The organism is Bacillus sp. FSL E2-0195, from assembly GCF_038003645.1.
Taxonomy (GTDB): domain Bacteria; phylum Bacillota; class Bacilli; order Bacillales; family Bacillaceae_G; genus Bacillus_A; species Bacillus_A mycoides.
The window spans coordinates 4396527-4627212 of sequence record NZ_JBBOPN010000001.1 but is presented as its reverse complement, the minus strand read 5'-3'; the positions used below and the strand labels follow the sequence as shown (position 1 = coordinate 4627212).

At 36.8% G+C, this 230686-nt stretch carries 242 protein-coding genes, 9 pseudogenes, 1 riboswitch and 7 other annotated features (1 of these 259 running past the window's edge); of the genes and pseudogenes, 171 read left to right on the top strand and 80 right to left on the bottom strand.

The window, feature by feature from the left end; translation table 11 throughout:
• Positions 1–323 precede the first annotated feature (323 nt).
• Genes MHH59_RS23910 through ytzI form a run of 3 tightly spaced genes read right to left on the bottom strand, consistent with a single transcriptional unit; the run spans position 324 to position 940 of the window.
• Entirely contained in the window at positions 324–554 is a 231-nt protein-coding gene (locus MHH59_RS23910) for a DUF3953 domain-containing protein (protein ID WP_201056989.1), read from the bottom strand.
• Between the two features lie 13 nt (positions 555–567).
• Entirely contained in the window at positions 568–798 is a 231-nt protein-coding gene (locus MHH59_RS23905) for a DUF3953 domain-containing protein (RefSeq protein ID WP_048517047.1), read from the bottom strand.
• Positions 791–940 (bottom strand): YtzI protein, encoded by a 150-nt coding sequence (gene ytzI / locus MHH59_RS23900; RefSeq protein ID WP_002129575.1) that lies wholly within the window; start codon positions 938–940, stop codon positions 791–793. The genes MHH59_RS23905 and ytzI overlap by 8 nt, the downstream gene beginning before the upstream one ends.
• A gap of 83 nt (positions 941–1023) precedes the next feature.
• On the opposite strand from ytzI, the gene MHH59_RS23895 reads away from it, so the two are divergent.
• The 3 genes from MHH59_RS23895 (at position 1024) to MHH59_RS23885 (ending at position 2550) form a co-directional block, all read left to right on the top strand.
• Entirely contained in the window at positions 1024–1341 is a 318-nt protein-coding gene (locus MHH59_RS23895; RefSeq protein WP_002089150.1) for a hypothetical protein, read from the top strand.
• 84 nt (positions 1342–1425) lie between these two features.
• The gene (gene mutTA / locus MHH59_RS23890; RefSeq protein ID WP_002015736.1) at positions 1426–1905 is read left to right on the top strand and encodes an antimutator 8-oxo-(dGTP/GTP)ase; all 480 of its coding nucleotides are present in this window, start codon (positions 1426–1428) and stop codon (positions 1903–1905) included.
• A gap of 108 nt (positions 1906–2013) precedes the next feature.
• Complete coding sequence (locus MHH59_RS23885; RefSeq protein WP_002167507.1) at positions 2014–2550, top strand: DUF3267 domain-containing protein; 537 nt, start codon at positions 2014–2016, stop codon at positions 2548–2550.
• 108 nt (positions 2551–2658) lie between these two features.
• On the opposite strand, the gene MHH59_RS23880 is transcribed toward MHH59_RS23885, so the two are convergent.
• On the bottom strand, positions 2659–3333 hold the full coding sequence (locus tag MHH59_RS23880) for an HAD family hydrolase (protein WP_340852511.1): 675 nt from the start codon (positions 3331–3333) through the stop codon (positions 2659–2661).
• Positions 3334–3426: 93 nt separating this feature from the next.
• Here MHH59_RS23880 and MHH59_RS23875 point away from each other — a divergent pair, with 93 nt between their 5' ends.
• Complete coding sequence (locus tag MHH59_RS23875) at positions 3427–4545, top strand: recombinase family protein (RefSeq protein ID WP_340852509.1); 1119 nt, start codon at positions 3427–3429, stop codon at positions 4543–4545.
• 225 nt (positions 4546–4770) lie between these two features.
• A complete protein-coding gene (locus tag MHH59_RS23870; RefSeq protein WP_002129567.1) occupies positions 4771–4998 on the top strand; it encodes a hypothetical protein in 228 nt (75 codons plus the stop codon).
• A gap of 34 nt (positions 4999–5032) precedes the next feature.
• Here the strand turns inward: MHH59_RS23870 and MHH59_RS23865 are convergent, their stop codons facing one another.
• From MHH59_RS23865 to MHH59_RS23855, 3 genes are read right to left on the bottom strand one after another with little or no spacing between them, the layout of a single operon-like run.
• On the bottom strand, positions 5033–5839 hold the full coding sequence (locus tag MHH59_RS23865; RefSeq protein ID WP_002138764.1) for an ABC transporter permease: 807 nt from the start codon (positions 5837–5839) through the stop codon (positions 5033–5035).
• The gene (locus tag MHH59_RS23860; protein ID WP_002015726.1) at positions 5832–6596 is read right to left on the bottom strand and encodes an ABC transporter ATP-binding protein; all 765 of its coding nucleotides are present in this window, start codon (positions 6594–6596) and stop codon (positions 5832–5834) included. Before MHH59_RS23860 ends, MHH59_RS23865 begins: the two co-directional genes overlap by 8 nt.
• Before the next feature lie 11 nt (positions 6597–6607).
• Positions 6608–7615: an ABC transporter substrate-binding protein gene (locus tag MHH59_RS23855; RefSeq protein ID WP_002089139.1), complete on the bottom strand. Its 1008-nt coding sequence runs from the start codon at positions 7613–7615 to the stop codon at positions 6608–6610.
• A 120-nt stretch (positions 7616–7735) separates the two neighbouring features.
• Here MHH59_RS23855 and MHH59_RS23850 point away from each other — a divergent pair, with 120 nt between their 5' ends.
• The 3 genes from MHH59_RS23850 (at position 7736) to MHH59_RS23840 (ending at position 9090) form a co-directional block, all read left to right on the top strand.
• Positions 7736–8032: a DUF3986 family protein gene (locus MHH59_RS23850; RefSeq protein WP_002129563.1), complete on the top strand. Its 297-nt coding sequence runs from the start codon at positions 7736–7738 to the stop codon at positions 8030–8032.
• Entirely contained in the window at positions 7987–8274 is a 288-nt protein-coding gene (locus MHH59_RS23845; RefSeq protein WP_048517045.1) for a hypothetical protein, read from the top strand. Before MHH59_RS23850 ends, MHH59_RS23845 begins: the two co-directional genes overlap by 46 nt.
• Before the next feature lie 198 nt (positions 8275–8472).
• Positions 8473–9090 carry a YwbE family protein gene (locus MHH59_RS23840; protein WP_050000947.1) on the top strand — a complete coding sequence of 206 codons (618 nt, stop codon included), beginning with the start codon at positions 8473–8475 and terminating at the stop codon, positions 9088–9090.
• 43 nt (positions 9091–9133) lie between these two features.
• On the opposite strand, the gene MHH59_RS23835 is transcribed toward MHH59_RS23840, so the two are convergent.
• Positions 9134–10387 (bottom strand): glycosyltransferase family 39 protein, encoded by a 1254-nt coding sequence (locus tag MHH59_RS23835; protein ID WP_002015720.1) that lies wholly within the window; start codon positions 10385–10387, stop codon positions 9134–9136.
• A 291-nt stretch (positions 10388–10678) separates the two neighbouring features.
• Between MHH59_RS23835 and MHH59_RS23830 the strand changes: the two genes are divergently transcribed.
• Both MHH59_RS23830 and MHH59_RS23825 read left to right on the top strand, forming a co-directional pair.
• Positions 10679–12745 (top strand): LTA synthase family protein, encoded by a 2067-nt coding sequence (locus MHH59_RS23830; protein WP_340852500.1) that lies wholly within the window; start codon positions 10679–10681, stop codon positions 12743–12745.
• 152 nt (positions 12746–12897) lie between these two features.
• Positions 12898–13182, top strand: coding sequence for an ABC transporter permease subunit (locus tag MHH59_RS23825; RefSeq protein WP_307838750.1), 285 nt, complete (start codon positions 12898–12900; stop codon positions 13180–13182).
• A gap of 49 nt (positions 13183–13231) precedes the next feature.
• Here the strand turns inward: MHH59_RS23825 and MHH59_RS23820 are convergent, their stop codons facing one another.
• Positions 13232–14041: an alpha/beta fold hydrolase gene (locus tag MHH59_RS23820; RefSeq protein WP_003193650.1), complete on the bottom strand. Its 810-nt coding sequence runs from the start codon at positions 14039–14041 to the stop codon at positions 13232–13234.
• A 21-nt stretch (positions 14042–14062) separates the two neighbouring features.
• Positions 14063–16090, bottom strand: coding sequence for a catalase (locus tag MHH59_RS23815; RefSeq protein WP_340852496.1), 2028 nt, complete (start codon positions 16088–16090; stop codon positions 14063–14065).
• Between the two features lie 172 nt (positions 16091–16262).
• Here MHH59_RS23815 and MHH59_RS23810 point away from each other — a divergent pair, with 172 nt between their 5' ends.
• Both MHH59_RS23810 and MHH59_RS23805 read left to right on the top strand, forming a co-directional pair.
• Positions 16263–17492 (top strand): ATP-binding protein, encoded by a 1230-nt coding sequence (locus MHH59_RS23810; RefSeq protein ID WP_078177756.1) that lies wholly within the window; start codon positions 16263–16265, stop codon positions 17490–17492.
• Between the two features lie 25 nt (positions 17493–17517).
• Positions 17518–18735: an ATP-binding protein gene (locus tag MHH59_RS23805; protein WP_002143485.1), complete on the top strand. Its 1218-nt coding sequence runs from the start codon at positions 17518–17520 to the stop codon at positions 18733–18735.
• 258 nt (positions 18736–18993) lie between these two features.
• Here the strand turns inward: MHH59_RS23805 and MHH59_RS23800 are convergent, their stop codons facing one another.
• Positions 18994–19983 (bottom strand): collagen-like triple helix repeat-containing protein, encoded by a 990-nt coding sequence (locus MHH59_RS23800; RefSeq protein ID WP_098632331.1) that lies wholly within the window; start codon positions 19981–19983, stop codon positions 18994–18996.
• A 137-nt stretch (positions 19984–20120) separates the two neighbouring features.
• A pseudogene (locus MHH59_RS23795) lies at positions 20121–20333 on the bottom strand (Nif3-like dinuclear metal center hexameric protein); the annotation flags it as partial.
• Positions 20334–20788: 455 nt separating this feature from the next.
• Between MHH59_RS23795 and MHH59_RS23790 the strand changes: the two are divergent.
• Together MHH59_RS23790 and MHH59_RS23785 are read left to right on the top strand one after the other, a co-directional pair.
• Positions 20789–21112 (top strand): iron-sulfur cluster biosynthesis family protein, encoded by a 324-nt coding sequence (locus tag MHH59_RS23790; protein ID WP_340852494.1) that lies wholly within the window; start codon positions 20789–20791, stop codon positions 21110–21112.
• Positions 21113–21225: 113 nt separating this feature from the next.
• The gene (locus MHH59_RS23785) at positions 21226–22131 is read left to right on the top strand and encodes a DMT family transporter (RefSeq protein ID WP_002129544.1); all 906 of its coding nucleotides are present in this window, start codon (positions 21226–21228) and stop codon (positions 22129–22131) included.
• Between the two features lie 28 nt (positions 22132–22159).
• Here the strand turns inward: MHH59_RS23785 and MHH59_RS23780 are convergent, their stop codons facing one another.
• A complete protein-coding gene (locus MHH59_RS23780) occupies positions 22160–22381 on the bottom strand; it encodes a hypothetical protein (RefSeq protein ID WP_002015710.1) in 222 nt (73 codons plus the stop codon).
• A gap of 289 nt (positions 22382–22670) precedes the next feature.
• Here MHH59_RS23780 and MHH59_RS23775 point away from each other — a divergent pair, with 289 nt between their 5' ends.
• Positions 22671–23054: an ATP synthase subunit I gene (locus MHH59_RS23775; RefSeq protein WP_002089121.1), complete on the top strand. Its 384-nt coding sequence runs from the start codon at positions 22671–22673 to the stop codon at positions 23052–23054.
• Positions 23055–23998: 944 nt separating this feature from the next.
• Here MHH59_RS23775 and pckA read toward each other — a convergent pair.
• Positions 23999–25585 carry a phosphoenolpyruvate carboxykinase (ATP) gene (gene pckA / locus MHH59_RS23770; protein WP_002089118.1) on the bottom strand — a complete coding sequence of 529 codons (1587 nt, stop codon included), beginning with the start codon at positions 25583–25585 and terminating at the stop codon, positions 23999–24001.
• 228 nt (positions 25586–25813) lie between these two features.
• A riboswitch (SAM riboswitch) is annotated at positions 25814–25935 on the top strand.
• 169 nt (positions 25936–26104) lie between these two features.
• Between pckA and metK the strand changes: the two genes are divergently transcribed.
• A complete protein-coding gene (metK, locus tag MHH59_RS23765; RefSeq protein WP_002129540.1) occupies positions 26105–27304 on the top strand; it encodes a methionine adenosyltransferase in 1200 nt (399 codons plus the stop codon).
• Between the two features lie 150 nt (positions 27305–27454).
• On the opposite strand, the gene MHH59_RS23760 is transcribed toward metK, so the two are convergent.
• Together MHH59_RS23760 and MHH59_RS23755 are read right to left on the bottom strand one after the other, a co-directional pair.
• Positions 27455–27637 (bottom strand): hypothetical protein, encoded by a 183-nt coding sequence (locus MHH59_RS23760; protein WP_002067721.1) that lies wholly within the window; start codon positions 27635–27637, stop codon positions 27455–27457.
• A gap of 6 nt (positions 27638–27643) precedes the next feature.
• Positions 27644–27823 (bottom strand): hypothetical protein, encoded by a 180-nt coding sequence (locus MHH59_RS23755; protein ID WP_002034406.1) that lies wholly within the window; start codon positions 27821–27823, stop codon positions 27644–27646.
• A gap of 238 nt (positions 27824–28061) precedes the next feature.
• Here MHH59_RS23755 and MHH59_RS23750 point away from each other — a divergent pair, with 238 nt between their 5' ends.
• Complete coding sequence (locus MHH59_RS23750; RefSeq protein WP_002034407.1) at positions 28062–28571, top strand: MogA/MoaB family molybdenum cofactor biosynthesis protein; 510 nt, start codon at positions 28062–28064, stop codon at positions 28569–28571.
• Positions 28568–29170, top strand: coding sequence for a molybdenum cofactor guanylyltransferase (locus tag MHH59_RS23745; protein ID WP_002167518.1), 603 nt, complete (start codon positions 28568–28570; stop codon positions 29168–29170). Before MHH59_RS23750 ends, MHH59_RS23745 begins: the two co-directional genes overlap by 4 nt.
• Before the next feature lie 218 nt (positions 29171–29388).
• On the opposite strand, the gene MHH59_RS23740 is transcribed toward MHH59_RS23745, so the two are convergent.
• The 5 genes and pseudogenes from MHH59_RS23740 to MHH59_RS23720 form a co-directional block, all read right to left on the bottom strand.
• A complete protein-coding gene (locus tag MHH59_RS23740) occupies positions 29389–30501 on the bottom strand; it encodes an RNA-guided endonuclease TnpB family protein (protein WP_201053220.1) in 1113 nt (370 codons plus the stop codon).
• 11 nt (positions 30502–30512) lie between these two features.
• Positions 30513–30696: pseudogene (locus tag MHH59_RS23735) on the bottom strand (IS200/IS605 family transposase); the annotation flags it as partial.
• A gap of 3 nt (positions 30697–30699) precedes the next feature.
• A complete protein-coding gene (locus MHH59_RS23730) occupies positions 30700–31842 on the bottom strand; it encodes a glycosyltransferase family 4 protein (protein WP_340852490.1) in 1143 nt (380 codons plus the stop codon).
• Between the two features lie 12 nt (positions 31843–31854).
• Positions 31855–32385: a phosphatase PAP2 family protein gene (locus MHH59_RS23725; protein WP_002167520.1), complete on the bottom strand. Its 531-nt coding sequence runs from the start codon at positions 32383–32385 to the stop codon at positions 31855–31857.
• A gap of 145 nt (positions 32386–32530) precedes the next feature.
• On the bottom strand, positions 32531–33043 hold the full coding sequence (locus tag MHH59_RS23720) for a gamma carbonic anhydrase (RefSeq protein ID WP_002015678.1): 513 nt from the start codon (positions 33041–33043) through the stop codon (positions 32531–32533).
• Positions 33044–33117: 74 nt separating this feature from the next.
• Here MHH59_RS23720 and MHH59_RS23715 point away from each other — a divergent pair, with 74 nt between their 5' ends.
• Together MHH59_RS23715 and MHH59_RS23710 are read left to right on the top strand one after the other, a co-directional pair.
• Positions 33118–33921 carry an alpha/beta hydrolase gene (locus MHH59_RS23715; RefSeq protein WP_002129529.1) on the top strand — a complete coding sequence of 268 codons (804 nt, stop codon included), beginning with the start codon at positions 33118–33120 and terminating at the stop codon, positions 33919–33921.
• Positions 33922–33958: 37 nt separating this feature from the next.
• Positions 33959–35023, top strand: a complete 1065-nt coding sequence (locus tag MHH59_RS23710; RefSeq protein WP_002089107.1) for a tetraprenyl-beta-curcumene synthase family protein — start codon at positions 33959–33961, stop codon at positions 35021–35023.
• A 34-nt stretch (positions 35024–35057) separates the two neighbouring features.
• On the opposite strand, the gene MHH59_RS23705 is transcribed toward MHH59_RS23710, so the two are convergent.
• From MHH59_RS23705 to MHH59_RS23680, 6 genes are all read right to left on the bottom strand, one after another.
• A complete protein-coding gene (locus MHH59_RS23705) occupies positions 35058–36359 on the bottom strand; it encodes a PepSY-associated TM helix domain-containing protein (RefSeq protein ID WP_078177749.1) in 1302 nt (433 codons plus the stop codon).
• A gap of 155 nt (positions 36360–36514) precedes the next feature.
• On the bottom strand, positions 36515–37189 hold the full coding sequence (locus MHH59_RS23700; protein WP_340852487.1) for an aspartate/glutamate racemase family protein: 675 nt from the start codon (positions 37187–37189) through the stop codon (positions 36515–36517).
• A 24-nt stretch (positions 37190–37213) separates the two neighbouring features.
• Positions 37214–37894: a hypothetical protein gene (locus MHH59_RS23695; protein WP_002167524.1), complete on the bottom strand. Its 681-nt coding sequence runs from the start codon at positions 37892–37894 to the stop codon at positions 37214–37216.
• Between the two features lie 18 nt (positions 37895–37912).
• Positions 37913–38746, bottom strand: coding sequence for an ABC transporter ATP-binding protein (locus MHH59_RS23690; protein WP_340852485.1), 834 nt, complete (start codon positions 38744–38746; stop codon positions 37913–37915).
• Positions 38747–38931: 185 nt separating this feature from the next.
• Positions 38932–39504, bottom strand: a complete 573-nt coding sequence (locus MHH59_RS23685) for a class I SAM-dependent methyltransferase (RefSeq protein ID WP_340852483.1) — start codon at positions 39502–39504, stop codon at positions 38932–38934.
• Positions 39501–40460 (bottom strand): TIGR01212 family radical SAM protein, encoded by a 960-nt coding sequence (locus tag MHH59_RS23680; protein WP_002167527.1) that lies wholly within the window; start codon positions 40458–40460, stop codon positions 39501–39503. Before MHH59_RS23680 ends, MHH59_RS23685 begins: the two co-directional genes overlap by 4 nt.
• 111 nt (positions 40461–40571) lie before the next feature.
• Between MHH59_RS23680 and MHH59_RS23675 the strand changes: the two genes are divergently transcribed.
• The 9 genes from MHH59_RS23675 (at position 40572) to leuS (ending at position 50713) form a co-directional block, all read left to right on the top strand.
• Complete coding sequence (locus MHH59_RS23675) at positions 40572–40835, top strand: YtzC family protein (RefSeq protein ID WP_002089099.1); 264 nt, start codon at positions 40572–40574, stop codon at positions 40833–40835.
• 15 nt (positions 40836–40850) lie between these two features.
• Positions 40851–41000 (top strand): hypothetical protein, encoded by a 150-nt coding sequence (locus MHH59_RS23670; RefSeq protein ID WP_001129345.1) that lies wholly within the window; start codon positions 40851–40853, stop codon positions 40998–41000.
• Between the two features lie 129 nt (positions 41001–41129).
• On the top strand, positions 41130–41891 hold the full coding sequence (locus MHH59_RS23665; protein ID WP_002129519.1) for an ABC transporter ATP-binding protein: 762 nt from the start codon (positions 41130–41132) through the stop codon (positions 41889–41891).
• 16 nt (positions 41892–41907) lie between these two features.
• The gene (locus tag MHH59_RS23660) at positions 41908–43767 is read left to right on the top strand and encodes an ABC transporter permease (protein ID WP_340852481.1); all 1860 of its coding nucleotides are present in this window, start codon (positions 41908–41910) and stop codon (positions 43765–43767) included.
• A 345-nt stretch (positions 43768–44112) separates the two neighbouring features.
• Complete coding sequence (locus MHH59_RS23655; RefSeq protein ID WP_000454225.1) at positions 44113–44679, top strand: tyrosine-type recombinase/integrase; 567 nt, start codon at positions 44113–44115, stop codon at positions 44677–44679.
• Positions 44680–44713: 34 nt separating this feature from the next.
• A complete protein-coding gene (locus tag MHH59_RS23650; RefSeq protein ID WP_001026048.1) occupies positions 44714–45211 on the top strand; it encodes a cation:proton antiporter regulatory subunit in 498 nt (165 codons plus the stop codon).
• Positions 45212–45214: 3 nt separating this feature from the next.
• Entirely contained in the window at positions 45215–46438 is a 1224-nt protein-coding gene (locus tag MHH59_RS23645) for a cation:proton antiporter (RefSeq protein ID WP_002167528.1), read from the top strand.
• A gap of 190 nt (positions 46439–46628) precedes the next feature.
• On the top strand, positions 46629–47822 hold the full coding sequence (locus MHH59_RS23640; RefSeq protein ID WP_002167529.1) for an MDR family MFS transporter: 1194 nt from the start codon (positions 46629–46631) through the stop codon (positions 47820–47822).
• Positions 47823–48020: 198 nt separating this feature from the next.
• Positions 48021–48239, top strand: a binding site (T-box leader).
• A gap of 65 nt (positions 48240–48304) precedes the next feature.
• Positions 48305–50713 carry a leucine--tRNA ligase gene (gene leuS, locus MHH59_RS23635; protein WP_002129511.1) on the top strand — a complete coding sequence of 803 codons (2409 nt, stop codon included), beginning with the start codon at positions 48305–48307 and terminating at the stop codon, positions 50711–50713.
• A 27-nt stretch (positions 50714–50740) separates the two neighbouring features.
• Here the strand turns inward: leuS and MHH59_RS23630 are convergent, their stop codons facing one another.
• Positions 50741–51169 carry a GNAT family N-acetyltransferase gene (locus MHH59_RS23630; RefSeq protein ID WP_002015699.1) on the bottom strand — a complete coding sequence of 143 codons (429 nt, stop codon included), beginning with the start codon at positions 51167–51169 and terminating at the stop codon, positions 50741–50743.
• Between the two features lie 155 nt (positions 51170–51324).
• Between MHH59_RS23630 and MHH59_RS23625 the strand changes: the two genes are divergently transcribed.
• The gene (locus MHH59_RS23625; protein ID WP_340852478.1) at positions 51325–52377 is read left to right on the top strand and encodes a VrrB protein; all 1053 of its coding nucleotides are present in this window, start codon (positions 51325–51327) and stop codon (positions 52375–52377) included.
• A gap of 44 nt (positions 52378–52421) precedes the next feature.
• Here the strand turns inward: MHH59_RS23625 and MHH59_RS23620 are convergent, their stop codons facing one another.
• The 5 genes from MHH59_RS23620 to MHH59_RS23600 form a co-directional block, all read right to left on the bottom strand.
• Positions 52422–52844, bottom strand: coding sequence for a haloacid dehalogenase (locus tag MHH59_RS23620; RefSeq protein WP_002034433.1), 423 nt, complete (start codon positions 52842–52844; stop codon positions 52422–52424).
• 98 nt (positions 52845–52942) lie between these two features.
• On the bottom strand, positions 52943–53128 hold the full coding sequence (locus MHH59_RS23615; protein WP_002129504.1) for a hypothetical protein: 186 nt from the start codon (positions 53126–53128) through the stop codon (positions 52943–52945).
• A 90-nt stretch (positions 53129–53218) separates the two neighbouring features.
• A complete protein-coding gene (locus MHH59_RS23610) occupies positions 53219–54298 on the bottom strand; it encodes a Ger(x)C family spore germination protein (protein WP_016095960.1) in 1080 nt (359 codons plus the stop codon).
• Positions 54274–55368 carry a spore germination protein gene (locus tag MHH59_RS23605; RefSeq protein ID WP_002015704.1) on the bottom strand — a complete coding sequence of 365 codons (1095 nt, stop codon included), beginning with the start codon at positions 55366–55368 and terminating at the stop codon, positions 54274–54276. Before MHH59_RS23605 ends, MHH59_RS23610 begins: the two co-directional genes overlap by 25 nt.
• 16 nt (positions 55369–55384) lie before the next feature.
• On the bottom strand, positions 55385–57160 hold the full coding sequence (locus tag MHH59_RS23600; RefSeq protein WP_340852474.1) for a spore germination protein: 1776 nt from the start codon (positions 57158–57160) through the stop codon (positions 55385–55387).
• Positions 57161–57312: 152 nt separating this feature from the next.
• Between MHH59_RS23600 and MHH59_RS23595 the strand changes: the two genes are divergently transcribed.
• A complete protein-coding gene (locus MHH59_RS23595; RefSeq protein WP_016120921.1) occupies positions 57313–58437 on the top strand; it encodes an alpha/beta fold hydrolase in 1125 nt (374 codons plus the stop codon).
• 48 nt (positions 58438–58485) lie between these two features.
• Here the strand turns inward: MHH59_RS23595 and MHH59_RS23590 are convergent, their stop codons facing one another.
• Positions 58486–58668 (bottom strand): hypothetical protein, encoded by a 183-nt coding sequence (locus tag MHH59_RS23590; RefSeq protein ID WP_002129493.1) that lies wholly within the window; start codon positions 58666–58668, stop codon positions 58486–58488.
• A 199-nt stretch (positions 58669–58867) separates the two neighbouring features.
• Between MHH59_RS23590 and MHH59_RS23585 the strand changes: the two genes are divergently transcribed.
• The 6 genes from MHH59_RS23585 to MHH59_RS23560 all read left to right on the top strand — a co-directional run bounded on the left by MHH59_RS23585 (position 58868) and on the right by MHH59_RS23560 (position 64850).
• The gene (locus MHH59_RS23585) at positions 58868–59173 is read left to right on the top strand and encodes a rhodanese-like domain-containing protein (protein WP_000141214.1); all 306 of its coding nucleotides are present in this window, start codon (positions 58868–58870) and stop codon (positions 59171–59173) included.
• 76 nt (positions 59174–59249) lie between these two features.
• Positions 59250–59474: a spore germination protein gene (locus MHH59_RS23580; RefSeq protein ID WP_000512595.1), complete on the top strand. Its 225-nt coding sequence runs from the start codon at positions 59250–59252 to the stop codon at positions 59472–59474.
• A gap of 20 nt (positions 59475–59494) precedes the next feature.
• Positions 59495–59818 (top strand): hypothetical protein, encoded by a 324-nt coding sequence (locus MHH59_RS23575; protein ID WP_002067673.1) that lies wholly within the window; start codon positions 59495–59497, stop codon positions 59816–59818.
• A 121-nt stretch (positions 59819–59939) separates the two neighbouring features.
• Positions 59940–62609 carry a BclA-related collagen-like exosporium protein gene (locus tag MHH59_RS23570; protein WP_340852473.1) on the top strand — a complete coding sequence of 890 codons (2670 nt, stop codon included), beginning with the start codon at positions 59940–59942 and terminating at the stop codon, positions 62607–62609.
• Between the two features lie 197 nt (positions 62610–62806).
• On the top strand, positions 62807–63820 hold the full coding sequence (gene moaA, locus MHH59_RS23565) for a GTP 3',8-cyclase MoaA (protein ID WP_201056977.1): 1014 nt from the start codon (positions 62807–62809) through the stop codon (positions 63818–63820).
• A gap of 16 nt (positions 63821–63836) precedes the next feature.
• Positions 63837–64850, top strand: a complete 1014-nt coding sequence (locus MHH59_RS23560) for a molybdopterin-synthase adenylyltransferase MoeB (RefSeq protein ID WP_002067678.1) — start codon at positions 63837–63839, stop codon at positions 64848–64850.
• A 42-nt stretch (positions 64851–64892) separates the two neighbouring features.
• Here the strand turns inward: MHH59_RS23560 and moaC are convergent, their stop codons facing one another.
• On the bottom strand, positions 64893–65378 hold the full coding sequence (moaC, locus tag MHH59_RS23555; protein ID WP_016127544.1) for a cyclic pyranopterin monophosphate synthase MoaC: 486 nt from the start codon (positions 65376–65378) through the stop codon (positions 64893–64895).
• An 83-nt stretch (positions 65379–65461) separates the two neighbouring features.
• On the opposite strand from moaC, the gene MHH59_RS23550 reads away from it, so the two are divergent.
• The 7 genes from MHH59_RS23550 (at position 65462) to MHH59_RS23520 (ending at position 70144) form a co-directional block, all read left to right on the top strand.
• A complete protein-coding gene (locus MHH59_RS23550; RefSeq protein ID WP_340852471.1) occupies positions 65462–66751 on the top strand; it encodes a molybdopterin molybdotransferase MoeA in 1290 nt (429 codons plus the stop codon).
• On the top strand, positions 66715–67236 hold the full coding sequence (mobB, locus tag MHH59_RS23545) for a molybdopterin-guanine dinucleotide biosynthesis protein B (RefSeq protein WP_201056975.1): 522 nt from the start codon (positions 66715–66717) through the stop codon (positions 67234–67236). The genes MHH59_RS23550 and mobB overlap by 37 nt, the downstream gene beginning before the upstream one ends.
• Positions 67233–67697, top strand: coding sequence for a molybdopterin synthase catalytic subunit MoaE (moaE, locus tag MHH59_RS23540; protein ID WP_340852469.1), 465 nt, complete (start codon positions 67233–67235; stop codon positions 67695–67697). Before mobB ends, moaE begins: the two co-directional genes overlap by 4 nt.
• A gap of 2 nt (positions 67698–67699) precedes the next feature.
• Complete coding sequence (gene moaD / locus MHH59_RS23535; protein ID WP_002089064.1) at positions 67700–67933, top strand: molybdopterin converting factor subunit 1; 234 nt, start codon at positions 67700–67702, stop codon at positions 67931–67933.
• A gap of 99 nt (positions 67934–68032) precedes the next feature.
• Complete coding sequence (locus MHH59_RS23530) at positions 68033–68455, top strand: DUF3888 domain-containing protein (protein WP_002089063.1); 423 nt, start codon at positions 68033–68035, stop codon at positions 68453–68455.
• Between the two features lie 33 nt (positions 68456–68488).
• Positions 68489–69346, top strand: coding sequence for a glucose uptake protein GlcU (glcU, locus tag MHH59_RS23525; RefSeq protein ID WP_002129475.1), 858 nt, complete (start codon positions 68489–68491; stop codon positions 69344–69346).
• 12 nt (positions 69347–69358) lie between these two features.
• On the top strand, positions 69359–70144 hold the full coding sequence (locus MHH59_RS23520; RefSeq protein WP_002129473.1) for a glucose 1-dehydrogenase: 786 nt from the start codon (positions 69359–69361) through the stop codon (positions 70142–70144).
• Positions 70145–70218: 74 nt separating this feature from the next.
• On the opposite strand, the gene MHH59_RS23515 is transcribed toward MHH59_RS23520, so the two are convergent.
• Positions 70219–70698: a CarD family transcriptional regulator gene (locus MHH59_RS23515; RefSeq protein ID WP_002089061.1), complete on the bottom strand. Its 480-nt coding sequence runs from the start codon at positions 70696–70698 to the stop codon at positions 70219–70221.
• A gap of 279 nt (positions 70699–70977) precedes the next feature.
• Here MHH59_RS23515 and MHH59_RS23510 point away from each other — a divergent pair, with 279 nt between their 5' ends.
• Together MHH59_RS23510 and MHH59_RS23505 are read left to right on the top strand one after the other, a co-directional pair.
• Positions 70978–71214 carry a DUF2553 family protein gene (locus tag MHH59_RS23510; protein ID WP_002089059.1) on the top strand — a complete coding sequence of 79 codons (237 nt, stop codon included), beginning with the start codon at positions 70978–70980 and terminating at the stop codon, positions 71212–71214.
• 1 nt (position 71215) lies between these two features.
• A complete protein-coding gene (locus MHH59_RS23505) occupies positions 71216–71398 on the top strand; it encodes a sporulation protein Cse60 (protein ID WP_000621751.1) in 183 nt (60 codons plus the stop codon).
• Positions 71399–71432: 34 nt separating this feature from the next.
• On the opposite strand, the gene MHH59_RS23500 is transcribed toward MHH59_RS23505, so the two are convergent.
• Complete coding sequence (locus MHH59_RS23500) at positions 71433–71660, bottom strand: DUF3973 domain-containing protein (RefSeq protein WP_002129470.1); 228 nt, start codon at positions 71658–71660, stop codon at positions 71433–71435.
• Positions 71661–72084: 424 nt separating this feature from the next.
• On the opposite strand from MHH59_RS23500, the gene MHH59_RS23495 reads away from it, so the two are divergent.
• Both MHH59_RS23495 and MHH59_RS23490 read left to right on the top strand, forming a co-directional pair.
• Entirely contained in the window at positions 72085–72516 is a 432-nt protein-coding gene (locus tag MHH59_RS23495) for an SRPBCC family protein (protein WP_002129469.1), read from the top strand.
• Positions 72517–72840, top strand: coding sequence for an ArsR/SmtB family transcription factor (locus tag MHH59_RS23490; protein ID WP_002015665.1), 324 nt, complete (start codon positions 72517–72519; stop codon positions 72838–72840).
• A 40-nt stretch (positions 72841–72880) separates the two neighbouring features.
• Here MHH59_RS23490 and MHH59_RS23485 read toward each other — a convergent pair whose 3' ends face one another.
• Entirely contained in the window at positions 72881–74323 is a 1443-nt protein-coding gene (locus MHH59_RS23485; protein ID WP_002129468.1) for an MDR family MFS transporter, read from the bottom strand.
• A gap of 212 nt (positions 74324–74535) precedes the next feature.
• The gene (locus MHH59_RS23480) at positions 74536–75807 is read right to left on the bottom strand and encodes an NAD(P)/FAD-dependent oxidoreductase (RefSeq protein ID WP_078177735.1); all 1272 of its coding nucleotides are present in this window, start codon (positions 75805–75807) and stop codon (positions 74536–74538) included.
• 283 nt (positions 75808–76090) lie between these two features.
• Between MHH59_RS23480 and MHH59_RS23475 the strand changes: the two genes are divergently transcribed.
• Together MHH59_RS23475 and MHH59_RS23470 are read left to right on the top strand one after the other, a co-directional pair.
• Entirely contained in the window at positions 76091–77743 is a 1653-nt protein-coding gene (locus MHH59_RS23475) for a putative polysaccharide biosynthesis protein (protein ID WP_002129465.1), read from the top strand.
• Positions 77744–77784: 41 nt separating this feature from the next.
• Positions 77785–78513, top strand: a complete 729-nt coding sequence (locus tag MHH59_RS23470) for a pseudouridine synthase (RefSeq protein ID WP_002034388.1) — start codon at positions 77785–77787, stop codon at positions 78511–78513.
• An 82-nt stretch (positions 78514–78595) separates the two neighbouring features.
• Here the strand turns inward: MHH59_RS23470 and MHH59_RS23465 are convergent, their stop codons facing one another.
• Entirely contained in the window at positions 78596–78817 is a 222-nt protein-coding gene (locus MHH59_RS23465; protein ID WP_000805512.1) for a DeoR family transcriptional regulator, read from the bottom strand.
• A 357-nt stretch (positions 78818–79174) separates the two neighbouring features.
• Between MHH59_RS23465 and pepV the strand changes: the two genes are divergently transcribed.
• From pepV to MHH59_RS23445, 4 genes are all read left to right on the top strand, one after another.
• Entirely contained in the window at positions 79175–80581 is a 1407-nt protein-coding gene (gene pepV, locus MHH59_RS23460) for a dipeptidase PepV (RefSeq protein ID WP_201056972.1), read from the top strand.
• Between the two features lie 103 nt (positions 80582–80684).
• Positions 80685–81230, top strand: coding sequence for an RNA 2',3'-cyclic phosphodiesterase (gene thpR, locus MHH59_RS23455; protein WP_201056971.1), 546 nt, complete (start codon positions 80685–80687; stop codon positions 81228–81230).
• A 288-nt stretch (positions 81231–81518) separates the two neighbouring features.
• Complete coding sequence (gene pulA, locus MHH59_RS23450) at positions 81519–83660, top strand: type I pullulanase (protein WP_340852462.1); 2142 nt, start codon at positions 81519–81521, stop codon at positions 83658–83660.
• A gap of 245 nt (positions 83661–83905) precedes the next feature.
• Positions 83906–84703 carry a phosphotransferase family protein gene (locus MHH59_RS23445; RefSeq protein ID WP_002034382.1) on the top strand — a complete coding sequence of 266 codons (798 nt, stop codon included), beginning with the start codon at positions 83906–83908 and terminating at the stop codon, positions 84701–84703.
• Between the two features lie 3 nt (positions 84704–84706).
• Here MHH59_RS23445 and MHH59_RS23440 read toward each other — a convergent pair whose 3' ends face one another.
• Entirely contained in the window at positions 84707–84985 is a 279-nt protein-coding gene (locus MHH59_RS23440; protein WP_002015625.1) for a YtzH-like family protein, read from the bottom strand.
• Between the two features lie 232 nt (positions 84986–85217).
• On the opposite strand from MHH59_RS23440, the gene trmB reads away from it, so the two are divergent.
• A complete protein-coding gene (gene trmB, locus MHH59_RS23435; protein ID WP_002015624.1) occupies positions 85218–85871 on the top strand; it encodes a tRNA (guanosine(46)-N7)-methyltransferase TrmB in 654 nt (217 codons plus the stop codon).
• Between the two features lie 70 nt (positions 85872–85941).
• A complete protein-coding gene (locus MHH59_RS23430) occupies positions 85942–86796 on the top strand; it encodes a YtnP family quorum-quenching lactonase (RefSeq protein WP_041867984.1) in 855 nt (284 codons plus the stop codon).
• A gap of 129 nt (positions 86797–86925) precedes the next feature.
• On the opposite strand, the gene MHH59_RS23425 is transcribed toward MHH59_RS23430, so the two are convergent.
• Positions 86926–87237, bottom strand: a complete 312-nt coding sequence (locus MHH59_RS23425) for a PepSY domain-containing protein (RefSeq protein WP_002015622.1) — start codon at positions 87235–87237, stop codon at positions 86926–86928.
• Positions 87238–87385: 148 nt separating this feature from the next.
• On the opposite strand from MHH59_RS23425, the gene MHH59_RS23420 reads away from it, so the two are divergent.
• The 16 genes from MHH59_RS23420 to MHH59_RS23345 all read left to right on the top strand — a co-directional run bounded on the left by MHH59_RS23420 (position 87386) and on the right by MHH59_RS23345 (position 103295).
• Entirely contained in the window at positions 87386–88459 is a 1074-nt protein-coding gene (locus MHH59_RS23420; protein ID WP_002089046.1) for a M42 family metallopeptidase, read from the top strand.
• Positions 88460–88748: 289 nt separating this feature from the next.
• Positions 88749–89258, top strand: a complete 510-nt coding sequence (locus MHH59_RS23415) for a DUF84 family protein (protein WP_002089045.1) — start codon at positions 88749–88751, stop codon at positions 89256–89258.
• Between the two features lie 83 nt (positions 89259–89341).
• Positions 89342–89656, top strand: coding sequence for a thioredoxin family protein (locus tag MHH59_RS23410; RefSeq protein WP_002015619.1), 315 nt, complete (start codon positions 89342–89344; stop codon positions 89654–89656).
• Between the two features lie 79 nt (positions 89657–89735).
• Positions 89736–90548, top strand: a complete 813-nt coding sequence (locus tag MHH59_RS23405; RefSeq protein ID WP_002129459.1) for a DUF1444 domain-containing protein — start codon at positions 89736–89738, stop codon at positions 90546–90548.
• Positions 90545–91159 (top strand): YtpR family tRNA-binding protein, encoded by a 615-nt coding sequence (gene ytpR / locus MHH59_RS23400; protein ID WP_002089041.1) that lies wholly within the window; start codon positions 90545–90547, stop codon positions 91157–91159. The genes MHH59_RS23405 and ytpR overlap by 4 nt, the downstream gene beginning before the upstream one ends.
• Positions 91160–91304: 145 nt before the next feature.
• Positions 91305–91649 carry a hypothetical protein gene (locus MHH59_RS23395; protein ID WP_002015616.1) on the top strand — a complete coding sequence of 115 codons (345 nt, stop codon included), beginning with the start codon at positions 91305–91307 and terminating at the stop codon, positions 91647–91649.
• Positions 91650–91689: 40 nt separating this feature from the next.
• Positions 91690–92646: an N-acetylmuramoyl-L-alanine amidase gene (locus MHH59_RS23390; protein WP_002015615.1), complete on the top strand. Its 957-nt coding sequence runs from the start codon at positions 91690–91692 to the stop codon at positions 92644–92646.
• A gap of 156 nt (positions 92647–92802) precedes the next feature.
• On the top strand, positions 92803–96780 hold the full coding sequence (locus MHH59_RS23385) for a DNA translocase FtsK (protein ID WP_340852459.1): 3978 nt from the start codon (positions 92803–92805) through the stop codon (positions 96778–96780).
• 61 nt (positions 96781–96841) lie between these two features.
• Positions 96842–97960 carry a nicotinate phosphoribosyltransferase gene (locus MHH59_RS23380; protein ID WP_002015597.1) on the top strand — a complete coding sequence of 373 codons (1119 nt, stop codon included), beginning with the start codon at positions 96842–96844 and terminating at the stop codon, positions 97958–97960.
• A gap of 251 nt (positions 97961–98211) precedes the next feature.
• Complete coding sequence (gene murC, locus MHH59_RS23375; RefSeq protein WP_002015598.1) at positions 98212–99522, top strand: UDP-N-acetylmuramate--L-alanine ligase; 1311 nt, start codon at positions 98212–98214, stop codon at positions 99520–99522.
• A 121-nt stretch (positions 99523–99643) separates the two neighbouring features.
• Positions 99644–100057, top strand: coding sequence for a MerR family transcriptional regulator (locus MHH59_RS23370; RefSeq protein WP_002015599.1), 414 nt, complete (start codon positions 99644–99646; stop codon positions 100055–100057).
• Entirely contained in the window at positions 100047–100943 is an 897-nt protein-coding gene (locus tag MHH59_RS23365) for a DMT family transporter (protein ID WP_002164956.1), read from the top strand. The genes MHH59_RS23370 and MHH59_RS23365 overlap by 11 nt, the downstream gene beginning before the upstream one ends.
• 64 nt (positions 100944–101007) lie before the next feature.
• On the top strand, positions 101008–101556 hold the full coding sequence (locus tag MHH59_RS23360) for a GNAT family N-acetyltransferase (RefSeq protein WP_002015602.1): 549 nt from the start codon (positions 101008–101010) through the stop codon (positions 101554–101556).
• Positions 101553–102044 (top strand): GNAT family N-acetyltransferase, encoded by a 492-nt coding sequence (locus MHH59_RS23355; protein ID WP_078177729.1) that lies wholly within the window; start codon positions 101553–101555, stop codon positions 102042–102044. The genes MHH59_RS23360 and MHH59_RS23355 overlap by 4 nt, the downstream gene beginning before the upstream one ends.
• Before the next feature lie 76 nt (positions 102045–102120).
• A complete protein-coding gene (locus MHH59_RS23350; protein WP_078177727.1) occupies positions 102121–102525 on the top strand; it encodes a PH domain-containing protein in 405 nt (134 codons plus the stop codon).
• 335 nt (positions 102526–102860) lie between these two features.
• The gene (locus MHH59_RS23345) at positions 102861–103295 is read left to right on the top strand and encodes a hypothetical protein (RefSeq protein ID WP_002129451.1); all 435 of its coding nucleotides are present in this window, start codon (positions 102861–102863) and stop codon (positions 103293–103295) included.
• 37 nt (positions 103296–103332) lie between these two features.
• Here the strand turns inward: MHH59_RS23345 and MHH59_RS23340 are convergent, their stop codons facing one another.
• Positions 103333–104448: an aminopeptidase gene (locus MHH59_RS23340; RefSeq protein ID WP_340852453.1), complete on the bottom strand. Its 1116-nt coding sequence runs from the start codon at positions 104446–104448 to the stop codon at positions 103333–103335.
• Positions 104449–104635: 187 nt separating this feature from the next.
• Between MHH59_RS23340 and MHH59_RS23335 the strand changes: the two genes are divergently transcribed.
• The 5 genes and pseudogenes from MHH59_RS23335 to ccpA all read left to right on the top strand — a co-directional run bounded on the left by MHH59_RS23335 (position 104636) and on the right by ccpA (position 108528).
• A complete protein-coding gene (locus MHH59_RS23335) occupies positions 104636–105145 on the top strand; it encodes a DUF948 domain-containing protein (RefSeq protein ID WP_050001013.1) in 510 nt (169 codons plus the stop codon).
• Between the two features lie 2 nt (positions 105146–105147).
• Positions 105148–105474: a bacillithiol system redox-active protein YtxJ gene (gene ytxJ, locus MHH59_RS23330; RefSeq protein WP_002067603.1), complete on the top strand. Its 327-nt coding sequence runs from the start codon at positions 105148–105150 to the stop codon at positions 105472–105474.
• A 113-nt stretch (positions 105475–105587) separates the two neighbouring features.
• A complete protein-coding gene (locus MHH59_RS23325) occupies positions 105588–106604 on the top strand; it encodes a CamS family sex pheromone protein (protein WP_002129446.1) in 1017 nt (338 codons plus the stop codon).
• Between the two features lie 170 nt (positions 106605–106774).
• Positions 106775–107254, top strand: a pseudogene (locus MHH59_RS23320) (bifunctional 3-deoxy-7-phosphoheptulonate synthase/chorismate mutase); the annotation flags it as partial.
• Positions 107255–107529: 275 nt separating this feature from the next.
• Complete coding sequence (gene ccpA / locus MHH59_RS23315; RefSeq protein WP_002034370.1) at positions 107530–108528, top strand: catabolite control protein A; 999 nt, start codon at positions 107530–107532, stop codon at positions 108526–108528.
• A gap of 34 nt (positions 108529–108562) precedes the next feature.
• Here the strand turns inward: ccpA and MHH59_RS23310 are convergent, their stop codons facing one another.
• Together MHH59_RS23310 and MHH59_RS23305 are read right to left on the bottom strand one after the other, a co-directional pair.
• Positions 108563–108925, bottom strand: coding sequence for a DUF4288 domain-containing protein (locus MHH59_RS23310; RefSeq protein WP_340852451.1), 363 nt, complete (start codon positions 108923–108925; stop codon positions 108563–108565).
• A gap of 14 nt (positions 108926–108939) precedes the next feature.
• A pseudogene (locus MHH59_RS23305) lies at positions 108940–109047 on the bottom strand (DUF3949 domain-containing protein); the annotation flags it as partial.
• Between the two features lie 111 nt (positions 109048–109158).
• Here MHH59_RS23305 and MHH59_RS23300 point away from each other — a divergent pair.
• Positions 109159–109431, top strand: coding sequence for a DUF3917 domain-containing protein (locus tag MHH59_RS23300; protein WP_002129437.1), 273 nt, complete (start codon positions 109159–109161; stop codon positions 109429–109431).
• Between the two features lie 50 nt (positions 109432–109481).
• Here the strand turns inward: MHH59_RS23300 and mscL are convergent, their stop codons facing one another.
• From mscL to MHH59_RS23285, 3 genes are all read right to left on the bottom strand, one after another.
• Positions 109482–109883, bottom strand: coding sequence for a large-conductance mechanosensitive channel protein MscL (gene mscL, locus MHH59_RS23295; RefSeq protein WP_002015591.1), 402 nt, complete (start codon positions 109881–109883; stop codon positions 109482–109484).
• A gap of 128 nt (positions 109884–110011) precedes the next feature.
• On the bottom strand, positions 110012–110938 hold the full coding sequence (locus MHH59_RS23290) for a Gfo/Idh/MocA family protein (RefSeq protein WP_002129436.1): 927 nt from the start codon (positions 110936–110938) through the stop codon (positions 110012–110014).
• A 136-nt stretch (positions 110939–111074) separates the two neighbouring features.
• Complete coding sequence (locus MHH59_RS23285) at positions 111075–111656, bottom strand: ankyrin repeat domain-containing protein (RefSeq protein WP_340852450.1); 582 nt, start codon at positions 111654–111656, stop codon at positions 111075–111077.
• Between the two features lie 171 nt (positions 111657–111827).
• Here MHH59_RS23285 and MHH59_RS23280 point away from each other — a divergent pair, with 171 nt between their 5' ends.
• The 3 genes from MHH59_RS23280 (at position 111828) to MHH59_RS23270 (ending at position 114330) form a co-directional block, all read left to right on the top strand.
• Positions 111828–113282, top strand: coding sequence for a sensor histidine kinase (locus MHH59_RS23280; protein ID WP_016120905.1), 1455 nt, complete (start codon positions 111828–111830; stop codon positions 113280–113282).
• A 1-nt stretch (position 113283) separates the two neighbouring features.
• Positions 113284–113973: a response regulator transcription factor gene (locus MHH59_RS23275; RefSeq protein WP_003191846.1), complete on the top strand. Its 690-nt coding sequence runs from the start codon at positions 113284–113286 to the stop codon at positions 113971–113973.
• Between the two features lie 87 nt (positions 113974–114060).
• Positions 114061–114330: a hypothetical protein gene (locus MHH59_RS23270; RefSeq protein WP_002129432.1), complete on the top strand. Its 270-nt coding sequence runs from the start codon at positions 114061–114063 to the stop codon at positions 114328–114330.
• Between the two features lie 66 nt (positions 114331–114396).
• Here the strand turns inward: MHH59_RS23270 and MHH59_RS23265 are convergent, their stop codons facing one another.
• The 4 genes from MHH59_RS23265 to acuA form a co-directional block, all read right to left on the bottom strand.
• Positions 114397–115257: an alpha/beta fold hydrolase gene (locus MHH59_RS23265; protein ID WP_373926371.1), complete on the bottom strand. Its 861-nt coding sequence runs from the start codon at positions 115255–115257 to the stop codon at positions 114397–114399.
• A 143-nt stretch (positions 115258–115400) separates the two neighbouring features.
• Positions 115401–116567 carry an acetoin utilization protein AcuC gene (acuC, locus tag MHH59_RS23260; protein WP_002167566.1) on the bottom strand — a complete coding sequence of 389 codons (1167 nt, stop codon included), beginning with the start codon at positions 116565–116567 and terminating at the stop codon, positions 115401–115403.
• Positions 116564–117208 (bottom strand): acetoin utilization AcuB family protein, encoded by a 645-nt coding sequence (locus MHH59_RS23255; protein ID WP_002167567.1) that lies wholly within the window; start codon positions 117206–117208, stop codon positions 116564–116566. The genes acuC and MHH59_RS23255 overlap by 4 nt, the downstream gene beginning before the upstream one ends.
• Positions 117209–117225: 17 nt before the next feature.
• Positions 117226–117858 (bottom strand): acetoin utilization protein acetyltransferase AcuA, encoded by a 633-nt coding sequence (gene acuA / locus MHH59_RS23250; protein WP_002112293.1) that lies wholly within the window; start codon positions 117856–117858, stop codon positions 117226–117228.
• A gap of 176 nt (positions 117859–118034) precedes the next feature.
• Between acuA and acsA the strand changes: the two genes are divergently transcribed.
• From acsA to tyrS, 7 genes are all read left to right on the top strand, one after another.
• Positions 118035–119753 carry an acetate--CoA ligase gene (gene acsA / locus MHH59_RS23245; protein ID WP_340852447.1) on the top strand — a complete coding sequence of 573 codons (1719 nt, stop codon included), beginning with the start codon at positions 118035–118037 and terminating at the stop codon, positions 119751–119753.
• A gap of 144 nt (positions 119754–119897) precedes the next feature.
• Entirely contained in the window at positions 119898–120362 is a 465-nt protein-coding gene (locus MHH59_RS23240; protein ID WP_002129425.1) for a GNAT family N-acetyltransferase, read from the top strand.
• 185 nt (positions 120363–120547) lie between these two features.
• Positions 120548–121105 (top strand): maltose acetyltransferase domain-containing protein, encoded by a 558-nt coding sequence (locus MHH59_RS23235; RefSeq protein WP_002129424.1) that lies wholly within the window; start codon positions 120548–120550, stop codon positions 121103–121105.
• A 67-nt stretch (positions 121106–121172) separates the two neighbouring features.
• On the top strand, positions 121173–121628 hold the full coding sequence (locus MHH59_RS23230) for a hypothetical protein (protein ID WP_002129423.1): 456 nt from the start codon (positions 121173–121175) through the stop codon (positions 121626–121628).
• A complete protein-coding gene (locus MHH59_RS23225) occupies positions 121609–122154 on the top strand; it encodes an RNA polymerase sigma factor (RefSeq protein ID WP_002129421.1) in 546 nt (181 codons plus the stop codon). The genes MHH59_RS23230 and MHH59_RS23225 overlap by 20 nt, the downstream gene beginning before the upstream one ends.
• Positions 122135–122380, top strand: coding sequence for a hypothetical protein (locus MHH59_RS23220; protein WP_002129419.1), 246 nt, complete (start codon positions 122135–122137; stop codon positions 122378–122380). Before MHH59_RS23225 ends, MHH59_RS23220 begins: the two co-directional genes overlap by 20 nt.
• 77 nt (positions 122381–122457) lie before the next feature.
• Positions 122458–122686, top strand: a binding site (T-box leader).
• A 69-nt stretch (positions 122687–122755) separates the two neighbouring features.
• Complete coding sequence (tyrS, locus tag MHH59_RS23215; protein WP_002015575.1) at positions 122756–124012, top strand: tyrosine--tRNA ligase; 1257 nt, start codon at positions 122756–122758, stop codon at positions 124010–124012.
• A 78-nt stretch (positions 124013–124090) separates the two neighbouring features.
• On the opposite strand, the gene MHH59_RS23210 is transcribed toward tyrS, so the two are convergent.
• Complete coding sequence (locus tag MHH59_RS23210; protein WP_002167568.1) at positions 124091–124393, bottom strand: YjdJ family protein; 303 nt, start codon at positions 124391–124393, stop codon at positions 124091–124093.
• A gap of 185 nt (positions 124394–124578) precedes the next feature.
• Between MHH59_RS23210 and MHH59_RS23205 the strand changes: the two genes are divergently transcribed.
• Entirely contained in the window at positions 124579–124707 is a 129-nt protein-coding gene (locus MHH59_RS23205) for a hypothetical protein (RefSeq protein ID WP_000050938.1), read from the top strand.
• Between the two features lie 379 nt (positions 124708–125086).
• Here the strand turns inward: MHH59_RS23205 and rpsD are convergent, their stop codons facing one another.
• Positions 125087–125689: a 30S ribosomal protein S4 gene (gene rpsD, locus MHH59_RS23200; protein ID WP_002015568.1), complete on the bottom strand. Its 603-nt coding sequence runs from the start codon at positions 125687–125689 to the stop codon at positions 125087–125089.
• A gap of 398 nt (positions 125690–126087) precedes the next feature.
• On the opposite strand from rpsD, the gene megL reads away from it, so the two are divergent.
• Positions 126088–127266, top strand: a complete 1179-nt coding sequence (gene megL, locus MHH59_RS23195) for a methionine gamma-lyase (RefSeq protein WP_078177719.1) — start codon at positions 126088–126090, stop codon at positions 127264–127266.
• Between the two features lie 199 nt (positions 127267–127465).
• Here megL and MHH59_RS23190 read toward each other — a convergent pair whose 3' ends face one another.
• Positions 127466–127945 carry a GAF domain-containing protein gene (locus tag MHH59_RS23190; protein ID WP_002129416.1) on the bottom strand — a complete coding sequence of 160 codons (480 nt, stop codon included), beginning with the start codon at positions 127943–127945 and terminating at the stop codon, positions 127466–127468.
• 147 nt (positions 127946–128092) lie between these two features.
• Here MHH59_RS23190 and refZ point away from each other — a divergent pair, with 147 nt between their 5' ends.
• Positions 128093–128731 carry a forespore capture DNA-binding protein RefZ gene (refZ, locus tag MHH59_RS23185; protein WP_002088994.1) on the top strand — a complete coding sequence of 213 codons (639 nt, stop codon included), beginning with the start codon at positions 128093–128095 and terminating at the stop codon, positions 128729–128731.
• An 11-nt stretch (positions 128732–128742) separates the two neighbouring features.
• On the opposite strand, the pseudogene MHH59_RS23180 reads toward refZ, so the two are convergent.
• Positions 128743–129051, bottom strand: a pseudogene (locus tag MHH59_RS23180) (EamA family transporter); the annotation flags it as partial.
• On the opposite strand from MHH59_RS23180, the pseudogene MHH59_RS23175 reads away from it, so the two are divergent.
• The 8 genes and pseudogenes from MHH59_RS23175 to MHH59_RS23140 all read left to right on the top strand — a co-directional run.
• A pseudogene (locus tag MHH59_RS23175) lies at positions 129050–129601 on the top strand (LysR family transcriptional regulator substrate-binding protein); the annotation flags it as partial. The pseudogenes MHH59_RS23180 and MHH59_RS23175 sit on opposite strands and share 2 nt — an antisense overlap.
• 248 nt (positions 129602–129849) lie before the next feature.
• Positions 129850–131559 (top strand): septation ring formation regulator EzrA, encoded by a 1710-nt coding sequence (ezrA, locus tag MHH59_RS23170; protein ID WP_002129414.1) that lies wholly within the window; start codon positions 129850–129852, stop codon positions 131557–131559.
• A gap of 426 nt (positions 131560–131985) precedes the next feature.
• Positions 131986–133128 (top strand): cysteine desulfurase family protein, encoded by a 1143-nt coding sequence (locus tag MHH59_RS23165; protein ID WP_002167571.1) that lies wholly within the window; start codon positions 131986–131988, stop codon positions 133126–133128.
• Positions 133129–133134: 6 nt separating this feature from the next.
• Positions 133135–134349, top strand: a complete 1215-nt coding sequence (gene thiI, locus MHH59_RS23160) for a tRNA uracil 4-sulfurtransferase ThiI (protein ID WP_002129411.1) — start codon at positions 133135–133137, stop codon at positions 134347–134349.
• A 79-nt stretch (positions 134350–134428) separates the two neighbouring features.
• The gene (locus MHH59_RS23155; protein ID WP_000168891.1) at positions 134429–134623 is read left to right on the top strand and encodes an alpha/beta-type small acid-soluble spore protein; all 195 of its coding nucleotides are present in this window, start codon (positions 134429–134431) and stop codon (positions 134621–134623) included.
• 212 nt (positions 134624–134835) lie between these two features.
• On the top strand, positions 134836–136422 hold the full coding sequence (gene mbcS, locus MHH59_RS23150; protein WP_002167572.1) for an acyl-CoA synthetase MbcS: 1587 nt from the start codon (positions 134836–134838) through the stop codon (positions 136420–136422).
• Positions 136423–136525: 103 nt separating this feature from the next.
• Complete coding sequence (locus MHH59_RS23145; protein ID WP_003191807.1) at positions 136526–136957, top strand: VOC family protein; 432 nt, start codon at positions 136526–136528, stop codon at positions 136955–136957.
• Positions 136958–137045: 88 nt separating this feature from the next.
• Positions 137046–138614, top strand: a complete 1569-nt coding sequence (locus MHH59_RS23140; protein ID WP_340852435.1) for an amidohydrolase — start codon at positions 137046–137048, stop codon at positions 138612–138614.
• A gap of 221 nt (positions 138615–138835) precedes the next feature.
• Here MHH59_RS23140 and MHH59_RS23135 read toward each other — a convergent pair whose 3' ends face one another.
• Positions 138836–139639 carry an NAD kinase gene (locus MHH59_RS23135; protein ID WP_002015552.1) on the bottom strand — a complete coding sequence of 268 codons (804 nt, stop codon included), beginning with the start codon at positions 139637–139639 and terminating at the stop codon, positions 138836–138838.
• A 205-nt stretch (positions 139640–139844) separates the two neighbouring features.
• Here MHH59_RS23135 and MHH59_RS23130 point away from each other — a divergent pair, with 205 nt between their 5' ends.
• The 5 genes from MHH59_RS23130 (at position 139845) to ackA (ending at position 144218) form a co-directional block, all read left to right on the top strand.
• Entirely contained in the window at positions 139845–140483 is a 639-nt protein-coding gene (locus MHH59_RS23130) for a DUF2953 domain-containing protein (protein ID WP_002129404.1), read from the top strand.
• A gap of 12 nt (positions 140484–140495) precedes the next feature.
• A complete protein-coding gene (ytfJ, locus tag MHH59_RS23125) occupies positions 140496–140891 on the top strand; it encodes a GerW family sporulation protein (RefSeq protein ID WP_000350005.1) in 396 nt (131 codons plus the stop codon).
• A 135-nt stretch (positions 140892–141026) separates the two neighbouring features.
• Complete coding sequence (gene tpx / locus MHH59_RS23120; protein ID WP_002015549.1) at positions 141027–141527, top strand: thiol peroxidase; 501 nt, start codon at positions 141027–141029, stop codon at positions 141525–141527.
• Positions 141528–141738: 211 nt separating this feature from the next.
• Entirely contained in the window at positions 141739–142725 is a 987-nt protein-coding gene (locus tag MHH59_RS23115; RefSeq protein ID WP_002088985.1) for a class I SAM-dependent methyltransferase, read from the top strand.
• 299 nt (positions 142726–143024) lie between these two features.
• The gene (ackA, locus tag MHH59_RS23110) at positions 143025–144218 is read left to right on the top strand and encodes an acetate kinase (RefSeq protein ID WP_002129402.1); all 1194 of its coding nucleotides are present in this window, start codon (positions 143025–143027) and stop codon (positions 144216–144218) included.
• Between the two features lie 28 nt (positions 144219–144246).
• Here ackA and MHH59_RS23105 read toward each other — a convergent pair whose 3' ends face one another.
• The gene (locus MHH59_RS23105) at positions 144247–144681 is read right to left on the bottom strand and encodes an NUDIX hydrolase (RefSeq protein ID WP_050001021.1); all 435 of its coding nucleotides are present in this window, start codon (positions 144679–144681) and stop codon (positions 144247–144249) included.
• A 71-nt stretch (positions 144682–144752) separates the two neighbouring features.
• The gene (locus tag MHH59_RS23100; RefSeq protein ID WP_002129398.1) at positions 144753–145388 is read right to left on the bottom strand and encodes a DUF1796 family putative cysteine peptidase; all 636 of its coding nucleotides are present in this window, start codon (positions 145386–145388) and stop codon (positions 144753–144755) included.
• Between the two features lie 137 nt (positions 145389–145525).
• Between MHH59_RS23100 and MHH59_RS23095 the strand changes: the two genes are divergently transcribed.
• Entirely contained in the window at positions 145526–146359 is an 834-nt protein-coding gene (locus MHH59_RS23095; protein ID WP_340852430.1) for an EcsC family protein, read from the top strand.
• 31 nt (positions 146360–146390) lie between these two features.
• Here the strand turns inward: MHH59_RS23095 and MHH59_RS23090 are convergent, their stop codons facing one another.
• Entirely contained in the window at positions 146391–147053 is a 663-nt protein-coding gene (locus tag MHH59_RS23090) for a YitT family protein (RefSeq protein WP_002015542.1), read from the bottom strand.
• Positions 147054–147910: 857 nt separating this feature from the next.
• On the opposite strand from MHH59_RS23090, the gene MHH59_RS23085 reads away from it, so the two are divergent.
• Positions 147911–148105, top strand: a complete 195-nt coding sequence (locus MHH59_RS23085) for a hypothetical protein (protein WP_002034321.1) — start codon at positions 147911–147913, stop codon at positions 148103–148105.
• 28 nt (positions 148106–148133) lie between these two features.
• Here the strand turns inward: MHH59_RS23085 and MHH59_RS23080 are convergent, their stop codons facing one another.
• Positions 148134–148451 carry a hypothetical protein gene (locus MHH59_RS23080; protein ID WP_002129395.1) on the bottom strand — a complete coding sequence of 106 codons (318 nt, stop codon included), beginning with the start codon at positions 148449–148451 and terminating at the stop codon, positions 148134–148136.
• A 167-nt stretch (positions 148452–148618) separates the two neighbouring features.
• On the opposite strand from MHH59_RS23080, the gene MHH59_RS23075 reads away from it, so the two are divergent.
• Both MHH59_RS23075 and argH read left to right on the top strand, forming a co-directional pair.
• Positions 148619–149824, top strand: coding sequence for an argininosuccinate synthase (locus MHH59_RS23075; protein ID WP_002088976.1), 1206 nt, complete (start codon positions 148619–148621; stop codon positions 149822–149824).
• Positions 149821–151209, top strand: a complete 1389-nt coding sequence (gene argH, locus MHH59_RS23070) for an argininosuccinate lyase (protein WP_002143374.1) — start codon at positions 149821–149823, stop codon at positions 151207–151209. The genes MHH59_RS23075 and argH overlap by 4 nt, the downstream gene beginning before the upstream one ends.
• Before the next feature lie 58 nt (positions 151210–151267).
• Here the strand turns inward: argH and MHH59_RS23065 are convergent, their stop codons facing one another.
• On the bottom strand, positions 151268–151834 hold the full coding sequence (locus tag MHH59_RS23065; RefSeq protein WP_340852422.1) for a DinB family protein: 567 nt from the start codon (positions 151832–151834) through the stop codon (positions 151268–151270).
• A gap of 98 nt (positions 151835–151932) precedes the next feature.
• Positions 151933–152112, bottom strand: coding sequence for a hypothetical protein (locus MHH59_RS23060; protein ID WP_002129390.1), 180 nt, complete (start codon positions 152110–152112; stop codon positions 151933–151935).
• A gap of 225 nt (positions 152113–152337) precedes the next feature.
• Here MHH59_RS23060 and MHH59_RS23055 point away from each other — a divergent pair.
• Positions 152338–153028, top strand: a pseudogene (locus tag MHH59_RS23055) (hypothetical protein).
• Between the two features lie 43 nt (positions 153029–153071).
• On the opposite strand, the gene MHH59_RS23050 reads toward MHH59_RS23055, so the two are convergent.
• Positions 153072–153530, bottom strand: coding sequence for a universal stress protein (locus MHH59_RS23050; protein ID WP_001066676.1), 459 nt, complete (start codon positions 153528–153530; stop codon positions 153072–153074).
• A gap of 147 nt (positions 153531–153677) precedes the next feature.
• Here MHH59_RS23050 and MHH59_RS23045 point away from each other — a divergent pair, with 147 nt between their 5' ends.
• Positions 153678–154469 carry an SDR family oxidoreductase gene (locus tag MHH59_RS23045; protein WP_002034312.1) on the top strand — a complete coding sequence of 264 codons (792 nt, stop codon included), beginning with the start codon at positions 153678–153680 and terminating at the stop codon, positions 154467–154469.
• A 214-nt stretch (positions 154470–154683) separates the two neighbouring features.
• Positions 154684–155817 (top strand): alanine dehydrogenase, encoded by a 1134-nt coding sequence (gene ald, locus MHH59_RS23040; RefSeq protein WP_002015529.1) that lies wholly within the window; start codon positions 154684–154686, stop codon positions 155815–155817.
• 51 nt (positions 155818–155868) lie between these two features.
• On the opposite strand, the gene MHH59_RS23035 is transcribed toward ald, so the two are convergent.
• Both MHH59_RS23035 and MHH59_RS23030 read right to left on the bottom strand, forming a co-directional pair.
• Positions 155869–156294 (bottom strand): hypothetical protein, encoded by a 426-nt coding sequence (locus MHH59_RS23035; protein WP_002129385.1) that lies wholly within the window; start codon positions 156292–156294, stop codon positions 155869–155871.
• A complete protein-coding gene (locus MHH59_RS23030) occupies positions 156284–156553 on the bottom strand; it encodes a helix-turn-helix transcriptional regulator (protein WP_002088966.1) in 270 nt (89 codons plus the stop codon). The genes MHH59_RS23035 and MHH59_RS23030 overlap by 11 nt, the downstream gene beginning before the upstream one ends.
• A 131-nt stretch (positions 156554–156684) precedes the next feature.
• Between MHH59_RS23030 and MHH59_RS23025 the strand changes: the two are divergent.
• From MHH59_RS23025 to MHH59_RS22995, 7 genes and pseudogenes are all read left to right on the top strand, one after another.
• Positions 156685–157112, top strand: a pseudogene (locus MHH59_RS23025) (hypothetical protein).
• A 44-nt stretch (positions 157113–157156) separates the two neighbouring features.
• The gene (locus tag MHH59_RS23020) at positions 157157–157489 is read left to right on the top strand and encodes a cupin domain-containing protein (RefSeq protein ID WP_016120887.1); all 333 of its coding nucleotides are present in this window, start codon (positions 157157–157159) and stop codon (positions 157487–157489) included.
• Complete coding sequence (locus MHH59_RS23015) at positions 157486–158280, top strand: GNAT family N-acetyltransferase (RefSeq protein WP_078206402.1); 795 nt, start codon at positions 157486–157488, stop codon at positions 158278–158280. Before MHH59_RS23020 ends, MHH59_RS23015 begins: the two co-directional genes overlap by 4 nt.
• Positions 158281–158282: 2 nt before the next feature.
• Complete coding sequence (locus MHH59_RS23010; RefSeq protein WP_340852415.1) at positions 158283–158627, top strand: DUF6176 family protein; 345 nt, start codon at positions 158283–158285, stop codon at positions 158625–158627.
• A 71-nt stretch (positions 158628–158698) separates the two neighbouring features.
• Positions 158699–159154: a GNAT family N-acetyltransferase gene (locus MHH59_RS23005; protein ID WP_002190862.1), complete on the top strand. Its 456-nt coding sequence runs from the start codon at positions 158699–158701 to the stop codon at positions 159152–159154.
• Positions 159155–159256: 102 nt separating this feature from the next.
• Positions 159257–159547, top strand: a pseudogene (locus MHH59_RS23000) (anti sigma factor C-terminal domain-containing protein); the annotation flags it as partial.
• A 63-nt stretch (positions 159548–159610) separates the two neighbouring features.
• The gene (locus tag MHH59_RS22995) at positions 159611–159817 is read left to right on the top strand and encodes a hypothetical protein (protein ID WP_002088956.1); all 207 of its coding nucleotides are present in this window, start codon (positions 159611–159613) and stop codon (positions 159815–159817) included.
• 45 nt (positions 159818–159862) lie between these two features.
• Here the strand turns inward: MHH59_RS22995 and pepQ are convergent, their stop codons facing one another.
• A complete protein-coding gene (pepQ, locus tag MHH59_RS22990) occupies positions 159863–160960 on the bottom strand; it encodes a Xaa-Pro dipeptidase (RefSeq protein ID WP_002184836.1) in 1098 nt (365 codons plus the stop codon).
• Between the two features lie 149 nt (positions 160961–161109).
• Here pepQ and MHH59_RS22985 point away from each other — a divergent pair, with 149 nt between their 5' ends.
• Positions 161110–161793: a metal-dependent hydrolase gene (locus MHH59_RS22985; RefSeq protein ID WP_263894898.1), complete on the top strand. Its 684-nt coding sequence runs from the start codon at positions 161110–161112 to the stop codon at positions 161791–161793.
• Positions 161794–161833: 40 nt separating this feature from the next.
• Here the strand turns inward: MHH59_RS22985 and MHH59_RS22980 are convergent, their stop codons facing one another.
• On the bottom strand, positions 161834–161992 hold the full coding sequence (locus MHH59_RS22980) for a hypothetical protein (protein WP_002184837.1): 159 nt from the start codon (positions 161990–161992) through the stop codon (positions 161834–161836).
• A 247-nt stretch (positions 161993–162239) separates the two neighbouring features.
• Between MHH59_RS22980 and MHH59_RS22975 the strand changes: the two genes are divergently transcribed.
• Both MHH59_RS22975 and MHH59_RS22970 read left to right on the top strand, forming a co-directional pair.
• The gene (locus tag MHH59_RS22975) at positions 162240–163553 is read left to right on the top strand and encodes a DRTGG domain-containing protein (RefSeq protein WP_002034295.1); all 1314 of its coding nucleotides are present in this window, start codon (positions 162240–162242) and stop codon (positions 163551–163553) included.
• A 213-nt stretch (positions 163554–163766) separates the two neighbouring features.
• Positions 163767–164030, top strand: a complete 264-nt coding sequence (locus tag MHH59_RS22970; protein WP_002034294.1) for a DUF3949 domain-containing protein — start codon at positions 163767–163769, stop codon at positions 164028–164030.
• 8 nt (positions 164031–164038) lie between these two features.
• Here MHH59_RS22970 and MHH59_RS22965 read toward each other — a convergent pair whose 3' ends face one another.
• On the bottom strand, positions 164039–164344 hold the full coding sequence (locus tag MHH59_RS22965) for a YtpI family protein (protein WP_002129367.1): 306 nt from the start codon (positions 164342–164344) through the stop codon (positions 164039–164041).
• 315 nt (positions 164345–164659) lie between these two features.
• Between MHH59_RS22965 and MHH59_RS22960 the strand changes: the two genes are divergently transcribed.
• Positions 164660–165592 (top strand): DHH family phosphoesterase, encoded by a 933-nt coding sequence (locus tag MHH59_RS22960; protein ID WP_002167586.1) that lies wholly within the window; start codon positions 164660–164662, stop codon positions 165590–165592.
• A 52-nt stretch (positions 165593–165644) separates the two neighbouring features.
• Here the strand turns inward: MHH59_RS22960 and ytrI are convergent, their stop codons facing one another.
• Together ytrI and MHH59_RS22950 are read right to left on the bottom strand one after the other, a co-directional pair.
• The gene (gene ytrI, locus MHH59_RS22955; RefSeq protein ID WP_002088948.1) at positions 165645–166148 is read right to left on the bottom strand and encodes a sporulation membrane protein YtrI; all 504 of its coding nucleotides are present in this window, start codon (positions 166146–166148) and stop codon (positions 165645–165647) included.
• Positions 166145–166558, bottom strand: a complete 414-nt coding sequence (locus tag MHH59_RS22950; protein ID WP_340852412.1) for a YtrH family sporulation protein — start codon at positions 166556–166558, stop codon at positions 166145–166147. The genes ytrI and MHH59_RS22950 overlap by 4 nt, the downstream gene beginning before the upstream one ends.
• Before the next feature lie 42 nt (positions 166559–166600).
• On the opposite strand from MHH59_RS22950, the gene dnaE reads away from it, so the two are divergent.
• From dnaE to MHH59_RS22910, 8 genes are all read left to right on the top strand, one after another.
• Positions 166601–169933 carry a DNA polymerase III subunit alpha gene (dnaE, locus tag MHH59_RS22945; protein WP_002129365.1) on the top strand — a complete coding sequence of 1111 codons (3333 nt, stop codon included), beginning with the start codon at positions 166601–166603 and terminating at the stop codon, positions 169931–169933.
• Positions 169934–170066: 133 nt separating this feature from the next.
• Positions 170067–171275, top strand: coding sequence for an NAD(P)-dependent malic enzyme (locus MHH59_RS22940; RefSeq protein ID WP_161793975.1), 1209 nt, complete (start codon positions 170067–170069; stop codon positions 171273–171275).
• Between the two features lie 14 nt (positions 171276–171289).
• Entirely contained in the window at positions 171290–171934 is a 645-nt protein-coding gene (locus tag MHH59_RS22935; RefSeq protein WP_002129364.1) for a FadR/GntR family transcriptional regulator, read from the top strand.
• 185 nt (positions 171935–172119) lie between these two features.
• Positions 172120–172989, top strand: coding sequence for an acetyl-CoA carboxylase, carboxyltransferase subunit beta (gene accD, locus MHH59_RS22930; RefSeq protein WP_002015500.1), 870 nt, complete (start codon positions 172120–172122; stop codon positions 172987–172989).
• Positions 172977–173951, top strand: a complete 975-nt coding sequence (accA, locus tag MHH59_RS22925; protein ID WP_000818787.1) for an acetyl-CoA carboxylase carboxyl transferase subunit alpha — start codon at positions 172977–172979, stop codon at positions 173949–173951. Before accD ends, accA begins: the two co-directional genes overlap by 13 nt.
• Positions 173952–174079: 128 nt before the next feature.
• Positions 174080–175039: a 6-phosphofructokinase gene (gene pfkA / locus MHH59_RS22920; protein ID WP_002015498.1), complete on the top strand. Its 960-nt coding sequence runs from the start codon at positions 174080–174082 to the stop codon at positions 175037–175039.
• 53 nt (positions 175040–175092) lie between these two features.
• A complete protein-coding gene (gene pyk, locus MHH59_RS22915; protein ID WP_002015497.1) occupies positions 175093–176850 on the top strand; it encodes a pyruvate kinase in 1758 nt (585 codons plus the stop codon).
• 231 nt (positions 176851–177081) lie between these two features.
• Entirely contained in the window at positions 177082–177471 is a 390-nt protein-coding gene (locus MHH59_RS22910) for an FxsA family protein (protein WP_002129362.1), read from the top strand.
• Between the two features lie 474 nt (positions 177472–177945).
• Here the strand turns inward: MHH59_RS22910 and ytvI are convergent, their stop codons facing one another.
• Complete coding sequence (gene ytvI / locus MHH59_RS22905) at positions 177946–179064, bottom strand: sporulation integral membrane protein YtvI (protein ID WP_002129361.1); 1119 nt, start codon at positions 179062–179064, stop codon at positions 177946–177948.
• A 431-nt stretch (positions 179065–179495) separates the two neighbouring features.
• Between ytvI and MHH59_RS22900 the strand changes: the two genes are divergently transcribed.
• From MHH59_RS22900 to MHH59_RS22880, 5 genes are all read left to right on the top strand, one after another.
• Positions 179496–179957, top strand: coding sequence for a DUF441 domain-containing protein (locus MHH59_RS22900; RefSeq protein ID WP_000625507.1), 462 nt, complete (start codon positions 179496–179498; stop codon positions 179955–179957).
• Positions 179958–180376: 419 nt separating this feature from the next.
• On the top strand, positions 180377–181492 hold the full coding sequence (gene citZ, locus MHH59_RS22895) for a citrate synthase (protein ID WP_012261808.1): 1116 nt from the start codon (positions 180377–180379) through the stop codon (positions 181490–181492).
• 160 nt (positions 181493–181652) lie between these two features.
• Positions 181653–182945 carry an NADP-dependent isocitrate dehydrogenase gene (icd, locus tag MHH59_RS22890; protein ID WP_340852409.1) on the top strand — a complete coding sequence of 431 codons (1293 nt, stop codon included), beginning with the start codon at positions 181653–181655 and terminating at the stop codon, positions 182943–182945.
• Between the two features lie 19 nt (positions 182946–182964).
• Entirely contained in the window at positions 182965–183903 is a 939-nt protein-coding gene (mdh, locus tag MHH59_RS22885; protein WP_002131240.1) for a malate dehydrogenase, read from the top strand.
• A 216-nt stretch (positions 183904–184119) separates the two neighbouring features.
• Positions 184120–184593 carry a MaoC/PaaZ C-terminal domain-containing protein gene (locus MHH59_RS22880; RefSeq protein ID WP_002015489.1) on the top strand — a complete coding sequence of 158 codons (474 nt, stop codon included), beginning with the start codon at positions 184120–184122 and terminating at the stop codon, positions 184591–184593.
• A 54-nt stretch (positions 184594–184647) separates the two neighbouring features.
• On the opposite strand, the gene MHH59_RS22875 is transcribed toward MHH59_RS22880, so the two are convergent.
• Positions 184648–184779 carry a hypothetical protein gene (locus tag MHH59_RS22875; protein ID WP_002015487.1) on the bottom strand — a complete coding sequence of 44 codons (132 nt, stop codon included), beginning with the start codon at positions 184777–184779 and terminating at the stop codon, positions 184648–184650.
• 91 nt (positions 184780–184870) lie between these two features.
• Here MHH59_RS22875 and MHH59_RS22870 point away from each other — a divergent pair, with 91 nt between their 5' ends.
• From MHH59_RS22870 to MHH59_RS22780, 19 genes are all read left to right on the top strand, one after another.
• Positions 184871–185107 (top strand): hypothetical protein, encoded by a 237-nt coding sequence (locus MHH59_RS22870; RefSeq protein WP_002129357.1) that lies wholly within the window; start codon positions 184871–184873, stop codon positions 185105–185107.
• Between the two features lie 164 nt (positions 185108–185271).
• Complete coding sequence (gene phoP / locus MHH59_RS22865) at positions 185272–185991, top strand: two-component system response regulator PhoP (protein WP_002129355.1); 720 nt, start codon at positions 185272–185274, stop codon at positions 185989–185991.
• Positions 185984–187747: a sensory box histidine kinase PhoR gene (gene phoR, locus MHH59_RS22860; RefSeq protein ID WP_002167588.1), complete on the top strand. Its 1764-nt coding sequence runs from the start codon at positions 185984–185986 to the stop codon at positions 187745–187747. Before phoP ends, phoR begins: the two co-directional genes overlap by 8 nt.
• 284 nt (positions 187748–188031) lie before the next feature.
• Positions 188032–190665 (top strand): DNA polymerase I, encoded by a 2634-nt coding sequence (gene polA / locus MHH59_RS22855; protein ID WP_002164995.1) that lies wholly within the window; start codon positions 188032–188034, stop codon positions 190663–190665.
• Positions 190666–190677: 12 nt separating this feature from the next.
• Complete coding sequence (gene mutM, locus MHH59_RS22850) at positions 190678–191508, top strand: DNA-formamidopyrimidine glycosylase (protein ID WP_002015480.1); 831 nt, start codon at positions 190678–190680, stop codon at positions 191506–191508.
• Positions 191509–191580: 72 nt separating this feature from the next.
• Positions 191581–192213, top strand: coding sequence for a sporulation membrane protein YtaF (gene ytaF / locus MHH59_RS22845; protein WP_002129352.1), 633 nt, complete (start codon positions 191581–191583; stop codon positions 192211–192213).
• Between the two features lie 53 nt (positions 192214–192266).
• Positions 192267–192869, top strand: coding sequence for a dephospho-CoA kinase (coaE, locus tag MHH59_RS22840; protein ID WP_340852404.1), 603 nt, complete (start codon positions 192267–192269; stop codon positions 192867–192869).
• A gap of 109 nt (positions 192870–192978) precedes the next feature.
• Entirely contained in the window at positions 192979–194007 is a 1029-nt protein-coding gene (locus MHH59_RS22835) for a glyceraldehyde-3-phosphate dehydrogenase (RefSeq protein ID WP_002129350.1), read from the top strand.
• A 385-nt stretch (positions 194008–194392) separates the two neighbouring features.
• The gene (gene speD / locus MHH59_RS22830; RefSeq protein ID WP_002003660.1) at positions 194393–194776 is read left to right on the top strand and encodes an adenosylmethionine decarboxylase; all 384 of its coding nucleotides are present in this window, start codon (positions 194393–194395) and stop codon (positions 194774–194776) included.
• A 196-nt stretch (positions 194777–194972) separates the two neighbouring features.
• Positions 194973–195434, top strand: coding sequence for a transcriptional regulator NrdR (nrdR, locus tag MHH59_RS22825; protein ID WP_001203686.1), 462 nt, complete (start codon positions 194973–194975; stop codon positions 195432–195434).
• A 145-nt stretch (positions 195435–195579) separates the two neighbouring features.
• On the top strand, positions 195580–196986 hold the full coding sequence (locus tag MHH59_RS22820) for a replication initiation and membrane attachment family protein (RefSeq protein ID WP_002184851.1): 1407 nt from the start codon (positions 195580–195582) through the stop codon (positions 196984–196986).
• 33 nt (positions 196987–197019) lie between these two features.
• Entirely contained in the window at positions 197020–197958 is a 939-nt protein-coding gene (gene dnaI / locus MHH59_RS22815; RefSeq protein WP_002015473.1) for a primosomal protein DnaI, read from the top strand.
• A 389-nt stretch (positions 197959–198347) separates the two neighbouring features.
• Positions 198348–199229 (top strand): putative sporulation protein YtxC, encoded by an 882-nt coding sequence (gene ytxC, locus MHH59_RS22810; protein ID WP_002088921.1) that lies wholly within the window; start codon positions 198348–198350, stop codon positions 199227–199229.
• 31 nt (positions 199230–199260) lie between these two features.
• Positions 199261–199488, top strand: a binding site (T-box leader).
• 48 nt (positions 199489–199536) lie between these two features.
• Positions 199537–201474, top strand: coding sequence for a threonine--tRNA ligase (thrS, locus tag MHH59_RS22805; RefSeq protein WP_002034275.1), 1938 nt, complete (start codon positions 199537–199539; stop codon positions 201472–201474).
• A 206-nt stretch (positions 201475–201680) separates the two neighbouring features.
• Positions 201681–201801 (top strand) — a sequence feature (ribosomal protein L20 leader region).
• Between the two features lie 63 nt (positions 201802–201864).
• The gene (gene infC / locus MHH59_RS22800) at positions 201865–202368 is read left to right on the top strand and encodes a translation initiation factor IF-3 (protein WP_002015470.1); all 504 of its coding nucleotides are present in this window, start codon (positions 201865–201867) and stop codon (positions 202366–202368) included.
• Positions 202369–202389: 21 nt separating this feature from the next.
• On the top strand, positions 202390–202590 hold the full coding sequence (gene rpmI, locus MHH59_RS22795) for a 50S ribosomal protein L35 (RefSeq protein WP_001125945.1): 201 nt from the start codon (positions 202390–202392) through the stop codon (positions 202588–202590).
• Between the two features lie 38 nt (positions 202591–202628).
• Positions 202629–202985, top strand: coding sequence for a 50S ribosomal protein L20 (gene rplT / locus MHH59_RS22790; RefSeq protein WP_001138364.1), 357 nt, complete (start codon positions 202629–202631; stop codon positions 202983–202985).
• Positions 202986–203500: 515 nt separating this feature from the next.
• A complete protein-coding gene (locus MHH59_RS22785; protein ID WP_002015469.1) occupies positions 203501–203992 on the top strand; it encodes a dUTP diphosphatase in 492 nt (163 codons plus the stop codon).
• A gap of 69 nt (positions 203993–204061) precedes the next feature.
• Positions 204062–205147, top strand: coding sequence for a M42 family metallopeptidase (locus MHH59_RS22780; RefSeq protein ID WP_002129347.1), 1086 nt, complete (start codon positions 204062–204064; stop codon positions 205145–205147).
• Positions 205148–205188: 41 nt separating this feature from the next.
• Here the strand turns inward: MHH59_RS22780 and MHH59_RS22775 are convergent, their stop codons facing one another.
• The gene (locus MHH59_RS22775) at positions 205189–205806 is read right to left on the bottom strand and encodes a TetR/AcrR family transcriptional regulator (RefSeq protein ID WP_002015467.1); all 618 of its coding nucleotides are present in this window, start codon (positions 205804–205806) and stop codon (positions 205189–205191) included.
• A gap of 296 nt (positions 205807–206102) precedes the next feature.
• Here MHH59_RS22775 and MHH59_RS22770 point away from each other — a divergent pair, with 296 nt between their 5' ends.
• Together MHH59_RS22770 and MHH59_RS22765 are read left to right on the top strand one after the other, a co-directional pair.
• Positions 206103–206756 (top strand): HlyD family secretion protein, encoded by a 654-nt coding sequence (locus tag MHH59_RS22770; protein ID WP_002129345.1) that lies wholly within the window; start codon positions 206103–206105, stop codon positions 206754–206756.
• A gap of 12 nt (positions 206757–206768) precedes the next feature.
• A complete protein-coding gene (locus MHH59_RS22765) occupies positions 206769–208562 on the top strand; it encodes a DHA2 family efflux MFS transporter permease subunit (protein WP_002129344.1) in 1794 nt (597 codons plus the stop codon).
• A gap of 21 nt (positions 208563–208583) precedes the next feature.
• On the opposite strand, the gene MHH59_RS22760 is transcribed toward MHH59_RS22765, so the two are convergent.
• The 5 genes from MHH59_RS22760 to sspI form a co-directional block, all read right to left on the bottom strand.
• Positions 208584–208940: an ammonia permease gene (locus MHH59_RS22760; RefSeq protein WP_340852400.1), complete on the bottom strand. Its 357-nt coding sequence runs from the start codon at positions 208938–208940 to the stop codon at positions 208584–208586.
• A gap of 24 nt (positions 208941–208964) precedes the next feature.
• Positions 208965–209309: a DNA-binding protein gene (locus tag MHH59_RS22755; RefSeq protein ID WP_078213670.1), complete on the bottom strand. Its 345-nt coding sequence runs from the start codon at positions 209307–209309 to the stop codon at positions 208965–208967.
• A 169-nt stretch (positions 209310–209478) separates the two neighbouring features.
• Positions 209479–210192, bottom strand: a complete 714-nt coding sequence (locus MHH59_RS22750) for a CPBP family intramembrane glutamic endopeptidase (RefSeq protein ID WP_002129340.1) — start codon at positions 210190–210192, stop codon at positions 209479–209481.
• A 139-nt stretch (positions 210193–210331) separates the two neighbouring features.
• Positions 210332–210889 carry an HD domain-containing protein gene (locus MHH59_RS22745; RefSeq protein ID WP_340852396.1) on the bottom strand — a complete coding sequence of 186 codons (558 nt, stop codon included), beginning with the start codon at positions 210887–210889 and terminating at the stop codon, positions 210332–210334.
• 177 nt (positions 210890–211066) lie between these two features.
• Complete coding sequence (sspI, locus tag MHH59_RS22740; protein WP_000009511.1) at positions 211067–211276, bottom strand: small acid-soluble spore protein SspI; 210 nt, start codon at positions 211274–211276, stop codon at positions 211067–211069.
• Positions 211277–211358: 82 nt separating this feature from the next.
• Here sspI and MHH59_RS22735 point away from each other — a divergent pair, with 82 nt between their 5' ends.
• From MHH59_RS22735 to MHH59_RS22710, 6 genes are all read left to right on the top strand, one after another.
• A complete protein-coding gene (locus MHH59_RS22735) occupies positions 211359–212156 on the top strand; it encodes a TrmH family RNA methyltransferase (protein WP_002015458.1) in 798 nt (265 codons plus the stop codon).
• Between the two features lie 92 nt (positions 212157–212248).
• Positions 212249–212477 (top strand) — a binding site (T-box leader).
• A gap of 43 nt (positions 212478–212520) precedes the next feature.
• Positions 212521–213555, top strand: a complete 1035-nt coding sequence (pheS, locus tag MHH59_RS22730) for a phenylalanine--tRNA ligase subunit alpha (RefSeq protein WP_002015457.1) — start codon at positions 212521–212523, stop codon at positions 213553–213555.
• Positions 213556–213573: 18 nt separating this feature from the next.
• On the top strand, positions 213574–215994 hold the full coding sequence (gene pheT, locus MHH59_RS22725) for a phenylalanine--tRNA ligase subunit beta (protein WP_002129337.1): 2421 nt from the start codon (positions 213574–213576) through the stop codon (positions 215992–215994).
• A gap of 151 nt (positions 215995–216145) precedes the next feature.
• Positions 216146–216397 (top strand) — a binding site (T-box leader).
• A 52-nt stretch (positions 216398–216449) separates the two neighbouring features.
• Positions 216450–217841 (top strand): asparagine--tRNA ligase, encoded by a 1392-nt coding sequence (gene asnS, locus MHH59_RS22720; RefSeq protein ID WP_002167595.1) that lies wholly within the window; start codon positions 216450–216452, stop codon positions 217839–217841.
• Between the two features lie 129 nt (positions 217842–217970).
• Positions 217971–218873: an SDR family oxidoreductase gene (locus MHH59_RS22715; RefSeq protein ID WP_340852999.1), complete on the top strand. Its 903-nt coding sequence runs from the start codon at positions 217971–217973 to the stop codon at positions 218871–218873.
• Between the two features lie 82 nt (positions 218874–218955).
• Positions 218956–219090, top strand: a complete 135-nt coding sequence (locus MHH59_RS22710) for a YuzL family protein (RefSeq protein ID WP_002112167.1) — start codon at positions 218956–218958, stop codon at positions 219088–219090.
• Positions 219091–219309: 219 nt separating this feature from the next.
• Here MHH59_RS22710 and rnhC read toward each other — a convergent pair whose 3' ends face one another.
• Positions 219310–220248, bottom strand: a complete 939-nt coding sequence (gene rnhC / locus MHH59_RS22705) for a ribonuclease HIII (protein ID WP_078213674.1) — start codon at positions 220246–220248, stop codon at positions 219310–219312.
• A 123-nt stretch (positions 220249–220371) separates the two neighbouring features.
• On the opposite strand from rnhC, the gene zapA reads away from it, so the two are divergent.
• The 9 genes from zapA to MHH59_RS22660 all read left to right on the top strand — a co-directional run.
• Positions 220372–220641: a cell division protein ZapA gene (gene zapA / locus MHH59_RS22700; protein ID WP_002112165.1), complete on the top strand. Its 270-nt coding sequence runs from the start codon at positions 220372–220374 to the stop codon at positions 220639–220641.
• Between the two features lie 2 nt (positions 220642–220643).
• Positions 220644–221183, top strand: coding sequence for a CvpA family protein (locus tag MHH59_RS22695; RefSeq protein ID WP_002129333.1), 540 nt, complete (start codon positions 220644–220646; stop codon positions 221181–221183).
• A 55-nt stretch (positions 221184–221238) separates the two neighbouring features.
• A complete protein-coding gene (gene polX, locus MHH59_RS22690) occupies positions 221239–222957 on the top strand; it encodes a DNA polymerase/3'-5' exonuclease PolX (RefSeq protein WP_002129332.1) in 1719 nt (572 codons plus the stop codon).
• 19 nt (positions 222958–222976) lie between these two features.
• Positions 222977–225337 (top strand): endonuclease MutS2, encoded by a 2361-nt coding sequence (locus MHH59_RS22685; RefSeq protein ID WP_078213675.1) that lies wholly within the window; start codon positions 222977–222979, stop codon positions 225335–225337.
• A gap of 196 nt (positions 225338–225533) precedes the next feature.
• A complete protein-coding gene (locus tag MHH59_RS22680) occupies positions 225534–226223 on the top strand; it encodes a 23S rRNA pseudouridine(2604) synthase RluF (protein ID WP_033731387.1) in 690 nt (229 codons plus the stop codon).
• A gap of 107 nt (positions 226224–226330) precedes the next feature.
• Positions 226331–226581 (top strand) — a binding site (T-box leader).
• Between the two features lie 113 nt (positions 226582–226694).
• Entirely contained in the window at positions 226695–228020 is a 1326-nt protein-coding gene (gene brnQ6, locus MHH59_RS22675) for a branched-chain amino acid transport system II carrier protein BrnQ6 (RefSeq protein WP_061673924.1), read from the top strand.
• Positions 228021–228480: 460 nt separating this feature from the next.
• The gene (isdC, locus tag MHH59_RS22670; protein ID WP_002184863.1) at positions 228481–229215 is read left to right on the top strand and encodes a heme uptake protein IsdC; all 735 of its coding nucleotides are present in this window, start codon (positions 228481–228483) and stop codon (positions 229213–229215) included.
• A gap of 23 nt (positions 229216–229238) precedes the next feature.
• Positions 229239–229697, top strand: a complete 459-nt coding sequence (locus MHH59_RS22665) for an NEAT domain-containing protein (protein WP_002167601.1) — start codon at positions 229239–229241, stop codon at positions 229695–229697.
• 32 nt (positions 229698–229729) lie between these two features.
• Positions 229730–230686, top strand: partial view of an NEAT domain-containing protein gene (locus MHH59_RS22660; RefSeq protein ID WP_340852386.1) — the 5' end (the start) only. The gene runs 2304 nt beyond the window's last position; the window shows 957 of its 3261 coding nt (coding positions 1–957); the start codon lies at positions 229730–229732; the stop codon falls past the right edge of the window.

The following is a 230686-nucleotide window of genomic DNA, read 5'->3' as shown; positions in this document are numbered from 1 at the left end:
TGTAGTTTTAAATTAGCCTTCAATGTAATAACAGTTCGTAGTTGGTATTTAAAGTTTCATTCTACATGTAACGAAGGTAGTTCGATATTACAATGAAGAGCATAAGAATAGAAACGAAAAAATGCGAGATACCCATTGATTTTCTTCCGGATTTCAGTTCATTAATTCCTAGAAGAATAAAGAAACAACTGAGAGCAAATTGCATGTATGGGAGAAGTGTGAAATTATCGGTAGCAAGAGAATAAGTGCAAAGAGAGATTGTGAGAAGCATGAAAAAATAGCGTATTCCAGTTAGCATCGAATTCCTCCTTTAAAGAGACTATTTATCGAAATATTTCTGAGAAGCCAAGAAATAAAGCAACAGCTCCTGCTAACAGAGCAAGTATGCTACCACTTTTTTGCTGTTTTAAGATTTCCTCTATACTAATAATGAAAGCCATCCCCCCTAAAAAGATGAACATATAAGGCATGATTTCCCTATTACCAGTAAAAAAGCTATAGATTGCTATAGATAAAGCAATAAGTGATAAAGTAATCCGTAATCCTTTCAGCATAAAAGACCCTCCTCTATTTTATGTAGGTAATGATAAAAACAAGCCAAATGAAAGCACCAGCAACAATGCAAATAAATCCGGTTCCTGAATCCTTCTTTTTTATTTGCTCAATTGCGATGAGAAACATTAAAGCTCCTAATAGAAATTGTGAAAGTGGTAGAAAGTTATTTTGACCTGTCAGTAAACTAATAGCGGATATGATGATGACACTGAGTGCGATTAAAATGCGTAGTATATTATGAATGCTCTTTACTGTTTTTTGTATAAGGGTTATCTTCTGGTTTATCAATCGAATGTTTGTAAGAATAGCCTTTATTAATCGTCATAACGGAGAGTACTAATACGATCAGTACGATTATAATGCCGATAATTAATATTTTGAGCATGAAATCCCTCCTTTTCTTTATTTTACATAATTTTGTAATTGATGAAAACAATAGAAATTAAAAGGATGAAAGAAGGGTGTTACATGGAGAATAAAAAAACATATTATATATCAGTTGGAAATGGTCAAATTTCGCAAGTGAAGACGGCGGATACGTATAATTTTGAAATTTATGCAAATGACGAAGAGATTACGGAGTTAAGAGAGTATTTTGATCAAGCGTATGAAGAGGACTTAGGTTCGTATGTACGCTCTCACGTTCCATTCGTTGAGTATCATCACGATTCGAATAATGATCGATATGATGAACAACTACAAAAAGCATATAAAATGATTTATGATCTAGGGAATCATGAAACGAAAGAATTAGTCGCACAAATGGGAATAATCAATGGATTGTAATTGGATAATATTATGCAGAAAAGCGAGAATATGCTACAATTTGTGGTAGGAAAAACTTGTAATCATCAATAGGGGAGTAATGGCATGTACAAATTTAAAGATTATTACCACAACACTGTACAATTATCGTTTGAACGTTACCCATTTTCTCCTGAGCCAAAGCATGTTTGGGTTGTATGCCGGTACGGGGATCAATGGTTATTAACGCATCATTTACGCCGTGGTCTTGAATTTCCAGGTGGTAAAGTAGAACTCGGGGAAACACCGGAAGAAGCGGCAGTTCGAGAAGTTCATGAGGAAACCGGCGGCATAGTTTCTGATTTAACTTACTTAGGGCAATACAAAGTATCCGGAAAAGACAAAATAATCATTAAAAACATTTATTTTGCAACAATTAGTGCGGTAGAGCAACATACGCATTACGAAGAAACGAAAGGGTCTGTGTTATTAAAAGACATTCCTGATAATATTAAAACTGATAGAAAATTTAGCTTTATTATGCGCGATGATGTATTAGCGCGTACGATGAAACATATAGAAGAAATCGGCTGTTTTACGAAGTAAAATGGCCGGTTTCTTTTTTTATGTTCAAAATGTAAATATATCTTTATATTATTTTGGGTATATTATACAATTTTGTAAAGATATATTTACATTTTAGGAGGTGAAAAGGTGGATAACAGAAAAGAAACAACCGTCTCTGTTTCAATGGTTAAATTAAATATTTATTCATTTTTTATAATATTTGCTCTGGCGATTGGAATTGGTTATTTACATGCGCTTTTTTCAGGCGAGTTTCAAATTGAAATTACATTGCCGATTATGTTTCTTTTGATTATTGGAATGATTATTCTCGTTTGTATTCATGAGGCAATACATTTAATTGGATTTCGTTATATCGGAGGTGTTCCGTGGAGTGAACTAAAATGGGGCGTCAATTGGAAATTAGGTGCTGCATATGCTCATTCTAAACAGGTGATTACAGTAAAGCAAATGAAGACAGTGTTAATGCTTCCGTTTTTACCAACTGGAATTTTACCAATTGTATTGGGATTAGCTATGAATCTGGAGCCACTCTCATTTTTAGGGATTCTACTAACAGCAGGTTGTATCGGTGACATTGCTTTATATAAAAAAGTTTCAAAGTTTCCAGATGATGCGCTAGTTAAAGATCATCCGAGCAAACCGCAGTTTACAGTATATGAATAATAAAGGAAGAGGAGGCATTTTTGAAAAATGGCCTCTTTTTTGTTTGTCAGCTTTTGTCGGTAAGCCGATGTTTCTTGTTGAATCGCTGATAAAGTGAAATTTCATTTACTATCGTCTTGTTTTTCTCTCCACCTCTAAAAACGAAAGCACCTCTAATAAATCATCCACCACACGTGAATGTTCAAAGTCACCCCAAAATGAATCTCTCTTCCAAACGCCAAGAATCCCTACTTGTTCAGAACCAAGCACATCATTTTCTGGATGGTCCCCAACGTAAAGGCATTCTTCTGCTTTTACGTTTAGCTTTTGTAAAGCCCGTTCGAAAATCTCAGGGTGAGGCTTTTTAATTCCTTCTGCTTCTGAAACAAGAATCGTGCTTGTATACGTATGTATGTTTAGTGCTCGAAGGTTGCTCATCTGAAATTTAGTAAAGCCGTTTGTAATAATACCAATTTTAATGTTTCGCTGTTTTAATTGTTGAAGTAGTTCATGCATGTTTTGGAAAGGAATACAATGATGTTGGAAGTTTGTAATGTAGTCGTGCAGCAGTTGCTCTTGCGTTAAAGTGGTAATGTTGTATTCGCAAAGGAGAGTGGAATATACCTTATCTTTCCACATGTAACCATTATTGTCGAGTTCGAGAAAACGAGAGCAATACTCGAATTTTTCTATGTTTATCAAATGAAAGGCGAAGCGATTATATTGATCACGAATAAATTGCTCTAAAGATTGACGACGATCTAATAGTGTTCCATCTAAGTCAAATAAGACTGCTCGAATCATGGGAAACCTCCATACAGTTTTTATAATTAATTATCGCATATTCGTTAAAAAATGATTATGATATTTTTGTAGAATGGAATAATGGAGGGGCGTATGAAGAAACTGTATGGCAAGTTAATGTGTTTTATGATTTCAATGGGCTTAGTAGCTGGATGTGATATGTCGGAGCAAACTTCGAAAAGAGAGAAAAAAGATGTGTGCGAAACGACAGAAGAATGCACACAAATAGGTGATAAAACACTTCAAAAAGTATATAAAAAGATAGATGGACTTTCAGAACTTGAAGTACTAGAGGATTATGATTTAGAAGGACATTCAAGTAACGATATGAAAGAAGCAGAAATGAAAAAAAAGGATGATGAAAATTATTTCTTTTTAGCTTCTTATTATATTGATGGTGATGAAATTGTAGATCCTTATTTCGATAAACTAGATCGCAAACGATTGAATAAGGCTTTTGCGGAGGATAAGGACGCGAAAGAAGAAGTATTAAAGCAACGTCAAGATAGGGATTATCATGAATCGTTATGGGAGATGTATAGCACGCTTATTCCTGCTAAGTATCGCACTGACATAAAAGAGTTTGATATGGTAACAGATGGATACGATGGAATTGTCGCTCATGTTATGCCGAGTATGGAGTATCCGAAAGAGTGGACCATTAGCTTAGATACGCTTGATTCTGCAGTAAATATCGATCAAGTGATGAAAACATTAATACATGAGACGGCTCACGTATTGACACTGGGACATAAACAAATACCAGTAAATGAAAAGTACTTAAAGGCTTTTGAAGAAGATAAAGATATTTCATCATACCAAAATAAATGTAAATCTCTTTTCTTACAAGAAGGATGTGCGAAGGAGAGCTCTTATATAAATCAATTTTATAATTCTTTCTGGAAACCAATTGACCAGGAGTGGACAGAAAAGAAAGTGGAAGAAAGCGAAGAAGCTCAAATTGAATTTTTTAAGGAAAAGCATGGTGAGTTTGTTTCACTGTATGGGACGACAAATGTAGCAGAGGATATTGCGGATACATTTACAGCGTTTATTTTACAAGATTCAAAAAAGGTGAAAGAAGGAACAGAATTAAAATATAAAAAAATTGCCTTCTTCTATCAATTCTCCGAGCTTGTAAAAATGAGAGTGGAAGTGTTAGCTGGGTTATATAATGTGTCGAAAACGATGGAACAACCAAGTGGACACTAATGCGAATTATGTGTTCGATATATTTTAGCCAAGGGAAAACGTGAAGAATTGTAGTTCTTTGCGTTTCTTCATGTTGATAAAATTGAAAATTCTGTCTTTTTTAAAAAAGAAGAAGGAACTGAATCATTAAAATAGAATTAGTATAAAAACGTCACAAATTAGACACAATTATAATGCGCATAGTATAGGGGCTATAAGTTTACTCTCGAGGAGGTAATGAAACGTATGAAAACGATTCTTGCTGTTGCTGGTCTCATTTGGGTAATGTCTCACGGTTTTCCGATTTTTGAAGGGGAGCAAATTCGTAGTGCATTAAATAAAGAGTTTAATGATTATCATATTATTGATCGAAAAGATAATGTCGTTACGGTGCGTGTGAAAGATTGTTTCCATACAGTTACGGTTGCTAATGGGAATATTGCAGACGATTCGAAAATGTGTGATAAAAGGTAAGAGAAAGAAGCTGACTCTAGCATATCGCTCTAAGTCAGCTTTTTTTTCGTTTTCCAATAAGGAGTTTTTCAAATGCCTCGACAAATACATACATAAGAGTTGCGAGGACGCAAGTGAGCAATACACTGAGCAAGACGAGTGTGAAGTTAAAGACTTGGAATCCGTAGCTAATTAAATAGCCAAGTCCTTGTTTAGAAACGAGGAGTTCCCCGAAAATAACACCGACCCATGATAAGCCAACATTCACTTTTAACGTTGAAATAATTGCAGGGAAAGATGAAGGGAGAATAACGTGCTTATAGCATTGCCATTTATTTGCGCCGAATGTGTCCATGACCTTAATATAGTTGGAATCGACTTCTTGAAATGCGCTGTAAATAACGAGAATGGTAATGATGATAGAGATGATTACCCCCATTGCGATAGAGGATGAAATATTTGGACCGAAAATAACAATGATGATTGGACCGAGTGCAACTTTTGGCATTGCATTTAGGACGACGAGATAAGGATCAAGTACGCGGGCTAAAAGTGGCATCCACCAAAGGAGAGTAGCAATAATAGCTCCAAGTACAGTTCCGAGAATAAAACCTACTCCTGTTTCAAGTAATGTCGTCCATATGTGGACCCAAAGTGAACCGTCAATCCATTTCGTTAAAAAGAGATCCCAAATACTTGAAGGAGAACTAAAGAGTAAAGGATCAATCCATTCTTTTTTACTAGCTATTTCCCATAGTGCAAAGAAAAGAACAAGAAGTACAAGTTGTAAAGAGCGAGCTAACCATGCATGTTGTCTTTCTTTTTTTCGAAACTGTTCATGTAGTTGTTTTATATTATCCAAGTCGTTCCAGCTCCTTCCATATTTCTTGGAAGAGGGATGGGAAGTCATGATGGTGGCGTGCTTCTAACGGCGATAAGGAACGGATACTTTCTGGGACGATGAATGTTTTTGCGATTTTTCCAGGGTTCGCCTGCAGTAAATAAATACGATCACTCATCGCAATTGCTTCTTCAATATCATGTGTCACAAGTAGGGATGTTTTCTTATAGTTACGTAGTAATGTGAAGACGAGATCTTCTAGTTTTAATTTTGTTTGATAATCAAGAGCGGAAAATGGTTCATCTAACAATAAAATTTTTGGGTCGGTCGCTAATGTTCGAACGAGTGCAGCACGTTGGCGCATACCACCGGATAGTTCACGAGGGTATTGCTGTTCTATATCATATAGGCCGACTTGTTTTAAAAGCTTTAATGTATGTTCTTTCGTATTTTCATCATAAACCTTCCGAATATGAAGTCCGAGCATAATATTTTCTTCAATTGTTTTCCACGGAAACAAGTAATCTTGCTGGAGCATATAGCCCATAGAGGGGGTCTTACTTGTAATCGGTTCACCATCTAAAAATACGATACCTTCAATTGGATCGAGTAGACCTGCGATGATGGAGAGGAGCGTTGTTTTTCCGCAACCACTTGGACCAAGGATTGAAATAAATTCGCCTTCGTCTACTTGCAAACTCATATCTTCAAGAATAAGTTTGGCATTTTCTTTTGCAAAAAAGCAGTGAGAAACGTTACGTATTTGTAAAAAGCTCATACACTTCGCCTCTATTTCTTAATAACGCTTTCGGCAATTTTTGTATTGACGAGCGCTTCATGTGGAACTTCTTTTTGTAATTCACCAGATTCTTTCATAATCGTTTGGAGTTGTTTCCATTCTGCATCATCTAATAATGGATTTGTCGCATAAGAATGTTGTTTTTTGTAGCGCTCAATTACTTTTACTGAAATGTCTTTTGAAGTGTCTTTAAATAGTGGTGAAACGGCATCGGCAATCTCTTCTGGACTATGTGTATCAACCCATTGCTGCGCTTTATATAGTGCGCGCGTGAATTTTTCAGCAGCAGCTTTATCTTTCTTTAAGAAACTTTCTTTTGCCATAAACGTTGTATAAGGGACAGTACCAGATTCAGCTCCGAAAGACGCGACGATATAACCTTTTCCTTCTTTTTCAAGTATACTTGCAGTCGGTTCAAAGAGCTGTACAAATTCTCCCGTACCAGATGCAAAGGCATTTGCAATATTAGCAAACTCGATATTTTGAATTAAGTTCGTATCTTTGCGAGGGTCAATGCCATTTTTCTTTAAAACGTATTCACCAACCATTTGCGGCATGCCGCCTTTACGCTGTCCTAAAAACGTAACGCCTTTTACGTCGTTCCAATTAAAAGAGTCTAATTTTTTACGGGAAACTAAAAATGTGCCATCTGTTTGTGTAAGCTGTGCAAAATTAATGACAGGATCTTTTGCTCCTTGTTGATGAACATAAATAGACGTTTCTGAACCAACGAGAGCAATATCAATTCCGCCAGATAAAAGGGTGGTCATCGTTTTATCTCCGCCAGCTGTTGTTTGTAAGTCAATATTTAAGCCTTCATCTTTAAAAAATCCTTTTTCAATTCCAACATATAATGGTGCGTAGAAAAGAGAGTGTGTAACTTCGCCAACGCGAATTTTTTGAGCTTGTTCTTTCGTACTTTCCTTTGTACTACTACAAGCAGCGAATGTGAAAACAGCTAGTAACATGATGCAAAAAACGGTTATTAATTTTTTCACTATATGACACCTCCTAGAAGTCAATCTACAAGCATAATATGTAGGTAAGTGCCCATATGTGAGTATATATAGCAGGAATTTTTTGGGTAGTAAAGAAGTACAAATATAAGGGGTGATAAAATGGATTACGAATACGATGATAGCGTACATTTACATCTTGATTATTTCGGAACTGAATGTGATATGGAATCGATTGCTTATAAGAGGAAGCATGAAGACGTGTGGGATGTGTATTTTAATTTTGGAGTATACGGTATTCAAAAAGATGATGTAGGGGCAGGGGTGTTTATGGACGAATATGCCGGTTATTACGTTTTTTCTGTACATGCTCGTGATTTGAGCTGGGAATTTGGAAGTGCTCAGTTTGAGGAATGGGTTTTGAAGAACCGTATAGTAGAAAGAACGCTTCAAAAATAGGGAGGAATTTTGTATTTGAATTTCTCATCTTATTGCTTATTTGCGTAATTGGAATTTACATCATGCAAGTGCTTACTTACCGATTCGCAAAGAAAAATATTCATAAATATAAGGAAATGAAATGGATTTATATGTGGCTAGACATGACTATGAAAAAGGGTCCGAGATTAGATTTGTTTGATTTTGTACTTATAGTAATCGTAAGTATCATATGGAAAATATGGATGCTTCCTCTTGTATAGTAAACATGCTAATCTAATCATCGTATCCTAATAAATAACGAGAAGAACCTGTCACACGACAGGTTCTTCTCTATTTGGAGCATGTAGTGTTACATGGAAAATCCAATATATACGACAAATTACGACAAAGGGATTCATACATATTTGTTATTCTATTAAAGGTCATTATTTGTAATGTATATATAGGAGGATTTTTTAATGTTAAAAAAATTATTATTATTTTTACTTACGGGCTTATGTGTAGTTGTTTTAACAGCTTGTAAAGATGAAGAGGAAAAGCTGAAGGTAGCGGAAGAACAGAAAATAGATGAGAAGAAAGTTGAAGAAGATAAGAAGGTAGAAGAGGAAAGCAAACAAGAAGAGCAGCAAAAGGAAGAGGAAGAAAAACGTAAGCAGGAAGAGCAGCAAAGAGTAGAGGAAGAAAAACGTAAGCAAGAAGAGCAACAAAAAATAGAAGAAGAAAAGCGTAAGCAAGAAGAGCAACAAAGAGTAGAGGAAGAAAAACGTAAGCAAGAAGAGCAGCAAAGAGTAGAGGAAGAGAAACGTAAGCAAGAAGAGCAGAAGGCTCAGCAACAGCAGTCGGCACAACAAGAGAGAACACAGAAACAAGAAAAAACAACAGAAGCAAGAGGTGGGAAACCGACAAGATCACAAATTTCGGTTGGTTCACATGTAGTTATTCAATTAGATAAAGATTATAGTAAAACAGTGAGCGGTGTTGTGAAAGATATTTTAACAAACACGGAAACACATACGTACGGAATTAAAGTCCGATTACAAGATGGACAAATTGGCCGTGTTCAAAGTGTTGGATAAATAAAAAAAGAGGTCGTCCATTTTTGGACGACCTCTTTTTTTATTATGCTTGACTAGTGCGGAAAAATGGAAGCTTCTGCACAGCGTAAACTAACCCGTATGCAAGAATTAAGCACATAAGAGGGTTAATGAAAAATCCGTAGCGATTAATCGCTAAGAATAAGTTTGAGAAGATGATGTAAATAACAGAACTTGCTACTAGCATCATAACGCGTTTATGTTTAAATGAATTTAGCATGCAGCAGAAACTGCTCAAGAATGTGCCTATGATGAAGACTTTATGACACATTTGCATAAATTTATGAATATGGTATTGGTCTACAGCAGGAGCTGTTTTGAATAATTCAATTGTTTTACCAACAGTGAACCACGAGAACCAATATGTGAAGTCCGTTTTAAATCCATTTTTGATTAAATCTTTTGCGTATGCATTTTTATCTTCTAAACCCTGGGCCTTCATTTGGTTAACTACATTTTCATAGCCGATTTTGTTAAATGGATCCGCACCGGCAATTAATGGGTCCGCACCTTGCGTTGAGAATAAGATAAATTGATTGAACGCTAAATAGTTACGAACAACCCAGGCACCGATAATAAAGAACGGGCCAATGAGCCATAATAATCCAATTCGAATTGAGTCTTTAAATCCATATGTGAACAAGACGACAAGAACAGGAATGAGCATCATTGGAGCTGGATTTGGACGGAACATAAGTAAAATGGAAACGACAATTCCGAACCATATATGGAATTTCACTTTATTATATTTCCATGCGAGAACAAATACATATACACTTAACGTTAATAAGAATATTGAAGGAACTTCGGTTAATAACGTACGGAAGTATGTATAGTTACTTGGATAAATAGCATATAAAATACTTGCGACAATTCCATAAATATTCTTTTCAAATAACTCTTTTCCTATTAAGAATACTAATAACACTGTGCCGAGGTTCAGTATCATATTAATGACGGTTGCCACGTAATAGTAAGGAAGTGATGTAACATCAGAAATAATCATAGCGCCAGCTAATAATAGTGGCTGACCTGGTGTGATGTATGCATTTTTTCCAGGAACTTCACTAGGCTCCAAATAAACATATCCAAAGACACCGTGTTTTAATAGCTGTTCAGCTGTTAACGAATAGTTGAACGCATCATATGCACCATATGTTACTTTGACTACTTCTCCATTTAATCCTGGCTGTTTTACTAGACAAAAAACATGCAACAGGAAAGAAAGTGCCAAAATTACATATACCGCTTTAGGCAAATTTTTAAACTTATTTAACAAAAATGAGCATCTCCCTTTTTATTATTTCCTTCGTATTTTCATGATAAAACCATATTAGTATTAAGGTTTTCCAAAACATAGTTATTATATCATAAAGTGGAATGAAGGAATTTAGTTTTTTAAGAATGAATAGTTGGCATTCCAAAAATTAACTGTTGATTAAGGGAGAATTAAGAAACTACAGTTATAGTAGAATCCAGTGTGAAGACGAAATGCATGAAGTATGTTATCTTAATAGAAACTGTTTTTACGGTGCGGGGTGAAATTAATAAACAGAAAAGAGGGAGTGAATTGAGGGATAATTATTCATTTCATCAGCCAAGAAGAAGTATATTAATTTCAGCGGTTTTAAGTGGTTTAGTAACCTTATATGTTGTACCCACACTTTTCTTGATTTTAAAATATTTTAGTTTAGATGCGATGAAAGATATGTTAAATCAAAAAATTGTTTTAAGTATAATGACAATTTTGATGTGGGTTGCACTACTATATGTTGCGTATTTAAATAAAGGTATAGTTAATAAATTTAAACCGATTATTCGGATTTATATTAGAATGTTTTTAGTAGCTCATGCGGTTACTTTTCTTTTTATTTTTATGCAAAATAATATGAATCTCGTAAATACACTGAATTGGATTTACAATTATAACGCACAGTTTATATTTAGTTTAATTGTAATTTATGCAATATATGTTTTGGTGTACAACGTACTTGGAAAAGTTTTTTTGAGTACTATTTTGACAAGCATTTTGCTAATCATTTTGGCTATTGTAAATCACTTCAAAATTGTTTTTAGGGGAGACCCACTATATCCTTCTGATTTTACACAGATTGGACATATGCAATCTGTTATACCGATGGTGATGGAATATTTTAGTTGGAGTTATATTTTTGTCGTTATCGTAAGTATTGTAGCTTGTATTATAGCGGGGATATATATTAGAAAATATATTCAAAGTGTAAAGATTCATCCAGGAGTAAGAGCCTTATTAGTAGTAGGATCCGTTTTTATTTTATATGTGTATGGTAATTTTACGAATACGTTTATGAATAAATGGTTTCAAAAGTCGGGTATAGAGTTCGTTTTGTGGAATCAAAATGAAAATTATGCTTCGAATGGTTTTGTGCTAGGCTTTATAAGTAATTTAGATACGACAGTCATTGAAAAGCCGAAAGATTATTCAAAAGAAAATATGCTTCAAATAGCAAACGATATAAAGAAACAATATAGTAGCAATATAGGGGCGCAGAAGCAAAAAGAGAAACCGAATATTATTTTTGTAATGAGTGAATCGTTTTGGGATCCAACGAAGTTAACGAACCTGTCCTTTAGTGAAGATCCTTTACCTAATTTGCATCATTATATAGAAAGTTTTCCTGGTGGACAAACTATTTCTCCTGCATTTGGAGGAAATACTGCAAACGTTGAATTTGAGGCATTAACGAGTTATTCAATGAGTTTGTTAAAACCAGGCTCTATACCATATCAGCAAGTCGTTACAAATAAGAAAGAAATTCCATCAATTCCTCGAGCATTGAAAAAAGAAGGGTATTATACAAGTGCAATTCATTCGTTCGGTCGCTCATTCTTTAAACGGGATGATGTATATAAAGTGTTAGGATTTGATAAGTTTAATGCACAAGATACGATGGAAAATGTAGAAGTTGATGGAGATTATATTAGCGATCTATCTATGAGTAAAGAGATAATAGCTGAATTAGAGAAGCAAAAGAAACCTACGTTTGTTCATGCAGTTACGATGCAAAATCATTTTCCATTTACAGAAGGAAGATTTGGTGAAAATCAAATAGAGATTAGTGGATTAGAAAATGAAGAGTCGAAGGCTGAATTAGAGACTTATACAGAAGGGTTAAGACGTTCAGATGAAGCTCTTCAATATTTAATAGAGGAGCTAGATAATTTAGATAGACCTACATTATTAGTATTCTTTGGGGACCATCTCCCATCACTAGGAACAAATAAATCTCTTTATAAAGAGACTGGTTATATAACAAATGAAAAAACGCCAAGTGAACGATTAGCGATGGCACAAACGCCGTTATTAATGTATGCAAATTTTGATATGCCAAATGACAATTTAGGTTTAGTAAGTCCAATCTATTTTTCAAATCTTGTCTTTGATTATGCTGGATTAAATAAGGTACCGTTCTATCAATTTTTATCGAAGTTATATGAAGAAATTCCCGTACTTCGTGATGAATTGAAGATAGGAAAAGACGGAGAAGCAATAAAAATTTTAACAGAAAAACAAAAAGAAATGTTAAAGCAATATGAGTTTATTCAATATGACTTACTCATCGGAAAGCAATATAGTAAGGATATATTATTTAAATAGGCGACAAAAAAGAACTTGTATACGATACAAGTTCTTTTTTCATAGTATTTAACGGGATAACCAGACAAGCTAGGTTTAGGGAGTATTACTTGTACATTTAGTATAAATTAAAATAGAGTCGTTTTAATAATTGATTTGTGAGAAGTATGTGAATTTTTCATCTAGTATATAATTGGACAATTTGTTTAATTTTAATAGAATCAGTTCCAGATTTGTTATTAATTTTTAGTTTGCAATTATTTGTTGTATGGATTTATAAACAAACAGGATTTCGAGTTGTTAGTATTTATGCGTTTAACGATGAGCGTGTTTATTTTTTATCTATTCTTTGTATGACTATTGTTCCAACTCTTCATTTTTTCCGCATTATCGTTTTGTTTTTAATGGAAGAGAAGAATAAGTCATATGTGGAATTTGCTCGTGCAAAAGGTAGTTAAGAAAAAAGAATTTGCCGTAAGGGCAAATTCTTTTTTTACTGTAAAGGAACTATGAATTTAAAAATTTTATCAGTTCCTTATTTAATTCATCCGCTTGATCGATTGGAGAGCCGTGGCCACTATTTGTAAGAGGATATAGTTCAGAGTTTTTAATTCGCTCTTTTGTTAGCTCAGCACTTTTATAAGGGATGAGTTGGTCGTGAACACCGTGGAATATTTTTGTTGGGACGTTAATTTTACTTAAGTCTTTCGTTACGTCTTCGTTTGCAGCAGCTTGCAAAATTTTGATGAGAGCATAAGAAGCGGACTGCATACCGAGATAAGAAAACCATTCTAACGTGGCAGCTCCTAAGTTTCTATTAAAAAATGATAAAGATACATCACTTAGAAACTTAGGTAAATTTACATACATTTGAGCAATCAGAGCATCTGCTTGTTCTTTCGGTACGCCGTAAGGGGATTCTTGGTTTTTCACGAAAGAAGGAGAGACAGCATCCACTAATGCAAGTTTGGAAATACGACGCCCATTATATCGTGACATATACCGAATAGAGAGAGCGCCACCGACTGAGAAGCCGACTAACGTAGCATTTTCTATTTGAAGTGCATCTAATACAATTGCGATATCATTAGCTAAACGATCATAAGTGTAACCAGTCCATGGTTTATCAGACTGTCCGTTTCCTCGTATATCCATGGCGATGCAGCGGAAACCATGTTGTGGTAAGATATTAAATTGATATTGGTACATTTGATGATTTAAAGGCCAGCCATGAACGAAGAAGACAGGTTTACTTCCAGGGCCTGGGTTAATATCCTCAACAAAAATGTGTACATCTTTTTCCACTGTAACGAACATGATGTATCCTCCTCATGCATTTTAGTAGGCTCTCTCCCAAAATCGCTGTTTTGTCATTGCCTGAATAAATTCATTCGCAAGTAAGATAGGATTTTGTTCTGTTATAACGCCAGGTTTTCCTTCAATGTTTAAAGATTGAACAATAGTAGTTCCATTTTGGAAAGCGCCAATTGGCTTAAAGTGATTATACGATTCTACGACGAATGAACTTGCCTTGTTAAGAAAATGATCATTAATATTTCCGCCAATAAGAAGTAGCCCATCATAAAGAAGTGGTGATCCTGTTAAGAAAGTATCATTCACTTCCCACTGTCCATTTTGAGAGCCTTGCACAAAACCTAATCGTTCGGAAATAATAACGGGCTGAAGACCGGCTTGTTTGAATTGATTTATAATATATTGTGCGTTTTGACCGTCATATCCGTTTGCGACAATGACGCCTACTCGTAATGTATTTGGGCTGAATGTTGTATGTTCCATACTTAGTGCTGGTGAGGATTTTGTAACATTTGATTCTTGAACATTTGGCACTGTTGCCCCGACTGCTTCAGCTACTAAAGTAGCTAATTCTGTACTTATATGACCAATCATACCTACGACTTGTTGGCGAACTGATTTACTTTTTACTTTTCCTAATTCAAAGGAAAAGGCCTGCATAATATGGATTTTTTCGACGTGGCTCATACTATTCCAAAATAAACGGGCTTGTGAGAAATGGTCTTTAAAACTAGCGGCTGTTTCTCTTGTTTTATGTCCAGAAACAGTAGAAGGATATGTAACGAAACCGCCTTTCGTACCAGGTACAGTAAAGGGAGAGTTATTAGCTAAAGAGTTATTATGGTAAGCGACTTTTCCTTTATCAATTATATATTTAGACGCACCATCTCTTTGATTATTATGAAAAGGACATACCGGACGATTAATCGGTAACTCTTGATAGTTTGTACCGACGCGTGCTAATTGTGTATCTGTATAAGAAAAGAGTCTACCTTGTAAGAGAGGATCATTTGTAAAATCGATACCGCGGACGATGCTTCCAGGGTGCAGTGCGACTTGTTCTGTTTCCGCAAATACGTTATCAACGTTTCGGTTTAACGTCATTTTTCCGATGATCTTAACAGGGAAGTCTTCTTCCGGCCAAATTTTTGTTGCATCTAATATATCGAAATCGTATTTAAATTCATTCTCTTCTTCTAAAATTTGAACGCCAAGTTCGTACTCAGGGTAGTTTCCGGCATTAATATTTTCCCATAAATCACGGCGATGATAATCTGGATCAGCGCCGCCTAGTTTTTGAGCTTCATCCCAAATTAACGAGTGAACGCCAAGCTTTGGCTTCCAGTGGAATTTTACGAATCGTGACTTCCCATGTTTATTAACTAAACGAAATGTATGAACGCCGAACCCTTGCATCATTCGAAAACTTCTCGGAATTGTGCGATCCGACATAATCCACATCATCATCGCAGCTGATTCTTGATTATTGGCGATAAAGTCCCAAAAAGTATCGTGTGCTGTTTGTCCTTGGGGAATCTCATTATGTGGCTCTGGTTTAAGAGCATGAATAAGATCCGGAAATTTAATACCATCTTGAATGAAAAAAATCGGAATGTTATTACCCACTAAATCGAAATTTCCTTCCTCTGTATAAAACTTAACAGCGAATCCTCGTACATCTCGGTTCGTTTCATTTGCACCTTTTGATCCAGCAACTTCAGAAAAACGAATAAAAATAGGTGTCTTTTTAGATGGGTCTTGTAAAAAATGAGCCATTGTTAAGTCTTCTAAAGAATCATATAGCTCAAAAACACCATGTGCTCCGTAACCGCGGGCATGAACGACTCTTTCAGGAATTCGTTCACGGTCAAAATGAGCGAGTTTTTCTCGCATCAGGAAATCTTCTAAAAGTGTAGGACCACGATCGCCGGCGGTTAAAGAGTTTTCATCATTTGAAATTTTGACACCCGTATTCGTTGTCATCTCTTTTCCTTCATTGTTTTTCGTAAAGGATTGTAACTGTTCTATCTTCTTATTTTCACGACCGTCCATATAAAGCACCTCCCATATTATACGTATTATTGTTCATGGTTTTTATGCTTACATATGGTATGGGGAAGTATATTATCTATGGATTGATTTTCCTCATTTGTTCAATTTATCTTTGTTTGTCTATGAAAATCATTTATTATAATAAATGGTATTCTTTTGAAGGGGTGTTGAAGTGGAAGAGAGTTTTCTATCAGCTAAAGAAGAAAAGAAAAACGCTAAGATTTTCTTATGGGTAATACATGTTATTTTAATTGTATACGAGGTTGCATACGCGATTATATTAGAAGATACAATGCCTTTAGCAAATTGGCATAAAGGGATATGGAAGCTTGCATATATTATGGCTATATTAGGTATTAGTGTTTACTTATTTGAGAGAGAAAAAGCATATTTAGTTAAATATACATATTTATTTGCATACATGATCGCAGAGACTTTTAATATTGGATGGTATGCTTTTCATAATACAATAGCATTTGATGAAGGGAATGTAATTGAATATATTTTCATTTTCTTCGTACCGATCTTTTTGAGTAAAAGATATTTATTTGTCTTAGCGCCATTCCTTATAGGGAAATATATGATATACCTATTTGTATTTGGAGAACTTAACCTGTTTATGTCTCTTGTTATAAATATGGTGTTACTTTTCGTGTCATTTATTATTTTAAATCGATTTTTACAATATCTTTCAGCAGTAAAGGGACGTATTGCAGAGGCAAGTCAGTCACAAAAATTGGCGGTTATCGGAAAAATGGCAGCGACAGTCGGACATGAAATTAAAAACCCACTTGCTTCATTAAAAGGGTTTACGCAATTACAAAAAGAGAAACACGAAAAAGATGCAACATATGAACAAATGATTCTCGAAATCGAAAATATGAATAATATGATTAGTGAATTAATGGAGGTTGCTGCATGTAAACCTTCTGTTTATGAAAAACACATTGTAAGTGATGTTTTAGTACAAGCGGTAGAAAACATGCGCGGAAAAATGAACGAGTTAAATATAAATTGTACCTTTAATGAAGAGAAAAATAGAAGCGAAATTGAATGTGATAAACGCAAATTAAAAGGAGTATTTTTGTATGTTATTAAAAATGCTTTAGAGGCAATGGAACATGGCGGAACATTAAAAATACAAGTTGAAAATAAAAAAAGAGATTATGTAATAGTAAGTATAGTAGATAGTGGTTTTGGGATAAAAAAGGATAATTTAGGACGAGTTAAGGATGCTTTTTATACAACGAAGCAAGATAGAATTGGATTAGGTCTTACGGTAGCAGAGCGAATTGTGACAGATCATCTTGGAGAATTACACATTTCTAGTGAAGTAAAGAAAGGAACGAGAGTAGAAATACTGCTCCCGAAAAAATGTGAGCGCAATGTGACACAAGATTAAGAGGTGTTGTTAAAGGAGTTATCATATGGAAAAAGGAAATATATTTGAAAAAGAAGAGATAAAGGCATTAATAATATTTTTAAGCTTATTCTTCGTTATATTTTTTGCGTATGATTTTGCTGAAAAAGCTATTGTCCTTTTATCAGATAAAAATCAAAAACTAGCAGATGCTTTTGGAGAAGGATTAGGTTTATGGCTATATAGTTTTATGGTTGGATTATTCTTTATAGGACTTTATTTTATGAAATGGAAAAAGCCGTATATTGTGAAGTATATTATTTTAATTGGCTATAATATATTGGATTTTATTAATAACTTCATTATTTATTACGGAAGTGATGCGGAATTTGATGGCGGGAATATAGTAGAAGGATTCTTTATTTTATTTGCACCAATATTTGTGAATAAGAGGTACTTTTGGTTAGTTGCGGGAACTATTGTTGGAAAATATGCACTTATGGGATTCGTTGTTCAATCCTTTATTGTTCTTATCCCAATAGCATTATATAGCGTGTTTGTTATTATATGTTGGATTATATTTTTAAGATTCCAATCTTACGTTCGTACACTTGAAATGATGGATAAAGAAATACGAAATGTAGAGAAATTAGCAATGGTTGGAAAAATGGCGACAGTAATTGGCGATAAGATTAGAAGACCGTTAGAAAAATTGAAAAAACTTGTGAATAAGCAAGCGAAAAAATATCCAGAAGATAAAATTTATAGTGAAATTATGAGACAGGAAGTAGAGCGAATTCATACAATTGCTACAGAACTAAATGGGTTTGAGAAATCTAAATCGGTAGAATCCGAAACGTATAATATTAAAGAAATCATCTCTTATGTTATCAGGGTTATGGAAAAGCCAGCTTTAGAACAAGGAATAAAAATGCATGCTATTTATAGTAAAGATATACCATCAATTACATGTGAGGAAAAACGATTGAAACAAGTATTTTTTAATTTAATAAAAAATGCGATTGAAGCAATGTCAGTTGGCGGAACTATTACTGTAAAAGTTATAGTGGAAGATGTGATCATTGTTCAAATTATAGATGAGGGATGCGGCATTCCGAAAGATAAAATTCCGAAGCTAAATGAAGCTTTTTACACAACGAAAGAAACTGGAACAGGCTTAGGATTAGTAGTTACGGAAAAAATTATTAAAGATCACCACGGTAAATTGAACTTTGAAAGTGAAGTTGGAGTTGGAACGACTGTTGAGATTATGTTGCCGATTTAATTATAGTGGGATATTTTAAAAAGGGGAAATCACTTTCTTTAGAGTGATTTCCCTTTTCAGTGTGGAAGGAAGTACGGAATTTTAATAAACGGGATGTTTACAACATTGACAAACTGTACAAATTCACAATCCAAAATATGGGTGTTTTAAAGCGAGAGTATATAATAAATTTGTCTGTTATTTGTTTTAATTTATTTGCAATTTTTTTGGCCTCGGCATCGAGGTCCTTTTTGTAAATGAATGATTTGTAAGTGTGGATTATATATCAGTGATTAGAAAAATAGAATATACAGAACTTGCCGTAATCCCGGGGGTAATATAAAGAGATATCGCATCCCCCCTCGAAAACAGGTTTCCGGTTGTAATACTAGTCCAAGTTACAGTGGCAGGTCCAGGTGCTGGAGTAGGGTTATACACTTGAGGTTGTCTAGAGCCAATATCCGTAGGTTTAATTGAAAATGTCATAGTTCCCGTAATTTTATCTGTAGTAGTTAAAGTAATAGTAGATAGGATGTAACTAGAGGTCGGGGCAGAGAGGTTTGTTGGGACATTCCTGCAAATATCAATCGTATAAACAGCAGCGGGTAAGTTATTAATATTTATAGATGTAGCAAAACCAACTATATTTCCAGCTCCAGCAGTTACATATGGAATAACGTTAGAATCAATTCCTGGAGAACCTGCTATACGTTGAAACCCAGCATTCGTCCCTTGAAAAACAATACTTTTCGCTGTTGAACTACCAGCAGGTCCAGTAGTCCCGGTAGAACCAGTGGCACCAATAGTTCCGGTAGCTCCGGTAGAACCAGTGACTCCAGTAGAACCAGTGACTCCGGTAGAACCAGTGACTCCAGTAGTTCCGGTAGAACCAGTAGTTCCGGTAGCTCCGGTAGAACCGGTAGAACCAGTAGTTCCGGTAGAACCGGTAGAACCAGTAGAACCAGTAGATCCGGTAGGACCACCTTCTACCAATACGATATAATCTTGAGACACATTCGGAAATCCTTGAGGTGCATCTTTTTTTACAACATAGCCGCTACTCGTGTAAGTGACAACTTGTCCCTTTTTATAGTTAGGAGCGGCTGCTAGACTAAAAGCGGTAGTACTTTGCAAACCGGCCCCGGTAGGCCCGGCATTGCCAGTAGGTCCAGTAGCACCAGTGGGTCCAGTAGCACCAGTGGGTCCAGTACTGCCGATAGAACCGCTGTTGCGTCTACCGTCACAACTAAAGCAATTGCGTTGGTACATATATTATCTCCTTTCTATATTTTTGAAAATCTAGTTTTAAAAGTAGAACTACTATATATATATTGTAGATTCTATATTTTGTGTGGTGGATCGTATTGTGTATATAGATTTTAAAAATAGGGGAGGTGTTATTAGTTTTATAACCACCAGGTCTCCTGCGGAATCAACTACATCAAAATTCTCTTTAAACCAATCATACATCAATGTCTCTTTCACTAAATATTCAGAGGCAGAGTGTGACAAACCGATGAGTGACATATTTGTTTCTTCGCATAATCCATAATGAGTGAGTATTTATGCCTACCATAATCATTGTCGATATGGCAATGGATTTCTCCTGTAATAAATGATTAAGTTATTGTTCTATTTCTTTTAAGGCTGGCATATTTGATAATCCTCCTTAAGATAGTTCTTACTTTGTTAGTTGTTTTTGTTTTTTATGGAAAAATAAGAAGCGGATAGGAAACAAATAAAACCTAGAATCCAGCCAATAGAAGGAGAATAGGGAAGTATATGTTGTAATACCATTCCGCTAGAAATAAAAAAGCTACCTAATAGACCTAAGAAAATGAGATATCGTTGTAGTTTGAACATCAGTGATACAACCTCCTTTATCACGCATTAACTACCCGTAAAAGCCTGATTGGCGAGGGCTAATAATCAGAAGGGGATGGATACCTCCCTGATTAAAGTTTCACTTTATCACATATATTTTATAGTAGTCTTAATTTTCCGCATATAAAATTCAAGAAAAATGGTGGTACAATATATAAATGATACGAGAAGAGAGGATGTAGGTTAACACATGTACGTTACTGTAACAGAGGCAGCATATAAAAAGATTATGGATACGATTCCAAGTGAAACGAAATATATAAAGTTATTTTATGATAATGAAGGTTGCGGTTGTGTTATGAGCGGGATTATTGATTTAGTAGCCGTTTCAGAGAAAGATGAGCGCGATGTAGATATCGAATCAAGCGTACTAAACTTTATTGCAGATCGCACAAAGCTTGTATTTATGGATGATAAATTAACAGTTGATTGGCATGAAGTTGGAGGAAATTTCCAGCTGAAGAGCCCAAGCCAGTTTTATAATCCGAATATGAAGTTACATGTTCGAGTATAATGAAGAGAGAAGGAGTATATAATATGCTCCTTTTTCTTATGGATTTTTTCACATAATGAAATGTACATATAGTTGAATTTTCTGTATAATTCTCTTTGCGGAGGGGGTTGCGCATGAAAAGATGGGGAATTGAGTTATCAATTTTAAGTGTCGTTATTATTTGGGGGATTAACTATACGATTGCGAAATATGGACTTTTAGAATTTACAGCAATTGAGTTTACTGCAGTTCGAATGATGACAGCAGCACCACTACTGTTATTACTTACGTTCTTTATCGAAAAGTCACTTTATATGGAGCGAAAAGATATACCAAGATTAATCATCGTTAGCGTTGTAGGTATTGTACTGTATCAAACGTTATTTATGGAAACTGTAAAATACACATCCGCTACAAATGCTTCTTTACTCATATCTATTTCACCTATTTTTACAACTTTATTTGCGATTTTCTTGAAACAAGAAAAATTTTCTTCTCGAAAGTTAGTTGGTTCCATGATTGCCTTTATTGGTGCTACATTAGTTTTAGTAGCGGGGCATTCACTCGCTAGTTCTTTCTACGGAAATGGGATTGGACTTATTACATCAATATGTTGGGGACTTTATCCCGTTTTAGCAGGGCCGCTTATTAAAAAATACTCAGCATTACGTGTTACTGCATGGTCGACATTAGTTGGAGCGATTCCGCTCTTATTGTTAAGTGGTCCACATGTATTTGTCATGCCATTTCACATTACACACGGAATGACATTGTTTGCTTTACTATATTCTATTTTCTTTGTAACAGTATTCGGTTTAGTCATGTGGTATGTAGGTGTTCAAAAAATTGGTGCGTCACATACGATGGTATATATGTATATTACGCCGCTTGTAGCTGTTTTATTTGCAGCTGTATGGGCAAATGAATATGTATCGTTTCAACAAATAATTGGTGGAATCATCATTTTCTTCGGTCTATGGTTTGTGAAATCAGAGAAAGTAGAAGCTAATTCTATCGTGCAAGAACCTATATCAAAATAGGAAAACAGATCACCTATGATCTGCTTTCCTATTTTTTTATTTTTGGTAAAAATACGAGGAATAAAATGGCAGTAATAAGTGGGATTAAATTAAGAAAAGGAATGCGGAAGAGTGTAATTAGAATAATTCCTGGAAGAAGAACACCGAGGACAGCATAGAAAATACTATGTTTTTTCATGTACCAATATAATGAAAGTCCAATAAGTGCAGGAACAATGAGATGAATGAGAGCCATTAAAAAATAAATCATTAGACGCCCCCTTTATTTATGTGCTTATTACATCATATCCGTATGTTCATAGATTGATATCAATTTTTTCATAATTGGACGAAAATGTTTTGAAAAACGTCACATTTACGAGGGATTCTATATTAGAAATCTTGTATAATATTATTTCCTAAAAGCATTTAAAAAACATAAACATACTGTTTATGTTTTTTAAATTTAAGTGAAATGAATTTTTAGTAGTATGGACTCGAAAGAAATGAGTTATATAGCTTTGGTTGGATAGATAAAAACTATTGAAGGGGAGTACAACATGATTAGTATGTCATTAAGGTCGTTTAAAATTCAATCGTATTATCTACTAGGTATTCTGTTATTAGGCTGGATGTTAACACCGTTTTCAGCACATTTTCTAGGTGCAGGAATTGGACTTATTGTAAGCATGTATTGTGTTTGGATTTTAGGAAGGCGTATCGAAAAGCTTGGAGATAGTATAGTAAAGAAGACGAAAGCGCCGACGCTTGGTATGTTTAATCGCTTTGCAGCTGCAATTTTGGGTGCTATTATCATGTACGAAATTGAGCATCATATGGTAATGTGGGCATTTGCAGTAGGTATTCTGGGTGGTTATTTCTTAATCGTTATTAATTTAGGGTATTATAGTATGAAGGATGAGGAAGAATTAACGAAGGGCTGAAAAAGATAAAAAGATGAAAAGCCTCTTTTTAGATGGAATAGAGGATCCAGCGGTGGATAGAAGCGGTCAGAGCCTTTTTTAGCCCCATGCGGTGTGAAACCAGAAGGAGCAAGTGAGCAAGTGAGCGAGAGATCTCTTTATATTTTCAAAGCCTTGATTTGTATGTGTGAAAATCCGAGTAAATCAATTGAAAATTAGGTTTGGAACTTTTTTAGATGGAATAGAGGATTCGGCGGGGGATAGAAGCGGTCAGAGCCTTTTTTAGCCCCATGCGGTGTGAAACCAGAAGGATGTAGTGAGTGGGAAAATAGTTTATATGTTCGAAGCCGGGATTTATATATATGAAAATCTGGTTATTTAAATTGAAAATTGGCTTACTCTGGAATAAGGGATCCGGCGATGGATAGTACAACAGGAAGCGTAACTTTGTATAAAATATAGGTTTCCGCTTCCAATAAGTTAATATGAAATCACTTAGTAGTATGACTCTTAGGTTCTTTAAAAAAGTTGGATACAATACAACAAACTATTCCGGTAATTAGAATAATGTATTTTATCGTTTCACTTGTATGCTCAAATAAATTAACGTTAAGCATTACAAGTCCCCAAAACATTTGAATCGCTCCATAACTGAATAAAATTTTTCATGGGTCTCACCCTTTCCTTTATATGTAAAATATATCATAGGAAACTACAAACGAATGATTATAAAATGAATTTTCTGTAAGTTTATGGGTATTGGTATGCAATAGATGAAGAGATTAAAGTTTCACTTTATATAAGATATAGAAAGAAGCTTACGTTTTTAACGTAAGCTTCTTTTTTATGTAAGTGTGTGTAACCGTTAAGCCGCATTGGGTTTTGTCGGTGAGTACGCGGAACTTTACGGTTACACGACACTTATTCATATGAGTAAAAGGGTTATTCCAACAGAAAATTTGTAATTAAGCGATTGGACCGCCTAAGTTAATAATAGCTTCAGAAACGCTGTCGAATTTTTTGAAGTTTTCTTTAAATTCGTTTGCAAGCTCAATTGCTTTCGCCTTGTAAGCATCTTTATCAGCCCAAGTTTGTTCAGGCATTAATACTTCATCAGGTACACCTGGAACATGACGAGGTACTTCAAGGCCAAAGATGTCGTGTTTTGCAGTTTCAGCTTTAGCAAGTTCACCGCTTAGTGCTGCTTGAATCATTGCACGAGTGTAACCTAAGTTCATACGTTTACCAACGCCGTATTCGCCACCAGTCCAGCCAGTGTTTACTAAGAATACTTTCGCATCATGTTTCTCGATTTTTTCACCAAGCATTTCAGCATAACGAGATGCATCAAGCGGTAAGAACGGTGAACCGAAGCAAGTAGAGAATGTAGCTTGCGGAGATGTAACACCGCGCTCTGTTCCTGCTAGCTTACTAGTGTAACCGCTTAAGAAATGGTACATAGCTTGCTCTTTTGATAACTTACTGATTGGAGGCAATACGCCAGATGCATCAGCAGTTAAGAAAATAATTGTATTTGGATGTCCTGCAACACTTGGCAGTACGATATTGTCAATCGCATGCATAGGGTATGCAGCACGTGTATTTTCTGTTAAAGTAGTATCGTTATAGTCAGCGATGCGTGTTTGACCATCAATGACAACGTTTTCTAAAACTGAACCAAATTTGATTGCATCGAAGATTTGTGGTTCTTTCTCATGAGAAAGGTTTACACATTTTGCATAGCAACCGCCTTCAATATTGAATACACCGTTATCAGACCAACCGTGCTCATCGTCACCGATTAATTTACGGTTTGGATCAGCAGATAATGTTGTTTTGCCTGTTCCAGATAAACCGAAGAATAGTGCTACGTCGCCTTCTTCGCCTACGTTTGAAGAGCAGTGCATAGAAAGAATGTCTTGTTCAGGTAGTAAGAAGTTCATAATAGAGAAGATTGATTTTTTCATTTCTCCAGCATATTCTGTACCACCGATTAGTACGATACGTTTTTCGAATGAAACCATAATGAATGCTTCAGAATTTGTACCGTCAATTGCTGGATCTGCTTTGAAGTTTGGTGCAGAAACAATTGTGAACTCTGATTCGTGAGTTGCTAATTCTTCTTCATTTGGACGAATAAATAATTGATGTACGAACAAATTATGCCATGCATATTCGTTAACAACTTGAATTGGTAGGCGATAGTTGCGATCAGCGCCAGCAAATCCTTTGAAGATGAATAACTCTTCTTTTTCTTTTAAGTATTCTAAAACTTTTATATATAATTTATTAAAATGTTCTTCAGAGATCGGTTGGTTCACGGCTCCCCAAGCAATTTTGTCAGCAACCGATGCTTCCTTCACAATAAATTTATCCTTAGGAGAACGTCCTGTGTATTTTCCTGTTGAAGCAGAAACGGCACCAGTAGAAGTTAATTTCCCTTCGTTTCGCATTAATACTTTTTCCACTAATTGCGGAACACTTAATTGAATCTGTGCATTGCTTCCGTTCAATAATTCATGTAAACCAATTTGGACATTCACAGTACTCATATTTATATACCATCCTTTTCATTTAATGAAATATTTCTCGTAATCCCCATCAATAGTATAACACAATTATATAAATAATGTATACTATTTATTTATTTTTGTTTGTGTGAATGTATCATTTCCCTATTAATATTTCATTCTATGGGTATTGAGAAAAACTTTCAGGAAAATGTGAATATTAATTGACAAATGAATATCATTTCTTTAGTATAGGTTGGGACGGATACTCTCTTATCCCGAGCTGGCGGAGGGACAGGCCCGATGAAGCCCAGCAACCTCATTTGTAGTGGTAAATACAGGTGAATAGGTGCTAAAACCTGTGCGAGGCTAACGGTCTCGAACGATAAGAGCAAAGGGCAAAAAGCAGTATGCAAGTAGCAAATTAAACCTTTCCTCTATGTTAAGTAGGAAAGGTTTTTCTGTATGCTTGTGTGGGAGAATAAATGTATGTCGCAGTTTGTGGCAAATTAAGGATGAGTTCCGTACAATATATACAATTACTGTAGGGAGGTTTACCACATGACAAAAAAACGTCATCTGTTCACATCTGAGTCTGTAACTGAAGGACATCCAGATAAAATTTGTGACCAAATTTCTGATTCAATTTTAGATGCGATCTTAGCAAAGGACGCAAATGCACGTGTAGCTTGTGAAACAACTGTAACAACTGGTTTAGTATTGGTAGCGGGGGAAATTACGACTTCTACTTACGTAGATATTCCAAAAATCGTTCGTGAAACAATTCAAGGCATTGGTTACACACGCGCAAAATACGGATTCGATGCAGAAACTTGTGCAGTTTTAACATCTATCGATGAGCAATCTGCTGACATCGCTATGGGTGTTGACCAAGCACTAGAAGCACGCGAAGGTCAAATGACTGACGCTGAGATTGAGGCAATTGGTGCGGGAGACCAAGGTTTAATGTTTGGCTTCGCATGTAATGAAACACAAGAATTAATGCCACTTCCAATCTCGCTTGCTCACAAATTAGCTCGTCGTTTAACTGAAGTACGTAAAGATGACACATTAACATACTTACGTCCGGATGGAAAAACGCAAGTTACAGTTGAGTATGATGAAAATGGTAAACCTGTACGTGTGGATACAATTGTAATTTCTACACAACATCATCCAGATGTTACGTGGGAAGAAATCGATCGCGATTTAAAAGAGCACGTAATTAAAGCTGTAGTTCCAGCAGAATTAATGGATGGAGAAACGAAATTCTTCATTAACCCAACTGGCCGCTTCGTAATTGGTGGACCACAAGGTGATGCTGGTTTAACAGGACGTAAAATCATCGTTGATACTTACGGTGGATACGCTCGCCATGGCGGTGGTGCATTCTCTGGTAAAGATGCAACGAAAGTTGACCGTTCTGCAGCATATGCAGCTCGTTATGTTGCGAAAAACATCGTAGCAGCTGGTCTTGCTGACAAAGCAGAAGTACAACTTGCATACGCAATTGGCGTAGCACAACCAGTATCAATTTCAGTTGATACATTAGGCACTGGTAAAGTATCTGAAGACGTATTAGTAGAACTAGTTCGTAACAACTTCGATCTTCGCCCAGCTGGTATTATTAAAATGCTAGACTTACGTCGCCCAATTTACAAACAAACAGCAGCTTACGGCCACTTCGGACGTACTGATGTAGATCTTACATGGGAACGTACAGACAAAGCAGCTACTTTAAAAGAGCAAGCTGGTCTATAATATATGAAAAAAAGCTTTGCGCTGTGTGCGCAAAGCTTTTTTTATTTGGTTTTATCCCGCATTAAAGGACAGTAAGCCTCCCACCTCAAAATTCGGCTGTAAAGCAAAAAAGTTAGGTAGGAGGCTAACTGCCCGTAAAAGCCCCACTGATTAAAGTTTCACTTTATTTACTACTTGAATGCAAGAACTACAATAAACTTCCCCGTCTAGCTCAATATACTTCTTCATATTTGTCATACCACTTGCCGGAAATGGCATATGAATCCACGCTTTTTCATACGTTTGTATTTCCTTTTCACATGATTTACAAAGGATTGGTTTCTTACGGAACATAGACGGTCAGCCTTTCAGTTGACGCGCTTTTCCTGCGCAAAAAGCACTGCTCATTAAAAATAGCGTTGCGAATATAATACTCACTAATGTAGCGTATGGAATCGCGCCTTTTAAGGAAAAGCCGACAGTGATGGAAGCAACAAATAAGAGGATGAATGTTGTTGTTAATTTTTTGTATAGTTCCATAGTGAGTGAACCTCCAAATTATTTTGTAATTTAAAATGAAATCTACTATGTAGAAAATATAAGGGGATTTAAAGAGTAGCTAATGGTGTGTAGTCCAGGCGTATAAGAAAGTATATTTTCCTTTTTGTAGTCGTATATACTTATATTGTATCACGGTGCATCATTGGCTTCATACATAATTGTGTAAAGATATGTATGATAAAATGAAGAAAAGTCTTTAAGAAAGGAAAGATGAAAAATGAGTGTAACTGAACATAAAAAACAAGCTCCAAAAGAAGTGCGCTGCAAAATCGTGACGATTTCCGATACACGTACGGAAGAGACGGATAAGAGCGGACAACTATTACATGAATTATTAAAAGAAGCAGGACATAAAGTGACCTCTTATGAAATTGTGAAAGATGATAAAGAAAGTATCCAGCAGGCTGTGTTAGCTGGTTATCATAGGGAAGATGTTGATGTCGTGCTAACGAATGGCGGAACTGGTATTACGAAACGTGATGTAACGATTGAGGCAGTGTCAGTGTTATTAGATAAAGAAATTGTTGGATTTGGTGAGTTGTTCCGTATGATAAGTTACTTAGAAGATATCGGAAGTAGTGCGATGTTAAGTAGAGCAATCGGTGGTACAATCGGGCGTAAAGTTGTCTTTTCGATGCCAGGGTCTAGCGGAGCGGTTCGTCTTGCGATGAACAAGTTAATTTTACCGGAATTAGGTCATATTACATTTGAGTTGCATCGTCAATGAGTAAGTGTGCTGGAATTGTATTAGCAGGAGGTATGTCGAGCCGATTCGGTGAGCCGAAAGCGTTAGTAGGCTGGAAAGAGAGTACTTTTATTGAGCATATTGTGAAAGTAATGGAAAGCGCTGTGCAAGAAATTGTAGTCATTAGTCATTCTGATATAAAAGAGAGAGTAGAGCAATTAGTACAAGTTCCAGTTATAGAAGATATGTCGCACTATAAAGGAAATGGGCCGCTTGCTGGAATTGTATCAGGAATGGAATATATAGAAGCAGATTGGTACGCTATTATGCCTTGTGATGCACCGAACGTTTCAAATGAATGGATTACCATTTTATTAGAGCAAACGAGCGATGAATATGATGCTGTTGTCCCTATTATTAATGGAAGAAAACAACCGTTACTTGCAGCGTATAATAACCGCGTGAAAGAAAAGATTTATGCTTTGCTTCAAGAAGAAAAAAGAAGTATGGGCCAGCTTTTATCACAATGTAATGTGAAATATATTGCTGGTGAAGATGTACAAGCGAATGTAGATTGGTTTATAAATGTGAATACGAAAGAAGAATATGTGCAGGCTCAAAAAGACCTTTCAAATGAATGAAAGGTTTTTTGATATACAGAAATTGGGGAACAATTGCTGTATAAAGGTATGTGAGTAAGTTGATTTTAAGGGGATTTCGTGAACTACCCGCCACTTAACGTCCTAAAGGAGTGTTTGAAGTGAGGGCTTCTCGGTTAATCATTACTTCTGATAGCTAACGAATTCGTCCTAAGACAGCCGAGCTAACTCCCTTGTTCCAAAGGTTATTTTATTACAATTTATGCTGACGCTAAAAGACGTATTGCTTCATTTTTGATATTGATGGCTGAGTTATAATCTCTATCGAGATTTACACAGCATATACAAGAATAGATTCGTTCAGACAATGTCAGACTTTTCACATTTCCACAGCTACTACATGTTTTTGTTGATGGAAACCATTTGTCTATTTTCACAAGTTGTTTTCCTTGTTCGTTTAGTTTATAAGTTAAGAAAGAAGTGAACATACCCCACCCATTATCAGCGACACTTTTTCCAAAATGAAGTGCTTGCGATATTCCTTTCATGTTTAGATCTTCAATAGCTACAACATCAAAATTGGCAGCTAACTTTTTAGACTCATGATGAAGAAAATTCTTACGTTGGTTAGCTACTTTCTCATGTAACGTAGCTACACGAATACGTTGTTTATTCCAACGTTCAGAACCTTTATTGCGTCTTGATAATACTCGTTGCGCCTTTGTTAATCGGTCTAACATGTTACGATAGAACTTAGGATAATTGGCTTTCTCATCCTCAGAACTGACGTATAATCCATCCATTGCAAAGTCTAATCCAACAACTGTTTCTACTTCTTTTTGTACAATCTCTTTTTCGTATTCAGTCAAGATTGACACATAGTATTTACCAGTAGGTGTCATAGAAATCGTACAAGACTTGATCATATAATCTTGTGGTATCTCTCTATGTTTTTTGATACGTACCATTTTCAGTTTTGGCAATTTGATATGACCATTAAGCAACAGAATATTACCGTTTACTACATTCGTTGTATAAGACTTTCTGTCCTTTTTACTTTTGAATGTTGGGAAGTTATTTTGACCACTAAAGAAATTCTTATATGCAGTTTGCAAGTGTAGTTGAGCATTTGCCAAAGCTAATGAATCAACTTCTTTTAACCACTCAAATTCTGCTTTATATTTCGCAGGGGTTGGAGGCTTTTGTTTCTTTAGTTGTTCCTTATCATCTTTGTATTTTTCGTACGCTTCTTTTCTCTCAGCTAACATTCTATTGTACACGAAACGTACACAACCGAAGGTTTTACGTATAAGATTTGCTTGTTCTTCTGTTGGATACAACCGGAATTTATATGCTTTATTCTGCTTTGTCATATCATTTCACCTCACTTTTTACCTTGATTTTCAATATATTTCTTTACTACGTCTATTGGCGAACTACCAGTAGTTAGTAAGCAAAAACTTCTTGACCAAAACATTTCTTTCTAAAGTTTTTTTCACTTGTGGAAAGTCTTTTTTGATTAGTTGAGAACTTGCACTTTTATAAGCATTAATAAATTTTGTCATTTCTTTTTAAGCGAGTAATTCTGATGCAGTGTGCTGAAGGACTTCTTCATATTGGTCAAGTAAGCCACGAAAGATCTCATCCCAGCTTTTTGATTTAGCATAAGACGAAGCTGCTATGCCCATTTGCATAAGCAGCTCTTCATTTTGCAATAAAGAATGGATGGAGGATAGAAAGGAATCTGTATCTTTTGGCGGACAAAGAATTCCCGTTTTTCCATCTGTAATAATATTTTTAACCCCGCCACTATTTGCACCAATGACAGGTGTACCGCATGCAAATGATTCAAGTACGACATTTCCAAACGTTTCAGTAGCTGATGGAAATACCATCATATGAGAAGAAGCATATGCTCCAGCTAAATCCGTACCTTGTAAATATCCAGTAAAAGTGACATTTGTTTTCGGAACAGCTTCACGTAAATTTGTTGCTAGAGGCCCGTCTCCAGCGATGAGCCAATGAATATCGTCACGTTCTTTGTTTGTCGTTTGAATAAGTGTTTGAAGAGTATCGATATCTTTTTCAGGAGCAAGGCGCCCGACGTAGGAAAGAATATATTTCGCTGTAATTTTATATTTTTTTCGGAATAGGTCTTTATTGTAAGTTGGATGAAAGAGAGTACAATCTACACCACGTCCCCAAATGTAGAGCTGTTGAAATCCTTTTTTCTTTAATTGATGTAATGTTTCAGGAGAAGGAACAAAGTTTTTTTGCATATGACTATGAAACCAGCTTAAATAGTTCCATAGCATATTGGAGAGAAATTCGATTTTGTAATAGCGTAAATAGGCGTCAAAATCAGTATGATAAGAACCGACAACTGGGATATTTAACTTTTTGGCATAATATAACCCACAAAGTCCCATATTGAAAGGCGTAGCGATGTGAATGATATCAGGTTTAAAGGCAAGAAGTTCCCGCTTAATGCGCGGAGTAGGAAAGGCAAAGCGACATTCTGGATATAATATTGTTAACGGGATACTTCTCATTTTGTTCACATTCGCTACGAAATTATCTTCTGCCGTATGCTGAGGGGCGAAAACAGAATAGGCGATATTTTCTTTTTGAAAATATTTAGTTAAACGTTCCAAAGTTTTCGCCACACCGTTGACTTGTGGTGTAAATGTATCGGTAAATATGGCGACTCTCATCATATCGCTCCTTTACATGAGTGGAATGAGTTGATAAAAAGAGATGATGCCAGAGCAAGTGCCAAGGCACATGCCTACAAATACATCTGACGGATAATGAAGCCCTAAATAAATACGGGAAATACCGACGCATAATGCTAACGGTAATAGAAAAGCAAGCAAGTTTGGATTATAGCAAATAAATGGAATGAGGACAGAGAAAACAGCCGTTGTATGTCCGGATGGAAAAGAATGATCTTTTAAAGGCTGTACTGGATATTTCGCATCTTGAATTGTTAAATAAGGACGTTTTCGTGGATACCATCTTTTTAATATTTGCACAGGAATATGGCTAATTGTTAAAGAAATAGCAGTTGCAATTGCAGCTTGATGCAAATTCCCTGTTGCGAAAATTAAAAAGAATAGGGTAAGTGCAATGGAAAAACTTGCACCACCGATATGGGTAATATTGCTAAAAAAGATGTTTAATGTTTTTTGATCAAAGTAGCGATTAATTCCTTTGAAGATGTAACATTCTATTTTATATAGTCCACTGACCTTCATGAGATTTTTCCTCCCTCATTTACATATATATGGAGTTATTAACTTCTATTTTAATAAGATTTTATTGAGGGGATAATAAGGTTTTGTAAAGAAAAAGTTAGATTTTTTCATAAAAAAAGCTGCCAGTCTTATGGCAGCGATAAAATCACTTTTGTAACGATTTATAATATTGTCCTTTTTCAACGTATTGTGTGCGGATACGTTCCATATCTTTACGGTCTTCTTCTGTTAATTCGCGAATGACCTTCGCAGGGCGACCGAAAGCTAACGTATTAGGAGGGATTTTCTTTCCTTGTGAAACGAGACTACCAGCACCGATGAAAGCTCCTTCACCAATTTCAGCGCCATCTAATATGATAGATCCCATTCCGATTAAAGCATCTTTTTCAATTTTGCAGCTATGTAAAATAACTTGATGCCCAACGGTAACGTCATCTTCTAAAATAAGAGGATACTGGGGGCTTTGGTGAAGTGTACATTGATCTTGTACATTTACTCTATTTCCAATTATCGTTGGTGATACATCACCGCGGATGACTGTATTAAACCAAATGCTAGATTCTTCGCCAATTGTCACATCGCCTGTAATGGTAACATAGTCAGCGATAAAAGCACTACTCGCAATTTTCGGATTTTTTTCTTTGTAAGGATATATCATGTAAAGCCTTCCTTTCCTAGAGACTAGTTTTAGTGTATCAAATTATGAGAAAGAGTGAAATGGAGGAGGTCCGTATGTGGAATTATGAAGCAGAGGAAGCGAAAGCTGTAGTCGTTATCGTGCACGGCGCAATGGAATATCACGGACGTTACGAAGCTATAGCAGAAATGTGGAATCATATCGGCTACCACGTTGTGATGGGAGACCTTCCATCACATGGAACGACTTCGAGAAATAGAGGACATATTGATTCATTTGATGAATACATAGAGGAAGTTAAATTATGGGTGAAAGAGGCAAGGAAGTATCGATTACCTATTTTTATATTTGGTCATAGTATGGGTGGTCTTATTGTCATTCGTATGATGCAAGAAACGAAGAGAGAAGATGTAGATGGTATTATTTTAAGTTCACCATGTTTAGGTGTATTAACTGGACCTTCTGCTCCGCTTCGAGCTGCCTCAAAAATATTAAATGTTGTTGCTCCAAAATTGCAATTTGCAACGAATCTTACAGTGGAAATGTCAACTCGTAATCATGAAGTGAGAGATGCGATGGAGAATGATTCATTGTTCTTGCGCAAAGTATCAGTACGTTGGTATAGTGAATTGATTAAGTCTATCGAAATTGCGCATAAAAAAATAGGCGATTTTCCAGACGTTCCACTCTTGCTAATGCAGGCTTGTGAGGATAAACTTGTAGATAAAACACGTGTCCGTACTTGGTTTGATAATGTTAAAATAAGTGATAAGGCTTTTAAAGAATGGCCGAATTGTTATCATGAGTTATTAAATGAGTATGAGCGTGATGAAATTTTGAATTATATTCAGTCATTTACTGAAATACGCATCAATAACATAATAGAAACAAATAAGTAAATTATTTGTACATTGAATAGAGGAGATGAAGGAAGAAGTGAACGTACCGAGTAATCCCATAACGCTCATGGCGAAAGTATACCGTGATGTGTTTCCGGTAGTACACCATGAGCTAGCGATGTGGAAAGAGCGTGCCTACCATATTCCGAATGACGAGCTTCATAGTCAGGCAATCGCAAGTATTGAGAATAAAACGTTTCATTGCGAGGGCGGTGGCATTTTAGCGCTACTAGCAAATGAACATCGTGAGGAATGTATTCGTTTTATCGTAGCTTATCAAACGATTAGCGACTATTTAGATAATTTATGTGATCGTAGTACATCACTTGACCCGAAAGACTTTGCGGCTCTTCATGAGTCGATGGTAATGGCGTTAAGCCCTGAAGTTGAAGGGGGCGGTAACTATTATCGTTATCGTGATGATCAAGATGATGGTGGTTATTTAGATGAGCTTGTTGAAACATGTCAGGATGTTTTAAAGAAAACGAAGCATTATGATAAAATTGCTCCAATTCTTCATGAACTTGCTTGTTATTATTGTGATTTGCAAATTCATAAACACGTGAAGTTAGAAGAAAGAGAACCACGCTTAAAAACATGGTTTGAAGCGCATAAAGAAAATTTACCACCGATGAGTTGGTTTGAGTTTTCAGCATGTGCAGGTTCTACGCTTGGAATTTTCTGTCTTGTAGCATATGCATTTCATGATGAGTTACATGAAGAAGATATTGTGAAAATTAGACAAGGGTATTTTCCATACGTACAAGGACTTCACATTTTACTTGATTATTTCATCGATCAAGAAGAAGACCGTATCGGCGGAGATTTGAATTTCTGTAGTTATTATGAAAACGAGCAAGCTATATTAGATCGTATGAAACATTTTGTAGAAGAAGCAGAGAAGAGCATTGGTGATTTGCCTCATGCGAAGTTTCATCGTCTCATAAGCCGAGGATTACTTGGTATTTATTTATCAGATCAAAAAGTATCAGCGCAAAAGAATATGCACAAAATGGCACGGCGCATTGTAAAATACGGAGGGCTCACTTCACGATTCTTCTACTGGAACGGGAAGATGTACCGAAAGAAAATGGCGCAGTGATGAAGAAAACCACTCTTGTAGAGTGGTTTTCTTATTATGATTGTATTTTTGAAAATACATATATGAGAAGTTCAATTGCGAAAATAACTAAAACAGATAGTCCGAATAAAGGCATGACAGCGCCTAGTATAACCATCATGATAAAGAAAACGATTATGCTTTTCTTATCTCTTTGCTTTGGCGGTGCTGCTAATTTTCCTTTTGGCTTTCTTGCTAACCACATTTTTATTCCGTAATAAATGAGAAGTAATAAAGATAATGTCGTTAGTAAGCATAATATTTTATTTGGCCATCCGAATAAATGTCCTTCGTGAAGCGGGATACCGTAAGTAAACCATTGTGCAAATAATCCATAATCACGATAGTCCGTTTTGGAAATAAGTTCTCCGCTATATTGATCAAAATAAGCTGTTATTTCTTCATTTGGTGCGACATGCATACCCGTAATACCGGAACCGCTTGATTTCGAAACGGTGAATACACCTTTCGGATCAGCCGGTAGTGAGATAACATATGGCTTCTTTATTTCAATTCCTTTTTGTAATTCATCGACAGAAATTGCTTTTGGCTCATTTGAATTCGATTCAGGAGGAGCTTCTTTTCTAGTTGCCCACGGTAATTCTTTTACCTTCGATTCAGGCGGTGCCATATACAATGTCGGATATCCAATCGATTCATTCGACGATGCGATTTTATAAATTTGGTTCCCCATAAATCCTGACCATGGTAATCCAGATGCGACTAACAAAACGAGTGGAATTGTAAATATAATACCGATAATAGAATGACGTCGTTTTGCTTTTTCTCGCTTAGTGGATGCGGGTGTGTTTTTGAATTGGCGTATACTCATATACAATCCAGTCACAATTAAAAAGATTGTCCAGCATGCCGCAAGCTCTACAGTATAGTTGACGACAGTACCACCAACTAAAAGAGAACTATGTAATTCCCGCATTATATTGGCAAAAGTTTCACTTGCATTTTGATCTCCAACAATTTGATTATTGCTATCTAAATACACATATTTTTGCTTTCCTGTATATTCATTTGCAATAGTAAGTCTCGTATTATAATCCCCATTAAACTCACTAATTTTCGCCACACTATAATGTGGATATTTTTTCTCTGTTAAGAAAAGCGAATCAGCCATCGAAATAGACTCTGTTTGGGCGCTCTTCCCAAAATATAAATCTTTATAGATGAAATCTTCAACTTCCTCCCGAAATAAATACCCAATTCCGCTCAGTGACAATGTAATAAGAAGCGGCGTAATAAAAAGCCCGGCGTAAAAATGCCACCTCCAAAAAATATAATGAAGCGAACGATTTACTTTCATACTTCAGTTCCCCTAACCTTCCCTATATGAATAAACTACTTATTTAATATAGCGAGATTAAGTGTGATTACTTTGAAATAATTGTGAAAAAAGTTAAAAGTTTTGGTTGTTTTTATCAAACATAAAACACATTTTAAAAAGGATGTGTTCTATGTTTATGAAGACTTTTTTATATTTGATGCATAGATCCTAACAACTGCTTTCGCAAGACATTGAGCGGAATCAACAAAGTCCTCACTCACCACCACATTCAAATCGGTACATGCGATAATAGCGGTATCTACTTCGTCTTTTAACTGTAAAACGAGCAGACTCCATAATTTACGAGCTTCCTCAATTTCTCCGCCTTTAATACAAGTAATAATTTGATTAATCATTTCTTGCCATTGTTCATTATGAATGTACTCTATATCACGTTTTGTAATTCCATCTTGGTAAATACTTGCTTGAACAGTCGCTTCTGTTGCAAGAAGAGCGACTCTTTTTGTATTTTCAGGAATTGCTTTTAACGTCTCATCGACTATATTCAAAATAGGAATGGTAATAGAACGCTGTAATTCCTCGAAATAAAGATGCGCTGTATTACATGGCATTGCGATGAAATCTACACCAGTACTTTCAAGTTTTTTCGCTCCTTCAATAATCGCTTTTTTCATCGCCGCATGATCAATAGGGCGATCCATATAAAACGGTGTTGGGCACGAATAAATCATCATATGAGGAAAGTCCATATCATGCTTTGCTCCATAAATTGTTTGGCACTCTGCTACAACTGTATCGACGAATGGTCCGGTTGATTTTGGACCCATTCCTGCTAGTATTCCAATCATTGTTTAGTCCCCTTTAATATGTAATCAAAAACGTTTTCTGCGAACGAGAAAAAGAAATAAAGTAAGTAATAAAAATGAATATACGATAGCCCAAGCTGTAAGCCATAGAGTATGAGTAAGTATATTATATTTGTATTGTCCAAGCATTATAAAGCTTTCGACAGGTGGTAAAAACCATAGTAACTCTTTTTTTAACCGGATTGAGGCAATCGTCATAAGTAATATAAATGTAAGACTAAGCCAAGCGGTGCTTGCTTTTTGAATAATATTTCTAGTAAATAATGTTGCGATTGAAATTCCTAGTATAGATAAAGACATGTGAGCGAGAAATCCGACTAGAAATAAAGAAGCTGTCATTTTTTCATTAAACATTTGCAAAATAATTGGATAGATTACGGATATAAAAGATAAAACAGTACAAATAAGAAAAGCCGTAATATATTTACCAACGTATAATGCCGAAATATTATTTGTATGTGAAATAGTGATTTGTTCTTGTACAGGATCTTCAGTATGAAAAATTGTGACTGTAATCCAGGCAGATAATAAATAAAGTGCGAGTGCTGTTTCTAAGTATGTTGGTACAATGGGAGTTGGTTTATATGTATATACAAAAAGTAAGCTTATGCAGTACATCGCAATAGGAGGAATGTACTTATACGATTTCGTGTAGTCGAGAAAATGGTAACGAATAAGCGCAAACATAATAAACCTTCTTTCGATTTAAAAATTAGGCTGTAGCAGTGTGATAGATGCTTTTTTATGTAATAAAAACTGAAGCATTTCGTTTGCATATTCCTTTTCGATTTGTAATTGAATGAGGTTTTGATTTGAATTGTGTGTAACTTGTATAAATCCTGATTGCTTTTGTAGTTCTATAGCTGAAAATGTTTCGTGAACAATTGCCTCAATATAGACCTGTTCTGTTGATTTTTGCACAGAGGTATCTTCCGCAATTGTATGATTTGCTAATGTCACAATTCTATCGGCGAAGTTTTCTAGTAGTTGTTTTTCGTGACATGTGAAGAGTATAGATATACCTTGTTGTTTTAATGAGAGTAAAATATGCTCTAATTCTTGCTGAGAGTTAGGGTCGAGTCCAGAAAGAGGTTCATCTAGAATTAATAAATGGACGTCCGTAAGTAATGCTTGCATAATGCCTGTTTTTTGTTTCATACCTTTTGAAAAGTTTCGTACAACGTAATGCTTTGCATGATGTAGATGAAAAGATTCAAGGAGCATCGGAATTTTATTTCTTAAATATTTTGTTGATAAACCGTGAATGTGGCCGAGATGATATAAATAATCCTCTAATGTAAAACGAATTCCTTCAGGAAAATGTTCAGGGACATAACTGATTTGTATATGTTCTTTTCTTTGAAGTGTCCCTGCCGTAGGTGGAATAAAGCCTGCAATTATTTTGAGTAAAGTACTTTTTCCAGTCCCGTTCCCACCAATAATAGAGAGTGCTTCTCCTTCTGGAATGGATAAATCGATGTTGTCTAGTATAAGTGATTTGCCATACTTCTTTTGAATTCCCCTTAGTTCTACTAGCAAAGTTCTATCCTTCTTTCTTCAAATATTGTATACATCCATTATATAGGAGAATAAGAAAAAGACGTGCAATGAATGCACGTCTTTTTTTGTTATGTTTTGTCGAATGATCGATATATCTGAAAAATCGTTGATATAATTATCCTGCTATTTGCCGGACAGTAAACCTCACTGATTAAAGTTTCACTTTATCGCTTCTCAATCGCCACAATAAATGGCGGGTTATTTTGCTGGTTAATGAAGCCGTATCGCAAAACGTGAGCTTCTTTTTGATCTAGTTCTTCTGCAAATTTAAGTACAGCGTCGCGTTCTACTTGTCCTTCTGGATGTCCGTGGTAAATGACAAGGACGATGATACCTTCAGGTGCCATTACTCCTAGTAATTGTTCAATTGCCGAGAGTGTTGAGTTCGGTTTTGTGACGATATGCTTGTCACCACCTGGAAGGTAACCTAAGTTGAAGATAGCGCCTGTTACTTTTCCTTTTGCATCTTCTGGTAGTACGGATAGAAGCGTATCGTGACTATCGTGAACTAAAACAGTACGTTCAAAAAGCTCTTTTTCTTTTAGGCGGATAGTAGAGCTTTCAATTGCTTCTTTTTGAATATCAAATCCAAATACTTTTCCGCTATCTCCAACGATTTCAGCTAGGAAGCAAGTGTCATGTCCATTTCCTAAAGTTGCATCTACAGCGTAATCGCCTTCTTTAACAGCCGTTTGCAGCAGCGAGCGAGCAAACGGTAATACACGTTCTAATTTCATTTTTGTTTCTCCTCATTTGCATATTTTCCTTGCCAGCTTCCGCGGCGTACAAATTCTGCATCGATGGAATTTAATACTTCCCATTTATTTAAGCTCCACATTGGACCAATCATTAAGTCAGGTGGACCGTCACCTGTGATGCGGTGCACAATTACGTCTTCAGGAATAATTTCAAGTTGGTCAACAACGAGACTTACGTAATCTTCAAGAGAAAGGAACTCGAGTTGTCCTTTTTCATATTGCTTCACCATTGGCGTTCCTTTTAATAAATGAAGTAAATGAATTTTAATTCCTTGTACGTCAAGCTTCGCTACTTCACGAGTTGTTTCCATCATCATGTCGTAATCTTCAAGTGGAAGACCGTTAATAATATGAGAGCAAACTCTAATGCCATGTTTGCGTAATTTATTTACGCCTTCCACATAAGATGGATAATCGTGAGCACGGTTAATAAGATTTGCAGTACGTTCATGAACAGTTTGTAGTCCGAGTTCAACCCAAAGGTACGTACGTTTATTTAAGTCCGCTAAATATTCAACGACATCGTCTGGTAAACAATCTGGACGAGTTGCGATAGAAAGACCGACAACGTCTTTTTCTGCTAGAAGCGGTTCGAATTTTTCTTTTAACACTTCAAGTGGTGCATGTGTATTTGTGTAAGCCTGAAAATAAGCGATACATTTTCCGTCTTTCCACTTTGAGTGCATTTTTTCTTTCATTTCATGATATTGCGTTATAACATCATCGCGGCGATCGCCAGCGAAGTCACCAGATCCAGCAGCACTACAAAACGTGCAACCACCGTAAGCAACTGTACCGTCACGGTTCGGGCAATCGAAGCCAGCATCTAATGAAACTTTAAAGATTTTTTCACCAAATTCATTTCGTAAGTGGTAATTCCATGTATGATAACGTTTATTGTCATTTGTATATGGAAAAGGGTTTTGAACCTTCATTATTTTCCCTCCTAAGACGAGTCAAAATGAAACAAAATCCATTATAACATACTCATAAGGTTCATATGGAAGGGACACACTAAAGGGGAATTGAAGCAAGGAGGGACAATTATGGCAGAGCGTCAATCACTTGAAGAGTATATTACACAGGCAGAACAAGCGGTGGAATATGCGAAAGAACAATTAGACCAAGGCATGAGACAAGAGCATTACAATACGATGGAGTATTCGGATGCTCAGTTACAATTAGAACAAGCATATAACGACTTACAAACTATGCAGCAACATGCGAATGATGAGCAACGTGAGCAATTAAATAGAGCACGTATGGCAATTCGCCAATTGCAACATCAAATGATTATTACACCGCACTAATAAGGAGTGAATGTAATGGCGAAACGTTCAGATCAAAATAATCCAGAGCAAAAAACGCAAAATGGACATAACGCTGAATTTTCAAATGAACTTGATCCAGTTGTTCAAGTGAAACAGCGTAACAGTAAAAAAGGACAACCTCAAAGATCGAAGCAATCAGAGTAAACCAGGTCGAAATACGACCTGGTTTTATTTTATTACAAAAGTGTAAGGTAATTGTAATGTTAACAAATAGCAGTTCACCTCCAAAAGGCGCAAAATAGGTAATGGAAAAACAAGTGTAGGAGGATATATATGACGAAACCAGTTGTAGACGTGAAAAACGTTCAAAAAGTGTACGGTAAAAAAGGTGAGAACCAATCACACGCGTTAAAAGGTGTTTCATTCTCAATTCAAGAGGGTGAGTTTGTTGGAATTATGGGACCATCTGGTTCTGGTAAAACGACATTGTTAAATGTAATTTCAACGCTTGATAAAGCAACGGGCGGCGTTGTTGAAATTGCGGGTACGGACATTACGAAAATGAAGCAAGGTGAGCTTTCTGATTTCCGTTCGCAAAAGTTAGGATTCATTTTCCAAGACTTCAACTTATTAGAGAACTTATCTATTTATGAGAACATTGCACTTCCACTTTCACTTCAAGGTGTTTCATCACGTAATATTGGACCGAAAGTAGAGAAAGTAGCGGATATGTTAGGGATTACAGAAATTCTTCAAAAGTATCCAACTGAAGTATCCGGTGGACAGAAACAGCGTTCAGCAGCAGCACGGGCACTAGTGCATGAGCCGGCAATTATTTTAGGAGACGAGCCAACAGGAGCTCTTGATTCGAAAAATGCAGCAAGTTTACTTGATGCGATGACAAACTTAAATGAAGAACAAGGCGTATCTATTATGATGGTTACGCATGATCCATATAGTGCAAGTTACTGTCAGCGTATTTTATTCATTCAAGATGGTGAGCTATATAAAGAAATTCATCGCGGTGGTACGCGTGAAGAGTTCTACAAAGAAATTTTAGATGTACTTGCAGATTTAGGTACACAAAAAGCGTAAGAAAGGAGGTTCCAGTATGTTATTTAAACTTTCCATGTCAGGGCTAAAGAGTAAGCTGAAAGATTATATTGTCTTACTTGTTGGTCTTGTCATGTCGATTTCAATTTTTTATATGTTCCAAACGTTAGCGCTGAATAAAGCGTTTATCGAATCCAATTCTGTTATTAAGTCTATTGGTTTCGTATTCCAAGCAGGTTCATTTTTATTAGCAATTATAACGTTCTTCTACATTTTATATGCAAACTCTTTCTTATTATCTCTTCGTCAAAAAGAGTTTGGTATGTACATGATGTTAGGTGCAAAAAAGCATAAAGTTACATTACTTATGTTTATTGAAACGATTGTATTAGGTGCTGCGTCTCTTACGATTGGACTTACAGTTGGTGTAGGACTTGCAGAAGGTATCGGACAGTTATTAATGAAACAATTAGAATTTGCTGGTGAAGGCTATAAGGCATTTTATCTACCATCTATGACTGTTACTTGCATTTTCTTCTTTGCATTATTTGTATTATCAGCAATTATGAACAGTATTAAGTTATCACGTATTTCAGTACTGCAACTTGTACATGCAGATGCACAAACAGAACGTGTTGCGGTAAAAGGAAAAATGACAGGTGTCGTTGCAATCCTTGCTGTTATTTTATTAGGAATTGGCTATGCATCAATGATTTACATGGAAAAACTAAGAGAAATGGGAATCCTTATTGCATTAATTACAACAACAACTGGTACTTACATGCTATTTGGATCACTTCTCCCAGTTATCATTAGAAAGTTAAAGAGTAATAAAAAGCGTAGTGAAAAAGGACTTAATGCTTTTACGTTTGCACAATTAAATTTCCGTATTAATAGCTTAACGAAAGTACTTGCAACGGTAGCGATGTTAGTTGCTCTTGGAGCGGGTGCAATTTCAGGTGGTATGGCGTTTAAAAATAACGTTATAAAAATGGTTGATGGTTTAGTAATATATGATTCAGTTATTCATAACCCAACAGCTGAAGAAAAGAAAATTTTAGATGGTATTACATTTAAAGAGAAAAATGAATATCGTTACAAAGTTGATAATAAATACGTTTATTATGTAAAAGAAGATTTAGAGAAAAAACCTCCTTTCGTACAAGATACAAAACAGATGGAAAGTATGAAGGATTTAGGAAAAATAAAGAAAGTTTCAGAGGAACTACCAGTAGGTGCAGTTTCTAGAGAAATGAATGAAAAAGATGCGAGTGCTAAAGAACTTCCAGAAGACTGGAACGAGGCTTTCAGAACAATTCAGCCATTTTATCTATATGAAGATCATGCAATTAAAATTGTAGATCAGAAAATGTACGATACTGTAAATGGTAAAGAAGGAATCGTAGTTACTGGAAAAACAGACGATTTTGTAGCATACACAAAAGAATGGAAAAAACTTGACGAGTTGCAGCTAGTTAAATATAAAAATGTAAAAGCTGAAAGATTAGATAGTAAATATCAATCTTACAATGGATTCTACGGCATTGCGAGTGGAACAGTATTTATGGGATTCTTCCTTGGAATTGCGTTCTTAGCAATGATGGCAAGTTGTTTAATGTTTAAAATTCTTTCTGGTGCATCAAAAGATATTACGCGTTATCAAATGCTTCGCAAAATCGGTGTGCGTCGTGAGTTATTAACGAAATCGATTTATAAAGAATTATTCTTAGTATTCTTATTCCCAGCAATTGTGGGGATCGCTCACGTATTAGTTGGTATGAATATTTTCGGATTTATTTTAATGGATCCTTACTTCCGTATTTGGGTACCAATCGTAATTTTCGTAGTTATTTATGCGATTTATTACTTCATTACAGTTCAATTGTATAAAGGAATTGTTCTTCCAAAAGAAGATTAATAGGTAAAAAGCCGAGTGAAAGTGCTCGGCTTTTTGTATTTTCAGAAAAAACACTTTAATGTTACTGAAATATATAATATAATGTAAATAAGTAACATAATATGAAAGTATCAGCAACCGAAAAATGAAAGGAGGAATCCGATCTGTAGAAAGAAGCTGAACTTGTACTCCCCCTATTTTTTCTACCCACACCGTATTTGTACAATCATAAATTTCCAAATGAAAAATTGTCGTAAGAGTATATTGTGAAAATAATGGATAATACATGGAAATCTCATAGCATGATAAGGTAAAATGGACAGGATAATGAGAAAATTACCGTTCATAAGATGAGGAGATACATGTATGGAAGTTGTAGAGGCATTAAAAGATATAAGCCAAATTGAGGCTATGAAAAAGTACTTAAAAGAGCACTCGCAGCGAGATTATCTTTTATTTGTTATTGGAATTAACACTGGATTAAAGATTACTGAGCTACTTAGTATGAAATTTGAAGAGGTATTAAATGAAGATAAGACTGTTAAAGAGTTTTATTCTCTTCCTGTGAAAGATGAAAAATTCAAACAAGATATTTATTTAAATACAAAAGTAAAAGAAGCCCTTTTAGAGTATGTAAAATCTATTGATGCTCAAAGAGAAAACTACGTATTTCAATCTAATAAAACGACAAATTCAATCTCACGCCAACAAGCATATCGTGTTATCCATAGCGCAGCTGAAGCGGTTGGGATTGTTGGAAAGATTGGAACGAATTCAATGCGAAAAACATTTGGATTTCATGCGTACAAAAGAGGAATAGCGATTGCGCTATTGCAAAAGCATTTTCATCACGCAACTCCATCAGAAACGCTCAAGTATTTAGGAATCTCAAAAGATGAGAAGTTTAAAACAGAGATTGATGTAGATTTGTAAAAGCCGTAACTAAAAACTTTAGGAGGCGGAAAATATGAATATTAGAGAGAGTGAACTACCGGGCATTGGATGTAAATTCGAAGTGATAACAAAAGGTAATGAAAAAATGGTTATCGTTATTCATGATGATGGCCGAAGAGAAATGTATCATTTTGATGCGGATCACGATGAGAGTATTTCAAGCATTTCTCTTCGTGATTCTGAAGCGAGACAAATTGCGGCTATATTAGGCGGAATGGTATATAGGCCGCAAGCGCTAGACACAATTGAGATGGCTTTTGAAGGATTATCAATTGAATGGTTTAAGGTGGAGAATAATGCACCAGTAGTACAACAAACAATTGGTAGCTTACATGTCAGAAAAACGTATAACGTAACGATTATTGCTATTTTGAAAAAGAATATGAAGAAATTCTTTAATCCAGGTCCAGACTCTATTATTGAAGCTGGCGATATGCTCGTATTGTCGGGTGAAAGACATGAAGTGAAAAGAATTATTAATGAATTGCTTTCAGCAGGAGGTGATTCCTAATCGATGGATACTTTAATTTTTGAAGTTGGAACTGCGTTAGTATTAGTAGCTTTTGCAGCTATCCTCGCTGCGAAGTTAAAGTTCTCGATTATTCCGTTTCTCATTATACTCGGTATGTTAGTGGGGCCTCATGCCCCAGATTTAGGACTTATCGATTTAAGATTTATTGAAAGCGGAGAAGTTATTTCCTTCCTCGGCCGTGTAGGCGTCATATTCCTCCTATTCTATTTAGGCTTAGAATTCTCAATAAAAAAATTAATTAAATCAGGAAAGTCGATTGCTTTTGGGGGTAGTGTTCATATATCGCTTAATTTCATATTAGGTTTACTTTATGGATATGTTATGGGCTTCCCCTTACTAGAAACATTAATTATTGCTGGAATTATTACAATCTCATCGAGTGCAATTGTAGCGAAAGTAATCGTTGATTTAAGAAGATCTGGTAATAAAGAGACAGAGCTAATTTTAGGAATCATTATGTTTGATGATATCTTTTTAGCTGTATATTTATCAGTTGTTTCAGGATTAGTACTCGGAGGTGCAACATCATTTGTAGGTGCTCTTACATCCGTACTAATCGCAGTAGGATATATGTTACTATTCTTTGTAATCGCTAGAAAAGCTACGCCGTTCCTAAATAAAGTATTAGATATTTCGTCAAACGAAATTTTTATTATCGTAATATTCGCTATTTTATTCTTTGTAGCAGGATTTTCAGAAACAATTCATGTTGCGGAAGCGATTGGGGCTTTATTGTTAGGACTCGTCTTTTCAGAAACAGAGCATAGTGACCGGATCGAGCATCTCGTCGTCCCGTTTCGTGATTTCTTTGGAGCTATATTTTTCTTCAGCTTCGGTTTAAGTATAGATCCGTTTTCGCTTGGAGGAGCAGTATGGTTGGCATTAGGAGCAGTTTTCATTACTCTCATCGGTAATTTTACAGCTGGAATGATTGCAGGGCGTAAAGCCGGGTTATCGCATAAGGCTTCTACGAATATCGGTTTAACACTTATATCACGTGGGGAATTCTCCATTATTGTCGCGAATCTCGGAATAGCGGGTGGCTTAATGGCAACGATTAAACCATTCTCAGCTTTATATGTTTTAATATTGGCGTCGCTAGGGCCATTATTAACGAAGGAGTCTGGGAGAATATACTCTCTACTAGACAAAATATTTAAATGGAGTGCGAAAGAAAGTGCAAAACGTAAAAAGGAAGTTGGATAACCTTTCGCGAGGGAACGATTCCATTATTTATAGATTAATATTTTACAAAGACGATTAGAATACATTCTAATCGTCTTTGTGCTATTATCTGAATTTCATCAACTATTAATCAGTTGCCTTCCTATTTAAAAACGACTACAATTTTACTGTTATATATATGAACGAAAAAAAGAGAATAGGAGGGGAGACTATGCCAAGGAAAGTATGGCTATTAGTAGCTGGGATGATTATTAATGTCACGGGTGCTTCTTTTTTATGGCCTTTTAATACAATTTACTTACATGATAGTTTAGGGAAATCTTTATCAGTAGCCGGAATGGTATTAATGATCAACTCGCTTACTGGTGTAATCGGAAACTTGCTCGGCGGTGTTTTATTTGATAAATGGGGCGGTTATAAATCAATTTTAGTAGGGATTGTCATTACACTTGTATCGATTTTAGGTCTTGTATTTTTCCATGGTTGGCCATTATATGTTGTGTGGCTAGCATTAATCGGATTCGGTTCTGGAATGGTGTTTCCATCGATGTATGCGATGGTCGGTACGGTTTGGCCAGAAGGCGGGAGACGAGCGTTCAATGCAATGTATGTTGGACAAAACGTTGGGATTGCGATTGGAACAGCGTGCGGTGGATTAGTTGCGTCTTATCGTTTTGATTATATTTTCTTAGCGAACTTTATTTTATATTTTATTTTCTTCTTAATTGCGTTTATTGGATTTCGTGGTATGGAAGCAAAAAAAGAGCAAGAGGTACAAAAAGAAGCCGAAACGAAAAAAGGTTGGTCACTTACACCTGGCTTCAAAGCGCTTCTAATCGTATGTGTAGCATATGCTTTATGCTGGGTTACATACGTACAGTGGCAAGGGGCAATTGCGACTCATATGCGAGAATTAGATATTAGCCTCCGCCATTATAGTTTATTATGGACGATAAACGGAGCGATGATTGTTTGTGCGCAGCCACTTGTTAGTATGTTAATTCGCTGGATGAAGCGTTCTTTAAAACAACAAATTATGATTGGAATCGTCATTTTTGCGGCGTCGTTTATTGTTTTAAGCCAAGCGCAGCAATTTACGATGTTTCTCATTGCGATGGTGACATTAACAATTGGTGAATTATTCGTATGGCCGGCAGTTCCGACCATCGCAAATATACTTGCACCGAAAGATAAGCTAGGATTTTATCAAGGTGTTGTAAATAGCGCAGCGACTGTAGGGAAAATGTTCGGACCGGTCGTTGGCGGAGCGATTGTTGACTTATACAATATGGAAGTATTGTTTATTGCGATCATGGTAATGCTTGTAGTAGCGCTTATAGCAACGAGTATTTATGATAGACGAGTAAAAGTAGAAGAAACAGTTGAAGAAAAAATTGCAGTTTAGTTTGACGGAACATGCAACATGTTTTAGAATATATTTAAATAAATAGTAATAAAATATCCTTTGGAACAAGGGAGTTAGCTCGGCTGTCCTAAGACGAATTCGTTAGTTAGCAAGAGTAACGATTAACCGAGAAGCCCTCGCTTCAAGTAAGCTCTTAAGAGATACTAAGTGGTGGGTAGTTCACATTAACTCATATTTGTAATAACAGTGAGAAGGAGTAGTAGTAATAGAAGCTGGTTTAGAGAGTTGACGGTCGGTGCAAGTCAATCCACGTTTCGTTATGAACTCGCCTTTGAGTTGCAGTTGTGAAATCATTAGTAGCAATTGCCGTTAATCCACGTTACGGATCTAAGCGAATGTATTTATTACATTAATTTAGGGTGGTACCGCGGGAATCTATAACCTCTCGTCCCTTTCTAGGGATGAGAGGTTTTTTGTATTTTGGGCGGTGAAAATAAATAGAATTTCAAGGAGGGTATCTCATGAGCTTTAATCATCAAGAAATTGAGAAGAAGTGGCAAGGGCATTGGGAAGAGAATAAAACATTCCGTACGCCAGATGAAACAGAAAAACCAAAATTTTATGCACTAGATATGTTCCCATATCCATCAGGTGCAGGCTTACACGTAGGTCATCCAGAAGGTTATACAGCGACAGATATTTTATCTCGTATGAAGCGTATGCAAGGATATAACGTTCTTCATCCAATGGGATGGGATGCATTCGGTCTTCCAGCAGAGCAATATGCACTTGATACTGGGAACAGCCCGGCTGAATTTACAGAGCTTAATATTAATACGTTCCGTAATCAAATTAAAGCATTAGGCTTCTCTTACGATTGGGATCGTGAAGTAAATACAACAGATCCAACCTACTACAAGTGGACACAATGGATCTTCCTAAAACTATTTGAAAAAGGTTTAGCTTACGTTGATGAAGTACCTGTAAACTGGTGCCCAGCACTTGGTACAGTACTTGCAAACGAAGAAATCATTGACGGTAAGAGTGAGCGCGGTGGACATCCAGTTGAGCGTCGTCCGATGAGACAGTGGATGTTAAAAATTACAGCTTACGGAGATCGTCTATTAGAAGATCTAGATGAGCTTAATTGGCCAGAAAGCTTAAAAGACATGCAACGTAACTGGATTGGTCGTTCTGAAGGTGCAGAAGTACACTTCAACATCGACGGTACAGATGAGAAGTTCACAGTTTTCACAACGCGTCCTGATACACTATTTGGAGCAAGCTACTGTGTACTGGCTCCAGAGCATGCACTTGTTGCTAACATTACAACACCAGAACAAAAAGAAGCTGTAGAAGCTTACATTAACTCTGTTAAAATGAAGAGCGATTTAGAGCGTACAGAACTTGCGAAAGAAAAAACTGGTGTATTCACTGGTGCTTACGCAGTTAACCCAGTAAACGGTGAGAAATTACCAATCTGGATCGCTGATTATGTTCTTGCAACTTACGGAACAGGTGCTGTAATGGCAGTTCCAGCTCACGATGAGCGTGACTATGAATTCGCATCAACGTTCAATCTTCCAATGAAGGAAGTTGTAAAAGGCGGAGACATTTCGAAAGAAGCATATACAGGTGATGGTGCGCACGTAAACTCAGCATTCCTTGATGGTTTAAATAAAGAAGAAGCAATTGTAAAAATGATTGAGTGGCTTGAAGTAACAAGCGCAGGAAATCAAAAAGTAACGTACCGTCTACGTGACTGGTTATTTAGTCGCCAACGTTACTGGGGTGAGCCAATTCCAGTAATCCATTGGGAAGATGGTACAATGACAGCTGTGAAAGAAGAAGAATTACCATTAGTTCTTCCGAAAACAGAGAATATTCGTCCTTCAGGTACAGGTGAATCACCACTTGCAAACATTGAAGAGTGGGTAAATGTTGTTGATCCTGAAACTGGTAAAAAAGGTCGTCGTGAAACGAATACAATGCCGCAATGGGCTGGTAGCTGCTGGTACTACCTACGCTACATCGATCCAAACAACAGCGAAGCACTTGTAGACCCTGAAAAAGTAAAACAATGGCTTCCAGTTGATATTTATATCGGTGGAGCAGAGCACGCTGTACTTCACTTACTATATGCTCGTTTCTGGCATAAAGTATTATATGATATCGGTGTAGTTCCAACGAAAGAACCGTTCCAACAATTATTCAACCAAGGTATGATCTTAGGTGAAAACAACGAGAAAATGAGTAAATCAAAAGGTAACGTTGTAAATCCTGATGATATCGTAGCAAGCCACGGTGCAGATACACTTCGTCTATACGAAATGTTCATGGGACCATTAGATGCTTCAATCGCTTGGTCTGAAAATGGTCTTGACGGAGCTCGTCGCTTCCTAGACCGCGTATGGCGCCTATTCATTCAAGAGAACGGTGAATTGAGTGAGAAAATTACTGATGCACCAAACAAAGATCTTGAAAAAGCTTACCACCAAACAGTGAAGAAAGTAACAGAAGACTATGCAGAGCTTCGCTTTAACACAGCGATTTCTCAAATGATGGTATTCATCAACGATGCATACAAAGCTGAAACACTTCCGAAAGAATATGTAGAAGGTTTCGTAAAAATGATTGCACCAGTTGCACCTCACATCGGGGAAGAACTATGGAGCAAACTTGGATACAGTGAAACAATCACATATGCAAGCTGGCCAACATTTGATGAGTCTAAACTTGTAGAAGATGAAGTTGAAATCGTTGTTCAAATTATGGGCAAAGTTCGCACAAAACTAACAATGAGTAAAGACGCATCAAAAGAAGAAATGGAACAACTTGCACTTGAGGCAATCAAAGAACAAATTGAAGGAAAAACAGTTCGTAAAGTAATTGTTGTTCCTGGAAAACTTGTTAACGTTGTTGCAAACTAATTAATTATTAATAAAAGCTCAGAGCGTTTATGCTCTGAGCTTTTTTGCGTGAAAAATAAGCTCAGGATCACCTTCATCTAAGTTTTCGATCATTCCACTACGCATAAATCCATTTGCTTTAAAAACTTTTTGCATATTTGTATTCGATTTGTTCGTTGAAGAAAATATTTTTTGAGTAGGAGAATGTCTTAACATATATGAGATTAATGAGCTTGCATGACCTTGTCTTCTTTTCGTTGGCGAAACAATGATTAATGAGAGGAAAGTATAACCAAAGAAATTTGTATCGTATGTTAGAAAACCAGAAATGGAATTGTCCTCTTTTGCAATGATGCAGGTTCCTTCATCAATAGCGTGTTTAATATAATCTCGTCTACTATCGTCTCCGATTACATCAACATCTATATGTAAGATTGAATCTAAATCGTCGATGGAAGCTTTTGCTACGTTCTCCAACGAAAACGCCTCCTTTGGAAAAATCAGTTAATTCAGTTTATCATGAATGAAGAACGAAGAAAAAGGCGCGGAATTCCCATATAGACAAACACCTATTCTTCTATAGAAAATATGATAAAAAAGGTAGGTTAAATTGAACAGAAGAGGTGAAAGGAATGAAAGGGATGGACAATAATGCACCACATGGCTTCTTCGGAGGTGGATCGGATAGTTATGGACAAATGATGTTCATGGGAGGAGATGGTCAACACGGATATGGCGGAATCCCAAGTTGGATGGGAGGAGCAGCTGGAGGATTTCCGACGTCAGTGGCGGGTGTACAAACAGGATTTCCAACGTCAGTAGCTGGAGCGCAAACAGGATTTCCGGCACTAGTAGGAGGTGCACAAGGAGGAGTTCCTGTAGGTATGCCAACTACATTCCCATCTTTCGTTGGCGGTGTACAAACAGGATTTCCTGTACCTGGCGTTGGTGTTGTAACTGGTGGGATCGGCGGATTCCCTCAAGGTGTTCACGGTCATCATGTGCATCACGGCCATCACGGTCAGCATGTACATCATGAGCATCACGGCCATCACGGTCAGCATGTACATCATGAGCATCACGGCCATCACGGTCATCATCAACACCACGGCCATCATCAACACCACGGCCATCATCAACAACAAGTACATCATCATGGTCATCATCAAATTCATCCGCAGGCTGTCCTTTATCAAACACACCAAGGTCAACATCAACACCATGGTCACCAAGGCCAGCATCAACACCATGGTCATCATGGTCACCAAGGCCAGCATCAACACCACGGTCATCATGGTCATCATCAACACCACGGCCACCATCAGCAACAAGTACATCACCAAGGTCATCATCAAATTCACCCGCAGGCTGTCCTTTATCAAACTCATCAAGGTCAACATCATCACCAAGGCCAACAGCATCACCAAGGCCAACATCATCACCAAGGTCAACACCATCACCAAGGTCAACACCATCATCAAGGCCAACACCATCACCAAGGCCAACAGCATCATCAAGGCCAACAGCATCATCAAGGTCAACAACAGCATCAGGGTCAACAACAATACCAACAGTATCAGCAGCAACAACAGCCTTGGGCAGGTGGAATTGGAGCAGGGACGGCAGCAGGAGCAGCAGCTGGTACTGCAGGAGCAGCAGGACACGCGGGACACGTGGGTCATTAATAGACCAAAGGAAAAAAGACATAATAAAAAACTGCTAGGAGATCCTAGCAGTTTTTTTCTGCCTCTTGACGTTGGCGTTCGATTTCCGCACGAAGTTGTGGTTCCGGTGCTTGCCATCCTTCTGGTTTCATAATTTTGCCGTCGCCCTCGCGGAATCGAGGCTTTCCATCAGGGAATAGTTTTGCCATGTTAGCATTGTTTACAATTTCGAATCCTTTATCTGGACGTACGCCCATTTCTGCAAACGTTCCGAATGCAAAGTAAATAAGGTCAATAAGTGCATCATATTGATCTTCAACAGTTGTTGCTTCTAGAAATTCTTCTAGCTCTTCTTGCATAAAGCTAGCACGAATTTTTGCACGCTCTTCTGTTAGTTTTGTTGGAGTACTTGTCACAGGATGTCCGAATTCTTCATGCATTTTTGCAACAAGTTCGTATCCTTTATCTAAACCTTTTTCGTTTGTCATGTTGTTTCATCCTTTCTTACGTTATGCCGAATTTTATTGTAACATAAGGTAGTTATTAAATAAAAAGAACATCTTATGAGAAATAAGATGTTCGCTCGTTATTCTTCTTTCTTAATTAAAACGGATAAAATAAGATCGATGCCAAACATTCCGATGAGTAGCATTGGTATAACTACAAGTAAATAACGTGTGAAAGAAACATTTTTTAAGTATGTATGAGCAAATAAAAAGACGCCGAGAAATAAAATACCATTTAAAATAGGTTTTACTAATTTTTTAGACATAAGCTCCCCCGTAAATATCCCTTTTCTCTATTTAAAAATAAAAACTCCTCTTTCCGTTGTATCATGCTGGAGAGAGGAGTTCAATCATTATCATTCAATTACACCAGAATTTGTAATGTTGACAGTATATTTCACTTGAATTGGAACATCTTTATACATTCTTCGCCACTCTTCTAATTTGAATGAGCGATAATGTTGTCTATATTTTGCCCCCAGTCCAAGAGGATCAACATTTAGAGATTTAAATTGTTTAATAAGTTTTGTAGCTTTCACGTCTAATTGCTTTTCGACTGACTTAGCTATTTTTGTTGTATTTTTTTTGTTTTCTAAATTAAATTTTCTAGAGAGCTCCTGAATACGAGCTTCCATTTTCACATGAATATAGAAAGAAGGTTTTCCGTTTTTTATGTTTACTTCGTAGGTAGGGACGGAACGGATATTATTAATCATTGCATAGCCAGGATTGGTTTTAAATTCATGTGAGTCTAAGCGGTGCTTTTCTAGTAGTCCTTTGAAAACAAACATATCTTGGTACTTGATTGTTCCAACTAACTTATCCTTTTTTAAGAGACCGATACCAGTAATTTTTATTTTATCTCCATGTTTTTTCAGGATAGGCATATAAGAATCTTGTCCTTCACGGTAGTACCGAAAAGCACCTAAATATAAATTGTCAGTTGGTAAAGGGCCGGTTTCCATATTATGTTCTAACATTTTTTTTATATAAATTGCAACATTATAAGATGTACTGTATTTTCCTTTAAATAGTTCAGTACCACTTCCTTCTAATAGTCCCACATACAGTGAATTACCAATATTCACATCACGAATTAATGTGTCAAAGGAGGTGGATAATCCTTTTTTAGCAACCTTTGTTGTGAATAAGGCAACACGCATTTGACCGCTTGCGAACGGTTGCGAAGATTCTAAAGATGTATCTGCCTTTACTTGTTTTACTGCGTTTCCTGTTCCCTCATAAACTTGAACTTTATTGCCCTTTTTTTGTATAGGACAAACAAATGTAACTTTTACTTTATTATCTTTTGCTGTATCGAAGACAGTTCCTTGAATGAGTTGAACATCATCAATAATATTTTTTTGTAAGCAACCAGTTAGACTGAAGATACTGATGCAAATAAGAAGTATTAATTTTCTTTTGGTTTTTTCCATTTTCTTTTCACCCACACAATAATAAATAGAATTGGGATGTATACATATATAAGCCAAAAACTAACTTTAGATGTATTGCTAATAAAATCATTAATATCATGCCTGTTCGTTAAAAGTTGTGAAACAACTAAGGTGATAAGCATAAAGGCGATTAAAATGCTACGTTGCTTAACACGAAAGATTTCATGAGTTCCTCTAGTAGCAGCCCATAAAGGTAGAATAAAGCTCGTAACAATAACGAGAGCATAAGCGGAAATAGCAATATACTCAAGTCGCTCTATAAAAGGAAGCTTAATAACTTGTGTCATTGAAAGTTGAGACCAAATTGTTTTGAGTAGTTGTTTTTCACTAAAGAAAGTAAAAGCGAGAATAGTACTAAACAAATATAAGCAGTTAGAGAATAATGCCCCATATTGTGCGAATTTATGGGACTTCTCTGGCTCTTTAACAAACGGATAAACCATAAGAAAAATTTCAAACCCTGTCATACTATAAATAGATAGTTTGGCCGCTTTCAAAATATCGGTAAAAGAATGTGAAAACATCGGAAGTAAATTATCCCAATGTGCGAATTTCAAAATAAAAAGACTTAGAAAAAGATATCCTAAGGTCCCGCCAACAGAAATGACACAAATGCCTGTAATGACGCGGAAGCCTGATGAAATAATGTAATAACTTATTAAGCATAAAAAGAATGTGAGCATCCAGGTGGATGCACTAGGAAACATCCATACTTGAATAATTTCGACATATGTTCTAACTACAGAAATACTTACAATAAAAAAATAAGCCATAAAGATGATACTAATGCCGTTTCCTAGCCATTTCCCAAATGTTTGCCGATGTAAATCAATTAAATTTCCGTTTGTTTCTTTTAATAAGAAATACATCATCCATATAAGAATATGGATACCGATTCCTGTAATTAAAACTCCCATCCAGCCGTCGTATCCAGCTGCCTTTGCAATGATTCGAGCGAATCCGAGAACACCAGCACCAAATTGTGCACCGTGAATTAAAAAGAAAACGAAGACGGGTGATATTTGGTGTTCTGCTTTAATTTTACTCATCGATGCACCTCATTTCTTAATCATCAAAATCTGACGTATGTTTTGTAGAAATTCCATTAGTTGCTTTCTTTACGTGTTGCGGTCTTGCTTGAACATCTCGAGTATCAATCATTGTTAATGGAAAACGAATCCAAGAATCTTTAAAGGATTGTTGTCTCGTTGGATAAAAGAGAGCGTACGGCTTACGTAAAGAAGTAAGTCTAAACAAATGGGTAAATAAAAAGATAAATCCAAGAGATATACCGAAGAGCCCACCTATTTCTGCAAATGCGAGAAATGGGAAACGTAGTAAACGAACAGCGTTACCCATTTTATAAATGGGCGTAATAAAGGAAGCTAACGCTGATAAAGCAACGATAATTAATAAAATATTACTCGTTAAACCAGCTTGTACAGATGCTTGCCCAATTACAATACCGCCTACAATACCTAGTGTTTGTCCAACTTTCATTGGTAATCGCGCGCCAGCTTCTCTTAATAAATCAATCGCAAGTTCCAAGAAAAGTGCTTCTATTAAAGGGGGAAATGGTACTTGAGCCCTTGATAAAATCAATGTTTCAAGTAAGTCACTCGGAACCAATTCATAATGATAATTCAAAACTGCAACGTATAATGGAGTTGCACAAATTGAGAATAGAACAGCGATCAATCTTAAAATTCTTGAGAATGTAGCGTACAGCCAAGAAACGTTATAGTCTTCTGGTGAAATGAAAAAATCGAAATATGATACAGGCGTTAATAGGACACTTGGAGAACCATCAACAAAAATAGCGATTTTTCCATCAATAAGTGCTTTTGTGACTCTATCAGTGCGTTCTGTATTTATATAGAGAGGAAAAATTGACTTTTCACCCATTAATTCCTGTATATAAGCACTATCGTTAATTTGATCATATTCAAGAGCTCGAAGTGATTCTTCTAGAAAGTCTACATTATCTTTTTCGGCAAGGTTGTCTAAATACATCATGACAACCTTTGTTTTTGAAAACTCTCCAATAATCATCTCTTTTGTGTGTAAATCTAAAACAGGAAGACGTTTTCGTACTAAATTAATATTCGTATCAATATCTTCTACGAATCCTTCTTGTGGCCCGATAACGGTGGATTCATTTAATGGAGGAGTTGGTGCACGATAATTATCAATTGCAATGTTTGCAAGCATACATTTTTGATCTTGCTGATTTAATTGAATAATTGCATGTCCCTTTAAAACCATGTCCTCAATTTTTTGTAAGTCGTTCGTAATCGTTATACCACTCATTGGAATATGTTCTTTTAATTCTTCTAATGGAGCGCAAGGACGTTCCATTAGAGTAGGCATTAAATACTTTTGCAATTTCTCACCATCAAGTGAAGGACGATAGTAAGAAATCCAATAAGGCATCGTGTCATCGTCAGATGTATGGTAATTAACAAAGTCACTAGACTGTTTCATCTTCTCTATTAAATCTTGTAGAGAATGAATATGGTCACTTTCTGGTTTGCTAAAGTCATAAATGCTGTTACTTCCTGAGCTTTGCTGTTTGTTTTGAGAATTATCATCTTGCTTAGAATTTTGCTGTTTGTTTTGAGAATTATCCTCTTGTTTAGAACCTTGCTGTTTGTTTTGAGAAGAATCCTCTTGTTTAGAATTTTGCTGCTTATTTTGAGAATTATCCTCAGTTTGTTCCGTACTTTTTGGCTCGCCATTCTTATCTTTGTTATGTTCCTTTTGATCATCTGGCTGTTGTTTCGAATCATCTGTCTCTTTTGTATTTGAGTTTTTTTTCTTACGTAACCAATTCCAAATCATATGTATGCCCTCTTTGATCTTGTAATATAGTGCTATTTTGTGGCTAATTTTGTATATTATTCATTTATTTATGAAAAGAAGGAGGAGATTGGTTTGTATAGAAAAAATCCTTTAGTAAGCAGTTCATAATATGACGGGAAGAAGGCGAGTCTGTGCAAATTGTAAAAAAGGAGAAGTTTGTTTTAAAAGAATTTGTGTTTGAAAATGGTAGGGAAATTCCTGTTCAAATGGGGTATGAGACGTATGGCACTTTAAATAGAGAAAGATCAAATGCGATTTTGGTTTGTCACTATTTTAGTGCAACAAGTCATGCGGCAGGAAAATATACAGAGCATGATGAGGAAGCTGGTTGGTGGGATGGATTAATTGGACCTGGAAAAGCAATTGATACAAATAAATATTTCGTTATATGCACTGATAACCTTTGTAATGTACAGGTGAAGAATCCCTACGTAATTACAACGGGACCAAAATCGATAAATCCGATGACTGGTTTTGAGTATGCGATGGATTTTCCAGTTTTCACATTTTTAGATGTAGCACGTATGCAATATGAGTTAATAAAAGATATGGGGATTGCTAGGCTACATGCTGTAATGGGACCGTCGGCAGGTGGGATGATTGCGCAGCAATGGGCTGTTCACTATCCTCATATGGTAGAGCGAGTGATTGGAGTTATTACGAATCCACAAAATCCAATTATAACGTCGGGAAACGTAGCGCAAAATGCGATTGAAGCAATTCAGCTTGATCCAAACTGGAAAGGTGGAAAGTATGGAGAAGAGCAGCCAACGAAGGGTCTTCATTTAGCAAATCGAATGATGTTTATGAATGCGTTTGATGAACATTTTTATGAAACGGCATTCCCGCGGAACAGTATAGAAATGGCACCTTATCAGGAATTTTCTGCATTAACATCATTTGAGAAAGAGATTAATAAAGTGACATGCAAAAGTATAGATTTAGTAGATGCAAATTCGTGGATGTACACTGCGAAAGCAGTCTTATTACATGATATTGCGCATGGATTTTCTTCTTTAGAAGAGGCTCTTTCTAATATAGAAGCGAATGTACTCATGATTCCGTGCAAACAAGATTTACTTCAGCCACCTCGTTATAATTATAAAATGGTAGACATTTTGCAAAAGCAAGGGAAGTACGCAGAAGTATATGAGATAGAAAGTATAAATGGGCATATGGCAGGAGCGTTAGATGTTCATTTATTTGAAAAGAAAATTTATGAGTTTTTAAACCGGAAAGTATCTAGTTTTGTGTAGGAAATAATTAATGTGGAAAGGTGCATGATTTATAGTAGGCACCTTTTTTTACATGATTTGCAGACGGAAAATATATGAAGCGATTGATAAACCGAAGAAAGCTATACTAAGTAATAGAAATAAGAATGACATTTCTTGAGGGGATTTTATCTTTTTATTATTTTTCATACTAAGAGCAATAACTGCAAAAACTAAGAAAATGATGCCCATAATGAAAAGAAAAAGTGTCATTTTAACTGGCTCCTTTCATCAAACAAGTATATTGAGGATACAATGCGTCAGTTATGTTTGTAAAGAATAAGTTTTGCTGGAAAATTGAGAAATAAATGTTCCATTCTTTGCGTTCCTTCCTTCGCGTGCTAAAATTGATGAGAAATGATTGTTTAAAGAAGAAACTGAAGGTTTTATTGTATATAAGGAGGAACTACATATGACAGAAGTAAAAACAATTACTACAGAAGAAGTGCAAGAGCGTTTAGAAAATGGAGAAACATTATTTTTAGTAGATGTAAGGGAAGATGAAGAAGTAGCGGCAGGGAAAATTCCAGAAGCTGTACATATTAAAATGGGCGATATTCCAAATAAAGTGGATTTCTTTGAGAAAGAGAATGAATATATCTTTATTTGCCGTTCGGGAATGCGTAGTGAAAATGTATGCCATTATTTAAATGAGCAAGGGTTTAAAACGGTGAATATGGTTGGCGGTATGCTTCAATATGAAGGCGAAACTAAATAAGTAGCTGCAAAAACTTGAAACGTGTTTGTTTCAAGTTTTTTTCTTTTGCATACAGTATACAAAAGGGGGAGGCGAAATGGGAATTAACATGCGTAAAGTAAAAATTATAAATAATACAGGAGCTGTTAATGTTGGCGACTGTTATGATATCTCACCTTTAGCTGTGGCAAAAATATATGCTGGTGCTGGAGGATCGAGTGCGGCTGTTTTTTTAAATGGGAAACGACAGCCAGAAGCTGTGATTAGAACATCAGTGTTTCTTCCGCCATTAGCGACGAGTACACGTACATTAGGTGCATAAAGGAAAGGTAGAGTGTAAGTATGCCTGCACGTATTAAAGAATTTATTATCGTTAATAATACTGGGAATATATTTACAGGGGATAATTTGAGTGATACTTCATTTACTGCTTCGAAATCGTATAGTGGTTCAATGGGGTGCACTTGGATTGACGTTGTTACAGTAATAGGGACGGAGACGAAGCTTTGTTTACAACCGGGAGATTCGGTGACGACAACCTATACACGAGGTACCCCTGCTGGTACTGTAACGGGAACAAATATGGGGCAAGGTGCAAATGTGTCGAGTATATCGCAAGCTGTCCCTAATACAGATAATATGGATTCAGTTGCTGGACTCCCTTAAGGAATTAAGGGAGTTTTTATTATTTAGAATAAAAATAGTCTTTGAGATTGTTTTTGTAAATACATATTAAGAAGAAGAGGTTTGTTTAAAGTAAAAAAGATGGTGTGTAGGTGGTGAAAGTGTGAAAGAGCGCGATAGACAAAATTCATTAAACTCTAATTTCAGAATTTCACCGAATCTTATTGGACCTACTTTTCCTCCCGTTCCAACGGGATTTACTGGCATTGGGATTACTGGTCCAACCGGTCCACAAGGCCCGACTGGCCCACAAGGACCAAGGGGATTTCAAGGTCCGATGGGGGAGAAGGGCCCGACAGGACCTCAAGGAGTGCAAGGGATTCAAGGACCAGCTGGACAAATGGGTGCAACAGGACCAGAAGGACAGCAGGGCCCACAAGGATTAAGGGGACCACAGGGAGAAACTGGAGCGACAGGACCTCAAGGAGTGCAAGGGTTACAAGGTCCAATTGGTCCGACCGGAGCGACTGGGGCACAAGGTATACAGGGGATACAGGGATTACAGGGGCCGATTGGAGCTACCGGGCCAGAGGGACCTCAAGGAATTCAAGGAGTGCAAGGGGTACCGGGTGCAACAGGTTCACAAGGAATACAAGGAGCTCAAGGGATACAAGGCCCACAAGGACCGAGTGGAAATACGGGAGCAACAGGAGCGACTGGTCAGGGGATTAGTGGTCCGACTGGAATAACAGGTCCAACAGGGATAACTGGCCCATCTGGAGGACCTCCAGGTCCGACTGGAGCAACTGGTGCGACAGGGCCAGGAGGTGGACCGAGTGGAAGTACAGGTGCGACGGGAGCGACTGGAAATACTGGAGTAACTGGAAGTGCGGGAGTGACTGGAAATACAGGTCCGAGTGGAAGTACAGGAGAAACAGGAGCACAGGGCCTGCAAGGAATACAAGGGGTTCAAGGGCCAATTGGACCAACGGGTCCAGAAGGTCCGCAAGGTATTCAAGGTATTCCTGGTCCGACAGGAGTAACTGGTGAACAAGGAATCCAAGGGGTTCAGGGAATTCAAGGGATAACGGGGGCAACTGGAGATCAAGGTCCGCAAGGTATACAAGGGACCATAGGACCTCAAGGTATAACAGGAGCAACAGGAGATCAAGGCCCACAAGGAATACAAGGGGTACCTGGTCCAACCGGGGACACAGGCTCACAAGGAGTCCAAGGAATTCAAGGGCCAATGGGTGATATAGGACCAACAGGCCCAGAAGGCCCAGAAGGACTTCAGGGTCCGCAAGGAATACAAGGAGTGCCAGGACCAGCTGGAGCAACAGGTCCAGAGGGCCCACAAGGAATCCAAGGAATTCAAGGACCAATAGGAGTAACAGGTCCAGAAGGCCCACAAGGAATTCAGGGAATACAAGGGATTCAAGGTATAACAGGAGCAACCGGAGCACAAGGAGCAACTGGAGTTCAAGGTGTTCAAGGGAATATAGGAGCAACAGGTCCAGAGGGCCCGCAAGGAGTGCAAGGCCCACAAGGAATTCAAGGAATCCAAGGGCCGACAGGAGTAACTGGAGATACGGGTACAACAGGGATGACAGGGGAAGGGACTACAGGAGCAACTGGAGTAACTGGTCCAACAGGTGTAACAGGTCCATCAGGAGGCCCAGCCGGACCGACTGGCCCAACAGGTCCATCAGGTCCGACGGGAGTGACAGGTCCATCAGGTGGACCACCTGGTCCGACAGGAGCGACAGGTGTAACGGGAGGAGTAGGAGATACGGGAGCAACAGGGGCGACGGGTGTGACCGGAGCAACTGGAGTAACTGGTGCAACCGGAGCAACAGGGCTGCAGGGTCCACAAGGAATACAAGGAGTACAAGGAGACATAGGCCCAACCGGTCCGCAAGGTGTTCAAGGTCCACAAGGGATCCAAGGTATAACGGGAGCAACGGGAGATCAAGGGCCGCAAGGAATTCAAGGCCCGCAAGGAATCCAAGGTCCAACAGGTCCTCAAGGAATCCAAGGAGGTCAAGGTCCACAAGGGATACAAGGGGCAACAGGTGCAACCGGAGCACAAGGCCCACAGGGAATTCAAGGGATACAAGGAGTGCAAGGTCCGACTGGTCCACAAGGCCCAACCGGAATACAAGGTGTGCAAGGAGAAATAGGTCCAACAGGTCCGCAAGGTGTGCAAGGTTTACAAGGTCCACAAGGCCCAACCGGGGACACAGGTCCAACAGGCCCACAAGGCCCACAAGGAATTCAAGGTCCAACGGGGGCAACAGGAGCGACAGGTTCACAAGGAATTCAAGGTCCAACGGGGGCAACAGGAGCGACAGGTTCACAAGGAATCCAAGGTCCAACGGGAGCAACGGGAGCAACAGGAGCGACCGGGGTGACTGGAGTTAGTACAACTGCAACGTATTCCTTTGCAAATAATACTTCAGGAAGTGCTATTTCCGTGTTGTTAGGCGGTACGAATATACCATTACCGAACAATCAAAATATTGGACCGGGAATAACAGTTAGTGGTGGAAATACTGTGTTTACCGTTACAAATGCAGGTAATTATTATATAGCCTACACAATTAATATAACGGCAGCTTTACTTGTAAGTTCGCGTATAACTGTAAATGGAAGTCCGCTAGCAGGAACAATAAATTCACCGGCAGTGGCTACAGGTTCATTTAATGCGACAATTATTAGTAATTTAGCTGCGGGCTCTGCTATTAGTTTACAGTTATTTGGATTACTTGCAGTGGCTACATTATCTACGACAACGCCAGGAGCTACTCTAACTATTATTAGATTAAGTTAATAAGCAAAAAAACCTTGGAACTTTTATGTTTCAAGGTTTTTTATCCCTCTATTTGTGGGCTAATAATCAGTGGGGATGGACAAAACCCCCACTGATTAAAGTTTCACTTTATTCACTTGAGCAAAAACATCGCGGTTCAAAAATATATTATAATAGAATGAAGAGAGGTATAAATTTGGCAGAAAGGGAGAGTGGCGATGCAGGAGAAGGTTAAAGATTTTTTCGGACGCCCACTTCAAGATTTACGCATCTCTGTCATTGATCGTTGTAATTTACGGTGTACGTATTGTATGCCAGCCGAAGTGTTTGGTCCTGATTATGCTTTTTTGAAAGATGAGTTTTTACTGACATTTGATGAAATAGAGCGATTAGCAAAAGTATTTGTTAGCATCGGTGTACGGAAAATTAGACTTACTGGTGGCGAACCCTTGCTCCGTAAGGACTTAGCAAAACTTATCGAACGTCTCGTGAAAATTGACGGTTTAGTAGATATAGGATTAACGACAAATGCGATTCATTTAACGAAGCAAGCGAAGGCGTTAAAAGAAGCTGGGTTACACCGAGTAAATGTTAGTTTGGATGCGATAGATGATAATGTGTTCCGCGCAATTAATGGCCGGAATATGAATACGAAGCCAGTGTTAAAAGGAATTATGGCAGCGAAAGAAGCAGGCCTTGAAGTGAAAGTAAATATGGTTGTGAAAAAAGGAATGAATGATCATCAAGTACTTCCGGTTGCTACGTATTTTAAAGAACAAGGAATCACGCTTAGATTTATTGAGTTTATGGATGTTGGCAGTACGAATGGATGGAATTTTGATCAAGTTATTACGAAACGAGAATTAATTGATATGATTCATGGGGTGTATCCAATTGAGCCAGCTGAAGCTCATTATTTTGGTGAGGTTGCGAAGCGGTATCGATACGTTGGAACGAATGTAGAGGTTGGTTTTATTACCTCCGTTTCTGAGTCATTTTGTTCTTCTTGTACGAGAGCAAGAATTTCGGCAGATGGAAAGTTTTATACTTGCTTGTTTGCGACAGAAGGAATGGATTTAAGGAAACTTCTCAGGGAAAGCCTTTCGGATAATGAGTTATTAAAAGCTATACAATATGTATGGGAGAATAGAAAAGATCGATATTCAGATGAACGGACAGAAGAAAGTGCGAAAAATCGTCCGAAAATTGAAATGTCTTATATAGGAGGATAAGAAAGGGGGATGTCGTATGCAAGAGCGATATTCAAGACAAATGTTATTTTCTGGTGTTGGGGAAGAAGGGCAACGGAAAATAAGAGGGAAGCACGTGCTCGTCATCGGTGCTGGTGCGCTCGGAGCAGCGAATGCAGAAGCAATTGTTAGAGCAGGTGTTGGAAAAATTACAATTGCGGATCGTGATTATGTAGAATGGAGTAATTTACAAAGGCAACAATTATATACAGAAGAAGATGCGAAGCATTATAAGCCGAAAGCAATAGCGGCAGCAGAACATTTAAAGGCAATTAATTCCGAAGTAGAAATTGTACCGGTTGTGACTGATGTAACGGTGCAAGAAATGGAAGAGTTAATTAAAGGTGTAGATTTAATATTAGATGCGACAGACAATTTTGAAACGCGCCTTCTTATTAATGATATATCCCAGATGTATAACGTTCCATGGATATACGGAGGATGTGTTGGAAGTTACGGAGTAACTTATACAATCTTGCCAGGGAAAACGCCGTGTTTTCGATGTTTAATGGAACATCCGGCGAGCGGAGCGACATGTGATACGGCCGGTATTATACAGCCAGCAGTGCAATTAGTAGTTGCACATCAAATAACGGAAGCCTTGAAAATATTAGTAGAAGATTTTGAGGCACTTCGTGAAACGATGCTATCATTTGATCTTTGGAATAATCAACAGATGGCATTTAAAGTGAATAGGCAGAAAAAGGATACATGTTTATCCTGTGGAAAGTTACGTACATATCCGAGTTTAACATTTGAAGCACAAACGAAAACAGAAGTATTATGTGGGCGAAATACAGTTCAAATCCGTCCAGGTGTGCGTCAGGGTTTTAATTTAGAAGAAATTAAAAAGCGCTTACAAAAAAGTGTGGATGTAAAAGCAACGCCGTATTTATTATCATTTCCAGTGGAAGAATATCGTTTTGTTTTATTTACAGATGGCAGGGCGTTTATTCATGGTACGAATGATATGAATGTTGCGAAACGACTATATGCAAGATATATAGGTTGAACCTAAAGGGGAATCCTTTAGGTTCAAATGGAAAAGGTAGGATTAAGAATTTCTAATATAATCTCCATTTTTTCCGCCCGTTTTTTCAAGTAAGTACGTTTCGCCAATGATCATACCTTTATCAACGGCTTTACACATGTCATATACAGTAAGAGCGGTAGCGGAAGCAGCTGTTAAAGCTTCCATCTCAACGCCGGTACTACCTTCTGTTTTAACTTTTACTTCAATAAGTAGCCGATACTGTTCTTCTGACTGTTTCCAATCGAAAGAGACGTCAACACCTTTTAATAATAAAGGATGGCACATTGGGATAATATCAGAAGTACGTTTTGCAGCCATAATACCTGCGATTTGTGCGACGGCTAATACGTCACCTTTACCAATTTCGTTGCGTGAGATTTTATCAAAAATTTCTTTCGAAACGAGAATGCTAGAGCATGCTATTGCTGTTCGAACGGTTATTTTTTTGTCACTTATATCAACCATTTTAGCGCGCCCTTGGTCGTTGAAATGTGTGAATGAAGACATGGAATTCCTCCTTGAAGTAATTGCGATTTAATATATAAAGTGTAATCGAGATTAGATATTTTGCAAATATGAGGTGAGAAACAATGGTAGAAAAACGAATCCCGATTCAAGTTGCTGAGGCTGTAGAGCGGGTTATGAAATATGCTAAGCATGGTGAAGTAGAAGAAGTTTCTATTACAGAAAGTTATGGGAGGATTCTTGGAGAGGATGTTGTCTCAGATCACGACGTTCCTCACTTTGATCGTTCTCCTTACGATGGTTTCGCAATTCGAGCAGAAGACACGAAGGAAGCGAGTCAAGAGCAGCCGATTGAATTTGAAGTAATAGGAGAGATCGGAGCAGGATCTGTTTTTACAGAAGAAGTAGGGGCTTTTCAGGCGGTTCGTATTATGACAGGAGCAGCTATTCCAGAAGATTGCAATGCAGTCGTAATGCTAGAACTGACGGAAGGATTCGAGAGGAACGAAAGTACATATATGAAGTTAAAACGTCCTTTCCAAAACGGTGACAATGTGTCATTTAAAGGAGAAGATATAAAACAAAATCAAGTCCTCGTTAAGAAAGGTGTTGTAATCAATCCAGGTGTTGCCGCATTATTAGCGACGTTTGGATATAGCACTGTGAAAGTTGTAAAACAGCCTGTTGTCGGTATTGTAACGACAGGAAGTGAATTACTAGAAGTGCATGAGGCGTTAGAGCCAGGGAAAATTAGAAATAGTAACTCTTACATGATTGCCGCTCAAATTATGAAAGCTGGCGGGAAAGTGCGTTACTATGGACAACTTGCCGATGAGTTAGATGCATGTTTTACAGCTGTTAAATCAGCGATGGATGAGGTTGATATTTTAATTACAACGGGCGGTGTTTCAGTAGGGGATTACGACTATTTGCCAGCTATTTATGAAAGGTTACAGGCGAATGTACTCTTTAATAAAATAGCGATGAGACCGGGGAGTGTAACGACAGTAGCTGAAGTTGATGGAAAGCTACTCTTTGGTTTATCAGGTAATCCGTCAGCTTGTTATGTAGGTTTCGAATTATTTGTGCATCCAATTATGAAAACGTATTTGCATGTGAAGGAGCCTCACGTATATAGAACTGATGCTATTTTACAAAAAGATTTCCCGAAACCAAATCCGTTTACTCGTTTTGTAAGAGCAAAAGCGAGTATTGTTAATGGGGCACTACAAGCGATGCCAGTCGGTTTAGATAAATCGAGTGCAGTCTCTTCACTTGCGGATGCAAATGCTTTTATCGTGCTGCCTGGAGGAACGAGAGGATTTGAAGCAGGAATGAAAGTGTCTGTATTATTGTTAGAATGCTCTGAGGGAAGTGATTGGCCGTGGAGAAAGCCTCTTCAATCTTACAAATAGTAGGGTATCAAAATAGCGGGAAAACAACACTTGTAGAGAAGATGGTGCATGCATTAACTGAAAGAGAAATGAAGGTTGCTACAATTAAACATCATGGTCACGGGGGCTTTCCTGAAGTAGCGCAAAAAGATAGTGAAAGACACAGAAAAGCTGGTGCTGTAGTAAGTAGTGTAGAAGGTGCCGGATTACTATCTTTGTCCTCTTTGCGAGATGAATGGTCCTTGCAAGAAATTATCCGCTTGTACGAATTTTTTGAAGTAGATACGATTTTAATAGAGGGCTATAAAGCTGAGAACTATCCGAAAGTAGTGTTACTTCGTTCTGCGGAAGACGCTGAACTTTTACATAAAGTAGAAAATATAGCGGCAGTTATTACGTGGTATGATGCTTCGTCAAATGTACGAGAAGAATATAAAGTATTTCATATAACAGAAGAAAAATTGTATATAGACTGGTTTTTACAAACGGCTAGGGGTGCAAAATGATAAATACGTATTATGAAGTAATTGATACAGAAATCTCGATTGAAGAGGTGACAAAGAAAGTAGTTCGCCGTGAATGTGGTGCTGTTACAACATTTATCGGGACAGTTAGGGAGTTTACGAAAGGGCGTCGTACACTATACTTAGAGTATGTAGCTTATAAGACGATGGCAGAAAAGATGCTACAGAAAATTGGGTCAGAAGTGAAGGAGAAGTGGCCCGGTACACATGTTGCGATTACGCATCGCATCGGCACGCTGCAAATTTCTGATATAGCGGTTGTTGTTACTGTATCAACGCCTCATCGCAAAGAGGCTTATGAAGCGAATGAATATATTATGGAGCGTATTAAGCAAATTGTTCCAATTTGGAAAAAGGAGTTTTGGGAAGATGGTGACTCATGGATTGGTGACCAATTAGAAAAAACACCATATCCAGCAGGAGAGCCTGGGAAGGAGTTATAAATATGATTCGAGTATTGTTATTTGCGAACTTGCAAGAAGAAGCAGGAACGAGTGAATTACAAATAGAGAAAGAAAATATTACTGTTGCAGAGTTAAAAGATATTGTTGCGAAAGAATATAATGTACCAGTGTCAGCGCCAATTATGGTTGCGATTAATGAAGAGTACGCAAATGAAGATGACACGATACACACTGGTGATGTAGTTGCACTAATACCACCAGTGAGTGGTGGTTAATATTGGATTTATGCTATAAAAAACGACTTTCCTAAATAGGGAAAGTCGTTTTTTTATGGCATTTTGGAGAACACTATCTTATAGGAAAAGGAGGAAGTTATGAAAAAGATATGTGTAATGATTGCAATGATATGTTCTGTTTTTTTCTTTTCTCCAAGCAATTCTTTGGCAAAGGAATCGACGGAACAGCTTTTAGAAAGTGCGTTACTGAATCGATATTACTCGGTTATAAGGCAAGTGACAGAAGATCAATATGAATGTGACTCAGTTACAAATATAAAGCGTCTAGGCAAGAAAGATGAGTTTGTTCCTAGGTTTGAAGTTACGATACAATTTCTTACATTTCAAGGGGCACATAATCCGCCGAATGATAAAGTTACACTTACTTTGGAAGACAATTTAGATCACATAAAGATAAAGAAAGTGGAGCGAGAAAAGAATGTTTCTGGTGCTATTGTAGAAAAGATTTGTGCACGAAAAAACGAAAAAATAAAAGCTCACTCTAATGATTTAGAGCGATAACCTATGACATTTTGTAGAGAAAGGTAATGAGCGATGGATATACTTTTAGCGATTTTACCAGCTATATTTTGGGGGAGTATTGTGCTATTTAACGTGAAACTGGGTGGGGGACCGTATAGTCAAACGCTCGGTACAACGTTCGGTGCACTTATCTTCTCAATTGTTGTTTATATTTTTATGAAGCCGGTATTAACTCCGACCGTTATTGGAGTTGGAATTGTATCTGGCTTATTTTGGGCACTTGGTCAAGCGAATCAATTAAAAAGTATTGATTTAATGGGTGTTTCTAGAACGATGCCGATTTCAACAGGGCTTCAATTAGTCGCAACAACATTATTTGGGGTTATCGTGTTTCATGAATGGTCAACGACGATATCGGTCGTTCTTGGAGTTTTGGCGCTCGTTTGTATTATTATCGGGGTTATTTTAACATCGCTTCAAAGTAAAGAAGAGAAGAATGCAGAGCAAGCAGGAAATTTTAAAAAAGGAATTATTATTTTATTAATTTCAACAGTCGGTTATTTAGTTTACGTAGTAGTTATCCGGTTATTTAACGTGAACGGTTGGTCGGCTTTATTACCACAAGCGGTCGGTATGGTATTAGGCGGGATTTTACTCACATTTAAACATCATCCATTCAATAAATATGCGATTCGAAATATTCTTCCAGGATTGATTTGGGCAGCTGGAAATATGTTTTTATTCATTTCGCAGCCAAGAGTTGGGGTCGCAACAAGCTTTTCCCTTTCACAAATGGGAATTATTATTTCGACGCTTGGCGGGATTTTTATATTAGGTGAAAGGAAAACGAAGCGTCAATTAATTGGGATTGTTATTGGTATCGTTTTTATCATTGCAGCTGGAATTATGCTGGGGATTGCGAAAGGTTAAGGAGGTATTAAAATGTATAGCGATTTAGAAGGGAAAGTCGTCGTTATTACAGGATCAGCAACTGGTCTTGGAAGAGCCATGGGAGTAAGATTTGCTAAAGAGAAGGCGAAAGTTGTTATTAACTATCGCTCAAGAGAGTCAGAAGCGAACGATGTATTAGAAGAAATAAAAAAGGTAGGTGGAGAAGCGATTGCTGTAAAAGGTGATGTGACGGTCGAGGCAGATGTTGTGAATCTCATTCAATCTGCTGTGAAAGAGTTTGGTACGCTCGACGTTATGATTAATAATGCAGGGATAGAAAACGCGGTACCGTCGCATGAAATGCCGTTAGAGGATTGGAATAAAGTAATTCATACAAATTTAACAGGTGCTTTTTTAGGAAGTCGTGAAGCGATTAAATATTTTGTGGAACACGATATTAAAGGTTCGGTTATTAATATGTCTAGTGTTCATGAGAAAATCCCGTGGCCATTATTTGTGCATTATGCGGCTAGTAAGGGAGGGATTAAGCTTATGACAGAAACGTTAGCGTTAGAATATGCACCAAAAGGTATTCGGGTAAATAATATTGGTCCTGGTGCAATTAATACGCCAATTAATGCTGAAAAATTTGCTGACCCGAAAAAACGTGAAGACGTAGAAAGTATGATTCCAATGGGGTACATTGGAAAACCTGAAGAAATCGCAGCAGTAGCAACGTGGCTCGCTTCAGCAGAGGCAAGTTACGTAACTGGAATTACGTTATTTGCAGATGGTGGAATGACTTTATACCCATCGTTTCAAGCGGGGCGTGGGTAATATAAAAAGCCAAAGAGATTTAACTCTTTGGCCTTTTTTACGCAAAAAAAAATAGCGGTCGGCTATTTTTAAAATTAATGATTGATTGTATCTTGAAGAAATTCTGTTGCTTGATGTTCTGAAACATTCTGTACGAGCGCAACTTCACTAATAACCATTTTACGCGCATTATCTAGCATTTGTTTTTCGCTCGCATTTAATGCTCTTTCTTTATTGCGACGAAGTAAATCACGAACAACTTCTGCACTATCTTGAAGATTGCCGTTCTTCATTTTTTCCATATTCATTGTATATCTTTGTTTCCAAGAGAGTGAGGGGTCTGATTCCCCATGATGAAATTCAAGAAGTATACCATCTAACGTACCTTTATCGACGATATAACGTATACCTGATTTTTGTAATTGATTCATCGGAAGCATTACTTGCATATCTTTACTAATGATGCGTATAACACAATATTGACGCGTAGTGCCTAATATTTCTTTCTCTTCAATTGCTTCGATGATTCCTGCACCGTGCATTGGATAAACGATTTTATCACCAATTTGAAACAAATCATCCACCTCCGTATGTGGTAACTACTTTTAATGATAACATACTAGGATAAAAATGTCAAATTTTATATAATATCACATCTGATATGCTGTAGTCAATATATAAAAGTCGTTTTTTTGTTTGTTTTTTGCTCTTATAAGTTGAATAAATAGGGGGGATTTTTTTAGAAAAATAGTACAGGCGCAGAAAGAGGGCATATCCACTTATTTTTAAGCATAAAATATAAAATCGCTAATACAATATACCTAAATCCGTTCTTTGCAAGGGAGGGAGAGAAGGTGGGGCGCACAATTAGAATTGATATTACAAATAAAGTTGTAGCTAAATTTAGGCAAGATTATTTGGAATTATATACGAGTAAGTTTATGATAGGTAAGTTTTATGTCTATACTGAAGATAAACAATATGTGTTAGAAGACGGATATATATATGAAGATGGAAAGTTTTATCGCATCATAGATACGCACCGTGGCAATAAACAAGCGGCGGAGGGCTGCGATCTAGGATGGTGTTAACATGATTCGTGTGAAAGTGTTTGATGAAAGTCATGAAAAAGACTTAGAAGACGCTGTAAATGTATTTTTGAAAAAAATTGATGATAGTAACTTTGTAGATATTAAGTACCAAGTCGGTGTTTCTATTAACGATGACGAAAACCAAATTTATTGTTTTTCAGCAATGATCGTTTATAAAGCATAAAAAAGAGCTGGGTGAGCCAGCTCTTTTTTATGTTTTATGTTGGGACAACATGTGTCGGTAATACGTTCATAATAGATTGAGTTGTGCCTAATTTCTTTGTCGCTAAAAGAGGCGCCCCTGTTTCATGGTTTTGGGCATCTGTACACATACCAAGGTGATAACGATCACCTAAAAATGGATCAATATAAAAACCGTTTTTAAAAACTTTATCATTCGGGTGTTTTTCATGGTGAATTTCAGAACAGTTAATGCAATAGAACATAGCTTTCATCTCCTTTTTATTTTTGTTTGAAAAAGTGGGTCGGTAGTCATTTCGCTCCTAAGGAAATGTTGAGGAGAAGAGAAATAACTACCTACCCAAATGGCGGGCATACTCCTTCTGATTTTTACATATCTCGCGTATTGTCCCCGAGGGAAGGAGGAGAGACGAAGTACAGATGAGATAAGTTAGGCGCTTCTCTCAATAGGAGTGATAGAGTTTCATATTGAGGGAATTTTCTATTTTTCATTGCCTTTGTGAGTATATTATGAAGGAATGGTGAGAGGGTGTTTGTCCTGTTGAAAAAATGTTGAGAATTTCTCAACAGTGAAAAAGAGTCTTTCTTGACATGAAACTAAAAGGTGTTATATTGTTGATGTGAAACTAAAAGGTGTTATATTTTAATGCCGAATAAAGGAGATATAAAATGGAAAAACAAAATACATTAAATGATATTAAACAAACAATCGTTTTTAACGCGCCTATTCAAAAAGTATGGAATGTAGTATCGACTGCAGAAGGAATTGCGTCATGGTTTATGCCAAATGATTTCGAATTGGCGGTAGGACATGAGTTTCATGTGCAATCACCTTTCGGACCATCACCATGTAAAGTGTTAGAGATTGATGAGCCGAATTATTTATCTTTCTCATGGGACACAGATGGCTGGGTTGTTTCATTTAATTTGAAAGACCTAGGAGATAATAAAACAGAATTTACGTTAATTCACGGCGGCTGGAAACATCCTGATGAAATCCTTCCGAAAGCGAATGCGAAGAGCTCTATTATTCGCGATAGAATGAATGGTGGCTGGGTAGCGATTGTAAATGAAAAACTGAAAAAGGTTGTCGAAGGTTAAGTGTCCTCGTCAGCAGCGAAATATGATGTATTTCAAGCAATTGCTGATCCAACCCGCCGAGAAGTGTTACGGTTATTAAGTGATAAAGAGTTACCAATTTCAAAAATAACGGATCATTTTCCGATGAGCCGTACTGCAGTTGTAAAGCACCTTCATATTCTTTCAGAAGCGAATTTAGTGAGTGGAAGAAAGAGTGGAAGAGAGAAGATATATCGTTTGCACCCAGAACCATTAGAGGAATTACAGCAGTGGCTCTCGTACTATGAACGATTTTGGGATAATAAATTGTCCGTGCTTAAACATATTGTGGAGAATGAAGAGTAGATTTTATGCAAAAAGGATGACCAAAATGGTCATCCTTTTTTTATTGTTCACTTGTTTGTTTAGCTGGCTTTAATAGGATCCAAGCGATAATTAATGTGAATACCGCTAATACGAAAGTGCTCATATAAATGACGTGTACACTTGATGCTAATGCGGATTGTGACTCGGTTGCTACGTTTGCTGTATCCCCTCCATGTCCGCCAGAAGAAACAAGATCAAGGTTTTTAATGCCACGTGCATGAATCATCGTATTGAAGATCGTTCCGAAGATTGCAGCTCCTAGTGTTTGACTAAATGTATTAATAAATGTATTTAAACCAACTGCCGTTCCGCGCGTATGGGCCGGTACAGCTGCTTGAATTGTTACCATGTAAATTGGTGTAACAAGCCCCATTCCTAAGCCGAATAATCCGACTGCAACATAAATAAGGAATGATGGTGAATCTGTTGATAATGTAAATAATAAGAAAGTAGCAACTGATAAAATGCTAGCTCCAAGTAAAATAATTTGTTTCGTTTGTAACTTGCCAACTAAGTTACCGGAGAACATAGCACCGAATGTCCACATAACAGGAATCGGCATTAAAATGAGTCCAGCCTCTGTCGCATTTTTTCCTAAAACACCTTGGCTCCAAATTGGAAGATACACTGTAATACTAATAATCATTGCGCCAGCAATAAGTGTTAGTATGTTTATTGTAGATAATGTACGGTTAGAGAAAAGTGCTAGCGGAATTAATGGCTCCGGAGACTTTTTCTCGATGTATAAGAAAATAATGAATGAAACAGCGGCAAAGATTAATAGGCCGATAATTGAAATGTCTCCCCAGTTTTGCTTACTGCTACCTGTTAATAATGCGTATAGTAAAGCAATTGTACTTAATGAGAAAACTGTCGCACCAAGATAGTCGATATGTTGCTTAGCGGCGGACTTAACAGATTCCTTATAAGAAGTGGCAAACATTAAGCAAGCGATAATTCCAAAAGGAACGTTTAAGAAGAAAATATAGCGCCAAGAAAGAGAATCGACTAAAAATCCACCTACTAACGGCCCAATAACACCAGATACACCCCAAACGGCACTCATCCAGCCTTGTGCTTTCGCGCGGTCTTTAGCTTCGCTATATAGATCTCCAATAATCGTCATTGTGATCGGCATAACAGCACCAGCCCCTATACCTTGAAGAGCACGGAAGAAGATTAATTGTTCCATTGATGTAACGACTCCGCAAAGTGCAGAACCGATTAAGAAGATTGTTGCTCCGATGAGCAGAACTTTTTTACGGCCGAATAAATCAGCTAGCTTTCCGTATATTGGAGTCGAAACAGCTGTTGCAAGCATATAGATTGCATATACCCAACTAACAAGTTCGACACCTGACAAATCACTCGTTATACGAGGGATCGCTGTACTAACAATCGTTCCTTCTACCGCAGAAAGAAACGTCATTAGCATTAAAGACATCATGACTTTTTTTCTCATTTGTTTTCCCCTTACCCTTTTTCGAATATTCAACAATATAAAATATAAAGGTACTAAGGTATATAAAGCAACAAAAAAGCAATGGGGAGTTAGGAGGAAGGGATATTTTTGAAGAAACGGTCGACATATTTAAAGTATCGCCGATATAATTTCGTGTATTACTTTGCTATTTCAACATACTAAAAAAAGAAACAGGAGTCCCTGTTTCTTCTTTAATATTGCATTTTTGAATTTTGTCCTGCTGTTGTTCCGGCAATTCGGCCAGTAACAAGGGCAGATGTAATGTTATAGCCGCCAGTATAACCGTGAATATCAAGAACTTCTCCACAGAAGTATAAACCATTCGTGAATTTCGAAGCCATTTCTTTCGGGTTAATTTCTTTAACGGATACCCCTCCGCCAGTAACGAATGCTTTTTCAATTGACTGCGTACCATTTACATGGACGGTCAATTCTTTAAAATCTTTCACAAGTGCGCGAATCTTCTCATGAGAAATTTGTCCAGCTTGTTCGCTACCGTCAATTTCATTTTTTTCTAATAAGAATAGGAAGTAACGTTCAGGAACATAGCCTTTTAAAACGTTTTTAATTCCTTTTTTCGGATCTTCTTTCATTTGTTTCAGCATGCGTTGGAACAGTTGCTCACTATTTTCTTCTGGCAATGCATCGATACTCATGTGCACTGTGTTCGTTTTAAACTTTTTCATCGCTTTCACAACGAATTGGCTACAGCGAAGAGCAGCAGGACCAGATAGGCCGAAGTGAGTGAAAAGCATGTCCATTTTATGAGAAATGATAACTTTTCCTTTCGGGTTTAATACACTTAAGTTTACATCTCGTAAAGCAAGACCTTGTAATGTGCGGTCACGAATAAACGGTTCGTTTGAAAGAATTGGTACTTCTGTTGGGAAAAGTTCTGTAATTGTATGCCCAGCTTTTTCAGCCCAAGCGTATCCGTCTCCAGTAGAACCAGTTTGAGGAACAGATTTTCCGCCAACAGCGATAACGACGTGATTCGTTTCTAACACTTCACCTGTTTGCAGAATAACAGCCTTCGTTTGACCGTTTTCATACTCAATCGTTTCGACAGGCGTATTCGTACGTATTTTCACACCTAAGTCTTTTAATCGTGTTAACAGTGCATCTACAACAGATTGCGCTTTATTTGATACTGGGAACATGCGGCCATGATCCTCTTCTTTCAGTTGTACACCGAGATTTTCGAAGAATGTAATAATATCTTCATTACTGAAAATAGAAAAAGCACTGTATAAGAAGCGACCATTTCCAGGTATATGTTTAACGATTTCATCAAGTGGTAGACGGTTCGTTACGTTACAACGACCACCACCAGAAATCGCAAGTTTACGTCCTAGTTTATTTCCTTTATCAAGAAGTAAGACGCTTGCGCCTTCTTCAGCAGCACCGATTGCAGCCATTAGCCCTGAAGGACCGCCGCCGATGACAATAACATCATAATGCATAATATATCGACCTCATTTTCTACATTTCCTGCCTAAAAGAATAGCATGTTTTCCCTTAAAAGAAAAATAGAGTGAAGTACTGCTTAAGAGGAGAATTGTGGTACAATACAAAAGTTAGAGTTCAGCATTATCCTGCTATTTATGGGCAATAAGACTACTACCTTAAGATTTTGGAGAAGTAAAGAGGGAGTTAAAGCAGCCTGTAAATGCTTGAATGGTTAGTAGGAGGAGAGTCTCCCACTAATTATAGTTTCACTTTATGTAGATGTAGGAGGATTTTCGTATGTCCGATTCAAAATTTCTGCGCGGAACGCTTATTGTGACGTTAGGGACATTTTTAGTAAAGTTCTTAGGCATGATTTACGTTTTTCCGTTTCATGCATTAGTAGGCACAGAAGGCGGAACGCTCTATACATATGGATACATTCCATATACGATATTTTTAAGTATCGCAACGGCAGGAGTGCCGCTTGCTGTTTCTAAGTTTGTTTCCAAATATAATGCACTTGGAGATTATAAAACGAGCCGGAGAATGTTCCGCTCGGGAATGGTTATGATGATAGTAACAGGAGTTCTTTCCTTCTTAGTACTGTACATGACCGCACCATTATTTGCAGAAGCAATGCTTGGTAAACAAAGTTTACAAAATAAGATAGAAGAAGTTACGACGATTATTCGCCTCGTAAGTTTTGCGCTTATTGTTGTGCCGGCAGCAAGTTTGATTCGTGGTTATTTCCAAGGCCACCAATCGATGGGACCGACTACGGTTTCACAAATTATTGAGCAAATTATTCGTATCGTCTTTTTATTAGCGGGTAGTTTCATCGTTATTAAAGTACTTGGCGGTACAGTAGCAACGGCAGTTGGGGTTGCGACATTCGCTGCGTTCGTTTCAGCAGTTGGAGCACTTGGCGTATTAATTTGGTACTGGTTAAAACGTAAAAAATATTTGGATCAATATTTAATTGAGCAAACTGTACCAGAATCGACGGTAAGTACCGCTCAATTGTTTAAAGAGTTGTTTGCATATGCAATCCCTTACGTTGTAATTGGATTAACAATTCCTTTATATCAACAAATTGATACATTGACATTTAACTCTATTATGCAGGCGATTGGTCAAGGAGATATCGCAGAGCGAGCACTCGGTATTTTCACGATGTGGACGCATAAATTAATTATGATTCCAGTATCACTTGCAACAGCGTTTAGTTTAACGCTCGTGCCAGCGATTACAAAGTCGTTTACTGAAAAGCAATACCGTTATTTGAAATTACAAATTACACAAACATTCCAGGCGAATATGTTTTTAACATTGCCAGCAGTTGTCGGTATTTCTACACTTGCATATCCGATTTACACTGCTTTCTACGATTCAGACCCACTAGGTGGACAAGTATTAATGTGGTATGCGCCAGTTGCATTGTTATTCGCTTTATTCACAGTAACAGCAGCAATTCTGCAAGGGATTAACCAGCAGAAACATGCGATTGTTGCGCTTGTGATGGGTGTTATTTTGAAATTTGCATGTAACGTAATCTTTATTCGTTATTTCGGTACAGTTGGGGCGATTTTGGCTACTGCAGTCGGCTTCTTAGCTTCCGTATGGTATACGAATAGACAAATTAAAAAACACGCACACTATTCATTTGGTGTTGTATATAAGAGAACATTCCAAATTGCAGTCTTAACACTTGTAATGGTTATTGCTGTAAAACTATCACAATGGCTTCTATCCTTCATGATTTCGCCTGATGGCCGTATTGGTGCTCTTATTACAGTTGCGATTTGTGCAGGTATTGGTGGTCTTGTTTACGGATTGTTAGCGATTCGCACAGGAGTACTAGAAAGAGTATTTGGCGGAGAAGCTTTAGAGAAAATCCAGCGTAAACTTGGTAGTAGATTCAAAATAAAGTTGAAATCAAAAGGGGCGTAAATACGTCCCCTTTTCTATGATAAATAAAGAAGGTGAAGAACATGAGATTAGATAAATTATTAGCGAATATGGGACACGGAAGTAGAAAAGAAGTAAAGAAATTACTGAAAGACGGCGTTGTGAAGATTGATGGAACGCCAGTGAAAGATGCGAAGTTTCATGTGAATGTAGAAGAGCAAGAGGTTATGATTCACGGTGAAGTTGTGGAATATAAAGAGTTTGTTTATTTAATGATGCATAAACCACAAGGTGTTATTTCAGCGACAGAAGATGATAACCACGAAACAGTAATAGATTTATTAGAATTAGAAGATGCGATTTTCGATCCATTCCCTGTTGGAAGGCTCGATATTGATACGGAAGGTTTCTTATTAATCACAAATGATGGGAAGTTAACGCATCAACTATTATCTCCGAAAAAGCATGTGCCGAAAAAATATTATGCACACATTTCAGGTGTTGTAACGGAAGAGGATGTAATAGAATTCGCTAAAGGTGTTATTTTAGAAGATGGCTATGAAACGAAGCCAGGCGAACTTACAATTTTAAAAAGTGATGATATTTCTGAGATTGAACTCGTTATTACAGAAGGAAAATTCCATCAAGTGAAGCGTATGTTTGAAGCGGTAGGGAAAAAAGTAGTTTATTTAAAGAGAACAGAGATGGGACCTTTAATGTTAGATGAAGAGTTAGAACTTGGGCAATATCGTGAATTAACAGATGAAGAAGTAGAAATGTTAAAGACGTATCAAGTAGATAACGAAAAGTAACGCCAATTTCAGAGCATAGAAAAGACCCCTTTCTAATGAGTTAGAAAGGGGTATGTATTTATTTACATACAATTATTTTTTATTATGAGGTCATTCTCACTTTCTTTCCTGTCGTTGTCCACTTGCCGCGGCAAGGGCTATACACGAGTTCATTAAACTGCAACACATTTAGATCACGTTGTATTGTTCGCGGTGTGATCCCGAACTCATCTACAAGGTCTTTCGTTGTTACCGTACCGTTTTCATTGATGTACATATAAATCGATTTAATGCGTGTTAGCATACGAGTAGTTGTAGGTTTCAAGAGAAAACCGCTCCTCTACTAGTTTTTTTGACCCCATTCAGGAAAGAAGGTCGTTACTACCATTGTACTCTACATGATAAAATTCATGCTTTAACTTACTTAAATTTTACAAAAGTTTAACAAATATTCATATAGAAAAATATTGGTAGTTGACATTGTATGTCTGGTCAGTCAACTAACTCATAAATTTCTACGTAAAACGCCAAATTCCTGCAAATTTTTTTAAAAAAATAAAAGAAAAACTAATAAGAAATATCTGAAATATTACAATTGTCCGTTATTAGGTTTTCATGTATGGCATAAGAGATTTTCGTTTGCTATGATGAAAGAGACAATATAGTGAAGGATGGATGCGTGATGTCGACGATTAATTGGACAGAAGAAGTTACAAAACGAAAAGATGATTTAATTCGTGATACACAAAATTTTTTACAAATTAAAAGTGTATGGGAAGAAGAATCTGCGAAAGAGGGCGCACCATTTGGTGAAGGTGTAGAAAAAGCCTTATCTTTCATGTTACATAAAGGAGAAGCAGAAGGTTTCTGTTCTAAAAATTTAGAAGGATATGCAGGTCATCTTGAAATGGGACAAGGAGAAGAATTAGTAGGTATTCTTTGTCACGTTGATGTTGTACCAGAAGGAGATGGCTGGACAACGCCTGCGTATAGTGCGGATATTCGCGACGGGAAGATTTTTGCACGCGGTGCAATTGATGATAAAGGGCCGACGATGGCAGCTTATTATGCGATGAAAATCGTTAAAGAATTAGGCTTACCTCTTTCAAAACGTGTTCGTATGATTTTAGGAACAGATGAGGAAAGTAATTGGAAGTGTGTAGATCATTATTTTAAAAATGAAGAAATGCCAACAATCGGTTTTGCGCCGGATGCAGATTTTCCGATTATTAATGCGGAAAAAGGAATTTCTGACATACAAGTTGTGCAAAGTGGTGGCGAAGAGGAAGAAGGCACATTTAAGCTTATTTCATTTGAGTCAGGTCGTCGTTTAAATATGGTTCCTGATTTTGCAGAAGCAGTTATTACAGGAGAAGATGTAAATACACTTACAGTAGCATATGAAGAGTATTTACAAACTGCTAAAAAAATAGGTAAAGCAATTGTAGAAGGAAAGACGGTGACGTTGCAAATCAAAGGGATTTCAGCTCACGGATCTACTCCGGAAAAGGGAGAAAATGCAGGTTTATTATTGGTAAACTTCTTAACGAAAGTTTCTCTTGATGGAAAAGGGGCTTCATTTGCCTCGTTTGTAACAGAAACATTTACAGGTGATATTATTGGAGAAAAAGCTGGTATTTCTTATAAAGACGATATTAGCGGGCCGTTAACAGTGAATGTTGGTCGCCTGTCTTACTCGCAAGAAAACGGTGGTAATTTAGGATTAAATGTACGCTATCCAGTTACAACTAACTTTGAAGAAACAATTGCAAAGTTAAAAGAATATGTTGGTACTCATGGATTTGAAGTAGCGGATTATTCTAACTCTCGCCCGCATCACGTTGACAAAGATCATACGTTAATTCGTACTTTGCAACGTGTATATGAAGAACAAACTGGTGAAAAAGCTGAATTGTTAGCAATTGGCGGTGGTACTTATGCTCGTTCATTGAAAGCTGGTGTTGCATTTGGCCCGTTATTCCCAGGAAAAGAAGAACTTGCGCATCAAAAAGATGAGTACATTGAAATTGAAGATTTATTAAAAGCGACAGCGATTTATGCTCAGGCAATTCATGAATTAGCGAAATAAAAGATATTTAAATAATGACCGCTCTCTACTTTAGAGGGCGGATTCTTTTTAGCTGAATGAGATAAGGAAGAAAAGCAACAATAACATAAAGGAGACGATGTAGATGGTGCCGCATTATTTTGTCGCAGTAACTTTACCACGTCATATAAAAGAAATTCTTTCTAATTATAAAGAGGGAATGAAGGATGAATTACCATTTCGCTCGTGGGTACATGAAGAAGACTATCATATTACCCTTTCATTTTTAGGAAGTGCGACAGAGGAACAGTTAGAAGGAATAAAGAATGGATTACAAACACTTACAGAAAAAACGGAATTATCGTTCACGTTACAAGGACTTTCTACATTCGGACAGGTGGACCAGCCGCGTATATTTTGGGCGGGGATAAGTGATAATCAAGATTTGTTTAGTTTACAAAAGCAAGTGCATACAATTTGTGAAGAAAATGGCTTCTCTCTAGATACACGTCCTTATCATCCACATATTACTGTTGCGCGTAAATGGGTAGGAGAAAAAGTGTTTGATCTGACAAATGTAAAAGAGTTACCTGTAACATCATTTCAAGCAGATACGATTACTTTGTATGAATCTCACGTTAAGGAAACGCCGAAGTATAAATCGATTACTGAAATAAAACTACAAAAATAGAATGTATGAAAACGTTTTTTATACAGGTGAATATACTATAGGGAATAATGTGTTACTGTATAGAGCTTCGCTGATAAGAAAACCCTTATCACTTGCAGCTCGTTTCACCCCCCTATTTGCGGGCAGTAAGACTCCCATCTCCAAATTAGGATGAAGCAAAGAAGTTAGGTGGGAGATCTACTGCCCGTAAAGGCCCAATTGGTGAAGGCTAATAATCAGTGGGAGTAAAGCGTTCCCATTGATTAAAGTTTCACTTTATTTTAATTTTGAGAATGATGGTGATTTTTTATGTTGAAAGTAAAACGTCCATTTGATGCCTATTTAGATGAAATGAATAAAATTACAATTTTGCTCCCGCATGCGTATGGAACAAGCCGGACATTTCGTTTACAAGAAGGAAGCAATGTGAAAGAGTTACCGATTGTTCATACTATTGCTCTTCCAGATGCAACGAAGTATGAATGCTTTATAGAAGAGCCGATAGATGTGGGGAAGTATTATACAGTACGGGATGAACGGAATGAAGAAACAGATTTACAAATAGGCGCTGTGATTCGAACAGTAGTTTTCGATGAAAAATATTATTACGAAGGTACCGACTTAGGTGCTGTGTATAAAAAAGAAGAAACAATATTTAAAGTATGGGCTCCGACTGCAAGGCTTGCGAAAGTACGGATTTATAAAAGTGATAAAGAATATATTGATTATGAAATGTACAGAGAAGAAAACGGAGTGTGGATTCATACATTACAAGGTGATCATGATGGAGCACGATATACATTCCTTGTTTGTATTAATTTAATATGGAACGAAGCGGTTGACCCTTATGCAAAGTCTGCGACGATAAATGGAAAATACGGCGTCGTTATCGATTTGGAAAAAACGAATGTGACAAAACGAGTAGAATTATCACCATTACAGTCAATGACAGATGCCATATTGTATGAACTGCATATTCGTGACGCTACTATTCACCCAAACAGTGGGGTGAATAAGAAAGGGACATATAAAGGGCTAATGGAAGAGGAGACAGTAGGGCGAAATGGGACATTAACAGGATTGTCTTATATAAAAGATTTAGGCGTTACACATGTTGAACTATTACCTTTACATTGTTTTGGTGGTATAGATGAAGTGAATCCTGCTTCCGCATATAATTGGGGCTACAATCCGTTATATTACAATATACCAACAGGATTTTATGTTACAAACCTTTCTGATCCATATAACAGGATAGTAGAGTGTAAACAACTAATTGAAACATTTCATGATCACGGCATCAGGGTGATTATAGATGTTGTATATAATCATGTTTATGAAAGAGAATTATCATCATTTGAGAAGCTTGTCCCGGGATATTATTTTCGTCATGGGGAAGACGGTATGCCTTCTAATGGGACGGGAGTTGGAAATGATATAGCATCTGAACGGAAAATGATGAGGAAATTTATTATAGAATCTGTTTTATATTGGCTTACTGAATACAATGTTGATGGATTCCGATTTGATTTAATGGGAATTTTAGATGTTGAAACGATGAATGAATTAGAAAAAGAAGTACGAAAAATAAAGCAGGATGCGCTGTTATTAGGTGAAGGATGGGATTTGCAAACACCGCTTCCTCTTGAAGAGAAAGCGACGTTAAATAATGCGAATAAAATGCTATGTATCGCACAGTTTAATGATCAATTTCGTGATGGAATAAAAGGAAGTACTTTTAATATAAATAAACGTGGCTTTGCATTTGGTGGGCATGTAGACTGTAATCATTTGCAGTATATAGTAGCTGGTAGCCTTTTAAGTATGAAAGAAACAGGATTGTTCCTAGAGCCAGTACAAAGCATCAACTATGTAGAATGTCATGACAATATGACGATGTGGGATAAACTAGTGCAAAGTAATCCAGAATCAGAAGAAATTTTGAAAAGGCGTCATCGTTTAGCAACCGCAATGGTTATTCTTTCACAAGGGATTCCTTTCTTACATGCGGGGCAAGAGTTTTATCGTACGAAGCAAGGGAACGAAAATAGCTATAATGCAAATGATGAAATTAATCAATTAGATTGGGATCAAAAAGAGAAAGAGATGGAGACCGTTAACTATATAAAAGGGTTAATTGCGATTCGCAAAGGGCACGGGGCATTCCGATTACAAAATGCGGACCTTATAAAAAAGCATATGAATTTTTTGCAAACATCTACAGAAGTACTGGCATACCACCTAGAGCATGTAGAATTATTTGGACCGTGGAAAGAGATTGTAGTTTTATTTAATAGCGGTTTAGAAGCTAAAACGGTGCAGCTTCCAAAAGAAGAAACGTGGCATGTGTTAGTAAACGAAAAGCAAGCGAAAATAGAGCCAATTTCTTCATTTAGAGGAAAGGAACTTCAATTGGCTCCAATTAGCACGTATATATTGACGATAATGTGACAAATCGCTACTTGACGATGAGAATGTAATAAATGTAGAATTGACAAAGGTGACGATTTTCATAAGTTGTCATTCTATGATTGATTTTGTAAAATAAACTAGAAGAACAGGTGATTTATCCTGTTTTCGGCTTATGCCAAGTTTTTTCATTCAAATACAGTAAAATATATGAATCCACAACATGCGTAGAAATGTTGCGGTTTTTCTTTTCATAACTATAAAAGATAAGGATTTGTTAACGGGTAATGAATATGGAATGGTTGGAACAATTATTAGGAAAAGAGTGGAGTCTTATACCGGCTGGTGGAGTAACGGGCGATGCATATATTGCGCAAAACGGACAACAAAAGTTATTTTTAAAGCGGAATACATCGCCCTTTTTAGCGGTATTGTCAGCAGAAGGAATTGTTCCAAAATTACTTTGGACAAGAAGGGTAACGAACGGTGATGTAATTTCTGCTCAAAAATGGCTTCCGGGACAGAAGTTAGAGCCAGAGGATATGAAACTAGAGCGTGTTGCGAAACTTTTGAAGAAAATACACTCCTCTAAAGCGCTTGTGCAGATGATTCAAAGGCTAGGAAAGCAGCCGCTTCATGCGCAAGAGTTATTACAACAATTACAGCTCGTTTTAAGAGGAGATATAAGAGTTGATGAAACAATTCAGCAAGGCCTGCAATATTTAACGGAGTCATTAAAAGATATTGAGTACAATGAATTCGTTGTATGCCATTGTGATGTAAACCATAACAATTGGATATTGTCGGACGAAGATGAATTGTTTTTAATTGATTGGGATGGGGCTGTTATTGCTGACCCAGCTTTAGATCTTGGTATGTTATTATATTGGTATGTTCCGCGCCATGAATGGAGTGAGTGGCTCGGATATTATGAGATTGAACTAGATGAATCATTGCTTAGGCGTATGAGATGGTATGTGATAGCACAAACGATTTTATCTATGCAATGGCACACAACAAAAAAGCAGCAAGCAGAAGCTAAATATTGGCATCAATATTTACAGCAACTACTTGCTTCAGAATAATACTTAAGAAAAATTGTCCATTCCAGCAATCCACTGAGTAAGTTGTTCTTGATTATTGGAAATATGGTTGTCCAAATTAGAGGAAGATTTACCCGATTGACTATAAGAATATACATCGTTTAGCATTACTTTAGTGTCACTACTTATACTATCGTTTGCGAGTAACGATTGAATGAGTCGCTCTAATTGCTCGCATTCAGAAACTGTCCCGCAGCAATCACTTTGATGGTTGATTAAAATATCTTTTAACACTTCTAATTGATGCTGTTGATTAATTGGCATGAACGGATCATCCTTTCGAGTGTTTTTCTCTCCCTAGAAATGTAAGAGAAAAAGCTGTTTCGTCATGGAATGTTTAATGCTTTATGTAGTTTTTATCAAAATGGTACATCTTATACTTGAAAGAAACGGACCGAGTGCTCGTACGTACTGGGTTTTTTGTTTGATAGATTGATTAAAACAGAAAGAAGGAATTTTTCCTTTAAAATAGTTTTGTAAAGAGAGGGAGACATCTATGCGTTTAAGACATAAGCCTTATGCAATGGATCGAATTAATGAGTATTCACATATCGTAATTGGAAACCCAGAGGAGAGCGCTGGTAACTGGAAAGAAATATTTGGAAATGAACAGCCAATTCATATTGAAGTAGGTACAGGACGTGGCCGCTTCATGTATGATATGGCAAAAGCAAATCCGCATATTAACTATATTGGAATTGAAAAATTCACAAGTGTTGTTGTAGATGCACTTGATAAATTAATTGAAGAAGAAGTACCGAACTTAAAGTTAATTAATAAAGATGCTGAAGATTTAACAGTTTTCTTTGCGAAAGGTGAAATTGACCGCGTTTATTTAAACTTCTCAGATCCATGGCCGAAGAATCGTCATACGAAGCGTCGTTTAACGTATAAAACATTTTTACGCAATTATGAAGAAGTGTTAGTAGATGGCGGAGAAATTCATTTCAAAACTGATAACCAAGGTTTATTTGAATATTCTATTATGAGTATGGCTGAGTATGGTATGTTATTAACTTACCTTAGCCTAGATCTTCATAATAGTGATTATGAAGGAAACATTATGACAGAATACGAAGAGAAATTTTCTAGTAAAGGTCATCGTATTTATCGAGTTGAAGCAAAATATCGTACGGAGCCTATGCAGTAATGCATAGGTTTTTTATATGAAAAATAATCGGAATATTATGTTAAAATTAAATGAAAAAGGGGGATGGGATATGGAACAGTTACAAATTGGAAATATAAAAGTGACGTGGCTAAAAGGTGGGAATACACATTTAGATGGAGGCGCGATGTTTGGAGTTGTGCCAAAAATACTTTGGTCACGAAAATATAAACATAATGATACAAATCATATTTATTTACGAACAGATCCGTTACTCTTACAAACGAAAGAAGGAAACATACTTATTGATTCAGGGATAGGGAATGGTAAATTGAATGAGAAAATGAAGCGAAATCAAGGTGTAACAGAAGAATCATCAGTTAAGGAATCTTTGGAAAAATTGGGACTGCATACTGAAGATATTCATTACGTCTTAATGACGCATCTTCATTTTGACCATGCATCTGGTTTAACAAAATGGGAGGGAAATCACCTTGTTCCGGCGTTTCCGAACGCAACGATTTATGTAAGTGAGACTGAATGGAATGAAATGAAAAATCCGAATGTTAGATCGCGTAATACATATTGGAAGGAAAATTGGGAGCCAATCGTTGATAAGATTGTTACGTTCAGGAAAGAAATAGAAATTACGGATGAAATAAAGATGGTGCATACGGGTGGTCATAGCGATGGACATGCCGTTGTCGTCCTTGAAAGTCAGGGTGAAACGATGCTTCATTTAGCGGACATTTTACCGACGCATGCACATCAAAATGTATTATGGGTAATGGCATACGATGACTATCCAATGACATCGATTGAACATAAACAAAAGTGGATGAAGTATGGTGCTGAAAAAGAGGCGTGGTTTACTTTTTATCATGATGCATATTACCGTGCAGTAAAGTGGAATGAGGAAGGGCATATAGTGGAGAAAATAGAGAGACAAACAAATATAGAAGCTTAATATTAATAAGAGGAAGGTGTCCAAAAATATTTATTGGAACAATCTCCACTTATTATGTATTGCTGTTATTATCAGCTTTTGTTGGTAATTCTAAAAAAAAAAGAGGTTCACCTAATGGGAAACCTCTTTTTATGCTGCTATAACCTCTAAAACAGTACCTGTTTTAGCATCAACTAAAAATTCAAATCGTTCTTGTATTTCATCTAACATCGTTGTAAGACCGCCGCGATAAACTTCGTACGCGACATCATATTTTTCAAATGCCTCTGGAACCATATGTACCCAAGAGCCAGTAATTTCACCTTTATGACTTAATGCTTGTTTCACCATTTTCAATGCTTTTTCTGAAGAAATATGGGATTGTTCTTGTACTTTGTTTGCAACGAAATAACCAGCTGCGAACCCAACGCCAAGACCTGTGACTAAACCTTTCCAGCTCATATATTCACCTCAATTCTGTAAAATAAAAATAGTGTACCAATAATAATTATAATGCAAATGCAACTAAAAAAGAAGAAACTAGAAACATTTCGAAAATTTCGTTACAATAAAAGAGGTATTCTACTAAGGTTTGAAAGAAGGGGACTTCGTGAATAAAGAGACATTACAATTATTTCGTACGTTAACAGAATTACAAGGTGCATCAGGTTTTGAACATGATGTGCGCAGTTTTATGAAGCAAGAATTAAGCAAATATGCTGATGAAATTGTGCAAGACGGTTTAGGTAGCGTATTTGGTCTGAAAAAAGGGGACGAAACTGGCCCGCGCGTTCTTGTAGCAGGTCATATGGATGAAGTAGGTTTCATGGTTACGCAAATTACGAAAAATGGGATGCTTCGTTTTCAAACGTTAGGTGGCTGGTGGAGCCAAGTACTATTAGCTCAGCGTGTACAAGTTATGACGAAGAATGGTCCTGTTATTGGGGTTGTTGGTTCCATTCCTCCTCATTTATTAAGTGATGCGCAACGTGCAAAACCGATGGATATAAAAAATATGTTAATTGATATAGGTGCAGATAGTTATGAAGATGCGATTGAAATTGGCATAAAGCCAGGGCAACAAATCGTTCCAATCTGCCCATTCACGCCAATGGCAAATGAAAAGAAAATTATGGCGAAAGCTTGGGACAACCGCTATGGATGTGGCCTTGCTATCGAATTGCTAAAGGAATTAAAAGATGAAACATTACCAAACACATTATACTCTGGTGCGACTGTACAAGAAGAAGTAGGTCTTCGCGGAGCACAAACTGCTGCAAATATGATTCAACCAGATATTTTCTATGCGCTTGATGCAAGTCCAGCAAATGATGCATCTGGTGATAAGACGCAGTTCGGTCAATTAGGAAAAGGCGCTCTTCTTCGTATTTATGACCGTACAATGGTAACACATAGAGGAATGCGTGAATTCATTTTAGATACAGCAGAAACACATAACATTCCGTACCAATACTTTATTTCACAAGGTGGTACAGATGCGGGCCGTGTGCATACAAGTAACTCTGGTATCCCATCAGCAGTAATTGGTGTTTGTGCACGCTACATTCATACACATGCTTCTATTTTACATGTTGATGATTATGCGGCAGCGAAGGAATTAATTACGAAGCTTGTGAGAGCAACGGACAAAACGACGTTAGAGACAATTAAGAATAACGCGTAAAGAGGAAGGGTGAAAAACCCTTCTTTTTTTAGGTTGAATAGATGACCCAGCGATGAATGGGAGCGGTCAGTGCCTAGTTGGTGCTCGAATGGTGTATTAAGACCTTGGATAGGAAGAGAGAGGAAGGCTGTTTTTGGAAAACCTTTTCTTTTTTTAGGTGGGAGAGATGACACAGAGATGCGTGTGTGCGGTCAGGCGCACTACGGTATAAATCTCAGTCATGAAGACTGATTTGGTGTTCGAGGCTAGTATTAGGATAGAATGATGAATTTATATAGAGGTGAATGAAATGAAGGTAGTAGTTGGATCGAAGAATAAGACGAAGGTTGGGGCTGTGGAGAAGGTTTGGGAAGATGCTGAAATTACATCTCTTTCTGTTCCATCAGGAGTAGCAAATCAGCCTTTTTCAGATGAAGAGACGATGCAAGGAGCAGTAAATAGAGCGAAGAGAGCATTGCAGGAAGGTGCAGCTCATATCGGCATTGGGCTAGAAGGCGGCGTTATGAAAACGGAGCATGGGTTATTTATGTGTAACTGGGGTGCTTTAGCGACGATTGAAGGTAAAACATTTGTTGCGGGCGGGGCGCGTATTAAGTTACCAGACGATTTTTTAGCACCGCTTGAAGAAGGAAAAGAGCTAAGTGAAGTGATGGAAGAGTTTGTAGAGCGAAAAGATATTCGTAGTCACGAAGGTGCTATCGGTATTTTTACAGATGATTATGTCGACCGAACGGAATTATTTGTACACGTTGTTAAGTTACTTGTTGGGCAATATAAGTATGATGAAAAGCAAGCATAAACCTTGCACCATGCGCGATGTATGGTAGTATAAAGAAAAGATTATAGTGTGAAAAAGTGCACTCGTTAGAGGAGGAAATATAGATGAAATCATTAGAAAGCATGGAACAATTCCAAGAATTAAAAAATGAAGAGAATGTAGTCTTCATGTTCTCAGCAGAATGGTGCCCAGATTGCCGTTTCGTTGATCCATTTATGCCAGAAGTGGAAGAGAAGTATAGTGACTTCTCATTTTACTATGTAGATCGTGATGAATTTATTGATTTATGCGTGAAAGTAGACGTATTTGGCATTCCAAGCTTTGTAGCGTACAATAAAGGTGAAGAAACTGGACGCTATGTAAATAAAGATCGTAAAACACAAGAGCAAATCGAAGAGTTTATTGAAGGTTTAAAATAAGACAATTAGCCAATTGAATTGTAATAACAACCTCTACCTTCGCGGGGGAGGTTATTTTTTTGGAAGGGAGGAAAAAGAGATGAAAATGACAAGTAAAAAGATGAAAGACGAGTTAATGAAGAAATTATCTCGACCAGAATGGGACTTTCATTATGATAGCGAGAAAGAAGTTCTTCGTATTGAACAAACAGACTCGAAAAAAGGTATTAACGTATCACTTCCAGGAGTAGTTGCAAAATGGGAAGTGAACAAAGAAAAAGCAATTGAAGAGGTCGCTTATTACGTACAAGAAGCGCTAATTGCAATGCATAAAGAAGAAAATAGCACGGCGAAAATTTTACCTGTTATTCGCTCTACTTCTTTCCCGAAACAATCAGAAGAAGGAAATCCGTTTATTATGACGGACCATACGGCGGAAACACGTATTTACTATGCGCTAGATTCTAATAAAACGTATCGATTAATTGATGAGCGCTTATTGCAAAAATTAGAGCTTACAGAGGAACAAGTACGTGAAATGGCATTATTTAATGCTCGCTCATTAGGCTATGAATTTAAGCAGGAGACAGTAGCAGGTAATACATTCTACTTTTTAAACACAAATGATGGATACGATGCGAGTCGTATTTTAAACGAATCGTTACTACACTCGATGCGTGAAAAGATCTCTGGTGATATGGTTGTTGCAGTTCCTCACCAAGATGTATTAATTATTGCTGATATCGTCAACGAAATCGGTTATGATATTATTGCACAAATGACAATGAAATTTTTTGCCGAAGGGCATGTTCCGATTACATCACTTTCATTCGTATATGAAGATGGGGACTTTGAACCAATCTTTATTTTAGCGAAGAATCGGAAGAAGACAGATGGAAAAGAGAAAGGATGAACGAAGTGAACGTTTTTTACAACCTTGAAGGAATTGGTGACACTTTAATTGTTACCTTACAAGATATTACTTTAGAAAACCGTACATTTGACCGCAAAGGAGATGTTGCTCGCGTATACGATCGTGAAAGCAACGTAACAGCAGGATTCAACATCTTTAATGCGTCTTCTTATGTAGAAGTAACAGACAACGGAAACGTTACATTAACGAAAGAGTTTGTTGAAAAAATTAACGGAATTTTAGCGAAGAATGGCTTTGAAGAAAAAGTAGAAGCTGATTTCACGCCGAAATTTGTTGTAGGCTATGTAGCTGAAAAAGAGAAGCATCCAAATGCTGATAAATTAAACATTTGTACAGTAGAAATCGGTACAGAAACATTACAAATCGTATGTGGTGCACCAAACGTTGACGCAGGACAAAAAGTTGTTGTTGCAAAAATCGGTGCTGTAATGCCAAGTGGTATGTTAATTAAACCAGCTGAACTTCGCGGTGTTCCTTCTTCTGGAATGATTTGCTCTGCACGTGAATTAGAGCTTCCAGATGCTCCAGAAGAAAAAGGTATTCTTGTATTAGAAGATAGCTTTGAAGTTGGACAAGAATTTAAATTTTAATTGATGTTAGAAAAAGTAGTCTCGCATATGTGAGGCTATTTTTTTTTGTACGAAATTCCTAGGATTGTAACGTTTCCTCTCAAAATCTATATTGTATTTCAAAAATGGATTAGGTAAAATTTAGAAAAAAGAAGGGGGTAGACGTATGAAACAACAACCAAAAATTGCAGAACTTCTGAAACGAATTGAAACTTCAAAACAGCAAGATATCGAACTAGGTTCCTATGAAATATATGTGTTTAGCGAAAATGAATTAGAAAAAGGACAAATCGGTTATCGATATGATAAACATAAAAATTCATTAATAAGTGAAGAAAGTGGAAAATGGAAAGAGGAATGGATTGTTATCGGATATGAAACGGATATGGGGGATCCTGTTTTCGTAAATGTAGCTGATGATGCTTATCTAGTCTATACCGCAGAGCGTGGTACAGAAACGTGGCAACCCGTTCATATTGGAAATATGGATGAAATTATAAAACAATTATAAGAAAAACTTTGAGACCGGTGCAAAGTGATAGGAGAGAAAAATGAAGTATATAAAAATAATGAGCGCTATTGCAGTCATTGGAATATATATGGGAGGTTGTTCGCAAGAAGAGCCGAAAAAAGAAACAACATCTTCTATACAAGAAAAAAACAAAGATAATAAGGAAGACGCACCGGTAGAAAAGCAGCAAGAAGAACAAGAAAAGAAAGAACAACCGCAAGCAATTCAAACGAATGAGCAAGTGGAACATAAGCAGGAGGAAGTGCCGGCCGAGGAAAAGAAAGAGGAAACTACGCCGCTGCAGCCAACTGAGCAACCAGTACAAAATAATGAACAAAAAGTAGAGAGTAATGAAAAACAAGAAAAGTTTCTCGTCGTTATTGATCCAGGGCATCAACAAAAAGCGAACTTAAATTTAGAGGCAATTGGTCCAGGAGCAACTACGCAAAAATATAAAGTAACAGACGGAACAGCGGGGGTTGTAACGAAAAAGAGGGAATCAGTTCTTGTATTAGAGATGGCTTTTATATTGAAAGAAAAACTGGAAGCAAAAGGTATACAAGTATTGATGACGAGAACGTCACATGAGGTTGATATAAGTAATAAGGAACGAGCAACATTCGCGAATGATCATAAAGCGAATTTATTTTTGCGCCTTCACGCAGATGGTTCTGAAAATCCAAATCAAAGTGGATTTGCTGTATTGACACCGGCAGAAGGAAGTCCGTATACGAAAGAGATTTATGCTGAAAGTCTTCAAATCTCTCAAACGATAGTAAATAAAATGAGAGAGAATCATCAAGTGAAAGTAAATGGAATTAAATTTCGGGATGATCTTTCTGGATTTAATTGGTCAAAAGTTCCAGGAGTACTATTAGAACTTGGATTTATGTCAAACCCTGAAGAAGACAAAAAATTATCTGACCCACAGTATGTAAATTCCTTATTGCAAAGTGTAACGGATAGTGTGGATGAATATCGGAAGGGTAAAGATTAAACGAGGTCTTACATGTAAGACCTCGTTTTTCTATATGAAAAACAATCGTGAATTAGAATATTATGGATAAAACTAATATGCTTAATTTTACCTGCACTTTTTGCCGAATGCTGATACAATAAAGGATGTTACTATTTAGTAGAAAGAGTGGTAAACATGTTAGATTGGATGAAAAAGCTGTTTAACAAAGAGGAAGAAAAAACAGTGATGAATAAAGAAGTACCGGCACAAATTGAAAGTCAGCCGAAAATTCCTCGTGTAAACCACTACACTGAAGCAAGAGAAGCACAAATGGCAAGTCGGAATGCAGGGAAATGTCGTTTTCCATTAATACCAGATAATGGCTTCGATGAGGAGGATGTAAGAGAACTGCCTAACTTTGAAGAACAACCTATTCAAAGAGGAGCATATGAAGAACAGCCTACTCAAAGAGGAATAAAAGTGGAAAGAAGCAGACGACCGTATGTGGAAACAGAAGCACCTACATATGAGGAACCGGAATTGCAATATGAACCGGAACCAGAGCCTGTCGTAAAAAAAGCATTCGTACCGTCGCAAGAAAGTAACCGTAGACCATTTCGTCCAACAGAAATGATTTCTCCGATTTATGGATATAACCGTCCTTCAGTAGAAACGAAGGTTGTGCAGGAGGAAGAAAAGGTAAGAGAAGATCTTGAAATATCTGTTGAAGGAAAAGCTGTTGTTGACGCATGGTTAGAGAAAAAGGGATATACATTATCTGACTTTTCGGGAGTTCTACAAGGAAGTTCATCTGTTAAGAACGGAGTGAACGAACGAAGTAATAAAGTAGAAGAAAAATCGGTTGTGGATACATGGTTAGAGAAAAACGGTTACGAAGTTGAACGTCAAGCCCCTTCATTAGAAGAAAGCCTAAGTGATGATTTGCTTCATAAAACAGTAGGACAGCATGTGGAAAAAGAGGCTACAATTGTACAAGCCTTGAAGCAGGAGCAAGATGTAGTGGCGTTATCATCTACAGAAGATAACGAAGAAACTTTACAAGAAGAGTCAATAGATTCTAAAGTAGAGCATGTGTATTCGATATTAACAGAAGAAAATGAATGTAATACAGAAATAGAAGAAACTGTTGCTGAAGTTGCAGCAAATCAAGTCGAAGAAGAAACCTTAGAAGATGTAGTGATTGTAAAAGCAGATGAAAAGCTTGAAGAAACAATTACTATAGAAATACCAGATGCTTTTGAAGAAGAAGCTAAGGAAGCAGAAGAAGTTGTGGAATTAGAGAAATCTGAGGAAGCAGCAGAAGAAGTTGTGGAATTAGAGAAACCTGAGGAAGCGACAGAAGAAGTTGTGAAATTAGAAGAAACTGAGGAAGCAATAGAAGAAGTTGCAGAATTAGAGGAAGCTGAGGAAGCGACAGAAGAAGTTGTAGAATTAGAGAAATCTGAGGAAGCAGCAGAAGAAGTTGTGGAATTAGAGAAACCTGAGGAAGCGACAGAAGAAGTTGTGGAATTAGAAGAAACTGAGGAAGCAATAGAAGAAGTTGCAGAATTAGAGGAAGCTGAGGAAGCGACAGAAGAAGTTGTGGAATTAGAGGAAGCTGAGGAAGCAGCAGAAGAAGTTGTAGAATTAGAGAAATCTGAGGAAGCGACAGAAGAAGTAGTGGAATTAGAAGAAACTAAGGAAGCGACAGAAGAAGTTGCAGAATTAGAGAAATCTGAGGAAGCGACAGAAGAAGTTGTGGAATTAGAAGAAGCTAAGGAAGCGACAGAAGAAGTTGTGGAATTAGAAGAAACTAAGGAAGCGACAGAAGAAGTAGTGGAATTAGAGGAATCTAAAGAAGCAGAAGAAGTTGTGGAATTAGAGAAATCTGAGGAAGCGACAGAAGAAGTTGCGGAGTTAGAGGGTACTAAGGAAGAAGAACCAATTTCTCAAGAAACAGTAATTGAAGAAACGATGAATACAGATTTAGTGGAAAATACACCAGTTGCAGAGCAACCAGTGATTTCTCAACAAGAAACAATTACGTTCAAGGAAGAAAGTGAAGTATTCGTACCAGTTTCAGAAACGGATGAGCAAACAAAGAAAGATGTTCAAAACTTTGCGAACGTTTTAATTGAAGAAGCGGAAGAAAAGAAGCAAGTTGCTGAAGAACAGCCTGCTTTACAAATAGAAGAACCGAAACGTGAGAAAAAACGTCATGTCCCATTTAATGTTGTCATGTTAAAGCAGGATAGAAAGAAATTAATGGAAAGACATGCGGCAAGAACGAACGTAATGCAATCAACTGTCAGTGAACGAGTGGAAGAAAAGCCAGTGCAGCAAGTGGTAGTAGAACCACAAGCAGAAGAAAAGCCAATGCAGCAAGTGGTAGTAGACCTGCAAGTGGAAGAAAAACCAGTGCAGCAAGTGGTAGTAGACCCGCAAGTGGAAGAAAAACCAGTGCAGCAAGTGGTAGTAGACCCGCAAGTAGAAGAAAGTCCAGTGCAGCAAGTGGTAGTAGAAGCCCAAGTGGAAGAAAAACCAATGCAGCAAGTGGTAGTAGAAGCTCAAGTGGAAGAAAAACCGATGCAGCAAGTGGTAGTGGAACCGCAAGTGGAAGAAAAACCGATGCAACAAGTAGCGGTGGCTGGACAAGTACAAGAGTCAATTTCAAGTACGGAAGTACAAGAGAAAGCATATGTCGTAAATCAAAAAGAGAATGATATGCGCAACGTACTACAAGCGCCACCGAAGTATGAACTTCCGCCATTAACGTTGTTGTCAATTCCACAGCAGGCAGCATTAGATAATACGGAGTGGCTAGAAGAACAGGAAGAATTATTAAATACGACATTTAATAATTTCCATGTTGGAGCACATGTTATTAATGTGTCACAAGGGCCGGCGGTAACTCGTTTTGAAGTACAACCAGACCCAGGTGTGAAAGTAAATAAAATTACAAATTTAAGTGATGATATTAAGTTAAGTTTAGCTGCGAAAGATATTCGAATTGAAGCGCCAATTCCAGGGAAGAGTGCAATTGGAATTGAAGTTCCAAACAAGGAAAGTAAGCCAGTATTCCTGCGTGAAATTTTAAGAAGTCCTGTATTTACAAAGAGTGAATCACCGCTTACAGTTGCGCTGGGGCTTGATATTTCCGGTGATCCAATTGTAACGGATATTCGAAAAATGCCACATGGACTTATTGCGGGTGCAACTGGTTCAGGGAAAAGTGTGTGCATTAACGCGATTTTAACGAGCATTTTATATAAAGCGAAGCCGCATGAAGTGAAGTTGATACTAATTGATCCGAAGATGGTTGAGCTTGCACCATACAATTCTGTTCCACATCTTGTAGCACCTGTTATTACTGACGTAAAAGCAGCTACAGCTGCGTTAAAGTGGGCGGTTGAAGAGATGGAACGTCGTTATGAATTGTTTGCTCATGCTGGTGCTCGTGATTTAACTCGTTACAATACGATTGTAAGTGGTAGAGAAATCCCAGGTGAGACATTACCTTATATTGTAATTGTCATTGACGAGTTAGCGGACTTAATGATGGTTGCTCCTGGTGATGTGGAGGAAGCGATTTGTCGTATTGCACAAAAAGCGCGTGCTTGTGGTATTCACTTATTAGTTGCGACGCAGCGTCCATCTGTAGACGTTATTACAGGTTTAATTAAATCAAACATTCCAACGCGTATTGCGTTTACAGTATCATCTCAAGTTGATTCGCGTACGATCATCGATATTGGGGGCGCGGAGAAGTTACTTGGTCGTGGTGATATGCTATTTTTAGGAAACGGCACATCTAAACCAGTTCGTGTACAAGGTGTATACGTATCAGATGATGAGATTGAAAGAACAGTTGATCATGTGAAAAAGCAAATGAAGCCAAACTACTTATTTAAGCAAGAGGATTTATTAGCAAAATCAGAGCAGAGTGAGTCTGAAGATGAACTATTTTTTGATGCATGTCAATTTGTTGTAGAGCAAGGGGGAGCGTCCACATCTTCTGTACAGAGAAAATTCCGCATAGGTTATAATCGCGCGGCACGTCTAATTGAAGAGATGGAGTCGCAAGGGATTATTTCTGAAGGAAGAGGAACGAAACCGAGAGATGTCCTTATTTCTGAGGATGAATTCGCTGCTATGCAGGAAACAAATGTATAGGAAACGGTTTTGCTGTATACTAATAGAAAATGTTGGATAGTAAAGTAGGGAGTAAAGCGACATGAAAGAAATTGAATTAAAATTAAAAGGTGAAATAAATCGACTAACAAATAAAACATTTAAATTTGATGAACGTGTTGGAGAAGGCTGGTTCTCTGCCGTTTACTTTTTAAAAACTAGAGAAATCATTGAAGAATTTCGCCCGAAAAGCGTTGTAACAATGCAGTTTTTTCAAAAAGAACATGCAGTTCTTTGCGGAGCAGATGAGGTAATCGCATTGCTACAAACATTTGCCAAAAATCCTGAGGAATTAGAAATTCATTCTTTAAAGGATGGCGATAATATTAGTCCGTTTGAAACAGTTTTAACAATTCATGGTCCTTATGAATACTTCGGCTTTTTAGAAGGTGTAATTGATGGGATTTTAGCTCGTCGTACATCAGTTGCGACAAACGTATATAACGTTGTCCAAGCTGCACGTAGTGTAGATAAAGAAAAACCGGTTATTTTCATGGGAGATCGTGACGATCATTATACGCAACAAGCTGGTGACGGCTATGCGGCATACATCGGAGGTATGAGCGCGCAAGCGACGCATGCAATGAATGAATGGTGGGGCAGAAGTGGTATGGGGACGATGCCTCACGCTTTAATTCAAATGTTTAATGGTGATGTTGTTGAAGCTGCAAAGGCATATCATAAAAAATTCCCAGAAGATGAATTAGTCGTACTAATTGATTATAACAATGATGTCATCACAGATGCACTTCGCGTAGCGCGTGAATTTGGATCAACATTAAAAGGTGTACGTGTCGATACGTCTCGCACAATGATTGATCAATACTTCATTCGTCACCCAGAAGTACTTGGAACATTCGATCCACGTGGTGTAAATCCATCACTTGTATTTGCACTTCGTAAGGCTCTTGATGAGGAAGGGTTCCAACATGTAGATATCGTTGTAACTGGTGGGTTTGATGAGAAGCGTATTCGTGAATTTGAAGCTCAAAATGTTCCTGTCGATATATACGGAGTAGGAAGTAGCTTATTAAAAATGAATATTGGTTTTACTGGTGATAACGTAGAATTAAATGGAAAACCAGAAGCAAAAGCTGGTCGTAAATACCGTCCAAATTCACGTCTAGAGCGTGTTCAATTAGAAACAAAAGAAGATATGTAAAAGCGAGAAAAACTGATAGGTGATTGACCCTATCAGTTTTTCTGTTATCATAGTATAGCGGCTTGTTTTTTGCTATAATAAATGTGTTATGGACATAAAAGAAGTACGTACGAGTTTATCACTGATAAGTGAATATAAAAAGAAATTCACTGCATCAGAAATGTATGATGATTACCAAAATAAGAAAAGATTCATATACTGTCTTATAGATAGGCCGTTGTATTAGTTCGAAATGTTGGAGGTTCTTTAAGATGACAGTTTACCATTTTGTAGGAATTAAAGGAACAGGAATGAGTTCATTAGCACAAATTCTTCATGACATGAAGCATACTGTTCAAGGGTCTGATTATGAAAAGCGTTTCTTTACACAAACAGCATTGGAAAAGCGTGGTATTTCCATCCTTCCTTTTGATAAGAATAATATTAAAGAAGGACAAGTGATTATCGCAGGAAATGCATTTCCTGATACGCATGAAGAAATCGTAGCAGCAAAAGAATTAAATATCCCAGTACATCGTTACCATCACTTCTTAGGTGATCTTATGAATCAGTACACAAGTGTTGCTGTAACTGGTGCACATGGAAAAACATCAACAACTGGTTTGTTAGCCCATGTAATGCAAGGTGCACACCCAACATCATACCTTATTGGAGATGGAACGGGGCATGGGGTAGAAAATAGTAAGTATTTTGTATTTGAAGCTTGTGAGTATCGTCGTCATTTCTTGTCTTACTATCCAGACTATGCAATCATGACAAATATCGATTTCGATCACCCAGATTACTTTGCAGACATCAATGATGTATTTAATGCATTCCAAGAGATGGCATTGCAAGTGAAAAAAGGTATTATTGCATGTGGTGATGATGAAGAACTTCAAAAAGTTCAAGCGAAAGTACCTGTTATTTTCTATGGATTTGGAGAAGATAATGATTTCCAAGCACGTAACATTCAAAAGAGAACTGATGGTACTATATTCGATGTATTCGTTCGTAATACGTATTATGACACGTTCAAAATTACAGGATACGGCGATCACAGCGTATTAAATGCATTAGCAGTAATCGCGCTTTGCCATTATGAAAACGTTGATGTAGAAGCAGTTAAGCATCAGCTAACAACTTTTGAAGGCGTAAAACGTCGCTTTAATGAAAAGCCAATGGGAGAACAAGTTATCATTGATGACTATGCACACCATCCGACAGAAATTAATGCAACGATTGAAGCAGCTCGTCAAAAACATCCAGAGCGTGAAGTTGTCGCTGTATTCCAACCACATACATTCTCACGTACAGAGAAATTTTTAGATGAGTTCGCGGAAAGCTTAAGTAAAGCTGACCAAGTATACTTATGTGATATTTTCGGATCAGCACGTGAAAACAAAGGTGAATTAACAATTGAAGATCTGCAAAAACGTATCGATGGCGCAGAACTAATTACAGATACAACAACGGATGTGTTAAAGAAACATAAAAACGGCGTTCTTATTTTCATGGGCGCAGGTGACATCCAAAAATTCGAAGCAGCTTACGTAAAAGAAGTTCAAGTTGCAGAGAAGTAATAGAAAAGACGCATAGCTTGGCTGTGCGTCTTTTTTTGTTGTGTCCGATTTTTATTTATGTATTGACCTAGAGTTAGCTCTAGGTTGTAAGATGAATATGTAAAAACAAGGGGGAGAAAACATGTATAAAATCGGTGAAGTCGCAGAATTAACAGGGATGGGTATTCATACTTTGCGCTATTATGAGAAACTAGGTTTATTGCCACCACCAACGCGGAATAGTGGCATTCGTCAGTATACAGAAGGTGATGTGCGCCTATTAAAATTTTTATATTCATTAAAGCAAACAGGAATGTCTTTAGAAGAGATGGCTGAGTTTGCAAGTGACGGATGTATTATAGAGGAGATTAGACAGCGGGAAGAGGAAGTACCTGCGAAAATAAAAAAGAGGATTTCAATTTTAACAACACACTTAGATCGTTTAAGGGAACAGCAGGAGCAATTGCAAAAAGTAGTTTTGTTAACAGAGGAGAAGTTAGAAATTTATTATGGTTTTCTAGAAGAGAAAAACTCGGAGGCCAACAATGAAGAATAAAGTATACGCTCAGTTACTAGGGTTTGCGATTTTCACTGGTGGAACATTTAATGCTTCGAAATATGCGGTGCAATATTTCGAAGCGATTCATATAGCGGCATGGCGTTTTGGGATTGCTGCATTTGTGATGTTATGTCTGTTAAAAATACGAAAAGATTTTGAGGTGGAGGTATGGAGGCAGAATAGGGCTTATTACCTTTTGCTAGGTATTGTTGGTGTATTTGGTTTTAACTTCTTTTTCTTTTTAGGTATGAAACATACAGAAGCTATTAATGGTGCACTTATTATGGCGACGAATCCGCTCGTTACGATGCTATTAGCAAGTGTTATTTTACGAGAAAAAATTATAAAGCGCCAAGGTATTGGAATGTTACTTGCATTACTTGGTGTTGTTTTTGTACTTACACAAGGTTCATCTACAATACTACAAAGTTTATCATTTTCAAAAGGGGATTTTTATATTTTATTAGGGAATATTTGCTGGGCGTTATACGGTGTACTAGGCAGAAGGTTTATTAAAACTGGTAGCCCAATACAAACTACGACATATACGATGACGATTGGTGCTCTTGCCTTTATTGTGATATCTGTCACTCAAAAAAGTATAGTACCAGTTTTGGAAGTTCCTTTGTTAGCTTGGGGAGCGATTCTCTTTATGGCAATTGGAATGAGTGTGCTCGGTTACTTATGGTGGAATAATGGAATTGCTCAAATTGGGGCAGCAAGGACATCTTTATTTTTTAATTTAGTGCCTGTTGTTACAATGATTATTTCTTTTATTGAAGGAGTAAATATAACGCCCGCACAATCTGTAGGAATGATATTAGTTGTTACGGGAGTATTATATTCTTCTGGTTTTATACAAATAAAACCGAAAAAAGTGTGAATATTTAACATTTTGTATCTGTAAGTGTTAGAATAATAAGAAAAATAAAAAGGGGCTAAAAAACATGTTCACACTCCGAGTAGATGACGAAATCGAACTACAACTATTAGAAAAACATCATAAAGAGGAATTATATCAATTATTAGATCAAAACCGTAACCATTTAAGAAGATGGCTCCCTTGGGTAGATGGAACGAAATCAGCTGATGCGTATAATGAGATTTTTCCGATGTGGTTAAAGAAATTTGCAGAGGGAGATGGGTTTGAGGCTGGTATACGCTATAAAGGAAAGCTCGTTGGGATGGTAGGTATTCATCCGGTGAGCTGGGGTAAGAAAGCTACGAGTCTTGGATATTATCTTGCAGAAGATGCTGGCGCGAAAGGTATTATGACGCGAAGTGTGAAGGCTGTGCTTCATTATGCATTTGATAATTTAAAGCTGAATAAAATTGAAATTCGTTGCGGTGTTGAAAATGCGAAAAGCCGTGCGATTCCAGAACGTTTAGGTTTTAAATTAGATGGTATTTTAAGAGATGACGAATGGTTATACGATCATTTTCAGGATATCGCTGTGTACAGTTTACTAGCTTCAGAATGGAAAAAAATTCGATGAACGAGAAGGTTTGTATTATTCCGTATGAAAGTATGTTTCAAGAGGAAGTAGTAGATCTTATCGTTCATATTCAGCGAAAAGAGTACAAGGTCCCTATTACGAAAGAAGAGCAGCCGGACTTACTTGAAATAGAAACGTTCTATCAAAGGGACAACGGAAATTTTTGGGTAGCAACTTATGATGGGAAAGTAGTTGGAACGATAGCTTTATTAGATATTGGGAAGCATCAAGTAGCGCTAAGAAAAATGTTCGTGAAGAAAGAGTTCCGCGGAAAAGAATGGGGCGCATCACATACACTACTTCAAACGGCAATTTCTTGGGCGAAAGAAAAGAACTTGGAAGACATTTATTTAGGAACAACAGTTAAATTTCTAGCAGCACACCGTTTCTACGAAAAGAATGGTTTTCAAAGCGTGAGTATAGAAGAGTTGCCAAAAAGTTTTCCAGTGCTAGAGGTAGATAAGAAATTTTATAGGTATACTGTTTAAAAAGGTCATTCATAAATGGCCTTTTTTTATGAACTAAAATGGAAAAAATGGTATAATTTAGTTAGGGGGTGTGTGTATGGATTTTCCAATTCAAAGAAGTAAGTCAGCGGTAATTTTCGTTAGTCTCACATTAGCTTTTATGTTTGTGTATCCAATTGTCATGCTTTTCACAAATAAAGAGCAGTGGATGTCAGCGTTGATTGGAATGGGTTTATGCTTCATTGTAAATGTACCAATCGTTTGGGAAATATTTATTAAAAAACATAAAGTGGAAAATGGCGTATTAAAATATGGTATTTTAAATGACGATGTTGTATTAAAAGATATAAGAGTTGTTCGTCAAGTTGGGAAATCACTTGAAATTACGACGAATGCATATAAAGTACATATGATTGCGATGCCGCAAGATATGACAAGTTTTTTGTCACTTGTTGAGAAAGAGAATCCACATGTAAAAATAGAAATGGTAGGTAAGAGATGAAGTATGTAAAACTTTTACCCCGCATTAACGGGCAGTAAGACTCCCACCTCAAAATTCGGCAGGAGCAAAGAAGTTAGGTGGGAGTCGGGCTGCCCGTAAAAGCCCGATTGGTGAGGGCTAATAATCAGTGGGGGATGAACAAAACCCCCACTGATTAAAGTTTCACTTTATTTTGTTTGTGCTTGTTGGTTGCACTAGAGTATATATGAAATGGGATTTGCCCTTATATGTCCCAATATTAATAGGTACTATCGCAGTGACGCTTTTATTTTATTTTCATTTTTAGCAAACAAAAAGCGAGAAAAATAGCTCCATATAAAGTAGGGGGATTAGAAATGAAAAAGATCTATATGTTGTTTTTATTTCTGCTAACTGCATCCATTCTTTTAATAGGATGTAGTGCGAAGAAAGAGAAGTCTGATGTTAGTTTAGAAAAGGCACAAAAAATTGAAATTGAATCGCTTATTGATTCGAGTGATAAAAAAACAATTACCGATAAGAAAGAAATCACAAAGTTGTTTGAATCAATCAAAATGGATGAGTGGGAAATGGAATCGGCTCCTTTAGATACTCCGCAAGGGAAAACGTTTAAAATGTATCAAGAGGATACACCGAAATTATTGGATTCGGGTAAAGATAAAAAAGAGTTACATGAAATTGGTACTATGACAGTATATAAAGATGTCCCTTATGTCGAAGTTGAAATGAAAAATAAGAAAATGAGTTTTAAAGTGCCAGAAGATGTGGCGAAAGATTTATTACAATATTAATAAAAAGACGCTCGGAGAAAATTCCGAGCGTTTTTCATTATTTTAAGTTCTCTGGGTTTAAAGCTTCTAGTTCAGTTACAACGAAGCGTCCGTCTTTACGGATTAATACGTCGTCGAAGTAAATTTCACCGCCGCCGTATTCAGGGCGCTGAATGCATACTAAATCCCAGTGAATGTTAGAGTTGTTGCCGTTCCATGCATCATCATAAGCTTGTCCAGGTGTGAAGTGGAAGCTGCCATCGATTTTTTCATCGAATAGGATGTCTCCCATTGGATGTAAGATGTATGGGTTTACGCCGATTGCGAACTCACCAACGAAACGCGCGCCTTCGTCTGTATCGAAGATTTTGTTAATGCGCTCTGTATCATTTGCAGTTGCTTCAACGATTTGACCGTTCTCAAATTTAAGTTGTACATTTTCAAATGTATAACCGTTGTAAGGAGATGGTGTATTGTATGAAACTGTACCGTTAACAGAATCGCGAACTGGTGCAGAGTATACTTCACCATCTGGAATGTTTAAATGACCCGAGCATTTAATAGCTGGAATGTCTTTAATAGAGAATGTTAAGTCAGTTCCAGGGCCAGTTAAGCGAACCTTATCTGTTTTATTCATTAATGTAACAAGGCTATCCATCGCCTTATCCATTTTACCGTAGTCTAAGTTACAAACTTCGAAGTAGAAGTCTTCGAAAGCTTCTGTGCTCATTTTAGCAAGCTGCGCCATAGAAGCATTTGGGTAGCGAAGAACAACCCAGCGTGTTTTCGGAACACGGATGTCTCTATGAACTTTTTTGCCAACTGTTTGGCCGTGAACTTTCATACGTTCACTTGGAACGTCAGCTTGTTCGTTAATGTTATCACCAGAGCGAAGGCCGATATAAGCGTCCATATCTTTCATTACGCTCGCTTCATATGCAGCGATTTGTTCGAAATGTTCTTCAGTAGCACCCATTAATAAAGAGCGATCTACTTGATGATCTTTTAAAGAAACGAATGGGAAACCACCAGCTGCATATGCTTCTTTTACAAGTGCAGTTACAAGTTCTTTTTGTAAGCCAAAGTTTTCAATTAATACTTTTTCGCCTTTTTGTAAACGAATAGAGTAGTTAATTAAATTGTATGCTAACTTTTTAATGCGTGGATCTTTCATATGTAAAGCCTCCCTACTAATTATGTATCCTCTCCTATTGTAACCTACTTAGTGGAATTTGTTGAATCATTTATGTTACAGTTAACGAATAAGTATGAAAATTCTAATGATAAGATAGGGATTAGAATGAAACGGAAAATGATTGTATAATGGGAGAAAGTATGAAAAAGATAAAGGAAGTGATGAAATGCAAGTTCTTCTATATGTAAGTGCGGCTATTATCGCGGTTGCTTTCGCAGTATTAGTAGTGTATGTATGCAGAACGTTGTTATCGGTTCAGAAGACGTTAGAAAACGTTGCGAGCACGTTAGAAGGTTTAGAAAAGCAAATGCAAGGAATAAGCGTAGAGACGGAGCAATTATTACATAAGACAAATGCGTTAGCTGATGATATTCAACAGAAGTCACAGTCGCTAAATAAAGTAGTAGAAGGTGTGGATGGAATCGGAACGACGATCCACTCTTTAAATACGAAGCTTCGCAACGTTTCAGAGTCTGTTACGGACGAAATTGAAAATAATGCAGATAAAGTGGCACAAGTTGTACAGTGGAGCAGTGCAGCAATTGAAGTATACAACCATTACCGTACTACGAGACAAGAGAAAAAGGTTGAAAAAGAAGAGCGTAAACTTGAGAGAGCTGAGCAGAAGGCTGAAAAGAGAGAGAAGCGCTCTAGACTTCGCATGAGAGGTGAGTAACGATGAGTATGATGAAGATTGAAACGATTGAAGAACTTGAAGCGTTAGTAGAAAAGAACGAGCCTTACGTTCTTTTTAAGCATAGTACGACATGCCCAATTAGTCACGGTGCATATACTGAGTTTCAAGCGTATTGCGGTGAAGAAAGAGAAGTGCCAGCATATTACTTATACGTACAAGAGGCGAGAGATGTTTCGAACCATGTTGCAGAGCAGTACAGCATTAAGCATGAATCTCCGCAAGTGTTATACATAAAAGATGGAATGGTAGTATGGCATACATCGCACTGGAATATTAAAAAAGAAGCTTTAGAAGAGAATGTAAAATAGGGAGAGGCAAGCGAAGGGCTTGCTTCTTTTTTATTTTGTTGCAATATATTTAGTGGTACACTAGAGATACTTTAAAACTAAGTAAATTGACTTTTGAAAGTGGGTTTTAAGCAATGAAGAAAATGGCATTATGCATCGCAAGCTTAAGTTTATTACTGGGGGCTTGCAGCAATAATACTATTGAGAAGAAGGATGAAGTTGTACAGAAAGATACGAAAGAAAAAAGTATGATTCCAAGAACTGCTGTTTCTAAGGATTACTATAGAACTGTTATTCCTTTAAAAGAACAAAAGGTAATTAATACAGTTAATGTTAAAACTAATTCTAAACTAGATTTAGCAGAATATGAAAATGGTTTAATGGATATTGCTTCAAAACAATTCGATACAGAAAATTACGTATTACAATTAAATCAATATATTCCAGAGAAAACAATTGATGAATTAGTTACGAAACAAGAAGTACCAGTTTTGACTAATATTATAGAACAGGACTACTTCGGCAAACAAAATTCAAATGAACTAAGCTTATCTGGCGTTGTTATTGGTTTATCTATGTCTTCAAGTGTATCTAATGAGGAAGCTATTTCTAAAGGTACTGAAGTCGCTAAGGGGCTTATAGAAGCTATTAATAAAAATGATAAATATAACAAATCTCCAATTACGTTTGCTATATTTAAGCAAGAAAGTACAAGTTCTTTAAAGAATGGTACTTATATTTCAAGCGCTACTGTTCAAAAGAACGAGACTAATCTTGGAAATTGGGATACTATTGATGAAAAGTCGTATTCGTATCCTTCTCAAGAATTTGAGGGGGCACATGGAGAAGATAATGATAAGCTAAAGGATTTTTCTAAAGCAATGAAGGCATTTTCTCCAGGAGATTATATCCCTGTTAATGCTAAGATTTCTTATAAGCAAAATAAGATGGATAAATTAAAGATGGATATTGTCGTTAAATATAACGGTAAGTCAGAATTAATGGCACTCTCTCAAACGGCTGCTCAAAGTATGTTAGAACAATTTCCTAAAGATGCTAAAGTTCAATTACAAATAAAGTCCGAGAATAAAATCGAGGCTGTTATTATAAAAGAGAAGAACAGCGATAAACCGTTTGTTTCTTTCTTATAATGAAAAGACAGTTTTTAAGCTGAGGCTACTGAAAAAGTGAATACTTCGAGAAAAACATTTCGAATTTCCTAAAGATGTTGAAAGAAGAAAGGAGGTCATTACCTGTACATAGTAGGGAATGACCTCTTTTTTCTTATGAAATAGACTCTTTCAGTGCCTTCTTTAAAGTGTCAGATTATGTTGATGTTATTCAAATTGGCGCTCGCAATATGCAAAACTTTGAACTGTTAAAGGCAGCTGGTGCTGTAAATAAACCAATATTATTAAAGCTTGGTTTATCAGCAACAATTGAAGAATTTATTAATGCAGCAGAATATAGTATGGCAGAGGGGAATGGTACTATCATTTTATGTGAGCGTGGTATTCGCACATATGAAACAGCAACGCGTAATACGCTTGATATTTCCGCTGTGCCAATTTAAAAGAAAGAAACACATTTACCTGTTGTTGTCGATGTAACGCATTCTACAGGGCGACGTGGCCTTCTATTACCGTTTGCAAAAGCGGCTATGGCAATTGGTGCTTTTGCTATTATGGCTGAAGTACATCCAGACCCAGTAGTTGCATTATCAGATGAAGCGTAGCAAATGGACATTCCAGAATTCAATGAGTTTATGAAAGAATTAAAAGCATTCGGAAGTAAATTATAAAAAGATTTCTTAGTCTATGTAGGCTTGTTACATAGATTTTTTACAAAAATTGACCTTTTTTGCATAAAAAATACGAAAATACGAGAAAAGAAGCGAATTTTTTCGAAACTTTTGCGGGAAAATATTGTATGACCCTGTGTTTTTAGCGTATCATTAGTAAAAGGAAGAACTCGGGACGATTGTTGGCATCTGCAAATAGAGTTGATGTCTTTTTTTCATTCAAGTGAACCGATACATAAAAATAGATAACATAAATAGAAGGAGTGTGCGAAGAGATGAACGTAACAATCTATGATGTAGCGCGTGAAGCAAATGTTTCAATGGCTACCGTATCACGCGTTGTGAATGGTAACCCAAATGTAAAGCCTACAACAAGAAAGAAAGTATTAGAAGCAATTGATCGTTTAGGATACCGCCCGAATGCGGTAGCACGTGGACTAGCAAGTAAGAAGACAACTACAGTGGGTGTTATTATTCCTGATATCTCAAATACGTTTTATGCAGAACTTGCTCGTGGAATTGAAGATATCGCAACAATGTACAAATATAACATCATTTTAAGTAACTCTGACCAGAACAAAGAGAAAGAGTTCCACTTATTAAATACGATGCTTGGGAAACAAGTGGACGGGATTGTTTTCATGGGTGAAGATATTACAGATATTCACGTTGAAGAGTTCAAAAAATCTCCAGTACCAATTGTATTAGCAGCGTCATTTGATGAACAAAATGAAACGTCATCAGTAAATATTGATTATACACAAGCAGCTTACGATGCAATGAAGCATTTTATTGAGCAAGGACATAAACGTATCGGTTTCGTCTCTGGTCCTTTCATTAATAAAGCAGGAAGCGCGAAGAAGTTACAAGGTTATAAAAAAGCTTTAGAAGAAGCAGGTATTTCATATGATGAAAATCTTATAATTGATGGAGATTACACATATGATTCAGGTATAGAAGCGTTTGAAAGACTTTGGGGCATGGATGAAAAACCAACAGCAATCTTCGTATCTTCTGATGAAATGGCACTAGGTGTAATCCACGCAGCACAAGACGCGGGATTAAACGTACCAACGGATATCGAAGTGCTTGGTTTTGACAACACACGTCTTGCATTAATGGTTCGTCCGCAACTTTCGACAGTTGTACAACCAATGTATGATATCGGTGCAGTAGCAATGCGTCTACTAACGAAATATATGAACAAAGAAAAAGTAGAAGATCACTCAGTTATCTTACCTCACCGTATCCAATTTAGAGATTCAACGAAGTAAGAATAAGAGAGCTCACAGCGATAGCTGTGAGCTTTTATTCATATTCAGGATACTGGTGTTTAACTACTGTATCTACACTTTCAGTTTTCTTAACATGTAAAAAGCGTGCATATAATTCTTTTCCTGTCTCAAATGGTGTGTCATCTAATTCGAAAACATGCAACACTTTTCTAAACGTCCATGTTACTTGCTCACCGTACATATTATCGTACGTATCTTCAGACTGTAGAGCTATCTTTTCACCTAGCTCATGAGCTTCCTCTAAACTGTTCGCCTTAACGAGAATGATACTTTCTTCAAAAAGTGTATCGTGATTCTCTTCATAATGTTCATCAATTTTACTAGGATTAGGCTCACCTGAATGGACAGATTCAAATAATAATTTTACAGCATACATATGGGAGAATCTCCTTATGCTGAATGTTTTACTTTATAAACAATACTCGCGATAAGTGAAGCGGGTATTGTAAATACGTTGCTTTGATAATGGTAATGTATTTGGGATTCTTTATAAGACATTCGCTACAGTTGGGGGTATTCCTTGTTATATGTCACACAAGTGCAAATTTAACTATTATAGGGCAATGTCATGTATAATAGAAAGAAAAGGCTTGTGAGGGGGGAGAAGAGATGATCGTTCTTTGGATAATTACGCTTTGCATGACTGCTATTTTTGCATATATGACGTTAAAACAAAATGGCTTAAAGCGATTTGTTCCAGGAAGTATTCTTGCAGGAATCGCCCTTATCACGTATGTAATTTCTATTTTTATTGAAAGTGTATCAGTGGACATGAGCACAAGTTTAATGTTCATGGGTATTACACTATTTGCAGGTAGCATTATGGTACTTATGGTTGCAGGTATTATTGCATTTATTCATATGAATTCGGAAACGTTATAGCATATAAAAAAAGGCATGTCCCGAGGGGGCATGCCTTTTTATCCGTTCAATTATGCTCTATCTTTAGAAGAGTTTTGTTGTTTTAGTAAGTCGCGAATTTCGCCAAGAATTTCTTCTTCTTTTGTTGGTTCTGGAAGTTCTTCTTTCTTTTCTTCTTCTTCTCTTTTAGATGTTAGTTTGTTGAAAACTTTAACAAACATAAAGATAGCAGCTGCAATAATTAAGAAATCAAAAATAGTTTGGATGAAGTTACCATACATAATAGATGATTTACCGAATGTAAGTTTTAAATCTGTAAAGTTAACGCCGCCCAGTACCATACCAAGTAATGGTGTGATGATATCTTTAACTAAAGAACTAACGATTTTACCGAATGCAGCACCGATTACAACCCCGACAGCTAAATCGATTACATTCCCTTTGAATGCGAATTTTTTAAACTCGTTCCACATGTGTTAATCCCATCCTTTCCACGATTCAATATGAAATTTATAATTCCTATCAACATATTCTATAGAAATTTGTGATAGAAATAAAGAGGAAATGGGAATGAAAGTAAATTCTGAAAAATGTATCCGTTTTAATTTTTGCTTACAGCTTGCAGTAGAGATTGGAGCATTTGTTGAGATTTTAATCCTTCTAATCCATCTACAATAGGCTGTGTATCACCTTGTACACATTGGATAAAATGATGAACAGCATCTTCAAATCCGCGCTGCTTTAACGTTGTCTCCCATGATGGTGAACCACTTTGTGAAACGGAGTTTTCTTGCTCAATTTCAAATGTGTTCATATTTTTTACGCGAATGATTTTACCTGCCGTTACAAGTTCAATTTGTTCTAAATTTGTACCTGCATGGCGGTGCATCGCCGTAGAAAGTAAAAGTCCATTTGCAGTTGTATATGTATGATGTCCGTAAAGAAGTTCGTTCTTTTCATTGATTTGCATCATATTATGAACGATGTTAAGGTCATCGTTAGCTAACCAGCGAGCAGTATCTACAATATGTAAGTAATCATCTAACATAGTAAAGTCATACGTATATGGCCCCACCTTATTTGTGCGGTGCTTTTCAATTCGAATCCATGAAGTATCATTAGCTTGCTCTTTGGCAGTAACGTACATAGGAACGAAACGGCGATTAAATCCCACCATTAACTTTCGATTATACTTTTCACTCATTTCAACTAGCTTCTCTGCTTGCTCAGTAGTAGCAGCTAGCGGCTTATCAACATAAACATCGATTCCTTTTTTCAGAAGTTCAGAAACGATTTCATAATGTGTAGCAGTTGAACTATGAACGAAAGCCGCATCACATTCTGAAGCGAGTGCCTGAAGGTTAGCGAAATCTTGAATACGATATTGCTCGCAAATTTGTTTTCTTTTATTAACATTAGGTGTAAACGCTCCCACAAAAGTCCAATCAGTTTCCTTTGTCAGTGTTGGAAGGTAAGCCTTTTGTGCAATACTGCCTAATCCAATCATTCCAATACGAGGTTTGCTCATGTTTTTTTCCCACCCTATTATAAATATATAAGTTGTCTAGCTGTATAGCTATGTGACGAAATAACTGTAGCATAGACTGGGGAGAATGGCAAAAAATAGATTTAAAAATGATACGTTTTTTATAGGAAATGAGCTTTTATTTATTTGTCGCTAACAAAATCTTCTCTATCTCTTCAAAGTTATGAACACGGGCATGCTCTAGCGGGGTAACACCATCGTTGTCGGGAATATTTACATCTGCACCGTGCTCAATAAGAAGCTGAATGACTTGTTGCTGTGTTTCGTTTCCATTACTTAGTACGATGGCTTCCATTAAAGCAGTCCACCCGAGATTATTTACATGGTTAACATCAATAGTTGTTCGCGTAAGGAGTTCTTTAATAACATCAATATAGCCATGTTCTGAGGCGGGGATAAGAGCTGTTCCGCCGTAACGATTTGTAAGCGATGGATCTGCACCGGCATCAATCGTTAGTTTTAAAATATCAAAGTAACCTTCTGCACCGGCGTATAGAAAGGGATTGTTTTTCATATCGTCTTGGATATTTACGTCAGCCCCTTTTTTGAGTAATGATATAACAGTATTCGTTTCTTGTTTCTCAGTAGCTGTTAGTAGTGCTGTCTCCATGTTTGTCATCTCCTTTTTAACTTCTTGTTCTTGTGAGCATCCTTGTAAAAAAATTACGCAACATATCATGCTTAATGTTTTTTTGAACATGGAATTTCAACCTCCTTTTGCAAGCAATTCGGTATCCTAATTTAAACTGTAAAATAGGAACATTAAATTTTTATAAACTGGTGCTAAAATTACTATAAAATCGCTTGAGTATTTGAACATATATTTTTATGCTTATGAATAACAAGGTTTGTTAAAGTGAGGATGTAAGATATGTCTATTAAAACAAGATTTTTATTTTCTTATATCGCTGTTATTCTCGTTTCCATCACGCTCATATTAGTCGCGGGATTTTTAATTGTTTTTTCCATAACAGGAGACTTGGAATCAGTGAAAAATTTCTATAAAAGTTCCTATATTCAAAAGCCGCTTACGCCAGAAGAAGAGAATACGTATATTGAATTGAAATTAGCGGCAAAGAAAAATCAATCACAACTATTAGATGAATCGTTCGTTTCATCACTTGAAAAAGAAGGTGTGAAAATAGTTGTAAGAAAGGGAGAAACCATTTCTTATGCTACAAAAATATTTGAAGGTGTATCTTTAAAAGAAGCCATTCCGAAATTTGAATCAGCAAATATTAATAGTCGTGGTACAACGGAACTAGGCGATACATTTTATCGATATGTAAAATTTGATTTTTATTTTCCCGGAGATGAAGAAGGGAGTATATTTGTACTAAAAAGGCAGAGTTCATTTGTCGATCTTACACAAAAATTATTTCCAATTTTGTTCGGAGCGCTTTTACTGTTAGCCATTTTACTCATAGGGTTATTAAGTTATTTCGTCTCAAGAAGTGTGATAAAACCAATTTTTGTATTGAAAGATGCGACTGGGAGAATTAAAGAAGGGGATTTAGATTTTCAAATTCCAGTTACATCCTATGATGAGATTGGGCGATTAAATCAAGGGTTTGAGGAAATGAGGAAGAGATTAAAAGAGTCGATAGAGATGCAAACACAGTATGAAGAAAATCGAAAAGAACTCATTTCAAACATATCTCATGATTTAAAAACACCGATTACATCTATTATTGGATATGTAGAAGGCATAAAAGATGGAGTCGCAAATACGCCAGAAAAAATGGATAAGTATTTAACGACCATTCATACGAAGGCAAAACATATGGATACACTCATTGATGAGCTCTTTTTGTTTTCAAAGCTTGATTTGAATCGAGTTCCCTTTCAGTTTGAAACGATAGAGTTAAACGTGTTTATGCAGGAATTATTAGAAGAGATGCAGATGGATTTAAGTGAGGAAGGTATAGAAGTTTACTTACAATTACAATCATCACCACTATATGTAACGGCTGATTGCGAAAAGATAAATAGAGTTATATCAAATTTGATTCATAATAGTGTGAAATACATGGATAAAGAAGAGAAGAAAATTACTGTAACAGTATTGAGTGATAACAATAAAGTTATTGTGAAAGTGATGGACAATGGGTCAGGTATAGAAGCTGATACGCTGCCGTATATATTTGAGCGGTTTTATCGTGCAGAGCAATCGCGAAATTCTAGCACAGGTGGAAGTGGACTTGGCTTAGCGATAGCGAAGCAAATTGTTGAAGAACATGGCGGGGAAATTTGGGCGGAAAGTAAGCTTGGGGAAGGTACAAGTATTTTCTTCTCATTGAAAAAAGTACAGGAATGTGGTGAGTAGAATGAAGAGAATTTTACTAGTAGAAGATGAAATAAGTATTGCAGAATTACAGCGAGATTATTTAGAAATTAGTGATTTTCAAGTTGATGTAGAGCATTCTGGAGAAACAGGCTTACAAAGGGCTTTACAGGAAGATTATGATTTAATTATTTTAGATATTATGCTTCCGAAAATGAATGGTTTTGAAATTTGTAAACAAATACGTGCTATAAAAGACATTCCGATTTTACTTGTTTCAGCAAAGAAGGAGGATATAGATAAAATTCGCGGACTCGGTTTAGGCGCGGATGATTATATAACGAAGCCGTTTAGTCCAAGTGAATTAGTCGCAAGAGTAAAAGCACATATTTCTCGTTATGAAAGATTATCAGGAAATGTGAGTAAGCAACGCGATACGTTATATATTCATGGAATTTCTATCGATCAGCGAGCGAGAAAAGTTTTTATAAACAATGAAGAAATTGCGTTTACAATGAAAGAATTTGATTTATTAACATTCTTTGTAACGCATCCAAACCAAGTATTAAATAAAGAACAGTTATTTGAACGTATTTGGGGACTAGAATCAGCTGGCGATTTAGCCACTGTCGTTGTTCACATTAGAAAGCTACGTGAAAAAATTGAAAGAGATCCTGCTCACCCGCAATATATTGAAACAGTGTGGGGAGCTGGTTATCGCTTTAACGTGTAATGTACCTGCCAAGTAATTGGTAGGTTTTTTATGTTAAGATATAAAGAGAGATAAAACATAGGAGAGCATGAGAGGGCGTGCTACATTTTGGGAGATACATTAAAAGATAATAAATCAAACAAGGCTTTAAAGATTGGAACCAATATCATACTTATCTTATTAATTATCGGTGCAATACAAATGTTTTATGATGAAGATTCTACGAATGATCATTTCGGTGGGTTATTTATGATGGTCTTTTTTGGAATTAAAATAATTTCTAATTTTATGATGAGTATAAAAGCAGGAGATAAAAAGTCGATATTCATTGATGTAGGCTTAATGATTTTTTTGTTCTTCTTGTTGTTTCTAGTGTGAAATATTTCTTTTGAAAAAAGTTCATATTCTTATAGAGGCTGTGAGCTTTCCTTAGTAATAACGGTACTAGTGTAACGATTTATAAAATGTTTGAGTAGTAGAAGTAAACTGAGCAGCTTCTTCTAAAAAAGGATAATGGTTACTCTCCTCAAATATCACAAAGATAGAATTACGTATACCCTCATGCATCTCGATAGAATATTGGATCGGGCACTGTACATCATGTCTTCCGCATATAATAAGGGTCTTTGTTTGGATGGAAGGTAAATTCTCTCTTAAATCAAATGACGGATATTCATTGGCGAAAGTATTCATCCGGCTAGCGGACATAGTTTTTTTGATTGGTTTACAAAAATAAAATTTGTAGTTTTCGGGTTTATACAATGATAATTTTGTTCTCTTAGTAGATAGTTCTTTCCGTTCTTCACTTGTAAGGTGAGGGCTTTTTAAAGTTTCGATGAGTTGTTGCATATAATGAAACTGAGGATGTGCTGGGTGATAAATGCAAAATAGTGTTTCGGTATAGTTACTTGCTGCGGCTCCAACGATGACTAATGATTGTAAGGAATTTGGATATGTAATCGCATATAAAAGTCCAAGCATACCGCCTGTTGAGTGGCCAGCGAAATGCCATGTTGGGAGTTGTAAAGCTTCTCGTATTGCTTCTAAGTCGTGAACGGTTTCAATCATACTTAATTCTTTTTCTGAATTGGCTTTTGCTGAGTTACCAGCGTTTCGTAAATTAATGAGCAATACACGATGCGTAGCAGTGAAAACATCCGCAAAGTAATCGCCAGTGTCATTAAATTGTGAATAGTGATGTGTAATACAAAGCGGTTCGCCATTTCCTTTTGTAAAGAGTTCGAATGTGCCGCGTTTCGTGTTGATTATTTGTTGTTTCCACATAGTGTCACTACCTTTTCTCATTAGAGTTGGGGTTAGTTCATTAATAAATAAAAAATATATCATCGATTCGACACGGAATATCGATTTAACGACAAAACACAACAATAGTAGCAAACAAACTATAAAAGAAAGGAGGCTGTTCAAAAAGCGAGCCTCCTCTCTGTTTAATATAAAGATTTTGTCATATTATTCCGAATAATTTCAAGAGATTTCGCTACAGTTAATGCATTTTTTTCTTCGATTTCTGGTTTTCTAGGGATAGGTTGATACATGTTGTCTGGATCTTCCCATGTAAGGGGAAGGTCGGTTTCTGCTTGTCCTTTCCAAGCGTCAATCCATTCTGGAGGGAGATAACCTGAGATGTTTTGGATGTTGTTCATTTCGAGCCAAATGAGTGCCCAAGCTCTTGGTACGACGCGCCAGTGATCATAGCCACCACCGCCGACAGCAATCCAGCGACCGTCGCAATATTCATTAGCGATTTCACGAGCGAGCTTCGGTATTTCACGGTAAATGTTCATCGTTGCGCAAAGGTGTGTAAGTGGATCGTAATAATGTGCATCAGCACCATTTTGCGTTAAAATAATATCCGGTTTAAAGTATGCTGCCACTTCTTTTACAACTGTTCGATATGAATCTAAAAATGATTCGTCTTCTGTAAAAGCGTCGAGTGGAACGTTAAAAGAATAATTATATCCATTTCCTTGTCCACGTTCATTTACTGCGCCAGTTCCAGGAAATAAATAACGCCCAGTTTCGTGTAATGAAATGGTGCATACGTTAGGATCGTCGTAAAAAGACCATTGTACCCCGTCACCGTGATGAGCATCTGTATCAATATATAAAACGCGTAAACCGTATTTCTTCTGAATATATTTCATTGCGATAGAGCTATCGTTATAAATACAAAAGCCAGATGCTTTCCCGCGAAAGCCATGATGTAAGCCGCCGCCTAAATTAAGCGCATGCTTTACTTTTCCGGAAAGAACAGCATCGACAGCTGTTAATGTTCCGCCAACGAGTAATGCACTTGCTTCATGCATATTTGGAAACATTGGTGTATCTTCTGTTCCAAGCCCATATGTCATCGCAATTGATTTTTCTAGCTTTCCTTCTCCAGCAAGTTTTACCGCATTTATGTACTCCTCTGTATGAATGAATGCAATTTCCTCATCTGTAGCCATTCTTGGCGAGATGACTTGAGAAGGGGAGATAAAACCACTCTTTTGTAATAAGTCATACGTAAGTGTGACGCGTAGTTGGTTAAAAGGATGATCAGGGCTAAAAGAATAGCCCCGAAAGTCATCCGAATAAATGAAGGCGCTGCTCATGCTTGCATCCCCATTATGTTTGGCCATAATACGCGGTAGCCCTCTGCTTCGAGTGCATCGATCACTTTTAGAGGATTCATCGTTTGAATGCGGAAAACGAGTACTTTATCATTCTCATCTTTTGCTGGATAGACGAGAACGCTCACAATATTTATTTGTAAATCACTAAAAATAGCAACGACTTTTCCAAGAATACCAGGTTCATTTTTCACTTGAATTTCAATTTGTGAACTTGGTTGATGAGCTCCTGTTAATTTTACTAACGTGTGCAGCACTGTAGATTCAGAAATGATACCTACGAGTTTTCCAGCTTTCGTAACAGGAAGACAGCCTATTTTATTTTCAAAAAATAAAGTCGCAATTTCCTCAACGAAATCGAGAGGGTGACAAGTCATAATAGGGTGTTTCATTATGAGTTCAAGCGGTTGCTTCAGCATATCGAGTGAAACTTGTTCATCTAAAATAGACGGACTTGCATCTCTTACATCTCGATCAGAAATAATGCCTACTACGTGATTATTTTGATCGACAATTGGAATGTGCCGAATACCTTTCGTACGTATCGTTCGGATTGCTGTTTCAATTGTATCGTTTGGATGTAGTGTTACTACATTTTGATTCATAATTTCTTCTACAATCATTCCAGTTGCCCCCTTTATTAATACATAAAACGATTGTGAAAACGTAGACGATCAAATGCTTGAATGGAATCCGTATCGACGCGTTTACCGATGCGAACCATTAAACAGTTAGCCGGGTGTGAACAAATTTCAGGATCGTCTGTAGCCATCCATTGTAAACCACCAGCATTCATCATTTTTTCCATTACTTTTCGGTATTCCCAAACATTTAAGCCTGTTTGTTTTAAATCCCAGTGCCAATAATATTCAGTCGTTAATATAATGTAATCTTCCATATGATCGTCCATCATTGAAACTTCTAATAAATTTTTTCCGACAGAGCAACCACGAAAGGCTGGGACAACTTCAATCGCCCCGAGTTCAATTAAGTTTTCAATCTTTCCTTCTGACCATCGCTCGAGCGGATCAGGATATAAGTATGTAACATATCCAACGATCGTTTGGTCATGTCTAGCAATAATGAGACGAGCTTCTGGTAATTTAGAAATTTCGACAATTGCTTTATATTGCTGCTCGGCAGGACGAAACGCAATTAAGTCTGGATGAAATTCATACATTTCAAGATTATGTGTAGAGACAGGACCTTCAATAATTAAAGTGCCTTTCGCTGTTTTTAAGTTTCTGGCATTATATATTTTTTTATGAATCAATTTATTGCTCACCACCTTGAGGGTTTGTGAATCTATTAATATCGTACTTTATAATATATGCGATGTGAATCGAATTTTGTCATTAAAAATTTGTCTAAAAATCAACAAAAATACTGAAAATTTTAAATAATGTCATTATAATAGATAATAGAATACATAGGAGGGGGATGTAAAGTATGAAAGTGGAAACGCTTCCTGTCATTAAAGGAGAAAATAATTTGCCGAATTATGAAGAGGCATACGTGAATTTTAACTGGGAAGAGGTTAATAAAAATTTTACTTGGAATGAAACAGGACGAGTAAATATGGCGTATGAGGCAATTGATAAGCATGCGAAATCAGATCGAAAGAATAAAGTAGCACTTTATTATCAAGATGGATCGCGAAAAGAGAAATATACGTTTAAGGAAATGAAGGATTTTTCTAATAAAGCAGGAAATGTCCTGAAAAACTATGGCGATGTTGAGAAAGGCGATCGCGTTTTTATTTTTATGCCGCGTTCCCCAGAATTATATTTCGCACTTTTAGGTGCAGTGAAATTAGGGGCAATTGTTGGACCATTATTTGAAGCATTTATGGAAGGCGCAGTTCGCGATCGTTTAGAAGATAGCGAAGCTAAGGTGTTAATTACAACTCCTGAATTGTTAGAGCGCATACCATTAAATGATTTACCTGCTTTAAAAACAGTCTTCCTTGTTGGAGACAATGCAGAAGAAGGCGGTAAAACTGTAGCGTTCAATCCTTTATTTGAACAAGCTTCAAAAGAATTACATATCGAGTGGTTAGGCCGTGAAGACGGTTTAATTCTACATTACACATCTGGTTCTACTGGTAAGCCAAAAGGCGTCCTTCATGCTCAAAACGCAATGGTTCAGCACTATCAAACAGCGAAATGGGTATTAGATTTAAAAGAAGATGATGTATATTGGTGTACAGCTGACCCAGGCTGGGTAACTGGAACAGCTTACGGTATTTTTGCACCGTGGTTAGTGGGAGCATCAAATGTTATTTTAGGCGGGAGATTTAGTCCAGAGGCATGGTATGAAGCACTGCAAGATTACGGTGTAACAGTTTGGTATAGTGCACCGACAGCGTTCCGTATGTTAATGGGAGCTGGACAAGACGCAATTAAAAAATATGATTTATCACAAGTGCGTCACGTATTAAGTGTTGGTGAGCCATTAAATCCAGAAGTAATTCGCTGGGGTATGAGCGCATTTGGACTTCGTATTCATGATACGTGGTGGATGACAGAAACAGGTGGACAAGTTATTTGTAACTATCCTTGTATGGAAATCCGTCCAGGTTCAATGGGGAAACCAATTCCGGGTGTGAAAGCAGCGATTGTTGATAATGAAGGAAATGAAGTGCCTCCATACACAATGGGGAACTTAGCAATTGGTAAAGGTTGGCCATCTATGATGCGTGGAATCTGGAATAACCCACAAAAATATGATTCTTACTTTATGCCGGGAGATTGGTACGTATCAGGTGATTCAGCTTATATGGATGAAGATGGATACTTCTGGTTCCAAGGGCGCATTGATGATGTAATTATGACGTCAGGTGAGCGTGTTGGTCCGTTTGAAGTAGAAAGTAAATTAATCGAGCATGCTGCTGTAGCAGAAGCTGGTGTAATTGGTATTCCTGATCCAGTACGCGGGGAAATCATTAAAGCATTTATCGCGCTTCGCGTGGGATACGAACCATCTGAAGAATTAAAAGAAGAGATTCGTCAATTTGTGAAAAAAGGCTTAGCAGCTCATGCAGCTCCAAGACAAATTGAATTTAGAGATAAATTACCGAAAACGAGAAGTGGTAAAATTATGCGCCGCGTATTAAAAGCGTGGGAATTAAACTTACCAACAGGTGACTTATCGACGATGGAAGATTAGAGAATATTTAAATGTAAGTATTATCGTGATTTGAAATTTTGAAAATAGAAGGTAAGCAAACATATTAGTTATGTTTGCTTACCTTTTTCAATGGGATTAAAGATTTAAAATAAAGAATAATTAACATAGCGGGAGGAGAAATACGTGATTACACTAAAGCCTATGGCCGAAGAGGAGTTTCAGCGTTATTGTGAGTATGCGATTGAAGATTATGCGAAAGAGAAGGTTGCTGCTGGAAATTGGAGTGAAGATGAAGCTGTTAACTTGTCCAAAATAGAATTTGACCGGCTGTTACCAAAAGGTGAAAAAACCGAGTACAATTACTTATACTCTATCTTTCATGATCAAAATCTAGTTGGAATGATTTGGATTGCGCAAAAAGCGCCTACAAGTAATGAGGCAGGTTTTATTTATGACTTTATTATTTTTGAGCAATATCAAGGGTTAGGGTATGGTAAAAAGGCAATGAAAGAACTTGAAGTGATTGCTAAAGAATTAGGAATGAAAAAAATTGGACTTCATGTTTTTGGTCATAACAAAGTTGCTCGTGGATTATATGAAAAGTTAGGCTATGAAATTACAAATATAAATATGATTAAATCTATTTAAGAAAGCTATTTATAAGTATTAAAAGGGGACTTCCTATAAAACAGTTGACTTTCGTTACGTAATTTGACGCCGAAAAGAACCGGATTTTTTATGGAAGAAAGAGTGTGTTTGAACCACACTCTTTCTTTTTGTATGCTATTATAAGAATGAATAACTTATATATATAAGTTAAAGGGGGCAGTAAAATGAAAACAGAAAAAGAAAAGATGATACAAGGGGAAATGTACATACCGGCTGATCCAGTTTTAGTAAAGGACAGGGAGCAAGCTCGTATATTAACGAGAAAATTAAATGAAACACCAGAAGTAAAGCTAGAAGAACGTAGTGCAATCGTAAAAGAATTATTCGGAACGACTGGAGATAACATTCATCTTGAATCTTCTTTTAGATGTGATTACGGTTATAACATTCACGTTGGTGAAAACTTTTACGCAAACTTTGACTGTACGATTTTAGACGTATGCCCAGTTACAATCGGAGTGAACTGTATGTTAGCTCCAGGTGTTCACATTTATACAGCAACGCATCCGCTTGATCCAGTAGAGCGCATAAGCGGATCAGAGTACGGAAAACCAGTTACAATTGGCGATAACGTATGGATTGGCGGAAGAGCGATTATTAATCCGGGCGTAACAATTGGAGATAATGCTGTCATCGCATCTGGCGCTGTTGTAACGAAAGATGTGCCAGATAATGTAGTAGTTGGCGGGAATCCTGCGAGAATCATAAAAAAAATAAAATAATATTTGAACGAAGCGCCTTCCTCGTCTGTATACATTTATGAAAGAATAGATGAGGGAGGATTTTTATATGTCCAATAAATTGATGCTTACTTTTGCTTTAATTGGAATTATAGTTGTGTTTTCTTGTGGTATGTTATTACCTATACCAATTGGATTTAAAATTTCAATGATTACATTTGGGATTATTATGATTGTTATTTTTTCAATCCTTATTCCGTTTGATAAGAAGTATATTGTACGAAAAAATGGAAATAAAATTGATTTTACAAAAACAAAAATATATTTTCGTTGGAATGTATTTGATACAATTTCGGTCTGTCTTGCAGTGTATGCATGTATATGTGTGCTAGCGTTAAATATTTTAGTTTCAACCGGCCATACGATTCAAAACCCATATATTCAATTTTTTACGAATCAGTCACAAGCATGGGTCATTGTCGCAAGTGCATATTTAATTTCCCGTATTTCATTAACGTTAAAAGGAATAAAGGAGATCAAAAAAAATGGCGCAGATTGGGATTGAGGAGGAGCTCATGCTTGCGTACCAAAATGGAGATAAGCAAGCTGGAGAAAAACTATATGTTTTAATCAAACCAGCGCTATATACATTTTTGTATCGATTTAATCGTGATGAACAACTGAGTATAGATCTCGTTCAAGATACGTTTTTGACTCTAGAGCGTAAGAAACATATGTATGAAACCCGAAAAGGAAAAATTAAAACGTATTTATTTCAAATCGGTTACCGTCTTATGATTAATAAATTAAATAGAAGAAAAAAGTGGCGTTCGCTCTTACCGTTTTTAGTACCAATGCAAGAGGTAGAGTTTTCCCACGAAGACCGGCTTACGGTAAGAGAAGCAATTTTGAAAGTTCCTGAAGAACAGCGAGCGGTCCTGATTCTTTCTTATTATCATGATATGCAGCAAAAAGAAATTGCAGAGGTACTGGATATTCCTGTTGGAACAGTGAAGTCGAGACTTCATAACGGGATAAAGAAATTAAAACAATTGCTGGAGGTGGATGAAATTGAACGAAAATCCCTTTAAGAATGAATATAAATTAAAGCAGCATTTAGATAGCGATCATGTAGAAATACCGGATTTTCCAAAAACGGTAAGCCGCTTCGAGCGATTTCTTGGATTTCTTGCTTCTCCAGCGAAAGATCCTGTGGAAGCGACGATTGGGAATGATTTATCGGTTGTGTTTCATGTGTCGTTATTAGTTGGTGTTCCAGTTATTTCTCTTATTACGATATTCCTTGCGACTTTATAAAGGATTGGTAGGGAAAGAACTCATACCTCTATTTGACACGCCTATATAAATGATGGTATAAAGAAAAGTATATGAATAATTGAGCGTGGAAAGGGAGAAGTAGTGATCATTTCCCTGTTTTAGAGAGCTGATGGTCGGTGGAAATCAGCACATAGATGATCGCGAATTACGCCCCTAGAGCATCTTTTTTCGATTGAAGTGTATTCAAAAGGGAAAAGACGGTGCTAAGCCGTTATGTAAATAAGGTGGTAGGCTTTTTTTGCCTGCAACTAGGGTGGTAACGCGATAATCAAAATCGTCCCTTATTTAAGGGGCGATTTTTTTATGTTTTCAACCTTCACGCCAGTAATGAACTTAAAGGAGAGTATGTAGGATATGGGTATTTTACAAGATCTTGAATTTCGCGGTTTAATTAATCAGCAAACAGATGCTGAGGGACTTGAGCAATTATTAGAAAAAGAAAGCGTTAAATTATACTGTGGTTTCGACCCGACAGCGGATAGCTTACACATCGGTCATATGTTACCAGTATTAATGTTACGTCGTTTCCAATTAGCTGGTCACCAACCAATTGCACTTGTTGGCGGTGGTACTGGCATGATCGGTGACCCAAGTGGTAAAAAAGCAGAGCGTACATTAAATACGAAAGATACAGTTGCTTACTACACAGAAAGCATTAAAAACCAACTTTCAAACTTCTTAGAGTTTGAAAACGTGGACAACCCAGCAACAATGGCTAATAACTATGATTGGCTTGGTAACTTAGATGTAATTTCATTCTTACGCGATATCGGTAAAAACTTCGGTTTAAACTATATGTTAGCAAAAGATACAGTAGCATCTCGTTTAGATACTGGTATTTCATTCACTGAGTTTAGTTATATGATTTTACAATCATACGACTTCTTAAACTTATACCAAAACCATAATTGCCGTCTACAAATCGGTGGTAGTGACCAATGGGGTAACATTACAGCTGGTCTTGAATTAATCCGTAAATCAGAAGAAGATGCGAAAGCGTTCGGTTTAACAATTCCACTAGTTACAAAATCTGACGGTACGAAGTTTGGTAAAACAGAAGGCGGCGCAATTTGGTTAGACCCAGAGAAAACAACTCCTTACGAGTTCTACCAATTCTGGATTAACACAGATGACCGCGACGTTGTTAAATACTTAAAATACTTCACATTCTTATCTCATGAAGAAATTCTTGAGCTTGAAAAGCAAGTAACTGAAGCACCAGAAAAACGTGCAGCACAAAAATCATTAGGATCTGAAATGACAAAACTTGTTCATGGCGAAGAAGCGTTAGAGCAAGCAATTAAAATTTCAGCTGCATTATTCAGTGGCTCTGTAGCAGAACTTACTGCAAGCGAAATCGAGCAAGGATTCAAAGACGTACCATCTGTAGAACGTACTGCAGAAGATACAGTATTAATCGACTTACTTGTAGAAAGCAAAATTTCACCATCTAAACGTCAAGCACGTGAAGATGTAACGAACGGTGCAATCTACGTAAACGGTGAGCGTACACAAGCGTTAGACTACGTTGTAACAGAAAACGACCGCATCGAAGGTAAATTTACAATCATTCGCCGCGGTAAGAAGAAATATTTCTTAATTCGTTACTAATCAGAAACGAATTTAAAACAAATAGTACCCCGAATGGTAGGCTGAAAAGTCTATCGTTCGGGGTTTTTATGTATGCATTTAAATTGCCTCATGATTTCTTTTAAATAGAATATGAAGAATTAATACGAGCATGTAAAGTAAGCTAATTAGCATAACGACAAATGCCCCGGGATAAAATTTTGCCGCATATATAAAGAAATCGATTTGATAAATATCGTCATAATGTGAAACGTACCCTTTAAAATAATTCGTAAACTTAGCGCTATATTTCCATTCATCAGGATTATCTATTAAATTACTCCCTTGATACCAACTCATAAGTGCTGAAGTAATAAACAGCATAAATGCACTGCCTAACTGAACCATTTGGTTTATTGTCAAAAAAAACACCCCCATTTTATGGTTATTATAACGTGATAATTTGCCTTAATAAACTATTCTGTAGATAAAATATAGTTAGCAATCCTGTAACCTTTTTGTTGTAATCTCCTTTTCGAGTTCATACGGAAATCACATGTAAGCGATATGATAAACGTATAACAAATAGAAAGGAGTGGTAAAACAAAATGTCACTAGAAGCGCTCATTATTTTTTCTTTGCTAAACGCTGGTCAGCTTGCAGAGCATTCGAAGGTTGATGTACATAAAGAGCAGAAAGATGCTTATGTATATGTTCAAAAAGAGGAAAATAAATAATTTTAATATATAAATAAAAGCTACCAGAGAGAACGTTTTAGTTTCTTTGGTAGCTTTTTCTATTGAGATATAATTTGGAAGTAATGAAAAAAGGAGTAGTCTGAAAATGAAATGATTATATGTTTAAGGAAATAAGTATAACAGCATGTAATGAAGATGGATTATAAAATTTTGCACAATAAACGGAGCTAGTATTAAAGAGAATCCAATCGTTGGAATGAATAAAAGAGAAGTAAGGACGATTATCCATAACTCATGAAAAAACTTCCTTGAAGTATCTTACTATACATACGATATTTATATAAATAAAAAAAGCCCAGGACCCTTGATAAACAAGGTTCCTAAGGCTTTTAATAATACTCTTTGCAGAGTACCGAGATTAACGAGAGTAGAACTCTACGATTAATGCTTCGTTGATTTCAGCTGCTAACTCAGAACGCTCAGCGTGACGAGTGTAAGTAGCTTCTAACTTATCAGCATCGAAAGTTAAGTATTCTGGTACGAAGTTGTTAACTTCGATCGCTTCTTTAACAACAACAAGGCTGTTAGATTTTTCGCGAACGCTGATAGTTTGGTTAGGTTTAACGCGGTAAGATGGGATATCTACGCGAGCGCCATCAACCGTGATGTGACCGTGGTTTACTAATTGGCGAGCTGCACGACGAGTGCGAGCTAAGCCCATGCGGTAAACTAGGTTGTCAAGACGAGCTTCAAGAAGGATCATGAAGTTTTCGCCGTGCTTACCAGGCATTTTACCTGCTTGGTCAAATGTGCGACGGAATTGACGTTCAGTCATGCCGTACATGTGACGAAGTTTTTGTTTCTCTTGTAATTGTAAACCGTATTCTGAAAGTTTCTTACGTTGGTTAGGACCGTGAGGACCTGGTGCGTAAGGGCGTTTTTCTAATTCTTTTCCTGTGCCGCTTAGAGAGATTCCAAGACGACGAGACAGTTTCCATGCTGGACCTGTATAACGAGCCATAGTTGACTCCTCCTTTAAAAATGTTTTTATTTTCGTAAAATAAAAACAGACGTAATCGATATTTACGGGTATTTTGTTTTCATGTACCTTCGCTCCAGCAGCAGGGAGTTACGAGATACACCTCCGCAGAGGAACAAAATACAAACGATAAACTCACATTACAAGGCTGCCTTTTTATTTTACACAAACGCTATTATATCTTTTACTTACAGTTTCGTCAAGAGACTCCCTTTTTGTTTTATGCAGATAAATTTTGGAAATTAACAAGAAGGAATTTAAAACAATATAAAAGAAAAGATAGAAACACAAATAAAACGCTTACATAAAATGTAGTAAAAACGTTCATCAGATTTTTCCTGGTGGATATGTGGCAATAAAGACATAAGGGGGATGTTTTTATGAAAAAGAAACATATAGAGACAGCATTAATTCATCATGGATATGAATCAAATGAAAATAAAGGGAGTTTAACACCACCTTTATTTCAAACTTCTACATTTACGTTTGAGACAGCACAGCAAGGGGAAGCGAGTTTTGCGGGAGAAGATCCATCTTATATTTATTCAAGGCTTGGGAATCCAACTGTGAAATTATTTGAAGAACGTATGGCTGTTTTAGAAGGTGGAGAGGAAGCGCTGGCGTTCGGTTCAGGTATGGCAGCCATTTCAGCAACGTTAATCGGTTTTCTAAAGGCTGGAGATCATATTATTTGTTCAAATGGATTATATGGATGTACGTACGGTTTTTTAGAAGTATTAGAAGAGAAATTTATGATTACGCATTCGTTTTGTGATATGGAGACAGAGACTGATATTGAAAATAAAATTCGTCCAAATACAAAGCTCATTTTCGTTGAAACACCGATTAATCCAACGATGAAATTAATTGATTTAGAAAAGGTGATCGGGGTAGCGAAGCGAAATGACTTGCTTGTTATTGTTGATAATACGTTTTGTTCACCTTATTTACAAAGACCTCTTGAACTTGGTTGTGACGCCGTCGTCCATAGTGCGACAAAATATATTGGTGGTCACGGGGATGTTGTAGCGGGTGTAACAATTTGTAGAACGAAAACGTTAGCTGACAAAATCCGTCCGATGCGAAAAGATATCGGCGGTATTATGGCGCCGTTTGACGCGTGGTTATTGTTACGCGGATTAAAAACATTAGCAGTAAGAATGGATCGTCATTGTGATAATGCGGAAAAAATTGTATCGTTTTTGAAAAATCATGAAGCAGTAGAAGGTGTTTGGTATCCGGAGGGAGAATTAGCATCTCGGCAAATGAAACGAGGTGGGGGCGTTATTTCTTTTTCAATTAAAGGCGTGAAAGAGGAAACACAGTCGTTTATCAATGACCTCCATTTTATTACAATTGCCGTAAGTTTAGGTGATACAGAAACGTTAATTCAGCATCCAGCGACGATGACACATGCAGCTATTCCGGCTGAACTAAGAAAAGAAATGGGTATTTTTGATAATTTAATACGCCTATCTGTCGGCTTAGAATCATGGGAAGATATCGTTTCTGATTTAGAACAGGCACTAAAGAAGATATCTACTGTTAGTAATCAATAAAATGAAACTTTAATCAGTGGGGGTTTTGTCCATCCCCGGCTGATTATTAGCCCTCACCAATCGGGCTTTTACGGGCAGTTATCTCCCACTTAACTTCCTTGTATTCGCCGAATTTACTGCTCGTTAATGCGGGATAAAAAAGAGTGAGCTATCGGTTTCGTACGTTACGTACGTAATCGATAGCTCACTCTTTTCTTTATTAAATATGTTTTAGGAGTGTTTCCACAAACTTTTCTAAATAGTGCTGATCTACTTCATCGAAACGATTTTTTTCAGGACTATCAATATCAAGCACACCAATGATATTTCCTTCTTTTATAATCGGTACAACGATTTCAGAATTAGAGGCACTATCGCAAGCGATATGTCCTGGGAATTGGTGAACATCTGCTACAAGTTGCGTTGTTTTTGTTTCAGCTGCAACGCCGCAAACACCACGTCCGAACGGAATACGCACGCAAGCTGGCATCCCTTGGAATGGTCCAAGAACAAGTTGATTTCCTTCTGTTACATAAAAGCCAACCCAATTAACGCGATCTAAAAATTGATTTAATAGTGCGGACGCATTTGATAAGTTTGCGACTACGTTCGGTTCGCCAGTTAATAATGCATCCAGTTGTTTAATTACTGTCTCATATTGCTCTTCACGAGATCCTGCATAACTTTCTTTTGTAAACATGGAAACAACTCCCTTTTTAGCGAGATATGTAAAACGATAGCAAAATACGATGTATTTCACATGACTTTGTCGATAGAAAATTAAAGGAATTTGTCTTAAAAGTCAAGAAATTTAAACTATAGCTGTTCATTGAGAGGAAGTGAGCGCATGAAACAGACGAAACAAAAAGTAATTGATGCGGCAATATCGTTGTTTAACACGAAAGGTTATGATGGAACGTCGGTGCGAGAAATTGCAAAGCGAGCGGATGTGAATGTAGCGAATATTTCATATTATTTTGCTGGAAAGCAAGGGTTATTAGAACAGCTTATTACTGATTTTTTAGAAGGATATATTCACGTAATTGAAACGTCATTTGAACAGAGAGAATATTTATCGGCTAAAGATGTGATGGTGCAAATGGTGCGCGGGATTTTACGATATCAATTTGATAATAGAGAACTGACACGTTTTTTTTATAGAGAGCTTTCGCTTGATACGACATTAATTCGTGAAGTGATGACCGTCTATTTTTCTAGAGAAAGATATTATATAGAGCAAATCATTAAACAAGGACAAATGAAGCAAGAATTTAAAAAGGTATCTTTTACAATGTTTATGACGCAATTAAAAGGCATGATGAATATGCCGTTTTTATATCCACAATATATATCAGAGGTGCTACACTCATTTCCGTCTGAGACGTTTTTCTTAGAAATGTATACGAAGGAAATTGAGCAATGGATGGAACGAACATTATATAAAGCGAGTATGTATTATGAACTACCAAGAGCTGTTCATATGTGAAAAATCCCCACCTAACGAACTGAGGTGGGGATTTTTATATGTTGTTTTCTTTGCCATAAATTGTTGCATACTAGCGCAATAATTGTTAATGAGGCAACGGCAATTTCTATGTTATCGACAGTATAACTTTGAAACATAGAACCGATAAGTGCAAATACAGGAACTAAATTCATAAATAATATGCCGTTAATAGATGAAATATATCGATTTCCCGTGTTCCAGCAAAATACAGTGATACCCCCCGCAACAATCGACATATAAAGGAGTTCAAAACGAACGCTCATAACGGTATGTAGTGACGGTACAGAAATTATATTTGTACCGAGTTTAGCGGCTCATTACATATCAAAGTGTAAAGACTTATTAGAGGATACATATGAAATAGAATGGAAAATTGAGCATATGAAAGTATTAATAGAGTTATTTAAAGAGTGAAAAGTTGAAGCGATGTTCATCGATTCAGTAGTAGAAGGCGCTACATATATATAAGAAATGCGGGAAGAAAAAATCGTTTGTGCTGTTTCAAATGATCATCCGTATAGAGTGAAAAAGGTAATCCGAATGGAAGAGTTGCAAAATGAACAGCTAATTGTATACCCAGAAATATGTGATGTAAGGAAAATGATTATGAATGTGTTTCAATGTATGGGCGCGAAACCAATAATTGCGGTTGAAACATCTTATGCAGAACCGATGATTGCGATGGTAGGAGCTGGACTTGGTATAACATTGCTTCCGGAAACCGCTTTACAGTAAGCCGTAATGCAAGGTAACGTACGTGCGATTTCTGTAGAACCACCACTAATGCGAAAGATTTATTTCGTCTCTCATATGAAAGAGAGCTCGTTATCCTGCATTAACTGCCCGTAAAAGTCTTACCTTTATTGCATTCATTTGAGGACGGATAATGGAATAAGTGGAATATTAAGAAATATTACAATCACATGTAAAGAAACATGAAATTTTAAAAAAAACTAGGTCAAAAACACGTCATTACATGGTATGATTAGAACATTGTTAGTTGTTAAATATAGGGGAATTCCCTTTTTATACATAATGCCTTCCATTTCATAAACGGAACGGACAAAAAAAGAGATATAACTAGGAGGCTTTTTTGCATGGATTCTATCCTGACGATCGTTATCATTGTAGTAAGCTCTATTCTAGTGCTGCTCATGATAGAGCTTGTGATAAGAAATCGTTCATATAAAGATATTGAAGCACTGGAGCAGTGGAAACAAGAGATAAAAGATAAACCTGTGGCAGATGAACTAAAGCGGGTAAAAGATTTAAATATGACAGGTCAAACGGAAGAGCTGTTTGGTAAATGGCGTGAAGAGTGGGATGAAATTGTATCAACAACTCTTCCGAAAGCTGAAAAAGATTTAGGGCAAGCGCGAAAATTCGCCTCGCAATTCTCCTTCCGCAAAGCAAAGCATGCGATGAAAGAATCCATAAGTGGTTTAGATGACGCTGATAATCGTATTACAGACATTTTAAATGAATTACAGCAACTGTTAGAAAGCCATGAGAAAAATAGCGCGGAAATTGAAGGGTTACGTGATACATATCGTAGTATGAAAAAGAGCGTTCTTGCTCATCGACACATGTATGGAGCAGCTGAGCAAAAAATTGAAGAGATGTTAGATGTTGAATCCGAGAAGTTCAAAACTTTTGAAGAGGCAACAGATAATGGTGATTATTTAAAAGCGAGAGAAATTGTTATTAGTTTAGAAGAAGGTTTAGCAAGTTTAGAAATCGTTATTCATCAAATTCCGGATTTATTGGTAGAGTGTCAAGCGACATTACCAGTTCAGCTGGAAGATTTATTACAAGGTCATGATGATATGATAAGACAAGGCTATGTATTAGAGTATTTGGAAATCCCTAAAGAAGTCCGCGATATGACGACACAACTACACACATGTTTAATGGATATACAGGAACTTCATATAACAGAAGCAGCAGAAAAAGTAGAGAACTTAAAAACTCGTTTAGACAGTTTTTATGATCAACTTGAACAAGAAGTGCATGCGAAACATTATGTGGAGCAAAAAACACTGTCTGTTTATGAAGATTTAGAAGAAATTCGTACAGAAACAATTGAAACGAAAATAGAAACACAACTTGTGAAACAAAGTTATCAATTACAAGACAAAGATATTGAGTCACAAAAAGTAATTGAAAAGCAAATGCATATTTTAATGAAACGTTTTGAAGTGTTACAAATACGCGTTGCTGAACAAGATATTGCATTCTCTATTATTCGTGAGGAACTAGAAGAGGTTTATGAGCAATGTGAAACTTTAAAAGTACTTCATGCAGAATATAAAGAAATGCTGCAAACGATGCGCAAAGAAGAATTTGAAGCACGTGAGAAGTTACAAGAAATGCGAAATACAATTTTTGAGACGAAACGTTTTATGCAAAAGTCGAATTTACCAGGTCTTCCAGAGAGTATTATGGAAGATTTACAAAAAGGGCAAATGGCGATGCAGGCTGTATATGAGCAATTAGAAGTAAAGCCGTTAAATATGAATACTGTAAATAGCAGTTTAGAAGAAGCATACACAGTTGTGAATGGTGTATCTGAAATGACAGAAGAATTAATTGGACAAGCTTATTTAGTTGAAAAACTAATTCAATACGGTAACCGATACCGCAGTCATGATGAGAATCTTGCAGAAAGCTTAAATTATGCGGAGAAATTATTCCGTGAATATCAATACGATGCAGCTTTAGAACAAGCGGCTTCTATATTAGAGCAACTTGAACCTGGTGTTGTTCAAAAAATAGCTGAATATGTAGACAATGAGCAAACCCTTTAATAAAGGGTTTGTTTTTTTGTGTAATTTTGAAGTCGATGTTGCTATAATGAATAGCGGAATACAGTAAGGTTGTTCGTTTCAAAATAAAGTGAAACTTTAATCAGTGGGAGGGGGGCCATCCCCCCACTGATTATTAGTTGAACCAATCGGGCATTTACGGGCAGTGGATTTCCCACCTAACTTCTTTGCTCCAGCTGAATTTTGAGGTGGGAGTCTTACTGCCCGTTAATGCGGGATAAAGTGAAACCATAAGTGATGGGGTTTCATCCACCACTGATTATTAATCTTCACCACTCAGTATGCCTGCAAATGGCCGGGGGAAATGTACACTTTTATATAAAAACGGAACCTTTGAGTAGTCTTAGCGTAATTACACGTATTTGTGATATGATTATATGATGTGATAGCGCTGAAAGGGGAAGAACGATGATCTATTTTGATAATAGTGCGACGACGAAGCCATATCCAGAAGCGCTTCAATCGTACGTAACGGTTGCAGGGAAATATTTTGGTAATCCTTCTTCTATCCACTCGCTTGGAGGAGAGGCAGAGCGTCTATTAACACAATCGAGAACGATTGCGGCACAGCTCCTTCACGTTAAACCTTCTGAAATTATTTTCACATCAGGTGGAACGGAAGGGAATAACCTTGCGATTAAAGGGATAGCGATGAGGAATCGTTCGCGCGGCAAACATATCATTACAACAAATATTGAACACGCGTCTGTGTTTGAAGCATATAAACAATTAGAAGATCTCGGTTTTGATGTAACGTATTTACCGGTTAACGAGCACGGTGTTGTATCGGTAGAAGATCTAAAACGAGCACTTCGTGAAGATACGATTCTTGTGTCAATTATTCACGTGAACAACGAGACTGGAGCGATTCAGCCCGTTGCTGAAATTGGAACATTATTAACGAACTATCCGAAAATAAGATTCCACGTGGACCATGTACAAGGGATAGGAAAAGTACCACTTGATTTATACGCTTCTCATATTGACCTTTGTTCAATATCTGGACATAAATTTCATAGCGTAAAGGGGACAGGTCTTCTTTACGTACGTGATGGTGTAAGATTAGATCCAATCTTATCAGGTGGTCAACAAGAGCTCAAGTATCGTTCAGGTACAGAAAATTTACCTGGTATTGTAGCGATGGTGAAAGCACTTCGTATGACGATGGAACAAGTGAAAGAAAAGATAGTTCATTTGCAAAATTTACAAACAGAGCTGGTCCGTTTCTTTAAAGAGATGGAAACTGTAACGATTAATACATCACTTGAATATGCGGCACCGCACATTTTAAATGTATCATTTGTCGGTTTAAAACCAGAAGTAGTCGTTCATGCTTTAGAAGAGCATGGTGTATATGTATCGACGAAGTCTGCTTGTTCTTCAAAAGCAAATGAAGTGAGCAGAGTACTAGTGGCAATGGGAGTACCGCACGCCGCAGCTACAAGTGCGATTCGCATTAGTCTAGCACCAGACAACACGATGGAAGAAGTAAAACAATTTGAAGGTATTGTTAAAGAGACGATGCCAAAATTATATGAAGTGATGAGGTAAAGAAATATGATGACATATGAATATATTTTAGTTCGTTATGGAGAAATGACGACAAAAGGAAAGAACCGTTCTAAGTTTGTAAGTACGTTAAAAGATAATGTGAAATTCAAATTAAAAAAATTCCCAAACATTAAAATTGATGCAACACATGATCGTATGTACATTCAGTTAAATGGTGAAGACCATGAAGCAATTTCTGAAAGATTGAAAGATGTATTTGGTATTCATAAGTTTAACTTAGCAATGAAAGTACCATCAGAATTAGAAGATATTAAAAAAGGTGCATTAGCAGCTTTCTTACAAGTAAAAGGTGATGTGAAAACATTTAAAATTACAGTGCACCGCTCTGATAAGCGCTTCCCAATGAAGACGATGGAGTTACTTCCAGAAATCGGTGGGCACATTTTAGAAAATACAGAGGATATCACAGTAGATGTTCATAATCCAGATGTGAATGTACGTATAGAAATTCGCAGTGGTTACAGCTATATTATGTGTGGTGAGCACATGGGAGCTGGCGGTTTACCAGTTGGTGTTGGCGGAAAAGTAATGGTACTTCTTTCTGGTGGTATCGATAGCCCGGTAGCAACTTACTTAACGATGAAACGCGGCGTATCTGTGGAAGCAGTTCACTTCCATAGTCCACCTTTCACAAGCGAGCGCGCGAAACAAAAAGTAATCGATTTAGCACAAGAGTTAACGAAATACTGTAAACGTGTAACACTTCACCTTGTTCCATTTACTGAAGTGCAAAAAACGATTAATAAAGAAATTCCATCTAGCTATTCTATGACAGTTATGCGTCGTATGATGATGCGTATTACAGAGCGTATTGCAGAGGAGCGTAATGCACTTGCAATTACGACTGGTGAAAGTCTTGGACAAGTAGCGAGCCAAACGTTAGATAGTATGCATACGATTAACGAAGTGACAAACTATCCTGTTATTCGTCCGCTTATTACGATGGATAAATTAGAAATTATTAAAATTGCAAAAGAAATTGGAACGTATGATATTTCAATTCGTCCATATGAAGACTGCTGTACAGTATTTACACCAGCAAGTCCATCGACGAAACCGAAGCGTGAGAAAGCAAATCGTTTTGAAGCGAAGTACGATTTCGCGCCGTTAATTGAAGAGGCTGTAGAGAACAAAGAAACAATGGTATTACAAACAGTAGAAGTAGTGGCTGAAGAAGAAAAATTCGAAGAACTTTTCTAAACCCATAAATTACCACATTCAAATGTGCATGAAGTCATGTTGTTTATCACACTCTATACTCACAAGGAGGTGATACAACATGGCAAGCACAAATAAATTAGCAGTATCTGGTGCTCAAGCAGCATTAGATCAAATGAAATACGAAATCGCTCAAGAGTTTGGTGTTCAACTTGGAGCTGATGCAACATCTCGCGCTAACGGATCTGTTGGTGGCGAAATTACTAAACGTCTAGTTTCACTAGCTGAGCAACAATTAGGCGGTTACCAAAAATAATCCCATATACGATGGCTTAGAAAGAGCGGGTTCTCCCGCTCTTTCTTTTTGTCGTTATTTGCCAGTGAATCGTTATGTTAAAAACATCGTCGCTATACATTCATACATCATTTCGACATAAATATAAAAAAATTGTCAAAAGAAGAGGGTTCAAAATTTACTGAAAATTCTTTATTATATAAGGGAGGCATAGAAATAAAGGAGGATGTTATATGAAGAGAGAGGAATTGTTAGCGCCGCCGTCTTATAATTTAGTTTCGGAAATAGAGAAATATACGAGTGATAAAGAGAAGCTTGCTTTAATTTGGCAAGATGATAAAGGGAATAGACGAGAGATTACATATTTTGAATTAATGCAAGGTGCGAATAAAATTGGAAACGCTTTTATAAAAAGTGGCTTACAAAAAGGGGACAAGCTCCTTATTATGATGCCGCGCTTAATTGAAGCTTACATGACGTATATTGCTGCGATTAAAGCAGGATTTGTCGTTATTCCAAGCTCAGAAATGTTGCGTAAAAAAGATATTGAGTACCGTATTGGGCACGGAGAAGTGAAAGCAATTGTAAGTTACGAACCGTATATTGGACAATTCGACGGCGTAGAAGCGGTCGAATCTCTTCAAAAATTCGTTTTGAGCGAGCGTTCAGTAGATGGATGGACGAATTTAAAAACAGCATTAGAAACGGAAAGTGATACGTTAGAAATGGCGAAGACGGATAAAGAAGATATGGTCTTTTTATCTTATACGTCAGGGACGACAGGAAATCCAAAAGGAGTTGTTCATACGCATGCATGGGCATACGCTCATTTACGTACAAGCGCCCCGAACTGGCTCGGAATCGAAGAAGAAGATGTTGTATGGGCAACGGCTAGTCCAGGTTGGCAAAAATGGATTTGGAGCCCGTTTGTAGCGACTCTCGGTTCAGGTGCAACAGGATTTGTATACAATGGTAAGTTTGAACCAAAAACGTATTTAAATTTATTAGGCGATAATAAGGTGAATGTGCTTTGTTGTACGCCGACTGAGTATAGATTAATGGCAAAGGTAGAAAATTTAAGTGAGTACAATTTAGAAGCGTTACATAGCGCTGTATCAGCTGGTGAGCCGTTAAACAGGGAAGTTATTGAAACGTTCCAAAGGCATTTTGATATTACGGTAAGAGACGGTTATGGGCAAACGGAAAACACATTACTCGTTGGGATAATGAAAGGGATGGACATTAGACCAGGATCAATGGGAAAACCGACGCCAGGAAACCATGTTGATATCGTAAATGAAGAAGGAACTCCTGTACAGGTAGGAGAAGTTGGTGATATTGCAGTTCACATTGAAACACCAGCACTCTTTAAACAATATTATAAAGACGATGAGCGCACAGCGATGCAATTCCGCGGTGATTATTATATTACCGGTGATAAAGCGAAAAAAGATGAAGAAGGCTATTTTTGGTTTGAAGGTCGCGGTGATGATATTATTATTAGCTCTGGTTATACAATCGGACCGTTTGAAGTCGAAGATGCACTTGTAAAACATCCATATGTAAGAGAATGTGCGGTTGTCGCAAGCCCTGATGAAATTCGCGGAAGTGTCGTGAAGGCATTTATCGTATTAAGAGAGAATATAGACAAGAACGAAGAAACATTAATTCCAGTGCTCCAACAACACGTCAAAGAATTGACTGCACCATATAAATACCCTCGCAAAATTGAATTTGTAGATGAACTACCAAAAACGATTTCCGGAAAAATTCGCCGTATTGAACTTAGAAAACAAGAGATGGAGCTGCCTTCAAAATAATTTTGAAAATAGTGAAGTAAATAGTTGAATGAAATGTTAAATGTATGATATTATAAAAACGAACATAAGTTCGATTTTGTAAATTAAAAAAAGAGGTGTCCGTATGATTTTAGGTATTAATCCGTACTTAGTTTTAGATGGTGGTGGGCAAGAGGCTGTACAGCTTTATAAAGAGGCGTTAGACGCAAAAGTAGAAGTAATGCAAACTTTTGGTGAGATGCCTGAAAATCCAGAATACCCAATTCCAGCTGAAGCGAAAGAGCGCGTTGCACATGCTCATTTGAAAATTGGTAATACGGAACTTATGATTTCTGATACATTCCCAGGTCAGGGGCATACGATTGGATCTCAAGTGACAATTGCAGTTCGAATTAGTAATGCAGAAAAAGCGAAAGAAGTATTCGATAAGTTACAAGAAGGTGGAGAAGTTATTATGCCACTTCAAGAAACTTTCTGGAGCCCAGCTTACGGACAAGTAAAAGATAAATTTAGCATTGAATGGCAAATTACAACGAATCCTACTGAACAAAATTAATTTTTGGAAAAGTACCATTTTTAATCGAAATGGTGCTTTTTTTATACGAATGAATTTCGTAGACTAAAGGGAAAAGGGGGATGAGTATATGGGAGAAATTTGGTATGGCGGCACCATTTACACTATGCGAGAAGAGAATGAAAAAGTAGAAGCTACTTACGTTGAAAATGGCGTCATTGTTGATATAGGGAATAAAGAAGAGTTAGAAAACCGATATTCAGAAGTGAAGTTATATGACTTAAAAGGGAAAACGATGATTCCAGGGCTGGTTGATAGCCATATGCATCTTATTGGGCATGGGGAGAGGTTACTTCGTCTAGATCTATCAAATTGCAAATCTTATAGCGAAGTACTTACTCTTGTTCAGAAGCGCGTAGAAGAAGCGCCAAAAGGATCTTGGATTATCGGAGAAGGATGGAATGAAAATAATTTTACAGATACAAAACAAGTTCATGTACGTGATTTAGATGAAATCTCTAAAGAACATCCGATTTTATTAAAGCGTGTTTGTCGTCACGTGACATGGGTGAATTCATACATATTGCAAGAAGCGAACATAACAGAAGCGACGCAAGATCCAAAGGGCGGGAAAATTGGCCGTGATGCGTCAAATAATTTAACAGGACTTTTATATGAGCAAGGACAAGAGTTAATTAAACATGTTCAGCCCGAAATAGATGGAGTGTATTTGCAAAGTGCGCTGCAAACAGCGATTTCAGACTGCTGGCAATACGGACTCGTTGGCGGACATACGGAAGACTTAAATTATTATGGCGGCTTTCAAAAAACGTACAATGCGTTTTCACACGTTATAAAAGAAATGCGGTTTAAAGCGCATTTACTCGTTCACCATGAAGTAGCGAATGAACGAAAAGAATATGAAAATGAGCACTATATTGAATTTGGTGCGATGAAAATTTTTTCTGACGGCTCTTTTGGCGGAAGAACAGCTTTATTAAGTGAACCGTATGAAGATGCGAAGGAAACAAATGGAGTTGCCATTTTCTCACGTGAAGAGCTTGCAGGTTTAGTGAAAAAAGCACGAGATTTACATATGCCAGTTGCGATTCATACAATTGGTGATTTATCGCTTGAATATGTCATTGATGCGCTTGAATTACATCCACCAGCAGAAGGATTACGTGACCGTATTATTCATTGTCAGCTAGCTCGTGAAGAGTTGATTGAAAGAATGAAACAATTGCCAGCTATTATTGATATTCAACCAGTCTTTGTTTCATCGGATTTTCCATCAGTGATTGAAAAACTAGGAGACCATCGTCTTCGTTATGCGTATGCTTGGAAGAAGTTACTGGATGCAGGATTACACTGTAATGGAGGCTCTGATGCTCCAATTGAACAAGTGAATCCGTTTTTAGGTATATATAGTGCTGTTACACGTAGAAGTTTTATTGATGGTGTATGTTATATCCCAGAAGAAAGATTAACGGTATATGAGGCTGTTTCTTTATTTACAACAGGAAGTGCGTATGCAATTGGAAAAGAAGGAAAGCGAGGACAAATTACAAAAGGATATGAAGCAGACTTTACGATATTAGACCGCAATATTTTTGAAATTGAGGCGGAAGAAATAAAAGAAGTACAGGCAGAAATGACCGTCATTGATGGGAAGATTGTTTATAGAAAAGACGTCTAAAAATTTGAGGGAGCGGCTCCGAAAATACATTTTGGTGCTGCTTCCTCTTTTTAGATAGGTTGATGATGTCGGTAAATTGATATTTTGGGTAAAATCGTTGATATAATTTCATATACTGTTGTCCTGTTCCAAAATGTTTTGTGAAACAGCGTCAAGTTGCATTTGATAAATAAAAAACCCTCGAATTATGGAAATTCCATAATTCGAGGGTTTTTTGATTACTATAAAAACGTTCTCTGTACTTTTTCCCAGAAAGAGTTGTTTTTTAATTTAACAGTTTTAATTTGTTTATCGCTTAAACGAACAACGGCTTTTTCCACTTGTTTAATGCTAAGTGCTTCGTTATCCATTCCGATAACAGGATAATCATTTCCATCTGGTTTAAGTGTTAAAGTTAACGTACGCTCGTGATTTAAAAGGAACGGTGACCCGAGTGTACGGTATGTGTTGTTATTTAAAGATGCTAGTTCGCTTACTTGGAAACATGGGATAAGTGGATCGACAACTGCACCATGTAATGATTTATTGTAAGCGGTACTTCCTGTTGGTGTGGAGATAACTAATCCATCACCTCTAAAGGTTTCGAAATGTAAATTGTCGACGTGTACATCTACGACAAATGTTTTAATGATACTAGAGCGTAATGTGAATTCATTTAAACAATGGAAAGATGTACCGTGATCTACATCTACTTTAATTGTTGGATATTTTCGCACTTCAATTTCGTTTTTTGTAATTTCTTGAAGGGCTGTATCAACGTGATCGATGTGGAAATCGCAGTAGAAAGAAATTTCATCTTTCGTAGAAATACCTGCGTATAAGCAATCTTCTCTAAAGCCGGTTTTACGAACGGCTTGTAAGAAAGTCCCATCATCTCCAACGCTGACGATAGCGTTTGCATTTTTTGGATGATCTAATATGGTAAATCCATTCTCCTCTAAAATACGATATACTGGTTTCATTTTTTCAACGAGCGTTACTTTGTCATCACCATAAAAGAAAAATAAATTGCGACGATTTGCCATTATGTATCCCTCCACTGCAGTCAAATTTTCTAGTCTTAGTGCTACATATCGTCAGAGTATGTTTCTGGATGATATGTTCAAATAGTATATTTCGATATAAATTGTCAAAATTCCTTTTTATTTTTAGAAAAATTTTTATATTCAATTTTATCAAAGTCTGTTTAATGATGAATAAACTTGTCGATAATGGGTATGGAGTGAAAGGATGGTACGAATGAAGTGGCTCGTAATTGGAATGATAATTCTTCTACTTTTTATTTTGCTTATACTATTATCGAAAATATCGCTTAAGGTGACGTTTTTATATTCAGAAATGGAAAAACAATGTTTGTTTCAAGTGAAAATATGGATGATTCGATATACGTTTGATGTATTGGAAAGAATTGAAAAACAGCAGAAGAAGACAGGACAAAAAATTAAAAAAGCTGAAGAGGACGGCGGAATAGATAATAAAATTATGGCACAACTCGATAGTATAGGGGAACTGATAAAAAAGCTTCAAGACGTTCATACTATTGTTAAAGATTTTCTCAAAAGAGTGAAAATCAATGGTTGGAAATGGCATACGCAAATTGGAGCAGGCGACGCGGCTAGTACTGGAATTGTCACTGGATATGCATGGGGGACAAAAGGAATGGCTGCTGGAGTTGTAGGACAATATATGCATATTGTCGACGTACCAGAATTTGAAATTACTCCTGTTTTTCAAGGAAAGGGATTTGCATCAAGATGCGAGTTAACAGCATCTTTTCGTATATTCCGTACTGTAAAAACAGCGATAAAATTACTCATGTTTATGAGAAAGCAAAAATCTGGTATGACAGAAAAATCTGTTCAAGCATAGGGGGGATATAGAATGGACCATCCAATTCAAGGTTTAATGACAACCGCAATGCAGCATTTAAAACAAATGACTGATGTAAATACAATTGTTGGTGACCCAATTAAAGCGGCAGATGGAAGTGTAATTCTTACAGTTTCGAAAGTCAGTTTTGGATTTGCTGCTGGTGGAAGTGAATTTGGTAAAGTAGAACATTCAGGCCGTCATCCATTTGGCGGGGGAAGTGGTGGAGGAGTTTCTATTAATCCTGTTGCCTTTCTTGTTATAAATGGAGAAGGTGTGAAAGTATTACACTTAGATAAGCAAACACACGTCATCGATAAAATAATTGAATTAGCGCCACAAGCTGTTGATAAAGTGAAAGAAATGATGGATAAACGAAAAGAAGATGATCCTGAATTTCAAATTTAACGAATAAAGAAGCTGATCAGTGGATTAGCTTCTTTAATTTTTTTGTAAATAAAGCGATTTTATTTGCATTATCGATAGGGACAAACTATCATTTACATTGTACATATTTTGTTTAAAATAAGGGAGGATTTTTAAGTGGCAAATGTAACTTTTAAAGGTAACCCAATGACTTTAGTTGGAACAGAAGTTAAAGTTGGCGATCAAGCGCCTAACTTCCAAGTATTAGCAAATGACTTATCTCCAGTAAGTTTAGAAACATACAAAGGTGAAGTGAAATTAATTAGTGTTGTACCTTCAATCGACACAGGTGTATGTGATGCACAAACTCGTCGTTTTAACGAAGATGCAGCAGGTATTGAAAACGCGAAAGTATTAACAATTAGCGCTGATTTACCATTCGCTCAAAAACGCTGGTGTGCAGCAAACGGTTTAGAAAATGTTGTAACACTTTCTGATCACCGTGACCTTTCATTCGGTGAAGCTTACGGCTTAGTAATGAAAGAACTTCGTTTACTTGCTCGTGCAGTATTCGTAGTAGATAGCAATGACAAAGTAGTTTACGCAGAATACGTAGGCGAAGGTACAAGCCATCCAAACTATGAAGCAGCATTAGAAGCAGCTAAATCTGCGAAGTAATGTAAATGAAGACGACCTCTCATTAAAGTTTTACTTTAGAAGAGGTCGTCTTTTCTCATGTATTGTTAACTGAACCAATACATGAGAAAAGACGTTACATCATAAACAACTTGAAGGGGAGCTCTTTGCAAGAGGTCGCTTTTTCTTTTGGGAAAAATTTAGATTATGGTATGATATAAGTTATGTGTAAAAGAGAGAAGGAGGAATGTACGTGAGTCAGGCAGTAGAAACATTATTTTCTATTTTTGATTCTTCTACGGTAGTTTTACGTAAAGAATTAGATGTAACATATTTAGAGGCGCTTGTAGAAACAGGTGATAACTTGTTTGAAGGAGCGATTTTACAAGAGGAATTATCCGAATCAACAATTGAAAGGTTGAATCGTGAATATAGTACGTTTAATGAAGAAACATATAAAGGGGAAGAAATTCGTAAAGCATTTCAGCTAGCCATTTTAAAAGGAATGAAAGAGGGCGTACAAGCGAATCACGAAATGACGCCAGATGCAGTTGGAATGTTCATGAGCTACTTATTCCATAAATTTATGCAAGGTCAAAAAGAAATTACTGTTTTAGACCCTGCAATTGGAACTGGTAACTTAATGACTACATTGTTTAATAGCGCCAAAGAAGAACTAACAATGAGTGGATTTGGTGTAGAAGTGGATGAGGTGTTAATTAAACTTGCTTTAGTAAATGCAAATTTACAAAAGCATGCAATCGAATTCTTCCACCAAGATGGACTAGCACCACTTTATATTGATCCAGTTGATGCAGTCGTTTCAGATTTACCAATTGGTTATTATCCAAATGAAATTGTTGCAAGTGAATATACATTAAAAGCAGATGAAGGAATGTCATATGCACATCACTTATTTATTGAACAAAGTGTGAAACATACGAAAGAAGGCGGGTATTTATTCTTCTTAGTACCAAACTTCATTTTTGAAAGTGATCAAGCGCCAAAGCTACATGCATTCATTAAAGAGACATGCTTTATTCAAGGATTATTACAGCTTCCTGTTTCCATGTTTAAAAACGAGAAAAATGCAAAAAGTATATTTGTTCTCCAAAAGAAAGGCCAAGGTGTAACAATGCCGAAACAGGCACTACTAGTGGAATTACCTAAATTCTCTAACATGAAGGCTATGGAGAACATTATGGATCAATTGAATACTTGGTTTGCAACACATAAATAATACGATATATATGTAACAGGGTTAGTAATTAATGTAGTACAGTTTTATAGGATATGTAATGTTTTTTAATATATACAAGATTTAACTGAATTTTTTTGAAATCTGTAATATATTTTTTTTCTTGGTGTTATAATTTTTTCACTTGAAATATATGTCGGACGATGTTTAAATTAAAATCGTGAGTATAAAATTTACTAATGATGAAACGTTTTCATAATGAGTGAATTTAATTAGATAAAATCGAGCGGTTTGTGGAATGATCCACACAACTACCAAGAGAAAAAGGGGCGAAAGACTAGATGTCAAAAATCATCGCGATTAACGCAGGAAGCTCTTCCTTAAAGTTCCAATTATTTGAAATGCCAAGTGAAACAGTATTAACAAAAGGTTTAGTAGAACGTATCGGTTTAGAAGATAGTATCTTCACTATTACTGTAGATGGCGAAAAACAAAAAGAAATTACAAACATCCCAGATCATGCAGTAGCAGTTAACATGCTTCTTAAGAAATTAACTGAAAACGGAATCGTAAAATCTCTTGATGAGATTGGCGGTATCGGTCACCGTGTTGTACACGGCGGCGAAAAATTTGCTGATTCTGTTTTAATTGATGCTGAAGTATTAGCTGATATCGAAGAATTAAGCGATTTAGCACCACTTCACAACCCAGCAAACCTTGTTGGTATTAAAGCATTCCAAGAAGTACTACCAAACGTACCAGCAGTAGCAGTATTTGATACAGCATTCCACCAAACAATGCCGGAATCTGCATTCCTATATAGCTTACCATATGAATACTATGAGAAATTTGGCATCCGTAAATACGGTTTCCACGGAACTTCTCATAAATACGTAACAGAGCGTGCGGCTGAATTATTAGGTCGTCCACTTGAAAGCTTAAGCCTACTTTCTTGTCACTTAGGTAACGGTGCAAGTATCGCAGCAGTAGAAGGTGGTAAGTCTATCGATACTTCTATGGGCTTCACTCCACTTGCTGGTGTAACAATGGGTACACGTTCTGGTAACATTGACCCTGCGTTAATTCCATACATCATGGAAAAAACAGGCCAAACTGTAGAAGAAGTAGTTAGCGTATTAAACAAGAAGAGTGGTATGTTAGGTCTTACTGGTTACTCTAGTGACCTACGTGACATCATTGCGAAAGAAGAAGAAGGCGACCACCGTGCGAAAGTAGCACTTGACGTGTTCGTGAGCCGTATCCATAAATACATCGGTTCTTACACAGCTCGTATGAAAGGCGTTGACGCTATCATCTTTACAGCTGGTGTAGGTGAAAACAGTGCAATTATTCGTGAGCGCGTATTAGAAGGCCTTGAGTACATGGGCGTATACTTCGACGTAAAACGCAATAACGTATTCGGTGAAGAAGCATTCATCAGCTTCCCACACTCTCCAGTAAAAATTATCGTAATTCCAACTGACGAAGAAGTTATGATTGCTCGTGACGTATTACGTCTTGGAGATATTGGTTAATATACTATATGAAAAAAAAGACGAGATCCTATAGGATCTCGTCTTTTTTCTTTTGGATATATTTCAAAATTCCATCCGGATATAGTAATTTTTCTTTTTGAATGAATGCAGTGAGGGAAATCCATTTTGCATATGACAGTGTTTGTTCATCTGATATATTCAGTATTTCCATTTCATATAGTGACATGTCTAATAAGCGTAAAGAATATAGCTGAATGATTTCATGACCAATTTCTCCATCTAGATGAAAGATGTTTTCTAAGCAGCCTAAATAATTGGTGATTTCCACTTCTGTGTGAAGCTCTTCTTGAAATTCGCGAATAACAGTATGTGCTGATTTTTCACCAAGTTCAATTGATCCGCCAAGAGGTCGGTAATATGTTTCATCGCCTGTATGATATTCTTGTACGAGAAGGCGACCGTGATGTATAGCGATGCCAAAAGCTTTTGCACGTGGATACATATATAATCACTCCTTATTTATTTTGTATAAGGATGATTATAAGGCAGGGTGTGATAAAAGGTGACGTGTATTTAAGCGTTTGGCCGAATTGTGATGCCATTAAATAAGTCATTCCAAAATGCTTCATTGTACTGGTATATATCCATCACTGGGCATTTTATAACACAAATATTTTGTAATCCCCAATCTTCTTGGGCGATAGTTGGTACATCTTCAGGAATGAGTAATAGGACAGAGAATGTATGTTTAACTATTTGAGATAAAATTTGTTCCAAGGAACGTGCTTCTTCGTATGTTCCTCCCGTTCGAATAAACAATGTGGATTCTGCCGTTTCGATTGTAGTTAGAAAACGATTAATTCGATGCTCATAGTTTAACTTAATTTCTGTATAAGAAGGCCAGGATGTTGGTGTGTTTACATCTGTTTTAAAGTCGTGACAGGAGTCGATTTCATATAGGTTGTCACGGAGTCTTAATTTCGCATCATCATCCCAAAATGAGATGAAGGATAAGTTTTCGAACTGTAAAAAACGGTCAAATCGATTTTGTAATAATAAATTCACTTTTTCTAATGAAGGGCTTAGCATAAAATCGATAACACCAAAAAATGGTGATAATTCGAATTGATATAAAGCCCAAGCAGGCCAGCAGTTTTGTCCTAAGCTGAATACTGCATTATATTCTTTTTTTATATTGGATAGATTCATGTGATTCATCTCATCCTTTTTGCTAATATTTTATGTCACTAAAAAATGGTATGTGAATAAAGATAGACAAGCATATTTGCAAAGAAGAAGCAGAAATATGTTACAATAGAAAAAAATCGAACGAGGTGGTTGTTACGATGCGATCGAAGCGAGAACAAGCCATTTTAGACAATATAAAAGAGTGGGAAGGGCAATTAGTAGAGCAAGAAGCGACCGATTTTCAAAAGATGTTTGATAAGTGGTTGCATACGACAATTGCGAAACTGCCTGAGAAAAAACGAAAAGACTTTTTTACGAAAGCAGATGGATGGCTCTTTCATTTGCATGCGCTTATTCAAAGTTCACAATCACAGCTAGATGCACGTAATCGTATTTTAGGAACGTCGAGATTATTTGATGAATCGATTGAGCAACTTGAAGATTTGAAGGCGTTATCTATTGATCAATTAACATACATAGCAGAGCAGCAAACAGCACGTCATCGTCTATATTCATTCGTACAAGGCGGAGCAACAGGTGCTGGTGGTTTATTATTATTAACGGCTGATTTTCCGGTTATGATTGCGTTAAATGTGAAGGCTGTCCAACTTGTTGCGACATCATTTGGGCATGATGTGAACAAGCCGTATGAAATGATGCTTGCGTTAAAGGTATTCCATGCAGCATTATTGCCGGCGAGACTTCAGCAATATGCATGGTACAATTTACTGAGAGAACTCGAACAAGAGGATTCATTCTTCTATGAAGGAGACGAAGCAGTATTAAAGCCAGCTTCTACTGAGGTTGTGTTAAAACAACTTTTGAAGACGTTTTCGATTTATGCTCTTCGTCGTAAAGTATTCCAAGGCATTCCTGTACTCGGAATGGCGATTGGCTCTACAGTGAACTATCGCTTAACGAGGAATGTTACTGAATTTGCAAATAAGTTTTATCAAGTACGCTACATATTAGAAAAAGAAAAGAGAGCATGAAAAAAAGCGAGAGGCCGAAGCCTTTCGCTTTTTAGTTTGTCGCATGTTTTTTGGATATTGGAATAGAAACGGGTTGCTTTGCTGCTTTCTTTTCTGTTTTTGGATAGTAAATTAAATCCAATGTTTTTGCCTGTACGGCAATCGAAAGAATAGTAAAAGCAATTTCTGTCCAATTTAAATAATATAATGAAAGCGCAAGAACAATCGCGTCAAAGACGAAGAAAATTTGCCCAATTGTAAACCGAGTTCGTTTACTTAATATAATTGTTAAAATATCGTCTCCACCGGTTGCACCGCCAAATCGCAATATAAAACCGAGTCCAATACCAGCTAACGCACCGCCAACTACTGCAGCTACAAATAAATTATTTGATAAATCTACCGTAAAAGGAGAATAATTTTCCATAAGGGAATAAAATACTCCAAATGAAAGTGAACCTAAGAATGAATAGCCAACCATTTTTCTACCTAAAAATGAAGCACATAGTAAAATAATAGGGATATCCATTACTACAGTTGAAATAGATGGTGAAATATCATAAAAATTTTGGATAAATAGTGCAATACCTACAAAGCCACCTTCTGTTAAGTGGTTTTGGAAGTGAATGTGATATAGCGCTGCTGCTAATATAAATGAACCGATTAAAACCATAAAAACTTCTTTAATAATTTGTCGACTTTGGATGTTCCTCATCGTTATTCCTTCTTTCCGTAGTTAGTAGTCCTTTTGGTGTTGTAAACTAACTACGAGCTCACATGTAGCTTTCAGTTAGTTTACGAAAAAAACTAACTACGCTATATGTCGCTGAAGAAATAACGAATAATCCTCTCGTCCATCAATTCTCCCTACCTTCGTTTTAGTTTAAGTCTTAAAGCGACTAAACAAAACGGGGAGTAGGATTCTTCATTTAGCAATCCTGCTCTTCTTTGTTTTGTTTAGCTAGTAACAATTAAGTCCTAAACAAAACGCTATGTGTAAGAAGAGTCTTTTTTTTGCCAAATTATCCTTCGGGCAATCATAATTTCCCCACTCTCGTATTTTTTTTCGCTAGACTAAAGTATCTGAGCTAAAAAATACGCTACGTGTATGATTCGTCAATACGATGCCACATGCTCCTTCGAGCGATCATGATATCAAAATCCCTTCCTTCAAGATTTATATTATTATATCATACTTTCAAAAAATACATGCGGATGGAAACCGACAATAACCGGAGGGAATCTACAAAAAATGTTATGTTTAAATATTTTTGTAGAAAAGCCTAAGTTATTTCGTAGAACTGGACAACTTTTAGAAGTTTGTCCAATAAGTAAGAAAAGAAGGGTTTTTATTCAATTGTATTGTTCTCATCACTTTTATCTTTAAAAAATGCATCCCAGCTAATGATACTTAAAAAAGTTAAAGCGATAATAATGAAAGCTCGCATAAGTTTGAGACCTCCTTTTGTACATAGTATATGAATAATTTGTTTCGGAATGTGTCATTTTTTTACAAGCTCTAACTATTATGAGAGTATATTAATATAGATAGATGAGGGGGAGAATGGAGATATGCTAAAAGACATGTTTAAAAGAAAAGAATTAAAATGTGTTTCATGTCAGAAAAAGATTCAATATGAAGAAGAGCTAGTTGCTTTTGTAAAGTTGCCGAAAGAAAGAAGTATATTAGTAGGCCCGTTTGATGTATGTTTAGCAAAAACGGCGCAAGAAATATATTGCAAAGCTTGTTACGACAAAAAAGCATGACCCAAATTAATTGAGGGGCATGCTTTTTTCATTGGTGTGCTTTTCCCTCAGATACGTTTTGGGTTAGACGATACCAAAGCCAAAGATCGTTAATAATTGAAGCAAGATCGGCAATTTCTGAATTTAGCTTGCAAGAAATTCCAAAGTCTTCTTCGTTATTTAAGTGGTGTTGTTTAGCGTTAATATGGTGCTCAAGTTCCTTTATGCGATCAGGTATTTTTCCGCGAACTTGCTCCCATTTTAATAAAATAGAATGCTGCGCTTGTTCAGAGATGTCTTCCCATTTTTCTTGTATGTTCGGTACTTCAATTCCTAGATGTTCATTGTATATAAAATACTTTTTCATAGACACCCCTCCATTTCCCTTCCTCTATTTTACATAAAAAAAGAAAGAAGTTCGACGGAATTGTTTGAAAAAATTTTATAAATTCCCCTTGATTCATTTTATGAAAGGTGATAAAGTTTGGATTATTATAAGAAAAAATGAATATTTATTCTTTAGGGGGATGCAAAATGGAGAAGAAAAAAGTTGTATTAGCATATTCCGGAGGTCTTGATACTTCCGTTGCAATTAAATGGTTACAAGAGAAAAATTATGATATTATCGCGCTTTGCTTAGATCTAGGGGAAGGTAAAGACTTAGCGTTTGTAAAAGAAAAAGCACTTTCAGTAGGTGCAATTAAATCATATATGATTGATGTTCAAGAAGAATATGCGAATGAATATGCATTGATAGCGATGCAAGCTCACACGTTATACGAAGGGAAATATCCTCTTGTCTCTGCATTATCTCGTCCGCTTATTGCAAAAAAATTAGTAGAAATTGCAGAGCAGGAAGGCGCAAGTGCAGTTGCACATGGATGTACAGGAAAAGGGAATGACCAAGTTCGTTTTGAAGTTTCTATTCAAGCGTTGAATCCATATTTAGAAGTTATTGCGCCCGTACGTGAATGGAAATGGTCACGTGAAGAAGAAATTGCATATGCAAAAGAAAATGATATACCGATTCCAATTAATTTAGATAGCCCGTTTTCAATCGATCAAAACTTATGGGGACGCAGCAACGAATGTGGAATTTTAGAAGATCCATGGGCAGCGCCGCCAGAAGACGCATACGAGATGACGTTGGCATTAGAAGATACACCGAATAAACCAGAGTTTGTAGAAATCGGATTTGAAGCAGGGGTACCGACGACTTTAAACGGCACTGCATACCCACTCTCAGAACTAATTAAAACGTTAAATGCACTTGCTGGAAAACATGGCGTGGGACGTATCGACCATGTAGAAAATCGCCTTGTCGGTATTAAATCTCGTGAAGTATATGAATGCCCAGCAGCAATGACATTAATAACAGCGCATAAAGAACTTGAAGATTTAACACTTGTGAAAGAGGTCGCTCATTTCAAACCGATGATTGAGCAAAAACTAACAGAATTAATTTATAACGGTTTATGGTTCTCACCTTTAAAACAAGCGCTCAATGCTTTCTTACAAGAAACGCAAAAAAATGTAACAGGTACAGTACGTGTGAAATTATTTAAAGGTCATGCGATTGTAGAAGGGCGTAAATCTGAGTACTCTTTATACGATGAAAAATTAGCAACGTATACTGCCCAGGATGAATTTAATCATGATGCAGCAGTTGGATTCATTTCATTATTCGGTTTACCTACGAAAGTATACAGTCAAGTGAATCAAAAGAAGGTGGAAGCGTGAGCAAACTTTGGGGCGGACGTTTTACAGAAGAAGCGGAAGCGTGGGTTGAAGAGTTTGGAGCATCCATCTCCTTTGATCAACAATTAGTAAATCAAGATATAAAAGGGAGTATCGCACATGTAACGATGTTAGCAAAGCAAGGCATTGTTACGAAAGAAGAAGCAGAGAAAATAAAGATAGGGCTTCAATATTTACTAGAGGAAGCGAAACAAAATAAATTGAATTTCTCAGTCGAGGCTGAGGACATTCATTTAAATATTGAAAAGATGTTAATTGAAAGAATCGGTGAAGTAGGAGGGAAACTTCATACAGGCCGAAGCCGTAACGATCAAGTAGCGACAGATATGCATTTGTATTTAAAAGAAAAAGTAGAAGATATTATAAAAGCTACAAAACAATTGCAAACTGTTCTTGTTCATCAAGCGGAAAATAACATTGAAACAATTATGCCCGGCTATACGCACTTGCAACGTGCACAGCCGATTTCATTTGCGCATCATATTCTTGCTTACTTTTGGATGTTAGAGCGCGATGTGAATCGTTATGAAGATTCGTTAAAGCGTATTAACATTTCACCATTAGGAGCAGGAGCACTAGCTGGTACAACATTCCCGATTGACCGAGAATATAGTGCGGAGCTTCTCGGATTTAATGGAATCTATGAAAATAGTTTAGATGCGGTAAGCGATCGTGATTTCATATTAGAGTTTTTAAGTAACTCATCTATGCTTATGATGCACTTATCACGCTTTTGCGAAGAACTTATTTTATGGAGTAGCCAAGAATTTCAATTTATTGAAATGAGCGATCAATACGCAACAGGAAGCAGTATTATGCCGCAGAAGAAAAATCCGGATATGGCGGAACTGATTCGTGGTAAAACGGGCAGAGTATACGGTAATTTATTCAGTTTACTTACAGTAATGAAAGGATTGCCGCTCGCTTACAATAAAGACTTACAAGAAGATAAAGAAGGAATGTTTGATACAGTGAAAACAGTAGAAGGATGCCTTCATATTATGGCAGGCATGCTTGAAACGATGACTGTAAACAAAGAAAAAATGGGGCAAGCTGTGACGCAAGACTTCTCTAACGCAACAGAAATTGCCGACTATTTAGCAAGCAAGGGACTGCCGTTCCGTCAAGCTCATGAAATTGTCGGGAAACTAGTTCTTCATTGTACGCAAAAAGGAATCTATTTATTAGATGTACCACTTGAAACGTATAAAGAAATGAGTCCGTTATTTGAAGAAGATTTATATGAAGTTCTTTCACCTTATGCAGCTGTAAAGCGCCGTAACAGTGCTGGCGGGACAGGATTTGAGCAAATTGAAAAGGCTTTGGAGAAGGCGAAGGGGTTAGCAATAGAGTTTGTTGGAAGTTAAATGATATATGATATAGAAGGTAAGGTGCTTTTTTAGAAAGTACCTTACCTTTTTGTATTTAGATTTTTAGGTATGTATCTATCATTTCATAATTATGTTTCATAATCATAAAATGATGCTTCTCATGAATCGCTAATAGTTGGATAGATTGAATAAGGTTAGGATAGTGAGCAATTGGATCTAAAAATACGATATGTCCTGCAATATCTTCTTCTATATTTTGAACTAGTTTTTTTATTTCATCTGTTTCACGTGAAAGTAATTCTTCTAATTCATTTACATTCATAGAGTAATAGACTTTTTTTGAAGGGATTAAAATCCAAGGAGCTTTCATTCCTCTGCCATGCTTCTCCTTGTATTCGGCATAAATGTCATGAATTTCAGTTGCGAATGGGGTGTTTCTTCTTAGTTTGGCATAGGGGATAAGAGTGAAAGAGAATTTAATCGCTACTTTTAGCATCCTTGTAATTAAATATAAGTGATAAAAGTGCTCTCCAATAGACCATTTTCCGTCCTCTTTTCTATGCCATAGTTGTTCTTGTGAAAGTGAATGAAGCTCAGGAAGGAACTGGTTTCTTTGCACATGTAATGTGTGAAAATGTTTTGAGATATTTTCAGATTTCATATTCTGGTATCCTCTGCGTTTTTTTCCTAATTATAACATTTTTCGTATAGATGTAATTAAGCCTAGAACAATATGTTCTAGGCTTAAAGCTTCATTGATTAATCATACTTGTGGCGATCTTCTGTAATTCGAATGTATTCAATATCCATTAAATCTCTAAGTAATGCACCGTGACTTAGTTCAACACCATGTTTTTCTTTAAAATGCTCGCGAATCATATCTAACATTTCGATTTCTTTCCCATTCACATCTAAAATAATGCGTTCATAATCATCCATGTAGCATCCTCCTTTTCTAAACACATATATTTTGTCCGTCTATTTCTAAAAAATGTATGTTAACCTAATGTTAGGAAATGAGAAAGGAATGGAAGATGAGACGTATTTATCCCGCATTAACGGGCAGTAAGACCCCCACCTCAAAATTCAGCGAAAGCAAAGAAGTTAGGTGGGGGATCAACTGCCCGTAAAAGCCCGATTGGTTCAACTAATAATCAGTGGGGGATGAACAAAACCCCACTGATTAAAGTTTCACTTTATTTTGTAGGGTTAATTTTGTACACGCTAATTGTATTACACGTTGCATTCCCAGAAGTATTTTCATTTGAGAATGTAACAACAATGCATATAGCAATCTTTATCTTTACTTTATTTGTAGTAGATTGCTGTATTTCTGTATGGCTTTCTAGAAAAAAGAAAGTACAAGAAGTAAAAGATAAAAAAGAAATAGAACGGAAAAAGAGAAAACGTTCATTTTGGATGATGACGTATTGTTTTTCTTTAGTGATTGCTGCTGCATTTTTTAGTGAGCATATTCCACTAGAAAGATTGGATATTGAATTTTGGGCAATTATATTTACATGTTATTTTTTCATGCACTTTCTTCCTTATATGAAAGAAAAGCGAGAGAACAAGAGAGTAAGAGAATAGAAGAAGACATAAAGAAACTTGGAGAACACAAGTGGTATTTAAAATCTAAAATCATATATGTTCTTTGTTTTATTACGCCGCCAATTGGTTATTTGTATGTTTTTTACTTCGCAAAAAAATGACAGAAGATGCAAAACAAACGTACTTAACGGTTGCGACGTTAATGATGGCGTTATGGTCTTTGAAGTTCCTTCCGCCTTATGTGTTTGCAGTTGTCATTGTTGTTCTAGCTTGTCTCGTATTTGTAGTGAAATATGTGAAATGAAAAACACCAAGCCCATGTGGACTTGGTGTTTTTTTATTATAAATTAAAGATCACCTTGCTCCTCGTCACCACGAACAACAAGGACATCGCATTTCGCATAGCGAATAATATGTTCAGAGACGCTACCAATTAGGAAACGTTCTACAGCATTTAAACCAGTTGCACCACACATAATTAAATCCACTTTATGGTTTGGAGCGATTTCTTTTGAAATTTTAGATTTAGGATTACCAAATTCTAATACAGTTTCCACTTTTTCAAGACCAGCTTCAAGCGCAGTTTTTTTGTAGTCTTCTAATAAGTCTTCTGCAAATAGATTTGCACGTTCAGCAATTGCGCGGCTATAAGCCTCTACTGCTGAGTATGCTTTTACATCAACGATATGAGCAATTGTTAATGTTGCGTTGTTTCGTTTTGCAACTTGAATTGCTTTTTTAAAGGCTTTTTCTGCTTCTTTAGAACCGTCCACCGCAATTAAAATATTTGTATATGTATTATTCATAGTAAATTCCTCCCAATCATTTTTATTACCGTTTACAACTTTATTATAAAACAAATTTTGGTAATGTGCTTGTTGGAAACGTTACAGAATTTTGAAAACTTTGCCTTAATTCATTTTAGTTGTAATTGAAGCGAGAACTTGTTACATATGGAGTATAGCAATTTAAAAGGAGGCATGTTTGTGAGACACGCGCTCATTACAGCCGGTACGAAAGGTTTAGGAAAGCAAGTAACAGAAAAGTTATTGGCTAAAGGATATTCAGTAACAGTAACATATCATAGCGATACAAGTGCTATGGAAACAATGAAAGAAACATATAAAAATATGGAAGAACGTCTACAGTTCGTGCAAGCTGATGTCACGAAAAAGGAAGATTTACATAAAATAGTAGAAGAAGCGATGAGCCGTTTTGGCAAAATTGACTTCTTAATTAATAATGCTGGTCCTTACGTATTTGAAAGGAAAAAATTAGTCGATTACGAAGAAGACGAATGGAATGAAATGATCCAGGGTAATTTAACAGCGGTGTTTCATTTATTAAAACTTGTCGTACCGATTATGAGAAACCAGCAATTTGGCCGTATTATTAACTATGGATTTCAAGGGGCAGATAGCGCGCCTGGATGGATTTATCGTTCAGCCTTTGCAGCTGCGAAAGTCGGACTTGTTTCTTTAACGAAAACAGTCGCATACGAAGAAGCTGAATACGGTATTACTGCGAATATGGTATGTCCTGGTGATATAATTGGTGAAATGAAAGAGGCAACGATTGAAGAAGCACGAAATCTGAAAGGTAGTAACACACCAATTGGTAGATCTGGAACAGGGGAAGATATCGCAAGAACCATTTCGTTTTTATGTGAGGACGATTCTGATATGATTACTGGCACGATTATTGAAGTAACAGGCGCTGTTGATGTTATTCATAGACATCGATAGAATTAAATAAAGTGAAGTTTCGAATAATTGGACAGTTTATCCTTTATACTGAGAGGTACGGATAATACTGTCCTTTCATGTAAGATTAAATCTATCGGAAAACTTGTATTATTTTTTTGTCAAATATTGAGATATTATGTTAGAATATAAGAGTATAGAAAGCGCTTTAAAAAATGATTCAGGGGTCATTTCATAACTCAAGGGGGAACTAATAATGCGTATCGGAATTCCAACAGAAATTAAAAACAATGAAAACCGCGTGGCGATGACGCCAGCGGGAGCTGTACATTTAGTACAAAATGGTCATGAAGTTTTTGTTCAAAAAGGATCAGGTGTAGGATCAGGCTTTACAGATGAAGAATACGTACAAGCTGGTGCGAAACTTGTTGAAACTGCTGAAGAAGCATGGAATCAAGATATGGTTATGAAGGTAAAAGAGCCAGTTGAAAGTGAATACGGTTATTTCCGCGAAGGTTTAATTTTATTCACATACTTACACTTAGCTCCAGAGCCAGAATTAACGAAAGCATTAATTGATAACAAAGTGGTATCAATTGCATACGAAACAGTACAATTAGACAATCGTTCTTTACCATTACTTGCACCTATGAGTGAAGTAGCTGGTCGTATGTCTGCGCAAATCGGTGCACAGTTCCTTGAGAAAAACAAAGGTGGTAAAGGTATTTTACTTGCAGGTGTTCCAGGGGTGAAACGCGGTAAAGTAACAATTATCGGCGGTGGTCAAGCTGGTACAAACGCAGCGAAAATTGCAGTAGGTTTAGGTGCAGATGTAACAATCATCGACTTAAGTGCAGAACGTCTTCGTCAATTAGATGACATTTTCGGAAACCAAGTAAAAACGTTAATGTCTAACCCGTATAACATTGCAGAAGCTGTAAGAGAATCTGATCTTGTAATCGGTGCAGTATTAATCCCAGGTGCAAAAGCGCCAAAACTTGTAACAGAAGAAATGATTCAATCAATGGAACCAGGTTCTGTCGTTGTAGATATCGCGATTGACCAAGGTGGTATTTTCGAAACAACTGACCGTATTACAACTCACGACAACCCAACTTATGAGAAACATGGTGTTGTTCATTATGCAGTTGCAAATATGCCAGGTGCGGTGCCACGTACATCAACTCTTGCATTAACAAACGTAACAGTACCATATGCAGTACAAATTGCTAACAAAGGCTACAAAGAAGCTTGCCTAGGCAACACTGCATTATTAAAAGGTATTAACACATTAGATGGCTACGTAACATTCGAAGCAGTTGCAGAAGCGCACAGCTTACAATATGCAGATGCAAAAGAGCTTCTTGAAAAAGCTCCTGCTTTATCATAATAGAAATAAAATAAAGACCTTTCCTTTGTAGGAAGGGTCTTTTTGTTTAAACTAATTATCTAATTTCTTCACAATTTTCAAGCCGAACATCATTGTGAAGAAAAGAATTCCAAACAAGTAATACAGGGCATACTCTACTCGTATCGTCGAATTTTTGTCAGTAATATATAAAATAAATAGTATCGCAGAGCCGATTAAATGAGAGAGACCGAAAATTTGCGCCATAAGCTTTAAGCCCATTTTTTCAATTCTTTCATCTGTCTCAGGTAATGGGTATTGCTCGGACTCTTTTTTTTTTTTCTTAAAGAATATTCGTTTCACTACTAATAGTACCAAGGCTAAGAGTATGTATACGCTAGCGAATAGAAGGACAGAACGAATCTTTTCTTCATCACTACTATTGAAATAAAGAAAGGCCGATCCTAACACTAAAATAGTAAGATGCGAAGCAAACCCTTGGATAAAATTATTTTTCATTTTTTTCCTCCCCAGTCTTATCTAATTGAAATAAATCCTCCACTTTACAGCCGAAAAACTCACATAATTTCAATGCTAATTCTAAACTCGGGTTGTATTTATTCTTCTCGATAGCGATGAGGGATTGTCTAGTGATTTGAACAGAGGAAGCTAATTGCTCTTGGGTGATGTCTCTAACGACGCGGAATTGTTTTACTTTATTTTTAATCAAATATACAAAGTCTCCTTTTTGTAAATTTGTTACATTTATAATATCCATTTTTAGGTAAAAAGTAAATAAAACTTTACAAAAAGTAAATAAAACTTTACGAGAAATATTGCTTGTTATGATGTTGTTTTTTGTGATAATTTGGAATTAAATGAAAAATGAAAGTCGATAGAGGAGATTCAATGGGGAGCAAAAAGAGTAAGAAAAAGCAAGCTAAAAGACAAAAGTATATAAAGAAAAAACAGGAACAGAACATACCTCTTTCAAAAAAAGTAGTCATTATGATAGAAAAAACATTTCGGTATATTTGTATGGCTCTGTATGTGATTTTGTGTATGTATTCATTTGGACTGTTTTACAGTTTTGAGATAACTCCTAATATTATTGAGAGTAGTCTAGTTTTTATCCTTGTTGTAATAGAATTGGTTTTATTCGTTATATTCTTTCATAAAGTATGGCCTAGTTATGAAAGTAAGAGAGATAGGAAAAGAAAAAAGAGAAAAAATCTTCATCCGATTCAAGCTCATCAAGTGGATTTGGTGATTATAGTAGCAACGATTGTAGCAGCTCAAGTGATGGTGGAGGAGATTGCGGAGGTGGTGGAGACTAAGTTAGTTTTTCAGAAGAACGACTAATGAAAGGATGAGACAAAAGGTGGAAACTGCAAATTTATTAGAATTAACAAAGGACATTCAAGAACAACATAAAAACTTCGTCGTTTCAAATGTAAATAATCATTGCTTACGAATCGCCGTATTTACTGGTGAATATGATTGGCACTATCATTCTAATTCGGACGAATTATTCATTGTATTAGAGGGAGAATTACTTATTGATTTTCAAGATGGGGAGACAGCAATTTTAAAACCGAACGATTCCATCTTAATTCCAGCAGGAACAATTCATAGAACGAGAGCATTCAAGAGAACGGTAAATCTTTGTTTTGAAAATATAGAGGCGGATACGATTAAAGTGGAGCAATTATGAAAAAATTATCTGTAGCCCAGTATAGAAAAATCCTTCCGATTTTAGAAGGTCATACAAGGACAACAACCTTTGCTCATGCGGTATGTGATCAAATGATAGATGGTGAAGTTTTTGCAAACGAGAAGTTAACAGCAGGACTAATTCGTACAGCTAATGGTATCTATTATTTATTTGGTGATACGGATGATCAAAATTATAACGAATATTTATTTGCATATTTAAAAATGGCTATTGAAAAAACAGAGAAGAGATTTACATTGTTCACTTCGAGTGACGAGTGGGAAATGATGTTAGAAGAGCGTTTTAGTAATGCATTTCGGAACATTCCACGAATGACATTTCAATTTCAAAGAGAAGTTTTTGAAGATAGAAAAATAGAATTAAATAAAAATACATATGAAATTAAACGTATTGATAAAAGTGATATAGAACGAAGTAATGAATTTACAGAGGATTATTATAAAGAATATTGGGGATCAAAAGAAGTGTTTTTAAATAACGGCTTTGGTTTTTGTATAGAACAAGATGGGATGATTGTAGCCGAATGCGTCTCAATATTTAGAGGGAATGGTTTTGCTGAAATTGATATTGCAACACATGAAGCACATCAAGGGAAAGGGTTAGCTCAAGCTGTCGCAACACGTTTCATTGAACAGTGTATACAAAATCATATTACACCATGCTGGGATTGTTATGTAGACAATATTCCTTCGCAAAAATTAGCTAGTAAATTAAGTTTTCATAATCCAATAGAATATAGTTTGTTTGTACGTAAGAGAACGGGGGAATAAAAATGAATGTGGAGCTAACGAGATTTAAAGTGAAACAAGGTAAAAGTCATCGGGTAGATGAATGGATGCAGCTTCTTAATGGCAATATGAAAGAAGTGCTTTTGACATTAAACGACGAGAAAATGTATGTAGAGACAATTTTCCGGGAAATAAGAGATGGAGAAGAGTACTTATATTGGTATTCTGTGCAAGGAGAAGGCGGGGCTCTTGTCGAAAATTCTCATCATGCAATTGATAAAAAGCACTTAGCGTTTTGGTATGAATGTATTGATGAAGAAGCACTGGCTGTCGATCTGAAGACGGAAGTCGTTATGATTCAAGATGTTGTGAAAGAAGCGATGAAATAATAGAGTAGTATTTTGTAAAGATAAACCATCCTCTTTTTTGGTGAAATATATATTATTGGAGATGCTGTAAGATGCGAATTAGTCATAAATATATCACTCTCGATGAAATAGAGATAATCAGAGACTCATTAGATAAATTGCATGAATATCATAACAGTAAATCAAAATATTTTTCTGGTGATTATCCAAGAATGACATTTGAGGAACGTATTGAAGATTATAAAAAAAATTCAAAGTACGGAGAATATAGAATTGAACTATTGATTGAGTTAGAAACAGATAATATATTAGGCTTTTGTATAGCGTATAGTAAAAGCGTAAGTGGGAAGATTGAAGTTTTATTTGTTGATGAAAAATATCGAAGAAACGGATTCGGTTTGAAATTAATGAATAGTGCAGTGGAATGGTTTAAAGAAAAGCAAGTAGATGACATTGAATTAATAGTAGTGTACGGAAATGAAGCTGTATCGTTTTATCAAAAGCTGGGATTTTATCCACGTTCAATTATTATGACAACTAAATCATAAAGATATTATGAGAATATATCTTTTAAATGAGTGGAAGTTTTTATTTCGAAAAAATTGATTTGTATGTTAAAAAATTAAAATATATGTGCTTTTTATTATGAAAATTTTTTTGGATTTGAAGGGAGTTATGCAAAAGTAACAGAAGGTGTGAAAAATGATTTAACAATAAACTCAAAAGAGTTTCTGTACCAAATGAAGTCTTTAGCAAAAAATAGTGAAGGTATACCAAGTGATTATTTTGAACAATATTATAAAGAAATAAAAAACACGAAACCAAAAGACATACCAATATACGGAGTAGTCGTAACTGGAAAAACAGAGGATTTACAAGGTTTACAAGGAGCCCCATATATTAAAGCGGCTGTTAGAGGTGTAACAGTGGAGAAATATTAATTACAGTTAATTAATGTGAATAATCAGAAAATTTATGTTATAATATGGGAAAAGGAGGTTTATATGAGGCAAATACATGGAGCAATTTATATTTACATAACAATGTTTTTCGTGGCGATATCCTATGGATTAGGGCACGTGTATTCGCATCCTATACTAACTTTTTTAAGCGGAGCATGTATGGCGTTTGCGCTTCTTGTCCACCTTTTCTCAGTTTGGATCGTGAAATTTCAAATAAATATTAGTGAGATAGAAGAAGGCACTTTTTAAAGGGCCTTCTTTAATAAAAAGGTAGCGATCACGCTACCTTTTTTATTATTTCACAAATTGTAATTCTTTCGGGAATTTCGTTAAGATTTCTGATCCGTCTTTTGTGATGTAAATATCATCTTCAATACGAACGCCGCCTACGTTTGGTACGTAAATACCTGGCTCGATTGTGAAGACCATACCTTCTTTTAATAGAGACTCATTGCCTTCTTTTACATCTGGATATTCGTGTACGCTAATTCCAAGTCCGTGACCAAGTCGGTGTGGGAAGAAGTCTCCATAACCTGCATCTGCGATAACAGAGCGAGCGGCGTTGTCAATTGCACCAAATGTAACGCCTGGTTTACATGCTTCAACTGCTTGTAGTTGTCCAGCAAGTACAGTGTTGTAAATGCGAGTTTGTTCTTCAGAAAGTTCACCAAATGCTACTGTACGCGTAATGTCAGAGCAATAACCTTCAATGATTACACCTAAATCAAATAGTACGAAATCGCCGCGTTTCATTTTGTTTGCACCTGGAATACCGTGTGGAAGAGCAGAGTTCGCACCTGCTAATACCATCGTGTCAAATGACATTTTATGTATGCCTTTTGTTTTTAATTCGTGTTCAATGATTGCTAATACTTCTAGCTCACTACGATTTTCTTTAATTGCATTTACACCAACTTCAACAGCATAATCTGCCATTTTAGCCGCTTCACGCAAAATAGAAAGTTCTTTTTCATCTTTAATTAAGCGAAGTTCGCGAACTTTCTCTTCAGCTGATTTGAAAGCTGCATTTGGGAATAACTTTGTTAATTCTTCGTAACGTTCTACGTTTAAATGTTCTTTTTCAATTGCAACTGCATTTGCATCAATACCACGATCTTTAATTGCTTTTGCAATCATATCCCATGGTCTGTCCGTATCAGTAAATCCGATAATCTCATGTGCCCAGCCAGCGTTACGTGCTTGGCCTTCTTCCATTTTAGGACAAATTAAAATAGGCTCTTTTTCTTGGAATACAAACATACCAAGTAGTCTTTCATGTGGTTCACAGTGGAAGTTTGTCATGTAGAAGACGTTCGGTGTAGAAGTTAAGAACGCAGCTTCTACGTTTTTTTCTTTTAGCCATTGCATTAAATTTTCTAATCTAGCATTCATCGATTGGCACCCCCGAGATATTTAATTACAAATATAACTTTACATCGGACGAAAGCGTTATGACAAGTAAATCGATGTTAGAAAAGACAGGGAATTGAGAAATCATGTAGAATAAAAAGTGTGAATGTGAATAGGGGAGGAATGTAATGATGAAAGTATCGTATCACGGGCATTCAGTTGTAAAGATTGAAACGAATGGAAAAGTTATTTTAATTGACCCATTTTTAACGGGAAATCCGAAAACAGATTTAAAGGCTGAAGATGTAAAAGTTGATGCGATTATTTTATCTCACGGTCATGGTGATCATGTTGGAGATACAGTAGAGCTTGCGAAGAAAAATAATGCAGTTGTTGTAGCACCATTTGAACTGGCGACATTTTTAAGTTGGCAAGGTGTAAATACACATCCAATGCATATTGGAGGTTCTCATGAATTTGACTTCGGAAAAGTGAAGTTTACACAAGCATTCCACGGTTCTAGTTATATTGACGAAGAAAATAAGACGATTACATATACAGGTATGCCAGCGGGTATTTTGTTTACAGCAGAGGAGAAAACGGTATATCATGCAGGAGATACTGCTTTATTCTCTGATATGAAGTTAATTGGAGAACTGAATAATATTGATTTAGCATTTTTACCAATTGGCGATAATTTCACAATGGGGCCAGAAGATGCTGTGTTAGCAGCAAAATGGATAGAGGCGAAAACAGTTGTACCGATGCATTACAATACGTTCCCAGTTATTGAACAAGATCCATATCAATTTGTAGGAAAGCTACAAAATTGTACAGGGAAAGTATTAGAAGCTGGAGAAAGTATTACACTATAAAAAAGAAACCCTTCATTTGAAATGACAAGTGAAGGGTTTTTTATGTGTGTAGTACAGTTTTTAAAGCCTGTATTTGTTTAGCTGATTCTTCTCGTTTTGTACGTGGCTGTTCAGGTGTTTCATTCAATTCCATCGCAACTTTTTTCCCATCTACGAAAGCTAAAAACACAGCACCTATAACCTCTAAAAACTTTTTCATAATGTATTCGCTCCTTTGTTTCATTTCTTGTCTTAATTGTATATTGAAGCGTGTGGACAAACTATCGAACGAGATGACAATACCATTACATTGTTGTAATAGAATGACTGGTGTAATGTAAGGAGCATTTTGTTATAAAAAAAATAGTACAGACATACAAAGAGAGAGTGTAACAGTTTTGGAAATATAGTATACTGAAAATACAACACATGAAGAATTTAGGGAAAAGAAAGTATGGTGAAACCATTTGGCTACCAAACATAATCAAATTTTAGAACATATTAATAGCCTGCCAGTAGGGCATAAAATTTCTGTGCGGCAAATTGCGAAAGATTTAAGTGTAAGTGAAGGGACCGCTTACCGTGCAATTAAAGACGCAGAAAATAAAGGATATGTTAGTACAATTGAACGTGTCGGAACAATTCGAATTGAACAAAAGAAGAAAGAGAATATCGAAAAACTGACATATGCAGAAGTCGTTAACATTGTCGATGGTCAAGTACTTGGAGGCAGAGAAGGACTACATAAAACATTAAATAAATTCGTAATTGGGGCTATGAAATTAGAAGCGATGATGCGCTATACAGAAGCAGGGAATTTACTTATCATCGGTAACCGTACGAACGCACATCAATTAGCATTAGAAACAGGGGCTGCTGTATTAATTACAGGTGGATTTGATACAGAAGAGCATGTGAAAAAGTTAGCAGATGAATTGAAATTGCCAATTATTTCAAGTAGTTATGATACATTTACGGTCGCAACGTTAATTAACCGTGCAATTTATGATCAACTTATTAAGAAAGAAATTGTACTAGTTGAAGATATTTTAACACCAATTGAAGAAACACTATATTTAAAGCCTAGTGACATAGTGCAGAAATGGCATGAGTACAATGAAGAGACGATGCATGGACGTTATCCAATTGTGGATGAAAATAAAAAGGTGTTAGGTATCGTAACTTCGAAAGATATGATTGGTGTTGCGAAAGAAACACCGATTGATAAAGTTATGACGAAACACCCTATTACGGTAAACGGAAAAATGTCTGTCGCAGCTGCAGCACGTATGATGGTGTGGGAAGGTATTGAATTACTTCCTGTTGTGGAGGATGGAAATAAATTGCAAGGTATCATTAGTCGTCAAGATGTACTTCAGGCCTTGCAGATGATTCAGCGTCAACCACAAGTTGGTGAAACGATTGATGACATTGTAACGAATCAATTTATGACGCCGAAAGAAGCAAAAAATGAGCATTTATATCAATTTTCAGTGACACCACAAATGACGAATTCAATCGGGACGTTATCTTACGGTGTATTCACAACAATTGTGACAGAAGCAACAAACCGCGTCATTCGTGCGCAGAAGAAGAGCGATTCAATTGTTGAGAACTTAACAATTTATTTCGTAAAACCGGTTCAAATTGATAATGTTGTATCGGTTCATCCGAAAGTATTAGAAATTGGCCGTAAATTTGGTAAGGTTGATGTAGAAGTACATCATGAAGGTAATGTTGTCGGGAAAGCATTACTTATGGTGCAGTTAATCGATAAATAAAAAGGTGGAACAAATCGCTTTGGTTTGTTCCATCTTTTTTGTTTTATTGGGTTTTGAAGCTGTTGCTAAAGATGTGGAGGAGTTTTAGCTGGAAATATATATATAAGGAGAGATGATTGTATAATTAGAAAAAACAGAATATTAATCCATTTAGAGTGTATACTATGATATAATTAGATTGTAAGATAATGGATGACGGAAGGGGGATGCAATATGTCATCAGAATTACTCTTTTTTGGTGGTATCGCACTCTTTTATTTCCTTGTGATGATACCAATTCAATACTTATACTTACAAGGATTAAATGAAAAAAAGAAACGAACAGGATTATCTCAGCAAGAACTATACAAACAGATGTCTTTTGGAGAAGAACAATTACATTTTCACGTGCAAGGTAATCCCTTTAATATACCATCTGCGTTTGTTGCATATATGATTTTGAAAGTGAAGGGACGTAAAAAAGCATCACAATGTTGATGCTTTTTTTACGTTGTTTTATAAGATTCGGCTTCTTTGACTGCTAATGGTAGAAAATGTTTATATTGGCGGAATCCATTAAATGTACTCGCGCTGCCAAGTAACATAAACAAAACACCAACGATAATGCGTGCAGTTGAAAGTTCTAAAAAGAATTGGTTTATCCCAAAGAATAGGACGAATAAGCCGAGTGCCATTGCGGATTTTCCAGAGAGCCAACCTTTCTCCATTGGACGGTTTGTACGAAAGAATTTTGTTTTATAGAAGAGGTACAACACAAATGAGATGATAATACAAAAGACGAATACTGGCATAATACACGCTCCCATCGATTGGTATAAAAATAACAATTTAGAAAAAAGAAAAATCTAAACTTTCTAACTTTTATTATAAAGCAATTGTTCGCATGTATGAAATGTTTTCCGTTATAATGGGGGATAAAGTGAAACTTTAATTAGTGTGGGGAGATCCCACGTGCTAATTATTAGCCCTCACCAATCGGGCTTTTACGTGCATCCAGGCTCCAAATTAATTTTGCCCCATTGTTTTTAATACTTTTGAGGTGGGAGTCTTACTACACGTTAATGCGGGATAAAATGAAGAAGTTGAATAAAAAGGAGATTATACATATGCATGAGCAAATTTTAGGAGCAATTAAAGAGTTTGATACAATTATTATTCATCGTCATGTACGTCCGGATCCGGATGCGTTAGGTTCTCAGTGCGGACTTGGTACAATTCTGCAAGAATCGTTTCCAGAGAAAAATATTTATATGGTTGGGTACAACGAGCCTTCTTTATCGTTTTTACGAGTAATGGATGATATTGAAGATAGTGTATATGAAGATGCACTTGTTATCGTTTGTGATACAGCGAACCAAGAGCGTGTTTGTGATCAGCGTTATGCAAAAGGAAAGATGTTAATTAAAATTGATCATCATCCGAATGAAGACCCGTACGGAGATATTACATGGGTGGATACGACAGCAAGTTCTACAAGTGAAATGATTTATGAATTTTACAGTTATGGAAAAGATAAAGGATTAACGATTTCAAAGGAAGCAGCTCGCCTTATTTTAGCGGGTATTGTTGGAGATACAGGGCGTTTCTTATTCCCGAATACAACAGCGAAAACACTTCGTTACGTAAGTGAGCTCGTTGACATGGATGTAAAATTCACAGATTTATACAATGAAATGTATAAGACGAAAGAAAAAATTGCTCGTTTGAACGGTTATATTTTACAAAACTTTACGATGGTAGAAGAAGGTGCAGCGTACATTAAATTAACGAAAGAGGTACTAGAAGAGTTTGATGTACTTTCTACTGAAGCATCTGGTGTTGTCGGAGCACTTGGTAATATTGATGGATTAAAGGCATGGGTTCTATTTTTAGAGGAAGATGATGTTATTCGTGTTCGTCTTCGTTCAAAAGGACCAGTTATTAATAAATTAGCAATGCAATATAATGGCGGAGGACATCCGATGGCTTCTGGTGCAAAAGCATCTTCTTGGGAAGAAGCAGATCGCCTGTTTGCTGATTTACGTGAGCTGTGTAGATAAAAATTGTATGTTGAACGAAAGAGAAGGAGAGGCACAGAAGCCCTCCTTTTTTTTATTTTTCTTTCTCTATATCAATACTAATTTCAAGTACGGTATCAAAAGAGACTGTGTCTACTTTAAAGCGGTATATACGATCGTAATGTTTGTACGTTTTATTTTCGATGACTTTTTTGAGCAGGTCTTTATTTTTTGCGATGCTTTGAATGTTTTTCGTTAAAAGATGCTGGAGATCATTATGGATAGAAGTGGTCATGTTTTCAAGTGTAAGATTGTCTAAATCATATTTTTTTCGATTTATAATTTTTATTTTGATTTCTTGAATTGTTAAGAGCCGTTTATTTTCTGTGTTCAATTTCTCTTGGTCTTCGAGAAGGACGTGGAGTTTTGCTTCTTGTTTTTCGATAATTTCTTTTTGTTCTGCTATTTTACTAGTTTGTTCTTCTTGAAATACACCGTATATGTACAAAAAAACAAACCAGCTCAATACTCCTCCAACAGCAGCGCCAGCTAAAACTAAATACCACCTTTTGGCTGTATTGGCACTGGGTACTCTCATAAATGTTCCTGTGTAAGCCATTTAATAATAATAAGACCAGTTTGCATACCGCCAGTTGCAAAAAAAATAAGGAGAATTTGTTTTACGATATCTTTCATATCTCCGCCAAAGAAGCTTCTTTCAAAGCTATAAAAGGTATCGAACGTTCCGCCAATTGCTGCAACGAGTGCCCAAATTCTTAAATTTTGGGCGAATTGATTAATATAAGTTAGAGTTGGTTTTCCGATGAGAAATGCACCAAATCCGCCTATTAATGAACCACCAAGTATAACTCCAAAGGCAATAAAATAACTAATAATAAGCAGAGAGAAAAAAGTATGTTCTCTTACATCCATCGTCATTCCCCTTTCTTCTTCATATATATGGACAAAGTATGAGAAGTATGTTTTGATTTCCGCTTTCCTCATCACCTATAATAAAAGTAGTCACATAGGTAAAGAGAGGGTACAACAGTGAAGTTTGTGCATTTACAATGTCAAACCGTTTTTAGTTTATTAAAAAGTGCTTGTAAAATTGATGAGCTTGTCATTCGGGCGAAAGAGCTTGGATTTTCATCGCTGGCCATTACAGATGAAAATGTTATGTATGGAGTTATTCCGTTTTATAAAGCATGCAAGAAAAATGGTATACAGCCTATTATCGGCTTAACAGCTTCTATTTTTAGTGAAGAAGAAGAAAGGTCTTATCCACTTGTCTTACTTGCTGAGAATGAAATAGGCTATCAAAATTTATTAAAGATCTCTAGCAGCATTATGACGAAGTCAAAAGAAGGTATCCCGAAGAAGTGGCTTGCTCATTATGCGAAAGGGTTAATTGCAATTTCACCAGGGAAAGACGGAGAGATTGAACAGCTATTATTAGAAGACAAAGAGAGTCAGGCTGAAGAAGTAGCTCATACGTATCAAAATATGTTCAGCAATTTTTATATAAGTTTGCAGCATCATGCAATTCAAGATGAACTGCTTTTACAAGAAAAACTGCCTGAATTTATTAATAAGGTAAACGTTCCAGTCGTTGCAACAAATGATGTTCGCTATATTAATCAAAGTGACGCACTTGTTCATGAATGTTTATTATCTGTTGAAGGCGGAACGAAAATGACTGATCCAGATAGACCGAGAATGAAAACGGATCAGTATTATTTAAAGTCATCGGATGAAATGGGAGCACTATTTTCTCATGCTGAGGAAGCGGTTCAAAATACAATAACAATCGCGGAACGTTGCCAAGTAGAAATTCCTTTCCATGTAAATCAATTACCGAAATTTCCTGTTCCATCTAACGAGACGAATGATACGTATTTGCGCCGTGTTTGTGAAGAAGGCTTGCAGAAACGCTATGGTACGCCGAAAGAAGCGCATATAGGACGTTTGGATCATGAATTAAATGTTATTTCTCGTATGGGATTTAGCGATTATTTCCTCATCGTATGGGACTTTATGAAATATGCACATGAAAATCATATTTTAACTGGGCCAGGCCGTGGATCGGCAGCTGGTTCACTCGTTTCTTACGTATTGGAAATTACAGATATTGATCCGATTGAATATGAATTATTATTTGAAAGGTTTTTAAACCCTGAACGTGTGACACTTCCAGATATTGATATTGATTTTCCAGATATAAGACGTGATGAGATGATTCGATATGTGAAAGATAAATATGGTCAGCTTCGTGTTGCTCAAATTGTAACGTTCGGAACTCTTGCAGCGAAAGCCGCAATTAGAGACATTGCTCGTGTAATGGGGCTCCTGCCAAGAGATATTGACATATTTTCAAAACTTATCCCATCAAAGCTTGGTATAACGTTAAGAGATGCATATGAGGAATCGCAATCGCTCCGTGAGTTTATACAAGGGAATCTGTTACATGAGCGTGTGTTTGAAATTGCAAAACGTGTAGAGGGATTACCGCGTCATACGTCTATTCATGCAGCTGGCGTTATTATGAGCCAAGAACCGTTAACGGGAAGTGTAGCGATTCAAGAAGGGCATAACGATGTTTATGTTACGCAATATCCAGCTGATGCATTAGAAGAACTTGGATTGCTCAAGATGGACTTTTTAGGCTTACGTAATTTAACGTTACTTGAAAATATTATAAAATTTATTGTTGAAAAAACTGGGAAACAAATTGATATAAGAAATTTACCTCTGCAAGATGAAAAGACGTTTCAATTGTTAGGAAGAGGGGATACAACAGGTGTATTCCAGCTTGAATCAGGTGGTATGCGAAATGTACTTCGTGGGTTAAAACCGAATGAATTTGAAGACATAGTCGCTGTTAACTCGTTATACAGACCAGGACCGATGGAACAAATTCCAACCTTTATTGAATCGAAGCATGGGAAAAGACAAATTGAATATTTACATCCGGATTTAAAGCCGATTTTAGAAAGAACATACGGCGTAATTGTATACCAAGAACAAATTATGCAAATCGCATCGAAGTTAGCTGGATTTTCGCTTGGAGAAGCGGATTTGCTGCGCCGTGCAGTGAGTAAAAAGAATCGTGATATTTTAGATCAAGAACGTAAGCATTTTGTTCAAGGTTGTTTGGAAAATGGATACGATGAGACATCTTCAGAACAAATTTATGATTTAATTGTAAGATTTGCGAATTACGGTTTTAACCGAAGTCACGCTGTAGCTTACAGTATGATCGGATATCAGCTTGCATATTTAAAAGCAAATTATACGCTGGAATTTATGACTGCGTTATTATCAAGTGCAATTGGAAATGAAGATAAGATTGTGCAGTATGTACGAGAAACGAAGCGGAAAGGTTTTCACGTTTTACCGCCTTCTCTTCAGAGAAGTGGTTACAACTTCCAAATAGAAGGAAATGCGATTCGATATAGTTTACTTTCGATTCGGAATATCGGAATGGCTACCGTGACGGCATTACTCGAAGAACGAGAGGAAAAAATGTTCGAAGATTTATTTGAGTTTTGTCTTCGTATGCCATCAAAATTTGTAACAGAGCGAAATTTAGAAGCGTTTGTCTGGTCTGGTTGTTTTGACGGTTTTGGTGTTTCGAGGACGACGTTATGGAGAAGTCTTAAAGGAGCGTTGGAGTATGCAAATCTTGCACGTGATTTTGATTTAGGGGATGCTGTTCCGAAATCAAAATACGTACAAGGAGAAGAGCTATCCTTTATTGAACAGTTAAATAAAGAGAAGGAAGCACTCGGTTTTTATTTATCTAGCTATCCGACAGCGCAGTATGCGGAACTAGGAAAAGAATTAGAAATTCCATCTCTTGCTCAGGCGATGCGACATAAGAAAAAAGTACAAAGAGCGATCGTATATATAACAAGTGTGAAAGTTATTCGTACGAAAAAGTTGCAAAAGATGGCGTTTATTACATTCTGTGATCAAAATGATGAAATGGAAGCCGTTATTTTTCCAGAAACGTATATACATTTTTCGGACAGGTTACAAGAAGGTGCAATCGTTTTAGTTGATGGTACGATCGAGCAAAGAAATCATAAGTTGCAATGGATCGTGAATGGACTATATCCGCTAGAAGAAATGGATGTTTATGAAGGAATGAAAGAAGCGTCTGTTTACGTGAAATTGCCGTCTCAATATGAAAAAAAGCTTGTAAATCAAGTTACCAAAATATTGTTTGATTATTCAGGTTTTACGAAAGTACTAATTTATTATGAAAAGGAACATAAAATGGTACAATTATCTCGAAGTTTATCGATTCATCCAAGTGAAGAATGTCTAGGAGCACTTCGAGAAATTGTCGGTGACGAAAATGTCGTTGTGAAAATATAATGGACAATTTCCCTACACTTCGATTATTATAGTAGTAGTGTTCGTGGTCAGACCACTTGGAGAAATTGATATCAGCAAGCATAATTTGAGGAGAGTGGATAGTTTGTCAACACTTCGTGAAGAAGCACTTCACATGCATAAAGTGCATCAAGGAAAATTAGAAACTGTATCAAAAGTAAAAGTAGAAAATGCAAAAGATTTAAGTCTTGCATATTCTCCAGGGGTTGCAGAGCCTTGTAAAGAAATTTATGACGATAAAAGTAAGGTATATGAATATACAATGAAGGGAAATATGGTAGCAGTTGTGACAGATGGAACGGCTGTACTTGGTCTTGGTAACATTGGACCTGAAGCATCTCTTCCAGTAATGGAAGGTAAAGCTGTATTATTCAAGAGCTTTGCTGGTGTAGATGCATTCCCGATTGCCTTAAATACAAACGATGTAGATAAAATTGTTGAAACTGTAAAATTAATGGAGCCAACTTTTGGCGGTGTAAACTTAGAAGATATCGCAGCGCCAAACTGCTTCGTTATTGAAGAACGTTTGAAAAAAGAGACAAACATTCCAATATTCCATGATGATCAACACGGAACAGCTATCGTAACAGTAGCAGGCCTTGTGAACGCGCTGAAGTTAGTTGGAAAGAAAATGTCTGACATTAAAGTTGTCGCAAATGGTGCAGGTGCAGCAGGTATTGCAATCATTAAACTTTTATATCGCTATGGTGTACGTGACGTTATTATGTGTGACCGTAAAGGTGCAATCTATGAAGGTCGTCCTGTCGGTATGAATCCGGTGAAAGATGAAGTTGCAAAATATACAAATAAGAGTCGTATAGAAGGTTCTTTAGCTGATGTTTTACAAGGTGCGGACGTATTCATTGGTGTATCTGCAGCAGGTGCATTAACTGAAGAGATGGTTCGTACAATGAATGACGATGCAATTATTTTTGCAATGGCGAATCCGGTTCCAGAAATTATGCCAGAATTGGCAAAAGCAGCGGGCGCAGCTGTTGTTGGAACAGGTCGTTCTGACTTCCCGAACCAAGTAAATAATGTACTAGCGTTCCCAGGTATTTTCCGCGGTGCACTTGATGTACATGCGACACAAATTAATGAAGAAATGAAGATGGCAGCTGTACAGGCCATTGCAGAGCTTGTATCAGAGGATGAGTTGAATGCAGATCATATCATTCCAGCACCATTTGACGCGCGTGTAGCGCCTCAAGTAGCGGCTTACGTTGCGAAAGCAGCAATGGAGACAGGAGTAGCTCGCCGTCAAGTAGATCCAAATGAAGTCGCTGAGAAAACAAAACAATTAGCGCTGATTGGTAAAGAATAAGCGAGGAATTTCCATTGACATCATCAAATACAAAAGTATATCTCGAAATTGTAAAAAAAATCCGTTCCATTATGGAAGAGGATTGTTTAGTAGCAGGGGATCGTTTGCCATCTGAGCGTGAGTTAAGTTCACGCTTAAATGTTGGACGTTCCTCTGTAAGAGAAGCATTACGTGCGTTAGAACTGGTAGGATTAATTGAAACGAGACGTGGTGAGGGAACGTTTATTCGAAACTTTTACGATAACGGTCTTGTACAATTAATTGCTCCGTTCTTGCTGCAAGATGAGAAAACAATTCGTGATTTATTACAAACAAAACGATTGCTTGAGAAAGATATGATTCGACTTGTATGTAATTTACCGAAAGAAACGTTTTCTGAAGTACTAAGTAAATTACACCAAGTGCTTGAAGAAAATGAAAGCTCAATTCCGGTGCTTCATCAAACGTTCTTTAAAACACTTATTGAACAATTCAATAATTATTTACTCTATCGCATTTGGATGATCGTAAATGATTACGTTGCAACTCTTTCTTGTGAAGTTTCAGGAGATTCTATCGAAATGTATAGAAAGCTTTATGCTACTTTGGAAGTGAAACAAGAAAATGATGCGTTAAAAATTTACGATGAATTAGTAGAGAATATACAGTTTCACTCGTAATGTATAAAATTTGTCGAAATGACCATGACACGTTATGACAAACATTCTACCGCATAGCGGTTAAAGTTAAACGTAAAGAGAGAGGTTATTAGACAGATTGAGAAGATAAGGCTAACATCAAACATTGGTGTTAGCCCCATTTTCTTCTTACGCTAACCTTAGCTCTCAATGAAGGGGGTCAAATTGTGCTAAGAGATTTATTCGTGAAAAAGAAAAAGTACGCTGCAATACCTTCAGAACAAGTACGAAAAGATGTACCAGATGGCGTTATGACAAAATGTCCGAAATGTAAAAAAATCATGTATACGAAAGAGCTTCTTAAAAATTTAAAAGTATGCGTGAATTGTGGATATCATCATCCGATGAATGCATGGGAACGCCTTGATAGTATATTGGACGAAGGTTCATTTCGTGAGTATGACAAAGAGATGGTTTCACTAAATCCACTTGAGTTTCCGGGATATGAAGAGAAACTAGAAAACGATCGTAAGAAGACTAAATTGAATGAAGCGGTTGTAACTGGTGAAGGAACAATTGATGACATGCTTGTTGTTGTTGCAGTAATGGATTCTCGTTTTCGAATGGGCAGCATGGGCTCTGTTGTAGGAGAGAAAATTGCCCGTGCGGTTGAAAAGGCATACGACTTACAAGTTCCATTTATTATCTTTACTGCGTCGGGTGGTGCTCGTATGCAAGAAGGGATATTAAGTTTAATGCAAATGGCAAAAACAAGCGTAGCTTTGAAAAAGCATAGTAATGCAGGAGGGTTATTTATTTCTGTTATGACTCACCCAACGACGGGCGGGGTTTCAGCGAGTTTCGCTTCACTTGGTGATTACAATCTTGCAGAGCCAGGTGCACTTATCGGATTTGCTGGTAGACGCGTAATTGAACAAACAGTGCGTGAGAAACTGCCGGAAGATTTCCAAACGGCAGAATTTTTACTAGAGCACGGTCAATTAGATGCGGTGGTGCATCGTGATGATATGAGAGAATCACTCCGTAAGATTTTAGAAGTTCATCAAGGAGGGGAAATGGCTGTATGGCAGAGCTAGAATTTGAGAAACCAGTTGTTGAGCTAAGAAATAAGATTCGTGAACTGAAAGACTATACGAAAAACAGCCAGATGGACTTCAGTGAGGAGATTCGTATTTTGGAAGACAAGCTAGAAAAACTAGAGGAAGATATATACGGCAATATGAAAGTATGGGACCGTGTTCAAATTGCTCGTCATGCAGAACGACCGACAACGCTCGATTATATTGAGCACTTATTTACTAATTTTTTTGAATGTCATGGAGATCGCCTATTTGGCGACGATGCAGCGATTGTCGGCGGCATTGCGAAATATAAGGGGATGCCCGTAACTGTAATTGGGCACCAACGCGGAAAAGATACGAAAGAAAATATTCGTCGTAATTTTGGGATGCCTCATCCAGAAGGATATCGAAAAGCACTGCGTCTAATGAAACAAGCGGAAAAGTTTAATCGTCCCATTATTTGTTTCATCGATACGAAGGGAGCTTATCCTGGTAAAGCAGCTGAAGAACGTGGACAAAGTGAGGCAATTGCCCGTAATTTATTTGAAATGGCGGGTTTAACTGTACCTGTTATTTGTATCGTTATCGGTGAAGGTGGTAGCGGTGGTGCGTTAGGTCTTGGAGTAGGAGATTACATTCATATGCTGGAAAATTCCACTTATTCTGTTATTACACCAGAGGGTGCGGCGGCGATTCTTTGGAAAGATGCTGGTAAAGCAAAAGAAGCTGCAGAAGCGATGAAAATTACAGCGTTAGATTTGAAAGAATTAGGTGTAATTGACGAAATTATTCCAGAGGCAAAAGGCGGAGCACATCGTAATGTTTTGAAACAATCAGAAAATATAGATTTAATGCTTAAGAAAACTTTTGAACAATTAAGCGGAATTTCGAAAGATGAATTAATCGAAAAACGTTATGAAAAATATATGAAAATTGGGCAAGTTTCGTTTTCAAACGCTTCCATTGGGATAAAATAAGAAAAGCGTGCGTTCCTCTTCGCGAATGCACGTTTTTATTATGAAAAGACACATCTTCTCCATTGTGTTTTTGTATTTTTTCGTGTTATTTTATTATAAGGCAAATAATCTTTATGAGGTGAGTACAAATGAAACGTATTGGTGTATTAACAAGTGGTGGAGATTCACCTGGTATGAATGCTGCCATTCGTGCAGTTGTTCGTAAAGCGATTTTCCATGATATTGAAGTATATGGTATTTACCATGGATACGCTGGTTTAATTTCTGGTCATATTGAAAAATTAGAACTTGGTTCTGTTGGCGATATTATCCACCGTGGTGGTACAAAATTATATACAGCAAGATGTCCTGAGTTTAAAGACCCAGAAGTACGACTAAAAGGAATCGAGCAATTAAAGAAACATGGTATTGAAGGACTTGTCGTTATTGGTGGAGATGGTTCGTACCAAGGCGCAAAAAAATTAACTGAGCAAGGATTCCCATGTGTAGGTGTACCAGGTACAATCGACAATGATATCCCTGGAACAGACTTCACAATTGGTTTTGATACAGCTTTAAATACTGTTATTGATGCAATTGATAAAATCCGTGATACAGCTACATCTCATGAACGTACATATGTTATTGAAGTAATGGGACGTCACGCTGGAGATATCGCATTATGGGCTGGTTTAGCTGATGGTGCAGAAACTATCTTAATTCCAGAAGAAAAGTATGACATGGAAGATGTTATCTCTCGTCTGAAACGCGGTAGTGAACGTGGTAAAAAGCACAGTATTATCGTTGTAGCTGAAGGTGTTGGAAGTGCAATTGACATCGGTAAGCACATTGAAGAAGCAACAAGCTTTGATACTCGTGTAACTGTATTAGGTCACGTACAACGTGGTGGATCACCAAGTGCACAAGACCGTGTATTAGCTAGTCGTCTTGGCGCAAGAGCAGTTGAATTATTAATTGCTGGTAATGGCGGACGTTGTGTTGGTATTCAAAATAATAAACTTGTTGATCATGACATTATCGAAGCGTTAGCTCAAAAGCATACAATCGATAAAGATATGTATCAATTATCTAAAGAATTATCTATCTAATCGGCTTAATGCCTTGTATTTGGGAACGGTTTCATAATTTTCGGAGGTGCAATATGCGTAAAACTAAAATTGTATGTACTATAGGTCCTGCTAGTGAAAGTATTGAGAAATTAGAGCAATTAATGGAAGCGGGTATGAACGTTGCTCGTTTAAACTTCTCTCATGGTAGCCATGAAGAGCATGGAGCTCGTATTAAAAATATTCGTGAAGCTTCAAAGAAAACTGGTAAAACAGTTGGTATCTTACTTGATACAAAAGGTCCAGAAATCCGTACACATGACTTCGTAGACGGACAAGCTGAGCTTGTAACAGGTGCAGAAGTAATTCTTTCTACTGAACAAGTATTAGGAACTGCAGAGAAGTTCTCTGTATCTTATGCTGGTCTTTATGATGATGTTGATCCAGGTTCTCGTATTCTAATCGATGACGGTCTTATCGAACTAGAAGTAATCGAGAAAGCTGACGGAAACATCCGTACAAAAGTATTAAACAGCGGAACTGTAAAAAATAAAAAAGGTGTTAACGTACCAAACGTAAGCATTAAGCTTCCTGGTATCACTGAAAAAGACGTGCAAGATATCGTTTTCGGTATCGAGCAAAAAGTTGATTTCATCGCAGCATCTTTCGTACGTAAAGCATCTGATGTATTAGAAATTCGTGAATTATTAGAAGGGCATAACGCTCAATACATCCAAATCGTACCAAAAATCGAAAATCAAGAAGGTATCGACAACATCGATTCAATCTTAGAAGTTTCTGACGGTCTAATGGTTGCTCGTGGTGATATGGGTGTAGAAATTCCACCAGAAGAAGTACCATTAGTACAAAAACGTCTAATCAAAAAATGTAACGTATTAGGCAAACCAGTTATTACTGCAACACAAATGTTAGATTCTATGCAACGTAACCCACGTCCAACTCGTGCGGAAGCAAGTGACGTAGCAAACGCAATCTTCGATGGAACAGATGCGATCATGCTTTCAGGTGAAACTGCTGCGGGTCAATACCCTGTAGAAGCTGTAACAATGATGGCTAACATTGCGGTACGTGTTGAAAAATCATTACAATATGAAGATATGTTTAAAAAACGTATTAAAGAGTTCACACCAACAATTACAGATGCAATTAGCCAATCTGTTGCGCACACAGCACTTGCTCTTGATGTAGCTGCAATCGTAGCTCCAACAGAAAGTGGACATACTGCGAAAATGATCTCTAAATACCGTCCGAAATCTCCAATCGTAGCTGTAACATCTGACGAGCAAGTAGGACGTCGTCTTGCACTTGTTTGGGGTGTTCAAGCATTTATGTCTGAGAAACGTGCAGCTTCTACTGACGAAATGTTAGATACAGCAATTCAAACAGGTATGGATGCGGGTCTAATCGGACTTGGAGATACTGTAGTAATCACTGCTGGTGTTCCAGTTGCTGAAACTGGTACAACAAACTTAATGAAAATCCACGTTGTTGGTGAAAAAGTTGCTAAAGGGCAAGGAATCGGTCGTAAATCTGCAAAAGGTAAAGTAGTTGTAGCGAAAACAGCTGCTGAAGCTGTAGCGAACGTAAACAAAGGTGATATCCTTGTTACAACAAGCACAGATAAAGATATGATTCCTGCAATTGAAAAAGCTGCTGCTCTAGTTGTAGAAGAAGGCGGTCTAACAAGCCATGCAGCTGTTGTAGGTGTATCAATCGGTATTCCTGTTATCGTTGGTGTAAACGGCGTAACAACAACTTTAAAAAATGGCCAAGAAGTAACAGTTGATGCAGCACGCGGAATTGTTTATAATGGACATGCGGAAGTGCTATAAGAAGTAATACGGAGAGAAGGATCGGAGTCCTTCTCTTTTTTTTACACAAAAAAGGATAGAGATAGCTTTAAATACCTGAAATCGCTTTGAAAAACGTTTATTATAATGTTTAGTGGAAGAGGGTTATTTGTCCTTTATGAAGCTTGTATGAGCGTTTTAAGGGGCTTATAAGGGGTTTTGCAAGGGTGATACTTTCAAACCTTTTAAATGAAATATGAAGGAGTGCGAGCTATGAAGTGGTTACTGTTCTTACTTATTTTAGTGCCGGCGATTGAGATTACGGTGTTAATAGGATCGAGTCATGTAATAGGTTTATGGTCTACGTTCGCTATGATTGTATTTACGGGTATTGTGGGTGTATATTTGGCGAAACGACAAGGGTTTAAAGTACTTAGAGAGATTCAATTTAGGCTAAATAGAGGAGAAATGCCGGGTGATGCGGTTCTAAATGGTATTTTTATATTCGTAGGAGGTATTCTTTTAGTACTGCCTGGATATGTGACGGATATAATAGGTTTTATCTTTGTTGTTCCTATAACGAGGGCTTTATTGAAGCCGGCTGTTATGAAGTGGATTGATTGGAAATTTAGAAAGAGAACTACTATTATTGTTCAGAAATAACGCGTAGATTATAGCGATCTACGCGTTATTTTTTTATTTGCTATTTATAGTCAATCGTTAGCTTCCTGCTCGGGTTGGATTTTTGTTAGTTATTAAACGATAGGATGCAGAGGGTTCTTGTGAATGAAAAGTGTTACATTAGGATGCTGTTTTTTGCTTGTAGTAAGATTCGACTAGTGAGCAGAAGTTAGACAGGAGAAGAAAAATTACTGATTAAAGGGTTCATCTGCCTCGTTTTGTATATTTATTCGTTTACATAAAAAGTAATAAATGTAAGTAATAATTATAAAATATATAGAATAAAAATGTATTTTCGTCCTAAAATATGCGTTTTTATGCAAAAAAATAAGAGGATTATCCTTTTTTAGGAAATTCTCTTATAGATGTAGGTAGTACAAAAAAGTACAGTGAGTAATCAGTGGGAATTTCCCACTGATTACAGTTGATTTTTTATTGTGTATGAATTAGGAAATATTATTTTGATGGTGAACCCTTAATGAATTTCCATAAGTCGTGGAATACATGAGCTTTGTGTAATGTATTAAGTAGTACTAATATGACTGGACCGATGATTAATCCTAAAAAACCAAAGAGCTTAAAGCCGACAAATAGAGCGATGAGTGTCGCTAATGGATCTAGTCCAATATTAGATGAAAGTACTTTTGGCTCCATGATTTGTCTTTGGACAATCACGACGATGTATAGGATGAGAAGACCGATGGCGAATGCAGTATCGCCTGTGAAAAATACGTATATAACCCAAGGAACGAATACGGCTCCAGTTCCTAAATACGGGAGTAAATCTACAACCCCTGTAATAATCGCGATAGTAATTGCGTATGGCACGCGTAATATTAAAAGGCCGATTAGTACAATGATAGTTGTCATAGATACGAGTGTAAGTTGCGCTTTAACAAAACCAAACAAAGCTTTTCTTAAATCGACAAAAATAGTTTTTCCGTATCCATGCAAACGATTAGGTAGAAGTTTTCTTACTTTATGAGCAAGACGGTGCCAATCGTAACTAATGAAGAAGGTGGCTAATAAGACGAAGACAAGGACAGTTAAAGTTGTTGGTAATGCACTAATGAAATTTGTTAACCCACTTATAATGGCGGTTAAAAGTTCTTTCATTTGTGTCGTTGCTTCGGTGCCTAAGTTTTGAATGTTTTGTGTAATAGTGTATCGCTGTGGTTCTCCGAGATGATTAAATTTAGAGATTAAATCATCATAGAGAGGCATAATATGATTAAGTGCAAATTGTTGGGCGAATGCAACGATATCTGGAAACTTAACTGTAACAATTTGTAGTAAGTACGTTGTGGCAGATATAGCTTCAGTTACAAGGTATGTAACAAGTCCAACGATAGCTCCGAATACGAGAATTAAGCTAACGAGTACCGCTAATGCGCGAGGGAATTGTAGTTTTTGATTAAGGAAATTGACGACAGGATTAATCAAATAAGCGAATGCAAAAGCGATAATAAAAGGGTAGATAAGACCTGACATGTACAGCAATGCATAGAACCCAACTACCGTTGCTACAATGACAAATATGAGTCGTAATATCATATATAGTAAGTTTCGGTTCAAAGATGTATACCTCCCATTCCAATTTGGATTATCCTAATTCGTTCAACTTATAACTAGTGAGATTCACTGATCAAAGTTTCACTTTATGTTATAGTGGAATGATGGATTTAGCCTGCTTCTGCAGCGGATTAATGACTACAGAAGCTTGTTGGTGATGCTTCTACTATATGGTAAAAACTTCATTTTCTCTCCTTTTTATTTTACCTGTTTCTTATTATAAAAGAAAGGAGAGACATCCGCTTTTAAATGTATATGCATGCTTTATTTTTTTCTGGTTAAAGTCTTGTTTGTAATTTTGAAATGCGCATGAAAATCAATTTGTTTCTTTATTATAATTGATAAATACGCATCGATATAGCATGTATAACGATAGGTTTAAAGGTATTTTTGTTTGGAAGCGAGTTCATTATTTTCAGAAAGGAAGTGCAAACATGATTAGTCAGTCAACGTTATTTTTATTCATACTACTTATTATAGGACTTATTGCTAAAAACCAATCGCTTACTGTAGCTATTGGAGTGTTATTCTTATTGAAATTTACGTTTTTAGGAGATAAAGTCTTTCCTTATCTACAAACGAAAGGGATTAACCTTGGTGTAACAGTCATTACAATAGCAGTGCTCGTACCGATTGCGACAGGGGAAATAGGCTTTAAACAACTCGGAGAAGCAGCGAAATCGTATTATGCATGGATTGCTTTAGCCTCAGGTGTGGCGGTCGCTTTGTTAGCGAAAGGCGGCGTACAATTATTGACGACGGACCCACATATTACAACCGCACTTGTTTTTGGGACAATTATAGCTGTAGCTTTATTTAATGGAGTCGCTGTAGGTCCATTAATTGGGGCTGGAATTGCCTATGCAGTTATGAGTATTATACAGATGTTTAAATAAGGAATTTTATAGTAATATAAAATTTTTGAATTCTTTCTGTTCACAAAAGTCAGATAATTGTTTATAATAGGATTAGAAACTTTGAAAAGTTACATAACAGCAGAGACTTTACACCAGATAAAATAAAAACAACATAAAACAATTTTATAATGATATTGTTTTATGTTGTTTTTATCATAAACTCTTCGGAATTCATTTTCCTCACTAACTTGTTGTTCTGAGCGTGAGGATTCGGGGAGACATTCACGCTCATGCTTTCCATGTAAGCAATGGACAAAAAGAGGGGAACATCGCAATAAATTTGCATGAACGTGCATTTTGCTTGCCTAAAGAGTGAACGAGCGTTCATAATTTATAAGGGGAGCAAATAGATATAAGGAGCAAGGTTGGGAGAATTTTCAGGAAAAGGAGAGAATGTCATGACTGTTATTCGAGGTTTAGAAGGGGTAGTAGCAACAACATCATCTGTGAGCTCTATTATTGATGATACATTAACTTATGTTGGGTATAATATTGATGATTTAGCTGAGAATGCTACGTTCGAAGAAGTAGTGTACTTATTATGGCACCGCAAGCTTCCTAACGAAAAAGAACTAGCGGAATTTAGTGGAACAGTATCTGAATACTATAAGGTACCAGGTGAGGTTTTAACATATTTGAAACAAGTAGATTTAAAAATCGCGCACCCGATGTCGGTTTTACGAACTGCGATTTCCATGCTATCATTATATGATGAGAGCGCTGAAATAATGGATGGAAAGTCTAATTATTTGAAAGCGGTTAAATTACAGGCTCAAGTCGGAACTTTAATTGCGGCTTATGCAAGAATTCGCAAAGGTTTAGATGTTGTTGAGCCAAGAAAAGATCTATCATTAGCTGCAAACTTCTTGTACATGTTAAATGATCGTGAGCCAAATGAAGTTGAAATTGAGGCTTTTGATAAGGCACTTGTACTTCATGCCGATCATGAGTTAAACGCTTCTACATTTACTGCACGTGTTTGCGTAGCTACACTTTCAGATGTGTATTCTGGTATTACAGCAGCAATCGGTGCATTAAAAGGTCCTCTTCACGGCGGGGCAAATGAAAATGTAATGAAGATGTTAACTGAAATTGGCGAAGAAGAAAATGTAGAATCATATATTCATAATGCTCTTCAAAATAAAGTGAAAATTATGGGATTTGGTCATCGCGTATATGAGCATGGTGATCCACGCGCGAAACACTTACGCGAAATGTCTAAGAGATTATGCGTGCTTTTAGGAGAAGACAAATGGTATAATATGTCTATCAAAATTGAAGACATTGTAACAAAAGAAAAAGGTCTTCCACCAAATGTTGATTTCTATTCAGCTTCTGTATACCATTGTTTAGGAATTGACCATGACTTATTTACACCTATCTTTGCAATTAGCCGTATGTCAGGCTGGTTAGCTCATATTCTAGAACAATATGAAAACAACCGTTTAATCCGTCCGCGTGCTGATTATGATGGACCGACACATCAAGTGTACGTTCCGCTAGCGCAACGATAAGCGAAAAACACTATTTTGATAGTGAAAATACGCTTTCAAAAGTCTGATTTTTTTGGGAAGATGTAATGATTAGAATATTTAAATTTGACTAACGGTTTGAACTGAGGGGTTATTCCCTCAGTTTCATACATATGAAATTTCAAACATGGGGGTTATCACATTGACGACAGGTGAAAAAATTACTGTAACTAATGGTGTTATGAATGTACCAAACAATCCGATTATTCCATTTATCGAAGGAGATGGAATTGGTCCTGATATTTGGGCTGCAGCATCTCGCGTAATAGAAGCAGCAGTTGAAAAAGCTTATGATGGTGAGAAGAAAATCGTTTGGAAAGAAGTGCTTGCAGGGGAAAAAGCATTCAACCAAACAGGCGAGTGGTTACCAGAAGAGACTTTAAATTTAATTCGTGAATATTTAATCGCAATTAAAGGTCCACTTACAACTCCAGTTGGTGGTGGTATTCGTTCTCTAAACGTTGCGCTTCGTCAAGAATTAGATTTATATGTATGTCTACGTCCAGTTCGTTACTTTGAAGGTGTTCCTTCACCTGTAAAACGTCCGGAAGATACTGATATGGTTATTTTCCGTGAAAATACAGAAGACATTTACGCTGGAATTGAATATGCACAAGGTTCTCCAGAAGCAGAAAAAGTTCTTGCTTTCTTAAAAGAAGCAATGGGTGTTAATAAAATCCGCTTCCCAGAAACATCAGGGATTGGTATTAAACCAATTTCAGAGGAAGGGACAAAGCGTCTTGTTCGCGCTGCAATTCAATATGCAATTAACGAAAAACGCTCTTCTGTTACATTAGTTCATAAAGGAAACATTATGAAATTTACAGAAGGTGCTTTCAAAAACTGGGGTTACGAAGTAGCTGAACAAGAATTCGGCGACAAAGTATTTACTTGGGCTGAATATGATCGCATTGTTGAAAAAGATGGAAAAGATGCAGCGAATAAAGCGATGGCAGACGCAGAAGTGGCTGGGAAAATCATCGTAAAAGATTCTATTGCAGACATCTTCTTACAACAAATTTTAACTCGTCCACGTGAGTTTGATGTTGTTGCAACAATGAACTTAAACGGAGACTACATCTCTGATGCACTTGCTGCACAAGTAGGTGGAATTGGTATTGCACCTGGTGCAAACATTAACTATGTGACTGGACATGCTATCTTTGAAGCTACACATGGTACAGCTCCAAAATATGCAGGTTTAGATAAAGTAAACCCATCTTCAGTTCTTCTTTCTGGTGTATTATTATTAGAGCACTTAGGATGGAACGAAGCTGCGAATTTAATAACTGATTCAGTTGAGAAAACAATTGAATCAAAAGTAGTAACTTATGATTTCGCACGCTTAATGGAAGGTGCAACAGAAGTGAAATGTTCTGAGTTCGCTAATGAACTTATTAAAAACATGGATGTAGCGATAATCAAAAACGCATAATTAAAGCGGGGGGTAAATTATGACAATCAAACGCAAGAAAGTTTCAGTCATCGGTGCAGGATTTACAGGAGCAACAACAGCATTCTTATTAGGACAAAAAGAACTTGCAGATGTTGTATTAGTGGACATTCCACAGCTGGAAAATCCAACAAAAGGGAAAGCGTTAGATATGTTAGAAGCGAGCCCAGTACAAGGTTTTGATGCTAACATTATTGGTACATCTGATTACGCAGATACTGCTGATTCTGACGTTGTCGTTATTACAGCAGGTATTGCGCGTAAGCCTGGTATGAGCCGTGATGACTTAGTAGCAACAAACTCTAAAATTATGAAAAGTATTACGCGCGACATTGCGAAACATTCACCAAATGCGATTATTCTTGTATTAACAAATCCAGTTGATGCAATGACATATTCTGTATTTAAAGAAGCGGGATTCCCGAAAGAGCGTGTTATCGGTCAATCGGGTGTATTAGATACAGCTCGTTTCCGTACATTTATTTCACAAGAGTTAAACCTTTCTGTGAAAGACATTACAGGATTTGTTCTTGGTGGACATGGTGACGATATGGTACCTCTTGTACGCTATTCCTATGCAGGTGGCATTCCGTTAGAAACATTAATTCCAAAAGAGCGTTTAGAAGCAATCGTAGAACGTACACGTAAAGGTGGCGGTGAGATTGTAGGCTTATTAGGAAACGGTAGTGCATATTACGCACCAGCAGCTTCTTTAGTTGAAATGACAGAAGCGATCTTGAAAGATCAACGCCGTGTATTACCAGCTATTGCGTACCTTGAAGGTGAATATGGTTATAGTGACCTTTACTTAGGGGTACCAGTAATTCTAGGTGGTAACGGAATTGAAAAAATTATTGAATTAGAACTTCTTGCAGATGAGAAAGAAGCGTTAGATCGCTCTGTAGAATCTGTACGTAACGTTATGAAAGTTCTTGTTTAATAATTAAATATAAGTGGAAAAAGATTCGGGGCCCCGAATCTTTTTCTACTATATATTGAAATGTTTTTTTGAAATAATATGAAAACGCTATCATTTGGTGTATCCTATAATGAAACTATAGACTTATACTATACATTGCCCTCATCACAGTAAATTTCGGATAAGGTATCGCTTTTAGTAGGATAATAAGGTGAAAAAATCGGAGGGGGTTGTAACATGTTAAAGAAAAAAGTTCAAATTGGTCGTAGAATGGATGAAATTACAGTAGGAGAGAAATTATCTATCACTGAAAAAATTGAGGATAAAGATTTGTTATTGTACTTAGGGTTAACGAATGATGCCAATCCATTATATATTCAGCATGATTACGCATCCCAAACTCCGTATGAAAAGCCGATTGTCCCAAGCATTATGCTAACGGGACTGATTACAACGGCGGTTACGAAATATTTACCAGGTCCAGGTAGTCATATTACTAGGAAGGACCTTACGTTCGTGAAACATGTTCACCATTATGAAACGTTACAAATCCACTTTGAAGTTGTGGCTGTTTCAGAGGAGGAACATACAATTGATATGCTTGTATTTGCTCATGATGAAAAAGGAGAAACTGTTGTAAAAGGTTCATTAACAGTAACACCACCTTTTAAATCTGTTTCCATTATGGAAAAAGCATTAGATAATTTTTAAAATATGAAAATATGAATAGCGCTAGCATACCTTTTATAAGGGGCTAGCGCTATTTTAGTTGAAAAATCCTTCTTTGAACCCTTCAGCAAATTCTGAACAACCTGTTTTAATCGTATCCCAGCTAGGTACGTTAAAAGTAAGGAAACATGTTACTACTAAAGTTAAAATAGGTAGTAATATTCGCATAATAGCCCCCTTTTATCGAGTTTATTTATATATTTGAATTAATAATATGGTTATTGGTAATTGAAGTCAATTAAGGGGGAGGTTTTTTTAGATGAAGTGGAAAAGAGAAGACGTTATCTTTGAAACGATAAGAGAAGCTGAAGTATGGGCCGATTCAATCGCAAATGAAATGTACGGGAAAGTATTTGATGGATATGAAACACCAGATTATAAAATAGCGTATGCTCTTTCGTTTTTCCTAGCGCAAAATCGAGAGTTTATAGTTCATACGGAAGAAGAGTTTAAAAAAGATAGATTCATCTATAAAGTTTGGATAGCGACCGGATAGAGGGAATGAAGTTACGATTGCTTTTATTTTCCGAAACTCTAGTACAAACGAGCTCCATGAATAGACAATTATATTGAGGGAGACCTTGTTTTCTAGTATGATGAGAATAACGGGGAAAATACTAGGATGAAGAAGGTTTCAAGTCTATAACTTGGAGGAAAAGAATGAACAATCGTATTTTAGTAGTTGATGATGAGGAATTTATCTTAACTTTAATTGAATTTAATTTACAACAAGCTGGGTTTGAAGTTATTACAGCAATGGATGGAGAAATGGCGCTTCAAAAAGCGACTACAGAACGCCCAGATTTAATTATATTAGATTTAATGCTTCCAAAAATGGATGGTATGGAAGTTTGTAAAGAATTACGATTGCAGCGTATTATGACGCCGATTTTAATGTTAACAGCAAAAGATGATGAATTTGATAAGGTGCTAGGTCTTGAGCTTGGGGCTGATGATTATATGACGAAGCCATTTAGTCCAAGGGAAGTTGTTGCTCGTGTGAAGGCGATTTTGCGCCGTACGAAATTACAGCAGGAAGAACAAGTTTCAGAATCGCCAGATGAAGAGAGCATCAAAATTGGAGAGCTTAAAATTTTACCGGAGTTTTATGAAGCGTACTTCCAAGGAAGGAAACTGGAATTAACACCGAAAGAATTTGAGTTACTTGTTTATCTTGCGAAAAATAAAAGTCGTGTATTAACTCGTGACCAATTATTAAGTGCTGTATGGAATTATGATTTTGCCGGTGATACAAGAATTGTTGATGTCCATATTAGCCATTTGCGCGATAAAATTGAACAAAATACGAAAAAACCGACGTACATTAAAACGATACGTGGTTTAGGTTATAAATTAGAGGAGCCAAAAGTGGATGAATAAGTTTCGTTCCAGGCTTCTTTTTACATTTGTTTCTCTTATCGTTTTTATTTTAGTTGGACTAGGTGTATTATTAGAAACTGTATTTGAAAACTACTATATAGATCATGCTAAAGAGAGAATGATAAAAGAGACACAGTATGTTGCGGTATTAGCAGAAGAGCAAGGGTTTGATGCTGTTTTAAAAAAGCCTTATGTATTTGAAAAGTTAGAAGAAAAAATACCAGCTTCTATTATATTTGTTGATGAAAAAAAGAAAGTTCAATATAGCGGAGGGCAACCATCTGCATTTAATCAAGAGATGATTAAAGAACTTTCTTCTGAAGCAGCAAAACAACGAAGTAAAGTGATTACGCAAGAAACAGATCAAAAGAATGAATTTTATCATGCGGTGTTCGTTCAAGATCTAGCAGGAAAACAAGGATATATTTTGGTGAAAAGTACAATTGAGCCATTGAAAGACGTACATCAAAAAACGTGGGGATTATTAATTATAGGATTTGTTATCGCTTGTCTCGTAGTCGTATTTTTAGGTATGAAAATTACGGGGCAATATATTAGGCCGATTGAATCGGTTACGAAAGTTGCCATTGAATTAGCGAAGGGAAATTATAAAGCACGCGCTTATGAAAGTCATTCGGATGAAACAGGGATGCTGAGTAAAGCGATTAATATTTTAGCTCGTAATTTACAAGAGATGACTCTTGAGCAGGAAATGCAACAGGATCGTCTGCATACGTTAATTGAAAATATGGGAAGTGGAATGATTTTAATTGATAGCCGCGGTTATATAAACCTTGTAAACCGTTCTTATAAGGAAACTTTCCACGTAACAGATGAAGAATATTTAGATCGCTTATATTATGAATCGTTTCATCATACAGAAATTATTGAGCTTGTGGAAGAAATCTTTATGACAGAAGTGAAAGTGCGTAAACAAATGTTATTGCCGCTTGGAATTGAGCGAAAGCATTTCGAAGTATATGGAGCGCCAATTATTGGGACGAACCATGAATGGAAAGGTATTGTTCTTGTGTTCCATGACATAACAGAGTTAAAGAAATTAGAACAAATGAGAAAAGACTTTTTAGCGAATGTTTCTCATGAACTAAAGACGCCAATTACTTCTATTAAAGGTTTTTCAGAAACGCTCTTGGATGGGGCTATGGATAATAAAAAATTCTGCGAACATTTCTTACATATTATTTTAAAAGAAAGTGAACGCATGCAAGGATTAATTGAAGATTTATTAGACTTGTCAAAGATCGAGCAACAAGGGTTTAAACTAAATATGGGGACCGTTGATATGAAGGAACTTCTTGAAGATATTCATATGGTGCTTGATAATAAAGCGGGAGAAAAAGAAATCTCTTTACAAGTGAATGCATTAAAACGTGTCTCTGTCATTGGGGATCCAGGTCGCTTGAAACAAATCTTTATTAATTTAATTAATAACGCGATTGTATACACACCGGCTGGAGGCGTTGTTTCTGTTGAATTGGCAGAAGATAAATATAATGCTTATATAAAAGTATCTGATACTGGAATTGGTATTAGTAAAGAGGAAATCCCACGTATTTTTGAACGCTTTTACCGAGTGGATAAAGCAAGAAGTAGAAATACGGGTGGAACGGGTCTTGGTTTATCAATTGTAAAACATTTAGTTGAAGCGCATCAAGGTACGATTACAGTGGATAGTGAGGTTGGGGAAGGAACAACATTTACAGTTGTTTTACCAAAATCAGCTACTGAAAAATAGGATGAAGGATATTTACAATATATTAACAATGGCTTAATTAAATATTAATAAAGCTCTGTTAATATAATATATGAAAACCCCTTCATCCAAGGAGTAATTTTGGACGAGAGTAGTTATGCTATTCTCGTCACTTCCCTTTATGCCAATGTAAGTCTGTTTATATATGATAGAAAAAAACCGTTATTTTTCTTCTCTCTATTAGTCATGTTAATATAGAGAGAGGACAGGAACGGTTTTTTTCTGTGGGAAAAATCGTTTCAAATATGTATGGGGAGGTTTGTAGTTTGGAAAAAAAAGTCGTATTAGTAGATGGTAATAATATCGCGTATCGTGCTTTCTTTGCACTACCGCTTTTAAATAACGACAAAGGTATACATACGAACGCAATTTATGGTTTTACAATGATGTTAATGAGGATACTAGAGGAAGAAAAACCGACGCATATGCTTGTGGCGTTTGATGCGGGGAAAACAACATTCCGTCATAAAACGTATAGTGATTACAAGGGAGGGCGTCAAAAGACTCCACCTGAGTTATCAGAGCAATTCCCGTTTATTCGTGAGGTGCTTGATGCATTCAATGTACCGCGTTATGAGCTGGAAAATTATGAAGCGGATGACATTATGGGAACGTTAGCGAAAGAAGCGAGTGAGCAAGGGTTTCATGTTAAAGTTATTTCAGGAGATAAAGATTTACTGCAACTTGTTTCAGATAATACACTCGTATGTATTCCTCGCAAAGGGATTACGGAAGTAGATGAATATACGAAAGAAGCTTTATTTGAGAAATATAGCTTATCACCAAAGCAAATTATCGATATGAAAGGTTTAATGGGAGACCAATCGGATAACATTCCAGGTGTACCAGGTGTTGGTGAGAAGACAGCCATTAAATTATTAACGCAATTTGAAACAGTAGAAGCAGTATATGAAAACTTAGATCAAGTGAGTGGAAAGAAATTAAAAGAAAAGTTAGAAGCGAATAAAGAACAAGCTCTTATGAGTAAAGAACTTGCGACTATTATTACAGACGCACCGATTACTGTGCATGTAGATGATATGGAATATAAAGGGTATGAACCAAGCGATTTGATTCCAATGTTCGAGAATTTAGGATTTACATCCCTTTTAAATAAGTTAGGTGTTACGCCGGAGGAAACGGCTCCAGCCGAATTAGATGATATTACATTTGATATTGTAGAAGAAGTTACAGAAGAAATGCTTCAGCAAGATAGTGCGCTTATTGTTGAAGTGCAAGAAGATAATTATCATAAAGCCGATATTCAAGGTTTTGGTATTCAAAATGAAAATGGTTGTTACTTCATTCCAGCCGATGTTGCTCTTAAATCGGATGCTTTTAAAGAGTGGCTTGCAAATGGAGAAATGAGAAAACATACATTTGATGCGAAGCGTGCTATCGTTGCTCTCAAGTGGAAAGGTGTAGATATTCAAGGGATTGACTTTGATTTATTAATTGCCGCTTATTTACTTGATCCAGCCGATACAGATAAAGATTTCCGTACTGTAGCGAAAATGAAAGAAACGCATGCCGTAAAATCTGACGAAGAAGTTTACGGGAAAGGTGCGAAGCGTGCTGTTCCGGAGCTAGAGGTAGTAGCGGAGCATGTAGCTCGTAAAGTGCATGTATTATATGATGTAAAGCAAACGTTCTTAGAAGAATTAAAAAAGAACGAGCAATATGAATTATTTACGGAATTAGAATTACCACTTGCACGTGTATTAGCTGATATGGAAGTGAAAGGTGTAAAAGTTGATACGGAGCGTCTTCGTAATATGGGAGAAGAACTTGCAGGTAGATTAAAGGAAATGGAACAGGAAATTTATAAGCTTGCGGGAACAGAATTTAATATTAATTCACCGAAGCAACTTGGGGTTATTCTGTTTGAGAATTTAAACTTACCAGTTATTAAAAAGACGAAAACAGGTTATTCTACGTCGGCGGATGTATTAGATAAACTTATGGATCGTCATGAAATTATTCCAAATATTTTACATTACCGTCAATTAGGAAAGCTAAATTCAACTTACATTGAAGGTTTATTGAAAGTCGTACATGAAGATTCATCTAAAATCCATACTCGTTTTAATCAAGTGTTAACGCAAACAGGTCGATTAAGTTCAACAGATCCGAACTTACAAAATATCCCGATTCGCTTAGAAGAAGGAAGAAAGATTCGTCAGGCATTCGTTCCATCAGAAGAAGGATGGATCATGTACGCGGCTGATTATTCACAAATCGAACTTCGTGTGCTTGCTCACATTGCAAATGATCCAGGGTTAGTTGAAGCGTTCCAACATGACATGGATATTCATACGAAAACAGCTATGGATGTATTTGGTGTTGGGAAAGACGAAGTAACATCTAACATGAGACGACAAGCAAAAGCTGTTAACTTCGGAATTGTGTATGGTATTAGTGATTATGGTCTTTCGCAAAACTTAGGAATTACAAGAAAAGCAGCAGCGGAATTTATTGAAAAGTATTTAGAAAGTTTCCCTGGTGTACAAGAATACATGGATGAAATCGTAAAAGATGCGAAACAAAAAGGATATGTGGTTACATTATTAAATCGTCGCCGTTATATTCCGGAAATTACGAGTCGTAATTTCAATTTACGTAGCTTTGCTGAGCGTACAGCTATGAATACACCAATTCAAGGTAGTGCGGCTGATATTATTAAAAAAGCGATGATTATTATGGCAGATCGTCTAGAAGAAGAAGGATTACAAGCGCGTCTTCTTCTGCAAGTACACGATGAATTGATATTTGAAGCACCAAAAGAAGAAATTGAAAAATTAGAGAAGCTTGTACCTGAAGTAATGGAGCATGCAATTGAACTAGCCGTTCCATTGAAAGTTGATTATTCTTACGGTCCAACTTGGTACGATGCAAAATAAGGACGTGATGAAATGCCGGAATTACCAGAGGTTGAAAACGTTAGACGGACGCTTGAAAATCTTGTAACAGGAAAAACGATTGAAGATGTCGTTATTACTTATCCCAAAATAGTAAAACGACCGGATGATGCAGAAATTTTTAAAGAAATGCTAAGAGGCGAGACAATTGAAAATATAAAGCGAAGAGGTAAGTTTTTGCTTTTGTATGTAACGAACTATGTAATTGTTTCACATTTGCGCATGGAAGGTAAGTTTTTACTTCATCAAGAGGATGAGCCGATTGATAAACATACGCACGTCCGTTTCTTATTTACAGATGGAACTGAATTACATTATAAAGATGTGAGAAAGTTTGGTACGATGCATCTCTTTAAGAAAGGTGAAGAGTTGAATCAAATGCCTCTTGCTGACTTAGGCCCGGAGCCATTTGATGCTGAATTGACACCGCAGTATTTACAAGAAAGATTGCAAAAAACAAATCGTAAAATAAAAGTCGTATTATTAGATCAGCGTCTTTTAGTAGGGCTTGGAAATATATATGTAGATGAAGTGTTATTCCGTTCTCAAATTCACCCAGAACGAGAAGCTGCATCTTTAACAGAAGAAGAAATAGAAAGAATTTACGAGGCGATTGTTACAACGCTGGGCGAAGCTGTTAAGCGAGGCGGAAGTACAATTAGAACGTATATTAATTCACAAGGACAAATTGGTTCGTTCCAGGAACTTCTAAATGTATATGGGAAAAAAGGAGAACCGTGTGTGACTTGCGGTACGCTATTAGAAAAAACAGTTGTTGGCGGAAGGGGAACACATTACTGCCCAATTTGCCAACCTAGAATATAGAAAAGGGATAACATCGGATAGGCATTTGTCATATACATAGAGCAGAGCTATGTATAAGGGAGGAGCTTACCGATGTACCTTTATTTATCTCTTATTTTATTAGCTTTTACATTAAGCTTAGATAGCTGTAGTGTAGGGCTAACATACGGGTTAAGGAGCGTAAGAATTCCACTAAGATCAATTATAATTATCGGGATCTGTTCAGCAGCTGTAATGCTCGTTTCCATGGGAATTGGACATATGATCGCGAAAATATTTTCACCTGTTATCGCAACGCGTATCGGCGGATTTGTTCTTATTGGAATAGGTATTTGGGTATTATATCAATTTTTTCGAAGTGATAAAAAAGAAGAACCGAAGCAAGAGGAAAAGGTTTGGAAACTAGAAATTGCTTCGCTAGGGTTAGTGATTCAAATTTTGCGGAAGCCGACTGTTGCAGATTTTGATAAATCAGGAACTATCTCTGCAGGAGAAGCGCTACTTCTCGGTATCGCTCTTTCTATAGATTCGTTTGGTGCTGGAATTGGTGCATCTTTATTAGGTTATGCACCCGCGATGATGGCGGTATTAGTTGCGGTTATGAGTTCTTTATTTTTATTTATTGGAATGAAGCTCGGTACGATTTTATCAAATATGAAATGGTTACAAAAATTTACATTCCTGCCTGGGGTATTACTCATTATTATTGGAATTTGGAAAATGTAAGTATGGGCGTGGAACATTAGTTTCGCGCCTTTAATATTGTGAGGAGGATTATTATGACAGTAGTAATTGGATTAACAGGAGGCATTGCAAGCGGAAAAAGTACGGTATCAGAAATGTTTCGTGAAATGAGTATACCGGTTATTGATGCAGATATTATTGCGCGAGAAGTTGTAGAACGAGGAAAACCGGCATATAACAAAATTGTAGAGGTGTTCGGAACGGAAGTGTTACAAAAAGATGGAGAGCTTGATCGACCAAAGCTTGGGAGTGTCGTTTTTTATAATGAAGAAAAACGATTGCAGTTAAACGAAATTGTTCATCCTGCGGTGCGTGAAGAAATGAATGCACAAAAGGAGATGTGCATAAAAGAAAGTATGCAAGCGGTTGTGTTAGATATCCCTCTTTTGTTTGAAAGTAAATTAACAAATCTCGTTGATCGTGTTTTAGTTGTAGCAGTCACACCGAATACGCAATTGGAACGTTTAATGAAACGAAATAACTTTTCAGAAGAAGAAGCAACGGCTCGTATTCAATCTCAAATGCCATTAGAAGAAAAAGTAAAGAAGGCAGATGAGGTAATTTATAATGATGGCACAATTACTGGAACGAAAACACAATTAGCTTCTATTTTGAAAGAATGGAACATTATTGATTAAAAAATTGTGAAATTAATGAAAATGCTTAGTGACATATCTCCTTTTTGTGTTATACTATTATTGGGATTGGAGATAAATAGTATAACGCATTCAAGGGGGATAACATATTATGACTCGTGTGGCAATTAATGGATTTGGACGTATCGGGAGAATGGTATTTCGTCAAGCAATAAAAGAAAGCGCATTCAAAATTGTAGCAATAAATGCAAGCTATCCATCAGAAACGTTAGCGCATTTAATTAAATATGATACAGTTCATGGAAAGTTTGACGGAACAGTGGAAGCATTTGAAGATCACTTACTAGTTGATGGGAAAATGATTCGCCTTTTAAACAACCGCGATCCAAAGGAGTTGCCTTGGAAAGATCTAGGTGTTGAAGTTGTAATTGAAGCAACTGGTAAATTTAACTCTAAAGAAAAAGCAATTCTTCATGTTGAAGCTGGAGCGAAAAAAGTTATTTTAACAGCACCTGGTAAAAATGAAGATGTAACAATCGTAGTTGGTGTGAACGAAGACCAATTAGATATCACAAAGCATACTGTTATTTCAAATGCATCTTGTACAACAAACTGTTTAGCGCCTGTTGTAAAGGTGTTAGATGAGCAGTTCGGAATTGAAAACGGTTTAATGACAACTGTTCACGCTTATACAAATGACCAAAAAAATATTGATAACCCACATAAAGATTTAAGAAGAGCGCGTGCTTGCGGACAGTCCATCATTCCAACAACGACGGGTGCTGCAAAAGCGCTAGCAAAAGTTCTTCCACACTTAAACGGAAAACTTCATGGTATGGCACTTCGTGTACCAACACCAAACGTGTCTCTTGTTGATTTAGTAGTAGACGTAAAACGTGATGTAACAGTTGAAGATATTAATGAGGCATTCAAAACTGTTGCAAACGGTGCATTAAAAGGAATTGTAGAATTCAGCGAAGAGCCTTTAGTGTCTATCGATTTTAATACAAATACACACTCAGCTATTATTGATGGTTTGTCTACAATGGTAATGGGTGATCGTAAAGTGAAAGTACTTGCTTGGTATGATAACGAGTGGGGCTACTCTCGTCGTGTTGTAGATCTTGTAACGTTAGTTGTTGATGAATTAGCGAAACAAAAAAATGTGCAACATATTTAAGTGAACGAGAGAGGGCAAGTGAAACTTTGCCCTCTTTTTTATTTTTTTCTGAAAAGGAAAAAAATTATATAAGTATATTTTTAAATAGTGGACATACCACGAAACGTTGGGATTACTGTATTCGTGAATCATTAATTTTTTTTAGGGAAAAGTAAAGAGGAAAATATGACAGAAAATCGAAAAAACTGTTGTTGCAAAATGAAAATAAACAAAGTATACTAACACTCGTAAACTTAAGAGCTGAGGTACGTAGTCACTACTTAAAGGGTTAGGACCTCTCTGGACTAACTTTCCCCCGTGGTAGTGGAGCAAGCCAAATTGCAAATTAGTTTTCAATTCGAACAGTTAGAATAAATTTACAAGGGGGAACTGTAGAATGGATACTATGGATACGATGGGTCGTCACGTGATTGCTGAACTTTGGGATTGCGATTTCGACAAGCTTAATGACATGCCGTATATTGAACAATTATTTGTGGATGCAGCACTAAGAGCTGGTGCTGAAGTACGTGAGGTTGCTTTTCATAAATTTGCACCACAAGGTGTAAGTGGAGTAGTAATTATCTCGGAATCACATTTAACAATTCATAGCTTTCCGGAGCACGGTTACGCAAGTATTGATGTTTATACTTGTGGGGATCGTATTGATCCAAATGTTGCTGCAGAATATATTGCAGAAGGTTTAAACGCGAAAACGCGTGAGAGCATCGAGCTTCCTCGAGGCACTGGTAGCTTCGAAATTAAGCAGAGAGAAACAAAAGCTCTTTAAAAAAGAACATAATTGATTTAAAATGTAAAGAGGTGTATAATGCACCTCTTTTTTAGTTTATATAAAATAGGATCACGATATGTAATAACTTAGAGTGGTCATTATAGAAGAATGAGTTATATAATATTGTATATATATTTTCACATGTAGGTGAGTAGCGAAAGAATAAAGATTATAGTGTAAAGGAGTGAATGAATTGCGTTGTCCATCCTGTTTTCATAATGGAACAAGAGTGTTAGATTCGCGTCCGGTAGACGAGGGGCGCTCTATTCGAAGAAGAAGAGAGTGTGAAAGTTGTTTAAGTCGCTTTACGACATTTGAAAGAGTAGAAGAATCACCTCTTATCGTTGTTAAAAAAGAAGGAACACGAGAAGAGTTTAATAAAGAGAAAATTTTACGCGGTTTAATTAAAGCGTGTGAAAAAAGACCTGTATCTTTAAGGCAGTTAGAGGAAGTAACACAAAGTGTGGAGCGTGAACTTCGTAACTTAGGTATATCAGAAGTGAAAAGTGATATGATTGGTGAAATTGTTATGGAAGAACTTCGTGATATTGATGATGTTGCGTACGTACGTTTTGCTTCTGTGTATCGTCAATTTAAAGATTTAAATGTATTTATTGAAGAATTAAAAGATATACTGCAAAAAGAGAGAGAGTAGAAGGAATCTCTTTATATACTGTAAGTAAACGAGATAAGAGAGCTAGAAGCGGAAGCTAATAGCTCTTTTTCGCTAATAAATTATATAATAAAGATAGAACGAGTGAAATGTAGGCTAGATTGGATGAGAGAAAGGAAAAGCAAGAATGGAAAAACAGTCATGGATGGAGCTATTGCCGATTGATCGTTATAAAGTAAGTGCGAAAGGGTTGTTACATAATTACGACCGGAAAGTATTAACGATGTTGTATCAGCCGTTAATAGGTAGTAGAGCTTTTAGCTTATACATGACACTATGGGGAGAGTTAGAGCAAGATCGTGTGTTTGGAAAAGAGAATACACATCACTCCCTTATGGTGACTATGCAAATGCAACTTCCTGAAATATATGGGGAACGAGTAAAGTTAGAAGCGATTGGTCTTTTAAATGTATATATTAAGAAAGAAAAAGATATTCGGATGTTTATATATGAATTGCAACCACCTTTATCTCCGAAGCAGTTTTTTGATGATATTGTTTTAAGTATCTTTTTATATAATCGCTTGAGTCGGACAAAATACAACCAAGTAAAGCAATATTTCTTAGAAGAAGAATTCGATTTTGCTTCTTATGAAAATGTTACGCGCTCCTTCAACGATATATTTGATTCGTTTAACCCAGGTCAGTTTGAATATGCGCAAGAAGAACTGCGTATCCCGAAAACGACAATTATGCCAAGTAACGAGAATGGGGATGCTCCGAAAGTTTGGAACGATTTCTTTGATTTCTCGTTATTTGTAGACGGACTATCAGCCCTTGTTCCTAAAAAGGCGATTACAGATCAAGTGAGAGAATGTGTTATTACACTCGCTTATGTGTACGGTGTGGATGTGTTATCGATGCAAAATATCGTTCTTGGCGCAGTGACAGAAGTGCAAACAATTGATATCGAAAGGCTTCGGAAGGGAGCACGCGATTGGTATCAATTCGAAAATGGTCAAGCGTTACCTGTATTAAGTGAAAGAGTGCAACCTCATGCTGCTCGTACAATGAAAGAGAAAGAGCCATCTACGCAAGAAGAGATGCTAATGAAACAGTTAGAGGAAATCTCGCCAAAACAACTATTGAAAGAGATTTCAGGCGGTGCAGAGGCGACGAAAGCGGACTTGCAAATCGTTGAGGATGTAATGACAAATCAAAAGTTAACGCCAGGGGTTGTGAATGTACTTATTTATTACGTTATGCTACGCTCAGATATGAAGCTTGCTAAAACGTATGTCGAGAAGATTGCTGGACATTGGGCGCGAAAAAAGGTCGGTACAGTAGGCGAGGCGATGGCGCTAGCGAAAGAAGAGAATCGTCAATATCAAGAGTGGGCTGAGACGAAGAAAAAAGGTCGTACAGCGAAGAAAACAGTGCGAAAAGAAATGGTACCAGATTGGCTTAAAGAAGAGTCGAAAGAAGAAGAGAAAGAACCTGTAAAAAATGACGTAAGTGCGAAAAAAGATGCAAGTACGTTAGAAGATGAACGGAAACGATTAGAAGAAGTATTGAAAAAATATAAGCGTGATTAATAAAAGAAAATGAACGCTCTTTGAGGTGAGAAAATGGAGCATATTCAAAATTCATTTACGAAATTAATGGAAAATAAAAACTTTAAAAATAGATATGAAGTCTTAAAGGCAGAAGTGATGGCGCACCCTCGTGTGAAAGAATTTATAGACGAACATAAAGGTGAAGTAACGACTTCTATGATTGAACGAAGTCTTGTGAAGTTATATGAATATATTGGACAAAGTGTAGGGTGTGCGGATTGTCCAGATTTAGGGTCATGTAAAAATATGCTACAAGGATATGAGCCGAAGCTCGTCATTCAAGGTAAGATGATTGATATTCAATACGATCGTTGTATTAGAAAAGTAGCATATGATGAGAGAAAAAAATATGAAAAACTCGTTCAAAGTGTATATATGCCGGTTGACATTTTGCAGGCAACTATGGAAAATTTAGACCCTTCAGATTTAGATGCACGTATTGATGCAATAGGTGCAACGAATGAATTTTTAAACACATACGAACCAGGTAAAAAAGCACAAGGTTTATATTTGTACGGTAAATTTGGTGTAGGGAAAACGTATCTTTTAGGGGCAATTGCAAATGAGCTTGCGCGAAAGAAAATTAGTTCGATGCTCGTATACTTCCCTGAATTTTTACGTGAAATCAAAAGTTCGATTCAAGATAATTCGATTAGCGGAAAGATTGATGCTGTCAAACGTGTACAAGTATTAATGTTAGATGATATCGGGGCAGAAGCGATGTCAAGTTTTGTACGTGATGATGTACTCGGTGCAATCTTGCAATTCCGTATGTTGGAAAACTTACCGACGTTCTTTACATCTAACTTTGATTTCAAACAGTTGGAACATCATTTAACGTATACACAGCGCGGTGAAGCAGAAGAGATGAAAGCGGCCCGTATTATGGAACGAATTAAATATTTAGCGAAGCCAATCCCAATTGGCGGGAAAAATCGTCGTAATAAGTAAAGAGCGAGCTGAGAAGCTTGCTCTTTTTTATCCGGCTATTGGCGGGCAGTAAGACTCCCACCTCAAAATTCGGCTGTAAAGCAAAGAAGTTAGGTGGGAGCCCTGCTGCCCGTAAAAGCCCGATTGGTGCGGGCTAATAATCAGTGGAGGATGGACAAAACCTCCACTGATTAAAGTTTCACTTTATTTTAATCATTTTTTCAGAGTAGCTTGTATCATTTTTTTCTCCCTCCCTTAATATATATAAAATTAGCAAGCCATATCGAGTGGATGTTCTAACGATGGGAGATAGGTTTCTACTAAGAGTGAACTTCCATAGATCGGACTCTTATAGGATTTGTAACGTATAGATGCAATCCTTTAGAGCGGGGATAAAAGGGGGGACAAAAGTGATTGAAATTTGCTTCGAAGAAAAAAATGATGCTGTGTACGTATACAGACAACTAACGAAAAGAACAGAATCCTTATATAAGGAAACAAGTGTATATTTAAATGAACAAAAGGTTGTTATTCATATACCATTATGTGAATCAAATTATATTGAAAAGATTTTATTGCCAGTATTACTATATTTCATTATGAATGTGAAACAAAATGAATGGATTCATACCATTTTAAAGGAAAAGTTTTTTTATGAAGAACAAGAAGAGTGTCATCAAATATTGCATATGGCACATGAGATTTTAAAGGAAAGAAGAAAAGGAGTAGCTAGTGATTTAACACGTCAAAAATTTGAATCTTATATTGCGTCGTCTTTGAATGATTGGCTTTGTGATCCGCTCTCATTCTCGTTTTCATCATACGTTCGTTTTCGTCTTCGTACATATAGGGAAATGGTAACTAAGCTTGCTGAAGTTGCAATTGATGAGTATAAGATGGAGCAGGAATACCAAATATTCATTGAGACACTTCGCCAACAAGTAAGTAGCCGGAAATCACGTTTGTCCTGTGTACATCTTATTTTTGATGAAAGTTTTATTTTCTATGATGATAAAGGTAGGCGTTTAAAACAGGAGAAATTGGTTCAATATATAGATGAAGAATTATTAAAGAAACAGGATGTATATATCGATACGAAAGTAATTGCACCACTTCTTTCTATTTCGCCGAAAAAGATTTATTTATATACGAAAGAACAAGATCATAATATGATTATTACTTTGCGAAATGTATTTCAGGAACGAGTGCAACTACATGGATTACATGAATTTGAGCGCAATGTGAAAAATTTAAAAAATAAAGGTAACGCCCTTGATTTTCTAAGTTTTTGAGCATATAATTACCTACATAAATGAAATATATTGAAATGTCATGATGAGGACATGGGTAGTTTTCTACGATTTTCAGAGAGGGAAGCCTTAGGGTGTGAGCTTCCTAGTACGGGATAATTACTTACCACCTCTAAACTTTAGCAGTGAACGTTTTTCTAGTAATTGCTAACGGACAACACCGTTATGTTGAACTTGAGCAATTAACAATAAGGTTAATTGGAACAAGGGTGGAACCACGAATTCAACACTCGTCCCTTTTTATGGGATGAGTGTTTTTTATTTTGAAAAAAAAGAGGAGTGACCAGTGATGGCAGATGTAGTTAAAATTACTTTCCCTGATGGAGCTGTGAAGGAGTTTCCAAAAGGAGTAACAACTGAAGAAATCGCAGCTTCTATTAGCCCAGGCTTAAAGAAAAAAGCTGTGGCTGGAAAATTAAACGATGAGATGATCGATCTTGTTACACCAATCGAAGAAGATGGTGCAGTTTCTATTATTACATTAGATTCTGAAGATGGCTTATATATTTTACGCCACTCAACAGCTCACCTTTTAGCACAAGCGTTAAAACGTTTATATAAAGATGTTAAGCTTGAGCTTGGCATTGGTCCAGTAATCGAAAATGGCTTCTACTACGATATTGATATGGAAGAAGCAATTACAGTTGAAGACTTCAAAAAAATCGAAAAAGAAATGCAAAAAATCGTGAACGAAAACTTAGAAATCGTTCGTCATGAAGTGCCACGTGCAGAAGCACTTCGTCGCTTTGAAGAAATCGGCGATGAGTTAAAATTAGATTTAATTAACGATCTTCCAGAAGATGCAGTTATTTCAATCTATGAGCAAGGCGAATTCTTCGACCTTTGCCGTGGTGTTCACCTTCCATCTACAGGGAAGATTAAAGTGTTTAAATTATTAAGTGTTGCTGGTGCTTACTGGCGCGGCGATAGCAATAATAAAATGTTACAACGTATTTACGGTACTGGATTCGTTAAGAAAGCAGAATTAGATGAGCACTTACGTATGCTTGAAGAAGCGAAAGAGCGCGATCACCGTAAATTAGGTAAAGAGTTAAAACTATTTACTAATAGCCAAAAAGTAGGACAAGGTTTACCACTTTGGTTACCAAAAGGTGCAACAATTCGCCGTATTATCGAGCGTTACATCGTTGATAAAGAAGCAAGCTTAGGCTATGATCACGTATACACTCCAGTATTAGGAAGTAGAGAGCTTTATGAAACTTCTGGTCACTGGAACCATTACCGTGATGGCATGTTCCCATCAATGGAAATGGATAATGAAGAGTTAGTTCTTCGTCCAATGAACTGCCCTCACCATATGATGGTTTATAAAAACGATATTCACAGCTACCGTGAATTACCAATCCGTATTGCGGAACTTGGAACAATGCACCGCTATGAAATGTCTGGAGCATTATCTGGATTACAACGTGTACGCGGAATGACTTTAAATGATGCGCACATTTTCGTTCGTCCAGATCAAATTAAAGAAGAATTAAAACGTGTTGTAAACTTAACATTAGAAGTGTACAAAGATTTCGGTTTAGAAAACTATTCATTCCGTCTATCTTATCGTGACCCAGCAGATACTAAAAAGTATTATGCTGATGATGAGATGTGGGAAAAAGCACAAGGTATGTTAAAAGAAGCTATGGATGAAATGGGTCTTGATTACTATGAAGCTGAAGGTGAAGCGGCATTCTATGGTCCGAAACTTGACGTTCAAGTTCGTACTGCTCTTGGAAAAGACGAAACACTTTCAACTGTACAATTAGACTTCTTACTTCCAGAACGCTTTGAATTAACTTACGTTGGTGAAGACGGTAAACAACATCGTCCAGTTGTAATTCACCGTGGTGTTGTATCAACTATGGAACGTTTCGTAGCCTTCTTAATTGAAGAATACAAAGGCGCATTCCCAACTTGGTTAGCTCCAGTTCAGGCGCAAGTAATTCCAGTTTCTCCGCAAGTACATTTAGACTATGCGAAGAAAGTACAAGATGAATTACGACGTGCTGGTATCCGTGTTGAATTAGACACTCGTGAAGAGAAAATTGGTTACAAAATCCGTGAAGCACAAATGCAAAAGATTCCGTACATGCTTGTAGTAGGTGACAATGAAGTTACTGAAAATGGCGTTAACGTACGTAAATATGGTGAACAAAAATCAGAAACAATCGCATTAGATGCGTTTGTTGACATGATTAAGGTAGAAGGAAAACGATAAGAAAGAGCCGCGGTATACCGCGGCTTTTTTATGTATTATAAAAAAGAAAATCTAGAAAAAATAACCAAACAATACTTATCATAAAAAAGTATTGCAAGTATGCTGGTTGTTTGTTACAATATTTCTTGTTGTTAGTAAAACACATCGCGTCTTCTTGACAGACGTCATGTCCTATGATAAACTCATCAAGGATAATAGAATATGGTTTTGACAAGTAGAAGCACCCGCTTCTCACCTGATGGACGCATTCGCAGTTAGCAGGTAAATGTATTTCTTACTAAAGATATTACAAGTGTGGGTGCCGTGTGCCCGCACTTTTTTTGTTCGGGTTTTACAATTGCAAAACGTATTCTAAGAAAACCTTGGAGGTGGCTTACTATTAGCAAGGATATGATGATTAACGAGCAAATTCGTGCACGTGAAGTACGCTTAGTTGGCGCAAACGGCGATCAACTTGGAATCAAGTCTCGTAATGACGCTTTAGACTTAGCTGCAGGTCTTAATCTTGATTTAGTATTGGTTGCTCCAAATGCGAAACCACCAGTATGCCGCATTATGGACTACGGTAAATTCCGCTTTGAGCAACAGAAGAAAGAAAAAGAACAGCGCAAAAATCAAAAAGTAATTAGCATGAAAGAAGTTCGTTTAAGTCCAACAATTGATGAACATGACTTTAACACAAAACTTCGTAATGCTGTCAAGTTTTTAGAGAAAGGCGACAAGGTTAAAGCGTCAATTCGCTTTAAAGGACGTGCCATTACTCATAAAGAAATCGGTCAACGTGTTTTAGATCGCTTCTCAGAAGCTTGTGCTGAAGTTAGTACAATTGAATCTAAGCCTAAAATGGAAGGACGTAGTATGTTCTTAGTTTTAGCACCGAAAAACGATAAGTAATAGATAGAGGAGGAAATACCTATGCCTAAACAAAAAACTCATCGCGGCGCTGCAAAGCGTTTCAAAAAGACTGGATCTGGTAAACTGAAGCGTTCTCACGCTTACACAAGCCATTTATTCGCTAACAAATCTACAAAAGCTAAACGTAAACTACGTAAAGCTGGTGTAGTTAGCGCTGGTGACTTCAAACGCATTCGTCAAATGCTTGACAACTTAAAATAAGTTCGGCTGATATATAGAACAAACTAGGAGGTAATATTATGCCAAGAGTAAAAGGTGGTACAGTTACTCGTCAACGTCGTAAAAAAGTTATAAAATTAGCAAAAGGTTACTACGGTTCTAAGAGTACATTATTTAAGGTTGCTAACCAACAGGTTATGAAATCTCTAATGTATGCATTCCGTGACCGTCGTCAAAAGAAACGTGACTTCCGTAAATTATGGATTACACGTATCAACGCAGCAGCTCGTATGAATGGTCTTTCTTACAGCCGCTTAATGCACGGTTTAAAAAATGCTGGCATCGAAGTTAACCGCAAGATGCTTGCTGACTTAGCTGTTCATGACGAAAAAGCTTTCGCTGAATTAGCAACAGTTGCAAAAAACAACATTAACTAATTGTTTAAAACCTTAGAAGATTTTCTTCTAAGGTTTTTTTGTTTGCATTTATTGTAAAATCCTCCACTTATTATCGTTATTTCTTGCTCAAGTATATTAAGATGTGCTTGTAAGAATTTTTGTAACGATAACGAGGAGACTTTTACATGAAAGTAGGAAAGATTAACGGATGTGTCGTTATCGATATGACAAAATCAATATAAAAGCTATAGCGATATAAAAGAATATATATATAAAGTCAGGAGAATCCTCCTGACTTTTTTTATTTGAACTCATTCGTGAGAAGTGCATCTTTCCTAGCAGAAACGACACTGCTATAATGGAAAGATGATATGGAACTTTCATCAAGTGAACAATATATGAGTGATGATTGAAACGTATTTGCAAATTAAGGACAAGCTATCTTTATAAAGATGTAGGTAGCTGACTTGTTAATAAGAAACGAAAAATAATAATGAACTTTGAGATGAAACAACATTGTTGCGGAAAATGCGATGTTGGAGGAGGACAATAGAATGGACTTACTACAACTATTTAAATTACAAAAAGAATTAGATGACCGTATTGTGAAAGAACATGACTTACAACCGAAAAAATTGTTAAAAGAAAAAATGTTAGCTCTTCTTGTAGAAATTGGAGAACTTGCAAATGAAACACGTTGTTTTAAATATTGGAGCAATAAACCAGCTTCAGAACGTGAAGTAATATTAGAAGAATACGTAGATGGTTTACACTTTATTTTATCAATCGGAATCGATTTAGGAATTGATAAAAACTTCTTATTCTATAAATGTGCGCAAACGAATAAAACACAAGTGGAAATTTTCTTAGACACATATGCGAAAGTAATTCGTTTTACAGATCAACCTTCTATTACGAACTATATTGAACTATTTACAAGCTATCTTCGCCTTGGACAAGCGCTTGAATTTGAACAAGATGAAATTGAAAAAGCATATTTAGATAAAAATGAAGTAAATCATCAGCGTCAAACACAAGGATACTAATTTAATTTTTGAATATTTCAATTTCCTTTTGTATAATAAAGTGACTGAAGAAAAAGGAGGGTGTTGGCAATGATAAAATTAGACGATACATTGACAATGCTAAAAGAATTAACAGACGCACGCGGTATTGCGGGTAACGAGCGCGAACCACGTGAAGTAATGAAGAAATATATTGAGCCGTTTGCAGATGAACTTTCTACTGACAATTTAGGAAGTTTAGTTGCGAAAAAAGTTGGGGAAGAAAACGGCCCGAAAATTATGGTTGCAGGTCATTTAGATGAAGTCGGCTTTATGATTACGCAAATTGATGACAAAGGCTTCCTTCGTTTCCAAACGGTGGGTGGCTGGTGGTCGCAAGTTATGCTTGCACAGCGCGTAACGATTGTAACGCGTAAAGGAGATGTAACAGGTGTAATTGGTTCAAAACCACCGCACATTTTACCTCCAGAAGCTCGTAAAAAGCCAGTTGAAATTAAAGACATGTTCATCGATATTGGTGCTTCTAGCCAAGAAGAAGCGATGGAGTGGGGCATACGACCAGGAGATCAAGTTGTACCGTACTTCGAATTCCAAGTGATGAAGAATGAAAAGATGTTACTTGCAAAAGCATGGGATAACCGAATTGGTTGTGCAATTGCAATTGACGTATTAAAACAATTAAAAGATGAAAAGCATCCAAACGTTGTATACGGCGTTGGTACTGTACAAGAAGAAGTTGGTCTTCGTGGTGCGAAAACATCTGCAAACTATATTAAGCCCGATATCGCATTCGCAGTAGATGTAGGTATTGCTGGGGATACACCAGGTGTAACGGCAAAAGAAGCGCAAAGTAAAATGGGCGATGGACCGCAGATCATTTTATATGATGCTTCTGTTATTGGTCATACAGGTTTACGTGATTTCGTAGTTGATGTTGCTGATGAATTACAAATTCCATACCAATATGATTCTGTAGCGGGCGGGGGAACGGATGCAGGAGCAATTCACATTTCTGTAAACGGTATTCCGTCTATGGCAATTACGATTGCGACACGCTACATTCATTCTCATGCAGCGATGTTACATCGTGATGATTATGAAAACGCAGTGAAGTTAATTGTAGAAGTTATTAAACGTCTTGATAAAGAGGCTGTACATAACATTACATTTAATTAATAGAAAAAAGCGAAGGATAACCTCCTTCGCTTTTTTCATTTTTAAAACGGTCTTTCTAATCCTGCTGCAGTATGAGCTCCTAAAATAATTAAGCGAGTTAATTGCATTGCCATGAAATGTGGGGTATAAATCATGCCTCTTTTTAACCATGACATAATCATTCCGATATGAGCGCCTGTAACATAACTAATAAGAATATCACGAGGGACCATAAGGTCTTCATCATCTGGCTGGGAAATAGATAGGCTTAATGTTAAATGTGTTTGAATTGTTTTCATCATTTTATAAGAATAGTTTCCAGCTGCCTTATCGCCGAGCATAACGTTATAGAAATTAGTATTGTCTGCGATATGCTCAAACAAAGCTAAAAAAGTTGGATGCGGTGAATCAAAAGTGAGCTGAAAATCTTCTTTATTTCGATTTTGTGGTTTAATTACTGCAGCTAGTTTTTCTAACATTTCTTCTATGCTTTTTTCTAATAAATCATATTTATCATGGTAATGGCTATAAAATGTAGCACGATTTACAGGAGCGCGTTCCGCGATATGTTGCACAGTTACATTTTCGAAGCCCTTTTCGCCTACTAAAGCGACAAAAGCATCCTGTATGAGTTGTCTCGTTCGTTTTACACGTGGATCATTTGTATTTTTAATAGACATTTTTACTTCACCTCGTTTAATTTTTTAACCTTAAACAACACATGTATAGTGTAATGTTGTTTAAACAACATATAGGTTTAAATTGTTGGTTGTAGATTCGGGATAATTATTTATAATTATAAACGATAGTCCTTTAGAAATCAGCACCGCTAGGATGCAGACAAAACATAGTTTGCGTCGTAAAAGGTGTGCTTTTTTTGTTTAAAGGTTAATATAATTAACAATTAAACAATATAAACACTAAGGATATAAATAGTTTAGAAAAAAATTATATGCGATATAAGGAGAGGAATGCAATGAATCAGTTTCGAAGAATGGTAATTATCAACATTATCACATTAATTGTATTAGTTGGCGGCGGTATTGGCGGTTATTACTATTACAATCAAACAGAAAACTATTTAAAAACAGAAAATGCAAAGATTGACGGGAAAGTAATCCCAATTGCATCACCAGCAGCAGGTAAATTAACAGACTGGAAAGCTGAAGTAGGAAAAAACTACAATGAGAACGATAAATTAGGTGCGGTTACTGTAGCAGGAGCAAATGGTGAGCAAACAGTAGATGTAACAATTCCACAAAATGCAACAGTTGTACAATCAAACGCAACAACTAATGCGTTCGTTGGGGCAGGTAGCCCAATTGCTTATGCATTTGATATGAACAATTTATGGGTAACAGCAAATATTGAAGAAACAAATATTGATGATGTTCAAAAAGGCCAAACAGTAGATGTGTATGTAGATGCATACCCAGATACAACGTTAACAGGAAAAGTAGAACAAGTTGGATTAACAACGGCGAATACATTCTCGATGTTACCATCAAGTAACTCAACAGCGAACTATACGAAAGTAAAGCAAGTTGTACCAGTTAAAATTTCTTTAGATCATAGTAAATCAGTAAATATTGTTCCTGGAATGAATGTGTCAGTTCGTATTCATAAGTAAGGGGGAGATGAGATGTCCTCAATTGCAATTGTAGGATATGCACTATTTTGTATAATCGTCTTCTTCCTTATAAATCGTCTTTTACGAAAGAAAAAAACGAATGTGGGAGAAGAACAAGTCCCAGCCGTAAGTAAGATAGAAGTAAGTCAAGCAGAAACAGTAGAGAAAGAACTTGAACAAAAACAAGAAACAGAAGCTTCTAACGTAGTGGAATTAGAAACAGGGAAGCAAGAGCAAGTAAAACAGGAAAAAGAAATGCTGAAGAGACAATTGCCGGTAGAGAATGTGAATGTAAAGGCAGTTGTAGCTGTACTAATTCTCGGTATGTTCGTTTCTATTTTAAACCAAACGATCATTAATGTTGCATTGCCTCCATTAATGAACGAATTTAACGTATCAACTTCAACAGCACAATGGTTAATTACAGGCTTCATGCTTGTAAACGGAATTTTAGTACCAATCAGTGCATTTTTAGTTTCACGATTTACGTATCGTAAATTATTCATAGCAGCAATGTTATTCTTCACTGTAGGATCTATCATTTGTGCTACATCAGGAAACTTTACAATGATGATGACGGGCCGCGTTATTCAAGCGGTTGGTGCGGGTATTTTAATGCCAGTTGGTATGAATATCTTCATGACATTATTCCCGCCTAATAAACGCGGAGCAGCTATGGGGTTACTTGGGGTAGCGATGATTTTAGCACCAGCTATCGGACCAACTGTAACAGGTTGGGTAATTGAAAACTATAGCTGGAACTTAATGTTCTATGGGATGTTTGTTATCGGTTTAATTATTACGTTCTTATCTTTTAAATTCTTTACACTAGCTCAGCCAGTGTCTAAAACAAAGTTAGATGTATTCGGTGTTATTAGTTCAAGTATTGGACTAGGTAGCTTACTGTACGGATTTAGTGAAGCTGGAAATAATGGCTGGACTAGTGCAGAAGTTGTTATAACACTTATCATCGGTGTCATTGGTTTAGCTGTATTTATTTGGAGAGAGTTAACAACAGACAATAAAATGCTTGATTTACAAGTGTTTAAATATCCGACGTTCACTTTCACATTAGTAATTAACGCGATTGTAACGATGGCCTTATTCGGAGGTATGTTATTACTTCCAGTATACTTGCAAAACATTCGCGGTTTTACACCGATGGAATCTGGTTTATTATTACTTCCAGGATCATTAATTATGGGGATCATGGGACCAGTTGCAGGTAAACTATTTGATAAGTATGGTATTCGTCCGTTAGCAATTGTCGGATTAGCCATTACAACATTTGCGACATATAAATTTACAACGTTATCGATGGATACACCGTATAGCGTTATTATGACGGATTATATTATACGCTCAATTGGTATGTCATTCATTATGATGCCAATTATGACAGCTGGTATGAATGCACTGCCGATGAAATTAATTTCTCACGGTACAGCAACGCAAAATACGTCAAGACAAGTAGCTGGTTCAATTGGAACAGCGATATTAATCACGCTTATGACGCAACAAACTACTGCTCACGTAGCGGATTACGGCAATATGTTAACAACGTCAAACCCGATTTTAGTTGATAAAGTACACGGTATGGGCCAAAGCTTAGCGGCATTAGCCGGATCAGCTCAAGCAGGAGATGCGATGAGTACACAACTATTATTCGGACAAATTTCAAAGCTATCTGCAATTAACGGTATTAACGATGCCTTCTTAATTGCAACAATATTAGCAGGTATTGCTTGGGTGTTATCGTTCTTCTTACCATCAGGCAATAAACCAAATAGAAAAGCAGGGAATTAATTTCCCTGCTTTTTTGTCTTTTTAAAGAGTGAGATATAAAAAATGATAACCAGCTACGGAGCACAGCCCTGTTATAAACAAAATTGTTCCCATAGCACGAATGCTGGATATTTGTCTTCCACTTATAATAGCTAATAGTCCAGCTAAAGAGAAGAAACACCAATATAAAGTTCCTGAAATTGGAACCATCCCCTCTAAATCTATTCCAAAACCTATACAAATGATAGGAACAACGATAATCGATATGCTAATCAAACCAGCTATAATAGTAAGTGATTTACGATATTTAATGCCAGCAATAATTAAAAAAATGCCAACGATGAATTGGCATAACATCAAAGTAAGAGCCAAAACCATCCAAGTTAATATTCCAAACACTTCTGTATTACCTCCGATAAAATATTATATATAGAATGAATCCCCTACAGACATAAGTACCCAGAAAATAACCCCTAATATGCCAGCGATAAAAATAATGAATCCCATATTACGTATACTTTTAATCTTTGCCTGTAATCCATTTAATCCTGCCAATAATCCAGTTAAAGAAAACAGTATCCAATATAAAGTAGTTGAAATAGGGAGGATCGTATCGCTATTCACCCCCATGCCCCAAAAAACAAAAGGTAGTGTGACAAAAGATAGGCTAAGTAGCCCCATTAAACCCACAAATAATTTAAGATGTTTAATGCTAGTAATAATTAAAAAAATACCACCGAAAAATCCGCATAAAACAAGAAGTGGCATATAAAAAATCTAAAGTAAGCTCGACATAAATAATCTCCTTCTATGGTGATGAGTTATATTTTACTACATGAGGTTTATTTTGGATGTTATTAATAAATATGTATAAATTGATAGAAATGAGAAGTGATGATACGAATTAATAAAAGAGGTATCGCGATGACACCTCTTTCTAACTCAAGAATGCTAACATATTATTCATAATATGAAATAACATAGCTGGAATAATGGATTTTGTTTTTTTACATAAAATAGCCATTAATAATCCCATGAAGAAAGTAATTACCATTACTCCAAGTGAGTATGTATGAGCGATACCGAAGAAGAAGCTTGTTATGATGGCTGCAATCCAAAATGGAAAGCGTTCTGAGAAGAAGCGAAGTATAAAACCACGGAAAATAAGCTCTTCAAAAATTGGTGTGAGTATAGCGAAGCCGAGAAGTAATAATATTTGATACTGCTTAAAAACGTCTAAGTTTAGTGCGGAAGATTGCTGCTTCGTTGCGTCTTGGAACACATAATTTAACAAGATGTAATTGAGTATAATGTTTATAGCGAAGAAAAGAAGTAAGTATACGTATGTACGCCATTCTTTAAGTACTTTAAAGTTAAAAGATTTTAGTAGTAATTTTTTTGCGGGTTCGAATTTGAAAATGAAGAATAACAACACGGCTAGTTGTAATATGATACTTGCAGTATTTGCAATAGATTCATACAGGGCAATTTGTTTTTTATCTGTAAGGCCGGCTGTATAAATTGTTAAGGGCATTGCGAGGAACACAGTAATAAGTCCGGTTCCGAAAAAAGCGAATAAAACGGAGCTAATAAATTGTCCCCATGACATAGAGTATTTCTGTTCATTAGAAAGTTGTGTAGCGGGTTGCATTTGTAAAACCACCTCTTTATATTTGTATATTTAATTATAAAGTATTTTGCTTTTGAGTGTAACATTTAAATATTACATACAAAGGTGTATTTTTCGCAAAATAATAAAAGAGGTATCACCCTATAGTGATGCCTCTTTCTCATTGATAACTATGTTCTGCCTTGTCATTCAATTTCTTTTGCTCTATTTGTAATTCACGCTCTACCAATTGGTCTAATTGCTGAATTGCTTTCAATGCTTTTTCATAAGAAATCGTTCTATAATGATGCGCTCCGCCCGGTTCTTCATCTGCTTCGTCTGCCCATTTAATAATGTTTTGAAGAGATGTTCTTTCAATTTCTTGCTGTACTAAGAAAGAATCTGTATGAAGAAGAATCGCAATAGAAATTTCTTTTGCTAGTTTAGGATGTTCTCCTAATCTAATAAGCAATTTATGAGATCTTTCTGCCCCTTTAATCGCATGTATATCATTCTTTTTATACAAGTCATAGTCCCATTCGCCGCCCGTGTACCACGTATGATGTCCGATATCATGAAGGAAGCCAGCCTTTGTCGCAGCATCGACTGAGGCGTGATGCTTTTTGGCTAAGTGAAACGCATGATAAGCGACAGCAATCGCGTGGACCATTCCAGAACGGTTTACATATTTTTGCGTAATGTGATGTTTAAAAATTTGTTCAAGCGTAATACGGTGCATAAAACATTCACTCCTTTTATCCAATGATGTATATGAAGAAAATCGATCGGTTTAAATGTATTTTGAACATTGTACTCCATCAATCAGCGTTAGTAAAGTAGAAATGTTTAGGAGAAGAAAAATTTTATAGACATAAAAGGTCACCTTAGTTTTTTTTCTAAGGTGACCTTTTATTGCTTATTTTTTTAATCCTTGCTCCAGTGTTCCTAACATTTCGTGTTTTTCATTTTCATCAGCATTTTTCCAAATGACTTCGAATAAAACGCCAAGACCTGGAAGCATTTTTTCTTCACCGCTTTGAATTGCATCGACAATCGTTTCTTGTAATTGGTCTTGTGAATTTCCAGATACATTCGCTAATACCGCGCCGCGTAAATTAAAACTCATTATCTTCACCTCTTCTTCAGAATTGAAACTGACGTTAGTTTTTGTTCTTTTTTATGTAAATATGTATGAAAAATAGGCTATAATGATAAGACAAGAAGAGAGGGAAATACATATTATGAAAAACATTGATTCAGTACAAAACCCGCGTGTGAAGCAGTGGAAAAAGCTGCAGACGAAAAAAGAGCGCGATAACAAAGCTTTATTTTTTGTAGAAGGATTCCATTTAGTAGAGGAAGCGTTAAAGGCAGGAGTTGTAACAGAACTTATCGTTTCAGATCAGACAGATCTTCCGAAAGATTGGACAGTTAATGATGTTGAAATGTATATTGTGCCTGAAGCAATTGTAAAAGTACTCCGCGAAACAGAAACAACGCAAGGTGTATTTGCTGTTTGTGAGAAACATGAGAAAGAAGTAGCTCTTACTGATGGGAAATTTCTTTTATTAGACGGCCTTCAAGACCCAGGTAATTTGGGAACGATTATTCGTACAGCGGATGCAGCTGGTATTCATGCCGTTGTGCTTGGAGAAGGGTGCGTTGATGTTTATAATAGTAAAGTACTACGATCTACACAAGGTTCTATTTTCCACTTACCGGTTGTAAAAGGGAACTTAGAAGAATGGGTAGACAAGTTAAAAGAAAATAACGTCCCTGTATATGGAACAGCTCTTGAAAATGGAGTTCCATTTGGTGAAGTAACCCCGGCTGGAAGTTTTGCATTAATTGTAGGGAATGAAGGAAGCGGCGTACGCCAAGAAATTCTGGCGAAAAGTGATCAAAACTTGTATATTCCGATTTACGGCGGGGCAGAATCATTAAATGTTGCGGTTGCAGCAGGGATTTTAACGTATTATTTACAAAGCCCAGTTGCGAATCGATAAAAAACTTCTTATAATAAGTTGAAGTACATGTTCATAAAAAAGTGGTGAAATGAGTATCGAACTTTTTTGAACATATAATAAAAGTATATTAATGAAAAACGTTGATAGAGAAGAGTAGCTTACAAAATCGCCATATAGGGAGAGAGTGCCGTAGACTGAAAGCATTCTTATGGTAGATGGAAGTGAATTCACCTCTGGAGTTGGCGCCAGGACCATTTATATGTAAAGGCGTTCCGGTCAGAATTGATCGTTATAACTAATGAGTGGGCAGACTTGTTCTGTCAATTTAGGGTGGTACCGCGAATTTACCTCGTCCCTTTTTGGGAGCGGGGTTTTTTTATTTTTAAAATTAGGAGGGTTCCAAATGGAAGCACGTTTAAAAGAGCTAAAGCAAAAAGCGTTAGAGCTTATTGAAGAAGCGAAAGAGCTAAAGGGCTTAAACGACGTACGCGTAGCGTATTTAGGGAAAAAAGGTCCAATTACAGAAGTATTACGCGGCATGGGAAAATTATCAGCAGAAGAGCGTCCACGTATGGGAGCATTAGTAAATGAAGTACGTGAAGCGATTCAAACGCGTCTAGAAGACAAAATTGGCAACTTAGAAAAAGCAGTAATTGAGGCGAAATTAGCTACTGAAACAATTGATGTTACACTGCCAGGTCGTCCTGTTGAAACAGGTTGTCACCATCCGTTAACAGCAGTTGTTGAACAAATTGAAGATGTATTCATCGGTATGGGTTATGAAGTAGCTGAAGGGACGGAAGTAGAAAAAGACTACTACAACTTCGAAGCATTAAACTTACCGAAAGATCACCCAGCGCGTGATATGCAAGATACATTCTACATTACAGAAGAAACGTTACTACGTACACATACATCTTCTGTGCAAGCACGTACGATGGAAAAGAATAAAGAAAAAGGACCGATTAAAATTATTTGTCCTGGTAAAGTGTATCGCCGCGATGACGATGATGCGACGCATTCACACCAATTCATGCAAATTGAAGGTCTTGTAATTGATAAAAACATTCGCATGAGTGACTTAAAAGGTACACTGCAAGTATTCGTGAAAAAGATGTTCGGTGAAGATCGTGAAATCCGTCTTCGTCCAAGTTTCTTCCCATTCACAGAGCCGTCTGTAGAGATGGATATTTCTTGTATGATGTGTCACGGTAAAGGTTGTGGCACTTGTAAAGGGACTGGCTGGATCGAAATTTTAGGAGCAGGTATGGTTCACCCGAACGTACTTGAAATGGCTGGTTATGATTCAAAAGAATATCAAGGTTTCGCATTCGGTATGGGCGCAGAGCGTATCGCAATGTTGAAATACGGCGTAGATGACATTCGTCATTTCTATACAAATGATGTACGTTTCTTACAACAATTCAAACGAGCGTAAGGGAAGGAGAGGATAAATATGTTCGTATCATATCGTTGGTTACAAGAGTATGTAGATATTAAAGATGTAACAGCACAAGAACTAGCAGACAAAATCACGAAAAGTGGTATTGAAGTAGAAGGTGTTGAAGTATTAAATAAAGGTGTAAAAGGTGTTGTAGTTGGTCACGTATTAGAATGTGAAAAACACCCAGAAGCTGATAAATTAAGCAAATGCTTAATCGATATCGGTGAAGAAGAGCCGGTTCAAATTATTTGTGGAGCTGCTAACATTGCAAAAGGTTTAAAAGTACCAGTTGCAAAAGTTGGCGCTGTACTTCCTGGTAACTTCAAAATTAAAAAAGCAAAACTACGCGGGGAAGCTTCTCACGGTATGGTTTGTGCTCTTCAAGAGCTTGGTATTGATGGGAAATTCGTTGCGAAAGAATATGCAGACGGTATCTTCATCTTCCCAAGTGATGCTGAAGTTGGTGCAGATGCACTTGAAATTTTAAATTTAAATGATGAAGTACTTGAGCTTGGTTTAACACCAAACCGTGCAGATTGCTTAAACATGTTAGGTGTTGCATATGAAGTAGCTGCTATTTACGGCCGTGAAGTAAAACTTCCAGCTATCGACTTACAAGAAACAGCAGAAAAAACTTCTGATTACATTTCTGTAAGTGTAGAAGCGAAAGAAGAAAACCCATTATATATTGCAAAAATGGTTAAAAACGTAAAGATTGGTCCATCACCAATGTGGATGCAAACTCGTCTTATGGCAGCTGGCATTCGTCCAATTAGTAATGTAGTTGATATTACAAACTACATTTTAATGGAATACGGTCAACCGTTACATGCATTCGATTACGATAAATTAGGTTCAAAAGAAATCGTTGTTCGTCTTGCAAAAGAAGGCGAAAAGATTCAAACATTAGATGCTCAAGAACGTACGTTACAAAGCCACCATCTTGTAATTACAAATGGCACAAAAGCGTTAGCTGTTGCTGGTGTAATGGGCGGAGCGGATTCTGAAGTTGATAGCGAGACAGTAAACGTTCTAATTGAGTCTGCATACTTTGCAGGTCAAACAGTGCGCCGTACATCAAAAGACTTAGGTCTTCGTAGCGAATCAAGTGCACGTTTTGAAAAGGGAATCGACCCAACACGTACATTTGAAGCAATTCAACATGCAGCTGCTTTAATGGCAAAATACGCTGGTGGAGAAGCACTTGAAGGTGTAGTAGAAGCTGATAACTTACAAGTACAAGAACGTACAGTATCTGTTACAGCTGAAAAAGTAAACCGTGTATTAGGTACAGATATTTCTGCGAGTGAAATGGGTACAATGTTCACAAACCTGAAATTCCCATTCACAGAAGTAGAAGGAACATTCCATGTAAATGTACCAGCACGTCGCCCTGACATTACAATTTCAGAAGACTTAGTAGAAGAAGTAGGTCGTCTGTATGGTTATGATCACATTCCAGTTACATTACCATCTGGAACAATGACACGTGGTAAATTAACATCAGCACAAACGAAACGTCGTAAAGTACGCCGCTTCCTAGAAGGTGCTGGTTTATATGAAGCAATCACATATTCATTAACAAGCGCTGACAAAGCGAAACAATATATGGTTGAGCCGAACGAAAAAGCTCCTGTAAATCTTGCGCTTCCAATGAGCGAAGAGCGTAGCCAACTTCGTTTAAGCTTAGTGCCACAATTGTTAGAAGCAGTTTCATACAATGTTGCACGTAAAAACGACAGCGTTGCATTATATGAAGTAGGTTCTATCTTCTTACCAACAGAAGCAGGAGAACTTCCGAAAGAAGAACAACATCTTGCAGGTGTTATGACAGGTCTTGCTCTTCACCATGCATGGCAAGGTGAGAAGAAAGTTGTAGACTTCTTCGTTGTTAAAGGTGTATTAGAAGGATTATTCGACGTACTTGGCGTGGCAAATCAAATCACTTATGCACCAGCAAAACGTGAAGGTATGCACCCAGGCCGTACAGCTGACATCGTATTAGATGGTGAAGCAATCGGATTCATCGGTCAATTGCACCCGGAAACAGAAAAACAATTAGATGTGAAAAATACATTCGTATTCGAATTATCTCTTGCAAAAGTATTCGGTGCAGACGCTGAGGAAACTTACTACTTAGCAATTCCACGTTTCCCATCTATGACACGTGATATGGCTGTTGTAGTAACAACAGAAACAAAAGCTGGTGAAATGAAGCAAGTCATTGCTGAAGCTGGCGGAGAACTTCTGAAAGACGTAGCACTATTCGACTTATACGAAGGTGAAAAAATGGAAGAAGGCAAGAAATCACTTGCATTCTCTATGAACTACTTCGATGCAGAACGTACATTAACAGACGAAGAAGTAACAGAAGCGCATAACCGTGTATTAACAGCGGTAGAAGAGAAATTTGGTGCGGAGTTACGTAAGTAAAAAAAATTGCCGGATTAATTCCGGCAATTTTTTTATGGCACGATTGTCGGAAAATGTCGGTAAGTCGATATATTATAAAAATCGCTGATATATTTTCTGGCATCTTGCATCTTTCTCTCGAATGTAGTACATTAATTTTAGTTTAACAAAACGAAAGACGATGATAAGGAAAAGTAGTATATACTATAATCCAAAGCGAGTCAGGGACGGTGAGAGCCTGATGAGGCGGTATATGTGAAGAACACCTTGGAGTTGCTAACCGAAATTGAAGCTTGTATTCAAGAGTAGACTTAGACGGGAATCCGGCCTGTTACAAACCGGGAAGTATGTATTACATACGAGTTAAAGTTGGTCTTTATGACAAATTGGGTGGTACCGCGAAGTTTAACCTTTCGTCCCTTTATGGATGAAAGGTTTTTTTGTATTTAAATATATGAGTAAAGGAGAATTTTACTATGGAAAACACATTAGTAAAAAGTCTGTATAGAGATACAGATAAATACGCAGATCAAACAGTACAAGTATCGGGTTGGATTCGTAACTTACGTGATTCAAAAGCATTTGGTTTCATCGAATTAAACGACGGTAGCTTCTTCAAAGGTGTTCAAATCGTTTTCGATACAGAATTAGAGAACTTCAAAGAAATTGCAAAGCTTCCACTAAGCTCTTCAGTTAAAGTAGAAGGTAAAGTAATTGCAACACCTGGAGCGAAGCAACCATTTGAAATTAAAGCAGAAAAAATTGATATCGAGGGCTTATCAGATTCTGATTACCCACTTCAAAAGAAGCGTCATACGTTTGAATACTTACGTACAATCGCTCACTTACGTCCAAGAACAAATGCATTCTCAGCAACATTCCGCGTGCGTTCTATCGCAGCATTTGCAATTCACCAATTCTTCCAAGAGCGTGGATTCGTACATGTTCACACACCAATTATTACTGGTAGTGATACAGAAGGTGCAGGCGAAATGTTCCGCGTAACAACGCAAGATTTAAACAACGTAGCAAAAGGTGAAGACGGACAAGTTGACGAATCAAAAGACTTCTTCGCTAAAGAAACAAACTTAACAGTAAGTGGACAGCTGAACGCTGAAGCTTATGCATTAGCATTCCGTGATGTGTACACATTCGGACCTACATTCCGTGCGGAAAACTCAAACACAACTCGTCACGCAGCGGAGTTCTGGATGGTTGAGCCTGAGATTGCATTCGCTGAGTTAGGCGATGTAATGGATCTTACAGAAGATATGCTGAAATATGCAATGAAATACGTACTAGAGCATGCACCAGAAGAAATGGACTTCTTCAACAGCTTCGTTGATAAAACAGTTCTAGAGCGCATGAACAACGTAATCAACTCTGACTTCGGTCGCATCACTTATACAGAAGCAATTAAAGTACTTCAAGAATCAGGTGCTGAATTCAAATACCCAGTAGAATGGGGTATTGACTTACAAACAGAGCACGAAAGATACTTATCAGAAGAAATCTTCAAACGCCCTGTATTCGTAACTGACTATCCGAAAGACATTAAAGCATTCTACATGCGTATGAACGAAGATGGTAAAACAGTAGCAGCTACTGATCTTCTAGTTCCTGGCATCGGCGAATTAATCGGCGGAAGTCAACGTGAAGAAAGAATGGACGTTTTAGTAGACAGAATTAAAGAATTAGGTATGAACGAAGAGGACTACTGGTGGTACTTAGAACTTAGAAAATACGGCGGTACAAAACACGCTGGATTCGGTCTAGGTTTCGAGCGCTTCCTAATGTACATCACTGGCATGGCTAACATCCGTGACGTAATTCCATTCCCAAGAACTCCAGGTTCTTCTGAGTTTTAAGATGAAAAAAGCGAGAGCAACTGCTCTCGCTTTTTTTGTTTGGAAAAATGTTGTTCATAGGTTCGTTCATATCTCACATATAGTAAAACGAATGAAATATTTATGGGCAAGGGAAGGGGTTTTTGTACAATGGGGGAGATTCAAAGTCATACAAAGTGGGCACTGCATGACAAGTATGTGGTGATTACTGGTGCAACAAGTGGTATTGGATTAGCGGCAGCTAAGACATTTGCAGAGCGCGGTGCCAAACTAGGAATCATTGCACGTAACGAGGAAAAAGCGAATGCTGCTATTGCTCAAATTAAGGATGTAACGAATGGGGATGTGATGATAGATCTATTTTTAGCTGATATGGCTTCCCAACAATCTATACGCCGGGTAGCTACTGATATTTTGGAAAGGTGTCCGAGAATAGATATATTAGTGAATAATGCTGGTGCTTTATTTCAAACAAGGCAGCTTACAGAGGACGATTTGGAGATGACTTGGGCGGTTAACCATTTAGGTCCATTCCTAATCACTAATTTGCTGTTGGAGCGTTTAAAAGAAAGTGCTCCTGCTCGTGTTATCACCACCGCATCTCACGGTCACAAAATGGCTAAAAAGGGAATTGATTTCGGTGATTTAGATGCAGAACAACTTTATCGTGGTGTTAAGAAATTTATGGGTGGTCCTACAATGCGTTATGCTCAATCAAAACTAGCAAATATTTTATTTACCGCTGAATTGGCAAAGAGGTTGGAGGGGACGGGTGTTAGTGCATACAGCTTCGATCCAGGGCTAGTGGCTACGAATTTCAACCAGGACAATGGTCTAGTTGCTCGCTTAACTATGGCAGCAATGAAACCTTTCTCTCGTACACCCGAGAAAGGTGCTGAAACTCTAATATGGCTAGCAGAATCAACTGAATTTACTGATCATAGTGGTTATTACTATGCCGATAAGCAAATAGGAAAAATGTCTGAAGCTGCCTTGGATAAGGATGCCGCAAAACGTCTATGGGACATTAGTGAAAAACAGACAGGAGGATAAAAGAGTAGCCAGTATATGTTCAGATGGTTATGCTGAATAGTTTTTTACTCTTAAGTGAAAAGTAATCTTGGGGGTGATTGTAATGAGTAAGAAAGTGAAAACAGACCATTCTAGATCAAGCTTAGGTTCTCCGGAAGTGGAAGGACAAGGAACGACTACGCATGAAACGGGTTCTTATAAAGTACCTTCATCAAATAAGAAGCAGAAACGAAGTTAAACATAAAAAGGGAGTCATGGAGACTCTCTTTTTTAGGTGAATAGTAAATGAATATATATCAGTCTAAATTTAAATATATATATATATACAGAATAAGTGCGGCGAAAATAGGAACGTGTGAGATCCTATTTATCCATTTTTTATTCATAAAAGGCGAAAAGAATTCAATTCTTTTCGCCTTGTTTAGTTCATCCATATCCTGTCGATACTAAAAAGTAGTTATTTTTTCAGTAACCGAAACGCCTTCTCTGTATTAGCAAAATGCACTTTCACAAATTCAGGTAGTCTTTCTTTACCGACTTTTTGAATTAATTTAGCAGCGGCAATATCAACTTGTTTACCAGCACCTTTCGGAAGTTGCATACCAGCTTTTTTGCTTAGTTCGTCAAATTGTTTTACGAATGAGTAACGAGCTAAAATGGAAGCGGCGGCTACTGCTAAATGGACACTTTCACCTTTTGTAGCGAAGTAAACATTTTCACGCTGTACCTGTTTTTGTTTCGCTAAATATTTATAGTATGTATCAGGCTGTGTAAATTGGTCGATTAAGATGCCTTCTGGTTTTGTAGGTGCGATTTTTGCCAATAAGTTTGTGATGGCTTTGTTATGCAGTAAAGCTTTTAGTTTACCTTGGTTGTTTCCTTTATCAAATAGCTCGTTATATTTTTCATTATGAAGAACGAGGGAGCTGTAAGGAACAACGTGAAGGAGTTGTTTTGCAATCTCAGCAATTTGAGCATCATTTAAGTTTTTGGAGTCTTTTACACCAAGTTCTTTTAAAAGTGGAATTTGCTTTGCATCCACATATACAGCAACTACTGTCATCGGTCCGAAGTAATCACCAGTACCTACTTCGTCTGATCCTAGAATAGACATTGTGCCGATGGAAGCGGGCGGCGCATAACGATGTGAATTGACCGATTTTTTTACAGCTGATTTTGGTGTTTGAGAGACAGTTTGCCAACGAGAAGCTTCTGCTTCAGCACGTCCACCCTGAAACATCACTTTTCCTGATTTATAAGCTGTAATTGTGCAAGATTGAACTTTTGCCATAAAGATACCGCCTTGCGGAATTTTGGGGCTAAGTGCTTGTTTGTATTGTTGTTTCATGTCTTCAATTACTGTAGAACTTGTTTGTATTACGATAGAATTTGACAAAATGGTCGCTCCTTTTTTATGTTGTTATTTTTATCATATCGGATTGTTCTTTCTGTTTCCATATTATGATGGTTCATGGTATGATAAACTTTAGGATTCTGTACGTGATTGGAGGCCGGTGAGTTGTCACAACAAAAGGGAAATAAAAGTCGAATTAATGTAGAAATATATGGCCAACAGTATTCAGTTGTTGGCGATGAAAGTACAAGTCATATCCGCATGGTAGCAGCGATTGTGGATGATAAAATGCGCGAACTCAATGCCAAGAATCCTTCGCTTGATACGAGTAGACTAGCGGTATTGACGGCGGTAAACGTCATACACGATTACATAAAATTAAAAGAAGAACATGAGAAATTGAAAGAAAGTATGACACAAAAAGGAATTGAATAAACATGATTGATATTATTATCATTTTATTGCTTGTTATGGGATTCTTCCTCGGTTTACGCAGAGGATTTATTTTGCAACTTGTAAAGTTAACAAGCTTTATTATCGCATACCTCGTTGCATACTGGTATTGTAAAGATTTAGCGCCAGCACTTGCGAAAATTATTCCGTATCCATTTGATAAGAATGTTTCTGTTCCAGAATGGATAGATGCGAATAATATTGAGGGTGTCTTCTATCAAGCAATTGCGTTTATCGTATTATTTATTATTACAAAAATCGCACTTTCACTACTTGGTAATTTACTGAATATGTTTGCAGAAATCCCAGTTTTAAAGCAAGTCAATGCGGTTGCTGGGGCACTTCTTGGCTTTTTAGAAGTGTATATCATTCTGTTTGTCTTAATTATTGTTGGAACAATTCTTCCAATTGAACAAATACAAACACCATTACAAAAATCATCAATTAGCAAAATAATTGTAGACGATACACCGATTCTTTCTGAAAAGGTGAAGGAACTATGGCAGACAGGTAGCAGAGTGTAACTTCTCTTTTTTCGGAAAGAGAAGTTTTTTTCTATGAAAGAAAGGCGGGGCAATGATGAAAGTGAATAAAAAACAAGTTATCAAATTACTAGAGACAATCGGCCTATTTATGGAACTAAAGGGCGCGAATCCATTTAAAATATCTGCATTCCGTAAAGCGGCGGCAGCACTAGAAAGTGATGACCGTAGTCTTTCTGAAATTGAAGATTTCACAAAGATTCCAGGTATCGGAAAAGGAACGGCAGCAGTTATTCAAGAATATATAGAATCGGGAACATCTGAAGTACTACAAGAACTTGAAAAAGAAGTACCAAGCAGTTTATTACCACTATTAAAACTACCAGGCCTTGGTGGTAAGAAGGTGGCCAAGTTATACAAAGAACTTGGTGTTGTTGATATGGAAACGTTAAAAGCTGTTTGTGAAGAAAATAAAGTACAAGCTTTAGCTGGATTCGGTAAGAAAACAGAAGAGAAAATATTAGAAGCAATTGATCAAGTAGGCTCTCGTCCAGAGCGTTTACCAATTGCGATGGTATTGCCTATTGCCGGGGAAATAGAGGAGAAATTGTCGAATGTTGCTGAAATAATTCGTTTCTCACGCGCTGGTAGTTTACGCCGTGTTCGTGAGACAGTGAAGGACTTAGATTTCATCATTGCAACGACAGAGCCAGCAGTAGTGCGTGAACATTTACTACAATTTGATAATATGATTGAAGTGATTGCAAGTGGAGATACGAAAGTATCTGTTCGTCTTCAATATGAATATGATATTTCAATTGACTTCCGCTTAGTAAAACCAGAAGAATTTATTACAACTCTTCACCATTTCACCGGATCAAAAGACCATAACGTAAAAATGCGCCAAATTGCGAAAGATAGAGGCGAGAAAATTAGTGAATACGGTGTGGAAATCTTAGACACAGGTGAAGTGAAAACATTCGAAACAGAAGAAGCATTCTTCGCCCACTTTGGCCTTCCATTCATCCCACCAGAAGTGCGTGAAGATGGAAAAGAAATTGAATTAATTAAAGAGTATCCGAACTTAATTCAGTTCTCTGATATACAGGGTGATTTACATATGCATACAACGTGGAGTGACGGTGCTTTTTCAATTGAAGAAATGGTACAAGCGTGCCGCGCTCATGGATATAAATTTATGGCAATTACTGATCACTCGCAATACTTGAAAGTAGCGAACGGTTTAACGAAAGAGCGTCTTCGTGAACAAGCGAAAGAAATTGAACGTATGAATGAAAAGTATCCAGACATTACAATTTTGCGCGGGATTGAAATGGACATTTTACCAGATGCGACACTTGATTTTGACGATGAAGTATTAGCAGAACTAGATTATGTCATTGGAGCTATTCACTCAAGCTTCTCACAAGACCGTGAAACGATTATGAAGCGTCTTCGCACTGCACTTGAGAATAAGCATGTCACAATGATTGCCCATCCGACAGGACGTCTTCTTGGGCGCCGTGAGGGTTACGATGTAGATACAGATTTATTAATCCAGCTCGCAAAAGAAACAAATACAGTTTTAGAATTAAATGCAAATCCAAACCGTCTAGATTTAAGCGCGAAATTATTAAAACAAGCACAAGATGCTGGTGTAAAAGTAGCGATTAATACGGATGCCCATACACTTGAAATGTTAGAAGATATGGAAACAGGTGTAGCAGCAGCGCGTAAAGGTTGGATTCAAAAAGATAACGTGATTAACACATGGGATATTGAACGTTTATTAGACTATATTAAACGTAATAAGTAATACAGGGGGGACCTGCAACATGTTAGAACGAACGTTGCGTGTATTAGAATACAATAAAGTAAAAGAACAATTACTTGAACATACAGCATCTTCACTTGGTCGTGATAAAGTGAAGAATTTAGTGCCAAGCACAGATTTTGAAGAAATTGTGGAATTGCAAGAAACAACGGATGAGGCAGCGAAAGTCATCCGTTTAAAAGGACATGTACCACTTGGAGGGATTTCTGATATTCGTTCAAATATTAAGCGTGCGAAAATTGGAAGTATGTTAAGTCCTTATGAATTAATTGAAATCGCAAGTACGATGTACGGTAGTCGCCAAATGAAACGTTTCATTGACGATATGATTGACAACGGTGTTGAGCTTCCAATTTTAGAAACACATGTCGCGCAAATTGTGTCTTTATATGATTTAGAAAAGAAGATTACAAATTGTATTGGTGACGGCGGTGAAGTAGTCGATAGCGCAAGTGACAAATTGCGTGGTATTCGTAATCAAATTCGTACTGCGGAAAGCCGTATTCGTGAGAAATTAGAAAACATGACGCGTTCTTCAAACGCGCAAAAAATGTTATCAGATGCAATTGTAACGATTCGTAACGAACGCTACGTAATCCCGGTAAAACAAGAATACCGCGGCGTATATGGTGGTATTGTTCACGATCAATCTGCTTCTGGACAAACATTATTTATCGAACCGCAAGTAATCGTGGAATTAAATAACGCACTTCAAGAAGCACGTGTGAAAGAAAAACAAGAAGTAGAACGCATTTTAATGATGTTAACGGAAGAAGTGGCAGTGGAAGCTGATATTGTTTTATCAAACGTAGAAGTAGTTGCAAATCTTGATTTTATTTTTGCGAAAGCTCTTTATGCGAAGCGAATTAAAGCGACGAAGCCAATCGTAAATAATGAACGCTACATGGATTTAAAACAAGCACGCCATCCGCTTATTGATCCGGAAATTATCGTGCCAAATAACATTATGCTTGGTAAAGACTTTACAACAATCGTTATTACAGGACCGAATACAGGTGGTAAAACAGTTACACTTAAAACAGTCGGTATTTGTGTCTTAATGGCGCAATCTGGTCTTCATATTCCAGTAATGGATGAATCAGAGATATGTGTATTTAAAAACATCTTTGCTGATATCGGTGATGAGCAATCGATTGAACAAAATTTAAGTACATTCTCTTCTCATATGGTAAACATTGTAGATATTTTAGAAAAAGCTGATTTTGAAAGTTTAGTCCTCTTTGATGAATTAGGTGCTGGGACAGATCCGCAAGAAGGGGCTGCACTAGCGATTTCTATTTTAGATGAAGTATGTAACCGTGGTGCTCGCGTTGTTGCAACGACGCATTACCCAGAATTAAAAGCATATGGATACAATCGTGAGCAAGTTATTAATGCGAGCGTTGAGTTCGATGTGAATACATTAAGCCCAACGTACAAATTATTAATCGGTGTACCAGGACGTAGTAACGCCTTTGAAATTTCGAAGCGTCTTGGTTTGTCTGATCGCGTTATTGATCGCGCTCGTAACCATATTAGTACAGATACGAACAAAATCGAAAATATGATTGCAAAGCTAGAAGAAAGCCAAAAAAATGCAGAGCGCGAACGAAAAGAAGCGGAAGAGCATCGTAAGCAATCTGAAAAACTTCATCGTGAATTACAACGTCAAATTATTGAATTTAACGATGAGCGCGATGAAAAATTATTAAAAGCGCAAAAAGAAGGGGAAGAAAAAGTCGAAGCTGCAAAGCAAGAAGCAGAAGGCATTATTCAAGAACTTCGTCAATTGCGTAAAGCACAGCTTATAAACGTGAAAGACCATGAGCTTATTGAAGCGAAGAGCCGTCTAGAAGGTGCGGCGCCAGAGCTTGTGAAGAAACAAAAAGTAAACGTGAAAAACACAGCGCCAAAACAACAATTACGCGCAGGTGATGAAGTAAAAGTGTTAACGTTCGGTCAAAAAGGTCAATTGCTTAAAAAAGTAAGTGATACAGAGTGGAGCGTACAAATTGGTATTCTGAAGATGAAAGTGAAAGAATCCAATATGGAATACATTAATACACCGAAGCAAACTGAGAAAAAAGCAGTCGCAAGTGTGAAGGGTAGAGATTATCACGTGTCGTTAGAGCTAGACCTTCGCGGCGAACGTTATGAAGATGCAATGATGCGCGTTGAAAAATATTTAGACGATGCACAGCTTGCAAGCTATCCTCGTGTATCAATTATTCACGGCAAAGGAACAGGAGCGCTTCGCCAAGGTGTACAAGATTACTTGAAGAAACATCGCGGTGTGAAAACCTACCGCTACGGTGACATGGGCGAGGGAGGCCTAGGCGTAACAGTTGTCGAATTAAAATAGCAAACAACCAAACAAAAGGGGAAACCATTATATGTTTATGGACAAACTTGCAAAAGTATTGTTAGCTTGTTGCGGAATATTTTTGGTAATTGGGGTTATTTATTTAGTTGTTTTTGCGAAGTAAAGGAGCGTCAATCTTGGCATAATGATATCGCCATGGATTGACGCTTTTAATCTATAAGAAAAGGAACAAAACATGAAAATCAACCAATACATAAGCGAAGCAAAATCCTGCTCAAGACGTGAAACAGACCGTCTCATTAAAGCAGGACGTGCCTGTATTAACGGTGAAGTATGTACGCACGGTGCACTCGTTAATGAAGGTGATATTGTAACGATTGATGGGCAAGTTATTGTAAAAGAAGAGAAAGAAAAGGTGTATATTGCCTTCCATAAACCAGTCGGAATTACTTGTACAGCAGCTGAACATATTGAAGATAATATTATTGATTATATCGATTATCCAGAACGAATCTTTCCTGTTGGACGATTAGATAAAGCATCGGAAGGACTCATCTTATTAACGAATGACGGTGCGATTGCGAATCAAATTTTGCACGGTGATCATGAGCATGAGAAAGAATATGTTGTCACTGTTGATAAGCCGTTTACAGATTGGTTTATTGATGAGATGTCCAGCGGTGTAAAGATTAAAGATGGAATGACGAAGCCATGTAAAGTGACGAGAGTTAATCAGTCTACATTCCGCATCGTTTTAACGCAAGGAATGAATAGGCAAATTCGTAGAATGAGTCGTGCTTTCGGATTTACTGTAACAAAGCTAAAGCGAGTACGCATTATGAATATAGAGCTAAATGAGCTTGAAGCTGGAAAATGGCGAGACATTACACCTAAGGAATTAGAAATATTAATAGGGCAGTTATAGGGAGGAAAGTTTTCTCCCTATATTTTTTTGTCAGAAAAAATAAAACTATTGATTTTTTAAAAAATAGCCCATATAATAAAAAACAACAAGTTTCGACAACATATTTTATAAAAGTAATGATGAGGACATGAGTTGTTTTTGACGATTCTCAGAGAGGGAAGCCTTAGGCTGTGAGCTTCCTAATACGGAAAGACAAACTTACCACCTCTAAACTTCAAGAGTGAACTGCAGATGCATTGTAATTCTTGGCGGATAAAACCGTTATCAATTTACACGAGCTATAAAATGAGCTTATTTCGTTATAAATTCATTTTATTAGAATAAGGGTGGAACCACGATTTCAACACTCGTCCCTTTGTTAGGGACGGGTGTTTTTTGCGTTCTTTTACGGGGAAGTATGCTTGAAAGAGGATATGTGACGGATTTTAATTCAGAATATTTTGTCAATAAAATAATTAGGAGGTAGTAGAAATGAAGTCATCTTTAAAGTTTTCTGAGATGTTTGCAATAAGCTTAATGTTATTTGCACTGTTTTTCGGTGCCGGTAATATGATTTTTCCACCAGCGTTAGGGCAAGGTGCTGGAACAGATGTATGGATCGCGTTATTTGGCTTTATCGTAACAGGTGTAGGACTGCCTTTATTAGGAGTTATTGTTATAGCTCTAAAGGGAGATATTAATGAATTAGCAAGACGTGTACATCCTGTATTCGCGCTAATTTTCATTACTGCAATTTATTTATGTTTAGGCGTATTTGTTAGTGTGCCACGTACAGGGACTGTTGCTTATGAAATGAGCATTGCACCATTTTTACCAAGTGAGGTAGCTAGTCAGGCTTATCCACTTGTCATCTTTACATTTATTTTCTTTGCGGTAACTTTCTATTTAGCATTAAACCCATCGAAATTAGTGGGGCGCATTGGTAAAGTGTTAACTCCAATTTTATTAGCTGTTATTGCAATTATTGTAGCGAAAGCAATTATGACTCCAATGGGAGAGTTTGGTGCCCCTACAGAAGCGTATAGTGCCCCACTCTTTAAAGGTTTTATTGATGGATATTTAACTTTAGATGGACTTGCAGCACTTGTTTTCGGAAATGTTGTGATCAATGCTTTAAAAGCAAAAGGCATTACAAATAAGAACAGTATTGCGAAAGTAACAATCTTTGCAGGATTTATTGCAGCACTTGGCTTACTTCTTGTTTATTTAGCACTTGCTTACCTTGGAGCTTCAAGTGTTTCACTTGGAATGGGAGCAAACGGCGGAATTATTTTAACAAACGTCGTGAATCATTTATTTGGTAGCTACGGAACATTATTACTAGGTATCGCAATTACAGCAGCATGCTTAACAACTTCTGTCGGTATTGTAGCAGCTTGTGGAGAATATTTTTCTTCGTTATTACCAAAGCTTTCTTATCAAAAAGTCATTTTTATTTTCTCTGTATTAGCATTTATGGTAGCAAATCTTGGTTTAACTCAGTTAAACGCATTAGCATTGCCGATTTTAATTGCAATTTACCCAATTGGTATCGTACTGATCGTATTATCACTTGTTGAAAACTATATTCGTCTTCCATTAGCTATGTATGTAGGCGGTATTGTAGGCGCATTTGCAATTAGCTTCTTTGATGGATTGCATAATGCAAATCTTCAAGTAGCGGCCCTTGCTCCTATTTTAGATAAAATTCCATTATATAGTGTAGGGATTGGTTGGCTAGTTCCGGGTATCATTGGAATTGCAATTGGATATGTAGTTTCTTTATTTCAAAAGCAAGAAATTGCTGTAGAAAAATAAGGGAAAGAGGCTTTCTTTAAAAGAAAGCCTCTTTTTTTGTAGAAAAATTATATATAGAAGAATTCAGATATTAAAAATTTTATACGTAATATAGTTGACAAAAAAATTACCAGTAGGCTAAGATTGACTTAGTTGTGGAAATATTGGAAGGGAAGAGGTTTTCTATGACTATATCATTTTTGTAAGAAGAGGTGATAGAACGATAGAATTAGGCGGTTTATTTTTTTTGGAATTAGTTGAGAATGATAATCAATAAAATGATGAAAGAGTTTTATGTTTATTCTTATAGGAAAAATTGGTGGGATTATTTTTTTGTCTATCAATGAGAATGATAATCAATATATTTCTAACTACATAGTGTTACTCGTTATAAAATAGAGATAGAAAGATTATTTTTTTTCTTATATATTGAGAATAATTATCATTTTCAAAAAAGAAAAACAAGGAGGCAGTAAGGTAAATGAGAAAGTTTTCGGTATTACCCGCTTTTATTATGACATTCGTATGTATGCTAGCTTTTCTCGTAGTGCCATTCGGACAAGCTTCGGCAAATGTAGCTGACGGTACTTACGATATTAACTATGTCATACAAAAAGCAGAAAATGATTCAGCTTCAATGGCAAATGATTATTTTGAAAAACCAGCTAAGTTAATTGTAAAAAATGGTGAGATGAGAGTACAAATTCCTATGAATCATAGTGCTTGGATTACAGAATTTAAAGCACCAGAGAACGGGAACTTTGTTGATGCAAAAGTTGTTAGTAAAGATGAATCTGCAGATAAAAGAACTGTAGAGTTTAAAATAGACGACTTATCTAAACCAGCAGCTGTAAAAATTCATGTTGTTGTACCGAACGTAAATTATGACCATAACTACACAATTCGCTTTGCGTTTGATGCAAATGTAAAAGCAGTAGGTGGAGAGAATAAGGAAACTGCTGCAACAAAAAATGAAGATCAAACTCAAAAAAATACACAAGTAAAAGAAGAAGTGAAGAAAGAAGAGAGCAAAGAAACAAACAAAGAAACAAGCAAAGAAACAAACAAAGATGTAAATAAAGGAACAAATGAAAGTGGGAAAGCTGAAAAAACAGATAACCCAAAAACAAGTGATGAAGCACGTATCGGATTATTTGCAGCATTACTTCTTATTTCAGGTGTTTTCTTAGTTCGTAAAGTGAAGTTAGGTAAATAAATCTTTGGAAGGGCGATGAATATATGTTTAAACAATTCAAAATGATTATTGCCGTATTTGCTGTCTTATTTACGTTTATAGCAACACTAGGGTTACAAGATGCAAAAGCTGCTACACAACTAGCTGATGGAAAATATAATATTGCTTTTACTGTATGGAAAGGCGATAAAGATGAATCATCTAGAATGAATAGTTATTTTGAAAGTCCGGCAACATTAACAGTTAAAGATGGAAAACAATATGTTTCATTCAAAGTGAAAGATAGTACTTCTATTAAAAGTTTACAAGTAGAAAAAAATGGTCAATTCGTAGAAGCTACTGTGTTAAGTGAAAATACAAAAGAGAATACTAGAGTTGTAGAATTTGAAGTTGCTGACTTGTCAAAAAAACTAAATGGCAAGGTGAAAATTAATATCCCAATTATTAATTATAACGCTTCATATGATATTCGTTTTGTATTTGATGGGAACAGCATTAAATAATTGGAAATTTTTAAAAAAGGAGAGTCATTCTATTGAACAGGTATTTTAAAATTGTTGTTGCAATGTTTCTAACGATTTTCACATTCGTATCAACGCTACAACCACTTGCAGTTCAAGCTGCTAGTCAACTAGCTGACGGTGAATACTCAATCGGTTTCAAAGTTCTTAAAGACACATCAGATGAAGAATCTATGATGAATCAATACTCTGTAAGTCCAGGAACTTTAAAAGTGAAGAATGGGAAAAAGAAAGTATCCTTTACGTTAGAACATAGTTCATGGATTACAAAGTTTGAAACCGAAAAAAGTGGTCAGTTTGTTGCGACAAATGTAATTAGTGAAGATCAAGAAAAAGATACAAGAGTCGTAGAATTTGATGTGGACGATGTAGAGAAGGTATTAAATGCGAAAGTAAAAGTAGACATTGATTTTTTAAATTATCATCATGACTATGATGTACGTATTGCATTTGATCAAAATAGTATTACACCGATTCATGTAGAACAACCAAATGAAAAAGAGGACCCAGCTAATAAGCCAGATCCAAATGAAAATCCGGATCCGAGTCAGAAGCCCGACCAAAAGCCTGACCCAGATCAACAACCAAATTCTAACACAATTAAAGATGGAGAGTACAGCATTCCATTTAAAGTGTTAAAAGATCAAACAGATGAAGAATCTAAGATGAATACTTACATGGTAAATCCAGGGGTATTAAAAGTAGAAAACGGTAAGAAAAAAGCAATTGTAACGTTAAAAAATAGCTCATTAATTAAAAATTTCCAAACGGAAAAAGATGGCGCATTTGCTGATGCAAAAGTAGTGAGTGAAGATAAAGAAAAAGATACAAGAGTAGTAGAGTTTGAAGTAGACGATTTATCTAAAAAACTAAATACAAAAGTATTTATTGAAGTGGCATCACAAGGTTACAAGCAAACACATAATGTACAACTTTTATTTGAACAGGATAAACTTGAACAAATTAAAAAT

Coding starts and splice junctions, on each gene's coding strand:
- MHH59_RS22880 (WP_002015489.1), top strand. CDS start 184,120: ATGTTAAAGAAAAAAGTTCAAATTGGTCGTAGAATGGATGAAATTACA.
- MHH59_RS23255 (WP_002167567.1), bottom strand. CDS start 117,208: ATGATTGTAGAAGAAATTATGAATCAAAATGTAGTAACACTACATCCA.
- MHH59_RS23775 (WP_002089121.1), top strand. CDS start 22,671: ATGATTAGTATGTCATTAAGGTCGTTTAAAATTCAATCGTATTATCTA.
- moaD (WP_002089064.1), top strand. CDS start 67,700: ATGATTCGAGTATTGTTATTTGCGAACTTGCAAGAAGAAGCAGGAACG.
- MHH59_RS23530 (WP_002089063.1), top strand. CDS start 68,033: ATGAAAAAGATATGTGTAATGATTGCAATGATATGTTCTGTTTTTTTC.
- MHH59_RS23715 (WP_002129529.1), top strand. CDS start 33,118: ATGTGGAATTATGAAGCAGAGGAAGCGAAAGCTGTAGTCGTTATCGTG.
- MHH59_RS23500 (WP_002129470.1), bottom strand. CDS start 71,660: ATGTTCTATTGCATTAACTGTTCTGAAATTCACCATGAAAAACACCCG.
- MHH59_RS23610 (WP_016095960.1), bottom strand. CDS start 54,298: ATGGAAAAAACCAAAAGAAAATTAATACTTCTTATTTGCATCAGTATC.
- MHH59_RS23155 (WP_000168891.1), top strand. CDS start 134,429: ATGGCAAGCACAAATAAATTAGCAGTATCTGGTGCTCAAGCAGCATTA.
- MHH59_RS23505 (WP_000621751.1), top strand. CDS start 71,216: ATGATTCGTGTGAAAGTGTTTGATGAAAGTCATGAAAAAGACTTAGAA.
- MHH59_RS23355 (WP_078177729.1), top strand. CDS start 101,553: ATGAACGAGAAGGTTTGTATTATTCCGTATGAAAGTATGTTTCAAGAG.
- MHH59_RS23145 (WP_003191807.1), top strand. CDS start 136,526: ATGATTTTAGGTATTAATCCGTACTTAGTTTTAGATGGTGGTGGGCAA.
- MHH59_RS22735 (WP_002015458.1), top strand. CDS start 211,359: ATGATAAGACAAGAAGAGAGGGAAATACATATTATGAAAAACATTGAT.
- sspI (WP_000009511.1), bottom strand. CDS start 211,276: ATGAGTTTTAATTTACGCGGCGCGGTATTAGCGAATGTATCTGGAAAT.
- glcU (WP_002129475.1), top strand. CDS start 68,489: ATGGATATACTTTTAGCGATTTTACCAGCTATATTTTGGGGGAGTATT.
- MHH59_RS22710 (WP_002112167.1), top strand. CDS start 218,956: ATGAGTAAGAAAGTGAAAACAGACCATTCTAGATCAAGCTTAGGTTCT.
- MHH59_RS23895 (WP_002089150.1), top strand. CDS start 1,024: ATGGAGAATAAAAAAACATATTATATATCAGTTGGAAATGGTCAAATT.
- MHH59_RS23650 (WP_001026048.1), top strand. CDS start 44,714: ATGAATATTAGAGAGAGTGAACTACCGGGCATTGGATGTAAATTCGAA.
- MHH59_RS23560 (WP_002067678.1), top strand. CDS start 63,837: ATGCAAGAGCGATATTCAAGACAAATGTTATTTTCTGGTGTTGGGGAA.
- MHH59_RS23045 (WP_002034312.1), top strand. CDS start 153,678: ATGGAGTATAGCAATTTAAAAGGAGGCATGTTTGTGAGACACGCGCTC.
- MHH59_RS23870 (WP_002129567.1), top strand. CDS start 4,771: ATGAAAACGATTCTTGCTGTTGCTGGTCTCATTTGGGTAATGTCTCAC.
- MHH59_RS23090 (WP_002015542.1), bottom strand. CDS start 147,053: ATGAGGAACATCCAAAGTCGACAAATTATTAAAGAAGTTTTTATGGTT.
- MHH59_RS23645 (WP_002167528.1), top strand. CDS start 45,215: ATGGATACTTTAATTTTTGAAGTTGGAACTGCGTTAGTATTAGTAGCT.
- speD (WP_002003660.1), top strand. CDS start 194,393: ATGGATACGATGGGTCGTCACGTGATTGCTGAACTTTGGGATTGCGAT.
- MHH59_RS23205 (WP_000050938.1), top strand. CDS start 124,579: ATGTCACTAGAAGCGCTCATTATTTTTTCTTTGCTAAACGCTGGTCAG.
- MHH59_RS23655 (WP_000454225.1), top strand. CDS start 44,113: ATGGAAGTTGTAGAGGCATTAAAAGATATAAGCCAAATTGAGGCTATG.
- MHH59_RS22835 (WP_002129350.1), top strand. CDS start 192,979: ATGACTCGTGTGGCAATTAATGGATTTGGACGTATCGGGAGAATGGTA.
- polX (WP_002129332.1), top strand. CDS start 221,239: ATGAAAGTGAATAAAAAACAAGTTATCAAATTACTAGAGACAATCGGC.
- rplT (WP_001138364.1), top strand. CDS start 202,629: ATGCCAAGAGTAAAAGGTGGTACAGTTACTCGTCAACGTCGTAAAAAA.
- MHH59_RS23310 (WP_340852451.1), bottom strand. CDS start 108,925: ATGTATGCTGTAAAATTATTATTTGAATCTGTCCATTCAGGTGAGCCT.
- ald (WP_002015529.1), top strand. CDS start 154,684: ATGCGTATCGGAATTCCAACAGAAATTAAAAACAATGAAAACCGCGTG.
- MHH59_RS23225 (WP_002129421.1), top strand. CDS start 121,609: ATGGCGCAGATTGGGATTGAGGAGGAGCTCATGCTTGCGTACCAAAAT.
- MHH59_RS23520 (WP_002129473.1), top strand. CDS start 69,359: ATGTATAGCGATTTAGAAGGGAAAGTCGTCGTTATTACAGGATCAGCA.
- phoP (WP_002129355.1), top strand. CDS start 185,272: ATGAACAATCGTATTTTAGTAGTTGATGATGAGGAATTTATCTTAACT.
- MHH59_RS23720 (WP_002015678.1), bottom strand. CDS start 33,043: ATGATATATCCTTACAAAGAAAAAAATCCGAAAATTGCGAGTAGTGCT.
- pheT (WP_002129337.1), top strand. CDS start 213,574: ATGTTCGTATCATATCGTTGGTTACAAGAGTATGTAGATATTAAAGAT.
- MHH59_RS22780 (WP_002129347.1), top strand. CDS start 204,062: ATGATAAAATTAGACGATACATTGACAATGCTAAAAGAATTAACAGAC.
- MHH59_RS23790 (WP_340852494.1), top strand. CDS start 20,789: ATGTACGTTACTGTAACAGAGGCAGCATATAAAAAGATTATGGATACG.
- mscL (WP_002015591.1), bottom strand. CDS start 109,883: ATGTGGAACGAGTTTAAAAAATTCGCATTCAAAGGGAATGTAATCGAT.
- MHH59_RS23725 (WP_002167520.1), bottom strand. CDS start 32,385: ATGAAGGTCAGTGGACTATATAAAATAGAATGTTACATCTTCAAAGGA.
- MHH59_RS23065 (WP_340852422.1), bottom strand. CDS start 151,834: ATGAAATCTGAAAATATCTCAAAACATTTTCACACATTACATGTGCAA.
- moaE (WP_340852469.1), top strand. CDS start 67,233: ATGATAAATACGTATTATGAAGTAATTGATACAGAAATCTCGATTGAA.
- MHH59_RS22715 (WP_340852999.1), top strand. CDS start 217,971: ATGGGGGAGATTCAAAGTCATACAAAGTGGGCACTGCATGACAAGTAT.
- pheS (WP_002015457.1), top strand. CDS start 212,521: ATGGAAGCACGTTTAAAAGAGCTAAAGCAAAAAGCGTTAGAGCTTATT.
- MHH59_RS23015 (WP_078206402.1), top strand. CDS start 157,486: ATGAAAAAATTATCTGTAGCCCAGTATAGAAAAATCCTTCCGATTTTA.
- MHH59_RS23085 (WP_002034321.1), top strand. CDS start 147,911: ATGCTAAAAGACATGTTTAAAAGAAAAGAATTAAAATGTGTTTCATGT.
- MHH59_RS23805 (WP_002143485.1), top strand. CDS start 17,518: ATGGAAAAAGGAAATATATTTGAAAAAGAAGAGATAAAGGCATTAATA.
- MHH59_RS23605 (WP_002015704.1), bottom strand. CDS start 55,368: ATGAGTAAAATTAAAGCAGAACACCAAATATCACCCGTCTTCGTTTTC.
- MHH59_RS23365 (WP_002164956.1), top strand. CDS start 100,047: ATGAAGAATAAAGTATACGCTCAGTTACTAGGGTTTGCGATTTTCACT.
- trmB (WP_002015624.1), top strand. CDS start 85,218: ATGCGTTTAAGACATAAGCCTTATGCAATGGATCGAATTAATGAGTAT.
- MHH59_RS23405 (WP_002129459.1), top strand. CDS start 89,736: ATGAAAATGACAAGTAAAAAGATGAAAGACGAGTTAATGAAGAAATTA.
- MHH59_RS23130 (WP_002129404.1), top strand. CDS start 139,845: ATGGTACGAATGAAGTGGCTCGTAATTGGAATGATAATTCTTCTACTT.
- thpR (WP_201056971.1), top strand. CDS start 80,685: ATGGTGCCGCATTATTTTGTCGCAGTAACTTTACCACGTCATATAAAA.
- refZ (WP_002088994.1), top strand. CDS start 128,093: ATGAAACAGACGAAACAAAAAGTAATTGATGCGGCAATATCGTTGTTT.
- mutTA (WP_002015736.1), top strand. CDS start 1,426: ATGTACAAATTTAAAGATTATTACCACAACACTGTACAATTATCGTTT.
- ccpA (WP_002034370.1), top strand. CDS start 107,530: ATGAACGTAACAATCTATGATGTAGCGCGTGAAGCAAATGTTTCAATG.
- pyk (WP_002015497.1), top strand. CDS start 175,093: ATGCGTAAAACTAAAATTGTATGTACTATAGGTCCTGCTAGTGAAAGT.
- MHH59_RS23640 (WP_002167529.1), top strand. CDS start 46,629: ATGCCAAGGAAAGTATGGCTATTAGTAGCTGGGATGATTATTAATGTC.
- MHH59_RS23675 (WP_002089099.1), top strand. CDS start 40,572: ATGGCAGAGCGTCAATCACTTGAAGAGTATATTACACAGGCAGAACAA.
- ytzI (WP_002129575.1), bottom strand. CDS start 940: ATGCTCAAAATATTAATTATCGGCATTATAATCGTACTGATCGTATTA.
- MHH59_RS23165 (WP_002167571.1), top strand. CDS start 131,986: ATGATCTATTTTGATAATAGTGCGACGACGAAGCCATATCCAGAAGCG.
- MHH59_RS23685 (WP_340852483.1), bottom strand. CDS start 39,504: ATGAAATTAGAACGTGTATTACCGTTTGCTCGCTCGCTGCTGCAAACG.
- pepV (WP_201056972.1), top strand. CDS start 79,175: ATGTCGACGATTAATTGGACAGAAGAAGTTACAAAACGAAAAGATGAT.
- MHH59_RS22755 (WP_078213670.1), bottom strand. CDS start 209,309: ATGCCACTTCTTGTTTTATGCGGATTTTTCGGTGGTATTTTTTTAATT.
- MHH59_RS22750 (WP_002129340.1), bottom strand. CDS start 210,192: ATGCAACCCGCTACACAACTTTCTAATGAACAGAAATACTCTATGTCA.
- MHH59_RS23755 (WP_002034406.1), bottom strand. CDS start 27,823: ATGGAACTATACAAAAAATTAACAACAACATTCATCCTCTTATTTGTT.
- ytaF (WP_002129352.1), top strand. CDS start 191,581: ATGTACCTTTATTTATCTCTTATTTTATTAGCTTTTACATTAAGCTTA.
- MHH59_RS23550 (WP_340852471.1), top strand. CDS start 65,462: ATGGTAGAAAAACGAATCCCGATTCAAGTTGCTGAGGCTGTAGAGCGG.
- murC (WP_002015598.1), top strand. CDS start 98,212: ATGACAGTTTACCATTTTGTAGGAATTAAAGGAACAGGAATGAGTTCA.
- MHH59_RS23840 (WP_050000947.1), top strand. CDS start 8,473: ATGTTAAAAAAATTATTATTATTTTTACTTACGGGCTTATGTGTAGTT.
- MHH59_RS23600 (WP_340852474.1), bottom strand. CDS start 57,160: ATGATTTGGAATTGGTTACGTAAGAAAAAAAACTCAAATACAAAAGAG.
- MHH59_RS23880 (WP_340852511.1), bottom strand. CDS start 3,333: ATGATTCGAGCAGTCTTATTTGACTTAGATGGAACACTATTAGATCGT.
- MHH59_RS23075 (WP_002088976.1), top strand. CDS start 148,619: ATGGAGAAGAAAAAAGTTGTATTAGCATATTCCGGAGGTCTTGATACT.
- MHH59_RS23300 (WP_002129437.1), top strand. CDS start 109,159: ATGATCGTTCTTTGGATAATTACGCTTTGCATGACTGCTATTTTTGCA.
- brnQ6 (WP_061673924.1), top strand. CDS start 226,695: ATGAAGTCATCTTTAAAGTTTTCTGAGATGTTTGCAATAAGCTTAATG.
- asnS (WP_002167595.1), top strand. CDS start 216,450: ATGGAAAACACATTAGTAAAAAGTCTGTATAGAGATACAGATAAATAC.
- thiI (WP_002129411.1), top strand. CDS start 133,135: ATGATGACATATGAATATATTTTAGTTCGTTATGGAGAAATGACGACA.
- metK (WP_002129540.1), top strand. CDS start 26,105: ATGACAAAAAAACGTCATCTGTTCACATCTGAGTCTGTAACTGAAGGA.
- MHH59_RS22695 (WP_002129333.1), top strand. CDS start 220,644: ATGATTGATATTATTATCATTTTATTGCTTGTTATGGGATTCTTCCTC.
- MHH59_RS23275 (WP_003191846.1), top strand. CDS start 113,284: ATGAAGAGAATTTTACTAGTAGAAGATGAAATAAGTATTGCAGAATTA.
- MHH59_RS22970 (WP_002034294.1), top strand. CDS start 163,767: ATGTCATCAGAATTACTCTTTTTTGGTGGTATCGCACTCTTTTATTTC.
- MHH59_RS23235 (WP_002129424.1), top strand. CDS start 120,548: ATGAAAACAGAAAAAGAAAAGATGATACAAGGGGAAATGTACATACCG.
- MHH59_RS23590 (WP_002129493.1), bottom strand. CDS start 58,668: ATGACACTTTTTCTTTTCATTATGGGCATCATTTTCTTAGTTTTTGCA.
- MHH59_RS23850 (WP_002129563.1), top strand. CDS start 7,736: ATGGATTACGAATACGATGATAGCGTACATTTACATCTTGATTATTTC.
- MHH59_RS23010 (WP_340852415.1), top strand. CDS start 158,283: ATGAATGTGGAGCTAACGAGATTTAAAGTGAAACAAGGTAAAAGTCAT.
- MHH59_RS23390 (WP_002015615.1), top strand. CDS start 91,690: ATGAAGTATATAAAAATAATGAGCGCTATTGCAGTCATTGGAATATAT.
- MHH59_RS23740 (WP_201053220.1), bottom strand. CDS start 30,501: ATGACAAAGCAGAATAAAGCATATAAATTCCGGTTGTATCCAACAGAA.
- MHH59_RS23750 (WP_002034407.1), top strand. CDS start 28,062: ATGAGTGTAACTGAACATAAAAAACAAGCTCCAAAAGAAGTGCGCTGC.
- isdC (WP_002184863.1), top strand. CDS start 228,481: ATGAGAAAGTTTTCGGTATTACCCGCTTTTATTATGACATTCGTATGT.
- MHH59_RS23340 (WP_340852453.1), bottom strand. CDS start 104,448: ATGAAAGATCCACGCATTAAAAAGTTAGCATACAATTTAATTAACTAC.
- MHH59_RS23470 (WP_002034388.1), top strand. CDS start 77,785: ATGAGATTAGATAAATTATTAGCGAATATGGGACACGGAAGTAGAAAA.
- MHH59_RS23745 (WP_002167518.1), top strand. CDS start 28,568: ATGAGTAAGTGTGCTGGAATTGTATTAGCAGGAGGTATGTCGAGCCGA.
- thrS (WP_002034275.1), top strand. CDS start 199,537: ATGGCAGATGTAGTTAAAATTACTTTCCCTGATGGAGCTGTGAAGGAG.
- MHH59_RS22960 (WP_002167586.1), top strand. CDS start 164,660: ATGCATGAGCAAATTTTAGGAGCAATTAAAGAGTTTGATACAATTATT.
- MHH59_RS23910 (WP_201056989.1), bottom strand. CDS start 554: ATGCTGAAAGGATTACGGATTACTTTATCACTTATTGCTTTATCTATA.
- rpmI (WP_001125945.1), top strand. CDS start 202,390: ATGCCTAAACAAAAAACTCATCGCGGCGCTGCAAAGCGTTTCAAAAAG.
- MHH59_RS23290 (WP_002129436.1), bottom strand. CDS start 110,938: ATGAGCAAACCTCGTATTGGAATGATTGGATTAGGCAGTATTGCACAA.
- MHH59_RS23415 (WP_002089045.1), top strand. CDS start 88,749: ATGAAGGTAGTAGTTGGATCGAAGAATAAGACGAAGGTTGGGGCTGTG.
- MHH59_RS23875 (WP_340852509.1), top strand. CDS start 3,427: ATGAAGAAACTGTATGGCAAGTTAATGTGTTTTATGATTTCAATGGGC.
- ytfJ (WP_000350005.1), top strand. CDS start 140,496: ATGGACCATCCAATTCAAGGTTTAATGACAACCGCAATGCAGCATTTA.
- MHH59_RS23285 (WP_340852450.1), bottom strand. CDS start 111,656: ATGTTCAAAAAAACATTAAGCATGATATGTTGCGTAATTTTTTTACAA.
- mutM (WP_002015480.1), top strand. CDS start 190,678: ATGCCGGAATTACCAGAGGTTGAAAACGTTAGACGGACGCTTGAAAAT.
- MHH59_RS23480 (WP_078177735.1), bottom strand. CDS start 75,807: ATGCATTATGATGTTATTGTCATCGGCGGCGGTCCTTCAGGGCTAATG.
- MHH59_RS23705 (WP_078177749.1), bottom strand. CDS start 36,359: ATGAAAGTAAATCGTTCGCTTCATTATATTTTTTGGAGGTGGCATTTT.
- MHH59_RS23140 (WP_340852435.1), top strand. CDS start 137,046: ATGGGAGAAATTTGGTATGGCGGCACCATTTACACTATGCGAGAAGAG.
- MHH59_RS23350 (WP_078177727.1), top strand. CDS start 102,121: ATGGATTTTCCAATTCAAAGAAGTAAGTCAGCGGTAATTTTCGTTAGT.
- MHH59_RS23280 (WP_016120905.1), top strand. CDS start 111,828: ATGTCTATTAAAACAAGATTTTTATTTTCTTATATCGCTGTTATTCTC.
- MHH59_RS23265 (WP_373926371.1), bottom strand. CDS start 115,257: ATGAGAAAAGGTAGTGACACTATGTGGAAACAACAAATAATCAACACG.
- MHH59_RS22665 (WP_002167601.1), top strand. CDS start 229,239: ATGTTTAAACAATTCAAAATGATTATTGCCGTATTTGCTGTCTTATTT.
- MHH59_RS23005 (WP_002190862.1), top strand. CDS start 158,699: ATGCGAATTAGTCATAAATATATCACTCTCGATGAAATAGAGATAATC.
- rpsD (WP_002015568.1), bottom strand. CDS start 125,689: ATGGCTCGTTATACAGGTCCAGCATGGAAACTGTCTCGTCGTCTTGGA.
- coaE (WP_340852404.1), top strand. CDS start 192,267: ATGACAGTAGTAATTGGATTAACAGGAGGCATTGCAAGCGGAAAAAGT.
- ytpR (WP_002089041.1), top strand. CDS start 90,545: ATGAACGAAGTGAACGTTTTTTACAACCTTGAAGGAATTGGTGACACT.
- pulA (WP_340852462.1), top strand. CDS start 81,519: ATGTTGAAAGTAAAACGTCCATTTGATGCCTATTTAGATGAAATGAAT.
- MHH59_RS22985 (WP_263894898.1), top strand. CDS start 161,110: ATGAAAGTATCGTATCACGGGCATTCAGTTGTAAAGATTGAAACGAAT.
- dnaI (WP_002015473.1), top strand. CDS start 197,020: ATGGAGCATATTCAAAATTCATTTACGAAATTAATGGAAAATAAAAAC.
- MHH59_RS23345 (WP_002129451.1), top strand. CDS start 102,861: ATGAAAAAGATCTATATGTTGTTTTTATTTCTGCTAACTGCATCCATT.
- MHH59_RS23815 (WP_340852496.1), bottom strand. CDS start 16,090: ATGGACGGTCGTGAAAATAAGAAGATAGAACAGTTACAATCCTTTACG.
- MHH59_RS22785 (WP_002015469.1), top strand. CDS start 203,501: ATGGACTTACTACAACTATTTAAATTACAAAAAGAATTAGATGACCGT.
- MHH59_RS23100 (WP_002129398.1), bottom strand. CDS start 145,388: ATGAATCTATCCAATATAAAAAAAGAATATAATGCAGTATTCAGCTTA.
- MHH59_RS23030 (WP_002088966.1), bottom strand. CDS start 156,553: ATGGATATTATAAATGTAACAAATTTACAAAAAGGAGACTTTGTATAT.
- MHH59_RS23615 (WP_002129504.1), bottom strand. CDS start 53,128: ATGTCTAAAAAATTAGTAAAACCTATTTTAAATGGTATTTTATTTCTC.
- ezrA (WP_002129414.1), top strand. CDS start 129,850: ATGGATTCTATCCTGACGATCGTTATCATTGTAGTAAGCTCTATTCTA.
- MHH59_RS23360 (WP_002015602.1), top strand. CDS start 101,008: ATGTTCACACTCCGAGTAGATGACGAAATCGAACTACAACTATTAGAA.
- MHH59_RS23820 (WP_003193650.1), bottom strand. CDS start 14,041: ATGTTCGTTACAGTGGAAAAAGATGTACACATTTTTGTTGAGGATATT.
- MHH59_RS23695 (WP_002167524.1), bottom strand. CDS start 37,894: ATGTTTGCGCTTATTCGTTACCATTTTCTCGACTACACGAAATCGTAT.
- MHH59_RS23445 (WP_002034382.1), top strand. CDS start 83,906: ATGAATATGGAATGGTTGGAACAATTATTAGGAAAAGAGTGGAGTCTT.
- MHH59_RS23660 (WP_340852481.1), top strand. CDS start 41,908: ATGTTATTTAAACTTTCCATGTCAGGGCTAAAGAGTAAGCTGAAAGAT.
- MHH59_RS23385 (WP_340852459.1), top strand. CDS start 92,803: ATGTTAGATTGGATGAAAAAGCTGTTTAACAAAGAGGAAGAAAAAACA.
- MHH59_RS23860 (WP_002015726.1), bottom strand. CDS start 6,596: ATGAGCTTTTTACAAATACGTAACGTTTCTCACTGCTTTTTTGCAAAA.
- MHH59_RS22870 (WP_002129357.1), top strand. CDS start 184,871: ATGAAGTGGAAAAGAGAAGACGTTATCTTTGAAACGATAAGAGAAGCT.
- MHH59_RS23425 (WP_002015622.1), bottom strand. CDS start 87,237: ATGAGCTGGAAAGGTTTAGTCACAGGTCTTGGCGTTGGGTTCGCAGCT.
- ytxJ (WP_002067603.1), top strand. CDS start 105,148: ATGAGTATGATGAAGATTGAAACGATTGAAGAACTTGAAGCGTTAGTA.
- leuS (WP_002129511.1), top strand. CDS start 48,305: ATGAGCTTTAATCATCAAGAAATTGAGAAGAAGTGGCAAGGGCATTGG.
- MHH59_RS23080 (WP_002129395.1), bottom strand. CDS start 148,451: ATGAAAAAGTATTTTATATACAATGAACATCTAGGAATTGAAGTACCG.
- infC (WP_002015470.1), top strand. CDS start 201,865: ATGATGATTAACGAGCAAATTCGTGCACGTGAAGTACGCTTAGTTGGC.
- MHH59_RS23410 (WP_002015619.1), top strand. CDS start 89,342: ATGAAATCATTAGAAAGCATGGAACAATTCCAAGAATTAAAAAATGAA.
- MHH59_RS23800 (WP_098632331.1), bottom strand. CDS start 19,983: ATGTACCAACGCAATTGCTTTAGTTGTGACGGTAGACGCAACAGCGGT.
- pckA (WP_002089118.1), bottom strand. CDS start 25,585: ATGAGTACTGTGAATGTCCAAATTGGTTTACATGAATTATTGAACGGA.
- MHH59_RS23325 (WP_002129446.1), top strand. CDS start 105,588: ATGAAGAAAATGGCATTATGCATCGCAAGCTTAAGTTTATTACTGGGG.
- MHH59_RS23665 (WP_002129519.1), top strand. CDS start 41,130: ATGACGAAACCAGTTGTAGACGTGAAAAACGTTCAAAAAGTGTACGGT.
- MHH59_RS23370 (WP_002015599.1), top strand. CDS start 99,644: ATGTATAAAATCGGTGAAGTCGCAGAATTAACAGGGATGGGTATTCAT.
- MHH59_RS22745 (WP_340852396.1), bottom strand. CDS start 210,889: ATGCACCGTATTACGCTTGAACAAATTTTTAAACATCACATTACGCAA.
- MHH59_RS22940 (WP_161793975.1), top strand. CDS start 170,067: ATGCATAAAGTGCATCAAGGAAAATTAGAAACTGTATCAAAAGTAAAA.
- MHH59_RS23430 (WP_041867984.1), top strand. CDS start 85,942: ATGGAACAGTTACAAATTGGAAATATAAAAGTGACGTGGCTAAAAGGT.
- MHH59_RS23730 (WP_340852490.1), bottom strand. CDS start 31,842: ATGAGAGTCGCCATATTTACCGATACATTTACACCACAAGTCAACGGT.
- MHH59_RS23485 (WP_002129468.1), bottom strand. CDS start 74,323: ATGAGAAAAAAAGTCATGATGTCTTTAATGCTAATGACGTTTCTTTCT.
- MHH59_RS23580 (WP_000512595.1), top strand. CDS start 59,250: ATGGGAATTAACATGCGTAAAGTAAAAATTATAAATAATACAGGAGCT.
- MHH59_RS23760 (WP_002067721.1), bottom strand. CDS start 27,637: ATGTTCCGTAAGAAACCAATCCTTTGTAAATCATGTGAAAAGGAAATA.
- tyrS (WP_002015575.1), top strand. CDS start 122,756: ATGGGTATTTTACAAGATCTTGAATTTCGCGGTTTAATTAATCAGCAA.
- MHH59_RS22770 (WP_002129345.1), top strand. CDS start 206,103: ATGAATCAGTTTCGAAGAATGGTAATTATCAACATTATCACATTAATT.
- MHH59_RS23190 (WP_002129416.1), bottom strand. CDS start 127,945: ATGTTTACAAAAGAAAGTTATGCAGGATCTCGTGAAGAGCAATATGAG.
- MHH59_RS23495 (WP_002129469.1), top strand. CDS start 72,085: ATGGAAAAACAAAATACATTAAATGATATTAAACAAACAATCGTTTTT.
- MHH59_RS22765 (WP_002129344.1), top strand. CDS start 206,769: ATGTCCTCAATTGCAATTGTAGGATATGCACTATTTTGTATAATCGTC.
- MHH59_RS22995 (WP_002088956.1), top strand. CDS start 159,611: ATGAGGCAAATACATGGAGCAATTTATATTTACATAACAATGTTTTTC.
- pepQ (WP_002184836.1), bottom strand. CDS start 160,960: ATGAATGCTAGATTAGAAAATTTAATGCAATGGCTAAAAGAAAAAAAC.
- MHH59_RS23230 (WP_002129423.1), top strand. CDS start 121,173: ATGTCCAATAAATTGATGCTTACTTTTGCTTTAATTGGAATTATAGTT.
- MHH59_RS22965 (WP_002129367.1), bottom strand. CDS start 164,344: ATGCCAGTATTCGTCTTTTGTATTATCATCTCATTTGTGTTGTACCTC.
- acsA (WP_340852447.1), top strand. CDS start 118,035: ATGAAAGTGGAAACGCTTCCTGTCATTAAAGGAGAAAATAATTTGCCG.
- MHH59_RS23135 (WP_002015552.1), bottom strand. CDS start 139,639: ATGGCAAATCGTCGCAATTTATTTTTCTTTTATGGTGATGACAAAGTA.
- moaA (WP_201056977.1), top strand. CDS start 62,807: ATGCAGGAGAAGGTTAAAGATTTTTTCGGACGCCCACTTCAAGATTTA.
- MHH59_RS22910 (WP_002129362.1), top strand. CDS start 177,082: ATGAAGTGGTTACTGTTCTTACTTATTTTAGTGCCGGCGATTGAGATT.
- MHH59_RS23105 (WP_050001021.1), bottom strand. CDS start 144,681: ATGTATCCACGTGCAAAAGCTTTTGGCATCGCTATACATCACGGTCGC.
- moaC (WP_016127544.1), bottom strand. CDS start 65,378: ATGTCTTCATTCACACATTTCAACGACCAAGGGCGCGCTAAAATGGTT.
- MHH59_RS22685 (WP_078213675.1), top strand. CDS start 222,977: ATGTTAGAACGAACGTTGCGTGTATTAGAATACAATAAAGTAAAAGAA.
- ytrI (WP_002088948.1), bottom strand. CDS start 166,148: ATGAGAGTACCCAGTGCCAATACAGCCAAAAGGTGGTATTTAGTTTTA.
- pfkA (WP_002015498.1), top strand. CDS start 174,080: ATGAAACGTATTGGTGTATTAACAAGTGGTGGAGATTCACCTGGTATG.
- citZ (WP_012261808.1), top strand. CDS start 180,377: ATGACTGTTATTCGAGGTTTAGAAGGGGTAGTAGCAACAACATCATCT.
- MHH59_RS23475 (WP_002129465.1), top strand. CDS start 76,091: ATGTCCGATTCAAAATTTCTGCGCGGAACGCTTATTGTGACGTTAGGG.
- mbcS (WP_002167572.1), top strand. CDS start 134,836: ATGAAGAGAGAGGAATTGTTAGCGCCGCCGTCTTATAATTTAGTTTCG.
- MHH59_RS22680 (WP_033731387.1), top strand. CDS start 225,534: ATGAAAATCAACCAATACATAAGCGAAGCAAAATCCTGCTCAAGACGT.
- MHH59_RS23670 (WP_001129345.1), top strand. CDS start 40,851: ATGGCGAAACGTTCAGATCAAAATAATCCAGAGCAAAAAACGCAAAAT.
- MHH59_RS23780 (WP_002015710.1), bottom strand. CDS start 22,381: ATGATTTATTTTTTAATGGCTCTCATTCATCTCATTGTTCCTGCACTT.
- MHH59_RS22875 (WP_002015487.1), bottom strand. CDS start 184,779: ATGCGAATATTACTACCTATTTTAACTTTAGTAGTAACATGTTTCCTT.
- phoR (WP_002167588.1), top strand. CDS start 185,984: ATGAATAAGTTTCGTTCCAGGCTTCTTTTTACATTTGTTTCTCTTATC.
- MHH59_RS23575 (WP_002067673.1), top strand. CDS start 59,495: ATGCCTGCACGTATTAAAGAATTTATTATCGTTAATAATACTGGGAAT.
- MHH59_RS23095 (WP_340852430.1), top strand. CDS start 145,526: ATGCGATCGAAGCGAGAACAAGCCATTTTAGACAATATAAAAGAGTGG.
- MHH59_RS22900 (WP_000625507.1), top strand. CDS start 179,496: ATGATTAGTCAGTCAACGTTATTTTTATTCATACTACTTATTATAGGA.
- acuC (WP_002167566.1), bottom strand. CDS start 116,567: ATGAGCAGCGCCTTCATTTATTCGGATGACTTTCGGGGCTATTCTTTT.
- MHH59_RS23395 (WP_002015616.1), top strand. CDS start 91,305: ATGAAACAACAACCAAAAATTGCAGAACTTCTGAAACGAATTGAAACT.
- MHH59_RS23335 (WP_050001013.1), top strand. CDS start 104,636: ATGCAAGTTCTTCTATATGTAAGTGCGGCTATTATCGCGGTTGCTTTC.
- MHH59_RS23585 (WP_000141214.1), top strand. CDS start 58,868: ATGACAGAAGTAAAAACAATTACTACAGAAGAAGTGCAAGAGCGTTTA.
- MHH59_RS23680 (WP_002167527.1), bottom strand. CDS start 40,460: ATGAAGGTTCAAAACCCTTTTCCATATACAAATGACAATAAACGTTAT.
- mdh (WP_002131240.1), top strand. CDS start 182,965: ATGACAATCAAACGCAAGAAAGTTTCAGTCATCGGTGCAGGATTTACA.
- MHH59_RS22775 (WP_002015467.1), bottom strand. CDS start 205,806: ATGTCTATTAAAAATACAAATGATCCACGTGTAAAACGAACGAGACAA.
- MHH59_RS23620 (WP_002034433.1), bottom strand. CDS start 52,844: ATGACAAACGAAAAAGGTTTAGATAAAGGATACGAACTTGTTGCAAAA.
- MHH59_RS22820 (WP_002184851.1), top strand. CDS start 195,580: ATGGAAAAACAGTCATGGATGGAGCTATTGCCGATTGATCGTTATAAA.
- MHH59_RS23625 (WP_340852478.1), top strand. CDS start 51,325: ATGAAAGGGATGGACAATAATGCACCACATGGCTTCTTCGGAGGTGGA.
- MHH59_RS22980 (WP_002184837.1), bottom strand. CDS start 161,992: ATGAAAAAGTTTTTAGAGGTTATAGGTGCTGTGTTTTTAGCTTTCGTA.
- MHH59_RS23845 (WP_048517045.1), top strand. CDS start 7,987: ATGGGTTTTGAAGAACCGTATAGTAGAAAGAACGCTTCAAAAATAGGG.
- accA (WP_000818787.1), top strand. CDS start 172,977: ATGGCAGAGCTAGAATTTGAGAAACCAGTTGTTGAGCTAAGAAATAAG.
- MHH59_RS23050 (WP_001066676.1), bottom strand. CDS start 153,530: ATGAATAATACATATACAAATATTTTAATTGCGGTGGACGGTTCTAAA.
- MHH59_RS23700 (WP_340852487.1), bottom strand. CDS start 37,189: ATGATTGGAATACTAGCAGGAATGGGTCCAAAATCAACCGGACCATTC.
- MHH59_RS23440 (WP_002015625.1), bottom strand. CDS start 84,985: ATGCCAATTAATCAACAGCATCAATTAGAAGTGTTAAAAGATATTTTA.
- MHH59_RS23785 (WP_002129544.1), top strand. CDS start 21,226: ATGAAAAGATGGGGAATTGAGTTATCAATTTTAAGTGTCGTTATTATT.
- megL (WP_078177719.1), top strand. CDS start 126,088: ATGAAAAAGAAACATATAGAGACAGCATTAATTCATCATGGATATGAA.
- MHH59_RS23060 (WP_002129390.1), bottom strand. CDS start 152,112: ATGGATGATTATGAACGCATTATTTTAGATGTGAATGGGAAAGAAATC.
- MHH59_RS23380 (WP_002015597.1), top strand. CDS start 96,842: ATGAAAGAAATTGAATTAAAATTAAAAGGTGAAATAAATCGACTAACA.
- MHH59_RS23035 (WP_002129385.1), bottom strand. CDS start 156,294: ATGAAAAATAATTTTATCCAAGGGTTTGCTTCGCATCTTACTATTTTA.
- ackA (WP_002129402.1), top strand. CDS start 143,025: ATGTCAAAAATCATCGCGATTAACGCAGGAAGCTCTTCCTTAAAGTTC.